234 protein-coding genes, 8 tRNA genes, 8 pseudogenes, 1 riboswitch and 1 other annotated feature (2 of these 252 running past the window's edge) are annotated in these 227328 nt (G+C 51.9%); of the genes and pseudogenes, 158 read left to right on the top strand and 92 right to left on the bottom strand.

What is annotated here, in order from left to right:
• A protein-coding gene (locus NA389_RS03285; RefSeq protein ID WP_000454726.1) for a TerC family protein crosses the window boundary here: on the bottom strand, positions 1–1081 show its 5' portion. It extends 500 nt beyond the left edge of the window; 1081 of the gene's 1581 nt are visible here — the first part of the coding sequence; the start codon lies at positions 1079–1081; its stop codon lies off the left edge, out of view.
• Between the two features lie 674 nt (positions 1082–1755).
• On the opposite strand from NA389_RS03285, the gene NA389_RS03280 reads away from it, so the two are divergent.
• From NA389_RS03280 to wzzB, 35 genes are all read left to right on the top strand, one after another.
• The gene (locus NA389_RS03280; protein ID WP_000978077.1) at positions 1756–2895 is read left to right on the top strand and encodes a polysaccharide export protein; all 1140 of its coding nucleotides are present in this window, start codon (positions 1756–1758) and stop codon (positions 2893–2895) included.
• A 5-nt stretch (positions 2896–2900) separates the two neighbouring features.
• Complete coding sequence (wzb, locus tag NA389_RS03275) at positions 2901–3350, top strand: low molecular weight protein-tyrosine-phosphatase Wzb (protein WP_000482224.1); 450 nt, start codon at positions 2901–2903, stop codon at positions 3348–3350.
• On the top strand, positions 3347–5506 hold the full coding sequence (gene wzc / locus NA389_RS03270) for a tyrosine-protein kinase Wzc (protein ID WP_000137228.1): 2160 nt from the start codon (positions 3347–3349) through the stop codon (positions 5504–5506). Before wzb ends, wzc begins: the two co-directional genes overlap by 4 nt.
• 86 nt (positions 5507–5592) lie before the next feature.
• Positions 5593–6435: a colanic acid biosynthesis glycosyltransferase WcaA gene (gene wcaA / locus NA389_RS03265; protein ID WP_000205695.1), complete on the top strand. Its 843-nt coding sequence runs from the start codon at positions 5593–5595 to the stop codon at positions 6433–6435.
• Positions 6436–6437: 2 nt separating this feature from the next.
• Complete coding sequence (gene wcaB / locus NA389_RS03260; protein WP_000888723.1) at positions 6438–6926, top strand: colanic acid biosynthesis acetyltransferase WcaB; 489 nt, start codon at positions 6438–6440, stop codon at positions 6924–6926.
• A complete protein-coding gene (gene wcaC, locus NA389_RS03255) occupies positions 6923–8140 on the top strand; it encodes a colanic acid biosynthesis glycosyltransferase WcaC (protein ID WP_001023839.1) in 1218 nt (405 codons plus the stop codon). The genes wcaB and wcaC overlap by 4 nt, the downstream gene beginning before the upstream one ends.
• The gene (gene wcaD / locus NA389_RS03250; protein ID WP_000091402.1) at positions 8115–9329 is read left to right on the top strand and encodes a colanic acid polymerase WcaD; all 1215 of its coding nucleotides are present in this window, start codon (positions 8115–8117) and stop codon (positions 9327–9329) included. The genes wcaC and wcaD overlap by 26 nt, the downstream gene beginning before the upstream one ends.
• A 12-nt stretch (positions 9330–9341) precedes the next feature.
• Positions 9342–10088 (top strand): colanic acid biosynthesis glycosyltransferase WcaE, encoded by a 747-nt coding sequence (wcaE, locus tag NA389_RS03245; protein WP_000480132.1) that lies wholly within the window; start codon positions 9342–9344, stop codon positions 10086–10088.
• 15 nt (positions 10089–10103) lie between these two features.
• Positions 10104–10658 (top strand): colanic acid biosynthesis acetyltransferase WcaF, encoded by a 555-nt coding sequence (wcaF, locus tag NA389_RS03240; RefSeq protein ID WP_001153603.1) that lies wholly within the window; start codon positions 10104–10106, stop codon positions 10656–10658.
• Between the two features lie 23 nt (positions 10659–10681).
• Positions 10682–11803: a GDP-mannose 4,6-dehydratase gene (gene gmd / locus NA389_RS03235; RefSeq protein ID WP_000048160.1), complete on the top strand. Its 1122-nt coding sequence runs from the start codon at positions 10682–10684 to the stop codon at positions 11801–11803.
• A 2-nt stretch (positions 11804–11805) separates the two neighbouring features.
• Positions 11806–12771: a GDP-L-fucose synthase gene (fcl, locus tag NA389_RS03230; protein WP_001041702.1), complete on the top strand. Its 966-nt coding sequence runs from the start codon at positions 11806–11808 to the stop codon at positions 12769–12771.
• A 2-nt stretch (positions 12772–12773) separates the two neighbouring features.
• Positions 12774–13247, top strand: a complete 474-nt coding sequence (locus NA389_RS03225; protein ID WP_001667082.1) for a GDP-mannose mannosyl hydrolase — start codon at positions 12774–12776, stop codon at positions 13245–13247.
• Positions 13244–14467 (top strand): colanic acid biosynthesis fucosyltransferase WcaI, encoded by a 1224-nt coding sequence (wcaI, locus tag NA389_RS03220; RefSeq protein WP_000699652.1) that lies wholly within the window; start codon positions 13244–13246, stop codon positions 14465–14467. Before NA389_RS03225 ends, wcaI begins: the two co-directional genes overlap by 4 nt.
• Positions 14464–15906 (top strand): mannose-1-phosphate guanyltransferase, encoded by a 1443-nt coding sequence (gene cpsB / locus NA389_RS03215; protein WP_000605955.1) that lies wholly within the window; start codon positions 14464–14466, stop codon positions 15904–15906. Before wcaI ends, cpsB begins: the two co-directional genes overlap by 4 nt.
• 110 nt (positions 15907–16016) lie before the next feature.
• Positions 16017–17387, top strand: a complete 1371-nt coding sequence (gene cpsG / locus NA389_RS03210; RefSeq protein ID WP_000164192.1) for a colanic acid biosynthesis phosphomannomutase CpsG — start codon at positions 16017–16019, stop codon at positions 17385–17387.
• A gap of 53 nt (positions 17388–17440) precedes the next feature.
• Positions 17441–18835: an undecaprenyl-phosphate glucose phosphotransferase gene (wcaJ, locus tag NA389_RS03205; protein ID WP_000183163.1), complete on the top strand. Its 1395-nt coding sequence runs from the start codon at positions 17441–17443 to the stop codon at positions 18833–18835.
• Between the two features lie 132 nt (positions 18836–18967).
• Complete coding sequence (gene wzxC, locus NA389_RS03200; protein ID WP_000058692.1) at positions 18968–20446, top strand: colanic acid undecaprenyl disphosphate flippase WzxC; 1479 nt, start codon at positions 18968–18970, stop codon at positions 20444–20446.
• Between the two features lie 21 nt (positions 20447–20467).
• Positions 20468–21748 (top strand): colanic acid biosynthesis pyruvyl transferase WcaK, encoded by a 1281-nt coding sequence (wcaK, locus tag NA389_RS03195; protein WP_000770917.1) that lies wholly within the window; start codon positions 20468–20470, stop codon positions 21746–21748.
• Positions 21745–22965, top strand: coding sequence for a colanic acid biosynthesis glycosyltransferase WcaL (wcaL, locus tag NA389_RS03190; RefSeq protein WP_000868522.1), 1221 nt, complete (start codon positions 21745–21747; stop codon positions 22963–22965). Before wcaK ends, wcaL begins: the two co-directional genes overlap by 4 nt.
• 10 nt (positions 22966–22975) lie before the next feature.
• Entirely contained in the window at positions 22976–24379 is a 1404-nt protein-coding gene (gene wcaM / locus NA389_RS03185) for a colanic acid biosynthesis protein WcaM (RefSeq protein WP_001144950.1), read from the top strand.
• A gap of 151 nt (positions 24380–24530) precedes the next feature.
• On the top strand, positions 24531–25526 hold the full coding sequence (locus NA389_RS03180) for an N-acetyl-alpha-D-glucosaminyl-diphospho-ditrans,octacis-undecaprenol 4-epimerase (protein WP_001606097.1): 996 nt from the start codon (positions 24531–24533) through the stop codon (positions 25524–25526).
• Positions 25527–25752: 226 nt separating this feature from the next.
• Positions 25753–26646: a GalU regulator GalF gene (gene galF / locus NA389_RS03175; RefSeq protein WP_001667086.1), complete on the top strand. Its 894-nt coding sequence runs from the start codon at positions 25753–25755 to the stop codon at positions 26644–26646.
• Between the two features lie 376 nt (positions 26647–27022).
• A complete protein-coding gene (gene rfbB, locus NA389_RS03170) occupies positions 27023–28096 on the top strand; it encodes a dTDP-glucose 4,6-dehydratase (RefSeq protein WP_000697847.1) in 1074 nt (357 codons plus the stop codon).
• A gap of 1 nt (position 28097) precedes the next feature.
• On the top strand, positions 28098–28961 hold the full coding sequence (gene rfbA, locus NA389_RS03165) for a glucose-1-phosphate thymidylyltransferase RfbA (protein WP_001667087.1): 864 nt from the start codon (positions 28098–28100) through the stop codon (positions 28959–28961).
• Positions 28962–28964: 3 nt separating this feature from the next.
• Positions 28965–29360, top strand: a complete 396-nt coding sequence (locus NA389_RS03160; RefSeq protein WP_001102659.1) for a sugar 3,4-ketoisomerase — start codon at positions 28965–28967, stop codon at positions 29358–29360.
• Positions 29360–29824: an acyltransferase gene (locus NA389_RS03155; RefSeq protein WP_000469855.1), complete on the top strand. Its 465-nt coding sequence runs from the start codon at positions 29360–29362 to the stop codon at positions 29822–29824. Before NA389_RS03160 ends, NA389_RS03155 begins: the two co-directional genes overlap by 1 nt.
• Positions 29821–30924, top strand: a complete 1104-nt coding sequence (locus NA389_RS03150) for a DegT/DnrJ/EryC1/StrS family aminotransferase (RefSeq protein ID WP_000612010.1) — start codon at positions 29821–29823, stop codon at positions 30922–30924. Before NA389_RS03155 ends, NA389_RS03150 begins: the two co-directional genes overlap by 4 nt.
• A gap of 2 nt (positions 30925–30926) precedes the next feature.
• Positions 30927–32183 carry an O-antigen translocase gene (locus tag NA389_RS03145; RefSeq protein WP_024134647.1) on the top strand — a complete coding sequence of 419 codons (1257 nt, stop codon included), beginning with the start codon at positions 30927–30929 and terminating at the stop codon, positions 32181–32183.
• Positions 32184–33500: an O-antigen polymerase gene (locus NA389_RS03140; RefSeq protein WP_000397237.1), complete on the top strand. Its 1317-nt coding sequence runs from the start codon at positions 32184–32186 to the stop codon at positions 33498–33500.
• Positions 33487–34362, top strand: coding sequence for a glycosyltransferase family 2 protein (locus tag NA389_RS03135; protein WP_000284881.1), 876 nt, complete (start codon positions 33487–33489; stop codon positions 34360–34362). The genes NA389_RS03140 and NA389_RS03135 overlap by 14 nt, the downstream gene beginning before the upstream one ends.
• The gene (locus tag NA389_RS03130; protein WP_000472517.1) at positions 34362–35045 is read left to right on the top strand and encodes a haloacid dehalogenase-like hydrolase; all 684 of its coding nucleotides are present in this window, start codon (positions 34362–34364) and stop codon (positions 35043–35045) included. Before NA389_RS03135 ends, NA389_RS03130 begins: the two co-directional genes overlap by 1 nt.
• Before the next feature lie 770 nt (positions 35046–35815).
• Positions 35816–36640: a glycosyltransferase gene (locus NA389_RS03125; RefSeq protein WP_000332896.1), complete on the top strand. Its 825-nt coding sequence runs from the start codon at positions 35816–35818 to the stop codon at positions 36638–36640.
• 289 nt (positions 36641–36929) lie between these two features.
• Entirely contained in the window at positions 36930–38336 is a 1407-nt protein-coding gene (gndA, locus tag NA389_RS03120; protein ID WP_000043533.1) for an NADP-dependent phosphogluconate dehydrogenase, read from the top strand.
• Between the two features lie 235 nt (positions 38337–38571).
• Positions 38572–39738, top strand: coding sequence for a UDP-glucose 6-dehydrogenase (gene ugd, locus NA389_RS03115; protein ID WP_000704825.1), 1167 nt, complete (start codon positions 38572–38574; stop codon positions 39736–39738).
• 142 nt (positions 39739–39880) lie between these two features.
• Positions 39881–40864, top strand: coding sequence for an LPS O-antigen chain length determinant protein WzzB (gene wzzB / locus NA389_RS03110; RefSeq protein WP_000215264.1), 984 nt, complete (start codon positions 39881–39883; stop codon positions 40862–40864).
• An 81-nt stretch (positions 40865–40945) separates the two neighbouring features.
• Here wzzB and hisIE read toward each other — a convergent pair whose 3' ends face one another.
• From hisIE to hisL, 9 genes are all read right to left on the bottom strand, one after another.
• The gene (hisIE, locus tag NA389_RS03105; protein ID WP_000954826.1) at positions 40946–41557 is read right to left on the bottom strand and encodes a bifunctional phosphoribosyl-AMP cyclohydrolase/phosphoribosyl-ATP diphosphatase HisIE; all 612 of its coding nucleotides are present in this window, start codon (positions 41555–41557) and stop codon (positions 40946–40948) included.
• On the bottom strand, positions 41551–42327 hold the full coding sequence (gene hisF, locus NA389_RS03100; protein WP_000880129.1) for an imidazole glycerol phosphate synthase subunit HisF: 777 nt from the start codon (positions 42325–42327) through the stop codon (positions 41551–41553). The genes hisIE and hisF overlap by 7 nt, the downstream gene beginning before the upstream one ends.
• Positions 42309–43046, bottom strand: coding sequence for a 1-(5-phosphoribosyl)-5-[(5-phosphoribosylamino)methylideneamino]imidazole-4-carboxamide isomerase (hisA, locus tag NA389_RS03095; protein ID WP_000586408.1), 738 nt, complete (start codon positions 43044–43046; stop codon positions 42309–42311). The genes hisF and hisA overlap by 19 nt, the downstream gene beginning before the upstream one ends.
• Complete coding sequence (gene hisH / locus NA389_RS03090; protein WP_001103591.1) at positions 43046–43636, bottom strand: imidazole glycerol phosphate synthase subunit HisH; 591 nt, start codon at positions 43634–43636, stop codon at positions 43046–43048. Before hisH ends, hisA begins: the two co-directional genes overlap by 1 nt.
• Positions 43636–44703, bottom strand: coding sequence for a bifunctional histidinol-phosphatase/imidazoleglycerol-phosphate dehydratase HisB (gene hisB, locus NA389_RS03085; RefSeq protein ID WP_000080051.1), 1068 nt, complete (start codon positions 44701–44703; stop codon positions 43636–43638). Before hisB ends, hisH begins: the two co-directional genes overlap by 1 nt.
• On the bottom strand, positions 44700–45779 hold the full coding sequence (gene hisC, locus NA389_RS03080; protein ID WP_079917087.1) for a histidinol-phosphate transaminase: 1080 nt from the start codon (positions 45777–45779) through the stop codon (positions 44700–44702). Before hisC ends, hisB begins: the two co-directional genes overlap by 4 nt.
• Complete coding sequence (hisD, locus tag NA389_RS03075; protein ID WP_000009617.1) at positions 45776–47080, bottom strand: histidinol dehydrogenase; 1305 nt, start codon at positions 47078–47080, stop codon at positions 45776–45778. The genes hisC and hisD overlap by 4 nt, the downstream gene beginning before the upstream one ends.
• Positions 47081–47182: 102 nt before the next feature.
• Positions 47183–48082 (bottom strand): ATP phosphoribosyltransferase, encoded by a 900-nt coding sequence (gene hisG / locus NA389_RS03070; protein WP_000886599.1) that lies wholly within the window; start codon positions 48080–48082, stop codon positions 47183–47185.
• Between the two features lie 46 nt (positions 48083–48128).
• Positions 48129–48252: a sequence feature (His leader region), on the bottom strand.
• On the bottom strand, positions 48228–48278 hold the full coding sequence (hisL, locus tag NA389_RS03065) for a his operon leader peptide (RefSeq protein ID WP_001364200.1): 51 nt from the start codon (positions 48276–48278) through the stop codon (positions 48228–48230). Its footprint overlaps the feature before it by 25 nt.
• A 162-nt stretch (positions 48279–48440) precedes the next feature.
• Here hisL and NA389_RS03060 point away from each other — a divergent pair, with 162 nt between their 5' ends.
• The 4 genes from NA389_RS03060 (at position 48441) to plaP (ending at position 51869) form a co-directional block, all read left to right on the top strand.
• The gene (locus NA389_RS03060; RefSeq protein ID WP_000754711.1) at positions 48441–49265 is read left to right on the top strand and encodes an SDR family oxidoreductase; all 825 of its coding nucleotides are present in this window, start codon (positions 48441–48443) and stop codon (positions 49263–49265) included.
• A 45-nt stretch (positions 49266–49310) separates the two neighbouring features.
• Positions 49311–50225, top strand: coding sequence for a LysR family transcriptional regulator (locus NA389_RS03055; protein ID WP_000803316.1), 915 nt, complete (start codon positions 49311–49313; stop codon positions 50223–50225).
• Between the two features lie 233 nt (positions 50226–50458).
• Positions 50459–50521 carry a membrane protein YoeI gene (yoeI, locus tag NA389_RS03050; protein ID WP_096335044.1) on the top strand — a complete coding sequence of 21 codons (63 nt, stop codon included), beginning with the start codon at positions 50459–50461 and terminating at the stop codon, positions 50519–50521.
• The gene (gene plaP, locus NA389_RS03045) at positions 50511–51869 is read left to right on the top strand and encodes a putrescine/proton symporter PlaP (RefSeq protein ID WP_001519005.1); all 1359 of its coding nucleotides are present in this window, start codon (positions 50511–50513) and stop codon (positions 51867–51869) included. The genes yoeI and plaP overlap by 11 nt, the downstream gene beginning before the upstream one ends.
• A 135-nt stretch (positions 51870–52004) precedes the next feature.
• Here plaP and sbcB read toward each other — a convergent pair whose 3' ends face one another.
• Complete coding sequence (gene sbcB, locus NA389_RS03040; RefSeq protein WP_000216707.1) at positions 52005–53435, bottom strand: exodeoxyribonuclease I; 1431 nt, start codon at positions 53433–53435, stop codon at positions 52005–52007.
• A gap of 135 nt (positions 53436–53570) precedes the next feature.
• Here sbcB and NA389_RS03035 point away from each other — a divergent pair.
• Positions 53571–53648: pseudogene (locus tag NA389_RS03035) on the top strand (hypothetical protein); the annotation flags it as partial.
• A gap of 129 nt (positions 53649–53777) precedes the next feature.
• Here the strand turns inward: NA389_RS03035 and sopA are convergent.
• Positions 53778–56126 (bottom strand): SPI-1 type III secretion system effector HECT-type E3 ubiquitin transferase SopA, encoded by a 2349-nt coding sequence (gene sopA / locus NA389_RS03030; protein ID WP_000704008.1) that lies wholly within the window; start codon positions 56124–56126, stop codon positions 53778–53780.
• A gap of 267 nt (positions 56127–56393) precedes the next feature.
• On the opposite strand from sopA, the pseudogene NA389_RS03025 reads away from it, so the two are divergent.
• From NA389_RS03025 to NA389_RS02990, 8 genes and pseudogenes are all read left to right on the top strand, one after another.
• Positions 56394–56486, top strand: a pseudogene (locus NA389_RS03025) (heavy metal-binding domain-containing protein); the annotation flags it as partial.
• 259 nt (positions 56487–56745) lie between these two features.
• Entirely contained in the window at positions 56746–59022 is a 2277-nt protein-coding gene (gene phsA / locus NA389_RS03020; protein WP_000028225.1) for a thiosulfate reductase PhsA, read from the top strand.
• Between the two features lie 14 nt (positions 59023–59036).
• Complete coding sequence (gene phsB / locus NA389_RS03015; RefSeq protein WP_001016236.1) at positions 59037–59615, top strand: thiosulfate reductase electron transport protein PhsB; 579 nt, start codon at positions 59037–59039, stop codon at positions 59613–59615.
• Positions 59612–60382, top strand: coding sequence for a thiosulfate reductase cytochrome B subunit (gene phsC / locus NA389_RS03010; RefSeq protein ID WP_001092552.1), 771 nt, complete (start codon positions 59612–59614; stop codon positions 60380–60382). Before phsB ends, phsC begins: the two co-directional genes overlap by 4 nt.
• Before the next feature lie 123 nt (positions 60383–60505).
• Positions 60506–61678, top strand: coding sequence for a serine-type D-Ala-D-Ala carboxypeptidase DacD (dacD, locus tag NA389_RS03005; protein WP_000925038.1), 1173 nt, complete (start codon positions 60506–60508; stop codon positions 61676–61678).
• Positions 61679–61828: 150 nt separating this feature from the next.
• Positions 61829–62296 (top strand): DNA gyrase inhibitor SbmC, encoded by a 468-nt coding sequence (gene sbmC / locus NA389_RS03000; RefSeq protein WP_000384326.1) that lies wholly within the window; start codon positions 61829–61831, stop codon positions 62294–62296.
• A 118-nt stretch (positions 62297–62414) separates the two neighbouring features.
• Positions 62415–63473, top strand: a complete 1059-nt coding sequence (locus NA389_RS02995; protein ID WP_079917088.1) for an FUSC family protein — start codon at positions 62415–62417, stop codon at positions 63471–63473.
• 245 nt (positions 63474–63718) lie between these two features.
• Positions 63719–64054: a DUF496 family protein gene (locus tag NA389_RS02990; protein WP_000450405.1), complete on the top strand. Its 336-nt coding sequence runs from the start codon at positions 63719–63721 to the stop codon at positions 64052–64054.
• A gap of 33 nt (positions 64055–64087) precedes the next feature.
• Here NA389_RS02990 and pduX read toward each other — a convergent pair whose 3' ends face one another.
• The 21 genes from pduX to pduA all read right to left on the bottom strand — a co-directional run bounded on the left by pduX (position 64088) and on the right by pduA (position 80863).
• Positions 64088–64954, bottom strand: coding sequence for an L-threonine kinase PduX (gene pduX / locus NA389_RS02985; protein ID WP_001533066.1), 867 nt, complete (start codon positions 64952–64954; stop codon positions 64088–64090).
• A gap of 93 nt (positions 64955–65047) precedes the next feature.
• Positions 65048–66262, bottom strand: a complete 1215-nt coding sequence (pduW, locus tag NA389_RS02980; protein WP_000120642.1) for a propanediol utilization propionate kinase PduW — start codon at positions 66260–66262, stop codon at positions 65048–65050.
• Positions 66247–66699 (bottom strand): propanediol utilization protein PduV, encoded by a 453-nt coding sequence (pduV, locus tag NA389_RS02975; RefSeq protein ID WP_000826283.1) that lies wholly within the window; start codon positions 66697–66699, stop codon positions 66247–66249. The genes pduW and pduV overlap by 16 nt, the downstream gene beginning before the upstream one ends.
• Positions 66700–66703: 4 nt before the next feature.
• Complete coding sequence (pduU, locus tag NA389_RS02970; RefSeq protein WP_000441100.1) at positions 66704–67054, bottom strand: propanediol utilization microcompartment protein PduU; 351 nt, start codon at positions 67052–67054, stop codon at positions 66704–66706.
• Positions 67054–67608 (bottom strand): propanediol utilization microcompartment protein PduT, encoded by a 555-nt coding sequence (gene pduT / locus NA389_RS02965; protein ID WP_000075778.1) that lies wholly within the window; start codon positions 67606–67608, stop codon positions 67054–67056. Before pduT ends, pduU begins: the two co-directional genes overlap by 1 nt.
• 2 nt (positions 67609–67610) lie before the next feature.
• Positions 67611–68966 (bottom strand): cobalamin reductase PduS, encoded by a 1356-nt coding sequence (gene pduS, locus NA389_RS02960; RefSeq protein WP_000102036.1) that lies wholly within the window; start codon positions 68964–68966, stop codon positions 67611–67613.
• Positions 68963–70075, bottom strand: a complete 1113-nt coding sequence (pduQ, locus tag NA389_RS02955; protein WP_001091457.1) for a 1-propanol dehydrogenase PduQ — start codon at positions 70073–70075, stop codon at positions 68963–68965. Before pduQ ends, pduS begins: the two co-directional genes overlap by 4 nt.
• 11 nt (positions 70076–70086) lie before the next feature.
• Entirely contained in the window at positions 70087–71481 is a 1395-nt protein-coding gene (gene pduP, locus NA389_RS02950) for a CoA-acylating propionaldehyde dehydrogenase PduP (protein ID WP_001097686.1), read from the bottom strand.
• Entirely contained in the window at positions 71478–72488 is a 1011-nt protein-coding gene (gene pduO / locus NA389_RS02945) for a two-domain cob(I)yrinic acid a,c-diamide adenosyltransferase PduO (protein ID WP_001029482.1), read from the bottom strand. The genes pduP and pduO overlap by 4 nt, the downstream gene beginning before the upstream one ends.
• A 9-nt stretch (positions 72489–72497) precedes the next feature.
• The gene (gene pduN, locus NA389_RS02940) at positions 72498–72773 is read right to left on the bottom strand and encodes a propanediol utilization microcompartment protein PduN (protein ID WP_000549825.1); all 276 of its coding nucleotides are present in this window, start codon (positions 72771–72773) and stop codon (positions 72498–72500) included.
• Between the two features lie 3 nt (positions 72774–72776).
• Complete coding sequence (gene pduM, locus NA389_RS02935; protein ID WP_001012960.1) at positions 72777–73268, bottom strand: propanediol utilization microcompartment protein PduM; 492 nt, start codon at positions 73266–73268, stop codon at positions 72777–72779.
• Positions 73265–73897 carry a phosphate propanoyltransferase gene (locus NA389_RS02930; protein WP_079917089.1) on the bottom strand — a complete coding sequence of 211 codons (633 nt, stop codon included), beginning with the start codon at positions 73895–73897 and terminating at the stop codon, positions 73265–73267. The genes pduM and NA389_RS02930 overlap by 4 nt, the downstream gene beginning before the upstream one ends.
• Positions 73897–74379, bottom strand: coding sequence for a propanediol utilization microcompartment protein PduK (gene pduK, locus NA389_RS02925; protein WP_001284384.1), 483 nt, complete (start codon positions 74377–74379; stop codon positions 73897–73899). The genes NA389_RS02930 and pduK overlap by 1 nt, the downstream gene beginning before the upstream one ends.
• A 3-nt stretch (positions 74380–74382) precedes the next feature.
• Complete coding sequence (gene pduJ, locus NA389_RS02920; protein ID WP_001057755.1) at positions 74383–74658, bottom strand: propanediol utilization microcompartment protein PduJ; 276 nt, start codon at positions 74656–74658, stop codon at positions 74383–74385.
• A gap of 19 nt (positions 74659–74677) precedes the next feature.
• On the bottom strand, positions 74678–75028 hold the full coding sequence (gene pduH, locus NA389_RS02915) for a propanediol dehydratase reactivase beta subunit PduH (protein ID WP_000377983.1): 351 nt from the start codon (positions 75026–75028) through the stop codon (positions 74678–74680).
• The gene (gene pduG, locus NA389_RS02910) at positions 75018–76850 is read right to left on the bottom strand and encodes a propanediol dehydratase reactivase alpha subunit PduG (protein WP_001268893.1); all 1833 of its coding nucleotides are present in this window, start codon (positions 76848–76850) and stop codon (positions 75018–75020) included. Before pduG ends, pduH begins: the two co-directional genes overlap by 11 nt.
• 15 nt (positions 76851–76865) lie before the next feature.
• Entirely contained in the window at positions 76866–77387 is a 522-nt protein-coding gene (gene pduE, locus NA389_RS02905; RefSeq protein ID WP_001090597.1) for a propanediol dehydratase small subunit PduE, read from the bottom strand.
• 14 nt (positions 77388–77401) lie between these two features.
• Complete coding sequence (gene pduD / locus NA389_RS02900; protein ID WP_000405048.1) at positions 77402–78076, bottom strand: propanediol dehydratase medium subunit PduD; 675 nt, start codon at positions 78074–78076, stop codon at positions 77402–77404.
• A 10-nt stretch (positions 78077–78086) separates the two neighbouring features.
• Positions 78087–79751 (bottom strand): propanediol dehydratase large subunit PduC, encoded by a 1665-nt coding sequence (gene pduC / locus NA389_RS02895; protein WP_001256884.1) that lies wholly within the window; start codon positions 79749–79751, stop codon positions 78087–78089.
• An 18-nt stretch (positions 79752–79769) separates the two neighbouring features.
• Positions 79770–80582 carry a propanediol utilization microcompartment protein PduB gene (gene pduB, locus NA389_RS02890; protein WP_000097500.1) on the bottom strand — a complete coding sequence of 271 codons (813 nt, stop codon included), beginning with the start codon at positions 80580–80582 and terminating at the stop codon, positions 79770–79772.
• Complete coding sequence (pduA, locus tag NA389_RS02885; RefSeq protein WP_001183618.1) at positions 80579–80863, bottom strand: propanediol utilization microcompartment protein PduA; 285 nt, start codon at positions 80861–80863, stop codon at positions 80579–80581. The genes pduB and pduA overlap by 4 nt, the downstream gene beginning before the upstream one ends.
• Before the next feature lie 524 nt (positions 80864–81387).
• Between pduA and pduF the strand changes: the two genes are divergently transcribed.
• The 23 genes from pduF to ldtA all read left to right on the top strand — a co-directional run bounded on the left by pduF (position 81388) and on the right by ldtA (position 101413).
• Positions 81388–82182, top strand: a complete 795-nt coding sequence (gene pduF, locus NA389_RS02880; protein WP_001000023.1) for a propanediol diffusion facilitator PduF — start codon at positions 81388–81390, stop codon at positions 82180–82182.
• Between the two features lie 216 nt (positions 82183–82398).
• A complete protein-coding gene (gene pocR, locus NA389_RS02875) occupies positions 82399–83310 on the top strand; it encodes a transcriptional regulator PocR (RefSeq protein WP_000622323.1) in 912 nt (303 codons plus the stop codon).
• 325 nt (positions 83311–83635) lie between these two features.
• Positions 83636–83810, top strand: a riboswitch (cobalamin riboswitch).
• Positions 83811–83907: 97 nt separating this feature from the next.
• Complete coding sequence (locus NA389_RS02870) at positions 83908–85287, top strand: cobyrinate a,c-diamide synthase (protein WP_000741262.1); 1380 nt, start codon at positions 83908–83910, stop codon at positions 85285–85287.
• On the top strand, positions 85284–86243 hold the full coding sequence (gene cbiB / locus NA389_RS02865; protein WP_000153654.1) for an adenosylcobinamide-phosphate synthase CbiB: 960 nt from the start codon (positions 85284–85286) through the stop codon (positions 86241–86243). The genes NA389_RS02870 and cbiB overlap by 4 nt, the downstream gene beginning before the upstream one ends.
• A gap of 10 nt (positions 86244–86253) precedes the next feature.
• Complete coding sequence (locus NA389_RS02860; protein ID WP_000558994.1) at positions 86254–86886, top strand: cobalt-precorrin-8 methylmutase; 633 nt, start codon at positions 86254–86256, stop codon at positions 86884–86886.
• Positions 86886–88025: a cobalt-precorrin-5B (C(1))-methyltransferase CbiD gene (gene cbiD / locus NA389_RS02855; RefSeq protein ID WP_001292922.1), complete on the top strand. Its 1140-nt coding sequence runs from the start codon at positions 86886–86888 to the stop codon at positions 88023–88025. Before NA389_RS02860 ends, cbiD begins: the two co-directional genes overlap by 1 nt.
• Complete coding sequence (locus NA389_RS02850) at positions 88019–88624, top strand: cobalt-precorrin-7 (C(5))-methyltransferase (RefSeq protein WP_000958828.1); 606 nt, start codon at positions 88019–88021, stop codon at positions 88622–88624. Before cbiD ends, NA389_RS02850 begins: the two co-directional genes overlap by 7 nt.
• Positions 88614–89192, top strand: coding sequence for a decarboxylating cobalt-precorrin-6B (C(15))-methyltransferase (locus NA389_RS02845; protein ID WP_000650985.1), 579 nt, complete (start codon positions 88614–88616; stop codon positions 89190–89192). Before NA389_RS02850 ends, NA389_RS02845 begins: the two co-directional genes overlap by 11 nt.
• Complete coding sequence (locus tag NA389_RS02840) at positions 89176–89949, top strand: cobalt-precorrin-4 methyltransferase (RefSeq protein ID WP_000004876.1); 774 nt, start codon at positions 89176–89178, stop codon at positions 89947–89949. Before NA389_RS02845 ends, NA389_RS02840 begins: the two co-directional genes overlap by 17 nt.
• Entirely contained in the window at positions 89930–90985 is a 1056-nt protein-coding gene (cbiG, locus tag NA389_RS02835; RefSeq protein WP_001098918.1) for a cobalt-precorrin 5A hydrolase, read from the top strand. Before NA389_RS02840 ends, cbiG begins: the two co-directional genes overlap by 20 nt.
• Positions 90985–91710, top strand: a complete 726-nt coding sequence (locus tag NA389_RS02830) for a precorrin-3B C(17)-methyltransferase (RefSeq protein WP_000953637.1) — start codon at positions 90985–90987, stop codon at positions 91708–91710. The genes cbiG and NA389_RS02830 overlap by 1 nt, the downstream gene beginning before the upstream one ends.
• The gene (locus NA389_RS02825; protein ID WP_001001975.1) at positions 91707–92498 is read left to right on the top strand and encodes a cobalt-precorrin-6A reductase; all 792 of its coding nucleotides are present in this window, start codon (positions 91707–91709) and stop codon (positions 92496–92498) included. The genes NA389_RS02830 and NA389_RS02825 overlap by 4 nt, the downstream gene beginning before the upstream one ends.
• Positions 92499–92500: 2 nt before the next feature.
• A complete protein-coding gene (cbiK, locus tag NA389_RS02820; RefSeq protein WP_000709792.1) occupies positions 92501–93295 on the top strand; it encodes a sirohydrochlorin cobaltochelatase in 795 nt (264 codons plus the stop codon).
• Complete coding sequence (locus tag NA389_RS02815; RefSeq protein WP_001013563.1) at positions 93292–94005, top strand: cobalt-factor II C(20)-methyltransferase; 714 nt, start codon at positions 93292–93294, stop codon at positions 94003–94005. The genes cbiK and NA389_RS02815 overlap by 4 nt, the downstream gene beginning before the upstream one ends.
• Positions 94002–94739, top strand: coding sequence for a cobalt ECF transporter S component CbiM (gene cbiM, locus NA389_RS02810; RefSeq protein WP_000764338.1), 738 nt, complete (start codon positions 94002–94004; stop codon positions 94737–94739). The genes NA389_RS02815 and cbiM overlap by 4 nt, the downstream gene beginning before the upstream one ends.
• A gap of 1 nt (position 94740) precedes the next feature.
• On the top strand, positions 94741–95022 hold the full coding sequence (locus NA389_RS02805; RefSeq protein WP_000753212.1) for an energy-coupling factor ABC transporter substrate-binding protein: 282 nt from the start codon (positions 94741–94743) through the stop codon (positions 95020–95022).
• Positions 95009–95686 (top strand): energy-coupling factor ABC transporter transmembrane protein, encoded by a 678-nt coding sequence (locus tag NA389_RS02800; protein ID WP_000147126.1) that lies wholly within the window; start codon positions 95009–95011, stop codon positions 95684–95686. Before NA389_RS02805 ends, NA389_RS02800 begins: the two co-directional genes overlap by 14 nt.
• Positions 95687–95694: 8 nt before the next feature.
• Positions 95695–96510, top strand: a complete 816-nt coding sequence (locus tag NA389_RS02795; protein WP_000881547.1) for an energy-coupling factor ABC transporter ATP-binding protein — start codon at positions 95695–95697, stop codon at positions 96508–96510.
• Positions 96507–98027 (top strand): cobyric acid synthase, encoded by a 1521-nt coding sequence (locus NA389_RS02790; protein WP_000189660.1) that lies wholly within the window; start codon positions 96507–96509, stop codon positions 98025–98027. The genes NA389_RS02795 and NA389_RS02790 overlap by 4 nt, the downstream gene beginning before the upstream one ends.
• Positions 98024–98569 (top strand): bifunctional adenosylcobinamide kinase/adenosylcobinamide-phosphate guanylyltransferase, encoded by a 546-nt coding sequence (cobU, locus tag NA389_RS02785; RefSeq protein WP_000973196.1) that lies wholly within the window; start codon positions 98024–98026, stop codon positions 98567–98569. The genes NA389_RS02790 and cobU overlap by 4 nt, the downstream gene beginning before the upstream one ends.
• Complete coding sequence (gene cobS, locus NA389_RS02780; protein ID WP_000040002.1) at positions 98566–99309, top strand: adenosylcobinamide-GDP ribazoletransferase; 744 nt, start codon at positions 98566–98568, stop codon at positions 99307–99309. The genes cobU and cobS overlap by 4 nt, the downstream gene beginning before the upstream one ends.
• A gap of 26 nt (positions 99310–99335) precedes the next feature.
• A complete protein-coding gene (gene cobT, locus NA389_RS02775) occupies positions 99336–100406 on the top strand; it encodes a nicotinate-nucleotide--dimethylbenzimidazole phosphoribosyltransferase (protein WP_001193968.1) in 1071 nt (356 codons plus the stop codon).
• Positions 100407–100483: 77 nt separating this feature from the next.
• Entirely contained in the window at positions 100484–101413 is a 930-nt protein-coding gene (ldtA, locus tag NA389_RS02770) for a L,D-transpeptidase (protein ID WP_001255047.1), read from the top strand.
• Between the two features lie 225 nt (positions 101414–101638).
• Here the strand turns inward: ldtA and NA389_RS02765 are convergent.
• A tRNA-Asn gene (locus NA389_RS02765) sits at positions 101639–101714 on the bottom strand.
• 159 nt (positions 101715–101873) lie between these two features.
• Between NA389_RS02765 and NA389_RS02760 the strand changes: the two genes are divergently transcribed.
• From NA389_RS02760 to NA389_RS02745, 4 genes and pseudogenes are all read left to right on the top strand, one after another.
• The gene (locus NA389_RS02760; RefSeq protein ID WP_001542574.1) at positions 101874–103331 is read left to right on the top strand and encodes an EmmdR/YeeO family multidrug/toxin efflux MATE transporter; all 1458 of its coding nucleotides are present in this window, start codon (positions 101874–101876) and stop codon (positions 103329–103331) included.
• Positions 103332–103471: 140 nt separating this feature from the next.
• Positions 103472–103547, top strand: a tRNA-Asn gene (locus NA389_RS02755).
• Between the two features lie 421 nt (positions 103548–103968).
• Positions 103969–104434: pseudogene (locus NA389_RS02750) on the top strand (STM2901 family protein).
• Entirely contained in the window at positions 104428–104754 is a 327-nt protein-coding gene (locus NA389_RS02745; RefSeq protein ID WP_000228161.1) for a DUF1493 family protein, read from the top strand. The pseudogene NA389_RS02750 and the gene NA389_RS02745 overlap by 7 nt, the downstream one beginning before the upstream one ends.
• Here NA389_RS02745 and NA389_RS02740 read toward each other — a convergent pair.
• Positions 104743–104904, bottom strand: a complete 162-nt coding sequence (locus tag NA389_RS02740) for a hypothetical protein (protein WP_001531298.1) — start codon at positions 104902–104904, stop codon at positions 104743–104745. The genes NA389_RS02745 and NA389_RS02740 overlap by 12 nt on opposite strands.
• A gap of 45 nt (positions 104905–104949) precedes the next feature.
• On the opposite strand from NA389_RS02740, the gene NA389_RS02735 reads away from it, so the two are divergent.
• Positions 104950–106404, top strand: a complete 1455-nt coding sequence (locus NA389_RS02735) for an AMP nucleosidase (RefSeq protein WP_000428191.1) — start codon at positions 104950–104952, stop codon at positions 106402–106404.
• Between the two features lie 502 nt (positions 106405–106906).
• On the opposite strand, the gene NA389_RS02730 is transcribed toward NA389_RS02735, so the two are convergent.
• From NA389_RS02730 to mtfA, 4 genes and pseudogenes are all read right to left on the bottom strand, one after another.
• Positions 106907–106982 (bottom strand) — tRNA-Asn (locus tag NA389_RS02730).
• A 168-nt stretch (positions 106983–107150) separates the two neighbouring features.
• Positions 107151–107415 (bottom strand): annotated as a pseudogene (locus tag NA389_RS02725) (Arm DNA-binding domain-containing protein); the annotation flags it as partial.
• Between the two features lie 167 nt (positions 107416–107582).
• Positions 107583–107658: transfer RNA gene (locus NA389_RS02720), tRNA-Asn, on the bottom strand.
• A gap of 100 nt (positions 107659–107758) precedes the next feature.
• Positions 107759–108556: a DgsA anti-repressor MtfA gene (gene mtfA, locus NA389_RS02715; protein ID WP_000598918.1), complete on the bottom strand. Its 798-nt coding sequence runs from the start codon at positions 108554–108556 to the stop codon at positions 107759–107761.
• Between the two features lie 88 nt (positions 108557–108644).
• Between mtfA and NA389_RS02710 the strand changes: the two genes are divergently transcribed.
• The 5 genes from NA389_RS02710 to ymcF all read left to right on the top strand — a co-directional run bounded on the left by NA389_RS02710 (position 108645) and on the right by ymcF (position 111868).
• A tRNA-Ser gene (locus NA389_RS02710) sits at positions 108645–108734 on the top strand.
• Positions 108735–109312: 578 nt separating this feature from the next.
• Positions 109313–109732, top strand: coding sequence for a translesion error-prone DNA polymerase V autoproteolytic subunit (locus NA389_RS02705; RefSeq protein ID WP_000394197.1), 420 nt, complete (start codon positions 109313–109315; stop codon positions 109730–109732).
• 2 nt (positions 109733–109734) lie between these two features.
• Positions 109735–111003, top strand: a complete 1269-nt coding sequence (locus NA389_RS02700; RefSeq protein WP_000457656.1) for a Y-family DNA polymerase — start codon at positions 109735–109737, stop codon at positions 111001–111003.
• Positions 111004–111456: 453 nt separating this feature from the next.
• Entirely contained in the window at positions 111457–111669 is a 213-nt protein-coding gene (gene cspE / locus NA389_RS02695) for a transcription antiterminator/RNA stability regulator CspE (RefSeq protein ID WP_000208509.1), read from the top strand.
• A gap of 10 nt (positions 111670–111679) precedes the next feature.
• Positions 111680–111868 carry a cold shock small protein YmcF gene (gene ymcF / locus NA389_RS02690; RefSeq protein WP_024131109.1) on the top strand — a complete coding sequence of 63 codons (189 nt, stop codon included), beginning with the start codon at positions 111680–111682 and terminating at the stop codon, positions 111866–111868.
• A gap of 260 nt (positions 111869–112128) precedes the next feature.
• Here the strand turns inward: ymcF and ompC are convergent, their stop codons facing one another.
• The gene (ompC, locus tag NA389_RS02685) at positions 112129–113340 is read right to left on the bottom strand and encodes a porin OmpC (RefSeq protein WP_001080678.1); all 1212 of its coding nucleotides are present in this window, start codon (positions 113338–113340) and stop codon (positions 112129–112131) included.
• Between the two features lie 649 nt (positions 113341–113989).
• Between ompC and drpB the strand changes: the two genes are divergently transcribed.
• From drpB to NA389_RS02665, 4 genes are all read left to right on the top strand, one after another.
• Entirely contained in the window at positions 113990–114289 is a 300-nt protein-coding gene (gene drpB, locus NA389_RS02680) for a cell division protein DrpB (RefSeq protein WP_000107430.1), read from the top strand.
• A gap of 91 nt (positions 114290–114380) precedes the next feature.
• Entirely contained in the window at positions 114381–115076 is a 696-nt protein-coding gene (locus NA389_RS02675; RefSeq protein ID WP_000377035.1) for a phosphohydrolase, read from the top strand.
• Between the two features lie 73 nt (positions 115077–115149).
• Positions 115150–116580, top strand: a complete 1431-nt coding sequence (locus NA389_RS02670; RefSeq protein ID WP_001157306.1) for a DNA cytosine methyltransferase — start codon at positions 115150–115152, stop codon at positions 116578–116580.
• Positions 116561–117031: a very short patch repair endonuclease gene (locus NA389_RS02665; protein ID WP_000785978.1), complete on the top strand. Its 471-nt coding sequence runs from the start codon at positions 116561–116563 to the stop codon at positions 117029–117031. Before NA389_RS02670 ends, NA389_RS02665 begins: the two co-directional genes overlap by 20 nt.
• Here NA389_RS02665 and yedA read toward each other — a convergent pair.
• Positions 117020–117940, bottom strand: coding sequence for a drug/metabolite exporter YedA (gene yedA, locus NA389_RS02660; protein WP_001212264.1), 921 nt, complete (start codon positions 117938–117940; stop codon positions 117020–117022). The genes NA389_RS02665 and yedA overlap by 12 nt on opposite strands.
• Before the next feature lie 169 nt (positions 117941–118109).
• Between yedA and NA389_RS02655 the strand changes: the two genes are divergently transcribed.
• The 3 genes from NA389_RS02655 to dgcQ all read left to right on the top strand — a co-directional run bounded on the left by NA389_RS02655 (position 118110) and on the right by dgcQ (position 121166).
• Positions 118110–119027 carry a DUF808 domain-containing protein gene (locus NA389_RS02655; protein ID WP_085920526.1) on the top strand — a complete coding sequence of 306 codons (918 nt, stop codon included), beginning with the start codon at positions 118110–118112 and terminating at the stop codon, positions 119025–119027.
• Positions 119028–119103: 76 nt separating this feature from the next.
• Positions 119104–119289, top strand: coding sequence for a YodC family protein (locus NA389_RS02650; RefSeq protein ID WP_000232161.1), 186 nt, complete (start codon positions 119104–119106; stop codon positions 119287–119289).
• Positions 119290–119453: 164 nt separating this feature from the next.
• A complete protein-coding gene (dgcQ, locus tag NA389_RS02645) occupies positions 119454–121166 on the top strand; it encodes a cellulose biosynthesis regulator diguanylate cyclase DgcQ (RefSeq protein ID WP_001119818.1) in 1713 nt (570 codons plus the stop codon).
• On the opposite strand, the gene NA389_RS02640 is transcribed toward dgcQ, so the two are convergent.
• Positions 121145–121960, bottom strand: coding sequence for a mannosyl-3-phosphoglycerate phosphatase-related protein (locus tag NA389_RS02640; protein ID WP_000948788.1), 816 nt, complete (start codon positions 121958–121960; stop codon positions 121145–121147). The genes dgcQ and NA389_RS02640 overlap by 22 nt on opposite strands.
• A gap of 309 nt (positions 121961–122269) precedes the next feature.
• Positions 122270–122497 carry a YodD family peroxide/acid resistance protein gene (gene yodD, locus NA389_RS02635; RefSeq protein WP_000844798.1) on the bottom strand — a complete coding sequence of 76 codons (228 nt, stop codon included), beginning with the start codon at positions 122495–122497 and terminating at the stop codon, positions 122270–122272.
• 128 nt (positions 122498–122625) lie between these two features.
• Here yodD and dsrB point away from each other — a divergent pair, with 128 nt between their 5' ends.
• Positions 122626–122820, top strand: coding sequence for a protein DsrB (gene dsrB, locus NA389_RS02630; RefSeq protein WP_000867218.1), 195 nt, complete (start codon positions 122626–122628; stop codon positions 122818–122820).
• A gap of 38 nt (positions 122821–122858) precedes the next feature.
• Here the strand turns inward: dsrB and rcsA are convergent, their stop codons facing one another.
• From rcsA to fliF, 14 genes are all read right to left on the bottom strand, one after another.
• Positions 122859–123482: a transcriptional regulator RcsA gene (rcsA, locus tag NA389_RS02625; RefSeq protein ID WP_000103971.1), complete on the bottom strand. Its 624-nt coding sequence runs from the start codon at positions 123480–123482 to the stop codon at positions 122859–122861.
• A 281-nt stretch (positions 123483–123763) separates the two neighbouring features.
• Complete coding sequence (fliR, locus tag NA389_RS02620; RefSeq protein ID WP_000616953.1) at positions 123764–124558, bottom strand: flagellar biosynthetic protein FliR; 795 nt, start codon at positions 124556–124558, stop codon at positions 123764–123766.
• 8 nt (positions 124559–124566) lie between these two features.
• Positions 124567–124836: a flagellar biosynthesis protein FliQ gene (gene fliQ / locus NA389_RS02615; protein ID WP_000187355.1), complete on the bottom strand. Its 270-nt coding sequence runs from the start codon at positions 124834–124836 to the stop codon at positions 124567–124569.
• A 9-nt stretch (positions 124837–124845) separates the two neighbouring features.
• Positions 124846–125583, bottom strand: coding sequence for a flagellar type III secretion system pore protein FliP (gene fliP / locus NA389_RS02610; protein ID WP_001253411.1), 738 nt, complete (start codon positions 125581–125583; stop codon positions 124846–124848).
• Positions 125583–125960, bottom strand: a complete 378-nt coding sequence (gene fliO, locus NA389_RS02605) for a flagellar biosynthetic protein FliO (protein WP_000978275.1) — start codon at positions 125958–125960, stop codon at positions 125583–125585. The genes fliP and fliO overlap by 1 nt, the downstream gene beginning before the upstream one ends.
• Positions 125960–126373, bottom strand: a complete 414-nt coding sequence (gene fliN, locus NA389_RS02600) for a flagellar motor switch protein FliN (RefSeq protein ID WP_001282111.1) — start codon at positions 126371–126373, stop codon at positions 125960–125962. Before fliN ends, fliO begins: the two co-directional genes overlap by 1 nt.
• Positions 126370–127374 (bottom strand): flagellar motor switch protein FliM, encoded by a 1005-nt coding sequence (gene fliM, locus NA389_RS02595; protein WP_000502811.1) that lies wholly within the window; start codon positions 127372–127374, stop codon positions 126370–126372. The genes fliN and fliM overlap by 4 nt, the downstream gene beginning before the upstream one ends.
• A gap of 4 nt (positions 127375–127378) precedes the next feature.
• Positions 127379–127846 carry a flagellar basal body-associated protein FliL gene (gene fliL / locus NA389_RS02590; RefSeq protein WP_000132169.1) on the bottom strand — a complete coding sequence of 156 codons (468 nt, stop codon included), beginning with the start codon at positions 127844–127846 and terminating at the stop codon, positions 127379–127381.
• 104 nt (positions 127847–127950) lie between these two features.
• Positions 127951–129174, bottom strand: a complete 1224-nt coding sequence (gene fliK / locus NA389_RS02585) for a flagellar hook length control protein FliK (protein ID WP_000631685.1) — start codon at positions 129172–129174, stop codon at positions 127951–127953.
• The gene (gene fliJ, locus NA389_RS02580; protein ID WP_000046981.1) at positions 129171–129614 is read right to left on the bottom strand and encodes a flagellar export protein FliJ; all 444 of its coding nucleotides are present in this window, start codon (positions 129612–129614) and stop codon (positions 129171–129173) included. Before fliJ ends, fliK begins: the two co-directional genes overlap by 4 nt.
• A 21-nt stretch (positions 129615–129635) precedes the next feature.
• The gene (fliI, locus tag NA389_RS02575; RefSeq protein WP_000213257.1) at positions 129636–131006 is read right to left on the bottom strand and encodes a flagellar protein export ATPase FliI; all 1371 of its coding nucleotides are present in this window, start codon (positions 131004–131006) and stop codon (positions 129636–129638) included.
• Positions 131006–131713, bottom strand: a complete 708-nt coding sequence (fliH, locus tag NA389_RS02570) for a flagellar assembly protein FliH (protein ID WP_000064158.1) — start codon at positions 131711–131713, stop codon at positions 131006–131008. The genes fliI and fliH overlap by 1 nt, the downstream gene beginning before the upstream one ends.
• Complete coding sequence (gene fliG / locus NA389_RS02565; protein ID WP_000067735.1) at positions 131706–132701, bottom strand: flagellar motor switch protein FliG; 996 nt, start codon at positions 132699–132701, stop codon at positions 131706–131708. Before fliG ends, fliH begins: the two co-directional genes overlap by 8 nt.
• Entirely contained in the window at positions 132694–134376 is a 1683-nt protein-coding gene (fliF, locus tag NA389_RS02560) for a flagellar basal-body MS-ring/collar protein FliF (protein WP_001276832.1), read from the bottom strand. Before fliF ends, fliG begins: the two co-directional genes overlap by 8 nt.
• Before the next feature lie 216 nt (positions 134377–134592).
• Here fliF and fliE point away from each other — a divergent pair, with 216 nt between their 5' ends.
• Positions 134593–134907 carry a flagellar hook-basal body complex protein FliE gene (gene fliE / locus NA389_RS02555; protein ID WP_000719037.1) on the top strand — a complete coding sequence of 105 codons (315 nt, stop codon included), beginning with the start codon at positions 134593–134595 and terminating at the stop codon, positions 134905–134907.
• A gap of 119 nt (positions 134908–135026) precedes the next feature.
• On the opposite strand, the gene NA389_RS02550 is transcribed toward fliE, so the two are convergent.
• The 3 genes from NA389_RS02550 to yedE all read right to left on the bottom strand — a co-directional run bounded on the left by NA389_RS02550 (position 135027) and on the right by yedE (position 137114).
• Complete coding sequence (locus NA389_RS02550) at positions 135027–135413, bottom strand: hypothetical protein (RefSeq protein WP_000639595.1); 387 nt, start codon at positions 135411–135413, stop codon at positions 135027–135029.
• 265 nt (positions 135414–135678) lie between these two features.
• Positions 135679–135912, bottom strand: a complete 234-nt coding sequence (gene yedF, locus NA389_RS02545; protein WP_000790504.1) for a sulfurtransferase-like selenium metabolism protein YedF — start codon at positions 135910–135912, stop codon at positions 135679–135681.
• Positions 135909–137114 carry a selenium metabolism membrane protein YedE/FdhT gene (gene yedE / locus NA389_RS02540; RefSeq protein ID WP_001531105.1) on the bottom strand — a complete coding sequence of 402 codons (1206 nt, stop codon included), beginning with the start codon at positions 137112–137114 and terminating at the stop codon, positions 135909–135911. The genes yedF and yedE overlap by 4 nt, the downstream gene beginning before the upstream one ends.
• 185 nt (positions 137115–137299) lie before the next feature.
• Here yedE and yedD point away from each other — a divergent pair, with 185 nt between their 5' ends.
• Complete coding sequence (gene yedD / locus NA389_RS02535) at positions 137300–137713, top strand: lipoprotein YedD (RefSeq protein WP_000754694.1); 414 nt, start codon at positions 137300–137302, stop codon at positions 137711–137713.
• A 39-nt stretch (positions 137714–137752) separates the two neighbouring features.
• Here yedD and amyA read toward each other — a convergent pair whose 3' ends face one another.
• The 4 genes from amyA to fliD form a co-directional block, all read right to left on the bottom strand.
• Positions 137753–139237: an alpha-amylase gene (gene amyA / locus NA389_RS02530; RefSeq protein ID WP_000795476.1), complete on the bottom strand. Its 1485-nt coding sequence runs from the start codon at positions 139235–139237 to the stop codon at positions 137753–137755.
• A gap of 71 nt (positions 139238–139308) precedes the next feature.
• Complete coding sequence (fliT, locus tag NA389_RS02525; protein WP_000204899.1) at positions 139309–139677, bottom strand: flagella biosynthesis regulatory protein FliT; 369 nt, start codon at positions 139675–139677, stop codon at positions 139309–139311.
• Positions 139677–140084: a flagellar export chaperone FliS gene (fliS, locus tag NA389_RS02520; RefSeq protein WP_000287764.1), complete on the bottom strand. Its 408-nt coding sequence runs from the start codon at positions 140082–140084 to the stop codon at positions 139677–139679. Before fliS ends, fliT begins: the two co-directional genes overlap by 1 nt.
• Positions 140085–140098: 14 nt before the next feature.
• Positions 140099–141502, bottom strand: coding sequence for a flagellar filament capping protein FliD (gene fliD, locus NA389_RS02515; protein ID WP_000146802.1), 1404 nt, complete (start codon positions 141500–141502; stop codon positions 140099–140101).
• Between the two features lie 17 nt (positions 141503–141519).
• Between fliD and NA389_RS02510 the strand changes: the two genes are divergently transcribed.
• The 10 genes from NA389_RS02510 to sdiA all read left to right on the top strand — a co-directional run bounded on the left by NA389_RS02510 (position 141520) and on the right by sdiA (position 150569).
• Complete coding sequence (locus tag NA389_RS02510; protein WP_001195395.1) at positions 141520–141741, top strand: hypothetical protein; 222 nt, start codon at positions 141520–141522, stop codon at positions 141739–141741.
• A 17-nt stretch (positions 141742–141758) separates the two neighbouring features.
• The gene (locus tag NA389_RS02505) at positions 141759–143279 is read left to right on the top strand and encodes a FliC/FljB family flagellin (protein ID WP_000079800.1); all 1521 of its coding nucleotides are present in this window, start codon (positions 141759–141761) and stop codon (positions 143277–143279) included.
• Between the two features lie 78 nt (positions 143280–143357).
• Entirely contained in the window at positions 143358–144563 is a 1206-nt protein-coding gene (fliB, locus tag NA389_RS02500) for a flagellin lysine-N-methylase (protein ID WP_000659235.1), read from the top strand.
• A gap of 196 nt (positions 144564–144759) precedes the next feature.
• Positions 144760–145479, top strand: coding sequence for an RNA polymerase sigma factor FliA (locus NA389_RS02495; protein WP_001087453.1), 720 nt, complete (start codon positions 144760–144762; stop codon positions 145477–145479).
• 58 nt (positions 145480–145537) lie between these two features.
• Positions 145538–146089: a flagella biosynthesis regulatory protein FliZ gene (gene fliZ, locus NA389_RS02490; RefSeq protein ID WP_000218080.1), complete on the top strand. Its 552-nt coding sequence runs from the start codon at positions 145538–145540 to the stop codon at positions 146087–146089.
• A gap of 146 nt (positions 146090–146235) precedes the next feature.
• A complete protein-coding gene (tcyJ, locus tag NA389_RS02485; RefSeq protein WP_000761634.1) occupies positions 146236–147036 on the top strand; it encodes a cystine ABC transporter substrate-binding protein in 801 nt (266 codons plus the stop codon).
• Between the two features lie 153 nt (positions 147037–147189).
• On the top strand, positions 147190–148176 hold the full coding sequence (dcyD, locus tag NA389_RS02480; protein ID WP_001128188.1) for a D-cysteine desulfhydrase: 987 nt from the start codon (positions 147190–147192) through the stop codon (positions 148174–148176).
• 20 nt (positions 148177–148196) lie between these two features.
• The gene (gene tcyL, locus NA389_RS02475; RefSeq protein WP_001158238.1) at positions 148197–148865 is read left to right on the top strand and encodes a cystine ABC transporter permease; all 669 of its coding nucleotides are present in this window, start codon (positions 148197–148199) and stop codon (positions 148863–148865) included.
• The gene (gene tcyN / locus NA389_RS02470; protein WP_001273039.1) at positions 148862–149614 is read left to right on the top strand and encodes an L-cystine ABC transporter ATP-binding protein TcyN; all 753 of its coding nucleotides are present in this window, start codon (positions 148862–148864) and stop codon (positions 149612–149614) included. Before tcyL ends, tcyN begins: the two co-directional genes overlap by 4 nt.
• Before the next feature lie 232 nt (positions 149615–149846).
• Positions 149847–150569 (top strand): transcriptional regulator SdiA, encoded by a 723-nt coding sequence (gene sdiA / locus NA389_RS02465; protein ID WP_001157169.1) that lies wholly within the window; start codon positions 149847–149849, stop codon positions 150567–150569.
• Positions 150570–150635: 66 nt separating this feature from the next.
• On the opposite strand, the gene NA389_RS02460 is transcribed toward sdiA, so the two are convergent.
• On the bottom strand, positions 150636–150860 hold the full coding sequence (locus tag NA389_RS02460; RefSeq protein WP_000106483.1) for a DUF2594 family protein: 225 nt from the start codon (positions 150858–150860) through the stop codon (positions 150636–150638).
• Positions 150857–151012 (bottom strand): hypothetical protein, encoded by a 156-nt coding sequence (locus tag NA389_RS02455; protein WP_000546183.1) that lies wholly within the window; start codon positions 151010–151012, stop codon positions 150857–150859. The genes NA389_RS02460 and NA389_RS02455 overlap by 4 nt, the downstream gene beginning before the upstream one ends.
• Before the next feature lie 311 nt (positions 151013–151323).
• Here NA389_RS02455 and uvrY point away from each other — a divergent pair, with 311 nt between their 5' ends.
• From uvrY to NA389_RS02405, 10 genes and pseudogenes are all read left to right on the top strand, one after another.
• Entirely contained in the window at positions 151324–151980 is a 657-nt protein-coding gene (gene uvrY / locus NA389_RS02450) for a UvrY/SirA/GacA family response regulator transcription factor (protein ID WP_000611323.1), read from the top strand.
• Entirely contained in the window at positions 151977–153809 is a 1833-nt protein-coding gene (gene uvrC / locus NA389_RS02445) for an excinuclease ABC subunit UvrC (protein WP_001289475.1), read from the top strand. The genes uvrY and uvrC overlap by 4 nt, the downstream gene beginning before the upstream one ends.
• 56 nt (positions 153810–153865) lie before the next feature.
• Positions 153866–154414, top strand: a complete 549-nt coding sequence (pgsA, locus tag NA389_RS02440; RefSeq protein ID WP_001160192.1) for a CDP-diacylglycerol--glycerol-3-phosphate 3-phosphatidyltransferase — start codon at positions 153866–153868, stop codon at positions 154412–154414.
• Positions 154415–154565: 151 nt separating this feature from the next.
• Positions 154566–154641: transfer RNA gene (locus tag NA389_RS02435), tRNA-Gly, on the top strand.
• Between the two features lie 51 nt (positions 154642–154692).
• Positions 154693–154766 (top strand) — tRNA-Cys (locus tag NA389_RS02430).
• An 11-nt stretch (positions 154767–154777) separates the two neighbouring features.
• Positions 154778–154864, top strand: a tRNA-Leu gene (locus tag NA389_RS02425).
• A gap of 251 nt (positions 154865–155115) precedes the next feature.
• Positions 155116–155447 (top strand): annotated as a pseudogene (locus NA389_RS02420) (hypothetical protein).
• A gap of 214 nt (positions 155448–155661) precedes the next feature.
• A complete protein-coding gene (locus tag NA389_RS02415) occupies positions 155662–157101 on the top strand; it encodes an SH3 domain-containing C40 family peptidase (protein ID WP_077905972.1) in 1440 nt (479 codons plus the stop codon).
• Positions 157102–157313: 212 nt separating this feature from the next.
• Positions 157314–157640 carry a glucose-6-phosphate dehydrogenase gene (locus NA389_RS02410; protein ID WP_000240837.1) on the top strand — a complete coding sequence of 109 codons (327 nt, stop codon included), beginning with the start codon at positions 157314–157316 and terminating at the stop codon, positions 157638–157640.
• Between the two features lie 238 nt (positions 157641–157878).
• Positions 157879–158544, top strand: coding sequence for a YecA family protein (locus NA389_RS02405; protein WP_000781521.1), 666 nt, complete (start codon positions 157879–157881; stop codon positions 158542–158544).
• Between the two features lie 74 nt (positions 158545–158618).
• Here the strand turns inward: NA389_RS02405 and tyrP are convergent, their stop codons facing one another.
• Complete coding sequence (gene tyrP / locus NA389_RS02400; protein WP_001562965.1) at positions 158619–159830, bottom strand: tyrosine transporter TyrP; 1212 nt, start codon at positions 159828–159830, stop codon at positions 158619–158621.
• Between the two features lie 226 nt (positions 159831–160056).
• Here tyrP and NA389_RS02395 point away from each other — a divergent pair, with 226 nt between their 5' ends.
• On the top strand, positions 160057–160296 hold the full coding sequence (locus NA389_RS02395) for a YecH family metal-binding protein (RefSeq protein ID WP_000377241.1): 240 nt from the start codon (positions 160057–160059) through the stop codon (positions 160294–160296).
• Between the two features lie 45 nt (positions 160297–160341).
• Here the strand turns inward: NA389_RS02395 and ftnA are convergent, their stop codons facing one another.
• Positions 160342–160839, bottom strand: a complete 498-nt coding sequence (gene ftnA, locus NA389_RS02390) for a non-heme ferritin (RefSeq protein WP_000920619.1) — start codon at positions 160837–160839, stop codon at positions 160342–160344.
• Between the two features lie 239 nt (positions 160840–161078).
• Positions 161079–161414 (bottom strand): YecR-like lipofamily protein, encoded by a 336-nt coding sequence (locus NA389_RS02385; protein WP_000803229.1) that lies wholly within the window; start codon positions 161412–161414, stop codon positions 161079–161081.
• Positions 161415–161669: 255 nt separating this feature from the next.
• On the opposite strand from NA389_RS02385, the gene NA389_RS02380 reads away from it, so the two are divergent.
• Entirely contained in the window at positions 161670–162308 is a 639-nt protein-coding gene (locus NA389_RS02380; protein WP_000684804.1) for an RpiB/LacA/LacB family sugar-phosphate isomerase, read from the top strand.
• Between the two features lie 178 nt (positions 162309–162486).
• On the opposite strand, the gene NA389_RS02375 is transcribed toward NA389_RS02380, so the two are convergent.
• A complete protein-coding gene (locus NA389_RS02375) occupies positions 162487–162990 on the bottom strand; it encodes a non-heme ferritin-like protein (protein ID WP_000741707.1) in 504 nt (167 codons plus the stop codon).
• A 557-nt stretch (positions 162991–163547) separates the two neighbouring features.
• Here NA389_RS02375 and NA389_RS02370 point away from each other — a divergent pair.
• The 4 genes and pseudogenes from NA389_RS02370 to otsA all read left to right on the top strand — a co-directional run bounded on the left by NA389_RS02370 (position 163548) and on the right by otsA (position 166936).
• Positions 163548–164105: a DJ-1/PfpI family protein gene (locus NA389_RS02370; RefSeq protein WP_000754801.1), complete on the top strand. Its 558-nt coding sequence runs from the start codon at positions 163548–163550 to the stop codon at positions 164103–164105.
• Between the two features lie 228 nt (positions 164106–164333).
• A pseudogene (gene araH / locus NA389_RS02365) lies at positions 164334–164514 on the top strand (L-arabinose ABC transporter permease AraH); the annotation flags it as partial.
• A 222-nt stretch (positions 164515–164736) separates the two neighbouring features.
• Positions 164737–165540: a trehalose-phosphatase gene (otsB, locus tag NA389_RS02360; RefSeq protein WP_438795981.1), complete on the top strand. Its 804-nt coding sequence runs from the start codon at positions 164737–164739 to the stop codon at positions 165538–165540.
• Positions 165515–166936: an alpha,alpha-trehalose-phosphate synthase gene (gene otsA / locus NA389_RS02355; protein ID WP_000089042.1), complete on the top strand. Its 1422-nt coding sequence runs from the start codon at positions 165515–165517 to the stop codon at positions 166934–166936. Before otsB ends, otsA begins: the two co-directional genes overlap by 26 nt.
• A gap of 17 nt (positions 166937–166953) precedes the next feature.
• Here otsA and uspC read toward each other — a convergent pair whose 3' ends face one another.
• Both uspC and NA389_RS02345 read right to left on the bottom strand, forming a co-directional pair.
• On the bottom strand, positions 166954–167382 hold the full coding sequence (uspC, locus tag NA389_RS02350; RefSeq protein ID WP_000122606.1) for a universal stress protein UspC: 429 nt from the start codon (positions 167380–167382) through the stop codon (positions 166954–166956).
• Positions 167379–167495, bottom strand: coding sequence for a hypothetical protein (locus NA389_RS02345; protein ID WP_001617301.1), 117 nt, complete (start codon positions 167493–167495; stop codon positions 167379–167381). Before NA389_RS02345 ends, uspC begins: the two co-directional genes overlap by 4 nt.
• 682 nt (positions 167496–168177) lie before the next feature.
• Between NA389_RS02345 and flhD the strand changes: the two genes are divergently transcribed.
• From flhD to bglB, 15 genes are all read left to right on the top strand, one after another.
• Positions 168178–168519 (top strand): flagellar transcriptional regulator FlhD, encoded by a 342-nt coding sequence (gene flhD, locus NA389_RS02340; protein WP_001518146.1) that lies wholly within the window; start codon positions 168178–168180, stop codon positions 168517–168519.
• Positions 168516–169100, top strand: a complete 585-nt coding sequence (gene flhC / locus NA389_RS02335) for a flagellar transcriptional regulator FlhC (RefSeq protein WP_000605987.1) — start codon at positions 168516–168518, stop codon at positions 169098–169100. The genes flhD and flhC overlap by 4 nt, the downstream gene beginning before the upstream one ends.
• Before the next feature lie 124 nt (positions 169101–169224).
• On the top strand, positions 169225–170112 hold the full coding sequence (gene motA / locus NA389_RS02330; protein ID WP_000906312.1) for a flagellar motor stator protein MotA: 888 nt from the start codon (positions 169225–169227) through the stop codon (positions 170110–170112).
• Complete coding sequence (motB, locus tag NA389_RS02325; protein ID WP_000795653.1) at positions 170109–171038, top strand: flagellar motor protein MotB; 930 nt, start codon at positions 170109–170111, stop codon at positions 171036–171038. The genes motA and motB overlap by 4 nt, the downstream gene beginning before the upstream one ends.
• 4 nt (positions 171039–171042) lie before the next feature.
• Positions 171043–173058, top strand: coding sequence for a chemotaxis protein CheA (gene cheA / locus NA389_RS02320; RefSeq protein WP_023137485.1), 2016 nt, complete (start codon positions 171043–171045; stop codon positions 173056–173058).
• 20 nt (positions 173059–173078) lie between these two features.
• Positions 173079–173582 (top strand): chemotaxis protein CheW, encoded by a 504-nt coding sequence (gene cheW / locus NA389_RS02315; RefSeq protein WP_000147295.1) that lies wholly within the window; start codon positions 173079–173081, stop codon positions 173580–173582.
• A gap of 236 nt (positions 173583–173818) precedes the next feature.
• Positions 173819–175480, top strand: coding sequence for a methyl-accepting chemotaxis protein II (tar, locus tag NA389_RS02310; RefSeq protein WP_000483286.1), 1662 nt, complete (start codon positions 173819–173821; stop codon positions 175478–175480).
• A 153-nt stretch (positions 175481–175633) separates the two neighbouring features.
• Positions 175634–176500, top strand: coding sequence for a protein-glutamate O-methyltransferase CheR (gene cheR / locus NA389_RS02305; RefSeq protein ID WP_000204362.1), 867 nt, complete (start codon positions 175634–175636; stop codon positions 176498–176500).
• Positions 176497–177546, top strand: a complete 1050-nt coding sequence (gene cheB / locus NA389_RS02300; protein ID WP_000036404.1) for a protein-glutamate methylesterase/protein glutamine deamidase — start codon at positions 176497–176499, stop codon at positions 177544–177546. Before cheR ends, cheB begins: the two co-directional genes overlap by 4 nt.
• A gap of 17 nt (positions 177547–177563) precedes the next feature.
• Positions 177564–177953, top strand: a complete 390-nt coding sequence (gene cheY / locus NA389_RS02295; protein WP_000763861.1) for a chemotaxis response regulator CheY — start codon at positions 177564–177566, stop codon at positions 177951–177953.
• A 10-nt stretch (positions 177954–177963) separates the two neighbouring features.
• Entirely contained in the window at positions 177964–178608 is a 645-nt protein-coding gene (gene cheZ / locus NA389_RS02290) for a protein phosphatase CheZ (RefSeq protein WP_000983586.1), read from the top strand.
• A gap of 193 nt (positions 178609–178801) precedes the next feature.
• Positions 178802–179953, top strand: a complete 1152-nt coding sequence (flhB, locus tag NA389_RS02285) for a flagellar biosynthesis protein FlhB (RefSeq protein ID WP_000797083.1) — start codon at positions 178802–178804, stop codon at positions 179951–179953.
• The gene (flhA, locus tag NA389_RS02280) at positions 179946–182024 is read left to right on the top strand and encodes a flagellar biosynthesis protein FlhA (RefSeq protein ID WP_000002386.1); all 2079 of its coding nucleotides are present in this window, start codon (positions 179946–179948) and stop codon (positions 182022–182024) included. The genes flhB and flhA overlap by 8 nt, the downstream gene beginning before the upstream one ends.
• On the top strand, positions 182024–182416 hold the full coding sequence (gene flhE, locus NA389_RS02275; protein ID WP_001233619.1) for a flagellar protein FlhE: 393 nt from the start codon (positions 182024–182026) through the stop codon (positions 182414–182416). Before flhA ends, flhE begins: the two co-directional genes overlap by 1 nt.
• 236 nt (positions 182417–182652) lie before the next feature.
• A complete protein-coding gene (gene bglB / locus NA389_RS02270) occupies positions 182653–183792 on the top strand; it encodes a beta-galactosidase BglB (RefSeq protein ID WP_000989906.1) in 1140 nt (379 codons plus the stop codon).
• A gap of 53 nt (positions 183793–183845) precedes the next feature.
• Here bglB and mrdA read toward each other — a convergent pair whose 3' ends face one another.
• The gene (gene mrdA, locus NA389_RS02265) at positions 183846–185717 is read right to left on the bottom strand and encodes a penicillin-binding protein 2 (protein WP_000142867.1); all 1872 of its coding nucleotides are present in this window, start codon (positions 185715–185717) and stop codon (positions 183846–183848) included.
• Between the two features lie 188 nt (positions 185718–185905).
• Complete coding sequence (gene argS, locus NA389_RS02260; protein WP_001025375.1) at positions 185906–187639, bottom strand: arginine--tRNA ligase; 1734 nt, start codon at positions 187637–187639, stop codon at positions 185906–185908.
• Between the two features lie 236 nt (positions 187640–187875).
• Between argS and NA389_RS02255 the strand changes: the two genes are divergently transcribed.
• Both NA389_RS02255 and cutC read left to right on the top strand, forming a co-directional pair.
• A complete protein-coding gene (locus NA389_RS02255; RefSeq protein ID WP_438795980.1) occupies positions 187876–188445 on the top strand; it encodes a VOC family protein in 570 nt (189 codons plus the stop codon).
• A gap of 19 nt (positions 188446–188464) precedes the next feature.
• Complete coding sequence (gene cutC, locus NA389_RS02250) at positions 188465–189211, top strand: copper homeostasis protein CutC (RefSeq protein WP_001185779.1); 747 nt, start codon at positions 188465–188467, stop codon at positions 189209–189211.
• Positions 189212–189446: 235 nt separating this feature from the next.
• Here cutC and cmoB read toward each other — a convergent pair whose 3' ends face one another.
• The 5 genes from cmoB to NA389_RS02225 are packed head-to-tail and all read right to left on the bottom strand — an operon-like array spanning position 189447 to position 193028.
• Positions 189447–190418: a tRNA 5-methoxyuridine(34)/uridine 5-oxyacetic acid(34) synthase CmoB gene (gene cmoB, locus NA389_RS02245; RefSeq protein WP_000569026.1), complete on the bottom strand. Its 972-nt coding sequence runs from the start codon at positions 190416–190418 to the stop codon at positions 189447–189449.
• Positions 190415–191158: a carboxy-S-adenosyl-L-methionine synthase CmoA gene (gene cmoA, locus NA389_RS02240; protein ID WP_000019609.1), complete on the bottom strand. Its 744-nt coding sequence runs from the start codon at positions 191156–191158 to the stop codon at positions 190415–190417. Before cmoA ends, cmoB begins: the two co-directional genes overlap by 4 nt.
• A 40-nt stretch (positions 191159–191198) precedes the next feature.
• A complete protein-coding gene (locus NA389_RS02235) occupies positions 191199–191594 on the bottom strand; it encodes an MAPEG family protein (protein WP_000252975.1) in 396 nt (131 codons plus the stop codon).
• A gap of 52 nt (positions 191595–191646) precedes the next feature.
• The gene (locus NA389_RS02230) at positions 191647–192465 is read right to left on the bottom strand and encodes a DUF72 domain-containing protein (RefSeq protein WP_000639235.1); all 819 of its coding nucleotides are present in this window, start codon (positions 192463–192465) and stop codon (positions 191647–191649) included.
• Positions 192462–193028, bottom strand: a complete 567-nt coding sequence (locus NA389_RS02225; RefSeq protein WP_000916145.1) for a hydrolase — start codon at positions 193026–193028, stop codon at positions 192462–192464. Before NA389_RS02225 ends, NA389_RS02230 begins: the two co-directional genes overlap by 4 nt.
• A gap of 324 nt (positions 193029–193352) precedes the next feature.
• Here NA389_RS02225 and aspS point away from each other — a divergent pair, with 324 nt between their 5' ends.
• From aspS to NA389_RS02200, 5 genes are all read left to right on the top strand, one after another.
• Complete coding sequence (gene aspS / locus NA389_RS02220) at positions 193353–195125, top strand: aspartate--tRNA ligase (RefSeq protein ID WP_001258627.1); 1773 nt, start codon at positions 193353–193355, stop codon at positions 195123–195125.
• A gap of 102 nt (positions 195126–195227) precedes the next feature.
• Positions 195228–195680, top strand: a complete 453-nt coding sequence (gene nudB / locus NA389_RS02215; RefSeq protein ID WP_000653691.1) for a dihydroneopterin triphosphate diphosphatase — start codon at positions 195228–195230, stop codon at positions 195678–195680.
• A gap of 29 nt (positions 195681–195709) precedes the next feature.
• Complete coding sequence (locus NA389_RS02210; protein ID WP_000907242.1) at positions 195710–196450, top strand: YebC/PmpR family DNA-binding transcriptional regulator; 741 nt, start codon at positions 195710–195712, stop codon at positions 196448–196450.
• A 36-nt stretch (positions 196451–196486) separates the two neighbouring features.
• On the top strand, positions 196487–197008 hold the full coding sequence (ruvC, locus tag NA389_RS02205) for a crossover junction endodeoxyribonuclease RuvC (RefSeq protein WP_000022510.1): 522 nt from the start codon (positions 196487–196489) through the stop codon (positions 197006–197008).
• A gap of 30 nt (positions 197009–197038) precedes the next feature.
• Complete coding sequence (locus NA389_RS02200) at positions 197039–198535, top strand: PstS family phosphate ABC transporter substrate-binding protein (RefSeq protein ID WP_000974701.1); 1497 nt, start codon at positions 197039–197041, stop codon at positions 198533–198535.
• Between the two features lie 99 nt (positions 198536–198634).
• Here NA389_RS02200 and NA389_RS02195 read toward each other — a convergent pair whose 3' ends face one another.
• Positions 198635–199231: a YebB family permuted papain-like enzyme gene (locus tag NA389_RS02195; protein ID WP_000716738.1), complete on the bottom strand. Its 597-nt coding sequence runs from the start codon at positions 199229–199231 to the stop codon at positions 198635–198637.
• A gap of 210 nt (positions 199232–199441) precedes the next feature.
• Between NA389_RS02195 and NA389_RS02190 the strand changes: the two genes are divergently transcribed.
• The 3 genes from NA389_RS02190 (at position 199442) to ruvB (ending at position 202124) form a co-directional block, all read left to right on the top strand.
• Positions 199442–200134: a hypothetical protein gene (locus tag NA389_RS02190; RefSeq protein WP_000227317.1), complete on the top strand. Its 693-nt coding sequence runs from the start codon at positions 199442–199444 to the stop codon at positions 200132–200134.
• Between the two features lie 359 nt (positions 200135–200493).
• The gene (gene ruvA / locus NA389_RS02185; protein WP_000580335.1) at positions 200494–201105 is read left to right on the top strand and encodes a Holliday junction branch migration protein RuvA; all 612 of its coding nucleotides are present in this window, start codon (positions 200494–200496) and stop codon (positions 201103–201105) included.
• Between the two features lie 8 nt (positions 201106–201113).
• Positions 201114–202124, top strand: a complete 1011-nt coding sequence (gene ruvB / locus NA389_RS02180) for a Holliday junction branch migration DNA helicase RuvB (RefSeq protein WP_000568508.1) — start codon at positions 201114–201116, stop codon at positions 202122–202124.
• 78 nt (positions 202125–202202) lie between these two features.
• Here the strand turns inward: ruvB and znuB are convergent, their stop codons facing one another.
• Complete coding sequence (gene znuB / locus NA389_RS02175) at positions 202203–202988, bottom strand: zinc ABC transporter permease subunit ZnuB (protein WP_000571516.1); 786 nt, start codon at positions 202986–202988, stop codon at positions 202203–202205.
• On the bottom strand, positions 202985–203740 hold the full coding sequence (gene znuC / locus NA389_RS02170) for a zinc ABC transporter ATP-binding protein ZnuC (RefSeq protein ID WP_000203023.1): 756 nt from the start codon (positions 203738–203740) through the stop codon (positions 202985–202987). The genes znuB and znuC overlap by 4 nt, the downstream gene beginning before the upstream one ends.
• A gap of 78 nt (positions 203741–203818) precedes the next feature.
• Between znuC and znuA the strand changes: the two genes are divergently transcribed.
• The 3 genes from znuA (at position 203819) to lpxM (ending at position 207186) form a co-directional block, all read left to right on the top strand.
• Positions 203819–204763 carry a zinc ABC transporter substrate-binding protein ZnuA gene (gene znuA / locus NA389_RS02165; protein WP_000939597.1) on the top strand — a complete coding sequence of 315 codons (945 nt, stop codon included), beginning with the start codon at positions 203819–203821 and terminating at the stop codon, positions 204761–204763.
• Between the two features lie 15 nt (positions 204764–204778).
• Complete coding sequence (mepM, locus tag NA389_RS02160) at positions 204779–206098, top strand: murein DD-endopeptidase MepM (protein WP_001184030.1); 1320 nt, start codon at positions 204779–204781, stop codon at positions 206096–206098.
• Positions 206099–206214: 116 nt separating this feature from the next.
• A complete protein-coding gene (gene lpxM, locus NA389_RS02155; protein WP_000448397.1) occupies positions 206215–207186 on the top strand; it encodes a lauroyl-Kdo(2)-lipid IV(A) myristoyltransferase in 972 nt (323 codons plus the stop codon).
• A gap of 72 nt (positions 207187–207258) precedes the next feature.
• On the opposite strand, the gene pyk is transcribed toward lpxM, so the two are convergent.
• Positions 207259–208701 carry a pyruvate kinase gene (gene pyk / locus NA389_RS02150; RefSeq protein WP_000091156.1) on the bottom strand — a complete coding sequence of 481 codons (1443 nt, stop codon included), beginning with the start codon at positions 208699–208701 and terminating at the stop codon, positions 207259–207261.
• Between the two features lie 123 nt (positions 208702–208824).
• Positions 208825–209694: a MurR/RpiR family transcriptional regulator gene (locus tag NA389_RS02145; RefSeq protein WP_001056719.1), complete on the bottom strand. Its 870-nt coding sequence runs from the start codon at positions 209692–209694 to the stop codon at positions 208825–208827.
• A 341-nt stretch (positions 209695–210035) separates the two neighbouring features.
• Between NA389_RS02145 and zwf the strand changes: the two genes are divergently transcribed.
• The 3 genes from zwf to kdgA all read left to right on the top strand — a co-directional run bounded on the left by zwf (position 210036) and on the right by kdgA (position 214236).
• The gene (gene zwf, locus NA389_RS02140) at positions 210036–211511 is read left to right on the top strand and encodes a glucose-6-phosphate dehydrogenase (RefSeq protein ID WP_000301711.1); all 1476 of its coding nucleotides are present in this window, start codon (positions 210036–210038) and stop codon (positions 211509–211511) included.
• 234 nt (positions 211512–211745) lie between these two features.
• A complete protein-coding gene (edd, locus tag NA389_RS02135) occupies positions 211746–213557 on the top strand; it encodes a phosphogluconate dehydratase (protein ID WP_001069124.1) in 1812 nt (603 codons plus the stop codon).
• Positions 213558–213594: 37 nt separating this feature from the next.
• A complete protein-coding gene (gene kdgA, locus NA389_RS02130) occupies positions 213595–214236 on the top strand; it encodes a bifunctional 4-hydroxy-2-oxoglutarate aldolase/2-dehydro-3-deoxy-phosphogluconate aldolase (protein ID WP_000800494.1) in 642 nt (213 codons plus the stop codon).
• A gap of 99 nt (positions 214237–214335) precedes the next feature.
• On the opposite strand, the gene purT is transcribed toward kdgA, so the two are convergent.
• Positions 214336–215514, bottom strand: a complete 1179-nt coding sequence (gene purT / locus NA389_RS02125; RefSeq protein ID WP_000173437.1) for a formate-dependent phosphoribosylglycinamide formyltransferase — start codon at positions 215512–215514, stop codon at positions 214336–214338.
• 130 nt (positions 215515–215644) lie between these two features.
• Here purT and yebG point away from each other — a divergent pair, with 130 nt between their 5' ends.
• The 4 genes from yebG to ptrB all read left to right on the top strand — a co-directional run bounded on the left by yebG (position 215645) and on the right by ptrB (position 219373).
• A complete protein-coding gene (gene yebG / locus NA389_RS02120; RefSeq protein ID WP_000257723.1) occupies positions 215645–215935 on the top strand; it encodes a DNA damage-inducible protein YebG in 291 nt (96 codons plus the stop codon).
• A gap of 67 nt (positions 215936–216002) precedes the next feature.
• Complete coding sequence (yebF, locus tag NA389_RS02115; RefSeq protein WP_001042123.1) at positions 216003–216356, top strand: protein YebF; 354 nt, start codon at positions 216003–216005, stop codon at positions 216354–216356.
• Between the two features lie 93 nt (positions 216357–216449).
• Positions 216450–217109, top strand: coding sequence for a tellurite resistance TerB family protein (locus NA389_RS02110; RefSeq protein WP_000024707.1), 660 nt, complete (start codon positions 216450–216452; stop codon positions 217107–217109).
• A 212-nt stretch (positions 217110–217321) separates the two neighbouring features.
• Positions 217322–219373 (top strand): oligopeptidase B, encoded by a 2052-nt coding sequence (gene ptrB / locus NA389_RS02105; protein ID WP_000936989.1) that lies wholly within the window; start codon positions 217322–217324, stop codon positions 219371–219373.
• Positions 219374–219409: 36 nt separating this feature from the next.
• Here the strand turns inward: ptrB and exoX are convergent, their stop codons facing one another.
• The 3 genes from exoX to NA389_RS02090 form a co-directional block, all read right to left on the bottom strand.
• On the bottom strand, positions 219410–220108 hold the full coding sequence (gene exoX / locus NA389_RS02100; protein ID WP_000944280.1) for an exodeoxyribonuclease X: 699 nt from the start codon (positions 220106–220108) through the stop codon (positions 219410–219412).
• 23 nt (positions 220109–220131) lie between these two features.
• Positions 220132–220788 carry a carbon-nitrogen hydrolase family protein gene (locus tag NA389_RS02095; RefSeq protein WP_000100261.1) on the bottom strand — a complete coding sequence of 219 codons (657 nt, stop codon included), beginning with the start codon at positions 220786–220788 and terminating at the stop codon, positions 220132–220134.
• Positions 220789–220895: 107 nt separating this feature from the next.
• The gene (locus tag NA389_RS02090; protein ID WP_000856225.1) at positions 220896–221126 is read right to left on the bottom strand and encodes a DNA polymerase III subunit theta; all 231 of its coding nucleotides are present in this window, start codon (positions 221124–221126) and stop codon (positions 220896–220898) included.
• 137 nt (positions 221127–221263) lie between these two features.
• Here NA389_RS02090 and yobA point away from each other — a divergent pair, with 137 nt between their 5' ends.
• From yobA to NA389_RS02075, 3 genes are read left to right on the top strand one after another with little or no spacing between them, the layout of a single operon-like run.
• On the top strand, positions 221264–221638 hold the full coding sequence (yobA, locus tag NA389_RS02085; RefSeq protein ID WP_001633679.1) for a CopC domain-containing protein YobA: 375 nt from the start codon (positions 221264–221266) through the stop codon (positions 221636–221638).
• Entirely contained in the window at positions 221639–222514 is an 876-nt protein-coding gene (copD, locus tag NA389_RS02080) for a copper homeostasis membrane protein CopD (RefSeq protein ID WP_001633680.1), read from the top strand.
• Positions 222515–222530: 16 nt separating this feature from the next.
• Positions 222531–222884: a YebY family protein gene (locus tag NA389_RS02075; RefSeq protein ID WP_000722368.1), complete on the top strand. Its 354-nt coding sequence runs from the start codon at positions 222531–222533 to the stop codon at positions 222882–222884.
• A gap of 382 nt (positions 222885–223266) precedes the next feature.
• Here NA389_RS02075 and NA389_RS02070 read toward each other — a convergent pair whose 3' ends face one another.
• The gene (locus NA389_RS02070) at positions 223267–224346 is read right to left on the bottom strand and encodes a tyrosine-type recombinase/integrase (RefSeq protein ID WP_000087640.1); all 1080 of its coding nucleotides are present in this window, start codon (positions 224344–224346) and stop codon (positions 223267–223269) included.
• A 29-nt stretch (positions 224347–224375) separates the two neighbouring features.
• Positions 224376–225527, bottom strand: a pseudogene (locus tag NA389_RS02065) (exonuclease VIII); the annotation flags it as partial.
• Between NA389_RS02065 and NA389_RS02060 the strand changes: the two are divergent.
• Both NA389_RS02060 and NA389_RS02055 read left to right on the top strand, forming a co-directional pair.
• Positions 225519–225767 (top strand): annotated as a pseudogene (locus NA389_RS02060) (glycoside hydrolase family 19 protein); the annotation flags it as partial. The pseudogenes NA389_RS02065 and NA389_RS02060 overlap by 9 nt on opposite strands.
• Positions 225764–226297, top strand: coding sequence for a DUF2514 domain-containing protein (locus NA389_RS02055; protein WP_001633683.1), 534 nt, complete (start codon positions 225764–225766; stop codon positions 226295–226297). The pseudogene NA389_RS02060 and the gene NA389_RS02055, both read left to right, overlap by 4 nt.
• A gap of 256 nt (positions 226298–226553) precedes the next feature.
• Here NA389_RS02055 and NA389_RS02050 read toward each other — a convergent pair whose 3' ends face one another.
• Both NA389_RS02050 and NA389_RS02045 read right to left on the bottom strand, forming a co-directional pair.
• Positions 226554–226721: a lytic enzyme gene (locus NA389_RS02050; protein WP_000789530.1), complete on the bottom strand. Its 168-nt coding sequence runs from the start codon at positions 226719–226721 to the stop codon at positions 226554–226556.
• 64 nt (positions 226722–226785) lie between these two features.
• Complete coding sequence (locus tag NA389_RS02045) at positions 226786–226968, bottom strand: hypothetical protein (protein ID WP_024134652.1); 183 nt, start codon at positions 226966–226968, stop codon at positions 226786–226788.
• Between the two features lie 54 nt (positions 226969–227022).
• On the opposite strand from NA389_RS02045, the gene NA389_RS02040 reads away from it, so the two are divergent.
• Positions 227023–227328: the 5' portion of a DUF1441 family protein gene (locus NA389_RS02040; RefSeq protein WP_000348550.1), read on the top strand. The gene runs 186 nt beyond the window's last position; only the first 306 of its 492 coding nucleotides appear in the window; the start codon lies at positions 227023–227025; its stop codon lies off the right edge, out of view.

Below are 227328 nucleotides of genomic sequence, written 5' to 3'. Positions count from 1 at the left end.
GCGATTGTTGCAACAGATCGATGACGTGGACGACGCCGAGTAAATCTTCCTGTTCATTTTCACCCGTCACGACCAGACGCGTATGCTGGTTCTTTTCCAGCAGAGCGCGGATTTCCGCTTCCGGCGCGTTGAGATCGATATGCTCGATATCATGACGCGACGTCATGATGCTACTTACGGTGCGCTGGTTGAGATTTAGCACCCGCTCAATCATCCTGCGCTCCTGCGGATTAAAAATCTGGCTGTCGTCATGGTCTGCCAGCATCGCGGCGGTTTCCGCATCCAGTTCGGCATCCTCTTTTTTACCGCTAATCAGCCGCATCACGGCCTCCGTTGTGCGCTGGCGCAGCGTATGGTTAGCGGAAAGAAAACGGCGGCGGTTAAAAATAGCCAGTTGGTTGAGCGCCTCGATCATCACCGAGAAGCCGATAGCCGCGTACAGATACCCTTTCGGAATGTGGAAACCAAACCCTTCCGCCACCAGGCTAAAGCCGATCATTAGCAGGAAGCTAAGACACAAAATGACAATGGTGGGATGGTTGTTCACAAATCGGGTCAGTGACTTGCTGGCGAGCAGCATCAGGCTAATGGCGATTATCACTGCCGCCATCATGACCGCCAGGTGATCGACCATCCCCACGGCGGTAATCACGGAGTCGAGAGAAAAGATAGCGTCCAGCACCACGATTTGCGCGACCACCGCCCAGAATTTCGCCCCCTTACGCTGGGTAGGGTTGGCGCTATCTTTCCCTTCCAGCCGTTCGTTGAGCTCCATGGTGGCTTTAAAGAGCAGGAAGAAGCCGCCGAACAGCATAATCAGATCGCGGGCGCTGAAGCTTAACGTCTGTACGCTAAAGAGCGGCTTAGTCAAGGTGACCAGCCACGAGATTGACGCCAGCAGCAGCAGGCGCATGATCATCGCCAGTATCAGGCCGGTAATGCGCGCGCGGTCGCGCTGCCCCGGCGGTAGTTTTTCAGCGAGGATGGCAATAAAGACCAGGTTATCAATGCCGAGAACAAGTTCGATAACGATTAACGTTACCAGTCCGGCCCAGATTGACGGATCGGCAATCCATTCCATAGTAAGAGCAATACCTTCTGTAATATGACAATTGTCACAATTCGATCATGGATAATACGGCGGAAAAATGCAATGCCGCAGAGCAATTTATCTTTGTTACGCGGCTATAAAATAACTTTAAAATAGCCGTAATGTTTCTGTCGGAAACTAAATAATGTCAAGAATATATTTAGGAAATATCGCAGGTGGAGTGGAGTAAATAAATATTGTCAACATCAATAAAATCCTAAAATCATCTGTTAATTCATTTAATATTAATCTTAAAAATATAGAATGGCGGGTTTGTTACCTTGCCTGTCATTGGGTTAGCTGCAACAATTCTTGCAGGATTAAGATAGCGCGCTTAAATATCCTGTCACGACATCGAGAAAACTATTAATACGTAACCTTTATTTCGCTGAAGATTTTTATCTGAACGAGGATGAAATCGGAGGGGAATGCGAAAATTTAGAATAATCAGTGTATTGGTAGCTAAGAAGCCAGGGGCGGTAGCGTGCCTGAAAGCCTGAATATAAGCCTTTATTATTCTGTCAATAGCCTGCGGATGAATTGATTTTTTTTCAGAATGATGCCAGTTAATTTTCTCTGCCATTAACTGCAAGGTAAATGTGCACGGACGAAGCCGCTATTTAAATTGCACAGGATAATGACTCTGCCAAAGTGATAAATAATCAATGATGAAATCCAAAATGAAATTGATGCCATTATTGGCGTCGCTCAGCTTGATAAGTGGTTGCACAGTACTTCCGGGCAGCAATATGTCTACGATGGGGAAAGATGTGATCAAACAGCAAGACGCTGACTTTGATCTCGACCGGATGGTCAATGTGTATCCGCTGACGCCACGGTTGGTTGAGCAATTACGCCCGCGGCCCAATGTCGCGCAACCGAATATGTCGCTGGACCAGGAGATTGCCAGTTATCAGTATCGCGTCGGGCCTGGCGATGTGCTGAATGTCACCGTCTGGGATCACCCGGAATTGACCACGCCAGCAGGCCAGTACCGCAGCTCAAGCGATACCGGCAACTGGGTTCAGCCGGACGGCACCATGTTTTATCCCTACATTGGCAAGGTTAGCGTCGTCGGTAAAACTTTGTCAGAGATTCGCAGCGATATTACCGGGCGTTTAGCGAAGTACATCGCGGACCCGCAGGTGGATGTCAATATCGCCGCTTTCCGCTCGCAAAAAGCGTACATCTCCGGCCAGGTGAATAAATCCGGTCAGCAGGCCATTACTAACGTACCGCTAACCGTCCTGGATGCGATTAACGCTGCGGGCGGCCTGACCGATATGGCGGACTGGCGCAACGTCGTGCTGACGCACAACGGCAAAGAACAGCGCATTTCGCTACAGGCGCTGATGCAAAATGGCGATCTTAGCCAGAACCGCTTGCTCTACCCTGGCGACATTCTGTATGTGCCGCGCAATGACGATCTGAAAGTCTTTGTCATGGGCGAAGTGAAAAAACAGAGCACCCTCAAAATGGATTTCAGCGGTATGACGCTCACCGAAGCATTGGGCAATGCGGAAGGCATCGATCTGACCACCTCCAACGCCAGCGGCATTTTTGTGATTCGTCCGTTGAAAGGCGAGGGGGGACGCGGCGGCAAGATCGCCAATATCTACCAGCTTGATATGTCTGACGCCACGTCATTGGTGATGGCGACGGAATTCCGACTTCAGCCTTACGATGTGGTGTACGTCACGACCGCGCCGGTTGCTCGCTGGAACCGTCTGATCAATCAGTTGCTGCCGACCATTAGCGGTGTCCGTTATATGACGGATACGGCCAGCGACATTCATTCCTGGTAATCGTTATGTTTAACAAAATTTTAGTGGTCTGTGTGGGGAATGTTTGCCGTTCCCCGACGGCGGAACGTTTGCTAAAGCGCTTTCATCCCTCGCTGACGGTTGCGTCCGCCGGATTAGGCGCGCTGGTCGGCAAAGGCGCCGATCCTGCGGCGGCGAGCGTGGCGAGCGCCCACGATCTGTCTTTGGAAAATCACTGCGCAAGGCAAATTTCCGCGCGTCTGTGCCGGGAATATGACCTGATTCTGACGATGGAGAAACGTCACATCGCCGCCCTGTGCGACATTGCGCCGGAAATGCGCGGCAAGGTAATGCTGTTTGGTCACTGGGACAGCGAGCGTGAAATACCGGACCCGTATCGCAAAAGCCGCGATGCGTTTGAGGCGGTGTACACATTACTGGAAAGGTCTGCCCGCCAGTGGGCGCAGGCACTGAATGCAGAGCAGGGAAAACCATGACAGAAAAAGTAAAACAATCTGCGGCGGTTACGGGTAGCGATGAAATCGATATCGGGCGTCTGGTCGGAACGGTGATTGAAGCGCGTTGGTGGGTGTTGGGGACGACGGCCATATTTGCGCTGTGCGCGGTAATTTATACGTTCTTCGCCACGCCCATCTATAGCGCCGATGCGCTGGTACAGATTGAACAAAACGCCGGTAATTCGCTGGTACAGGATATCAACAGCGCATTAGCGAATAAGCCGCCGGCTTCCGATGCGGAAATTCAGCTCATTCGATCGCGCCTGGTGCTGGGGAAGACCGTTGACGATCTGGATCTGGATATTGCCGTCACCAAAAACACCTTTCCGCTGTTCGGCGCCGGGTGGGAGCGGCTGATGGGGCGTCACAATGAAATGGTGAAAGTCACGACATTCACCCGACCAGAGACGATGAGCGGACAGATCTTCACCCTCAAAGTGCTGGGCGACAAACGTTATCAGTTGGTTAGCGACGGCGGATTTAGCGCGCAGGGCGTTGTGGGCCAGCCACTCAATAAAGACGGCGTGACGATGCGGGTAGAGGCGATTGACGCCCGTCCTGATACGGAATTTACGGTGAGTAAATTCTCAACGCTTGGCATGATTAATAACCTGCAAAATAACCTCACCGTAACGGAAACCGGCAAAGATACCGGCGTTCTGAGCCTGACGTTCACGGGAGAGGATCGCGACCAGATCCGCGAAATTCTCAACAGTATTACCCGTAACTATCTGCAACAGGATATTGCGCGGAAATCTGAAGAGGCGGGGAAGAGCCTGGCGTTTCTGGCAAAACAACTGCCGGAAGTCCGCAGCCGTCTGGATGTGGCGGAAAACAAGCTAAACGCTTTCCGCCAGGATAAAGACTCGGTGGATTTACCGCTGGAGGCGAAGGCGGTGCTCGATTCGATGGTTAATATCGACGCCCAGTTGAATGAGTTGACGTTTAAAGAGGCGGAAATTTCCAAGCTCTTTACCAAAGCGCATCCGGCTTACCGCACCCTGCTGGAAAAACGTAAAGCGCTGGAAGATGAAAAAGCCAAACTGAACGGGCGGGTGACGGCAATGCCGAAAACCCAGCAGGAGATTGTGCGTTTGACCCGTGATGTGGAGTCCGGCCAGCAGGTTTATATGCAACTGCTTAATAAACAGCAGGAGCTGAAAATCACCGAAGCCAGCACCGTTGGCGACGTGCGCATCGTTGACCCGGCGATTACCCAGCCGGGCGTGCTGAAGCCGAAAAAGGCGTTGATTATTCTCGGCAGCATTATTCTGGGATTAATGTTATCGATTGTCGGCGTGCTGCTGCGCTCGCTGTTTAATCGCGGTATTGAAAGCCCGCAGGCGCTGGAGGAGCACGGGATCAGCGTCTATGCCAGTATTCCGCTGTCGGAATGGCAAAAAGCGCGCGATAGCGTCAAAACCATTAAAGGAATTAAGCGTTACAAGCAGAGCCAACTGCTGGCGGTGGGCAATCCGACCGATCTGGCGATTGAGGCGATTCGCAGCCTGCGCACCAGCCTGCATTTCGCCATGATGCAGGCGCAAAATAATGTACTCATGCTCACAGGCGTCAGCCCCTCTATCGGCAAAACCTTTGTTTGCGCCAACCTGGCGGCCGTCATCAGCCAGACGCATAAACGGGTATTACTGATCGACTGCGATATGCGCAAGGGCTACACCCATGAACTGCTCGGCACCAATAACGTGGACGGCTTATCTGACATTCTGGCGGGCAAAGGCGAGATAGCCTCCTGCGCGAAACCCACGGCGATCGCTAATTTTGATCTTATTCCGCGCGGTCAGGTACCGCCTAACCCATCAGAACTGCTGGTGAGCGAGCGCTTCGGCGAGCTGATCGCCTGGGCAAGCAGCCGCTACGACCTGGTATTAATCGACACGCCGCCGATTCTGGCCGTGACGGACGCCGCGATTGTGGGTCGCCACGTCGGGACGACGCTGATGGTGGCGCGTTATGCCGTCAACACCTTGAAAGAAGTGGAAACCAGTCTGAGCCGTTTTGACCAGAATGGCATTCAGGTCAAAGGCGTCATTCTCAACTCCATTTTCCGCCGGGCGACGGGCTACCAGGATTATGGCTATTACGAGTATGAATACCAGTCAGATTCCAAATAAAAAATAAGGCGTGCCGGATGGCGCGGCCTGTGACTGTAGGCCGGACAAGCGTAGCGCCATGCGGCAAAACTATCTGGGGAATAAGCATGACAACAGACAATCCGCTGATCTCAATTTATATGCCAACCTGGAACAGGCAGCAGTTGGCTATCCGGGCGATTAAATCAGTACTACGTCAGGACTACCGCCACTGGGAGATGATCATCGTGGATGATTGCTCCTCGTCTTATCAGCAGCTACAACAATTTGTTGAGGAGCTGAACGACCCGCGCGTCCGTTATACCCATAACGCCAGGAATACTGGCGCCTGCGCGGTTCGCAACCAGGCCATTATGCAGGCGCAAGGGCACTACATTACCGGTATTGATGATGACGATGAATGGACGCCCAACCGTCTGAGCGTGTTTCTGGCCCATAAACACCAGTTGACTACGCACGCCTTTTTGTATGCCAACGACTATGTGTGTGAGGGCGAGGTCTACTCTCAGCCTGCCAGCCTGCCGCTGTATCCGAAATCCCCTTATTCGCGCCGCTTGTTCTACAAGCGCAATATCATTGGCAATCAGGTTTTTACCTGGGCCTGGCGTTTTAAAGCGTGTTTGTTCGATACCGAACTCAAGGCGGCGCAGGACTACGACATTTTTCTGCGCATGGTGGTGGAGTATGGCGAACCGTGGAAAGTCGAAGAGGCGACGCAAATTTTACATATCAACCACGGCGAGATGCAGATTACCTCTTCGCCGAAAAAGTTCTCCGGCTATTTCCATTTTTATCGTAAGCACAAAGATAAATTTGATCGCGCCAGTAAAAAATACCAGCTTTTTACCCTGTACCAAATTCGCAATAAGCGAATGACCTGGCGCACGTTGCTGACGTTGCTCTCCGTGCGTAATAGCAAACGCCTGGCGGCCGGGCTGCGGGGGCGATAACGATGCTGGAAGACTTACGCGCGAATAGCTGGAGCTTACGCCCCTGTTGCATGGTGCTGGCCTACCGTATCGCTCATTTTTGTTCCGTCTGGCGCAAAAAGAATGTGCTGAATAATCTGTGGGCCGCGCCGGTGCTGGTGCTGTATCGCGTGATCACGGAATGCCTGTTCGGGTATGAAATCCAGGCCGCCGCGACCATTGGTCGGCGGTTCACTATCCATCATGGTTACGCGGTAGTGATCAACAAACATGTCGTCGCCGGCGACGATTTTACCATTCGCCACGGCGTCACCATTGGCAATCGCGGCGCGGACAACCTGGCTTGTCCGGTGATTGGTCACGGCGTTGAGCTGGGGGCGAATGTCATCCTGCTTGGCGATATTACTATCGGTAATCACGTCACGATTGGCGCGGGTAGCGTGGTGCTTGACAGTATTCCGGACCATGCGCTGGTGGTGGGAGAAAAAGCACGGGTGAAGGTCAGCACATGAATATTCTGCAATTTAATGTACGGCTGGCGGAAGGCGGCGCGGCGGGAGTGGCGTTGGATCTCCATCTGCGGGCATTGCAAAAAGGGCTGACGTCGCGTTTTGTCTATGGTTATGGCAAAGGCGGAAAAAAAAGCGTCAGTCACCACCGCTATCCGCAGGTGATAAAACAGACGCCGCGCGGCACGGCAATCGCCAATATCGCGCTATTTCGTTTCCTGAATCGCGATCTGTTTGGCAATCTCGACAATCTTTACCGCACGGTTATCCAGACATCCGGCCCGCTGGTGCTGCATTTTCATGTTCTCCACAGTTACTGGCTAAACCTGGCGGACATCGTGACGTTTTGCGAAAAAGTCAAAGCGCAAAAACCGGACGTCACGCTGGTCTGGACGCTGCACGATCACTGGAGCGTCACCGGGCGTTGCGCCTTCACCGACGGTTGCGAGGGCTGGAAAAGCGGCTGCCAAAAATGCCCGACCCTAAGCAATTATCCGCCGGTCAGGGTGGATCGGGCGCACCAGCTTATTGACGGCAAACGTCAGCACTTTCGGGACATGCTGCGGCTGGGCTGCCGGTTTATTTCGCCGAGCCAGCACGTGGCCGAGGCCTTTAACAGCGTTTATGGCGCGGGGCGCTGCCAGATTATTAACAACGGTATCGATCTGGCGACCGAGGCGATTCTCGCGCAGCTATCACCTGTGCCGCTGAATCCGGGAAAACCGCGAATTGCCATTGTGGCGCATGACTTGCGTTATGACGGCAAAACTGACCAGCGTCTGGTACACGACATGATGGCGCTGGGCGAAAAAATTGAACTGCATACCTTCGGTAAATTTTCGCCTTTTACTGGTCAAAACGTTGTTAATCACGGTTTTGAAACCGATAAGCGCAAATTAATGAGCGCGCTCAATGAGATGGATGCGCTGGTCTTTAGCTCGCGGGTCGATAACTATCCGCTGATCTTGTGTGAAGCGCTCTCGATCGGCGTACCGGTGCTCGCTACCCACAGCGAGGCGGCGCAGGAGGTGCTGGCGAAATCCGGCGGCCAGACCTTTGCCGCTACAGATGTACTGCGCCTGGCGCAGCGGCGTAAGCCAGAGATTGCTCAGGCGGTATTCGGCGCAACGCTGGACGCCTTTCGTATGCGTAGCCGCGTCGCGTACAGCGGTCAACAGATGCTGGAGGAGTATGTCTCGTTCTATCAGAATCTGTAGCTATCTGCTGCTGCCGCTGATCTACCTACTGGTCAATGTCAAGATTGCCCAACTGGGGGAAAGCTTTCCCATTACCATCGTCACTTTTTTACCGCTGTTGCTGCTGTTATTTGTGGAACGCATTAGCGTAAAAAAATTGATGATCGCCTTAGGCATCGGCGCGGGGCTTACGGCATTTAACTTCCTGTTCGGCCAGTCGCTGAATGCTGGTAAATATGTCACGTCCACGATGCTGTTTGTCTATATTGTGGTCATTATCGGGATGGTCTGGAGTATCCGATTCAAAACCATTTCCGTGCATAACCACCGAAAGATTTTGCGTTTTTTTTATCTGGTGGTGGGTATAGTGGTCGCGCTCGCCGCGGTTGAGATGGCGCAAATTATCCTTACCGGCGGCAGCAGTATTATGGAAGGAATTTCGAAATATCTCATTTACAGTAATAGCTACGTACTGAACTTCATAAAATTTGGCGGTAAGCGTACCACTGCGCTTTATTTTGAACCGGCATTTTTCGCTTTGGCACTAATCTCAATTTGGCTGAGCATCAAACAGTTTGGTATCAAAACACCGAAAAGCGATGCTATGATTCTGGCAGGGATAATATTATCAGGATCATTTTCAGGGGTAATGACCTTTATCCTGTTTTATCTTCTGGAGTGGGCGTTCCAATATTTGAATAAGGATGCGATAAAGAAAAAACTTCCACTGGCGCTGGTCTCATTAACCCTGTTTTTGGTTGGGGTAATTATTGCATTTCCTTATATCGCGACACGACTTGGCGATTTAGGGACGGAAGGCTCATCTTCTTATTATCGTATTGTGGGCCCGTTAGTCATGGTCGGATATTCCTTGACCCATATTGATGGTGTAGTCAGATTTGGCTCACTTTATGAATATGTTGCATCATTCGGAATCTTTAACGGTGCGGATGTCGGGAAAACCATAGACAATGGATTGTATCTGCTGATTATTTATTTTTCCTGGTTCGCAGTGCTAATGACGCTGTGGTATATGGGGAAAGTTTTAAAAATGGCGCTAAATGCGTTTGGCGATAATCGTAATTTTCGGGTGCAGCTCTATCTTTTTACGCCGGTGTCGCTGTTTTTTACCGGTTCAATATTTAGCCCGGAATATGCTTTTTTAATCGTCTGTCCGTTCATTTTGCGCAAGGCGTTAAAAATTTCATAACGGGGTGGTTGCATGTTTTTAAGCGTCGTTACCGTCGCCTTTCGCAATTACGAAGGGGTGGTAAAAACCTGGCGCTCGCTGCGCAATCTGGCGCGCGATCCGGGCCTGTCATTTGAATGGATCGTAGTGGATGGCGGTTCGGAGGACGGCACGCGCGAATTTCTGCAAAAACGTCACGGTGAGTTTAACCTGCGTTTTATCAGTGAAAAGGATCGCGGTATTTATGATGCCATGAATAAAGGCATTGCGCTGGCGCAGGGGCGCTATACCCTGTTTCTTAATTCCGGTGATGCGTTCCATGATGATGCCGCGCTGTTTGTCCGCCAACTGGCGCGACAAAAGGGCGAGGCGATGTATATTGGCGACGCGCTGCTGGATTTCGGCGGCGGGCATAAAATACGCCGGAAGGCTAAACCCGGGTATTATATCTACCATAGTTTGCCAGCCAGCCATCAGGCGATATTTTTCCCGACGGCAGCGTTAAAAAAGTATCCTTATGATCTGCAATATCATGTCTCTTCAGATTATGCGCTGGCGGCCCGTCTCTATAAAGCAGGCTATCCTTTTCGGCGAATTAACGGACTGGTATCTGAGTTTTCGATGGGCGGCGTGTCAACCTCGAATAATCTGGAATTATGTCAGGATGCAAAAAACGTACAGCGAAAAATATTACGTGTGCCAGGGTTTTGGGCGCAATTATCCTATTTATTACGTCTGAAAACGACGGGTAAAACAAAAGCGCGATATAACAAAGTCTAATCACCGGGAGTTATTATGCAGGATCTTAGCGGCTTTACGGTGCCGAAGGGGTTCCGCGGTGCTAATGCGCTAAAAGTACAATTATGGTGGGCGGTACAGGCGACATTATTCGCTGGGTCGCCGCAAATATTGTATCGCTGGCGAGCCTTTTTGCTGCGTCTGTTTGGCGCCAAAATTGGAAAGAATGTGGTTATTCGACCGTCAGTAAAAATTACCTACCCGTGGAAATTAACCGTCGGCGATTATGCCTGGGTAGGCGACGACGCTGTGTTATATACGTTGGGTGAAATTAATATTGGCGCACATGCGGTTATTTCACAAAAAGGGTATTTGTGTACCGGTAGCCATGATTATACCAGCGCTCATTTCGATATTAACGCCGCGCCGATTGTTATTGGCGAAAAATGTTGGCTGGCGACCGATGTTTTTGTCGCGCCCGGCGTGACGATAGGTCATGGCACCGTCGTCGGCGCGCGCAGCAGCGTATTTAAATCATTACCGGCAAATGCGATTTGTCGGGGCAATCCCGCAGTGGTAACGCGCCAGCGCGTTCAGAAAGTTACTCCCTAACGGGACTATTTGAGGAAATGAAAATGTCAAAAGTCGCTCTCATTACTGGCGTAACCGGACAGGATGGGTCTTACCTGGCAGAATTTCTGCTGGAAAAAGGGTATGAGGTGCATGGTATCAAGCGCCGCGCGTCATCGTTTAATACCGAGCGCGTGGACCATATTTATCAGGACCCGCACAGCTGCAACCCGAAATTTCATCTGCATTATGGCGACCTGACCGACGCCTCCAACCTGACCCGCATTTTACAGGAAGTGCAGCCGGATGAGGTCTACAACCTGGGCGCGATGAGCCACGTGGCGGTGTCGTTTGAGTCGCCGGAATATACCGCCGATGTGGATGCGATGGGCACGCTGCGCCTGCTGGAGGCGATCCGCTTCCTCGGTCTTGAAAAGAAAACGCGGTTCTACCAGGCCTCCACCTCTGAACTGTACGGTCTGGTGCAGGAAATTCCGCAGAAAGAGACCACGCCGTTCTACCCGCGTTCCCCCTATGCGGTAGCGAAACTGTACGCCTACTGGATCACCGTCAACTACCGTGAATCCTACGGTATTTACGCCTGTAACGGCATTCTGTTTAACCATGAGTCCCCGCGTCGCGGCGAAACCTTCGTCACCCGTAAGATCACCCGCGCCATCGCCAATATCGCCCAGGGACTGGAGTCCTGCCTGTATCTCGGCAACATGGACTCGCTGCGCGACTGGGGTCATGCGAAAGATTACGTGCGAATGCAGTGGATGATGTTACAGCAGGAGCAGCCGGAAGATTTCGTGATTGCCACCGGCGTGCAGTATTCCGTACGCCAGTTTGTGGAGCTGGCGGCGGCGCAACTGGGGATAAAACTGCGCTTTGAAGGCGAAGGCATTAATGAAAAAGGGATCGTGGTATCCGTTACCGGACACGATGCGCCGGGCGTGAAACCGGGCGATGTGATTGTGGCCGTTGATCCGCGTTATTTCCGTCCGGCGGAAGTGGAAACCCTGCTGGGCGACCCGTCCAAAGCGCATGAGAAACTGGGCTGGAAACCGGAAATCACCCTGTCGGAGATGGTCTCCGAGATGGTGGCGAACGATCTGGAGGCCGCGAAAAAACACTCACTGCTGAAATCTCACGGTTACGAGGTGGCCATCGCGCTGGAGTCCTGAGAATGAATAAGCAACGAATTTTTGTGGCGGGCCATCGCGGGATGGTGGGCTCCGCCATTGTACGGCAGCTTGCGCAGCGCGGCGACGTGGAGCTGGTGCTGCGCACCCGCGATGAGCTGGATCTGCTCGACGGGCGCGCGGTACAGGCGTTCTTTGCCGGGGCGGGTATCGACCAGGTTTATCTGGCGGCGGCGAAAGTGGGCGGCATTGTCGCCAACAACACGTATCCGGCGGATTTTATTTATGAAAACATGATGATAGAGAGCAACATTATTCACGCCGCGCACCTGCACAACGTGAACAAACTGCTGTTTCTCGGTTCGTCCTGTATCTATCCGAAACTGGCAAGGCAGCCGATGGCGGAAAGCGAGCTGCTGCAGGGAACGCTGGAGCCGACCAACGAGCCGTATGCCATCGCCAAGATCGCCGGGATTAAACTGTGCGAGTCCTACAACCGGCAGTACGGTCGCGACTACCGTTCGGTGATGCCGACCAACCTGTACGGCCCGCATGACAATTTCCATCCGGACAATTCACATGTGATCCCGGCGCTGCTGCGCCGCTTTCATGAGGCTGCGCAGAGCCATGCGCCGGAGGTGGTGGTGTGGGGCAGCGGCACGCCGATGCGCGAATTTCTGCACGTTGACGATATGGCGGCGGCCAGTATTCACGTGATGGAGCTGGCGCGCGAAGTGTGGCAGGAGAACACCGCCCCGATGCTGTCGCACATTAACGTCGGCACTGGCGTGGACTGCACCATCCGCGAGCTGGCGCAGACTATCGCAAAGGTGGTGGGTTACCAGGGCCGGGTGGTGTTCGACGCCACGAAGCCGGACGGCACGCCGCGTAAATTGCTCGACGTCACGCGCCTGCATCAGCTTGGCTGGTATCACGAAATTTCACTGGAGGCAGGGCTTGCCGGTACTTACCAGTGGTTCCTTGAGAATCAGCAACGGTTCCGGGGGTGACAATGTTTTTACGTCAGGAAGATTTCGCCGCCGTGGTGCGGACCACGCCCCTCATCTCCCTCGATTTCATCGTGGAAAACGGCCAGGGGGAAATTTTACTGGGCCAGCGTCTCAACCGTCCGGCGCAGGGCTACTGGTTTGTGCCGGGGGGGCGGGTGTGCAAAGACGAAACGCTGGAGGCCGCCTTTGCACGCCTGACGCAGGCGGAACTGGGCGTGCGTCTGCCGCTGGCGGCAGGGACGTTTTATGGCGTCTGGCAGCACTTCTATGACGACAACTTTTCCGGTGAGGATTTTTCAACTCACTACATCGTGCTCGGCTTTCGTCTGCGCGTGACGGAGAGCGATTTACGCCTGCCTGACGCGCAGCATGGCAGTTACCGCTGGCTGACGCCGGAACAGCTTCTGGCAGGCGATAATGTTCATGAGAACAGTCGGGCCTACTTCTCTCCTGACGCGCCGGCGGTGGGCCTATGAAGATCCTGGTCTATGGCATTAACTATTCGCCGGAACTGACCGGTATCGGCAAATATACCGGCGAAATGGTGGCGTGGATGGCGCGGGAAGGCCATGAGGTGCGGGTCATTACTGCGCCGCCGTACTACCCGCAGTGGAAGGTCGGCGAGCGCTATTCCGCCTGGCGCTATCGCCGGGAAGAGGGCGAGGCTACCGTCTGGCGCTGCCCGCTGTATGTGCCGAAACAGCCCTCCACCTTAAAACGGTTGCTTCATCTGGGGAGCTTTGCATTGAGCAGTTTTTTCCCACTGATGGCGCAGCGTCGCTGGAAGCCGGATCGGATTATCGGCGTTGTACCGACGCTCTTTTGTACGCCGGGAATGCGTCTGCTGGCGACACTCTCCGGCGCGCGTACCGTACTGCATATTCAGGATTACGAAGTGGATGCCATGCTTGGCTTAGGAATGGCGGGAAAAGGTAAGCGCGGCAGCGTAGCGCGGTTAGCAACGGCCTTTGAACGTAGCGCGCTGCGTAACGTTGATAATGTTTCGACCATCTCTCGCTCCATGATGAATAAAGCGCGGGAAAAGGGCGTCGCGGCGGAAAAAATCCTCTTTTTTCCGAACTGGTCGGAAGTGGCGCGCTTTCAGGACGTTAATGACGCTGACGTGACGGCTTTGCGTCAGCAGCTTGGCTTGCCAGAGGGTAAAAAAATCGTGCTTTATTCCGGCAATATCGGCGAAAAGCAAGGGCTGGAAAAGGTGATTGACGCCGCGGAACGATTACGCGATCGACCGTTGATTTTTGCGATTGTCGGCCAGGGGGGCGGCAAGGCGCGGCTGGAGAACATGGCCCGCGAACGCGGCCTGCCAAATATTAAATTCCTCCCGCTGCAGCCTTACGACGCCTTACCCGCGCTGCTGAAAATGGGCGACTGCCATCTGGTGGTGCAAAAGCGCGGCGCGGCGGATGCGGTACTGCCCTCCAAGCTGACTAACATTCTGGCGGTTGGCGGTAATGCGGTGATTACCGCTGAGCCGCACACCGAATTAGGACAACTTTGCGCGCGCTATCCGGGCATCGCCGTTTGTGTGGAGCCGGAGTCGACCGACGCGCTGGTCAACGGGATTAGCCAGGCGCTCGCCATGCCGAAAAACAACACGACGGCACGTGAATACGCCGAACGCACGCTCAATAAAGAGAACGTGCTACGCCAATTTATTGCAGATATTCGGGGATGATAATGCGTCAGACAAAACTTTACCCGGTTGTGATGGCCGGTGGCTCCGGTAGCCGATTGTGGCCGCTTTCTCGCGTGCTTTATCCAAAACAGTTTCTGTGCCTGAAAGGCGATCTCACCATGCTGCAAACCACCATTTGCCGTCTGAACGGCGTGGAGTGCGAAAGCCCGGTGGTTATCTGCAACGAACAGCACCGTTTTATCGTCGCCGAACAGCTCCGCCAGCTCAATAAGCTGACGGAGAACATTATTCTTGAGCCCGCCGGGCGCAATACCGCGCCGGCGATTGCGTTGGCGGCGCTGGCGGCGACGCGCCAGCATACGGACTGCGATCCGCTGATGCTGGTACTGGCGGCGGATCATGCGATCGCCAATGAAGAGGCCTTCCGCGACGCGGTGCGCAGCGCCATGCCCTATGCCGACGCGGGCAAACTGGTGACCTTCGGTATCGTGCCGGATCTGCCGGAAACCGGCTATGGCTATATCCGGCGTGGTGATGTCGTGCCGGGCGCGACGGATGCGGTGGCTTTTGAGGTGGCGCAGTTCGTTGAGAAGCCGGGGCTGGAAACCGCTCAGGCCTACGTTGCCAGCGGCGATTACTACTGGAACAGCGGCATGTTTCTGTTCCGCGCCGGACGCTATCTGGAAGAGCTGAAAAAGTTCCGCCCCGATATTCTGGCCGCCTGTGAACAGGCGATGCGCGGCGTCGATCCGGATCTTGACTTCATTCGTGTGGATGAAGAGGCCTTCCTCGCCTGTCCGGAAGAGTCCATTGACTACGCGGTGATGGAGCGGACGGCGGACGCGGTGGTGATGCCAATGGACGCGGGCTGGAGCGATGTCGGCTCGTGGTCCTCGCTGTGGGAAATCAGCGCCCACACCCCGGAGGGAAATGTCCACCACGGCGACGTCATCAGCCATAAAACGGAAAACAGCTACGTTTACGCCGAATCCGGCCTGGTGACCACCGTCGGTGTGAAGGATCTGGTGGTGGTGCAGACCAAAGACGCCGTGCTGATTGCCGATCGCCACGCGGTGCAGGACGTGAAAAAGGTGGTGGAGAAGATCAAGGCCGACGGACGCCATGAGCACCACATGCACCGCGAGGTTTACCGCCCGTGGGGCAAATACGACTCCATCGACGCGGGCGAGCGCTATCAGGTGAAGCGCATTACCGTCAAGCCGGGGGAAGGACTGTCGGTACAGATGCACCATCACCGCGCCGAGCACTGGGTGGTGGTGGCAGGGACCGCCAGAGTCACCATCAACGGCGAGGTTAAGCTGCTCGGTGAAAACGAGTCCATCTATATTCCGCTGGGGGCGACCCACTGCCTGGAAAATCCGGGAAAAATACCGCTCGATTTAATTGAAGTGCGTTCCGGCTCGTATCTCGAAGAGGACGACGTGGTGCGGTTCGAGGACCGTTACGGGCGGGTCTGACGCCTGCAACGGTGCCCGGTAAGCGCAACGCGCCATCCGGCAATGAACAACAAGAACGATGTTGGCCATTTATGGTCAGGGCTAACTGTTGCCTGAAGAAGGGTAAGAACATGACAAAATTAACCTGTTTCAAGGCCTACGACATTCGCGGCAGGCTGGGCGAAGAGCTCAATGAAGATATCGCGTGGCGGATTGGCCGCGCTTACGGCGAATATTTAAAACCGAAAACCATCGTGCTGGGCGGCGACGTGCGTCTGACCAGCGAGGCGCTGAAGCTGGCGCTGGCGAAAGGGTTACAGGACGCGGGCGTCGACGTGCTGGATATCGGTATGTCCGGCACCGAAGAGATTTACTTCGCCACCTTCCACCTCGGCGTGGACGGCGGTATTGAAGTGACCGCCAGCCATAATCCGATGGACTACAACGGTATGAAGCTGGTGCGCGAGGGCGCCCGCCCGATAAGCGGCGACACCGGTCTGCGCGACGTTCAGCGTCTGGCGGAAGCGGGCGACTTCCCGCCGGTGAACGAGGCCGCGCGCGGCAGCTACAGACAAATCAGCCTGCGCGACGCCTACATCGACCACCTGCTCGCCTACATCAGTGTTAACAATCTCACCCCGCTGAAGCTGGTGGTGAATTCCGGCAACGGCGCGGCGGGGCCGGTCATTGACGCCATCGAAGCGCGTCTGAAGGCGCTGGGCGCGCCGGTGGAGTTCATCAAAATCCACAACACCCCGGACGGCACCTTCCCGAACGGCATTCCCAACCCGTTGCTGCCGGAGTGTCGCGACGACACCCGCAAGGCCGTTATTGAACACGGGGCGGACATGGGCATCGCCTTTGACGGCGACTTCGACCGCTGCTTCCTGTTCGATGAGAAAGGGCAGTTTATCGAGGGGTACTACATCGTCGGGCTGCTGGCGGAAGCGTTTCTGGAAAAACACCCGGGGGCGAAGATTATCCACGACCCGCGCCTGACCTGGAACACGGAGGCAGTGGTGACGGCGGCGGGCGGGACGCCGGTGATGTCAAAAACCGGGCACGCCTTTATCAAGGAGCGGATGCGTACGGAGGATGCCATTTATGGCGGGGAAATGAGCGCGCATCACTATTTTCGTGATTTTGCCTACTGTGACAGCGGAATGATCCCGTGGCTGCTGGTGGCGGAGCTGGTGTGCCTGAAGGGACAGTCGCTGGGTGAACTGGTCCGCGACCGGATGGCGGCGTTCCCGGCGAGCGGGGAAATCAACAGCAGGCTGGCGGAGCCGGCAGCGGCCATCGCGCGGGTGGAAGCGCACTTCGCGGAAGAGGCGCAGGCGGTGGACCGCACGGACGGACTCAGCATGTCGTTCGCCGACTGGCGTTTCAACCTGCGCTCGTCGAACACCGAACCGGTGGTGCGCCTGAATGTGGAATCACGCGGCGATATTCCGCTGATGGAAGCGCGAACACGCACTCTGCTGGCGCTGCTGAATCAGTAACGTCAGATCTCCCCTTACCGCCTGCGGGTAAGGGGCCAATCACAGGAACAACGATGACAAATCTAAAAAAGCGCGAACGAGCCAAAACCAATGCATCGTTAATCTCTATGGTGCAACGCTTTTCAGATATCACCATCATGTTTGGCGGGCTGTGGTTCATCTGTGAAGTCAGTGGACTGCCATTCCTGTACATGCACCTGTTGGTGGCGCTGATTACGCTGGTTGTTTTTCAAATGCTGGGCGGGATGACCGATTTTTATCGCTCCTGGCGCGGCGTCAAAATGTCGACAGAGTTAACGCTGTTACTGCAAAACTGGACGCTGAGCCTGATCTTCAGCGCCGGTCTGGTGGCGTTTAATGATGACTTTGACAACCGCCTTGCCACCTGGCTGGCCTGGTATGCGCTGTCCAGCCTGGGCTTAGTGTTATGCCGTTCATTTATTCGTTTCGGCGCGGGCTGGCTACGCAATCGTGGTTATAACACTCGCCGGGTCGCCGTCGCCGGAGATTTGCCTGCGGGCCAGGCGTTGCTGGATAGCTTCCGTAATGAGCCGTGGCTGGGTTTTGAGGTGGTGGGCGTCTATCACGATCCCAAACCGGGCGGCGTCTCTGCTGACTGGGCCGGGAACTTCGAGCAGTTAATTGACGATGCGAAAGCCTCGCGAATTCACAATGTTTATATCGCCATGTCAATGAGCGACGGCGCCATGGTGAAAAAATTGGTGCGCGAGCTGGCCGACACCACCTGCTCGGTGATCCTTATTCCCGATGTGTTCACCTTTAATATTCTCCACTCGCGCGTGGAGGAGATGAGCGGCGTTCCGGTCGTTCCGCTGTATGACACGCCGCTGTCAGGGATTAACCGTCTGCTTAAACGGGCAGAGGATATCGTGCTGGCGTCGCTGATTCTGCTGCTCATCTCACCGGTACTGTGCTGCATTGCGCTGGCGGTCAAATTGAGCTCGCCCGGGCCGGTGATTTTCCGTCAGACGCGCTACGGGATGGACGGCAAGCCGATCAAAGTCTGGAAGTTCCGCTCAATGAAGGTAATGGAGAACGATAAGGTCGTTACCCAGGCGACGCAAAACGATCCGCGCGTCACCCGGGTAGGTAACTTTTTGCGTCGTACCTCGCTGGATGAATTACCGCAGTTTATCAACGTATTAACCGGCGGGATGTCTATCGTCGGTCCTCGCCCGCACGCGGTGGCGCATAACGAACAGTATCGTCAGTTGATTGAAGGTTACATGCTACGCCACAAGATGAAGCCGGGCATCACCGGCTGGGCGCAAATTAATGGCTGGCGCGGTGAGACCGATACGCTGGAGAAAATGGAAAAACGCGTGGAGTTCGACCTGGAATACATCCGCGAATGGAGTATTTGGTTCGATATCAAAATCGTTTTTCTGACGATTTTTAAAGGGTTTGTGAATAAAGCGGCGTATTAAGAACCTGACCCACAAGGCTATTTTACTTGCCATATTGCACCAGGGCAGCGTGTACGCTCCGGTTTTTCCGCGCAGTCCGTGTTCAATCTGGCTGCGCCAATGATGCCTTGTGAACAGGTTCTGGAGAAAAGAATGAGTTTACGACAAAAAACGATCAGCGGCGCTAAATGGTCGGCTATCGCCACGATAGTGATTATCGGTCTGGGGTTAATTCAGATGACGGTGCTGGCGCGGATCATCGACAACCACCAGTTTGGCCTGTTGACCGTCTCGCTGGTGATTATTGCGCTGGCCGACACGATCTCGGACTTTGGCATCGCGAACTCGATTATCCAGCGTAAAACGATTGGGCATCTGGAGCTGACCACGCTCTACTGGCTAAACGTTGGGCTTGGGATTGTGGTATTTGCGGTGGTCTTTTGGCTGAGCGATGCGATTGCCCATGTTTTGCATAACCCGGATCTCGCGCCGTTAATCAAAACGTTGTCGCTGGCGTTTATCGTGATCCCTCACGGGCAGCAGTTCCGCGCGCTGATGCAAAAAGAGCTGGAGTTCAATAAGATCGGCATGATCGAAACGACCTCCGTGCTGGCGGGGTTCACCTTTACGGTGATTAGCGCCCATTACTGGCCGCTGGCGTTAACCGCGATTCTCGGCTATCTGGTGAACAGCGCGGTGCGAACGCTGCTGTTTGGTTACTTTGGCCGCAAGATTTATCGTCCGGGGCTGCATTTTTCGCTGGTATCGGTGTCCACGAACCTGCGTTTTGGCGCGTGGCTGACGGCGGACAGTATCGTCAATTACATCAACACGAATTTATCGACGCTGGTACTGGCGAGAATTCTCGGCGCAAGCGTCGCCGGGGGATATAACCTCGCGTACAACGTGGCGGTTGTGCCGCCGGCGAAGCTTAACCCCATCATTACTCGCGTGCTATTTCCGGCATTCGCAAAAATCCAGGACGATACCGAGAAGCTGCGCGTCAACTTCTATAAGTTGCTTTCCGTGGTGGGAATTATCAATTTTCCCGCGCTGTTGGGCCTGATGGTAGTGGCGAACAATTTTGTGCCGTTAGTGTTTGGCGAGAAGTGGAACAGCATTATCCCGATCCTGCAATTGCTGTGCGTGGTGGGGCTGCTGCGCTCGGTCGGCAACCCGATTGGTTCGCTGTTGATGGCGAAAGCGCGCGTGGATATCAGCTTTAAATTCAACGTCTTTAAAACGTTTCTGTTTATCCCGGCAATTCTCATTGGTGGCCATCTGGCGGGGGCGATTGGCGTGACGCTGGGGTTCCTGGTGGTGCAAATCATCAACACCATTCTGAGCTATTTCGTGATGATTAAGCCGGTACTCGGCTCCAGCTATCGTCAGTATATTCTCAGCCTGTGGCTACCGTTTTATCTCTCATTGCCCACATTTATTACCAGCTACGGCGCAGGAAAGCTGGTCGACGGCTATTTACCGTTGTCAGGGGTATTCGCGCTACAGGTTATGGTCGGTATTTTGAGTTTTATTTTAATGATTATTTTTTCACGCAATGCGCTGGTGATGGAAATTAAAAATCAGCTTGTTGGCAGTGCAAAACTGAAAAAGTTATTACGTGTCGGATGACGGGGATATAAGAGGCTATTTATGAAATTATTAATTTTAGGCAACCACACATGCGGCAACCGTGGTGATAGCGCCATTATGCGCGGTTTGCTTGATGCCATCCGTCAACAGGCGCCAGAGGCGGAGATGGATGTGATGAGCCGTTTCCCGGTGAGTTCCTCCTGGTTGCAGGGGCGCCCGATTATTGCCGACCCGCTGTATCAGTTAAGTCAGAAACAGCAGGCGGCGGCAGGACTTAACGGTCGGGTGAAAAAAGTATTACGCCGTCGTTTTCAGCATAAAATTTTATTGTCTAAAGTCGCCCAGGAAGGATCGCTGCGTAATTTTGCTATCGCGCCGGAATTTGCCGAATTCGCGCAATTTATTGCGCAGTATGACGCCGTCATTCAGGTGGGCGGTTCAAACTATGTCGACTTATACGGTTTGACTCACTTTGAATATCCGCTGTGCGCGTTTATGGCGAACAAACCAATTTATATGGTGGGACATAGCGTCGGCCCTTTCCAGAACCCTGACTTTAACCAGCTCGCCAATTATGTTTTTGGACGCACCAGTGCGCTGATCCTGCGTGAAACCGTCAGCCGCGATCTGATGACCGCCGCGCAGATCGATACCCGAAAAGTAGAGCAGGGGGTGGATACTGCCTGGTTAGTCGAACGCCGTCACGACGAGTTTGTCGCCAGTTATGCTGTGCAGCACTGGCTGGACGTCACCGCGCGCCGCAAAACCGTCGCGATTACGTTGCGCGATCTGGAGCCGTTTGATAGACGCCTGGGCACCACTCAGCAGGCCTATGAGCAGGCATTTGCCCAGGTCGTGAATCGCCTGATTGCGGACGGTTATCAGGTACTGGCGCTGTCGACCTGCACCAGTATCGATCGCTATAACCGCGATGACCGGATGGTTGCGTTACGGATGGCGAAGTATGTAAACGACTCAGAGCATTTCCATATCGCGATGGACGAACTCAATGACGTGGAAATCGGAAAGATCCTCGCCTCCTGCGTACTGACCATCGGGACGCGCCTGCATTCCGCTATTATCTCCATGAATTTTGGCACGCCCGCTATCGCCATTAATTATGAACATAAATCCGCCGGGATTATGCAGCAGCTAGGCCTGGCGGAATTGGCTATTGATATCCGTCACTTGCTGAACGGTTCATTACAAAGCGTGGTGGCCGATACGCTCAATCAATTGCCTGCGCTAAAGGCAAAAGTGGCTAACGCCGTCACCGAGGAGCGGGCGAAAGGGTTCACGATGATCAAATCCGTTCTCGACAGAATTCGGGAGGCGCAATGAAAGTCAGCTTTTTTCTGCTGAAATTTCCACTCTCATCGGAAACCTTTGTGCTGAATCAGATTACTGCGTTTATTGATATGGGCCATGAGGTGGAGATTGTCGCGTTACAAAAAGGCGATACCCAACATACTCACGCCGCCTGGGAGAAGTATGGCCTGGCGGCGAAAACCCGCTGGTTACAGGATGAGCCCCAGGGACGGCTGGCGAAACTGCGCTACCGGGCATGTAAAACGCTGCCGGGGCTGCATCGGGCGGCGACCTGGAAAGCGCTCAATTTTACCCGCTATGGCGATGAATCACGCAATTTGATCCTTTCCACAATTTGCGCGCAGGTAAGCCAGCCTTTTGGAGCGGATGTGTTCATCGCGCACTTTGGTCCGGCGGGCGTGACGGCGGCCAAACTACGCGAACTGGGCGTGCTTCGCGGCAAAATCGCGACTATTTTCCACGGGATTGATATTTCCAGCCGCGAAGTGCTCAGTCATTACACGCCGGAGTATCAGCAGTTGTTTCGTCGTGGCGATCTGATGCTGCCCATCAGCGAACTGTGGGCCGGTCGCCTGAAAAGTATGGGCTGTCCGCCGGAAAAGATTGCCGTTTCGCGCATGGGCGTCGACATGACGCGTTTTACCCATCGTCCGGTGAAAGCGCCAGGGATGCCGCTGGAGATGATTTCCGTCGCGCGCCTGACCGAGAAAAAAGGCCTGCATGTAGCGATTGAAGCCTGTCGGCAACTGAAAGCGCAGGGCGTGGCGTTTCGCTACCACATTCTGGGGATTGGCCCGTGGGAACGTCGGCTGCGCACGCTCATCGAGCAGTATCAGCTAGAGGATGTCATTGAGATGCCGGGGTTTAAACCGAACCATGAAGTGAAGGCGATGCTGGATGACGCCGATGTTTTTTTGCTGCCGTCGATTACCGGTACGGATGGCGATATGGAAGGTATTCCGGTAGCGCTGATGGAGGCGATGGCGGTAGGGATTCCCGTGGTATCTACCGTGCATAGCGGTATTCCGGAACTGGTGGAGGCCGGCAAATCCGGCTGGCTGGTGCCGGAAAACGATGCGCAGGCGCTGGCGGCCCGACTCGCTGAGTTCAGCCGGATTGACCACGACACGCTGGAGTCGGTGATCACGCGCGCCCGTGAAAAAGTGGCGCAAGATTTTAATCAGCAGGCGATTAATCGCCAGTTAGCCAGCCTGCTACAAACAATATAAACGAGGTGGTATGCCCGTGAATAAGTTCTCCCGACGTACCCTCCTGACGGCAGGTTCTGCGCTTGCTGTTCTTCCTTTTCTGCGCGCCTTGCCGGTACAGGCGCGTGAACCTCGCGAGACCGTCGATATTAAGGATTATCCGGCGGATGACGGTATCGCCTCGTTCAAACAGGCCTTCGCCGACGGACAGACCGTGGTCGTACCGCCAGGATGGGTGTGTGAAAATATCAATGCGGCGATAACGATTCCGGCGGGAAAAACGCTGCGGGTACAGGGCGCGGTGCGTGGGAATGGCCGGGGACGGTTTATTTTGCAGGACGGGTGTCAGGTGGTGGGGGAGCAGGGCGGCAGTCTGCACAATGTGACGCTGGATGTTCGCGGGTCGGACTGTGTGATTAAAGGCGTGACAATGAGCGGCTTTGGCCCCGTCGCGCAAATTTTCATTGGTGGTAAGGAACCGCAGGTGATGCGTAATCTCATTATCGATGACATCACTGTTACCCACGCCAACTACGCCATTCTCCGCCAGGGATTTCATAACCAAATGGACGGCGCGCGGATTACGCATAGCCGCTTTAGCGATTTGCAGGGGGACGCCATTGAGTGGAATGTCGCGATTCACGACCGCGACATCCTGATTTCCGATCATGTCATCGAACGCATTGATTGTACCAATGGCAAAATCAACTGGGGGATCGGCATCGGGCTGGCGGGTAGCACCTATGACAATAGTTATCCTGAAGACCAGGCAGTAAAAAACTTTGTGGTGGCCAATATTACCGGATCTGATTGCCGACAGCTGGTGCACGTAGAAAATGGCAAACATTTCGTTATTCGCAATGTCAAAGCCAAAAACATCACGCCAGATTTCAGTAAAAAGGCGGGTATTGATAACGCAACGATCGCAATTTATGGCTGTGATAATTTCGTCATTGATAATATTGATATGACGAATAGTGCCGGGATGCTCATCGGCTATGGCGTCGTTAAAGGAAAATACCTGTCAATTCCGCAAAACTTTAAATTAAACGCTATTCGGTTGGATAATCGCCAGGTTGCTTATAAATTACGCGGCATTCAAATTTCCTCCGGTAACACCCCCTCTTTTGTCGCCATCACCAACGTACGGATGACGCGTGCTACGCTGGAACTGCATAATCAACCGCAGCACCTCTTTCTGCGCAATATCAACGTGATGCAAATTTCAGCGATTGGCCCGGCGTTAAAAATGCATTTCGATTTGCGTAAAGATGTCCGTGGTCAATTTATGGCCCGCCAGGACACGCTGCTTTCCCTCGCTAATGTTCATGCTATCAATGAAAACGGGCAGAGTTCCGTGGATATCGACAGGGTTAATCACCAAACCGTGAATGTCGAAGCAGTGAATTTTCCGCTGCCGAAGCGGGGAGGGTAAAATGCAGGCAGCACAATCTTAGTGGATATCATCCAGTAAAAGATTATAATCATCCAATACCGTTAAAGCTGGGACTGAGCAGCGTTGACTACTCAGGGAAGATACTCATCTTTATCTTGTTTTCTTGTATTTCTACCAGACTAAGTGATTTATGAACGATAACGTTTTGCTCATTGGTGCTTCCGGATTCGTAGGAACTCGACTCCTTGAAACGGCTGTGGATGATTTTAATATCAAGAATCTGGATAAACAGCAAAGCCATTTCTATCCAGAGATTACCCGGATTGGCGATGTTCGTGACCAACAAATCCTTGATCAGACGCTGGCGGGTTTTGATACAGTCGTACTATTGGCTGCAGAGCATCGTGATGACGTCAGTCCTACCTCGCTTTATTATGATGTCAACGTCCAGGGGACACGTAACGTACTGGCGGCGATGGAAAAAAATGGCGTAAAAAACATCATCTTCACCAGTTCTGTTGCAGTCTATGGCCTCAACAAGAAAAATCCTGACGAAACGCACCCTCACGATCCTTTTAATCATTACGGAAAAAGCAAATGGCAAGCAGAAGAAGTTCTGCGTGAGTGGCATGCTAAAGCGCCGAATGAGCGTTCTTTGACCATAATTCGTCCTACCGTTATTTTCGGGGAGCGTAACCGCGGTAATGTCTACAATCTCTTGAAACAGATCGCTGGTGGTAAATTTGCGATGGTTGGTCCGGGAACTAACTATAAATCAATGGCTTATGTTGGTAATATCGTCGAGTTTATCAAATTCAAACTCAAGAATGTTACAGCGGGCTATGAAGTTTATAACTATGTTGATAAACCTGATTTAAATATGAACCAATTGGTTGCTGAAGTAGAACAGAGCTTGGGCAAAAAAATACCATCGATGCACCTTCCATATCCATTAGGTATGCTGGGAGGCTACTGTTTCGATATCCTGAGCAAAGTAACGGGCAAGAAGTATGCTGTAAGCTCGGTTCGTGTTAAAAAATTCTGTGCTACTACGCAGTTTGACGCCACGAAAGTGCATTCTTCTGGTTTTATTGCGCCATACACCTTATCTCAGGGATTGGATCGTACGTTGCAATATGAGTTTGTTCATGCAAAGCAAGATGACATTACATTCGTTTCCGAGTAATGCTGCTATGTTTGTCATGAAGTACCGCATGTCATACTTGGGTATATTGATGCGCTCAATTCCGAGTAATCTGAATACCCACATAGCTGATGAAGTGTAGTGTTAGTAGATGGTTTACCGCAACATAACTGTAGCTATTACAGTAAGTTGGGGTGAGATTTATATAAACTGGCTAACATGTGGCAAAAGTCTATACTTTATCAGCCATTTAGAGGTAGGAGAGATAATGACTAATTTGAAAGCAGTTATACCGGTAGCAGGGTTGGGTATGCACATGTTGCCTGCCACCAAGGCAATCCCAAAAGAGATGCTACCGATCGTCGACAAGCCAATGATTCAGTACATTGTCGATGAGATTGTGGCTGCAGGGATCAAAGAAATCGTACTGGTGACTCACGCGTCTAAAAACGCCGTTGAGAACCACTTCGACACCTCTTATGAACTTGAATCACTTCTTGAGCAGCGCGTTAAGCGCCAACTTCTGGCGGAAGTGCAATCTATCTGCCCACCGGGCGTGACGATTATGAACGTTCGCCAGGCGCAGCCGTTAGGACTGGGGCACTCTATTCTGTGCGCGCGTCCGGTCGTGGGCGATAACCCTTTCATTGTGGTACTCCCGGATATTATTATTGATGATGCTACCGCCGATCCGCTGCGCTATAACCTTGCGGCGATGGTGGCGCGTTTCAATGATACGGGGCGTAGCCAGGTGCTGGCGAAGCGCATGAAAGGTGATTTATCGGAGTATTCCGTTATCCAGACGAAAGAGCCGCTGGATAATGAAGGCAAAGTCAGCCGGATTGTGGAGTTTATCGAAAAACCGGATCAGCCGCAGACGCTGGATTCCGATTTGATGGCGGTAGGCCGTTATGTGCTTTCAGCCGACATCTGGACGGAACTGGAAAGAACTGAACCGGGTGCCTGGGGTCGTATCCAGCTCACCGATGCCATTGCTGAGCTGGCGAAAAAACAGTCGGTTGACGCGATGCTAATGACGGGCGATAGCTATGACTGTGGTAAAAAAATGGGCTATATGCAGGCATTTGTGAAGTACGGGCTCCGTAACCTGAAAGAAGGGACGAAGTTCCGTAAGAGCATAGAGCAGTTGTTACATGAATAAGCATTAACAACCATGATAAATGGTTGTGACAAAAATAATAACGGCAGTGAACATTCGAGGCGGCAAGTTGGCTGAAACGAGTGTTGACTGCCGTTTTAGTTTTGTATAAAAGGCTTAAGTAACAAGGGGTTATCTGGAGCATTTTAATGCTGATTTTATAAGATTTATCCTTGTTTCTAACGGCAATTGATAAGACAATTGGCGTTTAAGTTTTAGTGAGCTTTGCCCTGTATGGGCGAGGTTTGTAACAAGTCGATATGTACGCAGTGCACTGGTAGCTGATGAGCCAGGGGCGGTAGCGTGTGTAACGACTTGAGCAATTAATTTTTATTGGCAAATTAAATACCACATTAAATACGCCTTATGGAATAGAAAAGTGAAGATACTTATTACTGGCGGGGCAGGTTTTATTGGATCAGCTGTTGTTCGCCATATTATTAAGAATACACAGGACACTGTAGTTAATATTGATAAATTAACCTACGCCGGTAATCTTGAATCCCTTTCTGATATTTCTGAAAGTAATCGCTACAATTTTGAACACGCGGATATTTGTGATTCCGCTGAAATAACGCGCATTTTTGAGCAGTACCAGCCGGACGCGGTGATGCATTTGGCTGCGGAAAGTCATGTGGACCGTTCGATTACCGGGCCGGCAGCATTTATTGAAACCAATATCGTTGGCACCTATGTACTTCTTGAAGTTGCGCGTAAATACTGGTCTGCGCTTGGCGAAGATAAAAAAAATAATTTTCGTTTTCATCATATTTCCACTGATGAAGTTTACGGCGATTTACCGCATCCTGATGAAGTTGAAAACAGCGTTACGCTGCCGTTATTTACTGAAACGACGGCATATGCGCCAAGTAGCCCCTATTCTGCGTCAAAAGCATCCAGCGATCATTTAGTCCGTGCCTGGCGGCGTACCTATGGTCTACCAACGATCGTTACCAATTGTTCTAATAACTATGGCCCTTATCACTTCCCTGAAAAACTGATTCCGTTGGTCATTTTGAACGCACTGGAAGGAAAGCCTTTGCCAATTTATGGCAAAGGGGATCAGATTCGCGATTGGCTATATGTAGAAGATCACGCTCGCGCGCTTCATATGGTAGTGACTGAAGGCAAGGCAGGGGAGACTTATAACATTGGTGGCCACAATGAGAAGAAAAATCTCGATGTGGTATTTACCATCTGTGATCTGCTGGATGAGATTGTACCCAAAGCGACTTCTTATCGTGAACAAATCACTTATGTTGCGGATCGTCCAGGCCATGATCGCCGTTATGCCATTAATGCTGATAAAATTAGCCGTGAGTTAGATTGGAAACCTCAGGAAACTTTTGAAAGTGGTATTCGTAAAACTATTGAGTGGTATTTAAATAATACTGAATGGTGTCGTCGAGTTCAGGATGGTAGCTATCAACGTGAGCGTTTAGGATTAGAATAAAATGAAAGGTATTATTTTAGCAGGTGGATCAGGCACTCGTTTATATCCGATTACAATGGGAGTTTCAAAACAATTACTGCCTGTTTATGATAAACCAATGATCTATTATCCACTGTCTGTTTTAATGTTGGCTGGAATACAAGACATTTTGCTTATTACTACGCCCGAAGATCAGCAGAGTTTTGTCAGATTACTTGGTGATGGCAATCAGTTCGGTATTAATATTTCATATGCAATGCAACCAAGTCCAGATGGTTTAGCGCAGGCATTTATTATTGGCGAAAATTTTATCGGTCAGGATTCGGTATGCCTTGTACTAGGGGATAATATTTTCTTTGGACAGGGATTTACTCCTAAACTAAAAATTGCTAGTGAGAGAATATGCGGTGCGACAATATTTGGATATCAGGTTAGGGATCCTGAAAGGTTTGGAGTTGTTGAATTTGATCGGGAATTTAAAGCTCTAAGTATTGAGGAGAAACCGATTAATCCAAAATCTAATTGGGCAGTGACTGGGTTATATTTTTATGACAATAAAGTTATAGAAATAGCAAAAACTATCGAGCCTTCCTCTCGCGGTGAACTCGAAATTACCACGCTAAATGCAGTTTATTTGGATAATAATGCCCTAAATGTAGAATTACTTGGTCGCGGTTTTGCTTGGCTAGATACAGGCACCCACGATAGCTTAATTGAAGCGGGCACTTTTGTTGAAACTGTCCAGAAAAGACAAGGAATGATGGTGGCTTGTCTGGAAGAAATTGGTTGGAGAAATGGGTGGCTTACAAAGGAAAATTTATTTGAAAGAGGACAGCAGTTCTGTAAAAATCATTATGGTCAGTATTTATTAAAATTAGTAGGGTAAATTATGAATGTCCAACTTATCCCATTACAGGTACATGGTGATGAAAGAGGCACCCTTATTTCTTTAGAAAGAGATAAAAATATAGATTTTGAAATCAGACGGGTGTATTACATCTTTGATACTAAACAAGGAGTTGTTAGAGGATTCCATGCACATAAAAATCTAAAACAATTAATTATTCCTGTCAGAGGGTCGTGCCGTTTTATTTTAGATGATGGATATGAAAGGGTTAGTATTCTCTTAGATAATCCTTCACAAGGATTACTTGTTAATTCTCTAATCTGGAGAGAAATGTCGGATTTTTCTGATGATTGTGTATTGATGATATTAGCCAGCAATGAATATGATGAATCTGATTACATTAGAGATTATGAAGTATTTAAATTGGCGGTGGGATGATGTTTATACATAGACTAAGCGATGTCCAATCACAATCTATAGGTGAAGGTACCAATGTATGGCAATTTGTTGTTATTCTTAAAAATGCCAAAATTGGTAGAAATTGCAATATATGTACGAACTGCTTTATAGAAAATGATGTTATCATTGGAGATTCTGTGACTATAAAGTCTGGAGTTTATATTTGGGATGGAGTAAGGATACATAATAATGTCTTCATTGGTCCTTGTGTTGCCTTTACAAATGATAAATATCCACGTTCCAAGAATCATGATACCCAATTTTTTGAAACTGTAATTGGGGAAAATTCTTCGATTGGTGCTAATTCGACTATTCTTCCCGGTATTAAAATTGGTCGTAACTGTATGATTGGGGCTGGGGCTGTTGTGACAAAAGATGTGCCTGATAATGCTCTGGTTGTAGGTAATCCCGCAAACATCGTGAAGTTTTTGGAGGTTCAATGATCCCTTTTCTAGACCTACAGAAGTCCAATGCTCGTTATAAGGATGAATTAATCAAAGCCGCAACCAGAGTTATTGAAAGTGGATGGTACATTTCAGGTTCGGAATTGAATGCTTTTGAGGAAAATTTTGCAAAATACTGTAACGTGAAACATGCCATAGGTGTGGCGAATGGACTTGATGCCTTAACGTTAACTCTCAAGGCATGGCAGGAGCTAGGTAAAATAAAACAGAATGATGAAGTACTTGTTCCTGCCAATACATATATTGCTTCAATTCTCGCAATAAGTGAGGCAGGTTTAAGGCCAGTACTAATTGAACCAAACGAGTTTAGTTATAATATATCGATTGACAATATCAAATCTAAAGTTACAGTCAATACGCGCGTTATACTTCCCGTGCATCTCTATGGATTAATTTCACCAATGGATGAAATTATGCACTTTGCAAAAGAGCATAATCTTTTAGTATTGGAGGATAGTGCACAAGCACATGGTGCTTCCATTAATGGAAAAAAAGCGGGAAGTTGGGGGGATGCCGCTGGATTTAGTTTTTATCCAGGTAAAAACCTTGGTGCATTAGGTGACGCCGGAGCGATCACTACTAATGATACTAAATTAGCCGACGTTGTAAGTTACTTGAGAAATTATGGTTCAAAAACAAAATATAAGCATGAGTATAAAGGTGTAAATAGTAGACTAGACGAAATTCAGGCCGCATTTTTGAATGTAAAATTAACATATCTTGATAACGATATTTTTATAAGACGCAGTATAGCAAATCGATATTTAAGCGAGATAAATAATGATTCAATAACTCTTCCAGCAATTTCCTGCGAAGAGAATCATGTGTGGCATCTTTTTGTTGTTAGAGTAAAAAATAGAGACATATTTCAACGCTATCTGGAAGACAATGATATCCAAACCGTAATTCATTATCCAACACCACCACATCAACAACAGGCTTATAACGAACTTCATGATTTAAGTCTCCCTCTTAGTGAAGAACTACATCATGAGGTGGTTTCTATACCAATGGATCCCACTCTTACAGAAGAGCAAGTTAGTTATGTAATTGATACTTTAAATAAATTTGATTGTTAATCATGAACTTAATAAAAGTCAGTTTTTATAATGGGATTTCTGTAATAATAAAAATGCTGGCTATGCTAGGACTTAATAAAGTCCTAGCTGTTTACGTCGGCCCCAGTGGTTACGCGGTAATAGGGCAGTATCAGAGTTTTGTGCAAACACTTTCAGCATTTTCTGCGGGAGCAATTTCGAATGGCATTACGAAATATACAGCCCAAAGTGTAAATGATGAAAATAAACTTATAGATGTATGGAAGACCGCGGGAACAGTCAGTATAGTTTCTAGTCTATTGGTTTCATTAATTATAGTATTGTTTTTTAAAGATATAAATCATTCCATTTTTAATAATAAAATCGATAGTGATATTTCATATTGGCTCGCAGGTTCTTTTATATTTATGATGTTGAATAGCTATTTAATGGCTATTCTTAACGGAATGAAGGCAGTAAGAGCTTATATACTTCTCAACATAACTAGCAGTCTTTTAGTATTGATTATAACTGGTTTTTTAACATTTTTTTTAGGGTTAAAAGGTGCTTTGATTGCATTAACAATAAATCAATCATTAAACTTTATTATAACCTTTACTTATTTTGTAAAGCAGAAATGGTTTCAAATTCGCTTTTTAATGGGGAATGTTAATAGAGCTATAGTTAATGGGCTTAGTCGGTTTGCTTTTATGGCTTTGTTCTCATCTTTAGCTGTGCCACTTACTCAAATGTTTCTTAGGAATCTGATAGGTACTAATATATCTTGGGAAGTATCTGGGTATTGGGAAGCTATTAATCGAATAAGTACAATAAATATTATGTTGGCAACAACTACATTAACTATTTATTATCTCCCAAAACTATCTGAAACGCATGAAAAAAATGAATACAAATATGAATTAATAAATATATTGAAATTATTAATACCGATAACTGCTATTGGTTGTTTCTGTGTCTATTATCTAAAGTTTTATATCATAAATATTCTCTTTACGCCTTCATTTTATAATATGTCTCCGTTGTTTGGCTGGCAAATGGTTGGGGATTTTTTTAAGGTCATTAGTTGGATTTTTTCTTTTGCATTACTAACGAAAGAAAAATGGAAAATATTCATAACATGTGAAATTTTATCGGCGATTACTCTTGCTACTTCAACAAGCGTGATTATATATTTTTTATCATGGCATTATCTTTCTTTAGCCTACACTATAACATATTTCTTATATCTTGCATTTACAGCGTACTTTTTTTATCAAAAAATATACCTAAAGGCATCTTAGATGGAGTTTACTATAAATTTACTCATAATTTTATTGAGTTTTATTCCCGGTTACTACTTGGGGGTCTTTTATTTTAAACGACTTAATTATTATTGCGTCCTTTTTTGGACTATGTTCTTATTTTGTGTTGTGGGATCGTTTATAATATATTCTGGCATAATGGACAATTCATTTTTTGTCGAACCGATTGCGAATAATACAAAAGCAAAGAACCTTGGCCTTTTTATTACCACTATTTCTTTTTTTATATTTTTTCTTGCTGCTTTTATTGTTGAGATTTTTTATTCATTCTACACAAAAAATACCACTAGCAAAGTGAATTGGGATAGGTACTACTCACGTTTGATACTTAATAGTAATAGCCTACTCATGTTAGTCTTATTTTTACTGTCGTGTATGCTGATTTTATATTATATAGTATCAATATACCCTGCCCCACTATTTATGGTACTCAAAGGAGCTTCTGCGGAAGAAATTGCCATTCGAAGATTAGAAGTGACAAAAGATTATTCAGGAATCGGTTATTTCAAAACATTGGCTGGAATATTACCAACAATTTTTTCATATTATTGTTTTATTTCATATTTAAAATTCAAGAAACACTTTTTTATTTTTATCATTACTTTATTTCTCTCTATGTTAACATTAATTATAAATGGAGAGAAAGCACCGCTAGTTTTTTATTTTTTGGGGCTTTTAGTGTCATATTCATCTGTAAAAGACATTAGTAAAAAGATTTACTTTTTTGCGCTGTTATTAATATTTTCTTTGATTTTTTTGATGTATATTATTCTTTTTCAGTTTGATAGCTCAGATTATCTTCTGTATATACTTATTGAGAGATTATTTATTGCTCAGGAAGCCGCTGTATTCTATGCGGCAGATTACTTTTCAAGCCATAATGTTTTGGGTCTATCCAGTATGGATACGATTTTTAATAAATTATTGAATATTACTCCAGCACCTAGAGCATCAGAGATTTTCATGTACCAATATCTGCCAACAATGGTTGAAAATGGTGGTTGGAATGTGAATGGATTTTTTGCTCACGAAACTTTCTCCAATTTTGGTTACATAGGGGTTGTTTTTGGAAGTTTTTATGGTGGCATAGTAAATAGTTTGTTGTGTATATTTTTCCGGACAAGAAAAAAGACATTATTAACAATGAGTTTTTATAGCTTTTTCATCGTTTCCGTAACTACGGTTATCAGTAATTTTAATGCGATGTTATTTAATACACAATTAATATTAATATTTATTATTTATATTTTATTGTCTTTTCTCGATAGGGGAGGTAAATATCATGTATCAAAGTGATAAGGTTTCTATAATTATAATATCTTATAATCATGGTCAATTTATAAAAGATGCGATTGAAAGTGTATTGTGCCAAACATATAAAAATATTGAACTTGTTATTGTAGATAACAACTCTTCGGATAATACATCAGACATACTTAAAAACTATCAAAAAATTGATAATGTAAAATTAATTTTTCTGAAAAATAACGCTGGTATTACAGGTGGAATTAATGAAGGACTAAAAAATATTAGTGGGGAGTTTGTAAGTTTCTTTGCTAGTGATGACATTATGATCTCAAATAGAATTGAACTTCAGGTTAATGCCTTAAAAAATGCCCCTGAAGCTGCTGCTTGTTTTGGTAATATGATCAGAATTAACGACGATGGCTCAATTAATAAAGGAGGGCTATTACCTAAGGTAGGCTTTAAATGGTGGACTCTCAATGATCTAATTACAGATAGAATTTGTTTGTACTCTCCAACTCAACTGTACCGAGCAAGTCTTTTTATTAATAACGCAGTTATTTTTCCAAAAGAAATTAGGATTGAAGATATTTGGCTTTATTTTAAACTTCTAAATGCAGGTTACAAATTTATCACAATACCTTACCTTCTGACAATGTATCGTATTCATAGTAATAATACCCATACGCATTATAAGATGATGATGTTAGAAAAAATAAAGATCTTAAACGATTATAAAGATAAAGAATTTTATAGTAGAGCTCTTCGATTCATCTATCTGGAACATTTTTCAAATTTTGGCTCAACTTCGAAGAAAGATGCTCTGGGACTCCTTCCAAAAGTTATGCTCAGCATTAAATCTAAGTATTTATATATTGGATTAGCTAGACTTTTTTTTGATTGGAGACAGTAATGTTTAAGCATGTATACGTTGATCTATGTGATACTCTAATTAAAGGTAACACAACGTTCATGTTCTTGGATTCTTTCTTTACTCATAACTATAATCGCTATTATTGGTTTTATAGAAAAATTAGCTCGTCATTTATCATGAGAGCCATATTTAAGTTGTTATTTACAGCTAAAATCGATCTTAATAGAAGGATTGCGATTCGCTTTTTAAACGGATACAGTAGAAATTCACTTAAGATTCATGTGCAATGGATGCTTGCTAATAATCTTTTTATAAAGAATAAAGAACTCGCTGATGTCATCCAATTGGCTAAGAATAAGCAAATACCTGTGACAATTATTTCCGCTTCTTTAGATTTTATTGTTGAGGTAATTGCTTCACATTTATCCCTTAATTATTTTTGTAGTCAACTGGTGTATAAAAATGAGTTGTGTCAAGGGGTGATTATTGATGATCTCCTTTTTAGTAAAAATAAAATATTCGATGAGATTGAGAAAGATGCAGTTTCCTACTGTTTTATTAGTGATAACATTCAGGATGTCGAAATATTAAAATTATGTAGCCATGGGTATGGTGTCCCTACTTTGAAAAATGAAAAAGTATTCATAAAAAATGGTATTGAATTTATCAATTATGATAAACTTATTAACATGATAAAAATGGATGATTATGAAAGAGTATAACATTTTTTATATTCCATTCTGGTATTCACAACAAACTAGATTTAGGGCAGTTACAAGATTTTTTTCATGGATTATAATTTATCTAATTCCTGTTCTTCTATCTTTTATGTTTCTATCTCCGATAGTTAATTTTATTTATTTATTGAAATCATTTCTTGGTATCCTTTTAGTGTATAATCTTTATGAGATTGGGTATATATATAATGATACTGAAACGATAAAAAATGAAGTATCGCCAACATTGCGGCTTGGATATTCTCAGTTACAATTTTATGAAAGAAACAAGAAAACTATTTATTTTTTTCGTTTTACTATCGCAATATCTTTAACAATTATTATTTTTTTTTCATATGAGAATTCTTTGACTTTTTTGTTAGCAAGTTGGTTCATAATACCTACATATGTAGTTTATAATTCAGTCAGGAATAGATTAAATATACCACTACATTTCGTATTAGTGACATTGCGATATTGTTCACCAGTGTTATTGTTTTCTGGGGTTAATAATGTTAGCGTTTTTTTTATAATGATTTTATTATTTCCTCTTATCAATACCTTTGAAAGATGTGCCGAGAATAGATTCGGGCTAAGCTTTTTTAAGACATTTTTATTGACTAATAAAAAAAACGGCCGCTATATTTATTACATGATTCTCTTGATTGGTGGTATTTTTTGTTATTATTATTTTAAGACTTATGTATGCTTTGTTTTTTCATGTTATGCATTCTACTATATGATGTTTAGGTTTTTATATACGCAGGTGAATATTAATGTGTGATAGTGCAAAATCGTTTAGCGTATTGATGTCTTTATACTATAAAGAAAGTCCAGTTTATCTTGAAGCGTGTTTCGCAAGTCTTGCAAATCAATCGTTGTTGCCTGCCGAGATTATATGCGTTTTTGATGGACCACTTAGTGCTGAACTGGAAGGTGTGGTTTCAAAATGGAGTGGCAGCCTGAATATTAATATAGTAAGAATTCCGGTTAATGTTGGTTTAGGTAGCGCTCTCAACAAAGGTCTTGCACAGTGTTCATTTAATATCGTTGCTAGAATGGATACTGATGATATTTGCCATAAAGACCGTTTTTTAAAACAAATATCTTATCTTCAACAACATCCAGAAGTTGGGTTGTTGAGTTCTACTATTGGTGAATTTAAAAACTCAATTAACGACGTTTATGCTTTTCGTAAATTACCATTAACACATCAAGAAATTTTGCGATTTGTTAAAAAAAGAAATGCGTTCAACCATATGGCTGTTGTATTTAAAAAAGATTTGGTTATCAGTGCTGGTGGTTACCAGCATGAGTATTTATATGAAGACTATGCGCTTTGGATGCGCATGATACAAAATGGTGTTATCACAGCTAATTTATCTGATGTATTAGTATTTGCTAGAACTGGAAATGGAATGTCTGCCAGACGTGCAGGTTTGAAATATGCAAAGTCAGAATTTTCAGTACAAGTTGATTTTTACAAAAAAGGTTATTTGACTTTCCCTGAGTTAATAAAAAATCTTTTAATTCGACTTCCTTTTCGACTTTTACCTGTCCCATTATTGTCAATATTATATTCTACAATACTACGTAGATAGCTATTAAATATATTTCTTTAAGTATAAAGTATAATTGTATGTAAATGTAATTTAGGGATAATTGCATATAAATATTTATTATAACCTTTTGATTGTTTTCAGCGCATAGTGCCAAAAAGCATTTACTTTTAATCGTGATTAATTCATGTTTATTTTTATATTAATAATAAAATAGTTGTCTTAAGTCATGCTTAAACATTGTTTTATCGAGTCAACTTGAGTTAAGATTTACAATGCATTTCAAGCCGCGCTCTCGTCGCGCGGTGACCACACCTGACAGGAGTATGTAATGTCCAAGCAACAGATCGGCGTCGTCGGTATGGCAGTGATGGGGCGCAATCTCGCGCTCAACATCGAAAGCCGTGGTTATACCGTATCCGTTTTCAACCGCTCCCGTGAAAAGACCGAAGAAGTGATTGCAGAGAATCCCGGCAAAAAGCTGGTGCCTTATTACACGGTGAAAGAGTTTGTTGAATCCCTCGAAACGCCTCGTCGTATCCTGTTAATGGTGAAAGCGGGCGCAGGTACTGATGCTGCTATCGATTCGCTGAAACCGTATCTGGAAAAAGGCGATATCATTATTGATGGCGGTAACACCTTCTTCCAGGACACAATCCGTCGCAATCGCGAGCTGTCTGCGGAAGGTTTTAACTTTATCGGTACCGGTGTTTCCGGTGGTGAAGAGGGCGCGCTGAAAGGGCCATCTATCATGCCTGGCGGTCAGAAAGATGCCTATGAACTGGTGGCGCCGATCCTGACGAAGATTGCTGCTGTGGCGGAAGATGGCGAACCGTGCGTGACCTATATCGGCGCCGATGGTGCGGGTCACTACGTCAAGATGGTCCACAATGGTATTGAATATGGCGATATGCAGCTTATCGCTGAAGCTTACTCCCTGCTGAAAGGCGGCCTGAACCTCAGCAATGAAGAGTTGGCGAACACTTTTACTGAGTGGAATAACGGCGAGCTGAGCAGTTATCTGATCGACATCACTAAAGACATCTTCACTAAAAAAGATGAAGACGGTAATTACCTGGTGGATGTCATTCTTGATGAAGCCGCCAACAAAGGGACCGGTAAATGGACCAGCCAGAGCGCGCTGGATCTGGGCGAACCGCTGTCGCTGATTACCGAATCTGTCTTTGCGCGTTACATCTCTTCGTTGAAAGCGCAACGTGTTGCCGCATCTAAAGTGCTCTCCGGGCCGAAAGCGCAACCGGCAGGCGACAAAGCGGAATTTATCGAGAAAGTGCGTCGCGCGCTGTATCTTGGCAAGATCGTCTCCTATGCGCAGGGCTTCTCGCAGCTACGCGCCGCGTCTGATGAATATCACTGGGATCTCAACTACGGCGAGATTGCTAAGATTTTCCGTGCGGGTTGTATCATTCGCGCTCAGTTCCTGCAGAAAATCACCGATGCTTACGCAGAAAACGCTGGTATTGCCAATTTGCTGTTAGCGCCTTACTTCAAGAAAATTGCTGATGAGTACCAGCAGGCGCTGCGTGATGTCGTGGCTTACGCGGTGCAGAACGGCATTCCAGTGCCGACATTCTCTGCGGCAGTTGCCTACTATGACAGCTATCGCGCCGCAGTACTGCCAGCTAACTTAATTCAGGCGCAGCGTGACTACTTTGGTGCGCACACCTATAAACGTACTGATAAAGAAGGTGTTTTCCATACCGAATGGTTGGAATAATTTCTGCAAAAATGTTTAAGCCCGGTTTAATACCGGGCTTTTTTTATCTCTATTCTTATTGATTTATCGCTTTTACTTAATATTAACTTAATAATCTGTGTTTATCGTAATGAAGATAATCTGAATTGTTTTCGTCTGCGTTGCACTTTATATACTCAGGCGTTAAAACTTTAATATCTTATCAGGATGCGAAATACATCATGATTCATAATTAAGTTAATTCTGAGAGCGAATAATGAAAATCACGATATCCGGGACGGGTTATGTTGGCTTGTCTAATGGTTTGCTTATTGCACAACATCATGATGTGGTGGCGTTAGACATTGTTCCTTCCCGTGTTGAACTGTTAAATGATCGGATATCTCCGATTGTTGATAAAGAAATTCAGCAATTTTTAAAGGAAGATAACATCAGATTCAGGGCAACGCTGGATAAGTTTGATGCGTACCAGAATGCAGATTACGTCATCATTGCTACGCCTACGGATTACGATCCCAAAACCAACTATTTTAATACGTCCAGTGTGGAATCGGTCATTCAGGATGTGATCAGCATCAACCCCGCAGCCGTGATGATTATTAAGTCTACGGTGCCGGTTGGCTTCACGGCGGCAATGCGTCAGAAGTTTGCGACAGAAAATATCATTTTCTCTCCGGAGTTTTTACGTGAAGGTAAAGCCCTTTACGATAACCTTTATCCCTCCCGTATCGTGATTGGGGAACAGTCTGAGCGCGCCAGAGAATTTGCCGCATTACTCCAGGAAGGCGCTATTAAACAGGAGATTCCGACGCTGTTTACGGACTCCACTGAAGCGGAAGCCATTAAACTTTTCGCCAATACTTATCTCGCTATGCGAGTCGCTTATTTTAATGAATTAGACAGCTATGCTGAAACGTTAGGATTAAATACCCGACAAATTATTGAAGGGGTGTGCCTCGATCCGCGTATTGGCAATCATTATAATAATCCCTCTTTTGGTTATGGCGGATATTGTTTGCCAAAAGATACCAAACAGTTGCTGGCTAATTATCAGTCGGTGCCTAATAATATTATCTCCGCTATCGTTGAAGCAAACCGTACGCGTAAAGATTTTATTGCCGACGCTATCCTCGCCAGAAAGCCTAAAGTGGTGGGCATTTATCGCCTGATTATGAAGAGTGGCTCCGATAACTTCCGCGCCTCATCGATTCAGGGGATTATGAAGCGCATTAAAGCGAAAGGCGTAGAGGTCATCATCTATGAGCCGGTAATGGAAGAAGATACTTTCTTTAACTCACGTCTTGAACGTGATTTGCACTGCTTTAAACAGCAGGCGGATGTCATTATTTCCAACAGGATGGCGGCAGAGCTTTTGGATGTTGCTGAAAAAGTGTATACCCGCGATCTTTTCGGTAGTGATTAATAAGGCAATCGGGGCTGATGAGTCCCGATGATTTATTGACCAAATGGAAATAATGTCTGATTTTTATCATTAATCCTATGGCATATATTTGCTTTATGACTACACTGTCTCCAGCTTCATCCTTTTTTTAGTTAGGGTATCTATGACAGTGGATAGTAATACGTCTTCCGGGCGTGGGAACGATCCGGAACAGATTGATTTGATTGAGTTATTGCTACAGTTATGGCGTGGGAAGATGACCATTATTGTAGCCGTTGTTATCGCCATTTTGCTGGCCGTAGGCTACCTGATGATAGCCAAAGAAAAATGGACATCCACGGCGATTATTACCCAACCTGATGCCGCGCAGGCTGCCACCTATACCAACGCGCTCAACGTCTTGTATGGCGGGAATGCTCCCAAAATCTCTGAAGTGCAGGCGAATTTTATAAGCCGCTTTAGCTCTGCGTTTTCCGCATTATCGGAAGCGCTGGATAATCAGAAAGAGCGGGAAAAGCTCACCATTGAACAGTCGGTAAAGGGGCAGGCGCTGCCACTCTCGGTTTCTTATGTGAGTACTACCGCTGAAGGGGCGCAGCGTCGGCTGGCGGAATATATCCAACAGGTGGATGAAGAGGTCGCTAAGGAACTGGAAGTTGACCTGAAAGATAACATCACGCTGCAAACCAAAACGTTGCAGGAGTCTCTTGAGACGCAGGAAGTTGTGGCGCAGGAACAAAAAGATCTGCGTATTAAGCAAATCGAAGAAGCGTTGCGTTATGCGGATGAGGCCAAAATCACGCAGCCGCAGATTCAGCAAACCCAGGATGTTACCCAGGACACGATGTTCCTGCTGGGCAGCGATGCGCTGAAATCGATGATACAGAACGAAGCGACGCGTCCACTGGTCTTTTCTCCGGCCTATTACCAGACGAAGCAGACACTGCTGGACATTAAAAATCTGAAAGTGACTGCCGATACGGTGCACGTCTATCGTTATGTGATGAAGCCGACGCTGCCGGTCCGTCGCGATAGCCCGAAAACAGCCATTACTCTCGTGCTGGCAGTGTTGCTGGGCGGGATGATCGGCGCCGGGATTGTGCTGGGACGCAATGCGCTACGTAGCTATAAGCCAAAAGCCTTGTAAGCTTCTTTGCCGGATGGTGGGTTGGCTTCGAAAGGTAAAATTTCTCACTAAAAAACCGGGCATTGCCCGGTTTTTTTATGCTTATTGATGACGCTTACGAAGATTGTCGATCACGGCGGTGAGGTTGAGATCCTGATCCTGCAACAGCACCAGCAGGTGGTACATCAAGTCAGACGCTTCATTGGTTAATTCAAAACGATCATTGACGGTGGCCGCCAGCGCGGTTTCCACACCTTCTTCGCCAACTTTTTGCGCAATACGTTTAGTACCGCTGGCGTACAGTTTCGCCGTGTAAGAGCTGGCCGGATCGGCGGTTTTGCGCTCTGCCAGTAGCTGCTCCAGTTGATACAGGAATAACCATTGATGGCTGGCGTCGCCAAAGCAGCTACTGGTACCTTTGTGGCAGGTCGGCCCGACAGGGTTTGCCAGCACCAGCAGTGTATCGTTGTCGCAATCCGGCGCAATGCTGACGACATTCAGCACATGGCCTGAGGTTTCACCTTTGGTCCATAAACGCTGTTTCGTGCGTGAGAAGAACGTGACATGGCCGGATTCAATGGTTTTGTCCAGCGCTTGTGGGTTCATATAGCCCAGCATCAATACTTCGCCGGATACCGCATGTTGCACGATGGCTGGCATCAGGCCATCGGTTTTTTCCCAGTCCAGCTCGCGGCATTGTTGCTCTGTTAACATATCCTGATCTCCACGCCCTGGCCTGCCAGGTACGCTTTTAATTCGCCAATATTGATGATTTGCTTGTGAAAAACGGAGGCGGCAAGCGCGCCGTCGACATCGGCATCACGGAATGCCTCAAGAAAGTGTTCCATCGTGCCCGCGCCGCCGGAGGCGATCAGCGGCACGCGGCAAACGTCACGGACTTTTTTCAACTGCGTCAGATCGTAACCGTTACGCACGCCGTCCTGGTTCATCATATTCAGGACGATTTCCCCCGCGCCGCGCTGTTGTACCTCTTGCACCCAATCCAGTGTCTCCCACTGCGTCACGCGGGTACGGTTTTCATCGCCGGTATACTGGTTAACATGATATTTCCCCGTGGCGTTGTCAAACCAGGTATCAATCCCGACGACAATGCACTGTACGCCAAAACGGTCAGCCAGACGGGTAATCAGCGTTGGGTCAGCCAGCGCCGGGGAGTTGATAGAGATCTTATCCGCCCCGAAAGAAAGAATTTTGGCGGCGTCGTCAATTGACCGGATACCGCCCGCTACGCAAAACGGAATGTCGATCACCTCGGCAACGCGCGCCACCCAGCTTTTATCGACTACGCGACCATCGCTGGAGGCGGTAATGTCATAGAACACCAGTTCGTCCGCGCCTTCGTCGGCATAGCGTTTGGCCAGCGGAACGATATCGCCAATGATCTCATGGTTGCGAAACTGTACGCCTTTCACCACCTGACCATCACGAACGTCCAGACACGGAATTATACGTTTTGCCAGCATTGGATGGCCTCCTTAACGGTAAATTTCCCTTCTAACAGCGCGCGCCCGACAATCACGCCGCGCACGCCGGTGCCGCGCAGGGCGGCAATATCATCGATATCGCCAATACCGCCGGAGGACTGAAAGGCGATTTGCGGATATCTGGTGCATACCTCTTCGTACAGAGAAACGTTAGAGCCCGCCAGCGTGCCGTCGCGGGAAATATCGGTACACAGTACATGTTTCAGGCCGACGGGGAGATAGGTCTCCACCAGTTGTTCCAGCGAGACGCCGGAATTTTCCTGCCAGCCGCTAACCGCCACCTGCTTATTGCCGTGTTCGTCTATGCGAACGTCCAGCGCCAGCACCAGCGCCTGCGCGCCAAAACGTTCAAACCAGCCTTTCACCACGTCAGGGGATTTCACCGCCGTTGAACCGATGACCACACGGGCAACGCCAGCTTTCAGTAATGCCGCAACGTCTTCTTCGGTACGCACGCCGCCGCCGACCTGAACAGGCACGTTCACGCCCGCGACCAGGGTTTTAATCAGCGGTATCTGTCGCTTCGCCGGATCTTTAGCGCCGGTCAGATCTACCAGATGCAGCACCCCAGCGCCCTGGGCGGCGTAATCCTGCAAACGGGGCAGGGGATCGTTACCGTAATCCCGCTGGCGGGCGTAGTCGCCCTGATGGAGACGCACCACGGTGCCGTCAATTAAATCTAATGCCGGAATAATCATTACATCTCCAGGAAGTTTTTCAGCAACTGTGCACCCGCCGCGCCCGAACGTTCCGGGTGGAACTGTACGCCGAAGAAATTATCTTTCTGTACCGCTGCGGTAAACGGCTCGCCGTAATTGCACTGGGCGATAGTCCACGGGTTGACCGGCATCGCGTAGCTGTGAACAAAGTAAAAATAGGCGCCATCTTCAATGCCCTGAAACAGCCGGTTGCCCGCCTGCGGATACACGCGATTCCAGCCCATGTGCGGCAGCGGCAGACCAAAGTCGGTCATTTTCGGCACGTCTTGCTCGATAATGTTCAGCAGATCCACGCCGCGCGTCTCTTCGCTGCGACGACCCAGCAGTTGCATCCCTAAGCAGATACCCAGTACCGGCTGAGTACACGCTTTAATTAAGTCGATCAGTTCACGTTCGCGCAGTTGATCCATAGCGGCCTGCGCCGTGCCGACGCCGGGCAGAAAGAGTTTGTCAGCGCGTAATACGATTTCCGCTTCGCGGCTGACCACCGGGGTGTAACCGTGGCGCGCCACGGCGGATTTTACCGAGCTTAAATTGGCGCAGCCGGTGTCAAGGATGACGACGTTCATCACAGCACTCCTTTCGAGGACGGTAATGTATCGCCCTCCACGCGAATAGCCTGGCGTAGCGTCCGACCAAAGGCTTTAAACAAACTTTCGACACGGTGGTGATCGTTCTTACCCTTAGTCTTGAGATGCAGAGTGACGCCCATCGTGTAAGAGAGTGAGCGGAAAAAGTGTTCAATCATCTCTGTGCTCAAATCGCCCACACGCTGGTAGGTAAATTCAGCTTTATATTCCAGATGCGGACGACCGGAAATATCCAGCGCGCAGCGCGCCAGACATTCATCCATCGGCAGTACAAAGCCAAAACGGCAGATACCGCGCTTGTCGCCGAGTGCCAGTTTTAATGCCTCACCGAGCGCCAGTCCGGTATCTTCTACCGTGTGGTGATCGTCGATATAGAGATCGCCCTTAACGGTAATCTCCATGCGAAAGCCGCCGTGGGTGGCGATTTGATCGAGCATATGGTCAAAGAAGCCGACGCCGGTATTAATCTTGCTGTTGCCTTCGCGATCCAGCCAGACGCTGACATCAATCTGTGTCTCTTTGGTGTTGCGGACCACATGCGCATAGCGATCGCGTTTCGTTAGCTGTTCGCCAATCATCGTCCAGTTCAGCGTTTCACGGTGATAGCGTAAACCAGTAATGCCCATGTTATCAGCGAGCTGGATATCGGTCGCACGATCGCCAATCACATAGCTGTTGGCGCTATCCATCGCTTGTTCCGCAAGATAACGCTCCACCAGCTTCACTTTGGGCTTGCGGCACTCGCAATCGTCTGCGGGCAGGTGAGGGCAGATCAGCACCTCATCAAAGCGTACGCCCTGAGAGGTGAAAATCTGCATCATCAGGTTGTGCGGTCCGTCGAAGTCCGCCTGCGGGAAGCTTTGCGTGCCAAGACCATCCTGGTTAGTGATCATCACCAGCTTAAAACCGGCTTTTTGCAGCTTCAGCAATACGGGAATCACCTCTGGCTCAAAGGCCAGTTTATCAAAGCGGTCTACCTGAAAATCGCTTGGCGGTTCGGAAATCAATGTTCCGTCCCGGTCGATGAAAAGATACTTCTGACTCATACTGGCTCCGCACGTAAGGCGTCAATGACGCGCTGGTTTTCCTGGCGGGTGCCGACCGTAATCCGCAGGCAGCCGCTTAAAGAAGATTGTTTATTCTGATCGCGTAAGATAATGCCCTGATCCCATAAGGATTTAAACACGCTGCTGGAGGCAGTAAATCGCGCCAGAATATAGTTGGTTTCAGAGTCAAAGACGTGTTCTACGCAGGCGGTCTGTTGCAGGGCATTCACCAGATACTGACGTTCCTGCACTGTCTGCGCCACGCGATCGCGCATTGCGTTTATTCCCTGCGGACTCAGCGCCTGGGCGGCGATATCCGCCACTGGCGTAGAAAGCGGATAAGGGGCGATCACTTTTAACAGCAGGTTGATCACCTCTTCATTAGCCAGAGTAAAGCCGCAGCGCAGACCCGCCAGCGCAAAAGCTTTCGACAATGTGCGCAGGATAACCAGATGAGGATATTCAACCAGCCAGCCTGTCAGCGTGGCCTGTGGGCAAAACTCAATATAAGCTTCGTCGGCGACGACTATCGCTTTACCGCGTGTCAACTCCAGCAGCGTGCGCAGATCCTGCGGGTTGATAAGTTGTCCGGTAGGATTATTGGGGCTACAAACGAACACCACTTTTGTGCCGTCAAGGTTGTCGGAAATCCCCTGTAGATCCAGCTGCCAGTTTTCAAGCGCGGGAACCGTCCGGCGCTCTACGCCAATAGTTTCGGCGCTGACGCTGTACATACCGTAAGTGGGCGGACAGTAGAGAATGGCGTCTTTCCCCGGTTCGCAGAAGGCGCGGATCACCAGCTCGATCCCTTCATCCGCGCCGCGGCTGACCAGCACCTGCTCCGGCTTTACGCCAGCATATTGCGCGTAGTTTTCAATCACGGCCTTTGGCTGGCATTCCGGGTAGCGGTTAAGCGTTTGTTGGGTGAGCTGAAACTCCACCGCTGTCGGGAATTCATTCGCGTTCAGCCAGACATCGCCGTTACCGCCCAGACGGCGGGCGGACTGATACGGTACCAGGTTGCGGACATTTTCACGGGCTAAGTCAGCGACGCTGAGAGTATTTTCAGTGCTCATGCTTGCTCCTTGAGGGCGTTTACGCGCAGGGTCACGGCATTTTTATGGGCGGTCAGACGTTCTGCCGCCGCCAATGTTTCAATGGTTGATGCCAGAGCGGAAAAGCCCGCTTTCGACAGTTCCTGAACGGTCATCCGTTTCTGGAAATCCGCTAACCCAAGGCTGGAACAGGTAGCAGTATAGCCATAGGTCGGTAAAACATGGTTGGTTCCGGAAGCGTAATCACCGGCGGATTCCGGCGACCAGTCGCCGAGGAATACCGAGCCTGCGCTGGTAATCGCATCCACCAAATCGCGCGCATTGCGCGTCTGGATAATTAAGTGTTCCGGCCCATACTGATTAGAGATGGCGACGCACTGCGCTAAATCTTTGGTCACAATCAGACGACTGGCGCTCAGGGCCTGCCGGGCGGTGTCCGCGCGCGGCAGCTCCGCCAGTTGACGTTCTACCGCCTCCGCCACCTTGCGGGCAATGTCAGCATCAGGCGTCAGCAGGATCACCTGCGAATCCGGACCGTGCTCAGCCTGGGAGAGCAGGTCAGAAGCGACGAAATCCGGTGTTGCGCCGCTGTCGGCGATCACCAGTACTTCAGACGGCCCGGCTGGCATATCGATAGCCGCGCCGTCGAGGCGCTGGCTGACCTGACGCTTGGCTTCGGTTACAAAGGCGTTGCCGGGGCCAAAAATTTTATCCACTTTCGGTACGGACTCGCTGCCGAAGGCCAGAGCGGCAATCGCCTGCGCGCCGCCGACGTTAAAGATTTCCTGCACGCCACACAGTTGCGCCGCATAGAGGATTTCATCAGCGATGGGCGGCGGCGAGCACAGAACCACGTTCTGACATCCCGCAATGCGCGCCGGCGTCGCCAGCATCAGCACCGTTGAGAAGAGCGGAGCCGAGCCGCCGGGAATATACAGACCGACAGACGCGACGGGACGCGTAACCTGCTGGCAACGCACGCCTGGCTGGGTTTCTATATCTACTGGCGGTAGCGTCTGCGCGGAATGGAACGTTTCAATATTTTTGACGGCCGCGGCCATCGCCTGTTTTAGTTCGTCGCTCAGACGCGCGCCGGCGGCGGCGATCTCTTCAGGGGTGACGCGTAGCGCTGTCACTTCTGTTTTATCAAATTTAGCGCTGTATTCACGCAGGGCATCGTCACCGCGCGTTTTTACATTATCCAGAATATCGCTGACCGTCCGGGTAATACTGTCAGAGGCGGAAATCGCCGGACGCGTCAGCAGCGCACGCTGCTGCTCAGGGCTACAGCTGTTCCAGTCAATCAGGGTATTGAAGCTCATGGTCTTTACTCCATCACAGGGTTCCGCCTTATCCGGCCTACTGAACCCAAAATATCAACGCATTACGTAGGCCTGATAAGCGCAGCGCCATCAGGCGTCAGATCACTCCATCATCTTCTCGATCGGCAGTACCAGAATCGAGCTGGCGCCAAGCGCTTTCAGTTTCTCCATGGTTTCCCAGAACAGCGTTTCGCTGCTGACCATGTGCATCGCCACGCGCTGTTGCTCGCCCGCCAGCGGCAGAATTGTCGGCCTTTCAGCGCCTGGCAGCAGGGCGATAACCTCTTCCAGGCGTTCGCTTGGCGCGTGCATCATGATGTATTTCGATTCGCGCGCCTGAATCACGCCCTGAATACGGGTCAGCAATTTATCGATCAGCTCTTGCTTGCTCTGTGCCATCTCACCGTCGCGCTGAATCAGACAGGCTTTAGAGCGGTAGATAACTTCGACTTCACGCAGGCCGTTAGCTTCAAGCGTCGCGCCGGTAGAGACCAAATCGCAGATAGCGTCGGCCAGCCCCGCGCGCGGCGCGACTTCGACAGAACCATTTAACAGACACGATTTAAAAGAGACGCCTTTCTGGTCGAGGTAGCGTTTGAGGAGGTGCGGATAAGAGGTAGCGATACGTTTACCGTCCAGCGCGGCCGGGCCGTCCCAGGCTTCGTCAACCGGCGTTGCCAGCGATAAACGGCAGCCGCCGAAGTCAAGACGGCGCAGGGTAAAATAGCGCGGATCTTCGCCCTGCGCGCGGCGGTTGAGTAGCTCTTCTTCCAGCACGTTCTCGCCGATAATGCCGAGATCGACCACGCCATCCATCACCAGACCCGGAATGTCATCATCACGCACGCGCAGGATATCAATCGGCATGTTTTCCGCCATCGCAATCAGGCGCTGAGTGTGTAAATTAATTTTTATGCCGCAGCGGGCCAGCAATTCTCGTGAATCATCGCTTAAACGGCCTGATTTCTGAATAGCTATGCGTAAGCGAGTGTTGTCTAACATTCTGCGTTCCTCTTTATCCTGTCTGAACCGGTCTGTATCGCGCGCCAAAAAAAAGCCCCCGGAAGATGATCTTCCGGGGGCTTTCTCATGCGTTCATGCACCACTGGAAGATCTGAATGTCTTCCAGCACACATCGCCTGAAAGACTAGTCAGGATGATGGTGATGATGGTGGTGTTTAAATTGAACGCGTGTCATAAAAATTCCGATGAATGCTTATTCATTTGATACCTTTTAACCTAAACCACTTTTACGCCTTAAAGCAAGCGCTTTTTTCATTTCGCATTTATAGTATGAATTGTCAGTCACGGCGGGCTGGCGTAGCCTTATGTATAAGGCGTTAAAGTCAGGAGAAAATGGATGAAAAAGGTCGCAATTGTCGGTTTAGGTTGGTTAGGCATGCCGCTGGCAATGTCGCTGGCAGCGAGAGGCTGGCAGGTTACCGGCAGCAAAACCACCCTTGACGGGGTGGAAGCGGCCCGTATGAGTGGAATTGAAAGCTATCCGCTGCGTCTGGAGCCGGAGCTGGTCTGTGAGGCGGACGATCTTGACGCTCTGCTGGATGTCGATGCGCTGGTGATAACACTGCCCGCGCGCCGTAGCGGTCCGGGAGAGGATTTTTATCTGCAGGCGATGCAGGAGCTGGTCGACAGCGCGCTGGCTTATCGTATCCCGCGTATTATTTTTACCAGTTCGACGTCTGTTTACGGCGATGCGCAAGGCGTGGTGAAAGAGAATACGCCGCGTAATCCGGTCACGGCCAGCGGGCGTACCCTGAAGGAACTGGAAGATTGGCTGCATAATCTGCCGGGCACGTCAGTGGATATTCTGCGGCTGGCGGGGTTGGTCGGGCCTGGACGCCACCCCGGACGTTTCTTTGCTGGAAAAACCGCGCCGGATGGTCAACACGGGGTCAATCTGGTGCATCTTGAAGACGTGGTTGGCGCAATTACCCTCTTGCTACAGGCGCCAAAAGGAGGGCACATCTATAATATATGTGCGCCGGCGCATCCAGCCCGCAACGTGTTTTATCCGCAAATGACGCGCTTGCTGGGAATAGCGCCGCCGCATTTTCGTGACGCACCGGACAACGGCAAAGGGAAGATTATCGACGGTAGCCGGATTTGTAATGAGCTGGGATTTGAATATCAATATCCCGATCCGCTGGTGATGCCGATGGAGTGAGTCGCTGTCCAGCAGGTGGTCGCCATATAGCGCAAGGGGACGAGTATGAAACCACTGCTGGACGTTCTGATTATTCTTGATGCGTTAGAAAAAGAAGGCAGCTTCGCGGCGGCGTCGGCAAAATTATTTAAAACGCCGTCCGCCCTTAGTTATACCGTTCATAAGCTGGAAAACGATCTTAATATCCAACTGCTCGACCGTAGCGGGCATCGCGCGCGATTTACGCGAACCGGTAAGATGCTACTGGAAAAAGGCCGTGAAGTGCTGCACACCGTTCGCGAGCTGGAAAAGCAGGCGATTAAACTGCATGAAGGCTGGGAGAACGAACTGGTCATCGGTGTGGATGATACCTTTCCCTTTTCTCTTCTGGCCCCGCTTATCGACGCTTTTTATCAACGCCACAGCGTGACGCGCCTTAAATTTGTTAATGGCGTTCTCGGCGGTTCATGGGAGACGCTGACGCAGGGAAGGGCGGATATCATTGTTGGCGCCATGCGCGCGCCGCCGCCTGACACAGGCTTTGGCTTTGCAAGACTGGGCGATCTTGAACTGGTGTTTGCTGTCGCTCCGCATCATCCGCTGGTTCATGAAGAGGAACCGCTTAGCCGCCAGACGATCAAACGTTTTCGCGCGATTGTGGTTGGCGATAGCGTCCATTCCTCGCGATCAATAGGGTCTGAACTGCTCGACGCTCAGGAAGCGATTACCGTGTTTGATTTTAAAACCAAGCTGGAGCTGCAAATTAGCGGCCTGGGATGCGGCTATTTACCGCGTTATCTGGCGCAGCGATTTTTGGAAAGCGGCGCGCTTATAGAGAAGAAAGTTGTAGCGCAAATCGTCTATGAACCGGTGTGGGTTGGCTGGAATGAACAGACCGCCGGGCTGGCCAGCGGCTGGTGGCGGGATGAAATTTTAGCAAATAATGCTATTGCTGGGGTGTATGCAAAATCGCCGGTTTAAAAATCAATCGCTTATGAAAAATAATTTTTTGAACGCGCTCGCATTCTCTTGTCATTTCACTTCAATTTAGGGCAGAATACGCCGCTTGCAAAAAATGACACTAACCGACGTTTTAATACGCGTCGGTTATTTTTTTGCTTCAAACACATCATTCAATACCAAGAGGCCGGGCTTCGTACCGGATAGATACTTACTTAAAAATCGACAGTTGTTGTCGCTGAGGAATCCAGAAAATGGGGCAATTTTTTGCTTACGCGACGGCATTCGCCGTAAAGGAGAATGACCATGTCGCATAACGTTACTCCAAACACCTCTCGCGTGGAATTACGTAAAACGCTTACGTTAGTTCCGGTTGTAATGATGGGTCTTGCCTATATGCAGCCGATGACGCTGTTCGATACATTTGGTATCGTTTCAGGCCTCACTGACGGTCACGTACCGACGGCGTATGCATTCGCGTTAATCGCGATTCTGTTTACAGCGTTGAGCTACGGGAAACTGGTGCGTCGCTACCCTTCCGCGGGTTCGGCGTACACCTATGCCCAGAAATCCATCAGCCCGACCGTTGGCTTTATGGTGGGTTGGTCTTCTCTGCTCGATTATCTGTTCGCGCCGATGATCAACATTCTGTTGGCGAAAATTTATTTTGAAGCGCTGGTGCCCTCCATTCCGTCATGGGTGTTTGTCGTGGCGCTGGTGGCCTTTATGACGGCCTTTAACCTGCGCAGCCTCAAATCGGTCGCTAACTTCAACACCGTGATTGTAGTGCTACAGGTGGTGCTGATTGCGGTCATTCTGGGCATGGTGGTTTATGGCGTATTTGAAGGCGAAGGCGCCGGTACGCTGGCGAGCACCCGTCCGTTCTGGTCCGGCGATGCGCACGTTATCCCGATGATTACGGGAGCGACGATCCTGTGCTTCTCCTTTACCGGCTTTGACGGCATCAGTAACCTGTCGGAAGAGACCAAAGATGCTGAGCGCGTGATCCCGCGTGCGATTTTCCTGACCGCGCTGATTGGCGGCCTGATCTTCATCTTTGCAACCTATTTCCTGCAATTGTACTTCCCGGATATCTCTCGCTTTAAAGATCCGGATGCGTCTCAGCCGGAAATCATGCTGTACGTGGCGGGTAAAACCTTCCAGGTGGGCGCGCTGATCTTCTCTACTATCACCGTACTGGCTTCCGGTATGGCGGCGCATGCAGGCGTAGCGCGCCTGATGTACGTAATGGGGCGTGACGGCGTATTCCCGAAAAGCTTCTTCGGTTACGTTCATCCGAAATGGCGTACGCCAGCGATGAACATCATCCTGGTCGGGGCGATCGCGCTGCTGGCGATTAATTTTGACCTGGTGATGGCGACGGCGCTGATTAACTTTGGTGCGCTGGTCGCGTTTACCTTCGTTAACCTGTCGGTGATTTCGCAGTTCTGGATCCGTGAGAAGCGTAATAAAACGTTGAAAGATCACTTCCAGTATCTGTTCCTGCCTATGTGCGGTGCGCTCACGGTTGGTGCGTTGTGGGTTAACCTGGAAGAGAGCTCAATGGTACTGGGCCTGATCTGGGCGGGTATCGGGCTGATTTATTTGGCGTGCGTAACTAAAAGCTTCCGCAACCCGGTTCCACAGTACGAAGACGTCGCGTAATCGCGCGTATTATTGGTAATAGTAAAACCGGAGGCAGTGCCTCCGGTTTTTTGTTTGTCATCCAGCATGTTTACCGGATGGCGGCGTAAATATTTATCCGCTCTGGATTAACAATGCCCGTCAGGCATTGGTCAATTACACAATCTCAGTTGCGTACTGCCACAGTGATTTCAGCAACCCCAGCTTCGTTTTATCTTCCGCATACTGCTGAGAAAGCATCTGCAATTCGTTGGCATACTGTTGTAAAAACTCCGGCGTCAGCACCTGACGGCGATGCTCCAGCCAGCGCTGCTGCTCTGCGTCATCCAGCGTACCGGGAAAATTGCGTGCGCGGTAATTAAACAGCAGCTTCTCAATGCGCTTATCGACAAAGGTAATATCCAGCGCGGGCAGGTTACGCGGCTCGGTTTCGAGTACGATTTTCATGGCTGCGCGATCGGCATCGCTGAAAAAACCATCATAGAGCTGGGCATCAACGTTATCCGAGGCGGCAAAAGGTTCGGCTTCGGCGAAAATCGCCACCACTTTGTCGCGGACCTGCGGGTTTTCACGCAACACTTTCAGGTTATCCAGGCAGTGCTGGCGGTTAATTCCCAGCCGGTCGGCATCCTCCGGGCGCAAGGTATTCGCCTGCGCCAGTACCGGACATTTATTGATATGCACCAGCTTTACCGGCACTGCGGCGTGATCGCCAAGATCGGCTTTGGCCGTATAAAGCCGCTCGCGAAGGGTTTCGCTGTCCAGTTCAAGAAGAGGAGAAATATCGCCTGCTAAATCGACCATGATCACCGCGTTACGGTTTTCAGGATGCCACGCCAGCGGCGCGACCCAGCTTGTATTACCGCGCCACGCGCCAAACATGCCGGAGACATGCACCAGCGGCTTCATTTGCGGGACGTCAATCAGCGCCGCCAGTTTATGTTTACTGCGGTGGCTATAAAGATAATCAAACAGCCGCGGCTGGCGTGTTTTCACCAGTTGCGCCATCGCAATAGTGGCGTAGACATCCGCCATCGCATCATGCGCGTTGCTGTGTTCGATCCCGTTCGCCTGGGTTAAATGTTCCAGACGAAAGCTGGGCAGGCCGTCGTCGTTTTCCGGCCAGTTAATTCCCTCCGGGCGCAGCGCATAACAGGCGCGCATGACATCCAATAGATCCCAACGTGAATTATCATGCTGCCAGCTCCAGGCATAGGGATCGTAAAAGTTGCGATAAAAAATATTGCGCGTGACTTCATCATCAAAGCGCACATTGTTGTAGCCCACAACGCAGGTTTTAGGAACGGTAAACAGCGCATGAATGCGTCTGGCGAAAGCGGCTTCGTTTTCTCCTTTCTCACGCGCTTCCTGCGGCGTGATGCCGGTAATCAGCACTGCGCCGGGCTGCGGTAGATAATCATCGGCGGGTTTGCAATAAAACACCTCCGGCTCGCCAATAACGTTGAAGTCGTTATCCGTACGGAGCGCGGCGAATTGCGCAGGTCTGTCGAGGGCCGGATGCGTACCGAAGGTTTCGTAATCGTGGAAGAGGAATGTGCTCTGTATGCTGTCGTTTTTAACTGTCACTTGATGTACACGCCTGATGTTATATGTATATGAAATATTTTATTCTTTTATTTTGTCGTTGATTGATTGTATTTGTACACCAATTGATATTGTTGCTAATGTTCGTACATGCGATGGTGAGTACAAAATACTAAAATGACCATCAGCGACACTAAGCTACGCTCCCTCTATGGTAAACCATATTCCGGTTCATCTGAAATTACTGATTCCGATTTAGTACTGTATGGAATTTAGGCCAGGGTCAATCTGGCCGGGATCTCAAAAAATGCATGGACTAAAACGGGTCTATTTACAGAGGGACACAACGCTGTGTCCCTTAATTCCATACGGGTTAAGGCTGGACTACGCCCAGGCCAGTGGCAGGATGGATGACAGAACACTCGGGAAATATTTTCTGGCATGACGTTGCATACTATCCGCCACAACGCTGGTACAGGTAAAGGCGCCATGGAGGCCGTGAAAACGGTCGGACCAGTCGGTAAACTGTTCGCTGGACGGGAAGATCGCCGGAGACAGCTCCCAGGCTTTCTGCATCAGCGCCTCCGCATAGCCTCTCAGGGCCGGCGGAGAGTCATGCTCAGTGCCGAAAATGGCGCTGGAGGAATAGCGTGCGAATGCGGTACTGAGACAGAACAGGGTTTCCGCCTGCTTCTGTGGGGTGGCGTCAGTCAGGTGATAAGCACTGAGGATGTGCTGGTAGTGTGCCGGGCTGAGTTTGCCTTCAGGAAACAGGGGGTCAAAAATGGTGTTCAGACGCGACACTGAGGCATCATCAATCAACTTCACGGTGGAATGTTTCTGGTTCGTGGCGGCAATAAACTGCTGGTTCAGCTCCCCGTGCTCTTCAGTGCTGAGGATGATATCAATCAGTTCCCCAAAGCGTCGCTGCACGGCCTGCTGATTAAATGCGGCGAGAAACACCGGAAAGTCATGACGGAATAACTCTACCGGAGAGATTTGCGCGGTGGAAACGTTCTCTCCGGCTCGCAGCAGGTAAAAGTTGTCCCATGCAGTGTCAGGAGTAGGGTTTAGCATTGTTAACAGCGTGTCAGTGGAGAGCATCATCGCCGTGTCTGAATCCTGGGAGGAAAGCAGCAGGAAATTATCTGCCGCGCGGGTTGTCCAGTCCGGGCTGCCGTCATAATTGCCGAAGAGCCCATTATGGATGTGGGGAGACACCGCCGGGTGAGCAAGATACTGTTCATAAAGCGCTGCAGCTTTCTGGCGGATGCCATCAGTGCAGTCCACGCCTGTCATACAGTGTAAAATCACCTGATTAAAGAGTCCGCTGTGAGTGGTCATGGCGTCGCTGTTCCTGTCAAACGAATCCAGCAACACAGGCAGTATGCGCTGCTGATAATATGTGTCAGGAGCCGGCAGGGGAACGTCATTATAGGTCTGGCACTGGTGGGCAAAAAAACGTTCCTGAACAGGCCTGATCCACTCGCTGATAAGCGCACTTTGCGTATAGGGGGGGTGGGCCAGTACGCTCACCAGCGAGCTTTCAACTGGCCGGATACGTGCCTCTGTTAAGCGGCCACTCCGAAATGACTTTACCAGATCTTCCATTGCCCGGACTTTTTCCTGTCTGTATTTATCGGGCAGGTTGTTAATGGTCATCAGAATACTTTTACCATTATTATGTTCATGATTTAAAAATCCATCCACAGCGTTCTCAGTCCAAAGGAGTGGCATTTGCAGCCAGATATCACCTAGACGAATAAAATTTCCGCCCCCTGACATTGACGGAGGTAATAAATTATCCGGTTCATTTAAAATAACGCCAGAGAGGTTGGCTTTGTGAGGTATAAGCGTATTTTTTAATGTTGTATTAATAAAAGAGGGCTGTTGTTGTGTAGTAATTGAATACAGTAAAGACACTTCATTCATGTCTGAATTACTAAATTTCGTATTACTGCAGACTACATCATTCAGTGTCGAATAAGTGAATCGGCATTCGTCAAAATGTAAATGAGATATATCAGAATAAGTAAATTTTGAATTTGAAAAATTGAACCCCTTGATAATATCGCCGTCTCGCTTCATGAAGTTGGGGGGCAATATTTTGCTGAATTTAATATTACGGAAATCTGCGTTTGAAAAATCGCGATCTGCGGTCGTAAGGGGTTCTCCGGCTTGCTGTCGTAAAACTGCATCCGTGAGTTTCTTAGCCCAGTCGGCAGGTGATGACGGGGAAGACGTAGCCTGAAGTGAGAGGGAGGGGGATACTGGTGGTGTTCTACCTTCAGAAACCGTTGGCCTGTTATTGGCTGATACAGAGACTCCACTGGGGAGCGGGGCCGCACCTGTCACTCTGTAATTATAATCACGTGATTGATTTGCTATATGCTTACGCATGAATGCTGCAGTCATTTTTGAGGCATCTTCTTCTGAAATATTTTTCTTACCTGTATTATTTGTATCTTTAATATTTTTAACAGTAATCAATGTTTTGTTTAAGGTGTTTTTATCTTTCGGCTGAAAGAAGTCTTTTATTTTTTGTGGTAACGTGAACTCAATCGGTGAGTCCTTTCCTGTTTTAAATTTTTCATTTAAAGATGTATGCGTGTTTTTAACACTGGTTATTTTTGAGGCGAGCCCGTTTTTCGTATGTTCACGAATAGAGGTAATTAATTTTTTAACCTGGTTAGGAATAGTAGAAAAATTAATTGTGCCTGATGATATTTTCATTAGAATTCCTTATCAACATCATTATGGAAAAACGGTCTGGATTTTTAACGCCTTAGAAGTAAGTTTCATATGTCGGTGTGGCGATGGAGATCACAATTCACCATGTTATCTGGCAGGTTTCTTTCAGAAAGTGTCCATTCTGCCATCATGTCACCGTATTGTGGGATGCTGACGTATCTGCGGAAAAATCCATGCATAAGAGAGCGGGTCGGGTAACGAAGCCTATAAGTGCGCAAAAGTAAACCCGCTTTGATGCTCAATCAGCGTTTTTTCGCCGGCATTCGGGATATCGTCGGCGGACGGTCCGGCGCGTATGAGAAAGAACAGCGTAAAGCGCGCGAAATCGCTTTTCAGGAACTAATCGTTTTTTTTAAAATATTATTACGTGTTATTGGAGTTGTATCATTTTTATAATTAACAGTGGGTTGTTTGATAATTCTGCTGATTATTCAATGACAGTCCATGTGCGTGTTCAGAAAATATAAAATTTTTATAAAACAAAAGGTTTTATCGTGTTGGCGTGTTCATTTTAACAACTATTTCAAATTGTGATTGAAGCCGACATTTCATAATACAAATTAAATATAATCTTCAGCTATATCTAATAACAGGAGGTTATATGAGCATTAGTCGTCGTTCTTTTTTGCAGGGGGTAGGCATCGGCTGCTCTGCCTGCGCGCTGGGCGCTTTTCCGCCCGGGGCGCTGGCGCGCAACCCGATTGCCGGCATTAACGGTAAAACCACGCTAACGCCAAGCTTGTGCGAAATGTGTTCCTTTCGTTGCCCTATTCAGGCGCAGGTAGTCAATAACAAGACCGTTTTTATCCAGGGCAATCCTTCTGCGCCGCAGCAGGGGACGCGCATATGCGCCAGGGGCGGGAGCGGCGTCAGCCTGGTCAATGACCCGCAACGGATTGTAAAACCTATGAAACGCACCGGGCCACGCGGCGACGGTGAATGGCAGGTGATTAGCTGGCAACAGGCTTACCAGGAAATCGCGGCGAAAATGAATGCCATCAAAGCGCAGCATGGCCCCGAGAGCGTGGCTTTCTCTTCCAAATCGGGTTCGCTCTCCAGCCATCTTTTCCATCTGGCTACGGCCTTTGGTTCGCCTAATACCTTTACTCACGCCTCAACATGCCCTGCCGGGAAAGCCATTGCGGCAAAAGTGATGATGGGCGGCGATCTGGCGATGGATATCGCTAACACGCGCTATCTGGTTTCGTTTGGCCACAATTTGTATGAAGGGATTGAAGTTGCCGATACCCATGAGTTAATGACCGCGCAGGAGAAGGGGGCCAAAATGGTGAGCTTCGATCCGCGTCTGTCGATATTTTCCAGCAAGGCGGATGAGTGGCACGCTATTCGTCCCGGGGGAGATTTAGCGGTTCTGCTGGCGATGTGCCACGTCATGATTGATGAACAGCTCTACGATGCGTCTTTTGTTGAGCGTTATACCAGCGGATTTGAACAGTTAGCACAGGCGGTAAAAGAGACGACGCCGGAATGGGCCGCCGCGCAGGCTGATGTCCCGGCCGACGTCATTGTCCGGGTGACACGCGAACTGGCCGCCTGCGCGCCTCACGCTATTGTCAGTCCTGGTCATCGCGCGACGTTCTCGCAGGAAGAGATCGATATGCGGCGTATGATTTTTACGCTTAATGTACTGCTCGGTAATATTGAGCGTGAAGGCGGGCTATATCAGAAAAAAAACGCGTCGGTTTACAACAAACTGGCCGGAGAAAAGGTCGCGCCAACGCTGGCGAAACTCAACATTAAAAATATGCCGAAACCGACGGCGCAACGAATCGATTTGGTCGCACCGCAGTTTAAATATATCGCCGCTGGCGGCGGCGTGGTGCAAAGCATTATTGACGCGGTGTTAACCCAGAAGCCTTACCCGGTAAAGGCGTGGATTATGTCGCGGCATAATCCTTTCCAGACCGTCACCTGTCGTTCGGACCTGGTAAAAACCGTTGAGCAACTGGATCTGGTGGTTAGCTGCGATGTCTATTTGAGCGAGAGCGCGGCATATGCCGACTATCTGCTGCCGGAATGCACCTATCTCGAACGGGACGAAGAGGTATCGGATATGTCGGGACTGCACCCGGCTTACGCTCTGCGCCAACAGGTCGTAGAGCCGATTGGCGAGGCGCGTCCGAGTTGGCAAATCTGGAAAGAACTTGGCGAGCAGTTGGGATTAGGGCAGTACTATCCGTGGCAGGATATGCAGACGCGCCAACTCTATCAATTGAACGGCGACCATGCTTTAGCGAAGGAACTGCGACAGAAAGGGTATATCGAATGGGGCGTTCCGCTGCTATTACGCGAACCAGAATCCGTTCGCCTGTTTACGGCGCGTTACCCTGGCGCTATCGCGACGGACAGCGACAACACCTATGGCGAACAGCTTCGCTTCAAATCGCCCTCCGGCAAAATCGAACTTTATTCCGCAACCCTGGAGGAATTGCTCCCAGGCTACGGCGTTCCGCGCGTTCGTGACTTTGCGCTTAAAAAAGAGAATGAGCTTTACTTCATTCAGGGCAAGGTGGCCGTGCATACCAATGGCGCGACGCAGTACGTACCTTTACTCAGCGAGCTAATGTGGGATAACGCGGTCTGGGTCCATCCGCAAACGGCGCAAGAAAAAGGCATTAAGACCGGAGATGAGATCTGGCTGGAAAATGCTACGGGTAAAGAGAAAGGTAAGGCGCTGGTGACGCCCGGTATCCGTCCGGACACGCTTTTTGTCTATATGGGATTTGGCGCTAAAGCTGGGGCCAAAACGGCGGCGACGACACACGGTATCCACTGTGGCAATTTACTGCCGCACGTGACGAGTCCGGTATCCGGTACGGTAGTGCATACCGCAGGCGTGACGCTGAGCCGGGCATGAGGGAGTAGGGAACCATGAATCATTTAACGAATCAGTACGTCATGCTGCATGATGAAAAACGTTGTATCGGCTGCCAGGCGTGTACCGTTGCCTGCAAAGTGCTTAATGACGTACCGGAGGGATTTAGCCGCGTACAGGTACAAATTCGCGCCCCTGAACAGGCATCCAACGCACTAACCCATTTTCAATTTGTCCGCGTCTCCTGTCAGCACTGTGAAAATGCGCCATGTGTCAGCGTTTGTCCTACCGGAGCGTCATATCGTGATGAAAACGGGATCGTGCAGGTGGATAAATCGCGCTGTATTGGCTGCGATTATTGTGTTGCCGCGTGTCCTTTCCATGTGCGCTATTTGAATCCGCAAACCGGTGTCGCCGACAAGTGTAACTTCTGCGCCGACACGCGGTTGGCGGCTGGCCAGTCTCCGGCGTGCGTATCCGTTTGCCCAACGGACGCGCTGAAATTCGGCAGACTGGATGAGAGCGAGATCCAGCGCTGGGTCGGTCAGAAAGAGGTCTATCGCCAGCAGGAGGCGCGTAGCGGCGCGGTCAGTCTGTACCGTCGTAAAGAAGTCCATCAGGAGGGTAAAGCATGAATACTATCTGGGGAGCGGAACTGCATTATGCGCCAGATTATTGGCCGCTGTGGTTAATTTACGCAGGCGTCGTGGTGCTGCTCATGCTTGTTGGGCTGGTTATCCATGCGTTATTGCGCCGGATGCTGGCGCCAAAAACGGCGGGCGGCGAAGAGCATCGTGACTATCTCTACTCGCTGGCGATTCGCCGTTGGCATTGGGGAAATGCGTTACTGTTTGTTTTATTACTGTTAAGCGGTTTATTTGGTCATTTTTCTCTCGGCCCTGTAGCGCTAATGGTACAAGTGCATACCTGGTGTGGTTTTGCCTTACTGGCTTTCTGGGTCGGGTTTGTTCTGATCAATCTCACCACAGGTAACGGGCGTCACTATCGGGTAAATTTTTCCGGACTGGTAACGCGCTGCATACGCCAGACGCGTTTTTACCTTTTTGGCATCATGAAAGGGGAAGCGCATCCGTTCGCGGCAACAGAGCAGAATAAGTTCAATCCACTGCAACAACTGGCATATCTGGCGATTATGTACGCGCTGGTACCGCTGTTAATCATCACCGGTTTGCTGTGTCTCTATCCGCAGGTTGCGGGTCTGGGCCCTGTGATGCTGGTGCTGCATATGGCGCTTGCTATCATCGGCTTACTGTTTATTTGCGCGCATCTCTATCTGTGTACTCTTGGCGACACGCCGGGACAAATTTTCCGTAGCATGGTTGACGGCTATCATCGTCATCGTCATCGTACCGCGCCGCGCGGGGATAAGTCCGCCGTCTGAGCGTATCCATAAAATAAAGTTAGCAAGAAAATGTGCCTTGTGTCACATTTTCTTGCAATTTATCCATGTTTGTTTAACTGAACTTCCGTAAAAAGAACGGCAAATTGAGACCATCCTGAGGACATGCTGTTGAAACGCCGTTTGTTTATTGCCGCTTCTTTATTCGCGATGCACCTTTCTCCTGCGCTTGCGGCCGATGCCGTAAGTTTTGCTCCCCAACCGCCAGCCATTGATGCAGGCGCCTGGGTGTTGATGGATTACACTACGGGACAGGTTCTTACCGCCGGTAATGAACACCAGCAACGTAATCCTGCCAGCCTTACCAAGCTAATGACGGGCTACGTCGTCGATCGCGCCATCGATAGTCATCGTATCAGCCCTGACGATATCGTCACCGTTGGGCGCGACGCCTGGGCGAAGGATAATCCGGTGTTTGTCGGCTCCTCGTTGATGTTTTTAAAAGAAGGGGATCGCGTGTCGGTGCGTGATTTAAGCCGTGGCTTAATTGTGGATTCCGGTAACGATGCCTGTGTGGCGCTGGCGGATTATATCGCGGGCGGGCAGCCGCAGTTTGTGGCGATGATGAACAGCTATGTGAAAAAACTCAATTTGCAGGATACCCATTTTGAAACCGTCCACGGTCTGGATGCGCCGGGACAACATAGCTCCGCGTATGACCTGGCCGTACTCTCCCGGGCGATTATTCACGGCGAGCCTGAATTCTATCACATGTACAGCGAGAAAAGCCTGACCTGGAACGGCATCACGCAGCAGAACCGTAACGGCTTGTTATGGGATAAGACCATGCATATCGATGGGCTTAAAACCGGACACACATCGGGGGCGGGATTTAATCTTATCGCATCGGCGGTGGACGGGCAGCGTCGACTTATCGCTGTTGTGATGGGAGCGAAAAGTTCGAAAGGCCGTGAAGAACAGGCGCGAAAACTGTTGCAGTGGGGCCTGCAAAACTTTGCGACGGTGCAGATTTTGCACAGCGGTAAAAAAGTGGGCAGCGAGCGAATCTGGTATGGAGACAAAGAAAAGATTGCGCTGGGTACGGAACAGGATTTCTGGATGGCGCTGCCTAAAGCGGAAATTCCGCATATCAAAGCAAAATATGTGCTGGATAGAAAAGAGCTGGAGGCGCCAATCGCCGCTCATCAACAGGTAGGTGAAATAGAGCTCTACGATCGGGATAAACTGATCGCTCAGTGGCCGCTGGTCACTCTGGAATCGGTGGGTAAAGGCGGTATGTTCTCTCGTCTGAGCGACTATTTTCAGCATAAAGCGTAAGCCGTTGTCACATACCGTTCACCGTCATCTGAGGTGTCAAAAGGGCGGGATTGCGAGGTTGCTCACAAAATGATCACGCTGTCCTTGTGACCGTAAAATGCTGTAATTATGCTGTACATTCATACAGTATGGTAAAGTGACGGAGGCAGCATGGATTACGAAATCAGGCAGGAACAAAAACGCAAGATAGCCGGTTTCCACATGGTCGGTCCATGGGAACACACCGTGAAGCAGGGTTTTGAACAACTGATGACGTGGGTGGATCGACAGCGGATCGTGCCAGTTGAATGGATTGCCGTCTATTACGACAATCCAGATGTCGTACCTGCAGAAAAACTCCGCTGCGATACCGTGGTGTCCGTGGCAGAGAATTTCATCCTGCCGGACAATAGTGAAGGCGTAATCGTGACCGCCATTGAAGGCGGCGAATATGCCACTGCTGTCGCGCGAGTGGAAGACCGTGACTTTGCGAAGCCGTGGGAACGGTTTTTTGACGTCCTGGAGCAGGATAGCGCTTATCAGATAGCCTCTGCGCCCTGTTTTGAAACCTATCTGAATAACGGTATGGAAGATGGATACTGGGATATTGAAATGTATATTCCGGTACAGCGGAAGTGATCGACTGGTTTCCTGGCTGAAAAGAGCGGACGGATAATGTGTTCCGTCCGCCAGTGCGCTATTTTTGCTATAAAGCAGGTACAATGCATTTTTTGCCATTCCCGTAAGGAGCGCAAGCGTGCGTGCCGATAAGTCATTAAGCCCTTTTGAAATACGGTTGTACCGTCATTATCGCATCGTGCATGGCATACGTATCGCCCTGGCGTTCATTCTTACCTTTCTGCTGGTTCGTCTGTTTTCTATTCCCGAGGGCACATGGCCGCTAATCACGTTAGTGGTGATTATGGGGCCCATCTCATTCTGGGGAAATGTAGTGCCTCGTGCTTTTGAGCGCATAGGCGGTACGATCCTGGGCGCGGCGTTAGGGCTGGTGGCGCTACGCCTGGAGCTCTTTTCCTTACCGCTGATGCTGGTGTGGTGTGCGATAGCGATGTTTTTGTGCGGCTGGCTGGCATTAGGGAAAAAACCGTATCAGGCGCTACTGATAGGCATAACGCTCGCCGTTGTTGTCGGCGCTCCCGCTGGTGATATGAATACGGCATTATGGCGTGGCGGGGATGTGATTTTGGGGTCGCTACTGGCAATGTTGTTTACCGGCATCTGGCCCCAGCGCGCCTTTTTGCACTGGCGCATCCAACTGGCGCATTGCGTCACGGCGTATAATCGGGTGTATCAGGCAGCGCTGTCGCCGAATTTGCTGGAGCGCCCCCGGTTGGATAAACATTTGCAACGGTTGCTGAACGATGTCGTCAAAATGCGCGGGCTGATAACGCCCGCCAGTAAAGAAACCCGGATACAAAAATCTATTTTCGAGGCCATTCAGACCATCAACCGCAATCTGGTTTGTATGCTTGAATTACAAATCAACGCCCACTGGGCAACGCGCGCCAGCCATTTTGTGATGCTTAACGCGCGCACATTGCGTGAAACCCAGCAGATGACGCAGCAAACCTTGTTAACGATCGCCCACGCGTTGTTTGAAGGCAACCCGCAGCCGGTACTGGCAAACACCGGTAAACTGAATGATATTGCTGCCGAGTTGCGGCAGCTAATGAACGAGCAGCAGGGCGACGCGGTGGCTGAAACCCCCATCCACGGCTATGTTTGGCTAAGTATGGAAACGGCCCGACAGTTGGAACTGCTTTCGCATTTGATCTGCCGGGCTTTGCGCAAATAAAAAGCAGATGGGGTGAATGAATTTGTTGCTGCTTCGATTCAGCAAAGATTAAGAGTATGATACTAATATAAGGATAAAATGAGTGCTACTGACAACGATTTTATCTCCGAACCTTCAGGTTTCCCCCAGACGGCGACGTAACGGTGTTTCCTCTGGCGGCTTGAAGTATGACGGGGATAAACGTAATGTTTATCCACTAGCAGTTGCTTAACGAATCCGAATCTCACATTATCAGGGGTGTAAAAATGGAAACAACCAAGCCTTCTTTCCAGGACGTGCTGGAGTTTGTTCGTCTGTTCCGTCGCAAAAATAAACTGCAACGTGAAATTCAGGACATTGAGAAGAAGATCCGTGACAACCAGAAGCGTGTGCTGCTGCTGGACAACCTGAGCGACTACATCAAGCCAGGTATGAGCGTTGAGGCGATTCAGGGTATCATCGCCAGTATGAAAAGCGACTATGAAGATCGCGTTGATGACTACATCATTAAAAATGCCGAAATCTCCAAAGAGCGTCGCGACATTTCCAAAAAGCTGAAAGCGATGGGCGAAATGAAACACGCCGATGTAAAAGCCGAATAATGCGCTACGGCAGTGGGAGCGTATATCAGGCTCTCACTGCAGTTTGACCCCGCCTGTGACCATCTTGAGTAAATGTTGTTTTGGCCAGTGTCGGGTAAGTTTTTTCTCTGCCAGCTTACCTTTCAGGCGCGCAATGTCATGACGTTTCCGGTCCAGCATCAGACCCACCACGCTACCGCTATGTGCCACGTTCAATCCGTATAAATCACACTCTTCGACCAGCGACAGCAGGGCGGTAAAGCCCGGCTTAGGTAACAGCGTCTGGCTGGCGATAGCGCTAAGCGTAGCCGCCTCACCCAGTCGGAGCGGATTTTGCGTTATACAGGCTTCCTGCACCAGATTCCAGGCCTGCTGCAAGGTTGCTGAACTTGCTATTAATTTCTGCTGGCGAGGGAGACGGTGGTAATCTTGCGTGCGCAGTGTGACCGGGCTTTCCAGTACCAGCAAATCGATTGGCGGCGGTGGCTCGCAGGCGATTTGCGTGACCGCATTATTATGATCAAACAGCGTTAACTGATGAAAAACGGTGCTATCAGTGGGTTCGATTGAGACGCAAAGCTGTGCAAGGGTAGTTTCATCCAGCGAATGGCCAAGATGATGCGCCGTTGCCACTGCCGTAGCGGCAATATCTGCGGTGCTGCTGGCCATGCCTTTGGCAACAGGAATTGACGAACGCACATCGACGCGAATCTCGTTACTCCAGTGCGCAGGATACTGCCAGTGCGCCAGAACGCGCTCCACCATCGCCCGCGACAATGGGCGCTCGTTTACCAGCGGCGGCGCAGCCGTGACTGCTACGGTGCTGTACCAGTCAACAGGGCAGGAGACCAGTTTCTCACTGCCCAGAATCCATCCCTGGATAAGTTCCCCGCATGAGGCGGGGCATTGCGCAACAGCCACGTTATCACCTTTCAGGTACAAATAGTGTGCGCGCATAGTGTCATGGTAAAAGCGTTATTACCATGACTTGCCGCAATGCGTCGTATAACCCTCTCAGGCTGGTACACAAAGCCCTTCCGTGGCCGGTAGCGCAATGCGCATAACGTCTTGTGCGATCATTAACTCTTCGTTGGTGTTGATGACGGCGACTTTCACCAGGGCGTTCTCCGTCTGGATAAATGTCGCATTACGTTGATTTTTCTCTTCATCAACGGCTAAGCCCAAAAATTGCAAATTATGGCACACCGCCGATCTGGCGCGCGCTGAGTTCTCGCCAATGCCCCCAGTGAATACCAGCGCATCCAGTCCTCCCATTTGCATAATATAGCTGCCAATGGTGGCGCGAATGCGTTCGGCAAACAGAGTGAGAGCGAGTTTAGCCTGCCGGTTACCGGTATTGGCTGCCTGTTCGACATCGCGGTAATCAGACGACACGCCAGAAACGCCCAGCAAGCCTGACTCATTATTTAATAACTGATTCAACTGTTGCGGCGTTTTGCTTTCGCGCTGGGCTATCCACGGCAGAATAGAGGGATCAATATCTCCGCTACGGGTGCCCATCATCACGCCTGACTGCGGCGTGAAGCCCATCGACGTATTGACCGAACGCCCGTTCTTGATGGCGCAGATGCTGCTACCGTTTCCAAGATGACAACAAATCACCCGTAATGCGCTGAGTGGTACGCCCAGCTTTTCCGCCAGAACGCCGCTGACATACTTATGGCTGGTGCCATGAAAGCCATAACGGCGAATCCCCAGTTCAGCGTAATAATGCCAGGGAAGCGGGTAAATATAGGCGGGTTCATCCAGCGTCTGGTGAAATGCCGTATCAAACACGGCTACGGAAGGGGCATCAGGCAACAGTTGACGGAAAATGTGAATACCCAACGCGTTTACCGGGTTGTGAAGCGGGGCCAGTTCAGCAAGACGTTCGATTTGCGCTAACGTTTCATCCGTGACCAGCGTCGAGTCTTTAAAAAACTCACCGCCGTGCGCCACACGATGGCCCACCCCGTCAATGTCCCGCAGACTGTTAATGATTTGATAACCCAGCAGCTTTTCCAGAAGCAGCGTTACCGCATCGCGATGATCGGCAACGGGGACGGTTTCCTGCCATTTTTGGCTGTGCGTCTTAATTGTCACCTGCGCATCCGCCATACCGATACGTTCAATCAGCCCCTGACAGAGCATGTCGCCCTGCGGCATCTCCAGCAGCTGGAATTTTAACGATGAGCTGCCGGCGTTAATGGCCATTATTTTGTAAGACATAAAGGTTCCTTCGAATTCAGAAAATCCAGCACGGCGTCGAGACCCGAATTATTCAACGCGCTGGTAATAAAAATCTGCCGGGCGCCAGCCTGCGTAAGCCATTCCGCAACCAGCGAAATACGCTGCGGCTCGGCGAGATCGGCCTTGGTGACCAGGCCAATCGTCGGGCGGTTCATCGGGGCGGTAAACCCCGGAGAAAAGGGCGACCACTGGGCGTCGGCATTCAGCACCAGCGCGATGACGTCGGCCTCGCAGGCGCTGGTCAGCAGGGCGCTATACAGGCAGCGGTTCTCCAGATATTCGCCCGGCGTATCGATAGTCATCGGAGACCATTCAATGGCCTGGGTTTTCTTATAATGGAGCGCTTCGCCGCGCAGGCTTTGGGTTAGCGAGGTTTTCCCGCACTGGCTGGGGCCGATAAACATCAAACGCTTCATGACGTTACGTCCGGGTGATCGAGCAAGTGGTGAACTGCATCATCTCGCCCAGGGTGCGCGTCACCTGTTTAAGGGCATATTCCACGGCGGAAACATCGCCAGTCAGCACCACCGCGCCGGTAAAGCGGTCAAGAAAACCAATCTCCACCGCGCCGGATTTGGTAGCAATATCGCAGGCGATAATCGACGCCTCGCTCGGCGTGATGGTAAGGATGCCAATCGCGGAAACCGCATCCGGCAGGCCCAGCTTCTTAAAGAGATCTTTCCCCGGATTGGCAATCAGGTGCGCGAGGGTGACCTGTTTCCCGGGAACGTACTCCTGAATCATGCGATCCGTTGTTGGCTGTCTTTCCATTATCCCTCCACCATCTGTCGCCACATGGCTTCATGCGGGCGCGGGATCACCGAGCGGTAAACCAGCAACCCTTTCTCGCCCGCGCTTTCGCTGGCGACCGTCACGGCGTTGTTGACGTCAGAAACATCGCCTGCCACCACCATGTAGCATTTACCGCCGATGCCGAAGGCCATATGCACCCGCACCAGGGTGACGTTTGAGCCTTTCACCGCCCGGTCTGCGGCGCTGATGCAGGCCGCCACGCTCCAGGTTTCGACGATACCTACCGCCTGGCGCTTATCGACGCTGTTCAGGCCGCTGATGGCCGGAAGTACGCTGGGATGAATATTTGCCAGCACCAGGCTGTCGACGAGCATCTCGCCGGCCTGCGACGTACCGGTTTCAATGGCCTGCTGGACAGCGCCGATATCGCCGCCCAGCATCAGTAAAAACTTACCTGGGCAGATGGTCTTGCTGACCAGCAGATTAACGTTGGCGCTTTTCAGCATGGCATCACCAAGCTCCATGCCTTTGGCGATGCTGGTGAGTTCTAAAATTCCTATAGCCTGAGACATGGTTAACCTCTTACAACCGTGATGGCCTGTTCGCTGATGGCCGAAACAATGCCGTCGATGCTGGCGTGAATGGGTGCGCCGAGCGCGCCAGGCGGGACATCGGCAACGCATTGCCCGCGCGTCACGCGCTCGCCGACGGCAACAGTCGGTACTGCGCTGGCACCAATATGCTGGCGCAGCTGCAAAGTGACTTTTTCTACTGACGGCTCTTCTTCAACCAGCGGCGCTTCCTGGTACCAGGGGCTTAGTCCCAGTTTGGCGATCAGCCGCTTCACCGGCACCAGGCGATATTTCGCCATTTCGTCGGCCGGATTCAGTGGCCCTTCGTAGCGCTGGTTTTGCGCCCGTAGCTCGCGTTTTAACATGCGGTTGATGCGCATCGGCGAGATCCCCACCGGGCAGGCCACGCTTTCGCAAACGTTGCATTCCGAGCAGGTAAGGGCGCTCAGCAGCAGCTGTGGCGTGGCGGCCTGGTGAAAGTTCACCGCCCGCACCAGCAGGTGCGGAGAGAGTTCGTGGCCGATCAGGTGTCGCGGACAGAGATCGGTACACAGTCGGCACTGTTCGCAGACGGTGCGCGCGACGGAAAGCACCGTGCGCTCGTCCTGCATTCTCCGCTGGATAAGCGGATGGCTTTTGGGGAGCACCAGCAGGCCGCCGGTAGTTTTCGTCACCGGGTTATCAAGAGAGGTAATCAGGCCACCCATCATCGGGCCGCCGTTAATAAAACCAGGGTCGTCGACCGTTGCGCCGCCCGCCAGCGCCAGCACTTCATGCAGTGACATGCCGATAGGAACGGTAACGGTCAACGGTCTGGCGACCGCGCCGTTCACGGTCAACGTGCGACGAGTGACCGGAAACTGCTGCTCGACCGCCCGGGCAATATTCAGCACCGTTTGCACGTTATTGACGACCACGCCGACGCTGGCGGGTAGCGCAGCCGGGGCGACCCGGCGGCCGGTTGCCATCCAGATAGTCAGCACCTCATCGCCCGCAGGATAAACATCCGGCAGGATATGCAGGCGGATACCGGCTGGCAGCTGCGGGGTGAGCGCGTCGATGGCCCGCCGGTATTTTTCTTTCAGGGCTATCACCCCTTCGCGCGCGCCGGTTGCCGTCATGGCGTACTGTACGCCGCGCACAAGACGCGCGGCCTGCTGCCACATCAGTTGCTGGTCAACTTTGAGCATCGGTTCACACTCAGCGGCGTTCACCAGAAAAATCTCTACCTGCGCCTGTAGTTTGACGTGAGCGGGAAAACCTGCGCCGCCCGCACCCACAACGCCCGCTGCGCGAACGCGCTCGCGAATTTCATCAGCGCTATGAGACATTTCAACGACGTTGACGGCGGTACTCATAGCAGTTCCTCCAGCAGTTCCCGAATGGCTTCGGCATTGGCCGGGCGCGGGTTGGTGCGCAGCGTAACGTCAGCCAGCGCAGCCTGCACCATCGCCGGAATGCGTACGGAAAAGTTGGATCTTCCTTCTTTAAGCGCAACGGCCAGTGAGGGAATGGCGCAGCGTTGCTTAAGCAGTTCGATTTGCTGAATTAGCGCATTGATTGCCGCAACGTCATTGGCTTCTGCCGGGCAAAAGCCGCAGGCTTTGGCCATTCGCGCGTAGCGTTTGGCGGCGCGCGGAACTCCGGCGTTAAAACGGATAACCGTGGTTAACAGCAGGGCGTTGGCCAGGCCATGCGGAAGATGAAACTGCCCACCAAGCTGGTGGGCGATAGCGTGGTTAAGCCCCAGCCCCGCCTGGCTGAAGGCCATCCCCGCCAGCGTTGAGGCGTTGTGCATTTTCCCGCGCGTCGCCACGCAGTCGCCTTTTTCCACCGCCGTGGGCAGATACTGGAACACCAGTTTGGCGGCCTTTTCCGCCAGCGCGTCGGTAAAGTCGCTGGCGTGCGGTGAAACCCACGCTTCCAGGGCGTGGGTCAGCACGTCCATGCCGGTGTTGGCGGTAATCTGCGGCGGTACGCTGACCACCAGCTCCGGGTCGAGGATCGCCATATCCGGATACAGCGCATTGTTGAACAGCGGGTACTTAATGCCTTTATCCGGGTCGCTAATCACGCAGGCGCTGGTCACTTCCGAGCCGGTGCCGCTGGTGGTCGGGATCGCCACGCAGGTTTCGATGTTGATCCCGCTTTGCTGGCTAAACCAGACAATCGCTTTCGCCGCGTCCATTGCCGAGCCGCCGCCAAAACCAATCACCACCTGCGGCTGCAGGGCCTGCATTTGCGCAATGCCCTGCACCACGGTATGGATGGTGGGGTCCGGCGTTATCTCGCTAAAGACGCTGATGCGGTTATCTGCGGGCAGCGCGTTACGCAGGGTATCCAGCAGCGGAGAGCGCGCCAGAAAGCCATCGCAGATTATCCAGATGTGCTTATTGGTAAAGCGCTTGAGCACCGCCAGGCTGCCCTGACCGCTGTACAACCGCGTTTGTAGTGAGAAGGTATTCATCGCGACCTCGGTTAGCGAATAGAAAAGCCGTTGGTCAGTACGCAGCGCCGGGAGCGGGCAAAAGTACGCGCTGACGTGGTCCCTTCACCGGTTGGCGTGGCGATAGTGAAGGTGGTAAAGCCTTCGCCGCCGACGCCGATCCCGGCATAAGAGGGGCCGTTTTTGACGAATATCGAGGTTTGCAGCGTGCGGGCCGCGAGGTTCAGGCGCGACACGTTCTGCGAGTGCATAATGGCGGTATGATGTAGCCCCTCTTCAACCTTCAGGGCCAGCGCCAGCGCGCTATCGAAATCGCTGACTTTTACCACCGGCAGCATCGGCATCAGCTGTTCGCTGGTGACCCACGTATCGTCGGCATTGACAACGGCAATCAGCAGACGCGGCGCTTTTGCAGGGACAGCGATCCCGGCGGCTTCCAGCATGGCCGATGGGCTCTTGCCGACCAGTTTTTTATTCGCCTGGCCTTCAGGCAGGCAGACGGCGCGGAGTTTGTCGGTATCGGCAGGGCTTAGCAGCAGCGCGCCGAAGGTTTGCATTTGCTGCACCAGACGCTCGGCGACGCTCTCCACTACGATCAGGCTCTTCTCGGCAATGCAGGGCAGGTTGTAATCGAATGACGCGCCGTTGATGATATCTTCCGCCGCTTTCACCAGGTCTGCCGTTTCATCGACGATGCAGGGCGGGTTACCCGCGCCAGCGCCAATCACCTTCTTACCGCTCTTCATGCCCATTGCCACAATGCCCGGGCCGCCGGTAATGGCCAGTACTGCGATTCGCGGGTGGGCCATCATCTGCTGGGTCGCTTCGAAAGTCGGTTCAGCCACGGTCACCACCAGATTGCGGATGCCGCAGCAACGGAAGGCAATCTCTTCAATCAGGCTAATCAGCTTCAGAGAGACCTTTTTCGCTCCCGGATGCGGGCTAAAGTAAATACTATTGCCCGCCGCCAACATGCTGATGCTGTTATTGATGATGGTTTCCGTCGGGTTGGTGCTTGGGGCGACCGAACCGATGACGCCAAACGGCGAGTATTCAAAGAGCACCATGCCGCCGTCACCGGTCAGCGCGGTGGTGGTGAGATCTTCTACGCCCGGCGTGTTGTCCAGCGCAGCCTTGTTCTTGAGGAATTTATCTTCTTTGTTGCCCATTCCCGTTTCATTGGCGCTCTCTTCCGCCAGGGTCGCCAGCAGCGGCGTCAGCTCCTGACGCATCGCGCTGATAATGGCGCTGCGGGTTTTTAGCGGGCACTGCTGATAACGTAAGAACGCCTGGTGCGCGGCATCGATGGCCTCGCTCACGGACTGGAAAATCCCTTTGCCCTGAGGCTGGGCCGTAGTTTGCGCCGGCGTTGTTAATTGCTCGCTAAGAATGGTGCGAATCAGGGTTTCGAGTTCAGAAGTATTCATTGATGAGTTCCCACGTTAATAGCCGCGATGGCGGTCTGTGCTATGTCCATGTCCTGCTCAACGCTGCCGCCGCTGATGCCAAGACCCCCAATTAATATGCCGTCGCGCCATAGGGCGTAACCGCCGCCAAAGGTGACCACTTTTCCCTGTAAATGACTTTCCAGGCCATAAAGCGCCGCGCCTGGCTGAACAACATCGCTCAGCTCATGGGTCGCCGTTTTCATTGCCACTGCGGTCCATGCCTTTTTCGGCGCCAGTTCGCTGCTGACCAGCAGGGCGTCCGGCATCCGCCAGGTCACAGTTTCCGTACCGTGCGCGTCAACGATGCTGACGACTACCGGAACCTGCAGTTGCTGCGCGCGTTCAACGGCGGCCCGGGTGAGCTGGTGCAGATCGTGGAATGAGAGAGCCACGGGCGTTGTCTCCTTGCTGCGGGTCGGCTGGCTGGCAGCCAGATAGCGCTTGCTAACTTCACGGATGATGTTGGCCTGGTGCGCATCGCTATCTTCCGCGCGGGCCAGGGCGTACAGGCAGTCCGATAAGCGGTTGATGTAGCGCATCAGCACCTGACGTACGTTGACTTCCGCCGCCAGCTCAACCAGACGGCGTTCGGCGCGGCGCGCCAGCGTGCGGGCAAAATGTAAGCGGCTCGCGGCTTCGCAGCGTCCGGGTAAAATAAAGCTGTGCAGCGGTTCGACGCGGGCCATTGCCCGATCGATAGCGGCTTCCAGGGCCGAAATCTCTTCGCTGCTGATGTAGCGCTGTTTGGGCGACGGCTGCTCGCTGTCGCTGGCCAGCTCTGCGCTAAACCAAAAAAGTTGCTGCTGGATGGCCTCGAGTAAGGTGCGGTGATTTTCATCCGCAGCGGCGCAGGCGCACAGGCTCAGCGCGGCGTTCAGCTCATCCAGCGTGCCGTAGGCTTCAACCCGCGGGTGGGTTTTGCTCACCCGCTGGCCGGTAAACAGTGATGTGGTGCCAGCGTCACCTGTTCGGGTATAAATCGCCATAACCGCCCCTTAACGCGAAAGCGTATCTACAATGCCGACAACGGCGAGGTCGATGGCCTCATTTGGCCCGGAAAAAACGTGCCTGGCGCTGGAGCCGCCGCTGAGCAAAACCAGTTCGCCGACGCCTGCGCCGACGGAGTCCACGGCCACTTCATCGCCGGAGGTAGGCGAGGCGGGGAGTTCGCCATCGGCGCTGACCCGACGCACCAGCAGCAGCTTTTTCCCAATCAAAGAAGGTGATTTTTGCGTGGAGACAACCGCGCCCGTGACTCGTGCCAGATGCATGATTTACTCCTGCTTAATTAATTGAATATTCCGCGCATTGGCCGCGTCACGCGCCATGGCGGTCACGATGCATTTGCGGTGGACAACCACACGCCCCCGGCTTAGCAGCGCGACATCGCGATAGCTCAGCACCGAACCCGCATGCAGAACCAGCGGCAGTCCGTGCTCGTCGGTGAATACCAGCGGCAGACGAGCCAGTTTTTTTACCGGGATAACCGGCAGCAGCTGGCTGTGCAGGCTGAGCTGTACGCGGATGCCGAACGCCAGCGCGTCGTGAATTTTCCGGGCGGCGGCATCGTCGGTTTCTGCATCCGCAAGCTGACTCAGCAGCGGCAGGTCGACGAGCAGGATGCGCAGCGACGCGTGCTGACAGAACAGTGCTGGACAGTCGGCATCGCGAAGTTGCGTAACGCTCAGCGTCGCCGTGCTCTGGGCACGGCGATGCAGCCGGGAGACAATCTCCTCGACAATGCGCTGCAGGGTTTCGCCGTTCATCGCGGGCCTACCAGCCGGGCAAAGGCCTGCGGGTTATCGGCACCAGCGGCGTTGGCTTCATCGGTATCAATGTGCATTTCGAGGCGCATGTCCGGTGAAACGCGAATCGCCACGTTGTTGAAAATCAGCCCGCGCTCGTCGCCTTCAATCGCCACTGAAACCCTATCGCCGTGGGAAACCCGCAGGATCAGCGCATCAAGCGGCGACATATGGATATGCCGCTGCGCGACGATAACCCCGGAAGGTAGCTCCAGTTCGGCAAAGGGGCTGACCAGGCGGATGCCCGGCGTCCCCTTCAGGTTGCCGGACATTCTCAGCGGCGCGGCAATCCCCAGCGTTCTCGCATCGGTACGCGAAATTTCCACCTGGCTTACCGAGCGCAGCGGACCGAGCAGGCGCACATTTTTGAGCTGCCCTTTCGGTCCCACCAGGGTGATGGTTTGCTCCGCGGCGTATTGTCCCGGCTGCAGCAGCGCTTTTTTCTCGCTGATGGGATGGCCGGGAAACAGCCGCTTATAATCCTGTGCGGACAGGTGGATATGACGGTTTGAGACGCCCAGCGGGATAGGCCGCAGGCGCATCTCATCAAGAACTTTACTGACCGTTGATTGCAGAAGCTCTTTATCCATTACGCTTCACCTCGCTTGCCGGAATGGATGCAAAGCGTACGAGGTTCGCCCTTCTGGCGCGGACATTTTGGATCCAGACACAGATTGCAGCTGACCAGTTCTGATTCCTGCGGGGCCTCTTCTGCTGGCGCTTCAGAAACGACATCGGCCATCTCTGACGCTTCAGGCTCAGGTTCAATGACGGAGGGGGGGGGTGTCTCTGCGAGCAGGATCCCTTCTCCGGGCCTGGCGATAACCTTGTGGGCCACCAGGCCATTCCGCTGTTCGGCGAAATGCGCACCGGTGGTGATGGCCGCCTGCACGGAGGCCACATCACCGGTAATTTTAATCACCATCCAGCCTGAACCATTGGTCTTTTCGAGGGCGAGCAGCGTGATAGAAGCGGATTTCGCCATGATATCGGCGCAGCTGATAGCCAGTGCCAGACCACAAACTTCAAGTAATCCCAGTGATTGCTTCACGCGGTGCTCCTTATTCGCCATCGATTAGGCTGATTTCGGTAAAATGGCCTCAACATCACTGTGCGGACGCGGGATAACGTGGCAGGATTTCACTTCACCCACGACGCTTGCCGCCGCGCTGCCGGCATCTACGGCTGCTTTAACCGCGCCGACATCGCCGCGAACCATGACGGTAACCAGGCCAGAACCAATTTTTTCGTAGCCCACCAGCTGTACGTTGGCGGATTTAACCATTGCATCGGCGGCTTCAATGGCGCCGACCAGCCCTTTTGTTTCAACCAGTCCCAGTGCGTTATTCATACTGCAGTTCTCCTGTTGCTTAGCTATTCAGATCCCGGAAAGGGATCCCTTTGACCAGCCGTGCCGCGTTATTACCGGTATTGCGATGGGCCTGACTGTCCTGATGATGCATCAGCGTAAAAAGCGGCACCGATGCGGGTAAATTCTTGTAATGCACGACCAGCGAGTGTCGATCGCAGGCAATGCCGACCAGCAGCGGCGAGCTGCGCGCCGCCTGCCAGGCGCTGTCAACGACATCTCCAGCCGGGTGACGCTGAAGCAGGAAAGGGATGCCTTCCTCTTCGATACCCAGCAGCACTTCGTGCCAGAGGCTGGCGCAGTCGCTGATAACGGTAATGACGATAGCCGGGGCGCTGTGATTACTGTCCATGTGCAAATTCCTTGTGCCAGGAGAGAATCAGGCCGGTGGCCACCGCGTTTCTTGGGCCTTCGCTGCCGCGAATATTTCCTCGCCCGGCGACCAGGCGGTAGTGCGCCAGCGCATCGGTGACCAGCTGAGGTACTTCGAAATCCAGCGACGAGCCGCCGACCAGCACCACGAACGGAATATCGCGAATGTTGCCGGTTGGACTGACCTGGCGCAGCGCGCGCAGCGCGTTGGTGACAAAGACGCGCTCTTTGGCGCTGCGACGAATGACGCGCACTTTTTCCAGCGCTAAGTCGCCGGGAAGCGGCACCAGTTCGTCCGGTTTCACCACGCAGACGCGGGCGAACACGGCGGGAGGCAGCGGCGTCGGGAAGAACTGGACGCTGCCGTCCTCGTGGCGCAAATGGAACAGGCTTTCGACCTTAGCCAGCGGGTATTTTTTGATCTCTTCCGCCAGATAGCGGTCTTCCAGCCCCAGTTCGCGGGCAATAATCATCGTGACCATGTCGCCTGCCCCGGCGAGATGGGTGGCGATGATTTCACCTTTAGGGTTGATGATGGAGGCATCGGTGGAGCCCGCGCCGAGGTCGAGGATCGCCAGCGGTCGGGTGGTACCCGGCGTGGTCAGCGCGCCCAGAATGGCGGCTTCAGCCTCAGCGCCGCCGATCTGCACGTCGATATTAAGCTTCTGCTCAATTTCACGGGCAATCATCGCCATCTGCAGACGGTCTGATTTCACCATCGAGGCGATGCCGACGGCCTGCTCCAGCGAGAACTCCCCGGCCAGACCGCCGGTGACGCTCACCGGAACCGAGGTGTCAACGGCCAGAAGATCCTGAATGAAAATCTCGCTGCTGGGCTTATTGGTTAGCTCGGCCATGGTCTGGCGTACGTGCTCCAGCATGCCGCCGATATTGGTCCCGGCCTCGCCGGTGACGTTGTCGAGTTTGCCGCAGCCGTCGACCGCTTTCATGATAGCTTCGGCACCGGCGGCAACATCCACGCGCACGGTACGACCCTGAGCCTGCAGCTCCAGGTTACCGGCGGGTATTGCGCGCGCTTTGACGTCGCCGGATGGCGTTTTAACCACCACGGCGGAACGGTTGCCGATCAGCGCGCGCGCCATCGGGACGATGTTTTTCGTCTCATCGGCGTTGAGGTTGAATACGGTGGCGATGCCGTAAGGGTTGGAGAGGGTCTCGATAACCTTCCCCGGCACGGCGACTTCAATCGCCGCCAGCATCCCCAGCGGAATGCGGTCGATGTACAGAACTTCGTCAACGATCGGCAGCGATTTTTCCAGCCGGTTGCTGACCAGTACGCCATCGTCGCGCTGCAAAATGACGCCGGTAATCTGGTATCCGGCGCGCATTGAGGCGTTGATAACATTGGCGATATCGGCAAAATCAAAGGCTGACGATACCACCAGAATATAGGACGAGTCCGCAGGGCGGGTTAACAGCTCCTCCGGCGTAATCGTGATACCCACACCAAGGCCTACTCCCCCCGGCGTTTTTGGGTTATGGCCGATCATTGTCGATTCGGTGATGATGGTTTCGGTAATGGTTTCCATCGCCACATCGCCAATCACCGGCGTGGCTTCGTTAATGCGGATGAGCGAAATATCGCTGACATTGATCCCCGCGCGCTTTGCGACGAGGGCGAGCGCTTCCTGAATGCCGAACACGTTACGCAACGTGCCTTTGATCCCGGTCGTTTCCGCCAGCGCGCTGTGCGTAATCGTCAGTACGCCAGTCTCATCTTGCCGCGCCAGCGCGACTTCCGTCGATGAGTTACCGATGTCAATGCCAGCTATATATCGCATCACATACCCCTGTAATTAATCGTCGCCTTTGAGTTTTTTACGCTCAACGTACAGCCCTGCCGCTTCACGAACGAAAGCTGCGCAAATCTTTGCCTGATAACGGTTTTCGAGATCGTCGGCGATAGCGAGCAGCTCTTCTTTCGTTGAACGATACGGACGAAGGGCGTTGTAGATTTCAAGAATGCGATCGTCCGGTACCGCGGTCAGTTCGGCGGCGCGTTCGAAGTTCATCGCCAGCCGGTCGCGGCCCGCATCTTTGGCGATAGACGCCTGTAAGCGCAGGGTTTCCGGGGTAATACGCATATCCTGAGCGGTGACTTTATTGCTCAGCACGTTTTCCAGCGTAAAGTCGTCCAGCGTTTTATTGGTGGCGGTTTTCACCCATTCCGGGTGTTTGTTCGCCAGCGGGTAGTCGCTGACCTTTGCGCTGCGGGACGTGCCGCCTGCCGCAGGAGCCGCTGCTGGCGCATCGCCCTGCAGGCTGTTCATGCGGCTCAATACGTCCCGGACCATCGATTCAATTGCGTCGGTATTCATGGAGTTATCCTTTATCAAAGCGCCACGCGCAGTTCCTGCGGGTTTTTGCCCGTCACGACGTACTTGGTCTCTTTAATGTGCAAAATGGCCGACTTTGCCTGGTACTTCGGGCGTGCCATCTGGTCATTGAGCGTAGGGACCGGCTGCGGTGATTCGCGTTTCGCATAACGGGCGGCGTTTTTACCAATCTGACGGTAGGTTTCCAGCGTCAGCAGCGGTGCCTGCGGGAACAGCTCCAGGTTGGAGAGCGGCGGTAGCCCCTGCTGGTGGATAACCGTAGTGCCTTTCGACTGGATGCCGATGGAGATGCCGGATCCGCTCAGGCGGTTACCTTCAACGGCGACGAACGCCACGTCGGAAGATTTAAAGCAGCGAATCACGCGCGCCTTGATGCCTTCTTCTTCAATACCGGCAATGACTTCGCGCAGAATGCTCTTATGCGGTAAGCCCACGATATTGACGGTTTGCGCCAGGCCAAATGCCGGGCCGACGGCGATAATGACTTCGTCCTGCTGAGTGCCCTGGCGCGCTTCGCCCACTTCGGTCAGAAAGCCGTCGCCCGCAGGCGCAGCGGTCTGTGGTGCTGTGGATGCCGCAGGCGCATTAAACGAGACGGGTTTATCGCTGCCCTTCATATCGCGGAGCACGTCTTCAATTATCTGGCGCAGCAATTTTTCATTAATTTCCATTTCTCACCCCTTAATCAATCTCGTTGGGATCAAGAGCGCCAGGGATGTTTTTAATCTCTTCCCAGCGTTCTCCCTGCAGGCGATAACCTGTTGCCGGACCGGCATAGTCATTGACGTCATTAACCGCAGAGAGCACTTGTCCGTCGCCGACGATAATGGCGGAGGTGTGCAAATAGTCGCCGGTTAGCTTGGCTTTCTGGATGTTGAGCATGTCCTGGGCCACGTCGGTAAACCCGCCCTGCGCCAGCGCTTTAACGACTTCCAGACCGTTGCGGTTTTTATTGATGATTTCCTGGGCGAACTTGATGTCTTCGACGATGTTACGCTCCGGCATATCTTTCGAACCGTGGGCATAGGTCGCGGCTTCAACTTCTTCATCGGTAATCGGCGGTAGTCCCATTCCGGCAAACACGGCCTGCAGCGCGCGGGCGGCTTTGTTACGGATGGCGATAACGTCCTCTTCGCGAACCGGGCGCAGACCGCCGTCCACTTTCAGGTCACGCTGGATAACGTTGTAGTCGTCAAAGTCTTCCGCATCTTCGTTGGAACCGGCGAACATGTTGTCGTAGTTCGGCACCGCGGAATAACCAGAGGAGATAAAGTCGGTACCCGGCAGGAACTGCATCAGCAGGCGCGCGGTACGACGCATATCGGAGTGGGTGAAGGTCTGGTCGTTACTGGAGGCGCATTCCAGATCCAGCGACGAGCAGATCAGGTTTTCCGCCAGCACGGCACGAATGCCTGACGGCACGGCAGACGGTACGCCGATGCAGCTTACGGAGCCGTTTTGCAGACCCTGAACGCCAGCCGCTTTGGTGATATAGATGCAGCGCGCTTCCAGATACAGCATGGATTTGCCTTCGGCGTAGCCCATCTGCACTTCGGATCCGGAGCCGGAGGTGAAGCGCATTTTCAGGCCGCGAGAGGCGTAGGAAGAGGCTAAGAAGCCCTTCGACCATGGTGTATCGTCACCGTCGGTGAAGACCGGCTCGGTGCCGTAAACGGAGATGGTTTCGGCGTAGCAGGTGTGGCCCAGCATGCCGAGCTTAAGCTCGGTGGCTTCTTCCAGGGAGCACTGCGTCAGTACACCCGGACGACCAACCTGAGAACCGACCAACAGCGCGATGGCGTTGAACGGCGCGTAGCGTGCTACCGCAACCGTGGTTTCTTGTTCGTCAAACCCGCGCCATGCGCCTTCGGCGGCATCGGCGGCAATTTGCACCGGGTTATCCTTGACGTTGGTGACGTGCGCCTGCTGAGATGGAGTGCGGCGGGCGCGCATTTTCTGCATCGCCATCATCATCTCAACCACGTTCATATGCGAAACCACTTCAACAATTTTCGCCGGGGTCATGGCGGTGGTCAGCGGAACGATTTCGCTGCGCTTGACGTTAGGATCGCACAGCATATTGGCAAGCTTGACCGAATCTATCGCCATCACTTCTTCGGCGCGGTTCAGGTTGATGCCGTAGCGGGCGATAAAGTGGTCGATCAGGTCGAATTCGCTAACCGGTTTTCCGTCCAGCTCGGTCACCGCGCCGTTAACGATTTTAATCGACGGTTTCGGGTCGTTCGGGCTTTCCATTGCGATAAAGCCTTCTTCGATCCACTCCTTAACAAAGCCGTCCTGATTCACAGGGCGTTTCGCCAGTGCTTCAAATCTTTTCGATCTCATGAATCAGCCTCGTGGGTATCAGATGTAGGACGGGCGATCGTTTTTCGGTTCAGAACCGAGGGTCGCAAGGACGGTTTTGCCGATTTCGCGGGCGGAGGTCACCGCCTGACGGACCGCGCCGGAGTCGCCGGAAATCACCAGAATGGCTTCGTTACTAAAGCTGGTGCCGTGCGCCGGAGAGCTGTACGCCACGACTTCAACGTTGGCTGACTTCAGGGCGGTATCAGCCATCAGTACGCCGACGGAAGCCGGAGCGCCGACAATGACACCGCAGGCACGGCCAATCGGCGCGCCGAACGCTTTTTCCAGCGCGTAGCTGGCGCGAGCGGTGTACTGCAGCTCGATATGCCCGGCTTCGTTGCCGTAAACATCACCGAAGGTGCGGTCCAGCTCTTTCAGCGCGACTTCGATACCGCGCTTGACGTCGGATACATCGTTACCGCCTAAAATAATCAGCGAACCGTGGCCCGCTCCGCCTTTGGTATCGCGCGGCAGCTCAATGCTGACCACTTCGGTGTTGGTGGCTTTCACCGCTTCGTCCGCCGCCATAATGTGCGGGCCTGCGCCGGTGCGGGCGCCGAGAATGCCGATGGAACGATAGCGCTTCTCAAGTTTCATCGCGTCCAGCAGGGCGGTATCGACGTTGGCGATAACCAGGCCCAGGGTATCGCCAATGGCGGTCCCGACAAATTCCGTTAAACTGCAGCTTTTTTCTGCCATAGCCGTCTCTCGTATAGGTTGGGGTTGACCAGGGATGGCCTGTTGTTCCGGCGTTGCCACACGGGCAATCACCTGCGCCATGATCTGTTCCACCAGCTCATTGCTGCTCATTGGCTAATTCCCTTCGGTAAGATTTTTTCTACATCGGTGTGAGGGCGTGGGATGACGTGTACGGCTTTCACTTCACCCACGTTGCGTGCGGCTGCGGCACCTGCATCGGTGGCCGCTTTGACCGCGCCAACATCGCCGCGCACGATGACGGTTACCAGCCCGGAGCCAATCTTTTCATAGCCCACTAACATCACATTGGCTGACTTAACCATTGCATCAGCGGCCTCTATGGCTGCGGTTAAGCCTTTGGTTTCTACCATTCCTAGTGCTTCTTGTTGCATAAAGACCTCGCATGGAGTGTTCCGATAGTGGGGACTATAAGAAGATGCGAGGAAAAAGAATGGCTGACTTGCTATTGAACATCAGAAAATAATGGGAAAGCAATATGATTAAATTGCCTTTTATTTTTATAACTTATTGATAAATTACATTTAATTTATTATTGTCTATATGATTATTTTGTTTTTATTATTTCATTTTTACATTTTTGTTAGTGACGAGAGTATTTTTATTTGATATGGCGAAAGACGCAAAATGTGATGCTTATTCGAAATTGATAAGTTGGCTTGTGCAATATTTTATTATTTCCACAGGCGTATTTTATAGCTCAAATTTCCCGTGTGATGGGCTGATAAAAATATCGGAAAAGCAAAATTTTGCTATCGCAACACGATTTTTCCGGGAGACAGGTCCGCAGGTTGCCAACAATTTACAGGCGGCACTTTTTATAGTGAGGTTAGCTGTACTCTACTGCCAGCCGAAACTTGCGCTGGCCAGGACACGAACTTTGCTCAGAAGGTGTCACATGAATGATTCTCTAAAGGCGCAATGTGGTGCGGAATTTTTAGGCACCGGACTCTTTTTGTTTTTTGGTATCGGTTGTTTGAGTGCGCTCAAAGTCGCAGGTGCCAGCCTCGGATTATGGGAGATTTGCATTATTTGGGGGCTTGGAATTTCACTGGCCGTTTACCTTACGGCCGGGATCTCCGGCGGACATCTTAACCCTGCGGTGACGATTGCGCTGTGGCTGTTTGCCTGCTTTCCCAAACAGAAAGTATTGCCTTATATTATTGCCCAGTTTGCCGGCGCTTTTGGCGGCGCTCTGCTGGCGTATGTGCTTTATAGTAGCCTTTTTACTGAATTTGAGACTGCGCATCATATGGTGCGCGGTAGCGTCGAAAGTTTGCAATTAGCCAGCATTTTCAGTACCTATCCGGCCGCAGCGCTAAATGTATGGCAGGCTGCGTTGGTGGAAGTGGTCATTACGTCGATTCTGATGGGCATGATCATGGCATTGACGGATGATGGCAATGGCATTCCTAAAGGGCCGCTTGCGCCTTTGCTTATTGGGATATTGGTTGCCGTTATCGGCGCGTCTACTGGACCCCTTACCGGTTTTGCAATGAACCCGGCGCGTGATTTCGGTCCCAAACTGTTCACATGGTTAGCGGGGTGGGGGAACATGGCGATGAGCGGTGGGCGAGAGATCCCTTATTTTATCGTGCCGATTGTCGCGCCTGTTATCGGCGCCTGTGCCGGAGCAGCCATATATCGCTATTTTATTGGTAAGAATTTACCTTGTAACCGCTGTGAACTGTAAGAAAATGCGAACCAGATTCACAGCAATGATGTATCGTAAAAACAGGTGAGATAATTTCGTGATCTGCTTTCACGAACTGATCAAAACGTCTCCCAGCAATGGGAGACTTTTGATATTGTCATTGTACTTTTTATCAGGGCCAGGATAATGCTAATAAAAAGTAAATGTAAATAATGTGTTTTGTTTATAACAATAAATTAACTGAGGGGTTTTATCATGATTTCTGCGAGCGCTCTGAACTCAGAACTCATTAATAAAATCGCACAGGATTTTGCACAAGCCACCGGTCTGGCGGTTGTGGTTGTCAATATTCATGGTGATGAAATATCTGAGCTATTCAATTTCACGCCGTTTTGTCAGTTGATGCGGCAGCATCCCCAGCATAGTACACGTTGTCGTATGAGCGATCGCTGCGGGGGACTGGAGGCATCGAAGTCCGATCAACCCTGTATTTATCGTTGTCATGCCGGTCTAACGGATTTTTCTATTCCGCTGGTAATCGCAGGGCATTTAGTTGGCTTTGTTTTATGCGGGCAGGTTCGTTTAAGTAATGACGTGGAGCTGGTAAACATTCTTAATGTCGACGATCGCTGGCAGGCTGACCCTGAGCTCTTGAATGAATTTCGGAATGTGCCAGAGATGGACTATTCACGCGTTATCGCTTCCGCCGATCTCCTTAAACTGATTGTTGAGAATTGCCTGAAAAAACAGCTCAATTTCGTGGTTATCAAAGACAATCCGCAGCAATCGGAGGCAAATAAAGCCGCTCGTGGTCCCACTCCGCATGACAGTAAAATGAAAAAAGCGCTTCGCTATATTGATGCGCATTTGTCCGACGATCTTCGTCTTGAGGATGTCGCCTCACATGTCTATCTCAGCCCCTATTACTTCAGTAAGCTATTCAAGAAATATCAGGGAATCGGATTTAATGCGTGGGTGAACCGCCAGAGAATGGTTAGCGCCAGAGAATTGCTTTGCCATAGTGACTGGAGTATTGCCAGTATTGCGCGTAATTTAGGCTTTTCGCAAACCAGCTATTTTTGTAAAGTCTTCCGCCAGACCTATCAGGTTACGCCGCAGGCTTATCGCCAGCAGATAAATGAGAATTCTCATCCTCCATCGTTATGAATAGCAATATTTTGCTATTGCCGATTTTTGATAGTGTTTTGTATCTTAATCATTTCAGAAAGAAAATTTATCTGGTGTAACAATAAATTGTCATAGCGCAACAAAATAATAAAATTTAGGGCATAAACTGCACCAGTTTTTATTTTTGTGATGAAGTACAGTGTCAGGAAAGATAAGTTTTATTACGCTTTGTCGATACGTTTTATCGTCAATATACCGGTAAGGATGAGTAGATTAACGTCAGATGAGCAACCGCTCAGGTTATTGCTCACAGAAATGTAAAACGTAGCACATTATTAATTGCCGTTATGGGTGTGCCGTACAGCCATAACGTAAACCAACAGGTTTGCCACATTTGTGGTAGGGAAGGGGGTGAAAATCCCCCGCAGCCCCCGCTGCTGTGATGCTGACGACCCCGTAAAGACCACTGATCGCAAGATTGGGAAGGACGGGCGAGGAGGACGCTAAGCCAGAAGACCTGCCTGTCGGTGATAACCAACAACTTCGGTGGGAAGTGGGTTGCGAAGACGCGTACAGTCGAAAGACTGAACATGCGCGTACCTGTATACCCCTACCACCCTGAACAGGATCAGGGTAATGGCGGCAAGGCATCACGCATTTATTCTTGCAGGCACAGGAAGCGGTTGCGGCAAAACCACGGTGACGCTTGGTTTGTTGAGGCTGCTGCAAAAACGCGCGCTGCGCGTACAGCCGTTTAAAGTTGGGCCAGATTACCTTGATACCGGCTGGCATACCGCTATCTGTGGCGTGGCGTCCCGTAATCTTGACAGTTTCATGCTTCCTCCTCCTGTTCTCAACGCCTTATTTTGCGAACAAATGCGGCAGGCGGATATCGCCGTCATTGAAGGGGTCATGGGGCTGTATGACGGCTATGGCGTCGACCCCAATTATTGCAGTACAGCCGCAATGGCGAAACAGCTTGGTTGCCCGGTCATCCTACTGGTGGACGGCAAGGCTGTTTCAACGTCGCTTGCGGCTACCGTTATGGGATTTCAGCACTTCGACCCGACCCTCAACCTCGCGGGCGTGATTGTGAATCGCGTCACTAGCGACGCCCACTATCAGCTCCTCAAAAATGCCATTGAACATTATTGCTCACTGCCGGTACTGGGGTATGTCCCTCCTTGCGACGGCGTCGCATTACCTGAACGCCACCTGGGGTTGATTACTGCCAGAGAATCCCTCGTCAATCAGCAATCATGGCATGATTTTGCCGCCACGCTGGAACAAACAGTGGATGTGGATGCGTTACTCTCGCTGAGCGTGTTATCAGCGCTTCCGACGGGAATGTGGCCTGAGCGCCCCGATAACACAGCGGGGGCAGGGCTGACGCTTGCTCTGGCGGATGATGAGGCCTTTAACTTTTATTACCCCGATAACATCGATTTGCTGGAGCGTGCCAGCGTTAACATTGTGCGTTTTAGCCCACTGCATGACCGCGCATTGCCTGATTGTCAGATGATCTGGCTGGGCGGTGGATATCCCGAATTATACGCCGCAGAGCTGGCGGCAAATACGGCGATGTTAAAACATTTGCGGGCGGCGCATCAGCGCGGCGTGGCGATTTACGCGGAGTGTGGCGGTCTGATGTATTTGGGGAGCACTCTGGAGGATAGCGGCGGGGAAATTCATCAGATGGCGAATATTATCCCCGGTCACAGCAAAATGGGTAAGCGACTTACCCGCTTTGGTTACTGTGAGGCGCAAGCTATGCAGCCAACGCTATTGGCGGTGCCTGGTGAGATAGTGCGCGGCCATGAATTTCACTACTCAGATTTTATCCCCGAAACACCCGCCGTTATGGCCTGTCGTAAGGTTCGCGATGGTCGCGTGTTACAGGAATGGACCGGCGGCTGGCAGACAGGCAACACGTTTGCCAGCTATCTGCACGTCCATTTCGCCCAGCGTCCGGAAATGTTGCAGCACTGGCTGGCGGCGGCGAGGCGCATATTATGACGATCCTTGCCTGGTGTATCGCCTGGGTGCTGGATTTTATCATCGGCGACCCTCAACACTGGCCCCATCCGGTACGCTGGATAGGTCGTTTAATCACGTTTGTGCAGCGTATTGTGCGTCGCTATTGTCCCGGCGATAAAGCGCTGCGGATTGGCGGCGGCGTAATGTGGGTTGTGGTTGTCGGGGCGACCTGGGGCGTGGCATGGGGCGTACTGGCGCTGGCGCAGCGGATTCACCCCTGGTTTGGCTGGAGCGTCGAAGTCTGGATGATCTTTACCACGCTGGCCGGACGCTCTCTGGCCCGCGCCGCGCAGGAGGTTGAACGACCGTTGCGGGAGAACGACCTTGCGGAAAGCCGAATAAAACTCTCCTGGATCGTCGGGCGCGATACGTCGCAACTTCAGCCAGCGCAGATCAATCGCGCCGTGGTGGAAACGGTTGCAGAAAACACCGTTGACGGCATTATCGCGCCGCTCTTTTTCCTCTTTCTCGGCGGCGCGCCGCTGGCGATGGCCTACAAAGCCGTCAATACCCTGGATTCAATGGTGGGCTACAAACATGAAAAATACCGGGCGATTGGTATGGTCAGCGCCCGTATGGACGATGTAGCGAACTATCTTCCTGCCCGACTGAGCTGGCTGTTGCTGGGCATTGCGGCAGGACTGTGTCGCCTGAGTGGTTGGCGGGCGCTGCGTATTGGCTGGCGTGACCGTTATAACCACAGTAGCCCAAATTGCGCCTGGTCGGAAGCGTGTGTGGCCGGCGCCTTAGGAATCCAGCTCGGCGGCCCAAATAACTACTTTGGCGAGCGTGTGGACAAGCCCTGGATCGGCGACGCGCAGCGCGATATTTCCGTGGACGATATTTCTCGAACGATTCGATTGATGTGGGTCGCTTCAACCCTGGCGCTGGCGCTGTTTATTGCGGCGCGGTGCGGGTTATCTGGTGTGGCCTGAGGACGACAGTATGCATTATATCCAGCAGCCCCAAACCATTGAGGCCAACAGTTTCACCATTATTAGCGACATTATTCGCGAAACGCGTCCTGATTACCGTTTCGCCAGTCCGCTCCATGAGGCCATTATCAAGCGGGTTATTCATACCACCGCCGATTTCGACTGGCTGGACATTTTGTGGTTCTCTGCCGATGCGCTGGAGCAGCTTTGTGATGCGCTACGTCAACCATGCATTATTTATACCGATACCACGATGGCGCTGTCCGGCATTAATAAAAGATTACTGGCGACGTTTGGTAGCGAGTGTCGCTGTTATATCAGCGATCCGCGCGTGGTGCGCGCCGCAAAAACGCAGGGGATTACCCGTTCAATGGCCGCCGTCGATATCGCTATCGCCGAGGAGGAGAAAAACAAGCTCTTTGTTTTCGGTAATGCGCCGACGGCCCTGTTCCGTTTGCTTGAACATAACGTGACGGTGAGCGGCGTGGTGGGCGTACCGGTAGGCTTTGTCGGCGCGGCGGAGTCCAAAGAGGCGCTCACCCATAGCCATTTTCCCGCGGTTGCCGCGTTAGGGCGTAAAGGCGGCAGTAACGTGGCTGCCGCTATCGTCAATGCGCTGCTCTATCACCTCCGGGAGGCCTGATGAGCGAGCTTTCTTTTGACGCGCCGGTCTGGCGCCACGGTAAAGCGTTACGTAAAGGATATACCACCGGTTCCTGCGCGACGGCGGCGGCAAAAGTCGCCGCGCTGATGGTATTGCGTCAACATCTGATTCATCAGGTCTCCATCGTCACGCCGTCGGGCGTCACGCTATGCCTGAACGTGGAGTCGCCGCACATTGAAGGCCGACAGGCGATAGCCGCAATTCGTAAAGATGGCGGCGATGATGTGGATGCCACGCACGGAATGCTGATTTTTGCCCGCGTTACGCTCAACGACAGCGGTGAGATTACGCTCACTGGCGGCGAAGGTATTGGTACGGTAACGCGTAAAGGGATTGGACTACCCCTCGGGAGCGCCGCCATCAATCGTACGCCGCGTCATACCATTGAATCTGCGGTGCGCGAAGCGATAGGCCCGGCGCGTGGGGCCGATGTGGAGATTTTTGCCCCGGAAGGTGAAGCGCGGGCGCAAAAAACGTATAACTCGCGGCTTGGCATTCTTGGCGGCATTTCCATTATTGGCACTACCGGCATTGTGACGCCGATGTCGGAAGAAAGCTGGAAACGCTCGCTATCGCTGGAACTGGAGATCAAACGGGCGTCAGGATTAACGCGGGTGATACTCGTGCCGGGCAACCACGGCGAACGGTTTGTTCGCGAACAAATGGGCGTCGACACACAGGCGGTCGTCACCATGAGCAATTTTGTCGGCTACATGATTGAAGAGGCGGTACGGCTGGGATTTTGCCAGATAGTGCTGGTGGGGCATCCTGGAAAATTGATCAAAATCGCCGCCGGGATCTTTCATACCCATAGCCATATTGCCGATGCGCGCATGGAAACGCTGGTCGCGCATTTAGCTTTACTGGGCGCGCCGCTGGAGTTACTCACCCTGGTCAGCGATTGCGATACCACTGAAGCGGCAATGGAGCACATTGAAGCATATGGCTTCGGGCATATCTATAACCATCTTGCCAGGCGTATTTGTTTGCGAGTCATGCAGATGCTGCGTTTTACCAAAACGCCGCCTGTCTGCGACGCCATCCTGTTTTCTTTTGATAACCATATTCTCGGCAGTAATCGTCCCGTCGACGAGATTGCTAAGGAGCTGCAATGCTAACGGTCGTGGGAATGGGGCCCGCCGGACAGCATTTGATGACGCCTGCGGCGCTGGAAGCGATAGACCACGCCGATGCGCTGGCAGGCGGTAAACGGCATTTGGCGCAGTTTCCGGCGTTTGGCGGCGAACGATTTACGCTGGGCGCGGATATTGGCGCGTTGTTGTCATGGATTGCCGCCCGTCGGGATAAAGGGATCGTGGTGCTGGCCTCCGGCGATCCGCTGTTTTATGGCATCGGTACACGCCTGGTGGCGCATTTTGGTATCGAACAGGTTCGCATTATCCCTGGCATCAGCGCCGTACAGTATCTGTGCGCACAGGCTGGAATTGATATGAATGACATGTGGTTGACCAGTAGCCACGGTCGTTGCGTCAGCTTCGATCAGTTAGCGAACCATCGCAAAGTGGCGATGGTCACGGATGCCCGCTGCGGGCCGCGAGAAATCGCGCGGGAACTGGTCGCGCGGGGCAAAGGGCATCGCTTAATGGTGATTGGTGAAAAGCTGGCGATGGAAAATGAGCGGATCCACTGGCTACCCGTCAGTGCGGTCAACGCCGACTATGAAATGAATGCAGTGGTGATCCTGGATGAAAGATGAGCTTTTTCTGCGCGGCGAGAACGTACCGATGACCAAAGAGGCGGTACGGGCGCTGGCGCTGTCGAAACTTGAGCTCCACCGCGCCAGTCACCTGATTGACGTCGGGGCGGGAACGGGAAGCGTCTCAATTGAAGCGGCGCTGCAGTTTCCTTCGTTGCAGGTGACGGCTATCGAGCGTAATCCTGCCGCGCTACGGCTGCTTGATGAGAATCGTCAGCGCTTTGCCTGCGGCAATATCGATATTCTCCCCGGCGAAGCGCCAATGACCATAACCGGGAAAGCCGATGCGGTGTTTATGGGCGGCAGCGGCGGTCATCTGACGGCGCTGATTGACTGGGCGATGGGCCATCTGCATCCCGGTGGCCGTCTGGTGATGACCTTTATCTTGCAGGAAAACCTTCATAGCGCGCTGGCGCATCTTGCGCACATCGGCGCATGTCGAATGGACTGTGTACAGCTTCAGCTTTCATCGTTAACGCCGCTGGGGGCGGGACACTATTTCAAACCGAACAATCCTGTTTTTGTTATCGCCTGTCAGAAGGAAGAAAACCATGTCAGAGACATTTGATCCACGCTGTGTATGGTTCGTCGGCGCCGGGCCGGGCGATCGCGAGCTGATCACGCTTAAAGGCTACCGCCTGCTGCAACAGGCGCAGGTAGTTATCTATGCCGGTTCGCTGATCAATACCGAACTGCTGGATTACTGCTCCGCGCAGGCAGAACGCTACGACAGCGCCGAACTGCATCTTGAGCAGATTATCGAGCTGATGGCTGCGGGCGTGAAAGCGGGAAAAACGGTGGTGCGGTTGCAAACGGGCGATGTCTCGCTGTACGGCTCCGTGCGTGAGCAAGGCGAAGAGTTAACCCGCCGTGGTATCGACTGGCAGGTAGTGCCTGGCGTCAGCTCGTTTCTCGGCGCTGCGGCGGAGCTGGGTGTGGAATATACCGTACCGGAGGTATCGCAGAGTCTCATTATTACCCGTCTGGAAGGGCGCACGCCAGTACCGGCGCGCGAACAACTGGAGGCGTTCGCCAGTCACCAGACGTCGATGGCGATTTATCTTTCCGTTCAGCGTATTCACCGGGTGGCGGAACGTCTCATTGCCGGCGGTTATCCGGCAACTACGCCTGTCGTGGTCATCTATAAGGCTACCTGGCCGGAAAGCCAGACCGTTCGCGGCACGTTAGCGGATATTAGCGACAAAGTACGTGATGCTGGCATCCGTAAGACGGCGCTAATCCTGGTCGGGAATTTTCTGGGTAAGGAGTATCACTACTCAAGACTCTATGCAGCGGACTTTAGCCATGAATACCGTAAAGCCTGAATCCATTGCGTTGTTTTGCCTGACGCCCGGCGGCGTGGCGCTGGCAAAGAGACTCGCCGCGATGCTGCCGTTAACCTGCTTTACCAGTGAAAAACTGCGGGAAGAGGGATTTATTCCCTTCGATGGCGGATTCGCTAATACCGCCCGGCAGGCTTTTACCACTTATACCGCGCTTATTTTTATCGGCGCGACCGGCATTGCCGTTCGTGTCCTGGCGCCGTTAGTGAACGACAAGTTCAGCGATCCGGCGGTGGTCGTCATTGATGAACGTGGTCAGCATGTCATTAGCCTGCTTTCCGGTCATGCGGGAGGGGCCAATGCCTTGACGCGCTACCTGGCAGGAATGTTAGGCGCCGATCCGGTGATTACCACGGCAACGGATGTCAATGAGATGTCCGCGTTGGACACCTTAGCTTTCCAGCTTAACGCCCGTATGACCGATCTTCGAACGGCGGTAAAAACCGTTAACCAGATGTTGGTCAGTCATCAACGGGTGGGGTTATGGTGGGATGCCGAACTAACGGAAGAGATCGGCCAGTGCGATATTCGCGGTTTTATCCCTGTTGATGATTTGCAGCAGTTGCCTGAGCTGGATGCGCTTATCTGCGTCTCTTTGCGTAATGACCTCCCTGAGCTTCCCGTACTGCACTGGAAACTGGTGCCCCAGCGTGTGGTGGCGGGAATTGGCTGTCGCCGCAATACGCCATTTCCCCTGTTAGCGACATTACTGGCGCGCCAGCTTGAAGCGCAGAAACTCGATCCGCTGGCGTTAAAAGCGATTGGCAGCGTCACGCTCAAAAAAGGGGAGCCGGGGCTTATTCAGCTCGCCTCCTGCTGCCGCGTGCCTTTTAAAACCTTTACCGCCGAAGCGTTGCGCGAATTCGAACACCATTTTCCCGGTTCTGGCTTCGTCAGAAAAACGGTGGGCGTTGGCAGCGTATCCGGCCCGGCTGCGTGGTTATTAAGCCAGGGACAATTGTTAGGCGAGACCCTGCGAGAACAGGGCGTCACTATTACTTTAGGAGTTGCACACTGATGTTGAGCGTAATTGGTATTGGCCCCGGTTCGCAGGCAATGATGACGATGGAGGCGATTGAGGCGCTTCAGGCGGCGGAAATCGTCGTGGGCTACAAAACCTATACCCATCTGGTTAAAGCATTTACCGGCGATAAACAGGTGATCAAGACCGGCATGTGTAAGGAAATTGAACGCTGCCAGGCGGCTATTGAACTGGCGCAGGCCGGGCATAACGTCGCGCTCATCAGCAGCGGGGATGCGGGAATTTACGGCATGGCGGGTCTGGTGCTGGAACTGGTCGGCAAGCAAAAACTGGACGTCGAGGTGCGGCTCATTCCTGGCATGACCGCCAGCATCGCCGCCGCCTCTTTACTGGGCGCGCCGCTGATGCATGACTTCTGCCATATCAGCCTCAGCGACCTGCTGACCCCGTGGCCGGTAATTGAAAAGCGCATCGTTGCCGCCGGAGAGGCAGACTTTGTTATCTGTTTTTACAACCCGCGCAGCCGCGGGCGCGAAGGGCATCTGGCGCGCGCGTTTGACCTGCTTGCCGCCAGTAAAAGCGCGCAAACGCCGGTTGGCGTGGTGAAATCCGCCGGACGTAAGAAAGAGGAAAAATGGCTGACTACGCTCGGCGATATGGATTTTGAACCGGTAGATATGACCAGTCTGGTCATCGTTGGTAATAAAACGACCTATGTTCAGGATGGGCTGATGATAACGCCGCGAGGTTACACGCTGTGAATGAGGGAGATGTGCTGGTGGTGGGCGGCACCAGCGATGCGCGCGCGTTATGCCGACAACTGGATGCGGCGAACGTCGCATACACCTTATCCGTGGCGACGCCAGCCGGAAAAGCGCTGGCTGGCGACATTAAAGGACAGGTGCGCTGTGGTCGTCTGGAGTACGGGCAGATGGTCGCCTGGCTAAAAGAAAACCGTACTCGCTGGGTAATAGATGCATCGCATCCTTATGCAGAAATGGTCAGCCATAACCTCCTTCGCGCCTGTGAAACGGCAGGCGTGTTGTTAAGTCGTTATCAGCGTCCGGAGCAGCTTAGCAATCTGACGCATCCGCTTCTCTATACGGCGCGCAGTATTGCCGATGCCTGCGAGATAGCGAGGCGTTTTGGTCCGCGCGTGTTACTGACGACCGGCAGTAAAGATCTGGCCGTCTGGCGTGCCGGGCTGGCGGAAAAAACGTTGCTGGCGCGCGTACTGCCCGTGGCGGAGGTGATTCAACGCTGCAGCGAACTGGGGTTCGGCGTTGGAGAAATTTTCGCATTGTGTGGGCCGTTCAGCGCTGATTTTAACGCCGCGTTTTACCACCAGTGCCGGGCCGACGTGGTCATTACCAAAGCGTCCGGCGCGGAGGGGGGATATCAGGAAAAAGTTCAGCCCTGTCTGGATGCGGGCATTCCCTGCATCGTTATTGCGCGCCCGACGCCACTTGTGACGGGTGATGAGTTACTGGAAAGCCAGGCCGCCTTTGCGCAGCGTTTATCGCGCTGGCTGGCCGCAGCTAAGGAGTAAAAATGAAAAAAGCGCTTCTGGTGGTCAGTTTTGGCACCAGCTATCACGACACCTGTGAAAAAAACATTGTGGCGTGCGAACGTGATCTGGCGGCGTCCTGTCCCGATCGCGACCTGTTTCGCGCCTTCACTTCCGGAATGATCATTCGCAAGCTTCGCCAGCGTGACGGTATCGACATCGATACGCCATTACAGGCTTTGCAAAAGCTTGCCGCACAGGGATATCAGGACGTGGCGATTCAGTCGTTGCACATTATTAACGGCGACGAATATGAAAAAATTGTCCGTGAAGTACAAACCTTGCGTCCGTTATTCACTCGCCTGACGCTGGGCGTGCCGCTGCTGAGCAGCCATAACGATTATGTGCAGCTAATGCAGGCGTTGCGACAACAGATGCCATCGCTCAGACAAACGGAGAAAGTCGTTTTTATGGGCCACGGCGCCAGCCATCACGCATTCGCAGCTTATGCCTGCCTCGATCATATGATGACCGCGCAGCGCTTTCCGGCGCGCGTCGGCGCCGTAGAAAGCTACCCGGAGGTCGACATCCTGATCGACAGCCTGCGTGACGAAGGCGTCACCGGCGTACATTTGATGCCATTAATGCTGGTAGCGGGCGATCACGCCATTAATGATATGGCTTCAGACGACGGCGACTCATGGAAAATGCGCTTTAACGCGGCGGGAATTCCGGCGACGCCGTGGCTGAGCGGGCTGGGAGAAAACCCGGCTATCCGGGCGATGTTTGTCGCGCATTTGCACCAGGCGCTGAACATGGCGGTAGAGGAGGCGGCATGAACGGTAAATTATACGCATTAAGTACCGGGCCAGGCGCACCCGACCTGATAACCGTCCGCGCAGCGCGGATTCTTGGCTCGCTGGACATTCTGTATGCGCCCGCCGGTCGTAAGGGGGGCGATAGTCTGGCGCTGTCGATTGTGCGCGACTATCTCGGCGAGCAGACGGAAGTACGTTGTTGCCATTTCCCTATGAGCGCTGATGGCGCCGAGAAAGAAGCGGTCTGGAACGAGGTTGTCGCCGCGCTTACCGCAGAGGTGGAAGCGGGTAAACAGGTCGGTTTTATTACCCTGGGCGATGCGATGCTATTCAGTACCTGGATTTTTTTACTCCAGCGAATCGGCTGCCCGGAGTGGCTGGAGATTGTCCCCGGCGTCACGTCCTTCGCCGCGATAGCCGCCCGCGCGAAAATGCCGCTCGCCATAGAACGGCAATCGTTGGCGGTTATTTCTTGTACCGCGCCGGAAGCGGAAATAGCCCAGGCGCTACAACAGCATGATAGCCTGGTGTTGATGAAAGTGTATGGCCGATTCGCCCGTATTAAAGCGTTGCTGGCGCAGGCTGGCCTGCTGGAGTGCGCCTTAATGATGTCCGAGGCCACGCTGCCCGGCGAGCAGTGCTGGCGCCATCTCCACGAGGTCAACGATGATCGACCGTTGCCCTATTTTTCGACCATTCTGGTCAATAAACAGTGGGAGTATGCAGAATGAAACTTGAACAGCAGCTTAGACAGTTGTCTTTCAGTGGACTGGCTGCAGCGCTATTGCTGATGGTTGTCCCGCAACAGGCGTTTGCGATGCATATCATGGAGGGTTTTTTACCGCCAGTGTGGGCGCTGGCCTGGTGGTTACTGTTTTTACCCTGCTTGTGGTATGGGCTGGTGCGCTTACGGCGTATTGTGCAGGAGGATAATCATCAGAAGGTACTGCTGGCGCTGTGCGGCGCGTTTATTTTTGTCCTGTCCGCGCTCAAAATTCCGTCGGTAACGGGGAGTTGTTCACATCCGACCGGCGTTGGTCTGGCGGTTATTTTGTTCGGGCCCGGGGTGGTGGCGATTCTCGGCGCGGTTGTGCTGTTGTTTCAGGCGCTATTGCTGGCGCACGGCGGCCTGACGACGCTTGGCGCAAATGGAATGTCGATGGCGGTGATTGGCCCGGTTGTCGGTTATCTGGTGTGGAAAATGGCCTGCCGTGCCGGACGGCGCCGCGATGTCGCCGTTTTTCTGTGCGCGATGCTGGCGGATTTGGCGACCTATTTTGTGACTTCAGTCCAGCTTGGCGTTGCGTTTCCCGATCCCCATGCCGGAGCGACAGGGTCTGTTGTGAAGTTTATGGGGATTTTCTGCCTCACACAGATTCCTGTCGCCATTGCCGAAGGTTTATTAACCGTCATGATTTATGATCAGTTAACCAAACGGCAAGTGATTACCGTACAAGGACATTAAAATGAAAAAAACGTTGATGTTGTTAGCGATGGTGGTGGCGCTGGTGATTCTGCCGTTTTTTATTAACCATGGCGGTGAATATGGCGGTTCAGACGGCGAAGCGGAAAGCCAGATTCAGGCTATTGCGCCGCAGTATAAACCCTGGTTTCAGCCGTTATATGAACCCGCCAGCGGTGAAATTGAAAGCCTGCTGTTTACCCTTCAGGGCTCTCTTGGCGCGGCGGTGATTTTTTATATCCTGGGGTATTGCAAAGGTAAACAACGCCGTGATGACCGGGCTTGATCGACTCAGCTATCAAAGCCGCTGGGCACACGTTGCGCCGCAGCGCAAGTTTTTGCTGTGGCTGGCGATGATGATACTGGCGTTTGCTCTGCCGCCTGTAGGGCAGGGCATTGAGCTGCTGATCATTGCCGGATTGAGCTGTTGGCTATTGCGCATATCCCTCTGGCGCTGGTGTCGATGGATGGCGATACCTTTTGGATTTTTGTTGGTCGGCGTGATAACGATTATCTTCAGCATCAGCCGCGAGCCGCAAATGCTGCTGGCTGGCATATCTGTCGGGCCATACTGGATCGGGATTACCCGTGCGGGCGTGGTTACGGCGAATGAAACGTTCTGGCGTAGCCTGACGGCGCTGTCCGCGACGTTGTGGCTGGTGATGAACCTACCGTTTCCGCAGTTAATTAGCTTGCTTAAGCGCGCGCATATTCCACGCCTGCTTACCGAGCAAATCCTGTTAACGTGGCGTTTTCTCTTTATTCTTCTGGATGAGGCGGCGGCAATTCGTCGCGCGCAAACGCTGCGTTTTGGTTATTGCAGCCTGCCGAACGGCTATCGATCTCTGGCAATGCTGACTGGACTCCTGTTTACGCGGGTGTTAATGCGTTATCAGCAAATGACCACCACGCTGGATATCAAACTGTATCAGGGTGATTTTCACCTGTAAGGACTATTATGCTTGCCACTTCAGACCTGTGGTTTCGTTATCAGGATGAGCCGGTACTTAAAGGGTTAAATCTGGATTTTTCGCTTTCGCCTGTTACCGGTTTGGTGGGTGCGAACGGCTGTGGGAAGTCTACGCTTTTTATGAACCTGAGCGGCCTGTTGCGTCCGCAAAAAGGGGCCGTGTTGTGGCAGGGAAAACCGCTGGATTACAGCAAGCGCGGACTACTGGCGCTGCGCCAGCAAGTTGCGACGGTTTTTCAGGACCCTGAACAGCAGATTTTTTATACTGATATCGAGAGCGATATTGCGTTTAGTTTACGTAATTTGGGGGTGCCGGAGGCGGAAATCACGCGCCGCGTCGACGAGGCGCTAACGCTGGTTGACGCCCAACATTTTCGCCATCAGCCCATTCAGTGTTTGAGTCATGGGCAAAAAAAACGTGTGGCTATCGCCGGAGCGCTGGTGCTACAGGCGCGCTATCTATTGCTGGATGAACCCACTGCTGGTCTCGATCCCGCAGGGCGCACTCAGATGCTTGCTATCATCAGGCGGATTGTGGCGCAGGGCAATCATGTCATTATCTCCAGCCATGATATCGATCTTATTTATGAAATTAGCGATGCCGTATACGTGTTACGTCAGGGCCAGGTCCTGACGCATGGCGCGCCTGGCGAGGTTTTCGCGTGTACGGAAGCGATGGAACAAGCGGGGCTAACCCAGCCCTGGCTGGTCAAACTTCATACCCAACTGGGACTGCCGCTGTGTAAAACAGAAACGGAGTTTTTTCATCGAATGCAAAAGTGCGCATTCAGGGAGGCGTCATGACACAGGCAGTTATGTTGCAGGGGACGGCATCCGACGTCGGCAAAAGTGTGCTGGCGGCGGGTTTATGCCGCATTTTTTATCAGGATGGTCTGCGTACCGCGCCGTTTAAATCGCAAAATATGGCGCTTAATTCTGGTATTACGCCGGATGGCAAAGAGATGGGGCGGGCGCAGATTTTTCAGGCGGAAGCCGCGGGGATCACGCCAGATGTGCGTATGAATCCGGTGCTGCTCAAACCGACCAGCGATCGCCAGGCGCAGGTCGTGCTGATGGGGAAAGTGGCGACCAATATGGATGCGGTTAGTTACCATGACTATAAACCGCGTTTGCGTGAGCAAATCCTTGCGGTCTATAACAGCCTGGCGCAGGAATATGACGTTATTGTGCTGGAAGGCGCCGGAAGCCCGGCGGAAATCAATCTGCGCGATCGTGATATCGTCAATATGGGAATGGCGGAAATGGCCCAGTGTCCGGTTATTCTGGTGGCGGATATCGACCGGGGCGGCGTATTCGCCGCTATTTATGGCACGCTGGCGCTGTTGCATAAACAGGAGCGTGACAGAGTAAAGGGCGTCATTATCAACAAATTCCGCGGCGACGTGGCACTACTCTATTCCGGTATCGAACAAATCGAATCGCTTACCGGCGTCCCGGTCCTGGGCGTGATGCCGTGGCTGGATGTGGATCTGGAAGATGAGGATGGCGTCGCGCTGCAAAACGATAAATATCGCGGTAACGCCCCCCGTGATATCACTATTGCCATTGTGCAACTGCCACATATTTCTAACTTTACGGATTTTAACGCTCTGGCGGCGCAGCCGGATGTGCGCATACGCTATATTCGCCGCCCGGAAGCATTGACTGACGTTGATCTGGTGATCCTGCCGGGCAGTAAGAATACGCTGAGCGACCTCGCCTGGCTGCGCGAAAGCGGGATGGCGGATGCGGTATTGCAGACACATCGGCAGGGCGTGCCGGTGATGGGAATTTGCGGCGGCTACCAGATGCTGGGCGACACCATTGTGGATGAGGTGGAGTCGGGGCTGGGTACGCAGCCGGGCCTGGGGCTGCTTAATACGATCACTCGCTTTGCACAGGATAAAACCACGACGCAGGTTAACGCGACAATGTCAGACGAGCTGCCCGGCTGGCTGGCTGCCGCAGCGGGGCTACCGGTACGCGGTTATGAAATTCACATGGGGGAAACGGTGCTGCAGGAAGGATGCTGTACGGCCATGACGTTACAGAAAAATGGATGCTCTGTGGCGGATGGCGCGGTCACCGCCGACGGACTGGCGTTTGGCACTTACCTTCACGGCCTGTTTGACAGCGATGCGTTTACCCGTGCGGTGGTCAATGGGTTACGGGCACGAAAAGGGCTTGCGCCGTGGGAAACGACTTTTTGTTATGCGGAGCATAAAGCGCGGCAATTTGATCTGCTGGCGGAAGCGATGCGGCAACATATTGATATTGATAAAATTTATACCATCATGCAACAACATCAGGAGCCGGTATGATGATTCTGGTAACGGGCGGGGCGCGTAGTGGTAAAAGCCGTCATGCTGAAACCTTAATTGGCGATGCGTCGCAGGTACTGTATATCGCCACCTCGCAGATTCTTGATGACGAGATGGCGGCGAGAATTCAGCATCATAAAGATGACAGGCCGGCACACTGGCGGACCGCAGAATGCTGGCGGCATCTTGATACGTTGATTACCGCGGATCTTGCCCCTGACGACGCGATTTTACTGGAATGTATTACCACCATGGTGACGAATCTGCTGTTTGCGCTGGGAGGAGAAAACGATCCCGAACAGTGGGATTACGCGGCGATGGAGCGCGCCATTGACGATGAAATTCAGATTTTAATTGCAGCCTGCCAGCGCTGCCCGGCGAAAGTGGTACTGGTGACAAATGAGGTGGGAATGGGGATCGTCCCGGAAAATCGTTTGGCGCGCCATTTTCGTGATATTGCCGGTCGGGTCAACCAACGACTGGCGGCAGCGGCGGATGAGGTCTGGCTGGTGGTCTCAGGTATTGGAGTCAAAATTAAATGAGTAAGCTGTTTTGGGCCATGCTCGCTTTTATTAGCCGCTTGCCCGTGCCATCACGCTGGTCGCAGGGACTGGATTTCGAGCAGTATTCGCGTGGGATCGTGATGTTTCCCTTTATCGGGTTGATTCTGGGGGGCGTAAGCGGCCTGATTTTCATCCTCCTGCAATCCTGGTGCGGTATTCCGCTAGCGGCGTTGTTCTGTATTCTGGCGCTGGCGCTGCTGACCGGTGGTTTTCACCTGGATGGGCTGGCCGATACCTGTGATGGCATTTTTTCCGCGCGCCGCCGTGAGCGAATGCTGGAGATTATGCGCGATAGTCGTCTGGGAACCCATGGCGGGCTGGCGCTTATTTTTGTGCTACTGGCAAAAATTCTGGTGGTCAGCGAACTGGCGTTACGTGGAACGCCAATGTTGGCGGCGCTGGCGGCGGCCTGTGCGGCTGGGCGTGGCAGCGCCGTTTTATTGATGTACCGTCATCGCTACGCCCGTGACGAGGGGCTCGGCAATGTATTTATCGGTAAAGTCAGCGGACGGCAAACCTGCATTACTCTGGGATTGGCGGTAATCGTCGCCACGGTATTACTGCCTGGTATGCAAGGACTGGCCGCAATGGTGGTCACACTCGCGGCGATTTTCATCCTTGGCCAGTTGCTTAAACGTACGCTTGGCGGTCAAACCGGCGATACGCTGGGCGCGGCGATCGAACTTGGCGAACTGATCTTTCTGCTGGCTCTGTTATGAGCCGATTATTACGGACGAGACATCTTATGCAGACACTACACGCTTTACTCCGTGACATTCCTGCGCCGGACGCCGAGGCGATGGCGCGTGCGCAGCAACATATTGACGGCCTGCTCAAACCGCCGGGCAGCCTGGGCAGACTGGAAGCCTTAGCCGTTCAGCTCGCGGGAATGCCGGGGCTTAACGGTACGCCGCAGGTAGGTGAAAAGGCGATGCTGGTGATGTGCGCCGACCATGGCGTCTGGGATGAAGGCGTAGCGGTTTCGCCCAAAATCGTGACGGCGATTCAGGCGGCGAATATGACGCGGGGAACAACCGGCGTATGCGTGCTTGCCGCTCAGGCCGGTGCGAAGGTGCATGTCATTGATGTTGGTATTGATGCTGAACCTATTCCTGGCGTAGTTGATATGCGCGTCGCGCGCGGCTGCGGAAATATTGCCGTTGGCCCGGCGATGAGTCGCTCGCAGGCTGAGGCGCTTTTGCTGGAGGTTTCCCGCTACACCTGCGACCTGGCGCAACGCGGCGTGACCTTATTTGGCGTAGGGGAGCTGGGAATGGCGAACACCACGCCAGCCGCCGCGATGGTCAGCGTTTTTACAGGAAGTGATGCAAAAGAGGTGGTGGGGATTGGCGCGAATCTTCCGCCTTCCCGCATCGATAATAAAGTGGACGTCGTGCGGCGGGCGATTGCGATTAATCAGCCCAATCCGCGCGATGGCATTGATGTGTTGTCGAAGGTGGGTGGTTTCGATCTGGTCGGGATGACCGGCGTGATGCTTGGTGCGGCAAGGTGTGGCTTACCCGTATTGCTGGATGGCTTTCTTTCCTACTCGGCAGCGCTGGCGGCCTGTCAGATTGCGCCTGCGGTGAGACCTTATCTGATCCCGTCGCACTTTTCGGCGGAAAAGGGTGCCCGCATCGCGCTCGCGCATTTGTCTATGGAACCCTATTTGCATATGGCGATGCGGTTAGGTGAAGGAAGCGGCGCGGCGCTGGCGATGCCGATCGTGGAAGCCGCGTGCGCCATGTTCCACAACATGGGGGAGTTGGCGGCCAGTAATATTGTCCTGCCGGAGGGGAACGCAAACGCAACATAACCCGGGCGCACAACACCAGCCGTGTGAGAAAAAAGCTATACTTAACGCACACCTGCCGCGACAAAGGAAGGGATATAATGCGTCGTACCACACCTTTTTTTCCGTTTTTCGTCTTGTTGGTAAGCCATTTCTCGCTGGCTATAAGCTATCCGTTGCCGCCCGAAGGCAGTCGTCTGGTAGGACAGCCTGTCACAATCGCTGTACCGCAGAACAATACTCAGCCCTTAGAGTCATTTGCCGCCCGCTACGGTCAGGGACTGAGTAATATGCTTGAAGCGAATCCCGGCGTGGATGTGTTTTTACCTCAGTCTGGTTCCACACTGGTAGTGCCGCAGCAGTTGATTCTGCCTGACACCGTTCGTGAAGGTATTGTGGTAAACGTCGCCGAGATGCGCCTTTATTATTATCCCGCAGGCACGAATACGGTTGAGGTGCTACCCATTGGTATTGGTCAGGCTGGCCGTGAAACGCCGCGCAACTGGGTAACTGCGGTTGAACGCAAACAAGATGGCCCGGTTTGGGTGCCAACGGCTAATACGCGTCGGGAATATGCTAAAGAGGGAAAAACGCTGCCCGCGATGGTGCCTGCGGGGCCGGATAACCCTATGGGGCTATACGCAATATATATCGGCAGGTTATATGCCATCCATGGCACTAACGCTAACTTTGGCATTGGCCTTCGCGTCAGTCAGGGCTGTATCCGTTTACGCAATGACGATATTAAATATTTATTCGACCATGTTCCTGTAGGAACCCGCGTTCAGATTATCGACAGGCCCGTTAAATTTTCGGTAGAGCCGGATGGCAGTCGTTGGCTGGAGGTACACGAACCGCTTTCTCGCAACCGTGCTGAATTTGAGTCAGACAAAAAAGTTCCATTGCCCGTTACGCCAGTGCTGCGCACGTTTATCAAAGGGGCTGACGTTGATACTTCGCGGGTTAATGAGGTGCTGGAGCGCCGTTCCGGAATGCCGGTCAACATTAGCGCGGGCAGGTCTGGCCTTTAAATATCCTGCCACATTGCTGGTTTTCATGGGCTGGAGTATCTGTATTAGTAGTGAGTGTCATGGCAGGGGCTTCATTTTCTCAACGAACCGTGAGGCCCCCGATTAAGTCCCCAAAAACTATGGGTGTCAAAAAACCCGGCAAACCTTATCAGGTCAACCGGGTAAAGATAAGTTCTTGTTTTTTAAACGTCTCCGGACTCACCAGGATGTCCCGAAACTAAAATCTGGCTCCTCTGACTGGACTCGAACCAGTGACATACGGATTAACAGTCCGCCGTTCTACCGACTGAACTACAGAGGAATCGTGTGGGGTCGTATATTAGCGGCGGAAAAATTTTTGTCAAACCCCATTTAACCCCTTACAGATTCGATTGCGGGTTATCTCATCACTTTGTTGCATTTGCAGACATTTTTTCTGCAAAAAGCTTTGCAGCCTTACGATTTCTCGCTCATTATTGAAATGTGGTTTCAACTCTCTTCTTTAAGGTCCATTTTGAACGTCTCCACTGCCTTACGCCAGGTTGTCGTCCGTACGCCCTGGTATGCCAAACGCAAGAGTTACAAGGTGTTGTTCTGGCGTGAAATCACCCCACTTGCTATCCCCATTTTTCTGGAAAATACCTGTGTTTTGCTAATGGGCGTGCTCAGTACTTTTCTCGTCAGTTGGCTGGGCAAGGAAGCAATGGCGGGCGTGGGGCTTGCCGACAGTTTTAATATGGTAATTATGGCTTTTTTTGCGGCTATCGATCTTGGTACTACGGTGGTGGTCGCCTTTAGCCTCGGCAAGCGCGACAGGCGACGGGCAAGGGCGGCGGCGCGCCAGTCGCTGGTGATTATGACGCTATTTGCTGTTGTGCTGGCAGTGGTCATTCATTATTTCGGCAGTGAAATTATTAATATTGTCGCAGGCGAGGCGACGCCAGAAGTAAAGGGGCTGGCGTTAACGTACCTTGAACTGACGGTGCTGAGTTATCCGGCTGCGGCAATTGCGCTAATCGGTAGCGGCGCGCTGCGTGGGGCAGGGAATACGAAAATCCCGTTGATGATTAACGGCGGGATGAACATTCTCAATATTATCATCAGCAGCATCCTGATTTACGGGGCTTTCTCCTGGCAAGGGCTGGGTTTTGCCGGCGCGGGGCTGGGATTAACCATTTCGCGCTACATCGGCGCGGTAGCGATTATTTGGGTGCTGATGATTGGTTTTAATCCGGCGCTGCGCATTCCGCTGAAAAGCTATCTGAAGCCGCTGAATTTCGGCATTATCTGGGAAGTGATGGGTATCGGTATTCCGGCGAGCATTGAGTCAGTGCTGTTCAACGGTGGCAAGCTACTGACACAAATGTTTGTCGCCGGAATGGGCACTAACGTTATTGCGGGTAACTTTATTGCCTTTTCCGTGGCGGCGCTTATCAACCTGCCGGGTAACGCCCTTGGTTCGGCGTCGACTATTATCACTGGTAAGCGTCTTGGTACCGGGCAAATTGGTCAGGCAGAGCGTCAACTGCGCCATGTATTCTGGATGTCAACTATCGTACTTACGGCAATTGCCTGGGGGACAGCGCCGTTCGCGGGTCTGTTTGCCTCATTTTATACCCAGGAGCAGGACGTAAAAGAGGTAGTGAAAGTTCTGCTCTGGCTTAATGCCGCCTTTATGCCAATTTGGGCGGCCGCGTGGGTGTTGCCGTCGGGTTTTAAAGGCGCGCGCGATGTGCGATTTGCGATGTGGGTATCGATGCTGGGGATGTGGGGCTGTCGCGTTGTGGCAGGGTATACGCTTGGTATTGTGCTGGGTATGGGGGTTGTAGGGGTTTGGCTGGGGATGTTTCTTGACTGGGCCGTGCGCGGCGCACTGTTTTACTGGCGTCTGGTAAGCGGGCGCTGGCTGTGGAGATACCCGCGCGTAAAGAGGGAGTAAGCGCTTTTTGCTGTGAAAATCATCAGGAAACGGTGAATTTTAACCGAAGTGTGGAATAAAACAGCAAACGAACTTTTTTTGTGAAAACAGGCTTTGACAAGCCAGGGGCACCTCGTTAATATTCGCCCCGTTCACACGATTCCTCTGTAGTTCAGTCGGTAGAACGGCGGACTGTTAATCCGTATGTCACTGGTTCGAGTCCAGTCAGAGGAGCCAGATTTTAGTTTCGGGACATCCTGGTGAGTCCGGAGACGTTTAAAAAACAAGAAATTATCTTTACCCGGTTGACCTGAGAAGGTTTGCCGGGTTTTTTGACATCCATAGTTTCTTGAGGGCTTAATCGGAGGCTTCACGGTTCGTTGGAAAAATGGAGCCCCCGCCGATGGCATTAACCGATACCGCTATCCGCAAGATCAAACCCGTATCAGTATGCTGACATATAGATGTGTTCGGTTCAAACGGAGCGATCACACAAGCTTGCCAGGTGATGCCCCTGGTGGGAATCGCGACTGTCTCTTTCATCTGATTTCAGATATTTTCCGTGATCTTGATCCGTTCTTTCCCAAAAGATTGATTTCTTTCATTCGAAACAAGGCTGTACAATAAGCAAACCAAAATAGCAGCTATAGAGTTTCTAATGGATACAGTAGAAGAACTAAATGGAACATACTTCTATGCAGGAAAATCCAATCTGAATGCTGCCGAACTTCTGTTTATGATTCTTTGTGAGAATACCGCAAGCCAGTTTGGGATTGGTGTTGCAGATTTCGGGGCCGTTGTTGCTCTGGTATCAGGTCGCAATAATCTCTGGACAAGGGCGAAACCCGCTGGAGCGACTAAAGGCACATCATACGCGTCCAGGACTGCACGTGCAGTGTTTAAAAAGTCAAAATTTCCCTTTGGAATATCCCTTCCGACATGGTTAGGGCGGTTACACCCCGTGGACAGCCAGACGTGTTATGGTTCGTAACATTGCGCCGTTTGTTGGACGTTCCATTCCTTTGATCGGGGAAATTATCCTTGCCGCAGATGTGTCACAAATAACATATCGCACTATACGCGACTACAATACCATTGCTCGGGGCAATGATAAGTTATGGTAGACAATATTGAACAGCAAGTTTACGAGCTTGTACGGCCTTATGTTGGCACATATCTGTTCAACATTAAGCAAGTGGAATTAACACCAGAGATTGACCTTGATACTGATCTGAGCATTGATGAACTTGAAGCCGAAGATCTCATGAATAAATTCTTCGAGAAACTCAATGTCGAGCGAGGTAACTTCAGAATAGAAACCTATTTTCCTAATCACCCTTTTTCATGGCATCCGTTCAAGAAAACGGAGCCTGTACCCGTCCCAGATTTCACTATCAGCATGCTGATCGAGTCAGCAAAAGCCGGGAAATGGTTATATGACTAATTGTAATGAACTTAACAAATGGCTGTACCAGTACCCTTCTTTTTGAGCGATGATGGTGGCGCTAAGATAGTTCTCTTTTCTTTTTAAAGGGTTCATGTTTACTGCCGCCGCCCTTACGCTAACCCTTTTAGTTTCTTCCTTTGCTGTCATACTATCGAATGACGTGCCTCACCTGTGAACGCTAAGGAGAATAATATGGAAAATAAAGGCACAAACCTGACGCCCGAGCAGGCGCTGGATCGCCTGGAGGAGCTGTACGAGCAGTCGGTTAACGCGCTCCGTGAAGCCATCGCTGACTATGTTGATAACGGCACGCTGCCCGATCCCCATGCCAGGCTTAACGGACTGTTTGTTTATCCTTCGCTGTCTGTAAGCTGGGATGGCGCGACACCGAACCCGCCTAAAACACGCGCTTTTGGACGCTTTACTCATCCCGGCTGTTATACCACTACCGTTACGCGGCCTGCGCTATTTCGCGCTTATCTTCTGGAACAGCTTAACCTCGTTTATCATGATTATGGCGCGCATATTGCGGTGGAGGCCTCGCACCATGAGATCCCGTATCCTTACGTGATTGACGGCTCAGCTCTGACGCTGGATCGTTCTATGAGCGCCGGGCTAACGCGCCATTTTCCTACCACAGAACTGGCGCAGATTGGCGATGAGACGGCAGACGGTCTGTTCCACCCCGGCGAATTCTATCCGTTATCGCACTTCGACGCGCGTCGTGTTGACTTCTCGTTGGCCCGGTTACGGCACTATACCGGTACGCCGGTTGAACATTTTCAGCCCTTCGTTTTGTTTACCAACTACACCCGCTATGTCGATGAGTTTGTGCGCTGGGGATGCAGCCAAATTCTTGATCCTGACAGCCCCTATATCGCGCTTTCCTGTGCCGGCGGAATTTGGATCACGGCAGAAACGGAAGCGCCGGAAGAGGCTATTTCCGATCTGGCCTGGAAGAAGCATCAGATGCCCGCCTGGCACCTGGTAACGGCAGATGGGCAGGGGATTACGCTGGTAAATATTGGTGTCGGCCCTTCAAATGCTAAAACGATTTGCGACCATTTGGCCGTGTTGCGGCCTGACGTCTGGCTTATGATTGGGCACTGTGGAGGGTTACGAGAAAGTCAGGCGATTGGCGATTATGTGCTGGCCCATGCCTACTTACGCGATGATCATGTGCTGGATGCTGTTCTGCCGCCTGATATTCCTATTCCAAGCATTGCGGAAGTACAGCGTGCGCTGTACGACGCTACCAAAGCGGTTAGCGGAATGCCCGGCGAAGAGGTGAAACAGCGACTGCGCACGGGAACAGTCGTCACCACGGATGATCGTAACTGGGAGCTTCGTTATTCCGCATCGGCGCTGCGATTCAACCTTAGCCGCGCGGTTGCGATTGATATGGAGAGCGCGACGATTGCAGCCCAGGGCTATCGCTTTCGTGTGCCTTACGGCACGTTGCTTTGTGTTTCTGACAAACCTTTACACGGTGAAATTAAACTGCCCGGGCAGGCAAACCGGTTTTATGAGGGGGCTATTTCAGAACATTTGCAAATTGGTATTCGTGCTATTGATTTGCTACGCGCAGAAGGTGATCGTTTGCACTCACGTAAATTACGCACGTTTAATGAGCCACCGTTTCGCTAACGAAATGAGCTGTCGCCTGCTGTTGGACAGGAGCGGAAGAGGCGTATTTATATGATATGGAAAGTGGCTGAATGAAGCCTTAGCGGGAGGCGATTCCGCATCCCGCTAAGGCCTTATTGTGCCGCGAGCTTCATCACCATCGCCGGAGACCTGTCGCCGATAATCACGTCTACGCCAGGAAACGCGCCGGAAGGCGAAAACATTGCGCCACACTTCACGCTCCTTGAGCGCCTGACCCACAAGCCCGGATTGACAAGTAGATACAGATCGTGTGAATCGGTCAGTTTAAAGGGGTTATCAAAAGGCTTGATACTGCGGATTTTCGTGTCGGACAGGAATATAGGGTGGTCACGCCATTATCGAACTGAAATGGCCCCAAATCAGACCACCAATTTCGCCGGATACGCAGGAAAAACCAGACACACATCGGGAAAGATTTTCACGCTAACTTATTGAAACCTAACTGAATAGTGACTTATAAGTACGCCTGAAAACAGGAATTTGGCTCCTCTGACTGGACTCGAACCAGTGACATACGGATTAACAGTCCGCCGTTCTACCGACTGAACTACAGAGGAATCGTGTGAACGGGGCGCATAGTAACGATGTGTGATCGGCTTGTCAAAGGGGGAAATAAGATTGCGCGTTTGTTTGCTGACAAAAACAACAAAGCGTTGAAGTTTTGATCTAATCCCTGCTTTGCCCCAGCATGGCGCAACTTTGTCTGTAATTACACAAGTCAAATTTTCCTGAAGGATTTTTTCATCAGCCTGTTTTTTTGCGTTCGGGTCAATCCCTTGAGCCAGCTACCTTTTAGCCTCGTCACGGCATTATCTGGCATCGGCAAGCGATACAGCAGGGTAAACCCCAATGGAAAACACCTCCTGATTGCCATAATAGCGGTAGCCCAACTGCCAGTATTTCGAACCGATAGAGGCCAAACCCGTCAGTGAGCTTGACAGCCTTTTCCGCTGGTCTGGCATTTTTTACTTTAGTATCAGTAAGTGACATGACGGTTCCCTCCGCGTGCTGGTAAAACGTAAATCGAACCAGCTTTACCAGCAAAAGGGTATGGCTTCGAATGATTTTTAGTGAACGAGGGTGAACCTGAAAAAGGGGATAATCAGTTGATATAAATGCAGAAAGCAGACGTCAGTGAACGTCTGCTTCCCTAAATTTGGCTCCTCTGACTGGACTCGAACCAGTGACATACGGATTAACAGTCCGCCGTTCTACCGACTGAACTACAGAGGAATTGTTTCAACGAGGCGCATAATACTGGGCCCGCTATAACGTGTCAACAGTAAAATTAACGCGCCAATTCAATTGGTTAATTAACCCACAAAGTGAGGAATTAATGTTCGGATTCCTCGCCGTAGTCGCCTTCGGCAGCGTTTACCCGTAAGCGCTGAGAAGGATCCTGGCGATAGAACTGGCAAAAACGCTGCCATAGCGCCGGGAAACGTGGAGCAAACAGTTCTGGCGCGCTGAAAAAATACTCTGACAACACGGCAAAACATTCTGCAGGGTCGGTGGCGGCATAGGCATCTATACTGGCAGCGCTTTCGCCAACAAGATCGATTTCATCCTGAATATTATTCATTGCCGCGTGGAGATCGTGTTCCCAGCCAGCCACATCGCGCAACGGGATGAAAGGGATGCCGCTGGCGCGATCGCCATTACGCATATCCAGTTTGTGCGCGACTTCATGAATAATGAGGTTGAAACCTGAAGCATCGAACGAGTCCTGGATATCCAGCCAGTTCAGAATGATGGGCCCTTGTTGCCAGCTTTGTCCCGACTGTACGACACGCTGGCTGTGCACCAGACCTATGTCATCTTCCCATTCATCATCTACCACAAAGGGCGCGGGATAAATGAGCACTTCATGAAAACCATCAAGCCACTCAATACCGAGCTCCAGGATCGGTAAGCAAAAAATTAACGCAATACGTGCACTTTTTAACGAGTCGAGCTCAAATCCCTGTAGCGCTACCAGTCTTTTCTGCTGCAAAAAACGTTCGGCTAGCGCAATAAGCCGAGCCTGTTCTTGCGCGGTGAGGTTTACCAGAAGAGGTATAGCCAGCGCATCATCCCACGGCCAGTCTTCGTTCTGGGTTATTTCTTGTGCTTTCCAGGGCCACTTAATCATCGTTTTGCTCGTAAACTCGTCACTTGAACAAAATTACCCGAATAGGGTCTGTTAAAATGCCAAATTACCTGGCATCATTGCAATATACGGAGAGATGCCGGAGCGGCTGAACGGACCGGTCTCGAAAACCGGAGTAGGGGCAACTCTACCGGGGGTTCAAATCCCCCTCTCTCCGCCACAATTCAAACACTTAGCTCGTCTTCTTTCAGCGATCAGTCTCACACTTAGAATACACTTAGAATATTACGTGAAAAACGTATCGCCATCTTGTGCTTTTTCTGCCAGAAGAGGGGGCCAGGGATAGTGTTATTTTTACTTTTCGATCATAAGTCAACTCCTGGTTTTCTGCCCCCGCTCTTTCGCCGTACCCCATCTGGATTAATATTGATGTCACTAGCGGCGATTTAACGCCGTCGTCCTCGGTAATCGTCGCACCCGGCCTGTTGCCCGAAATGTTCCCCTGTAGACATGGGCGCAGGGCGAAAGATTAATTGCTGTCAGGGAAACGCGCTGGCGCGTGGCGATAACTTACGCTGCGGGGCTGTCGACGCTGTACAGAAAATGTGGCCTCCAGACTGGCTTAAATATGCACACATGACAATACAACCGGAAAATTTACAAAACCCATAATTTGAACTGAGAGAGAAACTTACAAACGAAGCGACGAAGATTTAAACAGCCGTAGTGACTCCGGTATCTTGCGCGCATGTTTAAATAATACTACTGTATATAAAAACAGTATTCGAGGTATGGATTATGGAATTTTTCAGACCTACAGAGTTGCGCGAAATTATTCCTCTCCCATTTTTCAGTTACTTAGTGCCGTGTGGATTCCCCAGCCCCGCAGCGGACTACATTGAGCAGCGTATCGATCTTAATGAGTTGCTCGTTTCTCATCCCAGCTCAACATATTTTGTCAAAGCCACGGGTGATTCAATGATTGAAGCAGGCATCAGCGACGGCGACCTGCTGGTGGTGGATAGCTCACGGAACGCTGACCACGGTGACATTGTAATTGCGGCAATTGAAGGAGAGTTCACCGTAAAACGGTTGCAGTTGCGCCCGACAGTGCAGCTAATCCCCATGAACGGCGCCTATCGACCTATACCTGTCGGCAGTGAAGACACGCTCGACATATTCGGGGTGGTGACCTTTATCATTAAAGCGGTCAGTTGATTATGTTCGCGCTCTGCGATGTTAATAGCTTTTACGCCTCCTGCGAAACGGTCTTTCGTCCTGATTTATGTGGCCGACCGGTGGTGGTGTTATCAAACAATGATGGCTGCGTTATCGCGTGTAGCGCCGAGGCGAAACAGCTTGGTATCGCACCAGGTGAGCCATTCTTCAAACAGAAAGAACGCTTCCGGCGATCCGGTGTTGTTTGCTTCAGCAGTAATTACGAGCTTTACGCTGATATGTCGAACCGGGTAATGACCACACTCGAGGAGATGGCGCCGCGGGTAGAAATTTACAGCATTGATGAGGCTTTTTGTGATCTGACGGGAGTACGAAACTGCCGGGATCTGACAGATTTCGGGCGCGAGATAAGAGCGACGGTCCTGAAGCGCACGCACCTGACTGTCGGTGTAGGCATTGCCCAGACGAAAACCCTTGCCAAGCTGGCTAATCATGCTGCGAAAAAGTGGCAGCGCCAGACCGGCGGGGTGGTTGACCTGTCGAACATCGATCGCCAGCGTCGGCTGCTGGCCCTGATACCCGTAGAGGATGTCTGGGGTGTCGGCAGGCGTATCAGTAAGAAGCTCAATGCCCTGGGCATCAAGACTGCTCTCGATCTCTCTGAACAAAGTACCTGGATCATCAGGAAACACTTCAATGTCGTGCTGGAGCGTACCGTGAGAGAGCTTCGCGGAGAGCCATGTCTGGAGCTTGAAGAGTTTGCGCCGGCAAAGCAGGAAATCGTTTGTAGCCGCTCTTTCGGCGAGCGGGTCACAGACTATGAGGAAATGCGCCAGGCTATTTACAGCTACGCTGCGCGCGCGGCAGAAAAACTCCGCGGCGAGCACCAGTACTGCCGTTTCATCTCAACATTCGTCAAAACATCCCCCTTTGCCCTGAACGAGCCCTACTACGGTAACAGCGCCGCGGTGACGCTTCTCACCCCCACGCAGGATTCACGCGACATTATCAATGCGGCTGTGAAATGCCTGGATAAAATCTGGCGCGACGGCCATCGCTACCAGAAAGCGGGGGTGATGCTGGGTGACTTCTTCAGTCAGGGCGTAGCGCAACTCAACCTTTTCGACGATAACGCGCCGCGCGCCGGTAGTGCGAAGTTGATGGAAGTACTGGACCATCTTAACGCAAAAGACGGGAAGGGGACACTGTACTTCGCCGGGCAGGGGATGTCGCAACAGTGGGCTATGAAGCGAGAAATGCTTTCGCCTCGGTACACCACAAGATACTCTGATCTACTGCGTGTTAAGTAACTTGTGCGATCAATGCATGAGATAGTTGCCAAATCATCCCCGTTCTCTAACCGGTTTTGGTCGCACGAGATCACAGGAACCTCTCACGATGATGCGCATGTATTCTGGTTTACGACATCAGAAAATGTGGCGCGTTTATTGCCAGGTAGGCGTTGTGAGACGTAACTTATTTACGCCTGGTTTCAGCCGTAGCGACGGGCATGGATAAAAAGAGTATGGCAATCAGCGTGATAATGCTAAAAAACAATTAATATTTTTTTAACAAAACTAAAGCTTGCTATGTTCAGTTAACCATGCGTTAATGGTTGTGCGGTTTGATACAAACTTATCTGAAGTAGTGATTGTAATATTTCTCATCATTTGTACCTCTTGAGATCTCCTTTAGGTTTTTTCTCTCTGATAATTTTCTTCAGGCCATTTTGCCCAAGGGCTCATTCAAAAGGTAACAATATTATGACGACGAAAATCACTGGTTTAGTAAAATGGTTTAACCCTGAAAAGGGCTTTGGTTTCATTACGCCTAAAGATGGCAGCAAAGATGTGTTTGTGCATTTTTCCGCCATTCAAAGTAATGAATTCCGCACTCTGAATGAAAATCAGGAAGTGGAGTTTTCAGTAGAGCAGGGACCAAAAGGTCCATCAGCGGTCAACGTTGTGGCGCTTTAAGGTATCTGATATTACTAATAAAATTCACTTCCGGTGTCCATGTTGCCATGGTTCACAATACAGAACATCGACATTTGATGTTACTGAGCAAAACCCATTTGGCGCGAAATGTATTTTTTGTAAGTCAACCATGATCACTTTTGATAATGTTGGATTATACATTCGCTCAGGACAGGTTCCGCCAGATTTTAGAAAATAATTCATATCAGCTCCGTACAGGAGCTTTTTTTATGCCCGGATGATTATCATCTATAGACGCTGGAATCCATCATCTATAGTGGCATTTTCCTTTCCCCAAAAGTGTTATTTCTCTTGCAGACAGCGCCTGAAAAGAGCGAAATTGTCCTCATCTATCCGATGAAACCAGGTCACCTGTCTTTGCGCCGTTATCCGTTATTTAATTCTTGCCCTATAATAACAAGCCCGCGCTAAGCACGGGCTTGAATAACATAAAGCGTCTTAGAACTGGTAGACCAGACCAATACCTACGATATCATCGGTTGCAATACCGTTGTTTGCGTAGAAGTCATCATCTTCGTCCAGCAGGTTGATTTTATAATCAACGTAGGTGGACATATTTTTGTTGAAGTAGTAAGTCATACCGACGTCAACATATTTAACCAGATCTTTGTCGGTGTAACGATAGTTACCATGGCTATCCATATCCTGGCCGCCTAAATCTTTGCCCTTAGACTGCAAGTAGGCGATGGACGGACGCAGACCGAAATCGAACTGATACTGTGCAACCACTTCAAAGTTCTGGGTTTTGTTAGCGATACCGCCGCCACCCAACTTACCGTCTGCAGAGTGATAGTCGCTGTCTCCATAAGAGGTCATATTGCGGGTTTCAGAGTACATCGCCGCCAGGTATACGTTATAGGCGTCATATTTGACACCTACGGTCCAGGCTTCGGCAGTTTCACCGCCGGCATCATTGTTGCCATAGTAACGATGACCATCACCATATCCATTACCTACTTGGGCATCGGTACGGTCAGAACTTGAATAAGCAGCCCCCAGGCTCAACCCGAAGTCAAAATCATAAGAGGTAGAGATGCCGAAACCGTCACCGTTTTCTTTATCTATACCGCGGCTAGTTCCATTACCGGAGCCTTCCTGGCCAAATCCGTTATTGCCACTTTCGTTATTACCCTGGTATTGCAGCGCGAAGTTCCAGCCTTCCACCAGGCCGAAGAAGTCGGTGTTACGATAGGTGGCCAGGCCGTTAGCACGCTGAAGCATATATACATCTGTCTGGGTGTAAGAGTCGCCGCCGAATTCCGGCAGCACATCGGTCCAGGCTTCAACGTCGTAGATAACACCATAGTTACGGCCATAATCGAAAGAGCCGTACTCGCCGAATTTCAAACCGGCAAAGCCCAGACGAGTCCAGGACGTATCCCTGTTACCTTCAGTGCCACTCGCCTGCATGTTGTATTCCCACTGACCATAGCCGGTCAGCATATCGTTGATTTGCGTCTCACCCTTAAAGCCAATACGGGCGTAGGACTTATCGCCGTCGTCGCCTGCATTGTCAGAGAAGTAACGCAGACCATCAACTTTGCCGTACAGGTCGAGTTTGTTGCCATTTTTATTATAAACTTCAGCCGCATTTGCTGCGCCTGCCACTAATAACGCCGGGACAAGCAGTGCCAGAACTTTTCTGTTCATTATGTATTCCCTTATGATAATAATTTATATGAATATGTAGCCACTTCAACAAAACTACAAATTGATACTATTCTATGAAGTTCATGGAATTTAAAAAATAACATGTAACAAAGGTATTTAAAATATTTCAATTTGTTTCTATTTGGTTTTTTATAATACAGACTATATAAGTAACTAAGAATATATATTCTATAATTATCATTTTTTATCAATGGGTTATGTGTTTTGATTTGATGGTTGTTGGTGTGAATATAATTTGTTTTTTATATGTATTTGATGCTTTGATTATGAAAAAACATAAAAAAAACCGGCATAAATGCCGGTAATGTGGGTAATGATAAAATAAATGATAAAAGGCTAATAACCGAATCATTCTGACACTTAATGCTAATAAAATAAAACGCTATCGCGGTGCGTAAAAATAAGTTGTTCTGGTTATGGGTTATTCTGCATCAGAGTGCGATTCAATCACCATTCCCTTATTTAACAGCAGGTTCAGCGCCAGGCGTAACATTAACTGAGAATAAACTATTTGTGGAATGAATAACCAAAACAGGTGGATAAGGTATTCTATGGTCGAAATGTGACTAATGTCACATTATAATGTAATTAATGTCATATGACTTACATCACAAAAGCGGAGTAAAGTTTGAGTACCAGGGAGGACAACGCCACCCGTAGCATGGGTGGCAAATTAGCGTTATGGGTTTTTTATACCTTTTGCGGCTACTTCATCTGGGCGATGGCGCGTTGCGTGTGGCTGATGTCCGCCATACAAACCGAGCCGGTTCTCGGCCCAATCAGCACTCCTGGCAGCGCAACGGAAAAATGGCTTAACGCGCTTTCGCTGGGCGTCGTCTGGCTTATTCTGGGGAGTATTGCCTGGTATACCCGGCCTCGCAAAAACAGGGCTTATCCCGCCGACACTAAGCCAGAAACGCGCAAGTAAGCAGGGATGTAAAGTGGTGGCGGATATGTCAGGATAGCGAACCCTGTGCTCAGGCATGTAATAAAAATGGTCTGCTATAAAGAGAGGGCGTATGGACTCAGGATACTGGCAATCGCAGTTTGAAGACTGGCTACGTCACCACCATCAGGAACAGGATGCCGCCCATGACATCTTCCATTTTCGTCGTGTTTGGGCAACCGCGCAAACGCTGGGGGAAAACAGTCCTGTCGACTGGCTGGTGGTGCTATCGGCATGTTATTTCCATGACATCGTCAGCCTGGCGAAAAATCATCCGCAGCAGCATCGTTCTTCCATTCTGGCGGCGGCAGAAACCCGGCGTATTTTTCTGCGGGATTTTCCTGACTTTCCGGCAGAAAAACTGGCGGGCATTTGTCATGCTATCGAAGCGCATAGTTTCAGCGCAAAAATTGCGCCCACCACGCCAGAGGCAAAAATCGTGCAGGATGCAGACAGGCTGGAGGCGTTGGGCGCCATTGGTCTGGCGCGGGTCTTCGCGGTCTCCGGCGCGCTGGGCGTCGCGCTGTTTGATGCCGACGATCCCTTTGCCGACAGACGGCCTCTTAACGATAAGCAATTCGCGCTCGACCATTTTCAAACCAAACTGCTGAAACCGCCGCTGACGATGCAGACCGAACGGGGCAAGTACCTGGCGCAGCGTAATGCGGATTTTCTGGTGTCGTACATGGCGAAACTGAGCGCTGAGCTGAAAGGCGACTATGAAACACGGGATGAGGCGGTCATCCAGATGTTTGCTACGCATCAGTAACCCCTGCCGCTGAAACGTAAACCGCGTCATTTTATGTTAGTCTGTCGGCAATTATTTTTGGCCGGTTAAATGTATGCAGGAAAATATTTCAGTAACACACGCCCGGAACCTCATCGCCGACGACGCCGGAAGCGAGATCCAGGCGATGCTGAGTCAATTGCTGGAAATCTACGATGTTAAAACGCTGGTGGCGCACCTTAACGGCCTGGGCGAGCAGCACTGGAGCCCGGCCATCTTCAAGCGCGTAATGATGAACGCGGCATGGCATCGCTTGAGCGACAATGAACTCACCTGTCTTAAAACAGGGTTGCCGACGCCGCCAGCGCATCATCCGCATTACGCCTTTCGTTTTATCGATCTCTTCGCGGGCATCGGCGGCATTCGCCGCGGATTTGAAGCGATAGGCGGACAGTGCGTGTTTACCAGCGAATGGAATAAGCACGCGGTACGGACATATAAAGCGAACTATTTTTGCGATCCGCTGCAACATCGCTTTAATGAAGATATCCGCGATATCACGTTGAGCCACCGGGAAGGGGTCAGCGATGATGAGGCGGCGGAACACATTCGCCAGTATATTCCGCAACATGATGTCCTGCTGGCGGGCTTTCCCTGTCAGCCATTTTCTCTGGCGGGCGTTTCCAAGAAAAATGCGCTGGGCCGCGCCCACGGCTTTGCCTGCGAGACTCAGGGGACGTTATTTTTTGATGTCGTAAGAATTATCGACGCTCGCCGCCCCGCGCTGTTTGTGCTGGAAAACGTGAAAAACCTTAAAAGTCACGACCAGGGCAACACCTTCCGCATTATTATGCAAACGCTCGATGAACTGGGATATGACGTGGCGGATGCCGCTGACAATGGCCCGGACGATCCGAAAATTATCGACGGGCAGCACTTTCTTCCTCAGCATCGGGAACGTATTGTGTTAGTGGGATTCCGTCGCGATTTAAACCTGAAAACCGATTTTACGTTACGCAATATCGCCCGCTGTTATCCACCGCGCCGTCCGACGCTGGCAGAACTGCTGGAGCCCGTCGTCGAAGCCAAATATATCCTGACGCCGGTGCTGTGGAAATATTTATATCGCTACGCGAAAAAGCACCAGGCGCGGGGAAACGGTTTTGGCTATGGCATGGTTTATCCTGACAATCCGGAAAGTGTGGCGCGCACGTTATCTGCTCGCTACTACAAAGATGGTGCCGAAATTCTGATCGATCGTGGTTGGGATATGGCGAAAGGCGAAGTGAATTTCGACGATGCTGGCAACCAACAACATCGTCCCCGCCGACTCACGCCGAGAGAGTGCGCGCGTTTAATGGGATTTGAGGCGCCGCAAACGTACCAGTTCAGGATACCTGTCTCGGATACGCAGGCCTATCGCCAGTTTGGCAATTCCGTGGTGGTGCCGGTATTTGCCGCGGTAGCAAAGCTGCTGGAACCCAAAATTCACCAGGCGGTGACGCTGCGTCAGAGAGAGACGGTAGATGGCGGACGTTCACGATAAAGCCACGCGCAGTAAAAATATGCGCGCGATAGCGACCCGCGATACGGCTATTGAAAAACGTCTTGCCGGCCTGCTAAGCGCGCAGGGGATTACGTTTCATACTCAGGACGCGACATTACCAGGCAAGCCGGACTTTGTGGTGAATGACTATGATTGTGTGATTTTTACTCACGGCTGCTTTTGGCATCATCACCACTGTTATCTGTTCAAAGTACCGGCCACGCGAACGGCTTTCTGGCTGGAAAAAATCGGTAAGAACGTTGAGCGCGATGAGCGCGATATTCAGCGTTTACAGGCGCTTGGCTGGCGGGTACTGATCGTCTGGGAGTGCGCCTTGCGCGGGCGAGCGAAATTGAGCGACGCGGCGTTGGCGGAGCGCCTGGAAGAGTGGATCTGCGGCGGCGGCGCCAGCGCGCAGATCGACACCCAGGGGATTCATCTACTGGCGTGAATCTTCCGTTTTACACGGCGTGACCACCGCCTTGACAGGAAACAGGTACTTACCCAGAGTCACCAGCACTACGGCAAACACAATCACACCCAGCGCGGCCCATTCAACGGGCGATAACCTCTCGCCGCCCAGGCCAGTGCCAAGCAACACGGCGACAACCGGATTCACGTAGGCGTAGCTGGTCGCCAGCGCCGGACTGACGTTGCGAATCAGGTACATATAGGCATTAATGGCGATAATAGAACCGAACAACGCCAGGTAGCCGACGGCCATAAACCCCGATAAGCCAGGCAGCGTGGCGAGCTTTTCGCCGGAAAGAAACGCCGCGCAAAGCAATACCACGCCCGCCGCCAACATTTCAATCGCGCCCGCCATCATGCCCACAGGGAGGGCGATGCGCGAGCCGTAAACGGAACCAAATGCCCAGCTCATCGAACCTATCAGGATCAAAATCGCGCCCCACGGATTGCCGCTTAAATTGCCGCCGCTGTTCAGCAGAATAATCCCGGCAAGTCCAATGGCAATCCCCACCCATTCTAATTTGCGCGTTTTAATACCAAAAAAGTAGCTAAAGCACAGCGTAAATAGCGGGACAGTGGCGACCACGACGGCAGCAATGCCTGATGGCACGTTTTGATGCTCCGCCACCGTCACCAGACCGTTACCCACCGCCAGCAGCAGTAGACCAATCAGCGCGGCGTTGATGGTCTGGCGCAGCGGCGGAAGTTTTTCGCCGCGCAGCAGCAAAAACGCCATGAGCAACATCCCCGCCGAGAGAAAACGTACGCCTGCCATCATCAGCGGCGGCCAGCTTTCAACGCCTATGCGGATAACAAAATAGGTAGACCCCCAAATGATGTACAAGGCAAAAAGCGCGCCAAAAAGAGGTAATAACTGCCGGAAACGCATAATCACTCACGGTGAAATAAAAAGGGTGGATATAGTAAACGTCAAAATTATTATGCTGGCGAGCATTATAATTGTCCTTTTGGAATAAAAAGGCGTTGACCCGCGCCGCCGGTTTCGGCATTGCGCGTTTTGCTACATACTTAACGTCTTAGAAGAAAAGACCGAGGAAATCATTTTGGCAGGAAGTAGCTTACTGACATTACTCGACGATATCGCCACGCTGCTGGACGATATTTCGGTAATGGGCAAATTGGCCGCGAAAAAAACCGCGGGCGTACTGGGGGACGACCTGTCGCTCAATGCGCAGCAGGTGACCGGCGTTCGCGCTAATCGCGAGCTGCCAGTGGTATGGAGCGTGGCGAAAGGATCATTAATCAACAAGGTTATTCTGGTGCCGTTGGCGCTGCTGATAAGCGCATTTATCCCGTGGGCCATCACGCCTTTATTAATGTTAGGCGGCGCGTTTCTCTGCTTTGAAGGGGTAGAAAAAGTCCTGCATACCTTTGAGGCGCGAAAACACAAAGAAGACCCGGCGGAGCGGCAAAAACGTCTTGAGGCGCTGGCTGCGCAAGATCCTTTGGCCTTTGAAAAAGATAAAGTAAAAGGGGCGGTCCGTACCGATTTCATTCTTTCCGCTGAAATTGTGGCCATTACCCTGGGGATTGTCGCGCAGGCGCCGCTGCTTAATCAGGTGTTGGTGCTGGCGGGGATTGCTTTGGTTGTGACTATTGGCGTGTATGGCCTGGTGGGTATTATTGTCAAACTGGATGATATGGGGTACTGGCTGGCGGAAAAGCGTAGCGTGTTGGCGCAGGGCGTCGGTAAAGGATTACTGATTATCGCGCCCTGGTTAATGAAAGCATTATCCATTGTCGGTACGCTGGCGATGTTTCTGGTCGGCGGCGGGATTGTCGTACACGGTATTGCGCCGCTACACCATGCCATTGAACATTTTGCGCAGCAGCAGGGGGCTTTCATGGCGCATACGATCCCTGCGGGGCTGAATCTGGTGCTCGGCTTTATTATCGGCGCCATTGTGGTGGCGCTGGTGAAAGGTGTGGCGAAAATTCGCGGTGTTTCGCACTGATTTTCTACAATGAATTATGCAAAATTGCCCATCCTCGTCTAAGGTGAAAACGTTTCATCTGATACAGGAGGCAGGTATGGTCTTTTCTGTCAGTGAGGAAGTTACCGTGAAAGAGGGTGGGCCCCGGATGATCGTCACCGGTTATTCCAGCGGAATGGTAGAGTGTCGCTGGTATGATGGTTTTGGCGTAAAGCGGGAGGCATTCCATGAGAATGAGCTCGTGCCAGGCAAGGAAAGGCGCGTGCGGGACGAAGCCCGATGACAAAACGCCCGGTTAATGCCGGGCGTTTTGCTGTGGAGAAAAAGAGTCGTCGCGCTGCGACATGCTGCTACCTGGTTATGCCAGGATTGAGTGGTATCCCTTGATGAGGTCTGGCTACCGTAAGCCATCAGGGGGCGTTGTATCAATAACCAGGAGTTACCAGGGTGCCGCACGAAACACTGTTAGATAATCAAGGCTGGTTTAAAAAGCTGGCGCGGCGTTTTGGTCCCGGTCATGTCGTCAACACCTGTTTTCTGATCGTGATGCTGTTCTCGACGCTACTTACCTGGCGGGAAGTGATGATACTGAAAGACGCGTATGTCGCCAGTCAGCGCAATCATCTGGGGAGCGTCGCGAATGTCCTTGACCGCCAACTGCAATTCAACATGGACAGGTTGATCTTTTTACGCAACGGTATGCATGAAGCGCTGGTGGCGCCGCTGGCTTTTTCCGCATTGCAAAGCGCGGTGACGCAGTTTGAGCAACGACGCGTCAGACATTTCTGGCAACTGGAGCTGGATAAGCGGCGGACATTGCCGTTATATGGCGTTTCCGATCAATTTGTCGCCCGGACGACGCTTCTTTCGCGGGAGAGTCGTGACCTGGCAAATGAATTAACCGCCACGCTGGAGTTAGGGTATCTGGCGCGTCTGGCGCGCTCAGCCGCCATGCTGACGCTGGAGACGATGTATGTTTCTCGCTCAGGGTTTTACCTCTCAACTCTCCCTACGGCGTACGGTAGCGATATTGTCTCCCGTTACTATCAGTACGTGACCCAGCCCTGGTTTATCGAGCAAAGCCAACGGCGTAACCCACAGCGCGGCGTGCGGTGGTTTACCTCCGCACAGCCCTATGTTGCTGACGAGCAGAAAAAAGTGACAGCCAGTCTACCGCTGGATCACGATAATTACTGGTATGGCGTACTGGCAATGGATATTCCCGTCGCGTCATTACAGCGGTTCCTGCGCGATGCGGCCGAAAAGGATATTGAAGGGGAATATCAGCTATACGATAACCATCTCCGTTTGTTGACGGACTCCGCGCCGGAACAACAAACCGCGAATACGTTAAATGACCGTGAGCGCGCCTTACTGGCGCGTGAAATAGAAAAAGATACCCTGGGCGGGCTGCGTTTAGGAACGCATTATGTAAGCTGGGAGCGGCTGGATCATTTTGATGGCGTCCTGCTGCGCGTGCATACATTACGTGAAGGCATACAAGGGAATTTTGGCAGTATTAGTATCGCGCTGACGCTGTTATGGGTGCTTTTTACGGCGATGCTGTTGATCTCCTGGGGCGTTATTCGACATATGGTCAAAAACATGTTTGTTCTGCAAAATTCGCTGCAATGGCAGGCATGGCACGATCCGCTGACCCGGCTATATAACCGTGGCGCGCTGTTTGAAAAAGCGTCCAGGCTGGCAAAGCGCTACCGGGAAGCCCGCCAGCCATTTTCTGTGATACAGCTGGATTTAGATTATTTTAAAAGCGTTAACGATCGCTTTGGTCATCAGGCAGGCGATCGCGTGTTGTCCCATGCCGCTGGGCTCATTGGCAGCACCATTCGAGCGCACGACATCGCCGGACGGGTAGGGGGCGAAGAGTTTTGTATCGTGCTGCCCGGCGCGACGAAAGCGCAGGCGCTGCAGATTGCCGAACGCATACGCCAGCGCATTAATGACAAAGAGATTCTGGTGACGAAAAGCACGACGCTTCGTATCAGCGCGTCAATGGGGATCAGTAGCGCGGAGGAATACGGCGACTATGATTTTGAGCAGTTGCAGTCGCTGGCCGACAAACGGCTTTATTACGCCAAACAGTCCGGACGCAACCGTATTTGCGCCAGCGACGCGACTCAGGAGCGGGAAAAGAAATAGTCCATTCCTTCGCGCCAGCCATCCGGCCCTTCGTTCTGGCTACGGTAGACGCGCTGAGGATCGTCGTTACGCAAATGTACGCCCTCCCGGTTTAGCCCTTTAACGACAACCGCATAATCCATCACATCCAGTAAGGGCGCATCATTGGGGCCGTCTCCTAGCCCCAACGTCAGAGGGCGCGTGCGCCACTGCCGACGATATGCTTCTATCAGCCAGTTGGCAGCCTGATCTTTACCGGCGGAGGCGTCCAGCACATGCCAGAAACGGGCGCCATGGACAAATTGCAGTCCCAGGTCATTTAAATGGGCGACAAACTGCGCCATGCGTTCATCGCTATCGCGCCAGATCAGCGACACCGACGCTTCATGCAGACGGGTTAGGGCAGACTGTGCCCGGTTTAGGCCCGTCCATTCGCTTATCACCTGATCGTCAACGTCATCAAACGTGGTGAACTTAAACTGTTCCTTTTCACGCAATTTATGCAGGACGAGGCGGATTTCGTTGTGAGAAATACCGGCAATCAGACGGGGATAGTTGGGATGGTCTTCCCAATGAACGTCCAGTTGGATCACCGCGCCGTTTTCCGCAATTAGCGGCAGTCCCTGTAGATTTAACGTCGTCTGGAGCTGAAGCATTTCAGCCGCAGTTTTACTGCTACAGAGGATCACGGGCACGCCGCTTTCATGCAGGCGTGTAAGCCAGGGAGCCGCGGGCTGCCACTCAAAAGTGTGGCTGTTCAGCAATGTGCCGTCCAGATCGGTAAAAATCAGCAAGGGGTCATGGATTGAGAGCATTTTTTCCTCATTTTTCGTTGCAACGGCGGGCTTATTTCCAGGAAAAGTCCTAAAGCACACCCGAAAGAAGTCGAACGCTAACTGGAACCGATCCCGTCGCTTCCAGGCAGCACATGCGTTGTCACACTTTTGCTACCGAACTATTAGCGCGCTTAATCATTCATGTAAAAAATATTTACTTGTCATGCAAAAAAATTGCAGATAAGGTAAATCTCACATCAGATTTCCTGGTGTAACGAATTTTCAAGTGCTTCTTGCATAAGCAAGTTTGATCCCGACCCGTAGGGCCGGGATTTTTTTCGGCCATTTTTAACGGTTTACTTCTGTTACACTAAAATCATGAATATCCAGCTCGAATGCTTCAGCTAATTCATGCCATGTATGATATTCCCGTCCGTCTACGCTCACCCGCTCAGGATCTTCCTGGCTACGGTGAACCTCGCTTTCGCTGATTTCATTGATGGCCGCCAGTAGCGCATCTACATCGACGCTCACTTCGCGCTTGGCCGTATCACTGTACTCTTTTGCCGTTTTCATCTTCACTACCTCACGGGTTCCTGACAGCCTAAGTATAGACCGTTGAGAAAACCAGCAAACACGCCGGCAAGGCGCTGTCAGACGCAGAAAATTGTTCTACACTGGCACAAAGCGACAGGAGGAAAATGATGAAGGTGAATGATCGGGTAACCGTTAAAACGGACGGCGGTCCCCGCCGACCAGGCGTGGTACTGGCAGTGGAAGAATTTAGTGAAGGCACAATGTACCTGGTTTCGCTGGAGGATTACCCGCTCGGCATCTGGTTCTTCAATGAGTCAGGTCACCAGGATGGTATTTTTGTCGAGAAGGCGGAGCAGGACTAATTGAGCCGGACTGGAGGTACATTGCCAGTCCGGATGTCTCAGCGCATGTTAACAAAAATGCCGTTAGTGACGTTATCTGTCAGCCGCACTACGTGATAGATCACTTGTTTATTATGTGTTTTTATCTTTCTTTTTATATTCCCCTTATGGGAGGATACTGTTTTTGCTTTAATATTCATTCTGTCAGAAATCTGAATGGTTCCCTGACCTTCCATCCACATTCGCAACATGCTGGATTCAGTTCGACTTAACGATAATGTTGGTAAATTTATGGTTCCTGAAATACCCGACTCTTTTTTCAGAATATCGCCAAGAATGGTATCCAGCGAGTCAGGTTTAATCGATTTCGAGCTAATCAATAAGTTTTTTCTTACTAATAAATATTCATCAAAATGCACATTAGCAATTGCCATAAAAACAATAAATAACGTGTCAGGATGTTGATTAATGATTTGCTTTATTTGTTGACTGTCTGAAGGCGTATGAATGAAACAGTCCTCATTAATAAACACCACCGAAGGCTGATGCGCGCCACAAGCGATAGCGAGTTCGTCAACGGTTTCGATGTCGTTGATTTCCCTTTTTTTCACCCCTCTGCTGACCAGATACCCGCTTAACCCTAGCCGGGTGTAACTGCATAAATCCATAATAATCGTTGACATGGCATACCCTCACTCAATGCGTAACGATAATTCCCCTTACCTGAATAACTCACCATAATCAGACGGAACACGAATAGTCACCTTAGACAACGCTTACGCGGTTTTTCAGGCGAACTTACTATCCCGTAAAGTTACATATAATTTGCCAGGAATCATCTTAAAGTAAAGTGAATGTTGCGTTATGTGAGTGAAGTAAAAACAAATAAGGGGCAGCGGATATATCCTGGTGAATGTTTTTTAAAATTTATTTTCGGATAAACCTTAGTAAAACAGGATAAAAATTATGGGTTATTATTTATCGGCATCTCGCTAACAATATCAGCAAGCAAATTGAAAATTTCGCTGAATAAATGTTCGCAAAACGGCGCAATTAATGGCATTAGCGCGGCCATCAGCATAATGCCGACGGTGAGGGTAAGCGGGAAACCGATAACAAATATCGAGAGCTGCGGCGCCATGCGGTTTAATAGCCCCAGCGCCAGGTTGAGCGTAAGCAGGAGGGTAATGACCGGCAATGCCAGCATCAGTCCGTTTAAGAAAATGAGCCCTCCGGCCCTGGCGAGCGCCATAAATGCATTACTGTTCACCGGGTTACTACCGATGGGCAGAGTATGGAAGGTATCGACCAGCAGCGAAATAAGCCACAAATGGCCATTAAAGGTGAGAAACAGTAGCATGGCGAGCATATCCATAATACGCGCCAGAACCGGCATATTCAGGTGGCTGCCCGGGTCGACGAAGGTGGCAAAGGAAAGCCCCATTTGCAGACCGATAAACTCACCTGCGGTACGCACCGCCGCAAAGGCGAATTGCATGGTAAATCCCAGCGCAATACCGATCAGAATTTGTTGCATCGCCAGCCATAAGGCGGCAATAGAAAAAAGCGGCGTATCGTTTGCCGGTAGCGACGGCGCGATAACAAGGGTAATCATTATTCCCAACCCCAGTTTTACCCGCTTGGGAATAGCGCGCTCGCTGAGAATTGGCGCCGTTGAAATCAGCGCCAGTACGCGCAGCAAAGGCCAGAAATAGAGATGCAGCCAGTATAGCCATTGCTCGCTTGTAACCTGTATCATCGTTCTGTTTATCCGATGATATAAGGTAAATTGCTGAACAGAGTGCGTACGTAGTCCAGCAGCAGGTTGAGCATCCACGGGCCGGCAACGATAATTGCGATGAATACCGCGACGATTTTAGGGATAAACGACAGCGTCATTTCATTAATCTGAGTCGCGGCCTGTAAGATGCTGATAATGAGGCCGGTAATCAGCGCGACGAGTAACAGCGGCGCAGCCAGGGCGAGAGCGACTTTCATCGCCTCGGTGCCCATCATCATGACGGATTCAGGAGTCATTTTGCGCCTCTAACTGTAAAAGCTTTGGGCCAGCGACCCCACAAGCAATTGCCAACCATCGACCAGCACAAACAGCATCAGCTTAAACGGTAGGGCGATTGTCGCTGGCGGCACCATCATCATCCCTAACGCCATCAATACGCTGGCGATCACCAGGTCGATAATCAAAAAAGGGATGAAAATCGTAAAACCGATCTGAAACGCCGTCTTTAATTCGCTGGTGACATAAGCGGGCAGGAGGATACGCATCGGTACTGCTTCCGGTCCCTGTAACGGACCGCTATTGGCCAGACGGGCAAACAGCGCCAGATCGGCTTCGCGGGTTTGGCGCAGCATGAACGCGCGTAACGGTTGCGCGCCTTTATCCAGCGCTTCCTGCATAGAAATTTTCTGCTCGCTAAACGGCTGGTAAGCATCCACGTAAATCTTGTCAATGACGGGCGACATAATAAAAAAGGTCAAAAACAACGCCAGTCCGAGTAACACCTGGTTTGGCGGTGCCGAGGGCGTGCCCAGCGCGTTACGCAACAGGCCAAAAACAATGATGATACGCGTGAAGCTCGTCATCATCAGTAAAATCGCCGGCAGAAACGTCAGCGAGGTGATGAAAACCAGCGTCTGGACGGATAATGACCAGCTTTGGCCTCCGCCCGCTAATGGTTGGCTGATAAGCCCCGGTAGTTGCGCAGCGGCGGCGGGACTAAAAAGCCACAGACCCGCCAGAGAAAGGAATAACAAACGGCGCATCAGGATCTCCCGGAACGCTTGAGTAAGTTCTTCATCATGTTCTGGAAATCCGCCGGTGGGGCAACGGGTGCTTCCGTGTCATTCTCCGCGGGCGGGAGGGTGTGCAGCAGGTTGATCTGCGAGGCGGTCACGCCCAGTACCAGACGCGCATTTTCGACCTCGACAATCACCACGCGTTCGCGCGGGCCAAGCGAGGCGCTGGCTGACACCTTGAGTCCCCGGACGCTATTTCCTTTTGGTACGAATCCCATACGCTTAATCATCCAGGCCGCCGCCAGAATGAGCGCAATAATGCCAATTAATGCGCCGCTCACCTGCATGAGCGGCGATCCGGCTGGCGCGGTGGGCTGAGAAACCGTGGCTTCTGTCTTCATCATTAACGACTCAAACGACGCATACGCTCGGATGGCGTAATAATATCGGTGATACGTACGCCGTATTTATCCGCCACGACGACCACTTCACCCTGGGCAATCAGGTAGCCATTAATCAGGATATCCAGCGGCTCGCCCGCCAGCCCGTCCAGCGCGACGACCGACCCCTGCGTCAGACGCAACAGTTCTTTAATGGTCATTCGCGTGCGGCCCAGCTCTACGGTCAGTTTGACCGGGATATCCATAATCAGATCGATATCCTGCATAGCACCGCTGACATCGCCGCCGCCAAGCTGTTGGAAAACCGCGTCGGCGGCGCTTTTATTGGTGGTCGCTTTTTGCTCGTTTAACGCGTCAGCCCACAGATCATCCAATGCGCCAGTATTCTCATCGGACGGATTATTCATGTCACTCATTTGGGCTGTTCCTCATTCAGCGAATTCAAAATTGGGTTGATCAAATGTTCTACGCGTAGCGCATACTGTCCGTTTACGGTGCCATATTGGCTGGTGAGTACCGGAACGCCGTCCACATGAGCAATAATGCGGTCGGGTTTTTCAATCGGCAGTACATCGCCGGGTTTCAGCTTCAAAATCTGGGAAAGACGTAACGGAATATCGGCAAAATTCGCCACCAGCTCCAGTTCAGAGTGCTGAACCTGGCGCACCAGGTTATCACGCCAGTTCTGATCTTCATGGCGCGAGTTTTCCAGCGGCGGATTCACCAGCAGCTCACGCAGCGGCTCGATCATGCTAAATGGCAGACAGATGTTAAATTCACCGGTCAGATTGCCGATCTCCACATGAAACGGCGTATTGACGACGATATCGTTCGGCGAGGTGGTGATATTGGTAAATTTCACCTGCATTTCGGAACGTACATACTCCACTTCCAGCGGATTAATGGCTTTCCATGCGTCGCTATAGCCTTCCAGCGCCAGTTTCAGCATACGGTTGATGACACGCTGTTCCGTATGGGTAAACTCGCGGCCCTCGACTTTGGTCGGAAAACGGCCGTCGCCGCCGAACAGGTTATCGACGGCAATAAACACCAGACTCGGCGAGAACACCACCAGCCCGGTGCCGCGTAGCGGCTTCAGGTGGATCAGGTTCAGGTTGGTCGGTACCGGCAGGTTACGCGCAAATTCGTGATACGGCTGAATACGTATGGCGCCCACGGTAATATCCGGGCTGCGGCGCAGCAGGTTAAATAATCCCATCCGGAACTGGCGTGCGAAACGCTCGTTAATAATCTCCAGCGCCTGCAAGCGTTCACGCACGACGCGACGCTGGGTATTGGGATCGTAAGGGCGAATATCGCTATCGCTTGCGATACCGGGAGTGGGTTCGTCTTTGGTGTCGCTGTCGCCGTTCAACAGCGCATCGATTTCAGCCTGAGAAAGAATACTATCGCCCATATCGTTACCGCAGAATAAAAGCTGTATAAAGCACGTCAGTGACGACCTGTTTTGGTTGTCCGGCAACGAGCGGCGCGGCCAGCGTCTCTTTAATGGCGGCAATCAGTTTTTGTTTGCCAGCTTCTGTTGAGAGCTCGGCGGCATTCTGACGGGAAAACAACAACAGCAGACGGCTGCGCACTTCCGGCAGATATTCATTTAATCGCGCGCGCGTCGCTTCGTCTTTCAGACGCAGGGTCACGCCGATATACAACACGCGATCCGCATCGCCCAGATTGACGGTAAACGTATCCAGCGCAAAAAATACCGGCGCGGGCGGCGGAGCCGGTTCCGCTTTAGCGTTCGTGGTCGGTTGCTGCTGCATACGCCAGTAGCTATAACCGGCGGTCGCGCAGGCGGCGAGGGTAATCAACACCAGCAAAGGTATCCAAATCGAGCGTTTGCTCTTTTTGTTAATCGCGGAGTCAGTCATCTGATACGGGCTTCCTGTTTCGGTACTGCTTATTGGCTGATTATCCCGTGTCCTGTCCACGACAAAGCGTGGAAAAGACGCGGATAATCATGCTACCTCTGGCGTTAGGCGAAGATATCCACTGCGCCATTGCCGCGCGCGGCGGCCTGAAGCGAGGCCGGCGCCGCTAACGCTATGTCATCTTCAGCGCCAAACGCGTCCGGGTGTTGGGCGCGGGCAGACTGCTGTTGCGACGAAGACTGCTGCTGTCCGGCAAAGCTTTCGCTACTGATACTGCTTTGTCCCAACTGAATGCCGCTTTCCGCCAACTGAGTGCGCAACATGGGCAGGGCGGCTTCCAGCGCGGCGCGGACATGGCTGTGCGGCGATACCATCTGGAGCTGCGCCTGATTGTCATCCAGCTTGAGCGAAATATGCACCTGACCTAACTCTTCCGGATGCAATCGAAGCTGCGCGCTTTGCTGTCCCTGACGCGTAAATAACATGACCTGCTGACTGAACGTTTGCTGCCATTCATGGCTGCCTAACGGCGCGCTGAGTACCGGGGCTGAGGCGACAGGTAGCGGTTGCGGTTGCGCCGTGGCGCTGCTGAGCGTCGGCATTGCCGCGCCATGCGTTACTGGCGCGGACGGGCTATCCACCTCCACTTTCGCGCTGGTCGCGGCGGCAGCGACCACCAGCGGCGTCAGTGCTGGACCCGTGGCGCGATCGTCGCTGGCGCGCGCAAGCGACGCCTCGGTTTTCCCTTTTTCATGCTCGCTAAAAGAGAGCGTATGTGTCTCTTCCTGCGGCGCCGATGGCATGTCGCCGCGCAACAGTGACGGCAAGGCGATGTGATTTTCAGCCGGCGTCTCTCCGGCGACAGGCGTCGCGACAGGTTGTCCGGGCAGCATGGCGAATAAGGCGCTCAGACTGGCAAGATCCTCATCGCTCAGCGCGGGCGTTTTCTCATCATGCTGCGCCGTCTTACTCAGTGCGGCCAGAGCGCTGGTTTTCAACGATGGCGTTAGCGTAGACAGTAGATGCTGCGCTTGTGTCAGATCGGTAAGCGTTTCATCCGTCGCATTCGCTTTTTGCGCCAGCAGGTCGGCAAGCTTCACCGCCTGGCCCGGCTCGCCATGTCGGGTCAGTAGCTCTTTCGATAACTTGCCGCCTGCCGCCTGTAAATCGGCCAGCGTGATGCGGGCGTCTTTGCCCTGTGCGCCGTCTGCGCCTAACGCGCCCGCCAGGAGCGCCAGAAAGTCCTCGGCTGAACCGGTGGTTTTTCCTGACGTCAGACCCGCGGTCATGTCGGTATCGGTGGTGATCAGTTGGGGCAGGGTGATCATTCGGGTTTCCTCATTGCTGCACGCTGAGCAAATTCATCCATCTTTTTCTGATCCATGCGGTTTTCAGCTAACAGCGCTGCCGCGGTTTGTCGGTCCTGTAAGGTTTGCCAGGCCTGAAGTCGCTGCTTTTTCTCACGCCAGCTCTTCAGCGCCAGGTCGACTTTTTGCGTCCACTGCGTAAGCTGGAGGCGATGCTGCTCTATCGCCTTTTCCAGTGTCTGAATAAACTGCTGATAGTTGATCCAGCGATTACTGGCGATGCCGTTGCCCATATCGGTGTTCAAATTACTGCGATACTCATTCTGATAATCGATCAGCATTTTGAGCTGTTCTTCCGCCTGTTGGCAGCCGCGACGCATTTCGCCCAGTAAACGCGCCGCGTCATCTACCTCTTTTTCGGCCAGATCTTTGAGTGTTTCCAGAGCGCCATGTTGTGCCATGATCGTCGCCCTCCTGCTTTATCACACCGTCGGGAAAATTAAATCGAGCGCCTGCAGAGAGTCTTCCCAGTCGGCCCGTTCAAAAATGCCTTGCTGTAAAAACGCTTCCAGTTGCGGCCATAAGGTAATGGCTTTATCGAGCATCGGATCGCTGCCTTTGGCATAAGCGCCGACGCTGACCAGATCGCGGTTACGCTGGAAACTGGAAAGCAACTGTTTAAATAGCCGTACCCGCGCATAGTGCTGCTCGGTAATGAGCGCGGTCATCGCCCGGCTGATTGACGCCTCGATATCAATGGCCGGATAGTGCCCGGCCTCCGCCAGACGGCGGGACAAGACAATGTGCCCGTCGAGGATTGCGCGTGCCGAGTCGGCAATGGGATCTTGTTGGTCGTCCCCCTCGGTCAACACGGTATAAAACGCGGTGATAGAGCCGCCGCCATGGATACCATTACCGGCACGCTCGACCAGCGCCGGTAGCTTTGCGAACACCGAGGGCGGATAACCTTTGGTGGCTGGTGGTTCGCCGATTGCCAGCGCAATTTCACGCTGCGCCATCGCATAGCGCGTCAGCGAATCCATAATCAGCAACACATGCTGTCCGCGATCGCGAAAGTCTTCGGCGATGCGGGTGGCATAGGCGGCGCCCTGCATTCGCAGCAGCGGCGAAACATCCGCCGGGGCGGCAATCACCACCGAACGCGCGCGACCGTCGGGGCCGAGAATATTTTCGATAAAATCTTTAACTTCGCGGCCACGTTCGCCGATAAGTCCCACGACAATCACGTCCGCCCGCGTGTAGCGCGCCATCATGCCAAGCAGAACCGACTTACCGACGCCGGAACCGGCAAAGAGTCCCATACGCTGACCGCGCCCTACGGTTAACAACGCGTTGATAGCGCGTACGCCGGTATCCAGCACATGTTCGATTGGCGTTCGCTGTAGCGGGTTAAACGGCGGCGTGATTAACGCGCCGGTTTCCAGCGTATCCGGCGCAGGCAGTCCGTCGAGCGGTTTACCGCCGCCATCCAGCACCCGACCAAGCAGGGCCGGGCCGAGCGGTAACTGTTTGCCGCTTTGCAGACCGTCGCCATGCCCGTTACGGGCGTAAACGCGGGCACCGGGCAGAATGCCTTCGACCTCTTCCAGCGGCATTAAAAACAGACGCTGGCCGTTAAAACCGACGACTTCCGATTCCACCTCTTTGGTTTCAGGGCCATCCTGGCGCTCAATAATGCAGGTGGCGCCCAGCGGAAGCTGGAGACCGGTGGCCTCCAGTACCAGGCCAGTGGCGCGGGTTAAACGTCCATAACGACGCACCGCCGGCAATAACGCCATTTTTGCTTCAAAGTTGTCGAGCGCGGTAAGCCAGCGGGTCAGACGCGTGGTCATCAGAGCACTCCCGGCGCCGCCAGGCGACACAACTCTTGCCAGCGAGTAGCGACGCTGGCGTCCAGATCGCCCTCATCGGCAGAGACTTTACACCCGCCGTGATGCAACGTTGGATCGCCGCGCAACCGCCATCCGTGAAGACTGAGCGTGGCGCCCAGCATCTCTTCCACCCGCTGTAAGTCGTCCGGATGCACGCGCAACTGCGGCTTGCCGCTAAAGAGCGGCTCTTGCTGCAACAGTTGTTGGATCTGTTTAATCAGCGCCGAGTTGTCCACCGCCGGCGTTTGGCCGATGACCTGACGTGCGGCCTCCAGGGCCATTTGCATCAGCCGTGAGGCGATAACGCTATCGAGCGCGTCAAGCGTGTTCTGAAACTCGCTCACTAACTGCTGCATACGGGCATGAATCGGCGCCTGCTGCGTCTGCGCCTGGGCTTGTCCTTGCTCCAGCCCCTGCGCTAACCCTTCCTGATATCCCTGCGCGTGTCCTTTTTGCCGTCCCTCCGCCAGCCCGGCATTATAACCTTGTTCATGGGCCTGTATTTTTAGCTGCGCCAGCTCCTGCTCCAGCTGCTGTTCGGCAGTGAGTTCGGGCTCCGGCGTATCGTCTGTCAAGGTCACGTTATCAGCCTCAACCGGCACAAACGTCTCCGGCGGCGGGGCGAGATCGTCGGGGGTCCAGACTTGCCACGGCAATTCATTAGACATAGGTATCCTCGCCGCTGCCAATCACCATTTCGCCGGTTTCCGCCAGACGACGCACAATAAGCAGAATTGCTTTCTGCTCGTTTTCCACCTGAGACAGACGAACCGGGCCACGGTTGGCAAGGTCGTCGCGCAGGATATCGGCGGCGCGCTGGGACATATTGCGCAGGAACTTCTCGCGTAATGGCGGTTCGGCACCTTTCAGAGCGATCAGCAGCGATTCGGAATCCACTTCCTGCAACAGACGCTGGATACTGCGATCGTCCACATCCACCAGATTTTCGAACAGGAACATCTCGTCGATGATTTTCTGCGCCAGTTCGCCGTCGAATTCGCGCACAGCGGTAATAACCGCTTCTTCCTGCTGCGTTTTCATCAGGTTGATAATTTCCGCCGCGGTTCTTACGCCGCCCATTTTGCTGCGTTTCAGGTTCTGACCGTCGAGCAGGCCATTCAGCACTTCGGTCAACTCCGCCAGTGCCGCCGGCTGTACGCCGCCAAATGTCGCGATACGCAGCATCACATCATGACGCAGACGTTCGTCAAACAGCGCCAGAATATCGGCGGCCTGACTGCGTTTGAGGTGGACCAGAATGGTGGCGATAATCTGCGGGTGTTCATCGCGAATCAGGTCGGCGGCGCTCTGCGGTTCCATAAAGTTGAGCGTTTCGATACCGCTGGTGGTATCGCGCGTTTCCAGAATATCTTCCAGCAGGCTGGAGGCGCGTTCTTCGCCCAGCGCTTTAACCAGTACGGAGCGCAGGTATTCGTTGGCGTTAATATTCAGCGCGGCGAACTGCTCCGCTTCTTGCTCAAACTCTGATAGTACGTCCGTCAGTTGTTTGTTGGAGATCTGACGCACGTTAGCCATCGCCGTACTTAACGCCTGTACTTCGCGGGTGGAGAGGTGTTTAAACACCTCTGCCGCCCGGTCTTCGCCAATGGTCATCAACAAAATGACGCTTTTATCGGTACCGCTAAGATTACTCATGATCGTTACTCATCCACTGGCGAATGACCAGCGCCACCACGCGCGGATCGTTGTCTGACATTTCGCGAATACGCTGGCTCATCACCTCAGCGCCCAGACGCTGGTTAGCCCGGCGTTGCTGGAGCTGCTCGTCTTTGCTAAGGCGTACTTCCACGGCTTCTTCGGTTTCCTGGCGAACCTGCGCCTGTTCCTGCGCCGCTTTCGCTTCTTCAACACGGCGCGTCAACTGCGGACGTACCGCTTTGCGCCACAGAATCCAGGCCACCACCAGTACCAGCAACCAGCGACCTGCCGCGAGCAACTGATCGATAAAGGACTGCTGTTGCCAGAAGGGCAGTTCGCCGCCGGTGTTATCCACTGCGCTAAACGGTGAATTCACCACGTTTAGCGTATCGCCGCGTTTATCAGAAAAACCCATCGCTTCACGGGTTAAATCCTCGATCTGTTTCATCTGATCGGCGGTCAATGGCAGCGGTTTGCCATCTGCCAGCGTTTTGTAATTCACCACGACGGCCACGGAGAGACGCTCAATATCGCCCACATTCATTTTGGTGTGACGAATGGTGCGGTCCACTTCGTAGTTACTGGTTTCATTACGCTGTGTATTGCGCGGGCCAGCACTGTTACTGTTGGTACTGGTGCTGGTTTGTGGCGTATTCTGCGCGTTTTGTTGATTGGTCGGCGGCGTGGCGATCGGCGCCTCGTTAGGCGGCGCTGGTTGGTTCGACAGCGCGCCAGGCACGCCGCCGGGATAGCCCGCGCCTACCTGTTCGCTAATATTCAACTGACGTGAACGCAGGGTGGCCTTCGACGCATCGCCGTTCGGGCTGTAGTGCTCTTCCGTCTGTTCTTTATTGGCAAAATCCAACTGGGCGGTTACCTGAGCGTGAACATTACCGTTCCCGACGATAGGCGACAGAATGGCTTCGATACGGCGTTGGATGCGGCTTTCCACATCATTAGCAAATTTTAATTGCGCGTCATTAAGGTCGCGACCGCTGGTATTGGATTGCGTGAGCAGATGACCGGATTGATCGACCAGAGTGACGTTTCCTGGCGGCAAACCGGCGACAGCGCTGGAAACCAGATGTACCACGGCGCTAATTTGTCCTTCATCCAGCGCCCGTCCCGGTTCCAGTGTGACGGTGACGGAGGCGGAAGGGGATTTTTGTTCCCGCACAAATAGTGACGGCTTTGGCATCGCCAGGTGAACACGGGCGCTTTTTACCGGACCCAGCGTCTCGATCGTCCGGGCCAGTTCACCTTCCAGCGCGCGCTGGTAATTCACCTGCTCGCTGAACTGACTGATACCGAATTTTTCCTGATCAAGCAGTTCAAAGCCTACCGCGCCGCCTTTAGGCAGCCCCTGCTGCGCCAGACGCAGACGCAGTTCATGCACTTTGTCGGCGGGCACTTCAATCGCGCCGCTGCCATTGGCAAAGCGATAGGGGATATTCATCTGGGTCAACTGCGCGACGATCGCGCCGCCGTCCTGATCGGAAAGGTTGCTAAATAGCGTGCGGTAATCGGGCGTTTTGGCCCACAGCACCATCGCAACGACGATCGCCACGGCAGCGGAACCCGCTACAATTAACGGAATTCGGGGATTCGCGCGTAGGCGATTAAGCCACTCGAGAGGTTTAGGTTGGGTTGCAGTCGATGCAGTCGCACTCATCTCGCACCTCGTGACTGATCGTGGACGGCGTTTTTTGCAAAGTGGAACAAGACTCACTCCCGGGTCAGCAAACTCGAAAAATTGACGGTCTCATTATTTGTGGTTTCGAATTTTTCTATGCGCTAAAAACCGAGGTTTTTTATCGTTATTTAACGCCTTTATCTTATTGACAAACTGGTAATCTCTGCTGCGTAAAAAATCATCCAGGGGAATAGCATGGCAGCAATACAGGGGATTGAAGGGGTTATTAGCCAGTTACAGGCGACGGCGATGGCCGCGCGCGGGCAAGACACGCACTCGCAGTCGACGGTGAGTTTTGCCGGCCAGCTACATGCTGCGCTGGATCGTATTAGCGACAGACAAACGGCGGCGCGCGTTCAGGCAGAAAAATTCACTCTGGGTGAGCCGGGCATTGCGCTTAATGACGTAATGGCCGATATGCAAAAAGCGTCCGTCTCCATGCAAATGGGGATTCAGGTGCGCAACAAGCTGGTCGCCGCGTATCAGGAAGTCATGTCCATGCAGGTTTAAGCCAGAGCTGACAACACATCCGCAGCGAACTCCCGGGCGCTTACCTACGTCAGCGGCGGGGGACGCGACGCCCATGCAACCAGTGCGTGATTATGTGGGCTTGTTTTTGCGAGGCGCGCTCATTTTATTGATAAGCGGGTTGCACATTGTTGCAGGGACTTATTAAAAATAGGGTACGCCTGTTTACTGACGCCATTCATTCCTACTATTCGTTCTGACGCTATTGTCATTGAGTTTGCAATCCAGAATGTTCCTGCAATATATGCGCCGTTGCGATAATACACGGTAAATTCTTTATTAATGCCTGGAATATCTGTTTCATGGAGATCCAGTATATACCCATACGGGGACAGATTATCAGCGAGACAGCGGGCAATGGCGCTCGGATGTGCATTGACCACTGTGACGGGTGAGTAACGGGCAGCGGCAAGACAGACGACTCCAATAATGGAGATGAAAATAAATTTTATCATTTTTTTGGCTTCTGCTGTGCATAAATAAATCATCACCTGATAATGTCAGTGAGTAAAAATATAAATACCTGATAGTCTTTTATGACGTAGAGGGAAAATAATAATTGTTTTATGTTTTGCTTAAAATAACCCTGGGTTTTTCATCGGCTCAGACAAAATTAAAACGGTATACGTTATATAATAGATTTATGCCACGGCGCACAAGACGACCTTGTCTGATTTCTTTTATGCGTTGTAGATTTTTGCCGGTTATGCCGTAAAAAGGTCTCCCGCCGTAACGTACAGCGGGAGTATGCGTTTATTTTTGAATCAGATAACGAATTGTCGGGCCATCCTGCTGGATATCCAGCACCGTATAGCCGTGATTGCGCGCATCCAGTGGAATATTATTAATGGACTGCGGACAGTCGCTCACCACCTCCAGGATCTCCCCTTTTTTTAGCTGCGGCATCGCTTCCAGAGTGGCGACCGCCGGGTACGGACAAGGTTCGCCAACCATATCCAGACGGTAATCAGGGACGATATTTTTCATACAGATTCCTTAGCAGGCGTCAGCCCCGCACGGCGGAAAAAACGTTTTTCCCAGCCGATAATTAACATCAGCGCGGCAAATAATAACAGGTAGGTGACCAGCAGACCGCCCAGCGGACCAAAGGTATTCAGCAGGTTAACTTTATCCCAACTGGTCGCCAGCGCGGGCGCGAAATCATCCCAGTAGTAAGCCAGGATGGTCGAACCGATGACATTGCCGAGGCCCACCCACCAGTAATGCACCTGGCCTTCTACGGCGCGGTACATCCAGCCGGTTTCGCAGCCGCCCGCCAGCACGATGCCAAAACCGAACAGCAGTCCGCCAATGACCGCATTCGGGCCAGCCCACATAATTTTAGGTGCAACGCCCAACTGCACGTAGCTGAAAATACCAATGGCGCTGACCGCCATGCCGAAAATAATCGCTTTCGCCATATGGGCGCGTCCGGAGATCCACAGGTCGCGAAAGGCCGAGGTAAAGCAGATTTGCGCGCGCTCGATCAGCAGCCCAAACCCGACGCCGAACAGCATCGCCAGCCCCAGTTTCGGCTGATGCATTGCCGTTAATAACGCCCAGCCAATCATGCCGATAAAGACCAGCATACCGAGCCTGAAACGCCGTCTTGCCTGATCCGGTTTCTGCGTCAGTGGTGAAGCCGCGGAGACCTTCTGCATTTTCACCGGTATGCGAAATATCGGCAGCAACGTAAAGCGGGCGCCGAACCAGGAGCCGATAGCGGTCGCCAGCGCAAAGAACCACGCGTGTAGGGAGAACTGCGGGATCCCGGTAAAAAAGGCGGCCAGGTTACACCCCATCGCCAGACGCGCGCCGAAGCCAGCGATCATGCCTCCGACCACCGCCTGTACGATACGGATTCGGCTGCGCGGCATACGCAGTTTTACGTTGTTGGCCCACAGCGCGGCGGCGAAACAGCCGCCGAACATGCCGAGGATCATCATGCCGTCGATACGCGTCAGCGGCGTACCTTCCAGATGAATCAGCTTGTAGTAGCCCCACTGTTCGGCATGAACGCCAAAAAGCTGCAAAATTTGCCCGCCCCAGCGGGTAAATTCGCCCGTCACGGCCCAGAACGTGCCGGTGATGCCAAAATAGTAGGTAGAGAGAATACCGGCTGCGATCACCGCAGGGGCCGGCGCCCAGAATTTAATTAACCAGGTTTGCTTGAAGTGTTGCCATGACATGTGTTTAGCCTCTGAACTCAGAAGGTGTGAAACAAGAAGTGCGCATACTACACCGATCACAGAATTTGCCTACACCTAATAAGCGGTAATACCGACTGGATCAAATTGCGGTCAGCGCCTGGAAAGGCTGGCGGCGTCAGGGCTTTAATGCCACAATTCCTCTTTCTTCTGATGCAGGATGAATGATGAAAAAAGTAGCGATCGTTGGCGCATTGCTGGTTCTGGCCGGATGCGCCGAGGTGGAAAACTATAATGATGTGGTGAAAACGCCCGCGCCGGCCGGTCTGGAAGGGTACTGGCAGTCAAAAGGCCCGCAACGTAAGCTGGTGAGCCCTGAAGCTATCGCCAGCCTGGTGGTGACTAAAGAAGGCGATACGCTGGACTGCCGCCAGTGGCAGCGCGTTATTGCTCTGCCGGGCAAGCTGACCATGCTCTCCGATGACTTAACCAATGTTACGGTTAAGCGTGAGCTCTATGAAATTGAGCGCGACGGGAATACTCTGGAATATGATGGCATGACGCTGCAACGGGTCGCTCGTCCGACGCCGGAGTGTGCCGCCGCGTTAGAAAAAACGCCGCTGCCGACGCCGCTGCCGTAATTTCGCTTCCCGGCAGCGCTCTGCCGCCGGGAACGCTCATCACACGTCCTCAATGACCCACACGCTGACGCTGCCTGCGTTGCAGAAGAACGTCGCTTCGCCTTGATCATTAGTTACAACATGCTCATTGCGGTTTCCCAGAAAATCACGCCAGGTCTTGTTAGCGTAATTGTCGCCGAGCAGGAGGGTTTTTTCACCGTCGTCGCCATTGGAAAGTACAACCACACAGCCCGAATTCTCTTCAGTACCGCTGCGACTAAAGGCGATACAGTTAGGATGATCGAAAAAGAGTGTTTGTATACCGTGCGCAAAACGCTGACGAGCGAGGATCAGCCGATCCAGTTGGTTAATCACCGGCATGTCGACCCGACAGGTCTCGCCATTTTCGCCGCTATCCTCATAGCTGGCGCCGTATAAATCGGGATAAAACACCGACGGCACGCCGTTTTCACGAAGCAGGATCAGCGCATAGGCCAATGGTTTGAACCAGGGTTCTACCGGCGCTTCCAGCGCCTGTAACGGTTGTGTATCGTGGTTAGCGACCAGCGTCACCGCATGAAAAGGGTCGGCTTCTACCAGCGTGCCGGTGAAAATGTGGCGCATGTCATACTCCGCGCCCTGGCGCGAGGCTTCATGAAATTTCATCTGCAACGGCGCGTCGAACAGCATGGTTTTCCCGTCGACCTGATCGATGTACGTTTGCAGTTTATCTACTTCATGCGACCAGTATTCTGCGACAATAAACAGCGGTTTTGGTGCAACCGCCTGTACATGCTCAATCCATTCTTTATAAAACCAGGCGGGTATATGTTTTACCGCGTCCAGGCGAAAGCCGTCACAATGGGTTTGTTCCATGACCCAACGAGCCCAATATTTAATCTCCTCCGTAACCGCGTGATTGCGAAAATCGATATTTTCACCCATCAGATAGTCGAAATTACCCATCTCATCATCAACCTGATCGTTCCAGCCATCGCCGGTATAGTCATTGACGATCTTAAAAATGCCGTCTTCGTCGAGGTTCTCGATGTGATCAATGCCGCTGAAACAGTGATAGTCCCAAATAAAGTTGGAATACTGGCCCGCGCGGGCAGGGAAGGTGTAGCGCGTCCAGCCTTCGCATTCAATGATGTTGTCATCGATTTGCGTGCGGTCATCCTGATTCACGCGCTGAACGCGAATACGTTCTTTTTCGTCTGCGCCCATTTTGTGGTTCACGACGACGTCGAGCAGCACCGCAATATTATTTTTTTTGAGCGCGTCTATCGCCGTCAGTAACTGGCGTTTATCGCCGTACTTTGTCGCGATAGTTCCTTTTTGGTCAAATTCGCCGAGATCAAACAGGTCGTAGGTATCATAGCCTACGGAATAGCCGCCGGAGGCGCCTTTACAGGCGGGCGGTAGCCAGACCATATTGATACCGATATCATTCAGCCCATCAGCACGTTCCGCCAGCTCAGACCAGAGTTTACCGCCGTCGGGATAATACCAGTGGAAGTACTGCAATAACGTGGGGTTTTTCATCTTCCGTGCTCCAGAAGTCGTTTAGCCGACCTCTGGAGTATGGAAGAATTTTCATACGAGACGGGAAAATATTATGAGGCGCCAGGCGCGTCTGGCACGAGTAACATACCGGAAAGACGGCCATACGCGTTGTTGAGTGATTTTTGGCGGGTGGATTGTCCGATCAAACTACTGAGTTCATCCAGTCGCTGTTGCAGCAGCCCTTTCAGGAGCTGCTCATTATCCAGCGTTTGTTTGATGTATCCGGCGACCATATCCTGAATACTTCGCGTAATACCCGGTGGAGTTTGCTTTTCCATCACCGTTTCAATACTTTGCAGATAGGAGACCTCTTGTTGCAGTAAGAGATCCCATTCACCTCGCTGCGCAAGTTCAAGCAGCGATTGACTGAGCAGCGCAATACGCTGCCAACGGTTGATAAACTCCACGGTTGAGGTCATTAACGAGACTCCTGGAAAGATGCTTTCGGTGAAATCTGTTTCCAGGCTTCTGCAATATTGCTGAGTAACCCTTCCACTTCTTCGATGGCCTGAGCGTCGTTACGCAAATTAGCCTGCAGTAAACGGCGAATCATATAGTCGTATAGCTCGGAAAGATTCGTCGCAATCTCACCGCCTTTTTCCTGATCGAGGCCGGCTTTCAGCCCGTTATCGATAATATTGATGGCTTTGCTTAACGCTTCACCTTTCGCGACAACATCGCCTTGTTCTAAAAACAGGCGAGCGCGCACCAGAGCGCTATTCGCGCCATCAAACAACATTTCAATCAACTGATGCGGGCTGGCGCTCATCACGGCGCTTTCCACGCTGACTTGCGCATAAGCTTTGATACCGCTCGCGGTGTACATGGTGACCTCTGTTATCAGGACTTGTTCATAGCTGTAAATTGCTGGGTCAAATAACTACTGGTGTTATTCAGTTTACTCATCATGGTATCCAGTTGGGTAAACTGGGCCTTGTAACGGGCAACGGTTTCATCGATGCTATTGCTAACGGACAGGTACTGTTTCGTCAGGCTTTTCAGCGTGGCGTTAACGTTGTCCTGCGCATTATCAATAATGCCGTCATCCGCCAGATAACTTTTCACTTCGGTGGCAATTTTGGTGGTGATCCCCGTTTCTTTACCATCGCCCACCAGCAGCTCACGCGCTGCGGCTGTATTATCTTTCAGTACTTTGGTCAGCTTATCATCATCAATCTTCAGTTTGCCGGAAGTCCCATCCTGGGTGATGCCAATTTCCGCCATTGTTTTGAACGCAGAATTACTGCCGCTATTGGCAAATTGTGCCCGAATCCCGGTCTGGATAGTACGAACCACACTATCGCCTAACAGCGCGCCGTTTTTATCGCTGGCTTCTTCGCCCGGCTCAACGGCGGTATATTTGGTTAACGAGCTAAAGGTATCCACCAGCGAGTTATAGGCATCCACCCAGGATTTAATCGCCTCTTTCGCCTTGGTATCATCTTTCGTTACCGTCACGGTCGCGTCGGTCACTTTCTTCGTCAGGGTGAGCGTAATTCCCTGAGGGGCGTCGGTTACGGTATTGCTCTGACGTTCAATGTCGATGCCGTTTACGTTCAGCTTCGCGTTTTCTGCTTTCACCAGCTCTTGCATATTGCCGGTATTGGTGGTGCTGTCATAAGCGAGTAGATCGTTAAGTTTTGTATCGCCTTCCACCGTGATCTTCATCGTATTGTCGGTACCGCTATTGGCGGTAAGCACCAACTGGAATTCGTTCTCTTTGACCTTAACGATACTGGCGGCGATACCGCTGTCGGCGTCATTGATGGCGTCACGGATCGCCTCCATGGAGGTGTCGCCTTTATCCAGCTTAATTTCCAGCGGCTCTTTACGTCCCGGCTGTTCAATTTTAATTGTCCGGGACGTGACCGACGTATCGCCCAACTGCTCTTTGGTGGTCGCGAAGGTGGTTTTTGTCGCCAGCGACTGTGCGGCGGCAAGCTGGGTTACGTTAATCTTATAAGTCCCTGCGGCAGCGCCAGCGGTAGTACTGACTTTGAGATCTTCAGTGGTGCTGGACGCCACGGTAGACTTAAATAAATCCGCTTTATTTAACGCGGTATTTGCCGTCTGGAATTTTTCTAATGCGCTTTTCAATGTGCCATAGGCGGTTAGCTTTGCCGAATTCGCGCTCTGCTGTTTGGTAATTGGCGTTAAGCGTCCTTTTTCGTTCTTTGTCAGGTCTGTCAACAACTGGTCTAACGGTAAGTTTGATCCCACACCTAATGATGAAATTGAAGCCATGCCTTCTTCCTTTTTGATTGCAAACAGTAGTTAAGCGCGTTATCGGCAATCTGGAGGCAAAGTTTAATGATAATTTTGCAAAAATAATGCGCGGAATAATGATGCATAAAGCGGCTATTTCGCCGCCTAAGAAAAAGATCGGGGGAAGTGAAAAATTTTCTAAAGTTCGAAATTCAGGTGCCGATACAAGGGTTACGGTGAGAAACCGTGGGCAACAGCCCAATAACATCAAGTTGTAATTGATAAGGAAAAGATCATGGCACAAGTCATTAATACAAACAGCCTGTCGCTGTTGACCCAGAATAACCTGAACAAATCCCAGTCCGCTCTGGGCACCGCTATCGAGCGTCTGTCTTCCGGTCTGCGTATCAACAGCGCGAAAGACGATGCGGCAGGACAGGCAATTGCTAACCGTTTTACCGCGAACATTAAAGGTCTGACTCAGGCTTCCCGTAACGCTAACGACGGTATCTCCATTGCGCAGACCACTGAAGGCGCGCTGAACGAAATCAACAACAACCTGCAGCGTGTGCGTGAACTGGCGGTTCAGTCTGCTAACAGCACCAACTCCCAGTCTGACCTCGACTCCATCCAGGCTGAAATCACCCAGCGCCTGAACGAAATCGACCGTGTATCCGGCCAGACTCAGTTCAACGGCGTGAAAGTCCTGGCGCAGGACAACACCCTGACCATCCAGGTTGGTGCCAACGACGGTGAAACTATCGATATCGATCTGAAGCAGATCAACTCTCAGACCCTGGGTCTGGATACGCTGAATGTGCAGAAAAAATATGATGTTGATAACACGGCTGTCACGAACCCTAATTATGTTGATGGTGCAGCGTTAAGCACTACGATGCCTACTGCGGCTGAGATTAAAACGGCTATTGGCACTGGTGCGGGAACTCCGGCAGTTAAAGGTAATGAAGTTCAATTTGATAAGAGCACTGGGAAGTATTACGTTGAAATTGAAGGATATTCAGCTCCTGATGCAGCTAAAAACGGCATTTATGAAGCCAAAGTTGCTGATGATGGCACAATATCTTTGGAGACTGGGACCAAAAAAATTGGCACCGCAATGCCTGCTGGTGCTGAAGTTATTACTCACGTGCAGAAAAAAGATCAACCAGTTGTTGTTGATGCCAGCGTTAAAGATGCTCTAAAAGCTGGTGGGGTAGATGATGCAGTTGCAGATACCGCGCAATTAGTCAAAATGTCTTACACTGATAAGAATGGTAAAACAATTGAAGGCGGTTATGCGCTTAAAGCTGGCGATAAGTATTACGCCGCAGATTACGATGAAGCGACAGGAGCAATTAAAGCTAAAACCACAAGTTATACTGCTGCTGACGGCACTACCAAAACAGCGGCTAACCAACTGGGTGGCGTAGACGGCAAAACCGAAGTTGTTACTATCGATGGTAAAACCTATAATGCCAGCAAAGCTGAAGGTCACAACTTTAAAGCACAGCCTGAACTGGCGGAAGCAGCCGCTAAAACCACCGAAAACCCGCTGGCTAAAATTGATGCCGCGCTGGCGCAGGTTGATGCGCTGCGTTCTGACCTGGGTGCGGTACAGAACCGTTTCAACTCCGCTATCACCAACCTGGGCAATACCGTAAATAACCTGTCTTCTGCCCGTAGCCGTATCGAAGATTCCGACTACGCGACCGAAGTCTCCAACATGTCTCGCGCGCAGATTCTGCAGCAGGCCGGTACTTCCGTTCTGGCGCAGGCTAACCAGGTTCCGCAAAACGTCCTCTCTTTACTGCGTTAATCCGGCGATTGATTCACCGACACGTGGTACACAATCAAGGCAGCGAAAGCTGCCTTTTTTAATTCCGGAGCCTGTGTAATGAAAGAAATCACCGTCACTGAACCTGCCTTTGTCACCCGCTTTTCCTGTTCTGGCTCGGCCTGCCGCGACCACTGTTGTAAGGGCTGGAAAATCACGCTGGATAAGACGACGGTCAAAAAGTATCTCGCCAGTAAAGACACGACGATTCGTACCATCGCGCAAGACCATATTATCCTGCTGAAAAAGAACAACAGCCACTGGGGGGAAATTAAGCTGCCTTCCGCGCTGGGGAATTGCCCTTATCTGGATGAGGACCGTCTGTGCCGGGTACAAAAAACGTTAGGCGCAAAGGCATTAAGTCATACCTGTTCCTCTTTCCCACGGGCGCACCATACCTACAAAAATGAGGTACGTAACTCCCTGAGTCTTGCCTGCCCGGAGGTGACGTCCCGCATTTTAAACGATCCTGACGCGATGGCGCTCGGCGAAAAAACAATCATTCAGCAGACATTCAATACTGCGCCGTTATTCCCAGCGCAGCAAAAGTTACTCAATCTGTTTTGCCTGAGTCTGATCAACCATGCCAACAGCAGTACGGAAGCCGCGCTCTATGCGTTGATTAAATTTGTCATGTATACGCAGAAATTTGCCAAAATAGATGATGCCGCGCTGGGCGAACTGGAACAGGTGTATGCCGCGTTACTTGAACAGTTGCAGACCGGCGTGCTGGCGCAGGAGTTAATGAATATCGCGCCGGACAGCAAGGTAAAAACCTCGCTGGTATTGCAGATGCAGGACTATTTCCGCTCGCTCCCGCTTAGTCGTGGCAGTGTTATCCTCGATCACTATATCCAGTGCCTTCTGCGGGTGCTGACGGCGGAAGAGGGCGTCTCAATGGAGCAGAAGGTTAGCGATATTGAGTCCTCATTAGCGCGCTGTTTACAGGCGGATGAGCAGCAGAAGAACTGGGCCTTCAGAAATTTAATTCTCTATAAAATTTGGGAAAATAATTTCCCCAACCAGCCGAATGTCGACCCGTTACGCGCGCTGTATATTATCGTGGCGGAATATGCCTTTATTAAGCTATTAACGGCAGCCAGCGTGTATGAGCGCGGGCGTCTTGAGTGGGATGACGTTACTAATATTGTGTATAGTTTTCACTCCCGCAGCCAGCATAACAGCGAGGTGGCGGCGAATTTTCATCGCCATATAGAAACGGTGCGTACTGGCGACGATCTGTCGATGATTCATCTTCTGACATAGTTTTGTTCGGGGTGGGCTTTTGCGCATCCCGTTTATCCTATCTGGCTGATTTTATTCTGCTCTTTGAGCCGCTAAAAAGGCGCTACAGGTTACATAAGTGAAATAACCCTTCTTTTATAGCCTTATTCCTTCGATAGAACCCTCTGTAGAAACGGATAATCATGCCGATAACTCATTTAACGCAGGGCTGTTTATCGTGAATTCACTGTATACCGCTGAAGGTGTAATGGATAAACACTCGCTGTGGCAGCGTTATGTACCGCTGGTGCGTCACGAAGCATTGCGCCTGCAGGTGCGATTGCCGGCGAGCGTGGAACTGGACGATCTGCTACAAGCGGGCGGCATCGGGTTATTAAATGCGGTCGACCGATATGACGCTTTGCAAGGAACGGCATTTACCACTTACGCAGTGCAGCGTATTCGTGGGGCGATGCTGGATGAATTACGCAGCCGCGATTGGGTGCCGCGTAGCGTCCGGCGTAATGCCCGCGAAGTGGCGCAGGCGATGGGACAACTGGAGCAGGAACTGGGGCGTAATGCGACGGAAACCGAAGTGGCGGAACGTCTTGGCATTCCTGTTGCGGAGTATCGTCAGATGTTGCTCGATACCAACAACAGCCAACTTTTCTCTTACGATGAGTGGCGGGAAGAGCATGGCGATAGCATCGAACTGGTGACTGAAGAACATCAACAGGAAAACCCGTTACATCAACTGCTGGAGGGCGACCTGCGACAGCGGGTAATGGATGCGATTGAATCGCTGCCGGAACGCGAGCAACTGGTGTTAACGCTGTATTACCAGGAAGAGCTCAATCTCAAAGAGATTGGCGCGGTACTGGAAGTCGGCGAATCGCGGGTCAGCCAGTTGCATAGTCAGGCCATCAAACGATTACGCACCAAACTGGGTAAGTTATAGGTCGCGCATGGTCGCACCCGAAAAGTGCCGCACAACGTATAGACTACCAGGAGTTCTCATGACGGTGCAGCAACCTAAAAGGCGGCCCTTGAGCCGCTATCTTAAAGACTTTAAACACAGCCAGACGCATTGCGCGCATTGTCACAAATTGCTCGACCGCATTACGCTGGTTCGCCGTGGCAAGATCGTTAATAAAATCGCTATTTCACAGCTGGATATGCTACTTGACGACGCTGCCTGGCAGCGGGAGCAGAAGGAGTGGGTGGCGCTGTGTCGCTTTTGCGGCGATTTGCACTGCAAAAAGCAGAGTGATTTTTTCGATATTATCGGTTTCAAACAGTATTTGTTTGAACAAACAGAGATGAGCCATGGCACGGTGCGGGAATATGTCGTGCGTTTACGACGTCTTGGCAACTACCTCAGCGAGCAAAACATTTCCCACGATCTGCTGCAGGACGGTTTTCTCGATGAAAGCCTGGCGCCATGGTTGCCGGAAACCAGCACCAATAATTACCGTATCGCACTACGTAAATACCAGCAATATAAAGCACATCAGCAGATTGCGCCCAGACAGAAATCCCCCTTTACCGCCAGTTCTGATATATATTAAAAAAGCATAAGATGTAGCAGAGTCGTGTTGGTGAAACGTGGCAAACCTTCTACATTAGGCTGAGTCCCCCAAAGGTTCGCGAGACGTGACGATGCGCCATGGCGGGACACAGTCTATGGTCATTAACGGCAATATTCGGGGTTACTATGAAATTAGCACTGCTGGGACGTCAGGCACTGATGGGAGTAATGGCTGTAGCGCTGGTGGCGGGAATGAGCGCGAAGAGCTTTGCCGATGAGGGTTTGCTGAACAAAGTTAAAGAACGCGGCACGCTGCTGGTAGGGCTGGAAGGTACCTATCCGCCGTTTAGCTTTCAGGGCGAAGACGGCAAATTAACCGGTTTTGAAGTCGATTTCGCCGAGGCGTTGGCAAAACATCTGGGCGTTAAAGCGTCGCTGAAGCCGACCAAATGGGACGGAATACTGGCGTCGCTGGACGCTAAACGCATTGATGTGGTGATAAACCAGGTCACGATTTCAGACGTCCGCAAGAAAAAATATGATTTCTCTACGCCTTACACTGTCTCCGGCGTTCAAGCGCTGGTGAAAAAAGGCAATGAAGGCACGATCAAAACGGCGGCCGATCTGCAGGGCAAAAAAGTCGGCGTTGGGCTGGGGACTAACTATGAAGAGTGGCTACGTCAACATGTTCAGGGTGTGGATATCCGTACTTATGACGATGATCCTACAAAATACCAGGATCTGCGCGTAGGCCGTATTGACGCGATTTTAGTCGATCGTCTGGCGGCGCTGGATCTGGTGAAAAAAACCAAAGGTACGCTGGCCGTCACCGGTGATGCGTTTTCGCGTCAGGAGTCCGGCGTTGCGTTACGTAAAGGCAACGAAGACTTGCTGAAGGCGGTAGATAACGCCATTGCGGAAATGCAAAAAGATGGCACCTTAAAAGCGCTCTCTGAAAAATGGTTTGGCGCTGACGTGACCCAATAATGCTCTACGTTGCCCGGCAGGCAGAGCGCCGCCGGGCAATATCAACCTCATACTATGTCAGCAGACGGAGGCGCGTGAATCGGCGCCTTTTTTATTTCCGTTGGATCAACGTGCATAATAAAAAGAACACACCACAACGTTACCGGAGGCTCAATGCCACTACATCACTTAACGCGCTTCCCTCGCCTGGAGCTTATCGGCGCGCCGACCCCGCTCGAATACCTGCCGCGATTGTCTGATTATCTTGGCCGTGAGATTTACATTAAGCGCGATGACGTTACGCCCATTGCAATGGGCGGCAATAAACTGCGCAAGCTGGAGTTTCTGGTGGCCGACGCGCTGCGAGAAGGGGCGGATACGCTGATAACCGCAGGGGCGATTCAGTCAAACCATGTCCGTCAGACGGCGGCGGTCGCGGCCAAATTGGGGCTGCATTGCGTCGCTTTGCTGGAAAATCCAATCGGTACCACCGCGGAAAATTACCTGACGAATGGTAATCGCCTGTTACTGGATTTATTTAATACACAAATTGAGATGTGCGATGCGCTAACCGATCCGGATGCGCAGCTGCAAACGCTGGCGACGCGCATTGAAGCGCAAGGGTTCAGGCCCTATGTGATTCCGGTCGGCGGCTCCAGCGCGCTGGGCGCAATGGGATACGTAGAGAGCGCCCTGGAAATCGCCCAGCAGTGTGAAGAGGTCGTCGGGCTCTCTTCGGTAGTGGTGGCCTCCGGCAGCGCCGGAACGCACGCCGGGTTAGCTGTCGGGCTGGAACATCTGATGCCGGATGTCGAACTAATTGGCGTGACCGTTTCACGTTCTGTCGCCGAGCAGAAACCCAAAGTAATTGCCTTGCAGCAGGCTATTGCCGGTCAGCTGGCGCTGACGGCGACGGCGGATATTCATTTATGGGATGACTATTTTGCCCCGGGGTACGGCGTGCCAAATGACGCGGGGATGGAGGCGGTGAAACTGCTGGCGAGCCTGGAGGGGGTGCTGCTGGATCCGGTATATACCGGCAAAGCGATGGCGGGTCTGATAGACGGCATCAGCCAGAAACGCTTTAACGATGACGGGCCGATTCTCTTTATTCACACCGGTGGGGCGCCTGCGCTGTTTGCCTACCATCCTCATGTATAACCTCCAGGTAATCAACGCGAATGCAAGAAAGTATCCAACTGGTTATTGAATCGCTGCCGTATTTGCTTAAAGGCGCCGTCTTTACCCTGCAACTGAGTATTGGCGGTATGTTTTTTGGTCTGCTGCTGGGATTTGTGCTGGCGCTGATGCGGATGTCTCCGCTATGGCCGGTTCGCTGGCTGGCGCGCTTTTATATCTCGATTTTTCGCGGTACGCCGCTTATCGCCCAGTTATTTATGATCTATTACGGCCTGCCGCAATTTGGGATTGAGCTGGACCCTATCCCGGCGGCGATGATTGGTTTATCGCTCAATACCGCGGCTTACACGTCCGAGACGCTGCGCGCGGCGATCTCGGCTATCGACAAGGGACAATGGGAAGCGGCGGCGAGCATTGGCATGACGCCGTGGCAAACGCTACGTCGCGCTATTTTGCCGCAGGCGGCTCGTGTCGCGCTTCCGCCGTTGAGCAACAGCTTTATCAGCCTGGTGAAAGATACGTCGCTCGCCGCGACGATTCAGGTGCCGGAGTTGTTCCGCCAGGCGCAGTTAATTACCTCGCGAACGCTGGAGGTGTTTACCATGTATCTGGCCGCGTCGTTAATCTACTGGGTAATGGCGACCGTCTTATCGGCACTGCAAAACTATTTTGAAAACCAGCTTAACCGCCAGGAGAGAGAGCCAAAATGAGTGCGATCGAAGTCACTAACCTGGTCAAAAAATTTCATGGTCAAACGGTGCTGCACGGTATCGACCTTGAGGTGAAGCCCGGAGAAGTCGTCGCCATTATCGGCCCGAGCGGCTCAGGGAAGACAACGTTATTACGCTGCATTAACCTGCTGGAGCAACCGGAAGCGGGCACCATTAAAGTAGGCGATATTATCATCGATACCGCCCGCCCATTCAGCCAGCAAAAAGGGTTGATTCGCCAGCTACGTCAGCATGTCGGCTTTGTCTTTCAGAGTTTTAACCTGTTCCCGCATCGTACCGTGCTGGAAAATATCATTGAAGGTCCGGTGATTGTAAAGGGAGAGCCGAAAGCCGAGGCGACGGCGCTGGCGCGGGAACTGTTAGCCAAAGTCGGGTTGGCTGGTAAAGAGACCCGTTATCCGCGCCGCCTGTCGGGCGGGCAACAGCAGCGCGTGGCGATTGCGCGTGCGCTGGCGATGCGCCCGGAAGTGATTCTGTTTGATGAGCCGACGTCGGCGCTTGATCCTGAATTAGTTGGCGAGGTGCTTAATACGATTCGCCAGCTGGCGCAGGAAAAGAGCACGATGGTGATCGTCACTCACGAAATGGGCTTTGCGCGTGACGTGGCTGACCGGGCAATATTTATGGATCAGGGGCAAATCGTCGAGCAGGGGCCGGCGAAAACCTTGTTCGCCGATCCTCAGCATCCGCGTACCCGCCAGTTCCTTGAGAAATTTTTAGTGAAATAATACCTTTTCAACGCTCGCCCGAATTAGCCGCGCCTCGGGCGAGCGCAATGAATAATTATGAAGTCATTCTGCCAGATTATTAACCTCGCTCTCAGGCGGAAGCCAAAAAACTGTAATGCCGCTCAAGTATTCTACGATTCGTCCGATATTTCTTATATATAAACACTATTTATGTGTTAATTTAAGTCATTCATAATAATGATTATCAATATCAAAGGCGTGACCATAAAATATGCAGGAAAATGATTTCTTCACCTGGCGACGCGCAATGTTGTTACGCTTTCAGGAGATGGCGGCAGCAGAGGATGTTTATACTGAATTGCAATATCAGACACAGCGGCTGGAATTTGATTATTATGCCCTGTGTGTTCGTCATCCCGTTCCCTTTACCCGGCCTAAAATATCTCTTCGTACCACTTATCCTCCGGCGTGGGTAACGCATTATCAGTCCGAAAACTATTTTGCGATCGATCCGGTATTAAAGCCGGAAAATTTCAGGCAGGGTCATTTACATTGGGATGACGTGCTATTTCATGAAGCGCAGGCGATGTGGGATGCCGCCCAGCGTTTCGGATTACGCAGAGGCGTAACCCAGTGTGTGATGTTGCCGAACCGGGCGCTGGGCTTTTTATCTGTCTCCCGTAGCAGTTTACGCTGCTCCTCGTTTACCTACGATGAAGTGGAGCTGAGGTTGCAACTGCTGGCGCGGGAGAGTCTTTCGGCGCTGACAAGATTTGAAGACGACATGGTGATGGCGCCTGAGATGCGTTTCAGTAAACGTGAGAAAGAGATTCTGAAGTGGACGGCGGAAGGGAAGACCTCATCAGAGATCGCCATTATTCTGTCGATTTCTGAAAATACCGTTAACTTCCATCAGAAAAACATGCAGAAGAAATTCAATGCGCCAAATAAAACACAGATTGCCTGCTACGCTGCGGCGACAGGTCTGATATGACGTGCTGACGATGCTTCGCGCCAGACGCGAAACCGGCTGAAAGCGATGCTAACAGCCGGTTTTTTACTACTGGCGGTAAGCTTGTTTAATTTGCTTAACCGTACTGGAAAATACCGCCGCTTGTGCTTCATCATCCATCTGCGCGATTTGTTTTTCCATTTTAAGAATCACGCGCCCTGCATCGGCCTGGCCCATCGCCTGCAGCATCAGCGTTAACATGGCTTTCAGGCAGTTGACTTCAGTAGCCAGTTCTTGATTATTCTCAGCGGTGGAAAAATCAGGCGTACTCATTTATTTTCCTCGTTATGTTTCAGTGAAAATGTGCGATAGCAGATGTTAAGGCGGCGGAGTATACCATAAGCTACGCTAAAAATAGCAGTGGTTGTTTTTTGATCAAAAAGAGGAAGGTTTACCCACAAAATAAACGTTGCCGCGTGATGCATATATTTTCTTCATTCTTTGTTTATTACGCGTATTTCACTCGTTAATTATTGTTACAAAGTTGATTCTCTAATTAGTGTTTAGACAGCGGAACGTGAAATTTTTGTCACCATTATGAAATAGCAGCGCGGGACAGCGCCGCCAGAAGGGGCTACAACGTTGGCAGTTGCCACATGACGTACAACATAATTTCCAAAAACGAGAGCAAAATCGAATACCCGGTGTTTTTTTACGTTTCAAAGTTGAGATAAAACCAGCTAATATAAGGACGATTAACTATCAGTAGCGTTATCCCTATTCTGGAGATATTCCTTTGATCAACGTTCTTCTTGTTGATGACCACGAACTGGTGCGCGCAGGGATACGACGCATTCTTGAAGATATAAAGGGCATTAAAGTTGTCGGTGAAGCGTGCTGCGGAGAGGATGCGGTAAAATGGTGCCGTACTAACGCCGTTGACGTCGTGCTGATGGATATGAACATGCCCGGTATTGGCGGCCTTGAGGCAACGCGTAAAATTGCCCGATCGACAGCGGATATCAAAGTGATCATGCTGACCGTCCATACGGAGAACCCGTTGCCCGCCAAAGTGATGCAGGCTGGCGCAGCTGGCTATCTCAGCAAAGGCGCTGCGCCTCAGGAGGTGGTGAGCGCTATTCGTTCGGTGTATTCCGGACAACGTTATATCGCCTCCGATATCGCTCAGCAGATGGCGCTCAGTCAGATCGAGCCTGCAAAAACGGAAACGCCGTTCGCCAGTTTGTCTGAACGCGAGTTGCAGATTATGCTGATGATCACCAAGGGTCAGAAGGTCAATGAGATTTCAGAACAGCTGAATCTCAGTCCTAAAACGGTGAACAGCTATCGCTATCGTATGTTCAGTAAATTAAACATTCATGGTGATGTTGAGCTGACTCACCTGGCAATCCGCCATGGCCTGTGTAATGCGGAGACGTTAACAAGCCAGTGAGTGAAATATTTGACGCAAAGGCGTTTTTGAAAACCGTTACCAGCCAACCCGGTGTCTATCGTATGTATGACGCCGGCGGTACGGTTATCTATGTTGGTAAAGCAAAAGACCTGAAAAAGCGTCTTTCCAGCTACTTTCGCAGCAACCTGGCTTCGCGTAAAACCGAAGCGCTAGTTGCGCAAATTCAACACATTGATGTCACGGTAACGCATACCGAAACGGAAGCGCTGCTGCTTGAGCATAATTACATCAAGTTGTATCAACCGCGTTACAACGTGTTGTTGCGTGATGATAAATCCTATCCTTTTATTTTTCTGAGCGGCGATACCCATCCGCGTCTGGCGATGCACCGTGGCGCTAAACATGCGAAAGGCGAGTACTTCGGCCCATTTCCTAACGGCTATGCCGTGCGGGAAACGCTGGCGCTGTTACAGAAAATTTTCCCTATCCGCCAGTGCGAAAACAGCGTGTATCGCAACCGCTCGCGTCCTTGCCTGCAATACCAGATTGGCCGCTGCTTAGGCCCCTGCGTTGCAGGACTGGTCAGCGAGGAGGAGTACACGCAACAGGTGGAGTATGTCCGGTTGTTTTTGTCCGGCAAGGACGACCAGGTCTTAACACAGCTGATTGCCCGGATGGAAAAGGCCAGCCAGGATTTGGCATTTGAAGAGGCGGCGCGTATTCGCGATCAGATCCAGGCGGTACGCCGGGTCACGGAGAGACAGTTTGTCTCCAATGCGGGCGACGATCTCGACGTTATCGGCGTGGCTTTCGATGCGGGTATGGCCTGTGTGCATGTGCTGTTTATTCGCCAGGGTAAGGTGCTGGGCAGCCGCAGCTATTTTCCAAAAGTGCCTGGCGGTACGGAACTGGGCGAAGTGGTGGAAACCTTTGTCGGGCAGTTTTACCTGCAGGGTAGCCAGATGCGCACGCTACCGGGCGAGATACTGCTCGATTTTAATCTTAGCGATAAAACGCTGCTCGCCGACTCGTTGTCGGAGCTTGCCGGACGGCGTATTCATGTCCAGACAAAACCGCGCGGCGATCGCGCCCGTTATCTCAAGCTGGCGCGGACCAACGCGGCAACGGCCTTAATTACAAAACTTTCGCAGCAGTCCACCATCACGCAGCGTTTGACTGCGCTGGCGGCGGTATTAAAACTTCCTGCTATCAAGCGGATGGAGTGTTTTGACATCAGCCATACCATGGGGGAGCAAACGGTCGCATCCTGTGTGGTATTTGACGCTAACGGGCCGTTACGCGCCGAGTATCGTCGTTATAATATCGCGGGCATCACGCCGGGTGATGACTACGCGGCGATGAATCAGGTGCTACGTCGGCGTTATGGCAAGGCCATAGAAGAAAGTAAGATTCCGGACGTTATTCTGATCGACGGCGGAAAAGGGCAGCTCGCCCAGGCGAAAGCCGTTTTCGCTGAGCTGGATGTCCCCTGGGATAAGCATCGCCCTTTGTTGCTCGGCGTCGCCAAAGGCGCAGACAGAAAGGCCGGTCTGGAAACACTCTTTTTTGAACCGGAAGGAGAGGGGTTTAGCCTGCCGCCGGACTCGCCGGCGCTGCATGTTATTCAGCATATTCGCGATGAGTCGCACGATCACGCGATCGGCGGACACCGTAAAAAACGCGCAAAGGTTAAAAATACCAGTACGCTGGAAACTATTGAAGGCGTTGGGCCTAAACGTCGCCAGATGCTGCTGAAATATATGGGCGGTTTGCAAGGACTACGTAACGCCAGCGTAGAAGAAATTGCAAAAGTGCCGGGTATTTCGCAAGGTCTGGCAGAAAAGATCTTCTGGTCGTTGAAACATTGAGGCCACTGTAGCAACATAGGGGTAATTTCACTGACAACAGATAGTTACCCGTCACTATGCAATTTAATATCCCTACGTTGCTCACGCTGTTTCGCGTCATCCTGATTCCATTCTTTGTCGTGGTGTTTTATTTGCCGTTCGCCTGGGCGCCGATGGTCAGCGCGCTGATTTTCTGTATTGCCGCTATTACCGACTGGTTTGACGGCTTTCTGGCGCGACGCTGGAACCAGAGTACGCGTTTCGGCGCTTTCCTCGACCCCGTCGCCGACAAGGTGCTGGTGGCGATCGCCATGGTGTTGGTCACTGAGCATTATCATAGCTGGTGGGTGACGTTACCTGCGGCGACGATGATAGCCCGCGAAATTATTATCTCTGCTCTGCGTGAATGGATGGCGGAGCTGGGCAAACGCAGTAGTGTAGCGGTCTCTTGGATCGGTAAAGTCAAAACTACCGCGCAGATGGTGGCGCTGGCGTGGCTCTTGTGGCGTCCGAATATCTGGGTAGAGTATGCCGGGATCGCGCTTTTCTTTGTTGCAGCGGTGCTAACGTTGTGGTCCATGTTGCAATATTTGAGCGCTGCACGCGGAGATTTGCTTGATCAGTGATCGTTTCGCCGCAAATTTCAGCAAACGATCGTGAGTGACGAAAAATATCGTTGACTCAGTGCGTCAGGTAAGTAGAATGCAACGCATCGAACGGCAGCACTGATTGCCAGACGATAACAAAATCAAGTGATTAACAAAGTTGCTTGATACTGCGGGAATAGCTCAGTTGGTAGAGCACGACCTTGCCAAGGTCGGGGTCGCGAGTTCGAGTCTCGTTTCCCGCTCCAGTTTAAAAGCATTGGCGTAAAGCGGATGCTGGCTGAAAAGCAAAAAAATTTGGCGCGTTAACAAAGCGGTTATGTAGCGGATTGCAAATCCGTCTAGTCCGGTTCGACTCCGGAACGCGCCTCCAATTTTTCCCGAGCCCGGATGGTGGAATCGGTAGACACAAGGGATTTAAAATCCCTCGGCGTTCGCGCTGTGCGGGTTCAAGTCCCGCTCCGGGTACCATGGGAAAGACAAGAATAATCAAAGCAATAAGCAGTGTCGTGAAACCACCTACGGGTGGTTTTTTTGTGTCTTCAATTTGTATGCCGACCGCGAGCGTGAACTTTCCAGCGCGATACACGGTAAAAAAAACACCGGTAGCGGCATTTCTGCCAGTACAACAGTTATGTGCTACCGACCCGCAAGAACTTATGCCTGGTAAATACTAAACGTCGGGTAAATCAGCCGATAAAATCCATTAATCTCTATAAAAATTGCTGATATGTTTTATGCCTGCTTTATAAAGTGAGTGGGTCTGCCAGTGAAATATACCGATAATGCAAAATTATTTATTAGCTTCATTAATATTGGGATTGTAGGTTGCGCTTTTTTACTTTTTTTTATTTTGTATGAGCCTGAGAGTGCAATCGCAACCTACTCTCTTCCAGGCGAGTTTTCCTCTTCGACATGTGATGCGCGTAATTTTATTGGCTACGTCGATGAAAACGACTTTGCAGAGTATATAAAAAAAGTAGAACTGACGCGCTACAGTATGTATTGTCTGAAAAAAACAGGGGCGGGTCAGTGGAGTATTTATGCAAATTAAACGAGTATATAACTGTTCAGGGGGGGGGGTCTGCACAATTTAATTAAAGGTAGATAGCGAACTAATATTCATCATAAGGTAATGTGATCCGCTTCATGCTTTAATCACGTTTTGCAATATTGTCTTAATAACAGGTCAACTACAGATAATTTCGGGTTTTCGTGAATGGCGGTTTTGGTCAGTCTCTATATTATGCTTTCCCCGCTTTACGGAGATGATGATGCAAAAGAAAACCTGGGCCGTTTTATTGATACCATTGTGCCTCACCGCTTGCCACCAGACGACCTACCGATCAACAGCCAAAGATGAAATTCTCACAGGGAGCTATATTGACCCGACAAAAACACGCTTTCCGTTAGCGGATTATTCACAGTCGGTTGATAAATGGATACCTCCGGACTCGGCTGATTACACTATTCCGGTTATTGATAGTGCTACCCAACAACGCTACTTTAACGCACTAAAATCTCATTATTTCGGAATGGACAGTGAAGCGCACTCGCCGTGGAATGGTTTTTATATTACCGCATTGCTGAAAAAAAACGCAGCACAGGCGCGGGATGCCAGTATTAAGCAGTTTCTTAGCGACGGCAGTGCTTATTGGGGGGAAAACTTCAGACTTTATACCTCTCGCTGGAAAGAGGGGGTTAGAGGGAATACGGATACGCAGATTGACAATATCTATCATGCCTCCCGGCGAGGCATTATGGTCAGGGAAAGTTTAGTCAGAGCGCTGCCAACGGACGACCCGCTCTTTAACGATCCCCGTCAGGCGGGCGAGGGGTACCCGTTTGATAATTTACAAATGTCTTCGCTGCGTCCCGGTACGCCGGTCTATACGCTGACGAAGAGCAAAGACCAACGCTGGCAATATGTCGTTTCACCAGCGGTAACTGGCTGGGTTCATAGTGAAGATATTGCCAGTGCGGATCAGAAATTTATAACACAGTGGGTTTTGCTTGCTCATAAGCAACTGGGGGCATTTATCAACGCGCCGGTTTCTGTCCATGCCGCAGGCGTCTATTATTTCACCGGGCGACCGGGCACTATTTTACCGTTCCGACATCAACGGGCGGGCCAGTTCCTGATTGCGGCGCCAGTTCGCGATAGCAATGGTCGTGCGTTTATCCATTGGGTCTGGCTAAGCGGTAACGAGTTTACGGCAATGCCGTGGAAAATGACGCCGGAAAATATCGCCGTGCTAATGAAAGCAATGCACGGCGCCCCCTACGGTTGGGGAAATTTTAACTTTTATAATGATTGTTCAGCCGAAGTCCGCAGCCTGTTAATGCCGTTTGGCATATTCCTGCCCAGACATTCATCCGCGCAGGTAGAGTCTGCTGGACGGGTGGTCGATCTTAGTCATAAAAATCCCCAAATGCGGATCGATTATCTCACCAGATACGGAAAACCGTTTACTACGTTGGTCTATATTCCAGGGCATATTATGCTGTATATCGGTAACACAACCATGAATGGGCAGGTCGTGCCGATGACTTATCAGAATATCTGGGGATTGCGCCCAAACCATGCTAATAGCCGGAGCATTATCGGTGAGGCGGTATTTTTGCCGTTACTGCGTTTTTATCCTGAAAATCCTGAGCTGATATCGCTGGCTGGTAAGGTTCTGTTTAAGCTTGGTTATATAGAATAGGTTGACAAACTGTGTTATCGCGGAAGACATGATTAAGGCAACCGTGCGCGTGGATATAAAGAGAGTATCCCTGTAAACTGTGTCTGAAAAAAGTATGCGCTATAGTGCGGGCTGTTTATTTGAAATACTATCTGGAGCTGATTCTGGATGTGATTATGTGCCTCACACATTGAAGTGAGAGTTATTGTTGGCGGTATCTGGCTGGAGGCTGGGTGGTAAAAAGACGTAATTTATTGCATTTTAATAACGGTGCCCGGTCAGAGCGCGATCTTGGGGATCTGGTCACTAAAGTTTTTGAGAAAGCGGCGAAAAAAGAACCGCAACCGCTATACACATTTAGCCTGCCGTTGCTGAGTGTGCAGGATGAGATCCGTGTTTACTGTAAGAAAAAAAATATCAAAATAGGGTACGATACGCTGTTTATGGAAATAACCTTTTCTGCTGACAGAGAAGCGGTAGACGAACTCATTAAACACTTTTTTACTGAAAATAAGCTCTATTTGAGAGGGCGGTTTTATCTGTCCGCGGCGGTGGTATAAGTTAGCATGAGTATAATATAGCGAGAAACCCATCTCTCGCTTTTGTGTGGGGCGAGCGTTTCCTGGCAGAAAATCTGCGCCCTGATCCTCCTTTTGTGCGTTAACTTCCGGAATCCTCCTCATTTCGTGTTAATCTGGCCCCTGATGGTTGCCATCCAAACTGCCTGCAAAAAAATTATTTTTATCCGCTGCAATGTAAGAGGCCTACAGGCGGAAGTCATCACTGAGGAAAAGCGTTATGAAAATGGAACCATTAAACGAGAACGAGCTGGAATGGCTGGATGATGTGCTGACGAAATACAATACCGATCAGGCCATTTTGGATGTCGCGGAGCTGGACGGTCTGATTACTGCGGTACTAAGTTCTCCGCGTCCCATCGAGCCGGAACAGTGGCTGGTCGCGATATGGGGGGGACCCGCGTACGTACCGCGCTGGACATCTGAAAAAGAAATGACGCGATTTATGGATCTGGTGTTCCAGCACATGGCGGACACAGCCGCCCGGCTTGAAGACTACCCAGAACAGTTCGAGCCGCTGTTTGGCCTGCGAGAAGTTGATGGCCATGAATTAACGATTGTTGAAGAATGGTGCTTTGGTTACATGCGCGGAGTGTCGCTGTCCGACTGGTCTGACTTGCCGGATACGCTAAAACCGGCGCTGGAAGCGATTGCCTTACACGGCACTGAAGAAAACTTTGCGCTGTTGGATAAAATGAGCCCGGAAGCGTTCGATAAAAGCGTTGACGCTATCCGTATCGCAGCGCTTGAGCTGCATGCCTGGTGGATGGCGCATCCGCACACGACGCCGCTACAGATGCCGATAAAAGCAGAGGTGAAAGTGGGGCGTAACGATCCTTGTCCATGCGGGAGTGGCAAAAAATTTAAGCAGTGCTGCCTGCATTAATGGCTCGTAAACGGCCATAGCGTGATGATTATCGAGCCTGGACGGCGTCCGGGCCCGGTAATCTTTGCCTGGCATTAACCTGGATCGGGCAGGAACCCCAGTGCGATCGAAAACTGGACGCCAATCACGACAATGCCGCAGATAAACACCAGCGCCAGCGCTGGCGTGCCGCCTGCCACACGATATCCCGCCTGAGGGCTCTGTTTACGGCATTGCCAGACCAGCATGGCAGGGATGAGCAGTGCCAGCACTGCCAGCGCTACGCCGGCATAGCCTAATGCCATCACAAATCCACGTGGGTAGAAAAGCGCAAACGCCAGCGGCGGCAGAAAGGTAATCAGCCCGGTTTGCAGACGTCCGGACACCGTACTGCGGCGCTGGAATAGATCGGCCAGGTAATCAAATAATCCTAGCGCTACGCCCAGAAAAGAGGTCGCCAGCGCCAGATCGGCGAACAGGTGGACCGCCAGTTCGACATGTGGCGAAGCGACCACTTCTCTGAGCGCCTGCAGCAGGCCATTTAACCCGGCATGGCTGGCCAGTAGCCCTCTGAATGTCGGCGAGTCGATACTTCCCAGCGTGGCGAGCTGCCAAAAAATATAGGCCACTAACGGAATGGCACTACCCGTCATAAAGACCCAACGCAGCCGGCGAATGTTGCCGTTCATATAACTCACAATACTCGGTACGCTTCCGTGAAAACCAAACGAGGTGAAAATGACCGGTATGGCGGATAACGCCAGCCCCTGCTGTAAAGGAAGCGTAAGAAGATTTACTTTATGAATATGTGGCGTGAGCAACGCAAGCATGATGACCAGAAAAATGATCTTTGCGCTAAACAGGAAGCGGTTAAAAAGGTCGACCAGCGAGGTGCCCACACACACCACCCCACCGGCAACAAAGGTGAACAGCAGCACCCCGGCAGCGGGCGAGAGCGTGGCGCCAAGCCAGTTATTAATACTGGATGCCAGTAATTCTCCGGCTCCGGAAATGTAGGCGGCGGTGAGCGCATACATTAAGAACATCATACTGAACCCCGTAAGCCACTGTCCGTAACGTCCAAGATAGCGTTTTGCCAACGAGCCCAGCCCGGTATCTGCCGGAACGTGTTGATATACCTCCAGTAATAGTAGCGCGGTATAACACATCAGCGCCCACAGGCCAATCAACAATCCCAGCGTGACGCTGAAACCAACGCCAGCCGCTGCCAGCGGCATTGCCAGCATCCCGGCGCCGATAGTGGTGCCTGCCACGATAAAAATACTGCCCAGAGTTCTGTTTTTCACGCTTTCTACTACCCCGGTAACAAAGAACGGTGATATCCGCGGCGCAGGGTAAGGCATTACGCTATTTTCGTCAAATGGTCGTTACAATGGGTGTACTGTAAAATTTACAGTTCCGGGCATAAAAGCGAATATGGGAAGAGACGCGGACAACCGCCGCAAACCTGCGCTAGCGCAAAGTCGCTCGCACACGGACACATTAGGCTACGAGTTTTATTCAGGAGGGGTTATGGATTCCATTCACGGTCACGAAGTACTCAATATGATGATTGAGTCGGGCGAGCAGTACACGCATACCTCGCTGGAGGCGGCAATAAAAGCGCGCTTTGGCGAGCGGGCACGATTTCACACCTGTTCAGCGTCAGATATGACGGCGGCGGAACTGGTCGTGTTTCTGGCGGCGAAAGGAAAGTTTATTGCCGTGGAGGACGGTTTTTCAACGCATGAGAGTAAAATCTGCCGCCACTAATACGCCACGGTGAGAGCTCGTCTCACCGTGTAAGGACGTGTTGGATTAATTTTGCGTATCCAGTGTGGAGAGTTCTTTATCAATGAAATAAAGCCCTTCGCCGCTTTTTCCCGCCAGCGTTAATTTATCAATAATAGATTTGAACAGTTTTTCTTCTTCATGCTGTTCTGCCACATACCACTGCAAGAAATTAAATGTCGGATAATCCTGGCTGGTCATTGCGGCATGAGCCAGTTCATTAATTTTTTGCGTAATAAGCTGCTCATGCTCATAGGTCGCGCGGAACAGCTCATCCAGTGAGGTGTACTCAGCGAAGGGCGAAGAAACGGTATTAATGCGCGGCAGGCTTCCGGTATCGGTAAGGTAGTCAAACAGGCGCTGCATATGCGTCATCTCTTCTTGCGCATGGCGACGAAGAAATGCGGCCGCGCCTTCAAAACTGTGATAGCTGCACCACGCGCTCATTTGTTGATAGAGCAGGGAGGAGTACAACTCCAGATTCATTTGCTCATTCAGTTTGTCGATCATTTCTGTTTTCAGCATGGTTCCGCTCCACAAATAGCAAAAGATATACAGTAATGTGGCGCCACTATAATTTGTTATTTTATTATTTGCAAAAGGTAAAATATTAAATTTAATTATTAAAAATACGAATGGGAATAAAACGCATTAACGCCAGTGTATAGGGTATAAAAATAAAGGAAAGCCAGCACCTCCATGCTGGCAATAGCGATCTTGCACTCTCCTCCATTGTAGATGGTGTCGGCGTTAAGCCAGCCGCCTTAATAATAAAGCGGCATGATTTGCGGGACGGCAACGCCCCGGCACTGCCAGGAGAGGGTAAATCGGGTGTTCAGACACAACGAGCCCGCATAAATGCTACAGGTTCCTACCGGCTGACCAAACGAAACGGCATCGGCATAGCCCATCTGCTGGCATTCGCGTGTTGCGGTCCCGTGAGATACATAGTCATCTGTCCGTGAAGTAAAAAATAGCGGCTGGTTATACGTCAGGCGCACGATGCCGCTTATCGGGCTGGCTTCGCTGACCTGCGCTTGTCGAGTAATGGTGCATCCCGTCAGGGCTAGCAGTGAAAGAGTAAAAATAAGAGGCTTCATAAAATCGCTCCGACAATTCGGTATCAGACCATGCTACCTCGTGTCTTGCACCGTCAATGGCTGGAATAACTTACGGATTCGCCTTGATTAAAGGTAACGGCAGGGGGTTTACAGCGGGAACAGAAAATGTGTGAGCGTCTTTTCATTTAATGAAACTTCGTTTCATTAAATTTGAATGTGTGTTCGCAAATGTGTAATGTGGGAAAAACATCATGATTTACGCAGGCGCGGCCGTCTGCATTCAGGAGGAACACGATGAAAATTGCACTGATGATGGAAAATAGCCAGGCCAGCAAAAATGCCATCATTTATAACGAACTTAGCGCCGTCGCCAATGAAAAGGGATTTCCCGTTTTTAACGTCGGCATGTGCGACGAAAATGACCATCACCTGACGTACATTCATTTAGGCATCATGGCGAGTATTCTGCTTAATGCAAACGCGGTTGATTTTGTGGTTACTGGCTGTGGCACCGGGCAGGGCGCGCTGATGTCGTTAAATATTCATCCTGGTGTCATTTGTGGCTATTGCATCGATCCGGCAGATGCTTTTCTGTTTGCGCAGATCAACAACGGCAATGCGTTGTCCCTGCCATTTGCGAAAGGCTTTGGCTGGGGCGCTGAGCTGAACGTGCGTTTCATCTTTGAAAAAGCGTTTACCGGGCGTAAAGGCGAGGGGTATCCGCCTGAGCGCAAAGCGCCGCAGGTACGCAATGCGGGCATTTTGAACCAGGTTAAGGCCGCGGTCGTCAAAGAGAATTATCTGGATACACTACGGGCTATCGATCCTGAACTGGTTAAAACGGCGGTTTCAGGGCCGCGTTTCCAGCAATGTTTGTTTGAAAACGGCCAGAATAAAGAAATAGAAGCGTTTGTACGTGAGATGCTGGGGTAATGCCCGGACAAGACAGAGACGTTTCGCGCCTGTCGGCTGGCATGATGTGCCGATAATACGCCAGTAGCGACAGGCGCCACCTCTGGCAAACAGACCAGAAACGGTGTAGGCCGGATAAGCTGCTTCGCGTTGCTATCCGGCTAATAACGTCTCAATATTGTCGCTCGGGGTGCCGCTATCAGTGATGCTGATAGGTCACGACGTTAAGGAGATGCTGATCGGTTTGAGCCAGGCATAACCCTGCTCGTTTAGCGCTGCGAACTTCTTCGAGAATAGTTTGTAAAAGTACGCCATCCTGCTGCTGCTCTTTTTCCAGGGTATGGAGAAAATCGAGCGTTGAGGCATCATTCAGCGCTTTCGCTTCATCTGCCAGACGCGACAGCGTGCTGGCGCGTTGCTGATAATCCTCCAGGGTTTTCTGGAACAATTCTTCCAGAGAGCAGAGCTCTTCACCCGGAACGTCAATGGCTTTAACGATAGGGGTGGCGCCGGCGTTTTTCATAAAATTAAACATGCGCATCATTTGCGTCACGTTGCCTTGCGCCTGGGTACGAAGAAAGGTGGCGGTGCCTGTTAAACTGTGTTCAGAACACCATTCGCTTAGATGGAGGTAAAGATTTGATGCGTAAAACTCAAGGTTCATTGGCGTGTTGAGCTTTTGAACCATTCCTACAGCTGCCATAACAATATCCTTATTTCCAGAAAGTGTTGATGTGCATGACAGACGAGAATGCAACGGGCCGTTGTCACTTTCTTACATCTATCATCTATGCACAATAAATACTCTTAGCAGAAGAACTCCGTTCCGCCAGTCCCTTATGCGATCTCATTTCCTGTTTATCGATCGGTAATGAGAATAGCGCGTCAATAAAAATAAGAAAATCCTTAAATGCAATTGTTTATCTTTTTTTACATTTTCAGCGGTGTGATTTTTTCAGGTGTAATGATTTTTGGTGCGGAGTAGTTGCAACTGTTTGAAAGTTAAATGATATTATATAGATTTATAATTTATGAAGCATTGTTTCAGATCATGGGGTGAGCCTTTCAAGTATGGTAATTTCAATAAAATAAACATTAGCCAGTCTGGATATCACACGCATAAACGGTTGAGAGCAAATATGCCTGTTTTTATAAACTAGCCGATTTTGCGGTAGATCATTTTTAATGTCATTAATCATACGAGCACGTTATTCGGTTGAGCGCAGTTTTGATGGGTGACTCGTTAACAAGGAGCAGTCAATGAAAAAGGTCGCGGTGCTGTTGGCACCAGGATTTGAAGAAGCAGAGGCCATTGTTACTCTTGATATTCTGCGACGTTTGCATATCGACGTCGAAACGCTGGCGTGTGCTGAATCACGGGCGGTGGTGAGTTACCATGATATTCCTATGGTTGCGGACAGCACGCTGAGTGAACGCCAGCAGGCGCTTTTCGATGCGGTAGTGCTGCCGGGCGGTCCGCAGGGGAGCGCTAATCTGGCGGCTAATCCGGCGGTGATCGCTTTCGTTGCGCGTCATGATGCGGCAGGCAAATTAATTTGTCCTATCTGTTCCGCGGCGGCAAGGGTGCTGGGTGCTCACGGATTGCTGAAGGGGCGTCGTTATGTCTGTTCCGGCGACCTGTGGAAAGCGGTTCCGGAAGGTGTCTATGTGGATGCGCCCGTTGTTGAAGATGGTAATTTAATTAGCGGCAAAGGCTTGGGGCATGTCTTTGATTTCGCGCTAACCCTTTCCGCCAGACTGCTGGGAGACGATGTGCCGGTTCGCGAACAGGCTGAACATATCTATTATTCCTGGTAATCGTTATTCACCCAGGGCCGTAAGGATTAGCTGGCTGATGTTATGGATTAATGTGCTGGCTTTCCTGCCTTTTGGCTGATGAATTCGCTCTGGGTTATGTCATTTTTCGCTAAAACTATTCCTGCCATCAGCATTTATCTAATGAATGAAAGATAGTGCACCGTTTTACGTCTTCTCTAACAAGAATCGTTTGACTTTACCCTACATAAAAAACGCTAAAGCTGGTCAATGACTTCCCTGGGTTATGAGTTAATCGTTATTTCTGCGTGTGTCTTAGGGGAGATTCCTGAAAGGCGGCCTCGGAAAAGTCTCATATGTGGTGGCGAGCGTACTGATATCAGGAACGGTGGAGAACGCGATGAACCTGTTCAACATTTCACCTTTTGCACAATACGTGGTTCGCGGCTGAATCCTTCTGGCAGCAGTTATCTTCGACCATTATAAGCAAAAAGCGAAGCGTACGATTTGATGAATTAACACTCAACTAAACAGTATAGCTTCACGTCATCGCCAGCCGCTACCTCGGCTGGCGATGGTCTTTCTAAATGGCGAGCAGCGTCACACTGTCTATACTTACATGACTAATGAGACCGTTTGTGAGTCTCAATATGATGATAAGGAGGAGACCAGGGTGGCAGAACCGTTAACCGTATCCCCCGAACTCACTGCGAACTATGCGTATTTTTTTGACCTTGATGGCACATTGGCAGAGATAAAGCCTCATCCCGATCAGGTAGTGGTACCGCATAAAATCCTTCAGTTGTTAGACCGTCTCGCGGCGCACAACGCAGGGGCACTGGCATTGATTTCAGGGCGTTCAATGACTGAGCTGGATGCTTTGGCGAAGCCTTTTCGCTTTCCGCTCGCTGGCGTTCACGGTGCAGAGCGTTGTGCCATCAATGGTAAAACCCATATCGTGCGCCTTCCTGAAGCGGTAGTCCGTGAGGTGGAGGCGTTATTACGTTCGACGCTTGTAGCGCTGCCCGGAACGGAGCTGGAGACGAAGGGGATGGCGTTTGCGCTGCACTACCGTCAGGCTCCGGAACATGAAGCGGCGCTATTGGCGCTTGCGCAACACGTTACGCAGCACTGGCCGCAACTGGCGTTGCAGCCTGGTAAATGTGTTGTGGAAATCAAACCTAAGGGAACCAATAAAGGCGAAGCCATTGCCGCCTTTATGCAGGAGGCGCCCTTTGCGGGACGGATTCCCGTTTTTGTGGGCGACGATTTGACCGATGAGGCTGGCTTTGGCGTGGTGAATCACGCTGGCGGAATTTCCGTAAAAGTGGGCGTCGGGGCAACCCAGGCGGCATGGCGGCTGGAAAGCGTACCCGATGTCTGGCGCTGGCTGGAGCAAATCAATTATCCACAACAAGAACAACAAGTAATGAATAACAGGAGAGATGGCTATGAGTCGTTTAGTCGTAGTATCTAATCGAATTGCCCCCCCGGATAATAAAGGCGGCGCCGGCGGCCTCGCCGTTGGCGTGCTTGGCGCGCTAAAAGCGGCTGGCGGGTTGTGGTTCGGCTGGAGTGGCGAGACAGGTAACGAGGATGAGCCATTAAAAAAGGTGACAAAAGGTAATATTACCTGGGCATCGTTTAACCTGAGTGAACAAGATTACGAAGATTATTACTGTCAATTTTCCAATGCGGTTCTCTGGCCTGCGTTCCATTATCGTCTGGACCTGGTACAGTTTCAGCGTCCTGCATGGGAAGGCTATATGCGGGTGAATGCGTTATTAGCGGATAAGTTATTGCCCCTTATTAAAGAGAACGACATCATTTGGGTGCATGACTACCACCTGTTACCGTTCGCCAGCGAGCTGCGTAAACGCGGCGTGAACAACCGAATTGGTTTTTTCCTGCATATTCCATTCCCGACCCCGGAGATTTTTAACGCTTTACCGCCGCATGATGAACTGCTGGAGCAGTTGTGTGACTTTGATCTGCTCGGGTTCCAGACAGAAAATGATCGCCTGGCTTTTCTGGATAGCCTTTCGAGTCAAACGCGAGTCACGACTCGCAGCGGCAAGCAGCATATCGCGTGGGGTAAAGACTTCCAGACAGAAGTGTATCCTATCGGTATTGAGCCCGATGAGATTGCTCTGCAGGCAGCCGGGCCGTTGCCGCCTAAACTGGCGCAGCTCAAGGCGGAACTGAAAAATGTGAAGAATATTTTTTCCGTTGAGCGGCTGGATTATTCGAAAGGGCTGCCGGAACGCTTTCTGGCGTATGAAGCGCTACTGGAAAACTACCCGCAGCATCGGGGAAAAATTCGTTATACCCAAATTGCGCCTACGTCACGCGGCGAAGTACAGGCATATCAGGATATTCGCCACCAGCTTGAGACGGAAGCAGGCCGGATTAATGGGAAATATGGACAATTGGGCTGGACGCCGCTCTATTATCTGAATCAGCATTTTGACCGTAAACTGTTAATGAAGATATTCCGTTATTCAGACGTCGGGCTCGTCACCCCGTTGCGTGACGGGATGAACCTGGTGGCGAAAGAGTTTGTCGCCGCGCAGGACCCCGCTAATCCTGGCGTATTGGTACTGTCACAGTTTGCCGGCGCGGCGAATGAACTGACGTCGGCGTTAATCGTCAATCCCTACGATCGGGATGACGTGGCGGCGGCGCTCAATCGTGCGTTAACGATGCCCCTTGCCGAGCGTATTTCGCGCCATGCGGAAATGCTGGACGTGATCGTTAAAAATGACATTAACCGCTGGCAGGAGCGTTTTATTCATGACCTAAAGGAGGTCACGCCGCGTAGCCCTGAGCGTCAGCAGCAGAACAACGTGGCGACGTTCCCTAAGCTGGCCTGAAATATTGCGAGCGGCGACTAGTCGCCCGCTAACGGCACCAGCAACACATCTACCTGGCTGGCGCTGACGACACTTTTTGCCGAGCAGGACGCGCGCGAAAAGAAACTGTGGTTATGGTTGCCGCAAATGACCAGATCAACATGGTGTTTGCGGCACACAGCTAAAATATGCTGGCTTAACTCACCTGATGCGATGAAAGTTTGTTCAATCGGATAATCCGCCTTTTCCCCCAGCATCTTAAGAAAATTCTCGGTCTCCTCATGCATAACCGCGCGTAAATCCTCCATCATGGGCGCGGCGAACTGGTTATACAGTTCGGGATCGGAAGCGAGAGTAATCAGGCTTACTTTCGCCTGAACAGGGCGGGCGATAGAGACCGCTTTAGCCAGTAGCTGGTGACTTTCCGGGGTGACGGCAACGGCGACAAGAATATGGGTGTAGCTCATAACTCGCTCCTTGATTGCAAGAATATGAGATTGTGCTTTAGCTTTACTCTGTTTATCGCATTTCTGCAATGCGCTAATGCCACATTAATGTGAAGGACATCATAATTAATCATTAATTATTCTTATGTAAAGAATCGTGGCATAAGACACTTTTTACACACCACCAGGATGCTTTATTTAAACGGGTGAACAAGGAAAGCTAAAAGTTAAATCAAATGAGCTTATTTTTAACAGAGGAGGGCGTATGCTGTGACGAGATTAATTAATAACGTTTAATATTTAAGCCACTGTTTACTAAAGGTAAAATAGAATCGTTTCTAAAATAGAAATAATAGCCTGTTATCTATTATCCTGGCGTTATTTTAACAGAGAGAAACAAAAAAGAATTTGGTGTTGACGTCCCCCTATTCAGCAGTGTGGAATAGAAAAAGTGAACATTAGGTTATTAATTAAACAAAGTAAAAGCCATGCTGATGGTTTTATAGTAAGTATTCTGTTAAATTATGTGATCTACATCACATATTTTCTAAAATCGCCGTCCCGCTCCGTTGTATGTCACGAAGCTGACGAGTAGAGTTGCGTCGAATTAGGAAAAATCTTAGGCATTTGTAAAAATTGATGTAAACGTGTAAGGCGAATCTCAGTGGGAAGCTGCGTTATACGTCACAATGTCCACAATGTCTGAGCGCTGCTATGCATTTGACCTTTTTGCTTCTTTTACCGGGCCTTCCCGGCGACATCACGGGGTGCGGCTACGTCGCACAAAAATAAAGTTGGTTATTCTGGATGGGAACAATGCATACATCCGAGTTGCTAAAACACATTTATGACATCAATTTGTCATATTTACTCCTTGCACAGCGTTTGATCGTCCAGGACAAAGCATCTGCGATGTTCCGCCTCGGTATCAACGAAGAGATGGCAAACACACTGGGCGCGTTGACCTTGCCGCAGATGGTCAAACTGGCGGAGACGAACCAGTTAGTTTGTCATTTCCGGTTTGACGATCATCAGACGATCACCCGTTTGACTCAGGATTCGCGCGTCGATGATTTACAGCAGATTCACACAGGTATCATGCTTTCAACGCGTCTGCTCAATGAAGTGGACGATACGGCGCGTAAGAAAAGGGCATGATAATGAGTGAAAAAAGCATTGTTCAGGAAGCTCGCGATATCCAGTTGGCGATGGAGTTGATTAATCTTGGCGCTCGTCTACAAATGCTGGAAAGCGAAACACAGCTCAGCCGTGGTCGCCTCATCAGGCTGTACAAAGAATTACGCGGTAGCCCGCCGCCTAAAGGGATGCTGCCATTTTCGACAGACTGGTTTATGACCTGGGAGCAAAATATTCATGCCTCCATGTTCTGCAACGCCTGGCAATTTTTACTGAAGACCGGCTTATGCAGCGGTGTGGATGCGGTGATTAAAGCTTATCGGCTTTATCTTGAGCAGTGTCCGCAACCGCCTGAAGGGCCGTTGTTGGCGCTGACTCGCGCATGGACGCTGGTGCGTTTTGTTGAAAGTGGGTTGCTTGAATTGTCGAGCTGTAACTGCTGCGGTGGGAACTTTATTACCCATGCGCATCAGCCCGTGGGCAGCTTTGCGTGTAGTTTATGCCAGCCGCCATCCCGCGCAGTAAAAAGACGTAAACTTTCCCGAGATGCTGCCGATATTATTCCACAACTGCTGGATGAACAGATCGAACAGGCTGTTTAACCGAAACGGTGTGGACAAACACTCCAGCAGCGGTAAGTCATTACCGCTGCTTTTTTTTGCCTTGCCTTCGCGTTAATCGCCCGACTGCGCATCCTGTCATAGTCAACAGCGGAAGGATGATGTCGTGCTTATCTTATTAGGTTACCTGGTGGTTATCGGTACAGTTTTCGGCGGTTATGTCATGACCGGCGGACACCTTGGGGCACTCTATCAACCTGCTGAACTGGTCATCATTGGCGGCGCGGGGATAGGGGCGTTCATTGTCGGCAACAACGGGAAGGCCATCAAAGGCACGATGAAAGCGATCCCGTTGTTATTTCGTCGTTCGAAATACACGAAATCTATGTACATGGATTTGCTGGCGTTGCTCTATCGCCTGATGGCCAAATCACGCCAGCAGGGGATGTTCTCCCTTGAACGCGATATTGAAAATCCGAAAGAGAGTGAAATCTTCGCCAGTTATCCGCGTATTCTGGCCGATGCGGTAATGCTTGATTTTATTGTCGATTATCTGCGCCTGATCATCAGCGGCAACATGAATACGTTCGAAATTGAAGCGTTGATGGATGAAGAGATTGAAACCCATGAAAGCGAGGCGGAAGTCCCGGCCAACAGCCTGGCGATGGTGGGGGATTCGCTGCCTGCCTTTGGTATCGTCGCGGCGGTAATGGGGGTGGTTCACGCTCTGGCTTCAGCCGATCGTCCGGCAGCGGAGTTGGGGGCGCTGATTGCCCATGCCATGGTAGGTACGTTCCTCGGTATTTTACTGGCTTATGGATTCATTTCACCGTTAGCGACCGTTTTGCGCCAGAAGAGCGCCGAAACCACCAAGATGATGCAGTGCGTAAAAATTACACTGCTGTCTAATCTGAACGGCTATGCGCCGCCGATTGCCGTGGAATTTGGTCGTAAAACGCTTTATTCCAGTGAGCGTCCATCGTTTATTGAGTTGGAAGAACATGTTCGCGCAGTGAGAAACCCAAACCAGCAGCAGACGACTGAGGAAGCATGAAAAATCAGGCTCATCCCATTGTCGTCGTAAAACGCCGCAGGCACAAACCGCACGGAGGCGGGGCGCACGGTTCCTGGAAAATTGCCTACGCCGATTTTATGACGGCGATGATGGCTTTTTTTCTGGTGATGTGGCTGATTTCCATCTCCAGCCCTAAAGAATTAATTCAGATTGCCGAATATTTTCGTACGCCGTTGGCCACCGCGGTAACGGGGGGGAACCGGATTGCCAATAGCGAGAGCCCGATACCAGGCGGCGGCGATGATTACACCCAACAGCAGGGTGAAGTGGAAAAGCAGCCGAATATCGACGAGCTGAAAAAACGGATGGAGCAGAGTCGCTTAAACAAACTGCGCGGCGATCTGGATCAACTGATCGAATCCGATCCCAAACTGCGCGCGTTACGTCCGCATCTGAAAATTGATTTGGTTCAGGAGGGGTTGCGCATCCAGATTATCGACAGCCAGAACCGCCCGATGTTTAAAACCGGCAGCGCCGAAGTTGAGCCGTATATGCGCGATATCCTGCGTGCGATTGCGCCAGTGTTAAACGGTATACCTAATCGCATTAGCCTGGCCGGCCATACCGATGACTTTCCCTACGCGAACGGCGAAAAAGGCTATAGCAACTGGGAGTTATCCGCCGATCGCGCCAATGCCTCGCGTCGCGAACTGGTCGCTGGCGGGCTGGATAACGGAAAAGTATTACGGGTGGTTGGCATGGCCGCCACGATGCGGCTGAGCGATCGCGGTCCTGATGACGCCATCAACCGCCGTATAAGCCTGCTGGTGTTAAACAAACAGGCGGAACAGGCCATTTTGCATGAAAACGCTGAAAGCCAGAATGAGCCGGTAAGTGTATTACAACAGCCTGCGGCAGCCCCGCCGGCAAGCGTACCCACATCGCCAAAAGCGGAACCGAGGTGATAGCGTGAGCATGGATATTAGCGATTTTTATCAGACATTTTTTGATGAAGCTGACGAGCTGTTGGCTGATATGGAGCAGCATCTGCTGGATTTGGTGCCGGAATCCCCGGACGCTGAACAACTGAACGCCATTTTTCGCGCGGCGCACTCCATTAAAGGCGGCGCGGGCACATTCGGCTTCACTATTCTGCAGGAAACCACACATTTAATGGAAAACCTGCTGGATGAAGCCCGACGCGGTGAAATGCAGCTCAATACCGACATTATCAACCTGTTTTTGGAAACGAAAGATATTATGCAGGAACAGCTCGACGCCTATAAAAACTCCGAAGAGCCGGATGCCGCAAGCTTCGAATATATCTGCAATGCGCTACGCCAGTTGGCGCTGGAGGCGAAAGGCGAAACCACGCCGGCGGTCGTAGAAACCGCGGCACTAAGCGCGGCGATCCAGGAAGAGAGCGTAGCCGAAACCGAATCGCCTCGTGACGAGAGTAAACTGCGCATTGTACTTTCACGGTTGAAAGCCAATGAGGTCGATCTGCTTGAAGAAGAGTTGGGCAATCTGGCTACTCTGACGGATGTCGTTAAGGGAACGGATTCACTGTCGGCAACTCTGGATGGCAGCGTCGCGGAAGATGACATTGTCGCGGTGCTCTGTTTTGTCATCGAGGCCGATCAGATCGCTTTTGAAAAAGTGGTCGCCGCGCCCGTGGAAAAAGCGCAAGAGAAAACCGAGGTAGCACCGGTAGCGCCTCCGGCAGTCGTTGCGCCAGCCGCCAAAAGCGCGGCGCATGAACATCATGCAGGGCGTGAAAAACCTGCGCGTGAACGCGAGTCCACCAGTATTCGCGTGGCGGTAGAGAAAGTGGATCAGCTCATAAACCTGGTCGGCGAGTTAGTGATTACCCAGTCAATGTTGGCCCAGCGTTCTAACGAGCTGGACCCGGTAAACCACGGCGATCTCATTACCAGTATGGGGCAGTTACAACGTAACGCCCGCGACTTACAAGAGTCGGTGATGTCGATTCGCATGATGCCTATGGAGTATGTCTTCAGCCGTTTCCCGCGTCTGGTACGCGATTTAGCGGGCAAACTGGGCAAGCAGGTAGAGTTGACGCTGGTGGGGAGTTCCACTGAACTTGATAAAAGCCTGATCGAACGCATTATCGACCCGCTAACGCACCTGGTGCGCAACAGTCTCGACCACGGGATTGAAATGCCAGAAAAACGCCTTGAGGCGGGGAAAAATGTTGTCGGCAATCTGATCCTTTCCGCAGAACATCAGGGCGGGAATATTTGTATTGAAGTGACCGATGACGGCGCGGGGCTTAACCGTGAGCGTATCCTGGCGAAGGCCATGTCGCAGGGGATGGCGGTGAATGAAAACATGACCGACGATGAAGTAGGCATGTTGATCTTCGCGCCGGGATTCTCAACTGCGGAACAGGTCACGGATGTCTCCGGTCGCGGCGTTGGCATGGATGTGGTGAAACGTAACATTCAGGAGATGGGCGGTCACGTTGAGATCCAGTCAAAACAAGGCTCCGGCACCACGATTCGTATTCTGCTGCCGTTGACGCTGGCCATCCTCGATGGGATGTCGGTTCGCGTGGCGGGGGAAGTTTTTATCCTGCCGTTAAATGCGGTGATGGAGTCGCTGCAACCGCGTGAAGAGGATCTTCATCCGCTGGCGGGCGGCGAACGGGTTCTGGAAGTTCGCGGCGAGTATTTGCCGCTGGTCGAATTGTGGAAAGTGTTTGACGTGGACGGGGCGAAAACCGAAGCCACGCAGGGCATTGTTGTGATCCTGCAAAGCGCGGGACGCCGTTACGCGCTGCTGGTCGATCAGCTCATCGGTCAGCACCAGGTGGTGGTCAAAAATCTGGAAAGCAATTATCGCAAGGTACCGGGGATTTCCGCCGCGACGATCCTGGGCGACGGCAGCGTCGCGCTGATTGTTGATGTTTCCGCATTGCAGGGTTTAAACCGCGAACAACGTATGGCGATCACAGCCGCCTGATTGAGTGAGAAGGGAATAATATGACCGGTATGAGTAATGTAAGCAAACTGGCCGGCGAGCCGTCAGGTCAGGAATTCCTGGTGTTTACACTGGGAAATGAAGAGTACGGCATCGATATCCTGAAAGTGCAGGAGATCCGTGGCTATGACCAGGTGACGCGCATCGCCAATACTCCGGCCTTTATAAAAGGGGTGACTAACCTGCGCGGCGTGATTGTCCCCATTGTCGATCTGCGCGTGAAATTCTGCGAAGGCGACGTAGAGTACGATGACAATACGGTAGTGATCGTACTGAATCTGGGGCAACGCGTCGTCGGGATAGTGGTAGACGGCGTGTCTGACGTACTGTCGTTAACGGCGGAACAGATCCGTCCGGCGCCAGAATTTGCCGTGACCTTGTCAACAGAATATTTGACGGGATTGGGTGCGCTCGGCGAGCGTATGCTGATTCTGGTGAATATCGAAAAACTGCTTAACAGCGAAGAGATGGCGCTGCTGGATATCGCAGCATCACACGTCGCGTAATAACGTTGCCGGATGGCGTTGCGCCATCCGGCAATATTCACCGTTATGCTTCCACCAACGGTGAGAGTGCCTCTTCACCGCCCGCGCCCAGCCCCTGCATTTTGCGCCGACATCGTCGCTGCGACGCTGTTATTGTCAATATCGTCTTCCGGAACAGCGTATTTCCTTTTTGCAAAAGTAAAGTTATCACCGCAGGTGCCGATAACGTTGATAACTCGTTATCAGGAAGGTGCCTTATGTTTAACCGTATCCGCGTTGTCACAATGCTGATGATGGTGCTGGGGGTTTTCGCACTGCTACAGCTTGTTTCCGGTGGTTTGCTGTTTTCTTCATTACAGCATAACCAGCAAGGTTTTGTTATTTCTAACGAATTACGCCAGCAACAAAGCGAACTCACGTCGACATGGGACTTAATGCTGCAAACGCGCATTAACCTGAGCCGCTCCGCCGCACGCATGATGATGGACGCTTCTAACCAGCAGAGCAGCGGCAAAACGGATTTACTCCAGAATGCAAAAACGACCCTCGCACAGGCGGCGGCGCACTACGCCAATTTCAAAAACATGACGCCATTGCCAGCGATGGCGGAGGCCAGCGCGAACGTCGATGAAAAATATCAGCGCTATCAGGCCGCATTAACCGAACTTATTCAGTTTCTGGACAATGGCAATATGGATGCCTACTTCGCCCAGCCAACCCAGGGAATGCAAAACGCGTTGGGCGAGGCGCTGGGCAATTACGCCCGGGTGAGCGAAAACCTGTACCGCCAGACATTTGATCAAAGCGCTCATGACTACCGTTTTGCGCAATGGCAACTGGGGGTTCTTGCGGTCGTGCTGGTGCTGATTTTGATGGTGGTTTGGTTCGGCATTCGTCATGCCCTGCTTAACCCATTAGCGCGAGTGATTACTCATATCCGTGAAATTGCCAGCGGCGATCTGACGAAAATGCTCACCGTCTCAGGACGTAATGAAATTGGCGAACTGGCGGGAACGGTTGAACATATGCAACGCTCGCTGATTGACACCGTGACGCAGGTTCGTGAAGGTTCGGATGCGATTTATTCCGGCACCAGTGAAATTGCCGTCGGTAATACCGACCTCTCTTCCCGTACCGAACAGCAGGCCTCCGCTCTGGAGGAGACGGCGGCCAGCATGGAACAACTGACGGCCACCGTGAAGCAAAACGCCGATAACGCCCGTCAGGCTTCCCAACTGGCGCAAAGCGCCTCCGAGACCGCGCGTCATGGCGGCAAAGTGGTCGACGGCGTAGTAAACACTATGCACGAAATTGCCGACAGTTCGAAAAAAATCGCTGACATTATCAGCGTTATCGACGGTATTGCCTTCCAGACTAACATTCTGGCGCTGAACGCGGCGGTAGAAGCGGCGCGCGCGGGAGAGCAGGGGCGCGGTTTTGCGGTCGTGGCAGGCGAGGTGCGTAATCTGGCCAGCCGCAGCGCCCAGGCGGCGAAAGAAATAAAAGCGTTGATTGAAGATTCCGTCTCGCGTGTCGATACCGGTTCAGTGCTGGTGGAAAGCGCCGGGGAAACCATGACTGACATCGTCAATGCCGTTACGCGCGTCACGGATATCATGGGCGAAATCGCCTCCGCCTCGGATGAGCAAAGCCGGGGTATCGATCAGGTCGCTTTGGCCGTTTCCGAAATGGATCGCGTAACGCAACAGAACGCCTCGCTGGTTCAGGAATCCGCAGCGGCCGCCGCCGCGCTGGAAGAGCAGGCCAGCCGTCTGACCCAGGCGGTATCGGCTTTCCGCCTGGCATCGCGACCGCTGGCGGTAAATAAACCTGAGATGCGTTTGTCAGTGGACGCTCAGTCCGGCAATACGCCGCGGCCCTTAGCCGCCGGGGATGATGCGAACTGGGAAACCTTTTGATCGACGTGTGCTGTCGGTTCTCGATTAATTTGCGAACCCGCCGATCCCTTTCGTCTGGTTCGCATAGATAAAAGCAAAAAATGTGTAATACGGGAAGCATGGCGCTGCCGCAGGGCGCGCCCGTTGTACTTTGAATGTGATTAAGAAGGCGCTATGACATCATCTCTGCCCTCCGGGCAAACGTCAGTATTGTTACAGATGACACAGCGCCTCGCGCTGTCCGACGCGCATTTTCGTCGGATATGTCAATTAATCTACCAGCGCGCAGGGATCGTGCTGGCCGACCATAAGCGGGATATGGTTTATAACCGCCTGGTCCGTCGGCTGCGTGCCCTGGGACTGGATGATTTTGGCCGTTATCTCAGTATGCTGGAGGCTAATCAAAACAGCGCTGAGTGGCAGGCTTTTATCAACGCTCTGACTACCAACCTGACCGCTTTTTTTCGCGAGGCGCACCATTTTCCCATCCTTGCGGAACATGCGCGTCGCCGCCACGGCGAGTACCGCGTCTGGAGTGCGGCGGCATCGACAGGAGAAGAACCTTACAGTATCGCCATTACGCTGGCGGATGCGTTGGGGATGGCCCCCGGTCGCTGGAAAGTATTCGCCAGCGATATTGATACTGAAGTGCTGGAAAAAGCGAGAAGCGGTATTTATCGCCTCAGCGAACTGAAAACGTTATCGCCGCAGCAGCTACAACGTTACTTCATGCGCGGTACGGGGCCGCATGAAGGACTGGTGCGCGTGCGTCAGGAACTGGCCAATTATGTTGAATTTTCCTCCGTTAATTTGTTGGAAAAGCAGTACAACGTACCCGGTCCCTTTGACGCGATTTTTTGCCGTAACGTCATGATCTATTTTGATAAAACGACTCAGGAGGACATTCTGCGCCGTTTTGTTCCACTCCTTAAACCTGACGGACTGTTGTTTGCCGGTCACTCAGAAAACTTTAGCAACCTCGTGCGCGAGTTTAGCCTGCGCGGACAGACGGTGTATGCGCTAAGTAAGGATAAAGCATGAGTAAAATCAGGGTATTGTCAGTTGATGATTCCGCGTTAATGCGCCAAATCATGACTGAAATTATTAATAGCCATAGCGACATGGAGATGGTGGCGACTGCGCCGGACCCGTTGGTCGCCAGGGATCTCATTAAAAAATTTAATCCGGACGTATTGACCCTGGACGTTGAGATGCCGCGTATGGACGGCCTCGATTTTCTGGAAAAACTGATGCGCCTGCGACCGATGCCGGTGGTTATGGTCTCTTCGCTGACCGGTAAAGGTTCCGAAGTGACGCTACGGGCGCTGGAGTTGGGGGCCATCGATTTTGTCACTAAACCGCAGCTTGGCATTCGTGAAGGTATGCTGTCGTATAGCGAGATGATCGCCGAAAAAGTGCGTACCGCCGCGCGGGCCCGCATCGCCGCACATAAACCGATGGCGGCCCCGGCAACCTTAAAAGCCGGTCCGCTCCTCAGTTCGGAGAAACTGATTGCTATCGGCGCTTCAACGGGCGGTACTGAAGCTATCCGACATGTGCTGCAACCGCTGCCGCTTTCCAGTCCGGCAGTGATTATTACGCAGCATATGCCGCCTGGCTTTACCCGCTCGTTTGCCGAGCGCCTGAATAAACTCTGTCAAATCAGCGTGAAGGAGGCCGAGGACGGCGAACGCGTATTGCCAGGTCATGCCTACATTGCGCCCGGCGACAAGCATATGGAGCTGGCGCGTAGCGGGGCGAATTATCAAATCAAAATTCATGATGGCCCGCCGGTAAACCGGCATCGGCCTTCCGTGGATGTGCTGTTTCATTCGGTGGCGAAACACGCGGGGCGCAACGCCGTAGGCGTCATTCTTACGGGGATGGGCAACGATGGCGCCGCTGGAATGTTAGCGATGTACCAGGCTGGCGCCTGGACCATTGCGCAAAACGAAGCAAGTTGTGTGGTGTTCGGCATGCCGCGCGAGGCCATCAATATGGGTGGCGTAAGCGAAGTGGTCGATCTTAGCCAGGTAAGCCAGCAGATGCTGGCGAAAATCAGTGCCGGACAGGCGATACGTATTTGAACCAGGAGTAGTATTTTATGGCGGATAAAGAGCTTAAATTTTTGGTTGTGGATGACTTTTCGACCATGCGTCGTATCGTGCGCAACCTCTTAAAAGAGCTTGGATTTAACAATGTGGAAGAGGCCGAAGACGGCGTCGATGCGCTGAACAAGCTCCAGGCGGGCGGCTTTGGTTTTATTATCTCCGACTGGAACATGCCGAATATGGATGGCCTGGAGCTGCTGAAAACCATTCGCGCTGATAGCGCCATGTCGGCGTTACCCGTGTTGATGGTCACGGCGGAAGCCAAGAAAGAGAATATTATCGCCGCCGCACAGGCTGGCGCCAGCGGTTATGTCGTAAAACCGTTCACCGCAGCGACTCTGGAAGAGAAGCTCAACAAAATCTTTGAGAAACTGGGCATGTGAGGATGCGATGATGATGCAACCATCTATCAAGCCTGCTGATGAAGGCTCAGCAGGAGACATCATTGCGCGCATCGGTAGTCTGACCCGAATGCTGCGCGACAGCCTGCGTGAACTGGGACTGGACCAGGCGATTGCCGAAGCGGCGGAGGCGATCCCTGATGCGCGCGACCGTCTGGATTACGTCGTCCAGATGACGGCGCAGGCGGCGGAACGCGCGCTAAACAGTGTCGAAGCCTCGCAGCCGCATCAGGATGCGATGGAAAAAGAGGCGAAAGCGCTAACCCAACGTTGGGACGAGTGGTTTGACAATCCGATCGAGCTTTCCGACGCCCGTGAACTGGTGACGGATACGCGCCAGTTTCTCAGGGATGTCCCGGGTCATACCAGCTTTACTAACGCGCAACTGCTGGACATCATGATGGCGCAGGATTTCCAGGATCTGACGGGTCAGGTGATCAAACGCATGATGGACGTGATTCAGGAGATTGAACGCCAGTTGTTAATGGTGCTGCTGGAAAACATCCCGGAACAGAGCGCGCGACCAAAACGCGAGAACGAAAGCTTGCTCAACGGCCCGCAGGTGGATACCTCGAAAGCTGGCGTCGTCGCCAGTCAGGATCAGGTGGACGACCTGCTGGACAGTCTTGGCTTTTAAGCTTTTTTGACCTGATGGCGCTGCGCTTATCGGGTCCGAATCCGTCAACCAGGCCGGATACGAGACTTTCTTATCGTATCCGGCTATCTCTATTAACGCCATAAACCCCGCCTTTTTTACCGCTTACTCTGCCCATTGGCGTAAAGCGGTTCTGGCATCATTCTCGCTTATCAATCTATCCAGGGTTTGCTGCGTGGCAGAAGAGAGCGACGACGACAAAACAGAAGCCCCCACACCCCACCGACTTGAAAAAGCGCGGGAAGAAGGGCAGATCCCCCGTTCCAGAGAACTGACCTCACTGCTGATATTGCTGGTGGGCGTTTGTATTATTTGGTTCGGCGGCGAGTCGTTAGCGCGGCAGCTGGCGGGAATGCTCTCAGCAGGCCTGCACTTCGATCACCGTATGGTAAACGATCCTAACCTGATCCTGGGGCAGATAATTTTGCTGATTAAAGCGGCGATGATGGCACTGCTACCGCTCATCGCGGGCGTGGTGCTGGTGGCGCTTATCTCGCCGGTTATGCTTGGCGGCCTGATTTTTAGCGGTAAGTCGCTACAGCCAAAATTTTCTAAATTAAACCCGCTGCCGGGAATTAAGCGCATGTTTTCGGCGCAGACCGGCGCGGAACTGCTAAAAGCGGTGTTGAAATCCACGCTGGTCGGCTGCGTTACCGGCTTTTATCTCTGGCATAACTGGCCGCAAATGATGCGTCTGATGGCGGAGTCGCCGATCGTCGCAATGGGGAATGCGCTGGATCTGGTTGGACTCTGCGCGTTACTGGTGGTACTGGGCGTGATTCCGATGGTGGGATTTGACGTGTTTTTCCAGATCTTTAGCCACCTGAAAAAATTACGCATGTCGCGACAGGACATTCGCGACGAATTTAAAGAGAGCGAAGGCGATCCGCATGTTAAGGGCAAAATTCGCCAGATGCAACGCGCCGCCGCGCAGCGCCGCATGATGGAAGATGTGCCGAAAGCGGACGTCATTGTCACTAACCCGACGCACTATTCCGTGGCGCTGCAGTATGACGAAAACAAAATGAGCGCGCCGAAAGTGGTCGCGAAGGGGGCTGGATTAATAGCGCTGCGCATTCGCGAGATCGGCGCTGAACATCGGGTTCCCGCTTTAGAAGCGCCGCCGCTGGCGCGGGCATTATATCGCCACGCCGAAATCGGTCAGCAAATTCCCGGGCAGTTATATGCTGCCGTTGCGGAAGTGTTGGCCTGGGTCTGGCAGCTTAAACGCTGGCGGCTTGCGGGCGGGCAACGTCCTCCACAACCTGAGAACCTTCCGGTGCCAGAAGCGCTGGATTTTATGAACGAGAAGAATACTGATGGCTAATCTGGTCGCGATGCTGCGCCTGCCCAGCAACCTGAAATCGACGCAATGGCAAATTCTTGCCGGGCCGATCCTCATTCTGCTGATTTTGTCGATGATGGTGCTGCCGCTACCTGCTTTTATCCTCGACTTATTGTTTACCTTTAATATTGCGCTATCGATTATGGTGCTGCTGGTGGCGATGTTTACCCAGCGTACTCTGGATTTTGCCGCGTTTCCGACCATTCTGCTGTTTACCACGCTACTGCGTCTGGCGCTTAACGTAGCCTCAACGCGCATTATTTTGATGGAAGGGCATACCGGCGCGGCGGCGGCGGGAAAGGTGGTGGAGGCGTTTGGTCATTTCCTGGTCGGCGGTAACTTCGCGATCGGGATTGTGGTTTTTATCATCCTCGTCATTATCAACTTCATGGTCATCACCAAAGGTGCCGGACGTATTGCCGAAGTCGGCGCGCGCTTTGTGCTGGACGGTATGCCCGGCAAGCAAATGGCGATTGACGCCGATCTTAATGCCGGTCTGATTGGTGAAGACGAGGCCAAAAAACGGCGTTCGGAAGTTACTCAGGAAGCCGATTTCTACGGCTCGATGGACGGGGCAAGTAAATTTGTGCGCGGCGACGCCATCGCCGGTATTCTCATCATGGTCATTAACGTGGTAGGCGGGCTGCTGGTCGGCGTATTGCAGCACGGAATGAGCATAGGCAGCGCGGCGGAAAGCTACACCCTGCTGACCATTGGCGACGGCCTGGTCGCCCAGATCCCGGCGCTGGTTATCTCCACGGCGGCGGGCGTCATTGTGACCCGCGTCAGTACCGATCAGGATGTAGGCGAGCAGATGGTTGGCCAACTGTTCAGTAATCCAAGGGTGATGCTGCTGGCGGCGGCGGTGCTGGGGCTGCTTGGCATGGTGCCAGGAATGCCTAACCTGGTATTTTTACTCTTTACCGCCGCTTTGCTCGGCCTGGCATGGTGGCTGCGCGGGCGTGAAGAAAAAGCGCCGGAGGAGCCGCAGCCGGTAAAAATGCCGGAAAATAACTCGGTGGTCGAAGCCACCTGGAATGACGTACAGCTTGAGGATTCACTGGGGATGGAAGTGGGCTACCGCCTGATCCCGATGGTGGATTTTCAACAGGATGGCGAATTGCTCGGACGTATTCGCAGTATTCGTAAAAAATTCGCTCAGGATATGGGGTTCCTGCCGCCGGTTGTCCATATTCGCGACAATATGGATTTACAGCCTGCGCGCTACCGTATTTTGATGAAAGGGGTAGAGATTGGCAGCGGGGACGCCTATCCGGGACGCTGGCTGGCTATTAACCCCGGCACGGCGGCGGGAACGCTACCGGGTGAGAAAACCGTCGATCCAGCTTTTGGCCTTGATGCCATCTGGATTGAAAGCGCCCTGAAAGAGCAGGCGCAAATTCAGGGCTTTACCGTTGTTGAAGCCAGTACCGTTGTGGCGACGCACCTTAACCACTTGATTGGCCAATTCTCCGCCGAACTGTTTGGCCGCCAGGAAGCGCAGCAACTGTTGGATCGTGTCTCTCAGGAGATGCCTAAACTCACGGAAGATCTGGTCCCCGGCGTCGTGACCCTCACGACTTTACATAAAGTCCTGCAAAACTTACTGGCGGAAAAAGTCCCGATTCGCGATATGCGCACTATTCTGGAAACGCTGGCGGAACATGCGCCGTTACAAAGCGATCCGCATGAATTAACCGCCGTGGTACGCGTGGCATTAGGACGAGCGATTACGCAACAGTGGTTCCCCGGTAATGAAGAAGTGCAGGTGATTGGCCTGGATACCGCGCTGGAGCGTTTGCTGCTTCAGGCATTGCAGGGCGGCGGTGGACTTGAGCCGGGGTTGGCGGATCGCCTGCTGGCGCAGACGCAAGAGGCGCTTTCTCGCCAGGAAATGCTTGGCGCGCCGCCGGTATTGCTGGTTAACCATGCGCTACGTCCATTATTGTCCCGCTTTTTGCGGCGCAGTTTACCGCAGCTGGTGGTGTTGTCGAACCTTGAGCTTTCCGATAACCGTCATATCCGCATGACGGCGACCATTGGAGGAAAATAATGCGTAAATGGCTGGCGTTGTTGCTCTTTCCCCTGACGGTTCAGGCCGCAGGCGAAGGCGCGTGGCAGGATAGCGGTATGGGCGTAACCTTAAATTACCGGGGCGTTTCCGCATCGTCTTCGCCATTGTCGGCGCGTCAGCCGGTTTCCGGTGTGATGACGTTGGTCGCCTGGCGTTATGAACTGAATGGCCCGACCCCCGCGGGCTTACGGGTACGTTTATGTTCCCAGTCCCGTTGCGTAGAACTTGATGGTCAGAGTGGCACGACCCACGGTTTTGCTCATGTTCCCGCAGTCGAGCCGCTCCGCTTTGTCTGGGAAGTCCCCGGCGGCGGCCGACTTATCCCGGCGTTAAAAGTGCGGAGCAATCAGGTGATTGTGAACTACCGCTAACCGCCCCTTTCTTTGCCAGGTAGCAGACCTGACTCTCTTTTTGAATAAATAGAAACGCCGTTTTATAAAATGGTGAGGTAGATTGCCGGACTCTTTGCGTTTTTGCCATTTACGCTCTGGCAATGGCAGAAACAAAAAGGTTTCCGCCCAGCTTAGCTTTTACTGTAGCGAATCGACTGCGTCGGCGGTAAAACTGCACGCAGCACTGAATTCGACATTACACAGAGGTTAAGCAAATGATGGTTTATCCAGTCAAACACAGTCCGCTATTGCGTCAGCCTGAGCATTTTATCGCCAGAGATGAACTAAAAGCCCTGGTGCAAAAGGTGACGCATAACCTGGTCAATATTAAAGATGAGACAGGCGAATTTTTATTGCGACTGGACGACGGACGCGTGATCGATACTAAAGGCTGGGCCGGATGGGAGTGGACGCACGGCGTGGGCCTGTACGGAATGTATCACTATTACCAACAGACCGGCGACCAGACGATGCGTAAGATCATTGATGACTGGTTTGCCGATCGTTTTGCGGAAGGCGCGACGACGAAAAACGTTAATACGATGGCGCCATTTTTAACGCTGGCGTATCGCTATGAAGAGACGCGTAATCCAGCGTATTTACCGTGGCTGGAAACGTGGGCCGAATGGGCGATGAATGAAATGCCCCGTACCGATCACGGCGGAATGCAGCACATCACGCTGGCGGAGGAAAATCATCAGCAGATGTGGGACGACACGCTAATGATGACGGTGCTGCCGCTGGCGAAAATCGGTAAGCTGCTGAACCGGCCGGAATATGTGGAAGAGGCAACCTATCAGTTCCTGCTACACGTGCAGAATTTGATGGATAAAGAGACGGGGCTGTGGTTCCACGGCTGGAGCTATGACGGTCATCATAACTTCGCTAACGCTCGCTGGGCGCGCGGCAACAGTTGGCTGACCATTGTGATCCCGGATTTTCTTGAACTGCTGGACTTGCCGGAAAATAATGCCGTGCGCCGTTACCTGATCCAGGTACTGAATGCGCAGATCGCCGCGCTGGCGAAATGTCAGGATGAAAGCGGTTTGTGGCATACGCTGCTTGACGATCCGCACTCTTATCTTGAGGCGTCGGCGACGGCGGGTTTTGCCTACGGTATTCTTAAAGCGGTGCGCAAACGCTATGTCGAACGGCACTATGCGCAGGTGGCGGAACAAGCTATTCGGGGGATAGTGAAACATATCTCGCCGGAAGGCGAACTGCTGCAAACGTCATTTGGCACTGGCATGGGCCACGATCTCGATTTTTACCGTCACATTCCGTTGACCTCTATGCCTTACGGGCAGGTGATGGCAATGCTGTGTTTGACGGAATATCTGCGTAACTATTTCTGATGTATGCGGATATTCCGGGCGTATCCTTGTCTGATGGCGCTTTGCTTATTTGACTATGGCACCTGACCTGGCTGCGTGGTATCAGCCTGTGGATCAAACAGGTGGTCAAGGATTTTTCGCATGATGGGCGCGGCGGTAACGCCGTCGCTTCCGCCGTTTTCCAGAATCAAGGCAATAGCGACCTTAGGGTTTTTATACGGTGCAAAAGCGGTATAAAACACATGATCGCGCAGGCGAATGGGGATCATTTTCGCGTTGTAGGTCTGATTTTCTTTCAGGCTAAATACCTGCGACGTGCCGCTTTTGGCCGCAATGCCGTAGGGCGCTGTGTGAAAGAACTTATAGCCCGTTCCGTTGGGTGCATTCGCCATGCCATACATCGCCTGACGCACCAGTCCCCAGTATGGCGACGCCGGATCGGCTATCTGTGCCGGTGTTCCTGAAGGGCGATACGGAACCACCGTTTTGCCGCTCTCTTCATTGAGTAACAGGTGAGGGGCAATCACCTTACCGTTGTTGATGAGCGCCACCATCGCTTTTACCATCTGGATGGGGGTGGCAATCCAGTAACCCTGGCCGATGCCGACAGAGATGGTATCGCCCTGATACCAGGCTTTTTTATGGACCCGCTGTTTCCATGCGCGGCTGGGAAGCAGCCCGTCATACTCTTCATTTAGGTCGATGCCCGTCGGTTTGCCATAGCCGAACTGAGACAACATCGTGTCGATACGGTCAATACCCATCATATAAGCGACCTGATAGAAAAAGGTATCCGCAGATTCCTCAATCGCTTTAGTGACATCCAGCATACCGTGTCCGGTTTTTTTCCAGTCCCGGTAATGTCGCTGCGTGCCGGGAAGCGTCCAGGTTGGCGCGCCAAAGAAGGTGGTTTGCGGCGTAATAATCCCGCATAACAGCGCGGACATCGCCATATAGGGTTTAACCGTTGACGCCGGGGGATAAAGCCCTTGCGTCACGCGGTTGATCAGCGGCAGATTTTTATCGTGCAGCAGTTTGCCGTAATCCTGATAGCTAATGCCTTTTACAAAGGGGTTCGGGTCGTAGCTGGGCATAGATACCATCGCCAGCACTGAACCATCGTGCGGATCTTCAACCAGTACGGCAGCACGCTGCCCGGCCAGCAAACTTTCAATGTACTCTTGTAAATGGAGATCCAGCGTCAGGTGAATATTCTTACCCGCGATGGGAGGAACGTCTTTCAGCAGGCGGACAATACGCCCGTGATTATCCACCTCGACCTCCTGATAACCGGTTTTGCCATGAAGATCGTTTTCGTAGTAACGCTCAATCCCCTGTTTACCGATGTTATGGTCCGCCGCGTAATTCTCTGCCAGCCCTTTTTTATCCAGCGCTTTAAGGTCGTTATCGTTTATCTTTGACACGTAACCGAGAACATGCGCCAGCTCCGCGCCGTAAGGATACTGCCGATCCTGATAGCTATTGATCGTGACGCCGTTGAAATGAAACTGATTGACCGCAAAGCGTGCGATTTCAACATCCGTTAGCGCGTTTTTGAGCACCACCGGACGATAGCGGCTACTGGATTTTAGCGCACGGCGAAAGTCGGCGATATCATCGGGGGAGAGATCAACAATAGGGGTGAGCTGTTTTAGCAGCGCATCCATATCGGCAATTTTATAGGGCGTAACCGCGATATCATACCAGGTTACGTTACGCACCAGCGGAATGCCGTTGCGATCGTAAATAATGCCGCGCGTGGGCGCGACGGGTAGCATCTTGATATCGTTCTCATTCGAACGGGTGGTGTAGTAGTGGTGCTGACGGATTTGCAAGTTATAGAGGTTGAAGATCAGGATACCAAAGCAGACAACCACTACACCAAACGCCACAATCACACGTCTCAGGAAGAGTTTCTCTTCCGCATCAAAGTCTTTAAAAGTCATTACCTGTACCTGAACAATCCGCCGCCTAATGATACGGGGCGGTCAGCGCCAGCACAGGTAAAAGATGTTCCATCTCTCTATAGAAATGTGTCATTCCTTGTGATTTGTTACAGATATACCGCTGTGGCAATAAAAAGGCCTGAGTCCGTTCCCCGGAATCAGGCCTGATGATGTTAACGACGACGCGTTTACATGCGTTCTACGGTTTCGATACCCAACGTATCCAGACCCAGTTTCAGCGTCTTCGCCGTCAGTTGCGCCAGTTTTAGGCGGCTATTGCGAACCGCATCATTCTCGGCGCTGAGAATAGGGCAGTGCTCGTAGAAGCCGGAGAACAGCCCGGCGACGTCATACAGATACGCACACATGACGTGCGGCGTACCTTCACGCGCGACCACCGTCAGGGTTTCTTCAAACTGCAGCAGACGGGCAGCGAGTTGCGCTTCGCGATCTTCGCTAATGATAACCGGCGCGCTCGCCAGCGCCTGCTCGTCGATGTCCGCTTTACGGAAAACAGACAGCACACGCGTATAGGCATACTGCATATAAGGAGCGGTATTGCCTTCGAAAGCCAACATATTATCCCAGTCGAAGATATAGTCAGTGGTGCGGTTTTTTGACAGATCGGCGTATTTCACCGCGCCAATACCGACGGCGTTAGCCAGTTTTTCCAGCTCGTCAGCCGGCATATCCGGGTTCTTCTCCGCCACCAGACGACGCGCGCGCTCCAGCGCCTCATCCAACAGATCCGCCAGTTTCACCGTACCGCCCGCGCGAGTTTTAAACGGTTTACCGTCTTTACCCAACATCATGCCGAACATGTGGTGTTCCAGCGGAACGGAATCCGGTACATAACCGGCTTTGCGCACAATAGTCCAGGCTTGCATCAGGTGTTGGTGCTGACGGGAGTCAATGTAGTAGAGCACGCGGTCGGCGTGCAGCGTTTCGTAACGGTATTTGGCGCAGGCGATATCGGTAGTGGTATACAGATAACCGCCATCTTTCTTCTGAATAATGACGCCCATCGGGTCGCCTTCCTTGTTTTTAAACTCATCAAGGAAAACCACCGTTGCGCCCTCGCTTTCAACCGCCAGGCCTTTGGCTTTCAGATCGGCGACGATGCCCGGCAGCATCGGATTATACAGACTTTCGCCCATCACATCGTCACGCGTCAAAGTGACGTTCAGGCGATCATAGGTGATCTGGTTTTGCGTCATCGTGATGTCAACCAGCTTACGCCACATCTCACGGAAATAGGCATCACCGCTCTGCAATTTGACGACGTAGTTACGCGCGCGCTCGGCAAACGCTTCATCTTCGTCATAATGCTTTTTCGCATCGCGGTAAAATCCTTCAAGATCCGCCAGCGCCATGTCGCCCGCGTTTTCCTGCTGCTGTTTTTCCAGCCAGGCGATCAGCATACCGAACTGGGTGCCCCAGTCGCCGACGTGGTTAGCGCGAATAACATGATGGCCCAGAAACTCCAGCGTGCGCACAGCCGCATCGCCGATAATCGTGGAGCGTAGATGACCAACGTGCATCTCTTTCGCGACGTTGGGCGCGGAGTAGTCGACGACAATCGTCTGGCGAGTCGGCTGAGAAACGCCCAGACGATCGGAGGCCAGCGCCTGCTGCACCTGTTCAGCGAGAAAAGCCGGTTCGAGGAAAATATTGATAAAGCCAGGGCCGGCGATTTCAACCTTGCTGGCGATGCCGCTGAGATCCAGATGAGTCAGCACCTGCTCTGCAAGTTGTCGGGGGGCCATACCCAGTTTTTTCGCAACTGCCATCACGCCGTTGGCCTGATAGTCGCCGAACTGAACTTTGGCTGACTGACGAACCTGGGGCTCGCAATCTGCAGGCGCGCCTGCAGCAATCATGGCCTGACTAACTTTTTCTGAGAGAAGAGCCTGAATATTCACCGGAATACCTTACGTTTATGAAGCGGGCTGTATTACCCGCGCCAGTTTAAGAATTAGGGCGGGAGTATACTGCAAATGCCCGTTGGCGTCAGCATTGCGCGCGCGGCGCGTCGCCTGAAATATACGCAACAATAATCTGCATAAGCATTCAATAAACGCCCAATCAAATCAAAGGTTGGTTGCCGGGGCGCAACAGCGTAAATTAGCGGTTTTCACAGCAAGAAGAGCGTCCTGATATGGCGAACTGGCAACACATTGATGAACTGCATGATATTTCCGCAGATTTACCGCGATTCACTCTGGCGTTCAGAGAACTTTCCACTCGCCTTGGTCTGCAGATCAGCGCCCTTGAGGCCGATCACATTTCATTGCGCTGTCACCAGAATACGACGGCGGAGCGTTGGCGTCGCGGTTTTGAACAATGCGGCGAGCTACTGTCGGAAAATATCATCAACGGCAGGCCGATTTGTCTGTTTAAACTGCATGAACCGGTATGTGTAGAACACTGGCGGTTTTCTGTTATTGAATTACCGTGGCCGGGAGAAAAACGCTATCCACACGAAGGGTGGGAGCATATTGAAATCGTGCTGCCCGGCGAGCCGGAGACCTTGAACGCGCGGGCTCTCGCATTGTTGTCGGATGAGGGGCTTAGTCAGCCGGGGATAGTGGTTAAAACCAGTTCGCCACAGGACGAGCATGAACGTTTGCCAAACCCTACGCTGGCCGTGACCGATGGCCGCGTCACGGTAAAATTTCATCCATGGTCGATTGAAGCGATTGTCGCCAGCGAACAGGCGGCCCATTAACCTGCCGAGCGGAGTGAATATGGCGTTACTTGAGATCTGTTGTTACAGCATGGAATGCGCGCTCACCGCGCAGCGAAACGGCGCGGATCGTATCGAACTGTGCGCCGCGCCGAAAGAAGGCGGGCTTACGCCTTCGCTGGGCGTCTTACGCAGCGTACGCGAGCATATTACGATTCCCGTACATCCGATTATTCGTCCTCGCGGCGGGGATTTTTACTACACTGACGGCGAATTTGCCGCCATGCTGGAAGATATCCGCCTCGTCAGAGAGTTGGGTTTTCCCGGGCTGGTTACTGGCGTGTTGACCGTTGATGGGGATGTCGATATGTCGCGAATGGAAAAAATAATGGCGGCGGCCGGACCGCTGGCGGTAACATTCCACCGCGCCTTCGATATGTGCGCTAATCCCTTCAATGCGCTAAAGAATCTGGCTGACGCAGGCGTAGCAAGAGTACTGACTTCCGGGCAAAAAGCCGATGCGGCGCAAGGTTTATCAATAATTATGGAACTTATTGCCCAGGGGGATGCTCCAATCATTATGGCTGGTGCGGGGGTTCGTGCAAATAACCTGCAGAATTTCCTCGATGCCGGAGTACGGGAAGTACACAGTTCCGCCGGAGTCTTACTGCCTTCGCCGATGCGCTATCGCAATCAGGGGTTATCGATGTCTGCCGATATACAGGCGGACGAGTATTCTCGCTATAGGGTAGAGGGTGCGGCGGTCGCTGAAATGAAAGGAATCATTGTTCGCCATCAGGCCAAATGATTTTTACCGTTGCATCATGTCGCCCAATATGATGCTTGCTCGTACCAGGCCCCTGCCAATTCAACAGGGGCCTTTTTTTCTCCTTCATATTTCAAGCCGCAGCAGCGTTGGCCGCCTCGCGCACCCCGGTCACGTAGCTACCTACGTTCCCGGGGATTTGCTGCGTTGCCGCCTTGCTGCAACTTGAACTATTTTGGAGAAACGGTGCTATACGTAACGGTCATTCGGCAATCCATCACGGTTTACGCGCAATCAGCACCGCGCGCTGCGGGGCGGGATAGCCTTCCACCGTCTTGCTGCGATCGTTCGGGTCAAGAAAATCGGCCAGCGACTCGGTAACCATCCACTCGGTACGGCGCTGCTCTTCGGTGGTAGTGACGCAAACGTCAGCGATACGCACATCAATAAAGCCGCATTTTTCCAGCCATTTTTTTAATGCCGGCGCGGAAGGAATAAAATAGACATTACGCATCTGCGCGTAGCGATCCCCGGGCACCAAAACGGTATTTTCGTCGCCGTCGACGACCAGCGTTTCCAGTACCAGTTCACCCTCGTTGACCAACTGATCTTTTAACTGCCACAGATGCTCCAGCGGCGAGCGACGGTGATAAAGCACCCCCATCGAGAAGACGGTATCAAATGCTTTCAGCGCCGGGAGTTGTTCAATGCCCAACGGCAGCAGATGCGCGCGCTGATCGTTACCCAGCAGTTTACGCACCGCCTCAAACTGGCAGAGGAAAAGCTGCGTAGGATCGATGCCGACCGCCAGATGTGCGCCTGCGCCAATCATCCGCCACAGGTGATAGCCGCTGCCGCAGCCGACATCAAGGATCGTCCGGCCGGTTAAATCTGACAGATGCGGCAGTACGCGATCCCACTTCCAGTCGGAGCGCCATTCGGTATCAATATCTACGCCATAAAGCGAGAACGGGCCTTTACGCCACGGCATCAGATTACGCAGCAATGTATCAATACGCTTTAGCTGACCTTCGCTGAGCGGCGTTTCGCTTTCCGCCGTGACACTGTGCAGTAAATCCAGCCGCCAGGGCGTAATTTCCGGTAAAAATTCTACCGCGTTCGACCACTGTTTAAACAAGCCATGCTGCTGCTCGCGTTGCCAGGCGGCAATCTGCGCGGGCAATGTTTCCAGCCAGTGGGAGAGATGATTTTTAGCAATGAGCTGATAAAAGTTACCAAACTCGATCATGCGGCAACTCCGGCTTTTAACGCGACAAGCGACCCGAAATTAAAGCACTGGAACCACAGTTCACTGTGTTCGAAACCCGCCTGACGCAGGCGCGCTTTATGTGTTTCCACCGAGTCGGTGAGCATCACGTTTTCCAGCATACTGCGCTTCTGGCTGATCTCCAGTTCGCTGTACCCATTAGCGCGTTTAAAATCGTGGTGCATGTTGAATAACAGCTCGCCCACTTTCGCGTCTTCAAAGCTAAATTTTTCCGACAGTACCAGCGCGCCGCCGGGATTCAACCCCAGGTAAATCTTATCCAGCAATGCCTGGCGTTCGGCAGGTTCAAGGAATTGCAGGGTAAAATTCAGCACCACCATCGAGGCGTTTTCAATAGTGATATCGCGGATATCGCCTTCAACAACTTCAACCGGCGTTGGCGCTTTATATGCATCAATATGGCGGCGGCAGCGTTCAATCATGGCCGGGGAGTTATCGACGGCGATAATGCGACAATGCTCATGGCGGATATTACGCCGAACAGACAGCGTCGCGGCGCCCAGCGAGCAGCCCAGATCGTAGACCTGCGTGTTCGGCTGCACAAAGCGTTCAGCCAACATGCCAATCATGGAGATGATGTTGGAGTAGCCTGGTACCGAACGCTGAATCATGTCGGGAAAAACTTCGGCTACTCGTTCATCAAAAGTCCAGTCGCCGAGACGGGCGATAGGCGCAGAAAAAAGCGTGTCGCGGTGAGACATAACGTATACATCCGGGAAAAATAAAGGCGCATATTGTGCGCTAATACAGGGAGAAAACCAACTCCCAGGGCATATACCACAGGTTTGCCAGCACCATCAGCAACAATGCGCACCAGGTCGCGCTCATCCCCGCCCGCCGCCAGCGGAACAGGCGGTGGTGAAAACCGTAATAATGCATCAGCCGACCGGCGATTAAAATGATGCCGCAGATATGCACCATCCACGTTTCGGCGCCGTTCATTTCCATAAACAGCAGTAGCACCAGCGCGACAGGAATATATTCCACCGCGTTGCCATGAATACGGATGGCGCTTTGCAATTCGCTAAAACCGCCGTCGCCATAGGCGACACGGTACTGCATTCGCAAGCGAACGACATTAAAAGAGAACTTCATTAATAATAACGCACCCAAAACGGCATACAGCGCGCTTACCATACAAACTCCCTTTTAAAATGGCTGATGGCACTGTCTATGATAGGGGGCATTTTCAGAAAAGAGAAGATTGCTGTGGAATGGACGGAGCAGTGCCGATTTCCGGTAAGACGCTGCGTAAATCATGCCAAAGCGTATTCACCAGTTCCGGCGCCTGCGCGATATCCGGAGTATGTAAAAACAGAAAAGGCGTGGTGGTCTGCCGCCACTGCGGGAGTTTCTGCAACCAGGCGGCGAAAAACTCACGGTTTTGCGCCATATTGTCGCTACCGATAAAACGTACCATCGGGTGGCTGGCCGTCACGACCGCATGTACCGGGACTTTGGGTTTTTTTCGCTGCGCGTCGCGGACGGCCTCGCTGTGGGGATGGGCGGCATGTACCGGACGACTATCCAGGATCACGCGGTTTACGCCGCGCGCGTGTAACCCGCGATTGAGCCGCTGTTCATCCTCACCTTTGTCAAAAAAACACGGATGACGAACTTCTACGCCATAGGTAAACGTGGCGGGGAGCGCATCAAGAAACTGCCATAAGGCGGGGAGATCGCGCGGTCCAAAGGCGGCGGGCAACTGCAGCCAGTATTGGCCAATACGCGTTTCTAGCGGCTCCAGCCGGGTAAAAAACGCCTGTACCAGATCGTCGCAATGGCGCAGCGCGGCCTGGTGAGAAATGGTGGCGGGAAATTTAAAGCAAAAACGGAAATCGTCCGTAGTTTGCGCATACCAGCGATCGACAATTTCCGCTTTCGGTAGCGCGTAAAGCGTGGTGTTGCCCTCCACGCAGTTAAAGTGGCGGGCATACTCTTCCAGACTGGTGATGCCGAGCCGCGCCCATTTCGGGTGCGACCATTGCGGCAAGCCAATGTAGATCATAAGGCGTTTAAAATATCCTCTACGCTGCTTACCCGGCTAATGCGCGGGAAAATATGCGTCATACTGCTCTGATGCTGCTCACTGCTGGCGGCGCTACAGGCATCTTCGGCAATAATAAGGTTAAATCCCAACTCCCAGGCGTTACGCGCTGTGGATTCGACGCCGATATTGGTTGAGATCCCGCACAATATGATGGTGTCGATACCCCGGCGGCGAAGCTGTAATTCCAGGTCGGTGCCGTAAAACGCGCCCCACTGGCGTTTAGTCACTTCCAGATCGCTGTCCTTTTTACCCAATGCCGTAGGCCAGGTCCACCAGTTTTCCGGCAATGCGTGCGCAGGCGTTGCGGCATCCACCGGCTGTTTTAACGCTTCGGCATAATCATCAGACCATCCGACGCGTACCATAACCACGGGTGAGCCGTTGGCGCGACACTTTTCCGCCAGCCGCGCGGCGCGGGCGACCACCTCATTTGCCGTATACGGGCCGCCGGCAAACGGAAGAATTCCTTCCTGTAAATCAATAACCACCAGGGCGGTTGTGGTCGCGTTGAGTTTCAGCATGATAATCACTCTCCTAAAAATAGCGGATTTCACTACACCTTAAGCGCGATTAAAGAGGAAAGCGGCGACAAATATTGTTAATTTTTGTGAGCATACGCAATACCCGCGTGAAAAACCCGGGTACAGTCAGTATGAACCAAGTGTCGATACCGCATGAAACGGGCAAGTTATCGCTCCCATGCTGGATTGACTCTTATCGTGCGGCAGAATTTCCAGTATAATAGCCGCCTTTTTTCATCCAGTTGTGACATACAGCTAAAGCTGCGACTTCGTCGCCTGCATGGCAGGCAACAATCCGCCTGCGGCTAAGTTAAGGGATATCTCATGCGTACAGAATATTGCGGACAGCTACGTCTGTCCCACGTGGGGCAGCAGGTGACTCTGTGTGGTTGGGTCAACCGTCGTCGTGATCTTGGCAGCCTGATCTTTATCGATATGCGCGACCGCGAAGGTATTGTGCAGGTGTTCTTCGATCCGGATCGTGCGGACGCGTTAAAGCTGGCCTCTGAACTGCGTAATGAGTTCTGCATTCAGGTTACGGGCACCGTGCGTGCGCGTGACGCGAAAAACGTCAATGCGGATATGGCGACCGGCGAAATTGAAGTGCTGGCGTCCTCTCTCACTATCATCAACCGCGCAGACTCACTGCCGCTTGACGCTAACCACGTTAATACCGAAGAGGCGCGTCTCAAGTACCGCTATCTGGATTTGCGTCGTCCGGAAATGGCGCAGCGCCTGAAAACCCGCGCCAAAATTACCAGCCTGGTGCGTCGTTTTATGGACGATCACGGTTTCCTTGATATTGAAACGCCGATGCTGACCAAAGCCACGCCGGAAGGCGCGCGCGACTATCTGGTGCCTTCGCGCGTGCACAAAGGTAAATTCTACGCGCTGCCGCAGTCGCCGCAGCTGTTCAAACAGCTCCTGATGATGTCCGGTTTCGACCGTTACTATCAGATAGTCAAATGCTTCCGTGATGAAGACTTACGTGCTGACCGTCAGCCGGAGTTTACTCAGATCGACGTCGAGACCTCCTTCATGACCGCGCCACAGGTGCGCGAAGTGATGGAAGCGCTGGTGCGCCATTTGTGGCTGGAAGTGAAAGGCGTGGATCTGGGGGATTTCCCGGTCATGACGTTTGCCGAAGCGGAACGTCGCTACGGTTCCGACAAACCAGACCTGCGTAACCCGATGGAGCTGGTAGATGTCGCTGACCTGCTGAAATCGGTAGAGTTCGCGGTCTTCGCGGGCCCGGCTAACGATCCGAAAGGCCGCGTGGCAGCACTGCGTGTGCCTGGCGGCGCACAGCTTAGTCGTAAGCAGATCGACGATTACGGTAACTTTGTTAAGATCTACGGCGCGAAGGGCCTGGCGTATATCAAAGTTAACGAACGCGCGAAAGGTCTGGACGGGATTAACAGTCCGGTGGCCAAGTTCCTGACCGCCGACATCGTCGACGCTATCCTTGAACGTACCGGCGCGCAGGACGGCGACATGATCTTCTTCGGCGCAGATAACAAAAAAGTGGTTGCCGATGCGCTGGGCGCGCTGCGTCTGAAACTGGGCAAAGACCTGAACCTGACCGACGAAGACAAATGGGCGCCGCTGTGGGTGATTGACTTCCCGATGTTCGAAGACGACGGCGAAGGCGGTCTGACCGCGATGCACCATCCGTTTACCGCTCCGCGTGACATGACGGCGTCTGAACTGAAAACTGCGCCGGAAGAAGCCGTCGCTAACGCTTACGATATGGTGATTAACGGCTATGAAGTGGGCGGCGGTTCGGTGCGTATTCACAACGGTGAAATGCAGCAAACCGTATTTGGTATTCTCGGTATCAATGAGCAGGAGCAGCGCGAGAAGTTCGGCTTCCTGTTGGATGCGTTGAAATACGGTACGCCGCCGCATGCGGGCCTGGCGTTTGGTCTGGACCGTCTGACCATGCTGTTGACCGGCACCGATAATATTCGTGATGTTATCGCCTTCCCGAAAACGACCGCCGCCGCGTGTCTGATGACCGAAGCGCCGAGTTTCGCCAACCAGGCAGCGTTGACGGAGTTAGGGATTCAGGTTGTGAAGAAAGCCGAGAATAACTGATATGAACAATGTACACGACATCATTCGCGTGATATCGCGGCGGCCCGCAAGGGGGAGTCTCATCAATGCGCGGCGTCACCCAACAGCCAACAACGAGGTCGCGTGAAGGATAAAGTGTACAAGCGCCCCGTTTCGGTCCTGGTGGTTATTTTCGCGCAGGATACGAAACGGGTGCTAATGTTGCAGCGACGCGATGACCCGGCTTTTTGGCAGTCAGTGACTGGCAGCATAGAAGAAGGGGAGACCGCGTTGCAGGCCGCCGTACGTGAAGTCAAAGAAGAGGTCACGATTGATGTTGCGGCAGAGCAACTGACCTTAATCGACTGCCAACGTACGGTGGAGTTTGAAATTTTTTCACATTTACGTCATCGCTATGCGCCGGGCGTCATGCACAATACAGAATTCTGGTTCTGCCTTGCGTTACCGCATGAGCGGCAGGTGATATTCACTGAACATCTGACGTACCAGTGGCTTGATGCGCCTGACGCGGCGGCGCTTACCAAGTCCTGGAGTAACCGGCAAGCGATTGAAGAGTTTGTCATTAACGTCGCCTGAAAAGGCTCGCTTTTTTTGAGGAAATATTTATGGCAGGTCATAGTAAATGGGCCAACACCAGACATCGTAAAGCTGCGCAGGATGCCAAGCGCGGTAAAATCTTCACTAAAATTATTCGTGAACTGGTAACGGCAGCTAAATTGGGCGGCGGCGATCCGGATGCCAACCCGCGTCTGCGCGCGGCCGTAGATAAAGCGCTGGCCAACAACATGACCCGCGACACTCTGAACCGCGCCATCGCTCGCGGTGTGGGCGGTGATGAAGACTCGAACATGGAAACCATCATCTATGAAGGTTATGGTCCTGGCGGTACGGCCATTATGATTGAGTGTCTGAGCGACAACCGTAACCGTACCGTAGCGGAAGTGCGTCATGCTTTCAGCAAGTGCGGCGGTAATCTGGGTACCGATGGCTCAGTGGCGTACCTGTTCAGTAAGAAAGGGGTCATCTCCTTTGAGAAAGGCGATGAAGACACCATCATGGAAGCCGCTCTGGAAGCCGGCGCGGAAGATGTTGTGACCTATGATGATGGCGCGATTGATGTTTACACTGCCTGGGAAGAGATGGGCAAAGTGCGTGACGCGCTGGAAGCGGCGGGTCTGAAAGCAGACAGCGCCGAAGTGTCCATGATCCCGTCAACTAAAGCGGATATGGATGCGGAAACCGCGCCGAAACTGCTACGTCTGATCGATATGCTGGAAGACTGTGACGATGTTCAGGAAGTCTACCATAACGGTGAGATCTCTGATGAGGTGGCGGCGACCCTGTAATGGTGCTGTTAAACGCCGGCGGGCAGGGGGTATAGCGTGTCGATTATTCTCGGTATTGACCCCGGCTCGCGCATTACCGGTTATGGCGTTATCCGCCAGGTAGGCAGACAACTGACCTATCTGGGCAGCGGATGTATTCGCACCAAAGTCGATGATTTGCCGTCTCGTTTGAAGCTTATATACGCAGGCGTGACGGAAATCATCACGCAGTTCCAGCCGGACTATTTTGCTATCGAACAGGTGTTTATGGCGAAAAATGCCGACTCAGCCCTCAAGCTGGGACAGGCGCGCGGCGTCGCGATTGTCGCCGCGGTCAACCAGGAACTGCCCGTGTTTGAATACGCGGCGCGTCAGGTGAAGCAAACCGTCGTCGGTATTGGTAGCGCGGAAAAAAGCCAGGTTCAGCATATGGTGCGCACGTTGCTCAAACTGCCCGCTAACCCGCAGGCAGACGCCGCAGATGCGCTGGCTATCGCCATTACGCATTGCCACGTTAGCCAGAACGCGATGCAAATGAGCGAATCGCGGCTGAATTTAGCGCGTGGGAGAATGCGCTGATGTAAATGCAGGGTCAGGGAGGCCCGTACTATGGCGATAATAAAGTCGATAAAATTTTGGCTAGCAGAAATCGTGCTGCTGGTCGTGGTGTTGCCGATATTAGCAATAATATTCAGTATCTTTAACATTATTTTTAATATTGCTGGCGATATCTATGGGCTTATCGCCACGCTGATGGCCACCATTCTTGTGGGTTGTGCGACTGGCGGTATTCGCGGTCGCTTTATCGATGAACGCGAGCGTTTTATTCCTGGTTTTTTACCTGCCTTATTACTGATTTTCTATTCTCTTACCGTTTGGCTGATAATGATTATCGTCGCTGACGGCGACTTCGAAAGTAGCGTGTTTTATCACGGGATACAGTGGTTCGGACTCTATTCTGCCTTGATCAAATCGGCTTTAATGACGGAATTTTATGAGATATCATCGTCAAGGGTGATCATTGCCCCAGTGATTCCATTTGTCGGCTTCCTGTCGTATACCATCATGCGTTTTATCACCGTCCGGCAGAATAATAAGTTGGAAAACGTCACCGGATGGCGAAGTATTGTTCTGCTCATTGCCGCAATGACAATTGCCATTAGCGGATTATTGGCCTGGCAAACTTATGATCGTCGCGAGCGACGAGTGGTTAACGATCCGGCCAGGGAAATAACGGAATCTTTTGAGCCTGGCACATATGACCCGTTTACCCCCGATAATAAACTGACGGCGCTGAGCGCATCACCTGGGCTATCGCTGGAAAACGACTGGCCGCGACTGAATGGCGCAACGGCAGTTTATCCGGTGTACGCCTCGGCAGCGCAGGCGCTGTATCACAACCTGGATGTAGACAGCGTGTGGAAATATGTTCGCTGCGATCGGACACCTGGTGCCTGGGAGAAGTTAATTCATGGTGAAGCGGATATCATTTTTGTCGCTGAGCCTTCCGCCGAGCAAAAAGCCAGCGCGAGGGCGCAGGGCGTTGATTTACACTTCTATCCCATTGCCCGCGAGGCTTTTGTTTTTGTCACGCATAAGGATAATCCGCTGACTCAACTGAGTGAAAAACAGATTCGCGATATCTATTCCGGGCGTGTGAACAACTGGCTGGAAGTCGGCGGCAACGATGCGCGTATTTACCCCTATCAGCGGCCAAAGGGATCGGGTAGCCAGACGATTATGCTGGCTGCGGTGATGGGCGAGGATAAACTTCGCAAGCCGCTGGAAACCGAATCCGTTCACGATATGATCGGATTGCTGCGTAATGTGGCAAATTACCAGAACAGCGCCAATGCTCTGGGGTATACCTTCCGCTATTATGCTACGCAGCTTCACCATAGCCCTGATTTGCGCTTGCTGGCGGTGAATGGCATCGAGCCAACCATCGAAAATATTCGCAATGGAAAATATCCTTACACTATTGATGTATATATGGTTTCCGCTGGAAAACCCTCGCGGCAATCGCAAAAATTTATCGATTGGTTTTTGAGCGAGCAAGGGCAAAGGTTGATTGCTGACGTTGGATACGTTCCTCTGGCGCGCTAATGCACGTTGGGAGGCGGGAGAGACAATATATCTGTCAGTCATTTGACAGGCCTCGTATCGGCCTGTCAGGATATACTCGCGAGTGGAAATATCAGGGCGTTATGCCGCTTCTCCGGGAAGATGCCCCTGAGAGTGACTCTGATAGATTACATCCAGGTTGGGATGTTGCCACAGGCTGGCGGGCGTCACCGTCTTACGATCCCACGGGATTGAACCTAAAAACCAGAACTTCCAGAAGGCGAGTTTCGCATCAGGATTGCTGTGAAGTAATTCTTCGAATGTCTCAATATCGCCTACCGGAATACACAATGCTTCTTTATAGATATCAAACACAAATTTCGAGCAGAACTGGCGTGATGACTCATATTTAAACCCAGTGTGATAAAACTTATTCAGCCGGGCGGGAACCTGTTCCATGATGGCGAGTTTCTGTTCGACCGTCAGGCCGCCGCACAGGCGACGAACCGCGTAACGTTGTCCGGCTGAACGTTGTATAAACAGTGACAGCGTGGTGACGGTTGAGAGGGGGACGCGACTTTCCGCCACCAGATAGTCATCACCATTATGACCAATAATAATCCCAACATGGTTGCTCCAGCACTGTGAAGCGGTGGATATCTGGCCGAAAAGCGCGGCACCTATACAGGTAAAGACGATATCCCCGGTTTCATATTGGACAGGATAATGTTTTTTCATCTCTGCATTCCATTATTTGAAATAAATTCCTTTTATTTATTCTACAGGGTAGTTAGCATTATACCAGATAAATGACAAGCCTTAGTGTCATCGAAATATGTATGGTGAATATTTCATTTATTGGAATTAATGTCGTAAATATATCTGGGGGAGGAATTAAGGTGGTAAATTTCTCATCATCTGATCTCTTATATTGACAGGGAGTATGACGTGGTTGATGATAAACCAATGAGAATAGGCTGGGTGTTTTATTTTCCTTATATTTTTGTTGCTATTATCCTTCATCTGTTTATTAGTTTTTGTTATTGTTTGAGTATTGATATGGCGGAGGCTAATACCGTTGTTTTTTTATTAAAGCCAGGGACGATTTCATTATTATTTTTACTTCTCCCTGCCAGGCGGTTCAGAACCAGACTGTTGGCAACATTGAGTTCAGTTTTCATTACCTTAGTATTTAACCAGTGGCATTTGGTTGCCGGCAATAAAGAATTGGTTTTGTACCTGCAGGCAGCGTGCTTTATGGCTTTCCTGGCTATGACATCGGTAAAAAAATCCGGGTGGATGATTAGCGCATCATTATTTTTGGTTTGTGCGGCCGGAACGATTCGCCAGTGCTGGCTGGAACAGTTGTTTAACGCTGCCGATATATATATTGTTGATGATGGGCGGAGCTGTGGCGCCAGCGGCCACTGCTTCCAGTATATTGCAGCAAAAGGTCGTGGGTTAGCAGCAAAACGACAGGCACTTTTTAGTAGCGAAGAGTATGTGAATATTTATTATAGTTATTCAGAAGGGATACCAGCCGTGAATTTCGATGGCATGAAAAATGAGTTTGTACAATATTTATTGTGTCATGGTGAATTAAAATCTGTTGCGCGCGACGATAAAACAACATGCGATTAAATTCAGCTCTAGTGGTTAATATTATTAAATCTATTATCGGGTCTGTTTTTTTGGTGCCCCCGATGTTCCGCTGTTGGCATTCGTACTGGATACATTATTAGTGTTATCAGGATACTCATTATTGAAGACTACCGAACGTGCGCCACGGCATGTTGGCAAAAGTTATTCGCGTAGGACGCAAAAAGTTGTCAATGAGTGTACGACTTATTTTGTACGCAGCGGGGAGCGTACCCGTCGTTAACCATCGCGGGATGTCGGAGTAGAGAAATATCGGGATACGTGTTTTTCATCTGGATAAACATCCAGTCTTTTTTTATGATAGTGCATTATCTTTTCAGCCCTTTACGCAGGAGCGTCATGTGATAGGCAGACTCAGAGGCATTATTCTCGAAAAACAACCCCCGATCGTGCTGCTGGAGACAGGGGGCGTAGGCTATGAAGTACATATGCCTATGACCTGCTTTTACGAGCTGCCGGAGGCCGGGCAGGAGGCAATCGTCTTCACCCACTTTGTGGTGCGTGAAGATGCGCAGTTGTTGTACGGATTCAACAATAAGCAAGAGCGCACGCTGTTTAAAGAGCTAATTAAAACGAATGGCGTCGGGCCTAAGCTGGCGCTGGCGATTCTCTCCGGCATGTCGGCGCAGCAGTTTGTGAATGCGGTTGAGCGCGAAGAGCTTGGCGCACTGGTGAAGCTGCCGGGTATCGGCAAGAAAACCGCCGAAAGGCTGATTGTCGAAATGAAAGACCGCTTTAAAGGGCTACATGGCGATCTCTTTACGCCAGCGGTCGACTTGGTATTGACGTCGCCGGCCAGCCCCACCTCGGAAGATGCTGAGCAAGAAGCAGTTGCTGCGCTGGTGGCGCTGGGTTATAAACCGCAAGAAGCCAGTCGGATGGTAAGCAAGATCGCCCGTCCGGATGCAAGCAGTGAAACACTGATTCGCGACGCGTTACGCGCCGCTTTATGAGGTAAAGGATGATAGAAGCAGATCGCCTGATTTCAGCAGGCGCCACGATCGCAGAAGACGTCGCCGATCGCGCCATTCGCCCGAAGTTATTGGCGGAATATGTCGGCCAACCGCAGGTGCGCTCCCAGATGGAGATTTTTATTCAGGCGGCAAAACGGCGTGGCGACGCATTAGATCACTTGCTGATTTTCGGCCCGCCAGGGTTAGGTAAAACGACTCTGGCGAATATCGTTGCCAATGAAATGGGCGTCAATCTCCGCACCACGTCCGGCCCGGTGCTGGAAAAAGCAGGCGATCTGGCGGCTATGCTCACCAATCTTGAACCGCATGATGTGCTGTTTATTGATGAGATTCACCGGCTTTCACCGGTGGTGGAAGAGGTACTCTATCCGGCGATGGAAGATTACCAGTTGGATATTATGATTGGCGAAGGGCCCGCTGCACGTTCAATTAAAATCGATCTGCCGCCGTTTACGCTCATTGGCGCGACGACGCGCGCCGGGTCGTTAACGTCCCCACTACGCGACCGTTTTGGTATTGTGCAGCGCCTGGAGTTCTACCAGGTGCCCGATCTGCAGCACATCGTCGGGCGCAGCGCAAGGCACATGGGGCTTGAGATGAGCGATGACGGCGCGCTGGAAGTGGCGCGTCGGGCGCGCGGTACGCCGCGTATAGCCAACCGTCTGCTCAGACGTGTGCGTGATTTCGCCGAGGTGAAGCATGACGGGGCTATTTCAGCGGAAATTGCCGCGCAGGCGCTGGATATGCTGAACGTCGATGCGGAAGGGTTTGACTATATGGATCGCAAGCTGCTGCTGGCGGTTATTGATAAATTCTTCGGTGGACCGGTCGGCCTGGATAACCTGGCGGCGGCGATTGGCGAAGAGCGTGAAACCATTGAGGATGTGCTGGAGCCGTATCTGATTCAGCAAGGCTTTTTGCAGCGCACGCCGCGTGGGCGTATGGCAACGGTGCGCGCCTGGAATCATTTCGGGATCACGCCGCCAGAGATGCCTTAGCGCCTGAAGTCGCTGCGCTCATCAGACCTGGGCGATTTTGTAGGCCCGGTAAGCGCAGCGCCACCGGGCAACACACGCTTAGTTTGCCTGCTTTTTCATCATACTGAAGATAAACAGCAGCGCGGCACACAGCACTACGGATGGCCCTGCCGGGGTATCATAAAAGGCTGAGAAGGTCAGTCCACCTGTAACCGCTATCATACCTACACCAACGGCGACGCCCGCCATCTGCTCCGGCGTACGGGCAAAGCGACGCGCGGTTGCAGCGGGGATAATCAGTAGCGACGTAATGATCAGCGCTCCGACAAACTTCATCGCCACGCCAATGGTTAACGCCGTTACCAGCATCAATAGCAGCTTCACGCGCTGTAACTTCACGCCATCGACAAAGGCAAGATCCGGACTGATAGTCATTGACAGCAAGTTGCGCCACTGCCAGAAGAGAATGGCCAGTACAATAACGACCCCAATAGTGATCGAGATAAGATCTTCCGGCGTGACGGCCAGCAAATCGCCAAACAGATAAGCCATTAAATCAACGCGGACGTTGGACATCAGGCTGACCACGACCAGTCCTAAAGATAAGGCGCTGTGCGCCATAATGCCCAGTAAGGTATCAATCGCGAGGTGAGGGCGTTTCTCCAGCCATACCAGACCGGCGGCCAGCAGCAGCGTAACGGCGATTACCGCATAAAAGGGATTAACGTCCAGCAACAGGCCAAACGCCACGCCCAGAAGCGACGCGTGAGCCAGCGTATCGCCAAAATAGGACATCCGACGCCAGACCACAAATGAGCCCAAAGGACCAGCGGCGCAGGCCAGCATCATCCCGGCCAGCCAGCCGGGCAGTAATAATTCAATCATGAGTGACCATTTCCCCGGCGCAGTACAATACGACCCTGTAAATCGTGGCGATGATTATGATGATGGCGATAAATCCCTAATTGCTCCGCGCCTCGCGGGCCAAACATAGAGATAAACTCCGGATGCATAGACACCACTTCCGGCGCGCCGGAACAGCAAATATGATGGTTCAGGCATAACACTTCATCCGTCTTTGCCATGACCAGATGTAGATCATGTGACACCATCAGCACGGCGCAATCGAGTTCGCGACGCAGCTGATCGATAAGGTCGTATAACGCGACCTGGCCGTTGACATCCACGCCTTGCGTCGGCTCATCAAGTACCAGCAACTGCGGCCTGTTAAGCAGAGCACGCGCCAGCAGTACCCGCTGCGTCTCACCACCGGAGAGTTTTTGCATGGGCGCGTCAATCAAATGTCCGGCCTGAACGCGTTTAAGCGCCGGGAGAATATCCGTTTTTTGCGTGCCGGGACGTAAACGTAAAAATCGGTTTACCGTCAGCGGAAGCGTGGTATCGAGATAGAGCTTTTGCGGGACATAGCCGATACGGAGTTGCCCGTTGCGCTTGATCACCCCTTCATCAGGGGCTACCAGTCCTAAAACCACGCGTACAAGCGTTGACTTCCCCGCACCGTTAGGGCCGAGAAGCGTTAAAATTTTTCCGGGGCTCAATTCAAGCGACACGTCAGAGAGGACGCGGCGTTGACCAAATGAGACCGAGACGTTTTCCAGTGAAACTAAACTTGTCATGTTAATTTTAGGCTTGCAGAAGTGATAGAATGTTATAATATCACATTTCACACATTCATTACGATGATTAGTCGCATTATGTTACAGAAAAATACGCTTCTTTTCGCAGCATTATCCGCCGCGCTTTGGGGGAGTGCAACCCAGGCTGCCGACGCTGCCGTTGTTGCTTCGCTTAAACCGCTTGGGTTCATCGCTTCCGCCATTGCTGATGGCGTTACGGATACGCAAGTATTACTTCCGGATGGGGCATCCGAGCATGATTATTCATTGCGTCCATCAGACGTAAAACGCTTACAGGGCGCGGACTTAGTCGTCTGGGTTGGCCCGGAAATGGAAGCCTTTATGGAGAAGTCGGTCAGGAATATCCCTGATAATAAGCAGGTTACCATTGCGCAACTTGCCGATGTAAAACCGTTACTCATGAAGGGCGCGGATGATGATGAGGATGAACATGCGCATACGGGCGCCGATGAGGAAAAAGGTGACGTACATCACCATCACGGCGAATATAACATGCATCTTTGGCTCTCCCCAGAGATAGCGCGGGCTACAGCGGTTGCAATCCATGAAAAATTAGTGGAACTTATGCCGCAAAGTCGAGCCAAACTCGACGCCAACCTGAAGGATTTTGAGGCACAATTAGCCGCAACCGATAAACAGGTCGGTAACGAGCTCGCGCCGCTCAAGGGGAAAGGGTATTTCGTTTTTCATGACGCCTACGGTTACTACGAAAAACACTACGGACTCACCCCGCTCGGTCACTTTACCGTGAACCCTGAGATACAACCTGGCGCGCAGCGTTTACATGAAATAAGAACACAGTTGGTTGAGCAAAAAGCAACCTGCGTTTTTGCTGAGCCACAATTCAGGCCAGCGGTCGTGGAAGCCGTGGCGAGAGGGACATCCGTTCGAATGGGAACACTGGACCCCCTCGGGACGAACATTAAACTGGGTAAAACAAGCTATTCAGCGTTTTTAAGCCAATTAGCCAACCAGTATGCGAGCTGCCTGAAAGGAGATTAACGAGGAAGTGAATACGTGCAACAGATAGCCCGCTCTGTCGCCCTGGCATTTAATAATCTGCCCCGACCCCACCGCGTTATGCTGGGGTCACTTACCGTTCTGACACTGGCCGTCGCCGTATGGCGGCCCTATGTTTACCACCCAGAATCCGCGCCAATCGTTAAAACTATTGAACTGGAGAAAAGCGAGACTCGTTCCCTCTTACCGGAGGCCAGCGAACCCATTGATCAGGCCGCGCAGGAAGATGAAGCTATTCCTCAGGATGAGCTGGACGATAAAACCGCAGGCGAAGTCGGCGTCCATGAATACGTCGTCTCCACAGGCGATACGTTAAGCAGCATTCTGAATCAGTACGGCATCGATATGAGCGATATTAGCCGACTTGCCGCTTCTGATAAGGAGCTGCGCAATCTGAAAATTGGCCAACAGCTTTCCTGGACACTGACCGCCGATGGCGATTTACAGCGTCTGACATGGGAAGTCTCCCGCCGTGAAACGCGTACCTACGATCGCACTGCCAACGGTTTTAAAATGAGCAGTGAAATGCAGCAGGGGGACTGGGTCAACAGTCTGCTGAAAGGCACGGTAGGGGGTAGCTTTGTCGCCAGCGCGAAAGAGGCCGGTTTAACCAGCAGCGAAATCAGCGCAGTGATAAAAGCCATGCAGTGGCAGATGGATTTTCGCAAGCTGAAAAAGGGCGATGAATTTTCGGTTCTGATGTCGCGCGAGATGCTGGATGGCAAGCGTGAACAGAGTCAGTTGTTGGGCGTGCGGATGCGTTCCGATGGTAAAGATTACTACGCCATTCGCGCCGCTGACGGTAAATTCTATGACCGTAACGGGGTTGGCCTGGCGAAAGGCTTTTTACGCTTCCCGACCGCCAAACAGTTCCGCATCTCCTCCAACTTCAATCCGCGCCGTCTGAACCCGGTTACCGGACGCGTTGCGCCGCATCGTGGCGTTGACTTTGCGATGCCGCAGGGTACGCCGGTGCTGTCGGTGGGGGATGGCGAGGTCGTGGTCGCTAAACGTAGCGGCGCTGCCGGTTACTACATTGCGATTCGTCATGGACGCACCTACACCACACGTTACATGCACTTGCGTAAGCTGCTGGTGAAACCGGGGCAAAAAGTGAAACGTGGCGATCGTATTGCGCTTTCTGGTAACACCGGGCGTTCCACAGGGCCGCATCTGCATTATGAGGTATGGATAAACCAGCAAGCCGTTAACCCTCTGACAGCAAAATTGCCGCGCACGGAAGGTCTGACGGGGTCAGATCGTCGTGAATACCTGGCACAGGTGAAAGAGGTTCTGCCACAACTGCGCTTCGATTAACAAATGCGCTGACAGAGCCGGTACGCGATGTGTGCCGGCTTTTTTGTTTTGTGTGAGACGCAGACGTCGCTACACTATTCACAATTCCTTTTCGCGTCAGCAGACCCTGGAAAAGCATGGAAACCAAAAAAAATAATAGTGAGTATATCCCTGAGTTCGAAAAATCCTTTCGCTATCCGCAGTATTGGGGCGCCTGGTTGGGCGCGGCGGCAATGGCGGGGATCGCATTAACGCCGGCATCATTCCGCGACCCTTTGCTGGCGACGCTGGGGCGTTTTGCCGGACGGCTGGGGAAGAGTTCTCGTCGCCGGGCGCTAATTAATCTGTCATTGTGCTTTCCGCAGCGTAGCGAAGCTGAGCGCGAAGCGATTGTCGATGAGATGTTCGCCACCGCGCCACAGGCAATGGCGATGATGGCTGAGTTGGCGATGCGCGGTCCGGAAAAAATTCAACAGCGTGTTGACTGGGAAGGTCTGGAAATCATTGAGGAGATGCGTCGTAACGACGAAAAAGTCATTTTTCTCGTTCCGCATGGCTGGGGCGTCGACATTCCGGCCATGCTGATGGCCTCTCAGGGGCAAAAAATGGCGGCGATGTTTCATAATCAGGGTAATCCGGTTTTTGATTATATCTGGAACACCGTGCGTCGGCGTTTCGGCGGACGTTTGCATGCGCGTAATGACGGGATTAAACCCTTTATTCAGTCTGTTCGTCAGGGCTACTGGGGCTACTACCTGCCGGACCAGGATCACGGCCCGGAGCATAGTGAATTCGTTGATTTCTTTGCGACATACAAAGCGACGCTGCCTGCGATTGGTCGGCTGATGAAAGTGTGCCGCGCACGCGTGATACCGCTTTTCCCGGTGTATAATGGTAAAACGCATCGCCTGACTATCCAGATTCGCCCGCCGATGGACGATCTGCTCACGGCTGACGACCACACTATCGCCAGACGGATGAACGAAGAGGTCGAAATTTTTGTCGGCCCGCATCCGGAACAGTACACCTGGATCCTGAAGCTGCTCAAAACCCGCAAGCCAGGCGAGATTCAGCCGTATAAGCGTAAAGATCTTTATCCCATCAAATAAATAAAGCCTCTCGTAAGAGAGGCTTTATGCTGACAAACCCTGTACTACCTGATGAACAGGTGTGGGGGAGTTTTACTCAACGGTCAAAATACGCGTGGTATTGGTTGAGCCGACGGTGCTCATGACATCGCCCTGAGTCACGATAACCAGGTCACCGGAAACCAGATACCCTTTATCGCGCAGCAGATTAACAGCTTCATGCGCCGCGACAACGCCATCAGCCGCGCTATCAAAATGCACCGGCGTTACTCCGCGGTAGAGCGCGGTCAGGTTCAGCGTGCGTTCATGGCGCGACATGGCGAAAATCGGCAGGCCGGAGCTGATACGGGAAGTCATTAGCGCGGTACGACCGGATTCCGTCATGGTGATGATCGCGGTAACGCCTTTCAGATGGTTTGCCGCATACATCGCAGACATGGCAATGGCTTCTTCAACGTTGTCAAACTGCACGTCGAGACGGTGTTTAGACACATTGATGCTGGGGATTTTTTCTGCGCCCAGGCAGACGCGCGCCATTGCGGCAACGGTTTCAGAAGGATACTGACCGGCTGCGGTTTCGGCAGACAGCATAACCGCATCCGTGCCATCCAGGACGGCGTTCGCCACGTCCATCACTTCCGCACGGGTCGGCATCGGGTTGGTGATCATCGACTCCATCATCTGCGTTGCGGTGATGACTGCGCGGTTTAGCTGACGCGCACGGCGAATCAGCGCCTTCTGGATACCAACCAGCTCCGGATCGCCGATTTCAACGCCCAGGTCGCCACGTGCGACCATCACAACGTCAGAGGCCAGAATGATATCGTCCATGGCGTTTTGATCGCATACCGCTTCGGCGCGTTCGACCTTAGCCACAATTTTCGCGTCGCAGCCGGCGTCGCGCGCCAGGCGGCGTGCATAGTTCAGATCTTCGCCGCAGCGCGGGAAGGAGACAGCCAGATAGTCAACGCCTATCAGCGCAGCGGTTTGAATATCGGCTTTGTCTTTTTCGGTCAGCGCTTCAGCAGAAAGCCCGCCGCCGAGCTTGTTAATGCCTTTATTGTTAGACAGCGGACCGCCGACGGTGACCTCGGTAAAGACTTTCATGCCCTGGACTTCAAGCACTTTCAACTGCACTCGACCATCGTCAAGCAGCAGGATATCGCCAGGAACGACATCTGCCGGCAACCCTTTGTAATCAATGCCGACTTTTTCTTTGTCGCCTTCACCTTTACCCAGGTTAGCGTCTAACAGAAATTTGTCCCCGATATTGAGGAACACTTTGCCTTCTTTAAAAGTGGAAACGCGAATTTTTGGCCCTTGCAGGTCGCCTAAAATAGCCACATGACGCCCCAGTTTGGCGGCAATCTCACGGACTTTATCAGCACGCATTTTATGATCTTCCGGCGAGCCGTGAGAGAAGTTCATACGTACTACGTTTGCGCCCGCGGCGATAACCTTCTCAAGGTTGTTATCGCGGTCAGTTGCCGGGCCTAACGTGGTAACGATTTTGGTTCTGCGAAGCCTTCTGGACATGTAATACTCCGTTGACTAAAACAACTTGGTGTTGCGTGAACATTGATCCGGTCGTTCTGAAACCTTAACGGTATAAAATGAACGTCCCCGGATGACGAAAAGGGTAGAACATTGTTATTGCTTTTAGCGGTCATCACTCCTGATGAGTAATTCTTTATCAAAACGCGATTCCTTGAGCGCTTCCTTGACACGCTTCAAGTTATCTCTGAATTTTGCCCCGCGACGCAAAGTAAATCCCGTTGCCAGCACATCTATCACGGTCAGCTGAGCAAGTCGAGAGACCATGGGCATATAAATGTCTGTATCTTCCGGTACGTCGAGGGTAATGGCCAGCGTGGCTTCGCGCGCCAGCGGCGTTCCAGCGGAGGTCAGGGCGATCACCATCGCATCGTTTTCCCGCGCCAACTGCGCCAGTTCCACCAGGCTCTTGGTTCTGCCAGTATGCGAAATGAGCACCACGACGTCATCATCGTTACAATTCATACAGCTCATCCGTTGCAGCACGATATCGTCGGAGTAAATCACCGGCACATTGAAGCGAAAAAACTTATTCATGGCGTCATGCGCGACCGCGGCGGAGGAACCAAGACCAAAAAAGGCGATTTTTTTTGCCTGGGTCAGTAAATCGACGGCGCGGTTGACGGCCGATTTATCCAGCGACTGACGAACATGGTCGAGACTGGCCATGGCGGACTCGAAGATTTTTCCTGTATAGGCCTCAACGCTGTCATCTTCATCCACATTGCGATTAACATAGGGGGTGCCATTTGCCAGACTTTGCGCCAGATGCAGTTTAAAATCAGGAAAGCCGCGGGTATTCATGCTGCGACAGAAACGGTTCACCGTTGGCTCGCTAACGTTAGCTTCCTGGGCCAGCATGGCAATGCTTAAGTGAATCGATCTGCCTGGGGCGGCCAGAATAACATCGGCGACTTTTCGTTCAGATTTGCTTAAATGTTCCAGTTGAGACTGGACTTTTTCCAGCATATTCATGATTAGCAAGGCTCATGGGTATTAGCGATTTCAATGATGCGCGAAACCGAGCGCGTTTTGTTAGATATTACTCCTGGCGGCTGTCAAAGGGGGCAAAATGGCTAAAAAAGGTGTCGTTTTTTTTCATTACATGACCGACGTCGGATTTTAAGTTCCAGCTTGTGTGGAAAAGCGACAATTTTATTAGGCGTTTTGCCGATTATATTGCCAATCAAACGCCGGTTCACCTATGAAAAGGCGTTTACGGTTTCCGTAATCTCGTAAAAGCAGTACAGTGCTGTGTAATAAAATTACAACGATATCCTGGCTAAAGTACCAGGAGATTAACTGAGGAGAATGACATGGCGGTAACGCAAACAGCCCAGGCATGTGACCTGGTCATTTTCGGCGCGAAAGGCGACCTGGCGCGCCGGAAACTGCTGCCTTCCCTGTATCAGCTTGAGAAAGCCGGCCAGATCCATCCGGATACCCGGATCATTGGGGTGGGGCGCGCGGACTGGGATAAAGAAGCTTATACCCACGTCGTGCGTGAGGCGCTGGAAACCTTCATGAAGGAAAAAATTGATGAAGGCTTGTGGGATACGCTGAGCGGCCGTCTGGATTTTTGTAATCTTGACGTTAACGATACGCCTGCGTTCAGTCGCCTGGGCGATATGCTGGATCAAAAAAACCGTACCACCATTAACTATTTTGCGATGCCGCCCAGCACGTTTGGCGCTATTTGCAAAGGGTTAGGGGAGGCTAAACTCAACGCCAAACCGGCGCGTGTCGTGATGGAGAAACCGTTGGGTACTTCGCTGGCGACCTCGCGTGAGATTAACGATCGGGTCGGCGAATACTTTGAAGAGTGCCAGGTATATCGTATCGACCACTATCTGGGCAAAGAAACGGTTCTCAACCTGCTGGCGCTGCGTTTTGCCAACTCGTTATTCGTTAATAACTGGGATAACCGCACTATCGATCACGTTGAGATTACCGTAGCGGAAGAGGTGGGGATTGAAGGGCGCTGGGGATACTTTGACCAGGCCGGTCAGATGCGCGATATGATCCAGAACCACTTGCTGCAAATTCTCTGCATGATTGCCATGTCACCGCCGTCTGACCTGAGCGCCGACAGTATTCGCGATGAAAAAGTCAAAGTGTTGAAATCGCTGCGCCGGATTGATCGCTCCAACGTGCGTGAAAAAACGGTTCGTGGTCAATACACCGCGGGCTTTGCGCAGGGGCAAAAGGTGCCGGGCTATCTGGAAGAAGAGGGCGCGAATAAAAGCAGCAACACCGAAACTTTCGTCGCTATACGCGTCGACATCGATAACTGGCGTTGGGCGGGCGTGCCATTCTATCTGCGCACCGGCAAGCGTCTGCCAACCAAGTGCTCTGAAGTCGTGGTTTATTTCAAGACGCCTGAACTGAACCTCTTTAAAGAGTCCTGGCAAGACCTGCCGCAGAACAAATTGACGATTCGCCTGCAGCCAGATGAAGGCGTAGATATTCAGGTGCTTAACAAAGTACCGGGGCTGGATCATAAGCATAATCTGCAGATCACGAAGCTTGATCTGAGCTACTCCGAGACCTTTAATCAGACGCACCTGGCGGATGCATATGAGCGCCTGCTGCTGGAAACGATGCGTGGCATTCAGGCGCTATTTGTCCGCCGTGACGAAGTGGAAGAAGCCTGGAAGTGGGTGGACTCCATTACCGAAGCATGGGCGATGGACAACGACGCGCCGAAGCCGTATCAGGCGGGCACCTGGGGACCGGTAGCGTCCGTGGCGATGATTACCCGTGACGGTCGTTCGTGGAATGAGTTTGAGTAAATTTGCCACTCACTCTTAGGTGGTATTTTACCGGTAACATGATCTAACACAGATTGTAGAATCATTTTTGCACTTTTAAGCCTCGTGTGGATTCACCTGCGAGGCTTTTTTTATTACACTGCCTGAAACGATTTTGCCCCATTATCACCGGACATCATGTATTTCACTGTCTTTCCACATTGATGAAACGCATGGTAAACCCGGTAGCCGGACAGATAAATTTCAGGAGCCTCTATGAATCCTAATTTGTTACGCGTAACACAGCGCATTGTCGAACGCTCGCAGCAGACCCGAAAAGCCTATCTTGCCCGCATTGAGCAGGCGAAAACCGCCACGGTCCACCGATCTCAACTGGCCTGCGGCAACCTGGCGCATGGCTTCGCCGCCTGTCAGCCAGAGGACAAAGCCTCGCTGAAAAGTATGTTGCGCAATAATATCGCCATTATTACCTCCTACAATGACATGCTCTCTGCGCATCAACCGTATGAACATTATCCGCAGATTATTCGTCAGGCCCTGCATTCCGTGAATGCGGTAGGTCAGGTCGCAGGCGGCGTACCGGCAATGTGCGATGGCGTTACGCAAGGGCAGGATGGCATGGAGTTGTCATTACTCAGCCGCGAAGTGATAGCGATGTCGGCAGCAGTAGGCCTCTCTCACAATATGTTTGACGGCGCGTTATTCCTCGGCGTATGCGACAAAATCGTTCCGGGGCTGGCGATGGCCGCGCTCTCTTTTGGTCATTTACCCGCGATTTTTGTTCCGTCAGGCCCGATGGCGAGCGGCCTGCCGAATAAAGAAAAAGTCCGTATTCGTCAGCTATATGCGGAAGGAAAAGTAGACAGAATGGCGCTGCTGGAGTCAGAAGCCGCCTCTTACCATGCGCCGGGCACCTGTACATTTTACGGCACCGCCAACACCAACCAGATGGTGGTGGAGTTTATGGGAATGCAGTTGCCGGGTTCCTCGTTTGTGCATCCGGATGCGCCGCTGCGCGAGGCATTGACTGCCGCTGCCGCACGTCAGGTAACACGTCTTACCGGCAACGGCAATACGTGGATGCCGCTCGGTAAAATGATCGACGAAAAAGTCGTGGTGAACGGCATTGTCGCGCTGCTGGCTACCGGCGGCTCCACCAACCACACCATGCATCTGGTTGCAATGGCGCGCGCGGCGGGCATTCTGATCAACTGGGATGACTTCTCGGATTTGTCGGAAGTGGTTCCGTTGATGGCGCGTCTGTACCCGAACGGTCCGGCGGACATTAACCACTTCCAGGCGGCGGGCGGCGTACCGGTATTGATGCGTGAGCTGCTCAATGCCGGATTGCTGCACGAAGACGTTAATACTGTCGCAGGCTTCGGCCTGAAACGCTATACGCTGGAGCCCTGGCTCAACAACGGCGAGCTGGACTGGCGTGAAGGCGCGGAAAGGTCACTGGATAACGATGTCATTGCCTCTTTTGATAAGCCGTTCTCTCCTCACGGCGGTACTAAGGTGCTAAGCGGTAATCTGGGGCGCGCAGTAATGAAGACGTCTGCGGTACCGGTTGAAAACCAGATCATTGAAGCGCCTGCCATGGTATTTGAAAGTCAGCATGATGTGCTGCCTGCGTTTGACGCGGGCCTGCTTGACCGGGATTGTGTCGTTGTCGTGCGTCATCAGGGACCAAAAGCGAATGGAATGCCAGAATTACATAAACTCATGCCGCCACTTGGTGTATTATTGGACCGCCGTTTCAAAATCGCGTTAGTTACTGATGGACGACTTTCAGGCGCTTCGGGTAAAGTGCCTTCAGCTATCCACGTAACGCCGGAAGCCTACGATGGCGGCTTACTGGCAAAAGTGCGCGATGGCGACATCATTCGCGTGAATGGGCAGACAGGTGAGTTAACTCTGCTGGTCGACGAGGCGGAACTTGCCGCTCGTCAGCCTCATATTCCGGACCTGAGCGCGTCGCGCGTCGGAACGGGGCGTGAGTTGTTTGGCGCGCTGCGCGAAAAGCTGTCGGGTGCGGAGCAGGGCGCAACCTGTATCACTTTTTAAGATGACACACTAGTAATCAGGCGAGAGAAGAATTCCGATGAAAAACTGGAAAACAAGTGCAGAAGCAATCCTGACCACCGGCCCGGTTGTCCCGGTCATTGTAGTCAATAAACTGGAGCACGCGGTGCCGATGGCTAAAGCGCTGGTGGCCGGGGGCGTTCGCGTTCTGGAAGTGACTTTACGTACGGCCTGCGCGATGGATGCTATTCGCGCTATCGCTAAAGACGTGCCGGAAGCGATTGTCGGCGCCGGAACCGTTCTCAATCCGCAGCAGTTGGCGGAGGTGACGGAAGCGGGCGCGCAGTTTGCGATTAGCCCGGGACTGACTGAGCCACTGCTGAAAGCCGCGACGGCAGGCACTATCCCATTGATTCCCGGTATTAGCACCGTTTCTGAACTGATGTTGGGCATGGACTATGGTCTGAAAGAGTTCAAATTCTTCCCGGCGGAAGCGAATGGCGGCACTAAAGCGTTGCAGGCGATTGCCGGCCCGTTCTCTCAGGTGCGTTTCTGCCCAACTGGCGGCATCTCTCCGGCAAACTATCGTGACTATCTGGCGCTGAAAAGCGTGTTGTGCATCGGCGGTTCCTGGCTGGTGCCGGCCGACGCGCTGGAAGCGGGTGATTACGATCGCATCACCAAACTGGCGCGCGAAGCGGTAGAAGGCGCGAAGCAGTAAGCCGTTAAATGCCCGATGGCGCTTGCTTATCGGGCTTACGAGTGGCGATCAGGCAGGCCTGATAAAAATGCGCTAACGTCGCCATCAGGCGATGGCGCATTAGCCTTTTACCGTCACGTGGCTGGCGGCCTTTTTCGCTTTTATCACCGCTTCTTCAACGTTTTCACCTGTCGCTAACGCTACACCAAGACGACGGGTGCCGTCGATCTCAGGCTTACCAAACAGCCGTACCTGTACTCCGGCTCCTACCGCCGCGTGTACATTATCAAACGTCACATTTCGACTGGTAAGCTGCGGCAGAATCACGGCCGAGGCAGCAGGACCATACTGGCGAATAGCGCCTACGGGCATTCCCAGAAAGGCGCGCACATGCAGCGCAAACTCAGAGAGATCCTGAGAAATCAACGTGACCATTCCGGTATCGTGCGGGCGAGGGGAGACTTCGCTGAAAATGACTTCATCGCCACAGACGAAGAGTTCAACGCCGAACAGTCCATGACCGCCTAACGCCAGTACCACATGGCGGGCAATCTCTTGCGCCCGCTTCAGCGCCAGTTCGCTCATTTGCTGTGGCTGCCAGGATTCGCGATAGTCGCCATCTTGCTGACGATGACCGACCGGCGCGCAGAAATGCACGCCATCGACGGCGCTAACGGTGAGCAGCGTAATTTCAAAATCAAATTTAACCACGCCTTCCACAATCACGCGACCCGCGCCAGCGCGTCCGCCTTGTTGAGCATACTCCCATGCCTGCGCGAGCTGTTCGGCCGAGCGGATAAAGCTCTGGCCTTTGCCGGAAGAGCTCATGACCGGTTTGACGATGCAAGGAAAACCCACTGCGGCTACCGCATCATGAAAACTGGCCTCACTGTCGGCAAAGCGATACGTCGATGTCGGCAGACCTAATTCTTCTGCGGCCAGGCGACGGATCCCTTCGCGGTTCATCGTGAGCTGCGTTGCACGGGCGCAAGGCACGACATTCAGTCCTTCGCCCTCCAGCTCGCGCAGCGTATCCGTGGCGATCGCTTCTATTTCCGGCACGATATAATGCGGTTTTTCCTCTGTTATCACATGACGTAGCGCCTCGCTGTCCAGCATATTAATGACGTGTGAACGGTGAGCCACATGCATGGCAGGCGCATCAGGATAGCGATCGACGGCGATAACCTCGATCCCCAGGCGTTGGCATTCAATCGCCACCTCTTTTCCCAATTCACCTGCCCCTAATAACATCACCCGCGTTGCTGCCGGACGCAGCGCAGTGCCTAATAGCGTCATATTTCTGTCCCCTTATTTACCTGCGCGCAGTATATACGAAAACGTTTGCGTATGTCTTTTCGAATAGATTGCTTTTCTTGCTGCCTTGCAATATACTGTATATAAACACAGGTAAATAAGGGGCTGCAAAATGGCGGTTGAAGTTAAATACGTAGTCATTCGCGAGGGTGAGGAGAAGATGTCATTTACCAGTAAAAAGGAAGCCGACGCCTGGGACAAAATGCTCGATACTGCCGATCTTCTTGATACCTGGCTTGAGCAGTCGCCAGTCGTGCTGGAAGATGGGCAGCGCGAGGCGTTGTCGCTGTGGCTGGCGGAACATAAAGAGGTGTTAAGCACTATCCTCAAAACCGGTAAGTTGCCTTCTCCGCAGGCGGTTGAAAAGGACGCCGCGAGTAAAACGAAAAAGCAAGCCGCCTGAACCCGTACTTGCGCTCCCGGCGTTTTGTACCATGCTTTTCCTGAATCATTGTGCTAAGGAGAAAAGTATGAATAAAAGAGGAGCGTTGTTGAGCCTGCTGTTGTTATCCGCCAGCGTATCGGCATTTGCGGCATCCACCGAGAGTAAATCGGTTAAGTTTCCGCAGTGCGAAGGGCTGGATGCCGCCGGGATTGCGGCAAGCGTGAAGCGCGACTACCAGCAAAATCGTATCGTGCGGTGGGCAGACGACCAAAAAAAGGTCGGGCAGGCTGACCCGGTCGCGTGGGTTAATGTGCAGGACGTTGTGGGTCAAAATGATAAATGGACAGTTCCGCTAACCGTTCGCGGTAAAAGCGCCGATATTCATTATCAGGTCATCGTTGATTGCAAAGCCGGCAAGGCGGAATATAAGCCCCGCTAGCAGCGTAATTTGCGCTTCTTTTGCCGGAACAGACAATTCCTGACATCCCCTCAGGTACGCTTGACCATTATTGGTCTGTATTTGAGGGGTACTATGGCTAACTGGTTGAACCAATTACAATCACTTCTTGGGCAAAAAGGCGCTTCCGCATCGCCTTCCGGTGAACAGGGGTTAAATAAACTGCTGGTTCCCGGCGCGCTGGGCGGTCTGGCTGGACTGTTGGTCGCCAATAAGTCTTCGCGCAAATTATTAACCAAATACGGTACTGGCGCTTTGCTGGTGGGCGGCGGCGCGGTGGCGGGTTCCGTATTGTGGAATAAGTACAAAGATAAAGTACGCGCTGCGCATCAGGGGGAGCCGCAATTCGGCAGCCAAAGTACGCCGCTGGATGTTCGCACTGAGCGACTGATCCTGGCGCTGGTTTTTGCTGCAAAAAGCGATGGGCATATTGATGCCAAAGAACGCGCGGCGATTGAGCACCAACTGCGAGAATCAGGTGTAGAAGAGCAAGGGCGTGTGTTTATCGAGAAAGCTATTGAGCAGCCGCTTGATCCACAACGTCTGGCACAGGGTGTTCGCAATGAAGAAGAAGCCCTGGAAATCTACTTCCTGAGCTGCGCCGCCATTGATATTGACCACTTTATGGAACGTAGCTATCTGAATGCGTTAGGAGACGCGCTAAAAATTCCTCAGGAGGTTCGGGACGGTATCGAGCAGGACTTGCAGCAGCAAAAACAGGCGCTACCAGGCTGATAACCTGCCATTAAGTAACATGTTTCGCTTGCATCATGCGTGTCTTTTGCCACCCTTATAGGATGGATAGTTTACGTCATTCATGTTGCAGGATAGCGGCGAAGCAGTGACATCTCAGGCGCTTACCGAGGTGAGCGACCGGGACTACCATGCTACGCCGCTGTGTTTGCCGCGTGATATATAACAAATATTAACGCAAAAGAAAAAACGACATGTTGCCAAAAGCCAATCGAATTCCCTATGCCATGACCGTACATGGCGATACGCGCATTGATAATTATTACTGGCTGCGAGATGACACTCGCTCGCAGCCGGAAGTCCTTGATTACCTGCATCAGGAAAATGAGTATGGCCGGAAGGTCATGTCCTCTCAGCAGGCGTTACAGGACCGCATTCTAAAAGAAATTATCGATCGCATCCCGCCCAGAGAAGTTTCCGCTCCGTATGTGAAAAACGGCTATCGCTACCGTTATATCTATGAACCCGGCTGCGAATATGCCATCTATCAACGACAATCGGCGTTAAGCGAAGAGTGGGATGTGTGGGAAACCTTGCTCGATGCGAACCAGCGGGCCGCGCACAGCGAATTTTATACGCTCGGCGGACTTGCCATTACGCCGGATAATACCATCATGGCGCTGGCGGAAGATTATTTATCCCGTCGTCAGTATGGGTTGCGTTTTCGTAACCTCGAAAGCGGTAACTGGTATCCGGAACTGCTGGATAACGTTGCGCCTGAATTTGTCTGGGCCAATGATTCCCTGACCCTTTACTATGTGCGTAAGCATAAGAAGACGCTGCTGCCCTATCAGGTTTGGCGGCACACGATTGGCACTCCGTCATCGCAAGATGAACTGGTATATGAGGAGAAAGACGATACCTTTTATGTCAGCCTGCATAAAACCACTTCGCAGCATTATGTGGTGATTCATCTTGCCAGCGCCACCACTAGCGAAGTGCTGTTACTTGACGCGGAACTGGCCGATGCCGAGCCGTTTTCATTTTTACCGCGTCGCAAAGACCATGAATATAGTCTCGATCACTATCAACATAAGTTTTACCTGCGTTCTAACCGGAACGGTAAAAACTTTGGGTTGTACCGTACCCGCGTGCGCAATGAAAACGCCTGGGAAGAGCTGATCCCTCCGCGCGAGCATATTATGCTGGAAGGGTTTACCCTGTTTACCGACTGGTTAGTGGTCGAAGAGCGTCAACGGGGGCTTACCAGCCTGCGGCAAATTAACCGTAAAACCCGTGAAGTGATAGGCATTGCCTTTGACGATCCGGCTTACGTGACGTGGCTTGCCTATAATCCCGAACCTGAGACCTCCCGGCTGCGTTACGGCTATTCTTCAATGACGACGCCAGATACCTTGTTTGAACTGGATATGGATACCGGAGAACGACGGGTACTTAAACAGACGGAAGTGCCTGGATTTGATTCTGGCTGTTATCAGAGCGAACACCTGTGGATCACCGCGCGCGACGGCGTCGAAGTGCCGGTATCGTTGGTTTATCATCAGAAGTATTTTCGTAAAGGGCAAAATCCGCTTCTGGTTTACGGCTACGGATCTTACGGTTCCAGTATTGACGCCGACTTCAGCAGCAGCCGACTGAGCTTGCTGGATCGTGGCTTTGTTTACGCAATCGTACACGTTCGCGGCGGCGGTGAGCTGGGGCAGCAGTGGTATGAAGATGGCAAGTTCCTCAAAAAGCGGAATACTTTTAATGATTATCTTGATGCCTGCGATGCCTTATTAAAACTGGGTTACGGTTCGCCGTTGCTGTGTTACGGGATGGGCGGGAGCGCGGGCGGAATGTTAATGGGCGTCGCTATCAACGAACGCCCCGAGCTTTTCCACGGCGTTATTGCCCAGGTACCCTTTGTTGATGTATTAACCACGATGCTGGATGAGTCGATCCCACTAACGACAGGAGAGTTTGAAGAGTGGGGGAACCCGCAGGATATTGAGTATTATGACTATATGAAAAGCTATAGTCCTTATGACAATGTCAAAGCGCAGGACTATCCGCACCTGCTGGTGACGACAGGATTGCACGATTCCCAGGTGCAATACTGGGAACCGGCGAAGTGGGTGGCAAAATTACGCGAGCTAAAAACGGATCAACGTCTGCTGCTGTTATGTACGGATATGGACTCCGGGCACGGTGGTAAGTCGGGGCGGTTTAAATCCTACGAAGGCGTCGCGCTGGAGTTCGCCTTTTTAATCGGCCTGGCGCAGGGAACCTTACATAGCGCATAGACGCGCGCGCCCGCAACGGCTTGTGAGCGTCGCGGGTTATTGTGGTGTTCCATTGCTGCGTTGCTCGTCAGCCTGAACATCTTCCAGGTAGTGTTTAAGCGTCAGGCGAAGTTCCGGGCTCATATTATCAAGGTTATTAAAAAGCCAGCGTAAATAGCCCGGATCGCGTTTTGCGACTTCAGATACCGCCTTACCGCGGTATTTACCGAACGGGAAAGTGGTTAACAGCGCAGGACGGCCCGTGATATTGACCATCTCTTCCGCGGTCCAGCCAGTGGTTCGCATAATATCAATCAGCAAGGCGGCGGTGATATAGCAATCATAAAGCGCCCGGTGATGATGCAGCCCCGGCGGCGTTTGTACGCTTAGTTTGCGCGATTTATAGAGCGCCATATTGCTGTATTTTATTCCCGGCCACAGGCGTCGCGACAACTTCATGGTACAGATCCACTCACCCGGCAATTCAGGTAATACGCGTCTGTCGAAACTGGCATTGTGAGCGACATACCACTCACTACCGTAATAAAGCGGTATGACATCTTCAATCCACGGCTTATCGGCGACCATGGCTTCGGTAATACGGTGTATCGCCATCGCCTGCGGCGTAATAGGGCGATCGGGGCGTATCAGGTGACTCATGGGATTGACAATGTTGCCATCAATGACATCAACAGAGGCTATCTCTACGATCCCGCCCTGCAGCCCGCAGGTTTCCGTGTCTATAATCCGCAACATGATTCATTCCTCACCGAAAGACCTTAGCGTAATGGAATGATATCGCCTTGCCAACCCTCCGTTGTGCGCAGGCCCGTCAGTAATAGCGAACCGCAATCGGCACGAACAATAAGTTGCCCGCTTTCATCCCACAGCGCGCTACTGCCACAGGCATTGGCCATCAGTACGGCCAGCGCATATTTATGCGAAAAACGTTGTAAGCGTGAGGTAGAAGCATGTAGTTCAGGTTCGTTAAGACATTGACTGGTTGTGAATAACGTAAATGAGGGATCTATATCACCACCTTCTGGCTGCTCATCCATCACGTTGATAGCGCTTCGCTGCCTGGCAATACAGGCGCCATGACTTTTGTGAAACATGAGCGGCGACGTTAGCCATGGGGCAAAAATAGCGATGCCTTTTACGAAGCGGCAGTTATGCTCAACAGGCATACCCACAATGATAGTCATATGGTGAGTATCGGCCGCATGAGTGAGCGGCTGTAAAAGCGCCTCGTCAGGCGGGGCGGGCAACGATTTATTTCTTTCGTCGCAGCCTGATAGCGACAGTGACGGAAAGACCAGCAGTTCGCACTGTTGACGAGCCGCAAGCTCAATATATTCCAGATGATGGGCAACATGCTCCGCCGGCGAGGCGTTCAGGGGCGCATACTGCGCAGCAGCAATTTTCCAGGAGGACATAATGACTTCCTTTTCATAGTCTCTACAGCCATTCTAAAAAGCATAGGTTAAGAATCGCCTTATAATGTAGTCGTCTGCATGTAAGGAAGTGTAACGTTATATAATTTTTATTTAACTTTGGGTTCGTAAGGGAGTCGGGATAGTGATACGGAAGCCAGACGATGGGCAATCAGCCGCTCGCGAAACCAGGCGCGTAGATGCTCTGGCTGCTCACGTTCGACCACCTCCGCGACAACTGGCATATTGTAGCGCTCTTTAAATGCCACCCCGGCTGCCGCCAGGTCCACATTGACTTTATCCATTTCCGCTTGTTCAAGCTGAGCCAGATTCGTTTTCATACGCGTCTCCTTTTTTGTTGCCGCCAGAAGGTACTAAGAGTCCGCGGTAATGGCAAGATGGAAATGATGATCCTCGACTCATTGATTGTTGAAGGTTATTCTTTGTAACGTAGGTATAACAAAAAGGAATAGTGAATATGGTTTCTTCTGCACCATCGCGACGTTTAGCTTTACTGCTGTTGGCATCGACATTTGCGACGCCAGCGGCCTGGGCACATGCGCACCTGACGCATCAGTATCCAGCGGCGAATGCTGCCGTTACGGCCTCGCCACAGGCGCTGACCCTGAATTTTTCTGAAGGGATTGAGTCAGGATTCAGCGGCGCAACCATTACTGGCCCTCAGCAAGAGTCCATCAAAACGCGCCCGGCAAAGCGAAATGAACAGGATAAAACGCAGTTGATCATCCCGCTTGAGCAGCCGTTAAAATCTGGCGCTTACACGGTAGACTGGCACGTTGTGTCGGTGGATGGGCATAAAACAAAAGGGAAATACACCTTCAGCGTGAAATAAATGATGCTGACATTCGTCTGGATAACTCTCCGATTTATTCATTTTGCTAGTTTGATGCTGGTCTACGGCTGCGCGCTTTACGGCGCCTGGCTGGCACCCGCACCAATTCGTCGTTTAATGACGCGTCGATTTTTACATCTGCAACGACATGCTGCCGCCTGGAGCGTTATCAGCGCGGCTTTTATGCTGGCGATTCAGGGCGGACTGATGGGCGGCGGCTGGCCCGATGTTTTTTCCGTCTCGGTGTGGGGCGCGGTACTGCAAACCCGCTTTGGCGCGGTCTGGATATGGCAAATTATCCTCGCGCTGGTCACGCTGGCGGTGGTAGTCATTGCGCCGGTAAAAATGCAACGACGGCTTCTTATTCTAACCGTTGCTCAGTTTATCCTGCTGGCAGGCGTTGGACATGCGACGATGCGCGACGGTGTAGCGGGAACATTACAGCAGATTAACCATGCTCTGCATTTACTCTGTGCCGCAGCCTGGTTTGGTGGGCTGTTGCCAGTGGTTTATTGTATGCGCATGGCTCAGGGACGCTGGCGTCAACATGCTATTAGCGCCATGATGCGTTTTTCTCGTTATGGTCACTTTTTTGTGGCGGGCGTATTGTTCACAGGCATTGGCAACACGCTATTTATCACGGGATTTACCGCTATCTGGCAGACCACCTATGGACAGTTGCTTTTGTTAAAATGTGCGCTGGTGGTGCTTATGGTAGCAATTGCGCTGACGAATCGGTATGTTCTCGTACCACGTATGCGACAGGAAAATCCCCGGACTGACCTATGGTTTGTCAGGATGACGCAAATTGAATGGGGCGTTGGAGGCATAGTTCTGGCGATCGTCAGCCTGTTTGCAACCCTCGAACCTTTCTGATGGACTGGCATAACGAATGAAAAAAATACTCCTTCCGGCGCTTCTGCTGGCCACTTCGGGCGTAGCGTTGGCGGCGCCGCAGGTGATTACCGTAAGTCGTTTTGAAGTAGGAAAAGACAAGTGGGCGTTTAATCGGGAAGAGGTCATGTTGACCTGTCGGCCTGGCCAGGCGCTCTATGTGATCAACCCCAGTACGCTGGTGCAGTATCCCTTGAATGCCATTGCCGAACAGCAAGTAGCGGAGGGTAAAACGCGCGCTCAGCCTATCGCCGTCATTCAAATCGATAACCCGGCGAAGCCCGGTGAGAAAATGAGTCTGGCGCCGTTTATCGAACGTGCGCAAAAGCTTTGTGATCCATCCAATAGCTGACTGATTTTTAATAAAAAACCGTAAACCTTTACGAAAAGGCTTACGGTTTTTTTATCTCTGATGACAGACAAAACGCCAGGTTTTTTCAATCACCTTCGTCACAAACTGGAAAACCTGGCGTCGTCATCTATTCTTAAAGGGCAAGGCGATTTAGCCTGCATTAATGCCAACTTTTAGCGCACGGCTCTCTCCCAAGAGCCATTTCCCTGGACCGAATACAGGAATCGTATTCGGTCTCTTTTTATTTTCCTTACAAATCAAACAATTAAAAACGCTTGTCCGAAAATGTCCGAAATTTGTCCGAATTTCTGTATTCCGGTCTTTTTGGTTATATCACAATCAAATTAAATTTAACATTTATTTCACAACGAAAATTGGAGTATTAGAGCATCATATAAGCTTTATCATCACGCTCATCGAGATAGAGTTTCGTGGTGTTCGCTGATGTGTGGCCCAGGAGTTTTTGGGCGAACACCTCGCCGTGCTCGTTTTTGTACAGCCGCCCGGCCAGACTTCGGATCTCGTGAAATGTCGGTGGATTATTGCTGAAGTTAACGCCGGAGGCTTTTCTTGCTTTTACAAATGTCTTTGTCAATCCATCCGGATGAATATTCCCGGTCGGGCTATTTTTCCTGATTCCGGCACTGATCATGAAATCAGTGCGGCTTACCAGTCGGCAGCGATCGATTACCGTTCCCAGACGTAACCCCGTCGCCCGAAGTGTCAGGGAGAGGGGAATGGCTATTTTCATTCCGGTTTTAATCTGAGTTACGTATAAGCGGTTGTCAAAAACATCACTAAATTTCATATTTACGATATCCTCCCTACGTTGACCAGTAACGAGCGCTAAATCCATCGCGAGAGGGAACCATGCAGGCATATGCTCTGCTGCCGCCCGTGTGGCGTTACACGTTTCCAGTTGCAAGCGTTCCCTGGCAACCTTAATCTCTGGTATCCGGGTTGCTTCCACCGGGTTTTTCACAATATGCCCTTCGACAATAGCTTCTCTGAACATGTCAGATAGAACTGATCTCATTGCTCCCGCCATAGTGTTTTTTCCCTCGGTTATCCACGACTCAAGAAACTTGGCAATGTGCCGGGTTGTTACTTCTGCCAGTATTATTTCCCCCATTTTTTCGCGTACGGTCACTAATTGATTACCGCGAATCTTGTAGGTATTAACCGACAGACTCCGGCGCTGTAATAAAACCTCATAGCGATCAATCCATGCGGACACAGTGAATGAGTCCGTTCCTTTTAGCTTTTCAATAAGCGCCACTGGCGTGTGGTTTTGCGCTATGAAGTTGTTTGCCTCTATGGTCTGTGTGATAGCGTCCCTGCGGGCGATCTGACCGAGCGGAAATTCCTTGTCAGTTACCGGGTTACGCCAGAAAAAAGATTTACTGGCCTTACGGTAGGTGAGGTTCCTCGGGAGGTTAGCATCGTACTTTTTTCGACTCACTGATCAACTTCTCCAGCAATGCACTCGGTTAACGCCATCACACTCTGGTACATAAGTTCGATTTTCCGGCCTTCTTCTGCCGTAAGCACGGTTATTCCTGTCCGTGCGCACTCTTCCAGAAAGGTTTTCTCTTCTTCTTTTCCTGCACTGGTACGGCGGTTAAACTCCGGTGCGATGATGAAGCGTTTACTGAATTCCTCTGGTTCCAGTACCCGGCAGTGAAAAGCCGTTCCTGTATCGAGAGATTTTGTTTTCTCCGTGTCCACGGGGGCATTTTTGCGCCAAAGATAAATTGCTGGTGTATCTGCGATATCATCAAGCTGTGATTTACTGACCCCCGGGCCAGCGTGATACGCCTCGTTAGGGATGTCATAGTAAATGCCTGGCTGTATATCATCAGGGACAGTGAAATTTCCGTTTTCTACGGGATCTGCCGCTTCGCCAGCTTCATCACCGCCAGTACCTGATCCACCGTCCGTTGTAATTTCCTGCCCTGTATCGCCAGCCGTTTCCTGCTGGTTGCTCTCTTTCGGCGTTTCTCCATCTCTTTCTGTTCTGGCTTCCGTTTTTTCGGTCTGGTTTGAGGGGGGCGGAAATAGCGCTGATACATCGAAAGTCCCGTCCGCGTTTCTGGTGACAGCCTCCGGCTCTGCTGCTAGTTGTTTTTCCTCCGGCACCACTTCTTCTTTTTCACCCTGATTTGAGGCGCTGTAATTGTTAGGAACCCATTTCGGATCGTTCGGGTCGCTGATGTCTTCGGCATATTCACCGCGCACGGCTGCCAGTTGTTTACCAACATCAACCGGGTTTTTGGGTGGAATGTTTTTACGTGCTTCGTGCAGTTCTGCCCGTATTTTCTGGTAGCCTGCTTCTGTCTGGCTTACAGGTGGCTCATTCTCCAGCGGCTGTGGATCCGGATGATGTTCAGTTGTGTCCTGTTCCACTGCTTCAGGCGTTGCTGGTTCATCTGCCAGTTCGCCTGTCGGTTGCGGTTTTTCTTCATCACACTGAAATCTCCCTGCCTCAATATCCCGCAGACATTTGCCCGCCTGACGAAGCCTTGCTGCATTTTCTTCATGGGTTGTTGGGGTGTTATCAGGCACATATTCGTACCAGTCCGGATCGCGAACGCCATGAACGGCAACAAAGCTTTCGCACCACGTCCGGCGAAGATCAGGATTACTGGGCTGGAGAATTACACCAGATGTGGCGTTGCCCTGAAACTGGATCTGGTGGCGAATCCGGGACAGCTTGAGCTGGAACGTCATGCCGCCCGATCCGCAGCGTGGTTTTTTGTGACTAAAGGGTGTCTGAAATATTCCGGCGACCTGGTACGTGTTACGCAGATCATCAACGGAGGGCAGAACGGCATCGGTGATCAGCGGGAGCGCTTTGAGAAAGCAAAATCGGTGCTGGTATGAATCTGTTATCTGCTCTTCTGAAAAGATACTGGTTGCAGCTGGTGTTTATTTTGCTGATGGCTGGTGCGTTTATCGTCGGTAATGTCTGGAGTGACAGGGGCTGGCAAAAAAAATGGGCAGATCGCGACAGCGCTGAATCCTCTCAGGAAGTCAACGCCCAGACCGCCGCCCGTATTATTGAACAGGGCCGCGTTATTGCCCGTGATGAGGCTGTGAAAGATGCACAAGCGCAAGCCGCTAAATCTGCTGCCACTGCTGCTGGCCTGTCTGCCACTGTTAGCCAGCTGCGTACCGAAGCAAAAAAACTTGCCACCCGCCTGGACGCCGCAAAGCACACCGCAAATCTTGCCGCTGCCGTCAGAAGCAAAACAACCAACGCCGACGCCAGAATGCTTGCCAACATGCTCGGAGATATTGCAGAAGAAGCTAAACATTATGCTGGAATCGCTGACGAGCGCTACCGGGCAGGAATGACGTGTGAACGAGTATATGATTCGGTGAGAGAGTCAAATAATTACAGGAGGCATTGAAACTCCCCCTGTAATATTGCTGTAAAAAAGTGACTACATATCATCAGATGGAACCAGATGAATAAGAACAGGTTTTTCACCAGATGAAACTGATAAGTACTCACTCAGTTTTGATATAGCTGAAATCTGTCTGAATAACCTGTCGGGGTGCTGGAATAACAACTTTCCGGAAATTCTTCTGCAATGGATTTTACTTTTAGTGACCATTCGCCTCTTTATCTGTAGAGGTGGGTAACGAATTTAAAAAGCATTCTGCTTACTTAGGGGGAACATCCTGATGACTGCCTGCAATATTGCAAATTCCATTTTCATTGTATGAACCACCTGAATCAAGGCACTCATCTTCCATCAGGAATTTCTGCGACCACATACCTGCATAAAAAACGATAATAATGGCTACGATAATAGTGATGATGTTTTTCATTTATGTTCTCTGTGTGTTGTTATTGAAAATGATAATCAATATCGCAAAATGAAATAAATAATCATTAAGTGGTAGTTGTTGATAATTGTTCGCATTTTAAAAAGGTACTCCCGGCGGGGCGGTCTGCCACGGGGCGGCAGCGGCGCGGGATTTGGCGCATTTTTGATTTTTCATGCATCATCATGTTGTAACTCTCTGTTTTAATGTCATTTTTTAAAAGGTGATGGTTTGTATGTTTTTTGTTCATCATATTTTGTTTTTCCGGGGGAGGGCGCGCTAAGAAACAGCCCCAGAGGTAAAAATGGACGGCGAACTGAAGAACCTCAAATGCAATATCAGTCAGCTTGCCGCTATTACAGGGTTACATCGACAGACGGTTGTCAGTCGTCTCTCGGGCGTTCCCCTGGCACCGGGAAGCAATGAAAAAAATAAGCTGTATCTCCTGACGGATGTGATCCGCGTACTGATGGAAACGCCAGTTTCCCAGCCTGCTGAACATCAGGACCCGAATAAAATGACTGCAAAAGAGCGTAAGGGCTGGTTTGACTCCGAAAAGGGGCGTCTCTGGCTGGAAAAAGAGATGAAGCAGGTCGTCCCGTTGCCGGAA

It is taken from the genome of Salmonella sp. NW645, from assembly GCF_051703725.1.
Classification (GTDB): Bacteria; Pseudomonadota; Gammaproteobacteria; order Enterobacterales; family Enterobacteriaceae; genus Salmonella; species Salmonella enterica.
The sequence above is the reverse complement of the archived record's forward strand: the minus strand, read 5'-3'. Positions and strand labels throughout refer to the sequence as shown.

Bases quoted from the DNA above. Each gene is read 5' to 3' on its own strand.
- fliT (WP_000204899.1), bottom strand. From the start codon at position 139,677: ATGACCTCAACCGTGGAGTTTATCAACCGTTGGCAGCGTATTGCGCTG.
- NA389_RS02095 (WP_000100261.1), bottom strand. From the start codon at position 220,788: ATGTCCTCCTGGAAAATTGCTGCTGCGCAGTATGCGCCCCTGAACGCC.
- pduU (WP_000441100.1), bottom strand. From the start codon at position 67,054: ATGGAAAGACAGCCAACAACGGATCGCATGATTCAGGAGTACGTTCCC.
- fliD (WP_000146802.1), bottom strand. From the start codon at position 141,502: ATGGCTTCAATTTCATCATTAGGTGTGGGATCAAACTTACCGTTAGAC.
- dcyD (WP_001128188.1), top strand. From the start codon at position 147,190: ATGCCACTACATCACTTAACGCGCTTCCCTCGCCTGGAGCTTATCGGC.
- fliJ (WP_000046981.1), bottom strand. From the start codon at position 129,614: ATGGCACAACATGGCGCTCTGGAAACACTCAAAGATCTGGCCGAAAAA.
- yebG (WP_000257723.1), top strand. From the start codon at position 215,645: ATGGCGGTTGAAGTTAAATACGTAGTCATTCGCGAGGGTGAGGAGAAG.
- fliN (WP_001282111.1), bottom strand. From the start codon at position 126,373: ATGAGTGACATGAATAATCCGTCCGATGAGAATACTGGCGCATTGGAT.
- NA389_RS02815 (WP_001013563.1), top strand. From the start codon at position 93,292: ATGAACGGTAAATTATACGCATTAAGTACCGGGCCAGGCGCACCCGAC.
- pduJ (WP_001057755.1), bottom strand. From the start codon at position 74,658: ATGAATAACGCACTGGGACTGGTTGAAACAAAAGGGCTGGTCGGCGCC.
- tcyJ (WP_000761634.1), top strand. From the start codon at position 146,236: ATGAAATTAGCACTGCTGGGACGTCAGGCACTGATGGGAGTAATGGCT.
- NA389_RS02455 (WP_000546183.1), bottom strand. From the start codon at position 151,012: ATGCATCACGCGGCAACGTTTATTTTGTGGGTAAACCTTCCTCTTTTT.
- fliF (WP_001276832.1), bottom strand. From the start codon at position 134,376: ATGAGTGCGACTGCATCGACTGCAACCCAACCTAAACCTCTCGAGTGG.
- cutC (WP_001185779.1), top strand. From the start codon at position 188,465: ATGGCGTTACTTGAGATCTGTTGTTACAGCATGGAATGCGCGCTCACC.
- pduG (WP_001268893.1), bottom strand. From the start codon at position 76,850: ATGCGATATATAGCTGGCATTGACATCGGTAACTCATCGACGGAAGTC.
- wcaC (WP_001023839.1), top strand. From the start codon at position 6,923: ATGAATATTCTGCAATTTAATGTACGGCTGGCGGAAGGCGGCGCGGCG.
- yodD (WP_000844798.1), bottom strand. From the start codon at position 122,497: ATGAAAACGGCAAAAGAGTACAGTGATACGGCCAAGCGCGAAGTGAGC.
- wcaI (WP_000699652.1), top strand. From the start codon at position 13,244: ATGAAGATCCTGGTCTATGGCATTAACTATTCGCCGGAACTGACCGGT.
- pduE (WP_001090597.1), bottom strand. From the start codon at position 77,387: ATGAATACCGACGCAATTGAATCGATGGTCCGGGACGTATTGAGCCGC.
- NA389_RS02990 (WP_000450405.1), top strand. From the start codon at position 63,719: ATGGAAACAACCAAGCCTTCTTTCCAGGACGTGCTGGAGTTTGTTCGT.
- tar (WP_000483286.1), top strand. From the start codon at position 173,819: ATGTTTAACCGTATCCGCGTTGTCACAATGCTGATGATGGTGCTGGGG.
- fliR (WP_000616953.1), bottom strand. From the start codon at position 124,558: ATGATACAGGTTACAAGCGAGCAATGGCTATACTGGCTGCATCTCTAT.
- aspS (WP_001258627.1), top strand. From the start codon at position 193,353: ATGCGTACAGAATATTGCGGACAGCTACGTCTGTCCCACGTGGGGCAG.
- hisH (WP_001103591.1), bottom strand. From the start codon at position 43,636: ATGAACGTCGTCATCCTTGACACCGGCTGCGCCAATTTAAGCTCGGTA.
- NA389_RS02760 (WP_001542574.1), top strand. From the start codon at position 101,874: ATGTGGTTTCAACTCTCTTCTTTAAGGTCCATTTTGAACGTCTCCACT.
- NA389_RS02395 (WP_000377241.1), top strand. From the start codon at position 160,057: ATGGATTCCATTCACGGTCACGAAGTACTCAATATGATGATTGAGTCG.
- ugd (WP_000704825.1), top strand. From the start codon at position 38,572: ATGAAAATCACGATATCCGGGACGGGTTATGTTGGCTTGTCTAATGGT.
- cbiK (WP_000709792.1), top strand. From the start codon at position 92,501: ATGAAAAAAGCGCTTCTGGTGGTCAGTTTTGGCACCAGCTATCACGAC.
- amyA (WP_000795476.1), bottom strand. From the start codon at position 139,237: ATGAAAAACCCCACGTTATTGCAGTACTTCCACTGGTATTATCCCGAC.
- NA389_RS03135 (WP_000284881.1), top strand. From the start codon at position 33,487: ATGTATCAAAGTGATAAGGTTTCTATAATTATAATATCTTATAATCAT.
- NA389_RS02675 (WP_000377035.1), top strand. From the start codon at position 114,381: ATGGACTCAGGATACTGGCAATCGCAGTTTGAAGACTGGCTACGTCAC.
- znuB (WP_000571516.1), bottom strand. From the start codon at position 202,988: ATGATTGAATTATTACTGCCCGGCTGGCTGGCCGGGATGATGCTGGCC.
- cpsB (WP_000605955.1), top strand. From the start codon at position 14,464: ATGATAATGCGTCAGACAAAACTTTACCCGGTTGTGATGGCCGGTGGC.
- yedD (WP_000754694.1), top strand. From the start codon at position 137,300: ATGAAAAAAGTAGCGATCGTTGGCGCATTGCTGGTTCTGGCCGGATGC.
- pduD (WP_000405048.1), bottom strand. From the start codon at position 78,076: ATGGAAATTAATGAAAAATTGCTGCGCCAGATAATTGAAGACGTGCTC.
- pduT (WP_000075778.1), bottom strand. From the start codon at position 67,608: ATGTCTCAGGCTATAGGAATTTTAGAACTCACCAGCATCGCCAAAGGC.
- fliQ (WP_000187355.1), bottom strand. From the start codon at position 124,836: ATGACTCCTGAATCCGTCATGATGATGGGCACCGAGGCGATGAAAGTC.
- gndA (WP_000043533.1), top strand. From the start codon at position 36,930: ATGTCCAAGCAACAGATCGGCGTCGTCGGTATGGCAGTGATGGGGCGC.
- NA389_RS03130 (WP_000472517.1), top strand. From the start codon at position 34,362: ATGTTTAAGCATGTATACGTTGATCTATGTGATACTCTAATTAAAGGT.
- NA389_RS02345 (WP_001617301.1), bottom strand. From the start codon at position 167,495: ATGATTAATTATGATGTCCTTCACATTAATGTGGCATTAGCGCATTGC.
- wcaM (WP_001144950.1), top strand. From the start codon at position 22,976: ATGCCCGTGAATAAGTTCTCCCGACGTACCCTCCTGACGGCAGGTTCT.
- NA389_RS02090 (WP_000856225.1), bottom strand. From the start codon at position 221,126: ATGAAAACGAATCTGGCTCAGCTTGAACAAGCGGAAATGGATAAAGTC.
- NA389_RS02550 (WP_000639595.1), bottom strand. From the start codon at position 135,413: ATGATTTATTTATGCACAGCAGAAGCCAAAAAAATGATAAAATTTATT.
- NA389_RS03060 (WP_000754711.1), top strand. From the start codon at position 48,441: ATGAAAAAGGTCGCAATTGTCGGTTTAGGTTGGTTAGGCATGCCGCTG.
- cheR (WP_000204362.1), top strand. From the start codon at position 175,634: ATGACATCATCTCTGCCCTCCGGGCAAACGTCAGTATTGTTACAGATG.
- yebF (WP_001042123.1), top strand. From the start codon at position 216,003: ATGAATAAAAGAGGAGCGTTGTTGAGCCTGCTGTTGTTATCCGCCAGC.
- NA389_RS02930 (WP_079917089.1), bottom strand. From the start codon at position 73,897: ATGGATAAAGAGCTTCTGCAATCAACGGTCAGTAAAGTTCTTGATGAG.
- purT (WP_000173437.1), bottom strand. From the start codon at position 215,514: ATGACGCTATTAGGCACTGCGCTGCGTCCGGCAGCAACGCGGGTGATG.
- NA389_RS02870 (WP_000741262.1), top strand. From the start codon at position 83,908: ATGGCGGCAAGGCATCACGCATTTATTCTTGCAGGCACAGGAAGCGGT.
- wcaD (WP_000091402.1), top strand. From the start codon at position 8,115: ATGTCTCGTTCTATCAGAATCTGTAGCTATCTGCTGCTGCCGCTGATC.
- edd (WP_001069124.1), top strand. From the start codon at position 211,746: ATGAATCCTAATTTGTTACGCGTAACACAGCGCATTGTCGAACGCTCG.
- cobU (WP_000973196.1), top strand. From the start codon at position 98,024: ATGATGATTCTGGTAACGGGCGGGGCGCGTAGTGGTAAAAGCCGTCAT.
- hisC (WP_079917087.1), bottom strand. From the start codon at position 45,779: ATGAGCACTGAAAATACTCTCAGCGTCGCTGACTTAGCCCGTGAAAAT.
- yobA (WP_001633679.1), top strand. From the start codon at position 221,264: ATGGTTTCTTCTGCACCATCGCGACGTTTAGCTTTACTGCTGTTGGCA.
- NA389_RS02385 (WP_000803229.1), bottom strand. From the start codon at position 161,414: ATGAAGCCTCTTATTTTTACTCTTTCACTGCTAGCCCTGACGGGATGC.
- ftnA (WP_000920619.1), bottom strand. From the start codon at position 160,839: ATGCTGAAAACAGAAATGATCGACAAACTGAATGAGCAAATGAATCTG.
- bglB (WP_000989906.1), top strand. From the start codon at position 182,653: ATGATGGTTTATCCAGTCAAACACAGTCCGCTATTGCGTCAGCCTGAG.
- wcaE (WP_000480132.1), top strand. From the start codon at position 9,342: ATGTTTTTAAGCGTCGTTACCGTCGCCTTTCGCAATTACGAAGGGGTG.
- fliO (WP_000978275.1), bottom strand. From the start codon at position 125,960: ATGATGAAGACAGAAGCCACGGTTTCTCAGCCCACCGCGCCAGCCGGA.
- pduN (WP_000549825.1), bottom strand. From the start codon at position 72,773: ATGCATCTGGCACGAGTCACGGGCGCGGTTGTCTCCACGCAAAAATCA.
- NA389_RS02670 (WP_001157306.1), top strand. From the start codon at position 115,150: ATGCAGGAAAATATTTCAGTAACACACGCCCGGAACCTCATCGCCGAC.
- phsB (WP_001016236.1), top strand. From the start codon at position 59,037: ATGAATCATTTAACGAATCAGTACGTCATGCTGCATGATGAAAAACGT.
- flhC (WP_000605987.1), top strand. From the start codon at position 168,516: ATGATAATGAGTGAAAAAAGCATTGTTCAGGAAGCTCGCGATATCCAG.
- motB (WP_000795653.1), top strand. From the start codon at position 170,109: ATGAAAAATCAGGCTCATCCCATTGTCGTCGTAAAACGCCGCAGGCAC.
- znuC (WP_000203023.1), bottom strand. From the start codon at position 203,740: ATGACAAGTTTAGTTTCACTGGAAAACGTCTCGGTCTCATTTGGTCAA.
- hisA (WP_000586408.1), bottom strand. From the start codon at position 43,046: ATGATTATTCCGGCATTAGATTTAATTGACGGCACCGTGGTGCGTCTC.
- fliL (WP_000132169.1), bottom strand. From the start codon at position 127,846: ATGACTGACTCCGCGATTAACAAAAAGAGCAAACGCTCGATTTGGATA.
- NA389_RS02375 (WP_000741707.1), bottom strand. From the start codon at position 162,990: ATGGCAGCTGTAGGAATGGTTCAAAAGCTCAACACGCCAATGAACCTT.
- fliZ (WP_000218080.1), top strand. From the start codon at position 145,538: ATGACGGTGCAGCAACCTAAAAGGCGGCCCTTGAGCCGCTATCTTAAA.
- NA389_RS02110 (WP_000024707.1), top strand. From the start codon at position 216,450: ATGGCTAACTGGTTGAACCAATTACAATCACTTCTTGGGCAAAAAGGC.
- flhA (WP_000002386.1), top strand. From the start codon at position 179,946: ATGGCTAATCTGGTCGCGATGCTGCGCCTGCCCAGCAACCTGAAATCG.
- galF (WP_001667086.1), top strand. From the start codon at position 25,753: ATGACTAATTTGAAAGCAGTTATACCGGTAGCAGGGTTGGGTATGCAC.
- wcaA (WP_000205695.1), top strand. From the start codon at position 5,593: ATGACAACAGACAATCCGCTGATCTCAATTTATATGCCAACCTGGAAC.
- NA389_RS02840 (WP_000004876.1), top strand. From the start codon at position 89,176: ATGTCAGAGACATTTGATCCACGCTGTGTATGGTTCGTCGGCGCCGGG.
- flhE (WP_001233619.1), top strand. From the start codon at position 182,024: ATGCGTAAATGGCTGGCGTTGTTGCTCTTTCCCCTGACGGTTCAGGCC.
- NA389_RS03055 (WP_000803316.1), top strand. From the start codon at position 49,311: ATGAAACCACTGCTGGACGTTCTGATTATTCTTGATGCGTTAGAAAAA.
- cobS (WP_000040002.1), top strand. From the start codon at position 98,566: ATGAGTAAGCTGTTTTGGGCCATGCTCGCTTTTATTAGCCGCTTGCCC.
- pduB (WP_000097500.1), bottom strand. From the start codon at position 80,582: ATGAGCAGCAATGAGCTGGTGGAACAGATCATGGCGCAGGTGATTGCC.
- phsC (WP_001092552.1), top strand. From the start codon at position 59,612: ATGAATACTATCTGGGGAGCGGAACTGCATTATGCGCCAGATTATTGG.
- cbiM (WP_000764338.1), top strand. From the start codon at position 94,002: ATGAAACTTGAACAGCAGCTTAGACAGTTGTCTTTCAGTGGACTGGCT.
- wcaB (WP_000888723.1), top strand. From the start codon at position 6,438: ATGCTGGAAGACTTACGCGCGAATAGCTGGAGCTTACGCCCCTGTTGC.
- NA389_RS02460 (WP_000106483.1), bottom strand. From the start codon at position 150,860: ATGAGTACGCCTGATTTTTCCACCGCTGAGAATAATCAAGAACTGGCT.
- NA389_RS03150 (WP_000612010.1), top strand. From the start codon at position 29,821: ATGATCCCTTTTCTAGACCTACAGAAGTCCAATGCTCGTTATAAGGAT.
- NA389_RS02235 (WP_000252975.1), bottom strand. From the start codon at position 191,594: ATGGTAAGCGCGCTGTATGCCGTTTTGGGTGCGTTATTATTAATGAAG.
- phsA (WP_000028225.1), top strand. From the start codon at position 56,746: ATGAGCATTAGTCGTCGTTCTTTTTTGCAGGGGGTAGGCATCGGCTGC.
- hisG (WP_000886599.1), bottom strand. From the start codon at position 48,082: ATGTTAGACAACACTCGCTTACGCATAGCTATTCAGAAATCAGGCCGT.
- ptrB (WP_000936989.1), top strand. From the start codon at position 217,322: ATGTTGCCAAAAGCCAATCGAATTCCCTATGCCATGACCGTACATGGC.
- cbiB (WP_000153654.1), top strand. From the start codon at position 85,284: ATGACGATCCTTGCCTGGTGTATCGCCTGGGTGCTGGATTTTATCATC.
- NA389_RS02075 (WP_000722368.1), top strand. From the start codon at position 222,531: ATGAAAAAAATACTCCTTCCGGCGCTTCTGCTGGCCACTTCGGGCGTA.
- pduM (WP_001012960.1), bottom strand. From the start codon at position 73,268: ATGAACGGCGAAACCCTGCAGCGCATTGTCGAGGAGATTGTCTCCCGG.
- rfbA (WP_001667087.1), top strand. From the start codon at position 28,098: ATGAAAGGTATTATTTTAGCAGGTGGATCAGGCACTCGTTTATATCCG.
- NA389_RS02050 (WP_000789530.1), bottom strand. From the start codon at position 226,721: ATGAAAAACATCATCACTATTATCGTAGCCATTATTATCGTTTTTTAT.
- wzxC (WP_000058692.1), top strand. From the start codon at position 18,968: ATGAGTTTACGACAAAAAACGATCAGCGGCGCTAAATGGTCGGCTATC.
- NA389_RS02740 (WP_001531298.1), bottom strand. From the start codon at position 104,904: ATGACAGCAAAGGAAGAAACTAAAAGGGTTAGCGTAAGGGCGGCGGCA.
- NA389_RS02415 (WP_077905972.1), top strand. From the start codon at position 155,662: ATGATGATGCAAAAGAAAACCTGGGCCGTTTTATTGATACCATTGTGC.
- fliP (WP_001253411.1), bottom strand. From the start codon at position 125,583: ATGCGCCGTTTGTTATTCCTTTCTCTGGCGGGTCTGTGGCTTTTTAGT.
- NA389_RS03280 (WP_000978077.1), top strand. From the start codon at position 1,756: ATGATGAAATCCAAAATGAAATTGATGCCATTATTGGCGTCGCTCAGC.
- NA389_RS02225 (WP_000916145.1), bottom strand. From the start codon at position 193,028: ATGCTGAAACTCAACGCGACCACAACCGCCCTGGTGGTTATTGATTTA.
- NA389_RS02370 (WP_000754801.1), top strand. From the start codon at position 163,548: ATGAAAAAGGTCGCGGTGCTGTTGGCACCAGGATTTGAAGAAGCAGAG.
- cheZ (WP_000983586.1), top strand. From the start codon at position 177,964: ATGATGCAACCATCTATCAAGCCTGCTGATGAAGGCTCAGCAGGAGAC.
- cmoB (WP_000569026.1), bottom strand. From the start codon at position 190,418: ATGATCGAGTTTGGTAACTTTTATCAGCTCATTGCTAAAAATCATCTC.
- NA389_RS02405 (WP_000781521.1), top strand. From the start codon at position 157,879: ATGAAAATGGAACCATTAAACGAGAACGAGCTGGAATGGCTGGATGAT.
- pduF (WP_001000023.1), top strand. From the start codon at position 81,388: ATGAATGATTCTCTAAAGGCGCAATGTGGTGCGGAATTTTTAGGCACC.
- NA389_RS02195 (WP_000716738.1), bottom strand. From the start codon at position 199,231: ATGAAAAAACATTATCCTGTCCAATATGAAACCGGGGATATCGTCTTT.
- NA389_RS02640 (WP_000948788.1), bottom strand. From the start codon at position 121,960: ATGCTCTCAATCCATGACCCCTTGCTGATTTTTACCGATCTGGACGGC.
- pyk (WP_000091156.1), bottom strand. From the start codon at position 208,701: ATGTCCAGAAGGCTTCGCAGAACCAAAATCGTTACCACGTTAGGCCCG.
- mrdA (WP_000142867.1), bottom strand. From the start codon at position 185,717: ATGACTTTTAAAGACTTTGATGCGGAAGAGAAACTCTTCCTGAGACGT.
- pduA (WP_001183618.1), bottom strand. From the start codon at position 80,863: ATGCAACAAGAAGCACTAGGAATGGTAGAAACCAAAGGCTTAACCGCA.
- fcl (WP_001041702.1), top strand. From the start codon at position 11,806: ATGAATAAGCAACGAATTTTTGTGGCGGGCCATCGCGGGATGGTGGGC.
- fliS (WP_000287764.1), bottom strand. From the start codon at position 140,084: ATGTACACCGCGAGCGGTATCAAAGCTTATGCGCAAGTCAGCGTGGAA.
- fliM (WP_000502811.1), bottom strand. From the start codon at position 127,374: ATGGGCGATAGTATTCTTTCTCAGGCTGAAATCGATGCGCTGTTGAAC.
- kdgA (WP_000800494.1), top strand. From the start codon at position 213,595: ATGAAAAACTGGAAAACAAGTGCAGAAGCAATCCTGACCACCGGCCCG.
- pduW (WP_000120642.1), bottom strand. From the start codon at position 66,262: ATGTCTTACAAAATAATGGCCATTAACGCCGGCAGCTCATCGTTAAAA.
- pduC (WP_001256884.1), bottom strand. From the start codon at position 79,751: ATGAGATCGAAAAGATTTGAAGCACTGGCGAAACGCCCTGTGAATCAG.
- wzzB (WP_000215264.1), top strand. From the start codon at position 39,881: ATGACAGTGGATAGTAATACGTCTTCCGGGCGTGGGAACGATCCGGAA.
- pduK (WP_001284384.1), bottom strand. From the start codon at position 74,379: ATGGCGAATAAGGAGCACCGCGTGAAGCAATCACTGGGATTACTTGAA.
- NA389_RS02255 (WP_438795980.1), top strand. From the start codon at position 187,876: ATGGCGAACTGGCAACACATTGATGAACTGCATGATATTTCCGCAGAT.
- wcaL (WP_000868522.1), top strand. From the start codon at position 21,745: ATGAAAGTCAGCTTTTTTCTGCTGAAATTTCCACTCTCATCGGAAACC.
- hisD (WP_000009617.1), bottom strand. From the start codon at position 47,080: ATGAGCTTCAATACCCTGATTGACTGGAACAGCTGTAGCCCTGAGCAG.
- dacD (WP_000925038.1), top strand. From the start codon at position 60,506: ATGCTGTTGAAACGCCGTTTGTTTATTGCCGCTTCTTTATTCGCGATG.
- NA389_RS02380 (WP_000684804.1), top strand. From the start codon at position 161,670: ATGAAAATTGCACTGATGATGGAAAATAGCCAGGCCAGCAAAAATGCC.
- NA389_RS02055 (WP_001633683.1), top strand. From the start codon at position 225,764: ATGAATCTGTTATCTGCTCTTCTGAAAAGATACTGGTTGCAGCTGGTG.
- wcaJ (WP_000183163.1), top strand. From the start codon at position 17,441: ATGACAAATCTAAAAAAGCGCGAACGAGCCAAAACCAATGCATCGTTA.
- NA389_RS02790 (WP_000189660.1), top strand. From the start codon at position 96,507: ATGACACAGGCAGTTATGTTGCAGGGGACGGCATCCGACGTCGGCAAA.
- NA389_RS03225 (WP_001667082.1), top strand. From the start codon at position 12,774: ATGTTTTTACGTCAGGAAGATTTCGCCGCCGTGGTGCGGACCACGCCC.
- NA389_RS02045 (WP_024134652.1), bottom strand. From the start codon at position 226,968: ATGAACAAAAAACATACAAACCATCACCTTTTAAAAAATGACATTAAA.
- cpsG (WP_000164192.1), top strand. From the start codon at position 16,017: ATGACAAAATTAACCTGTTTCAAGGCCTACGACATTCGCGGCAGGCTG.
- NA389_RS02665 (WP_000785978.1), top strand. From the start codon at position 116,561: ATGGCGGACGTTCACGATAAAGCCACGCGCAGTAAAAATATGCGCGCG.
- yedA (WP_001212264.1), bottom strand. From the start codon at position 117,940: ATGCGTTTCCGGCAGTTATTACCTCTTTTTGGCGCGCTTTTTGCCTTG.
- NA389_RS02850 (WP_000958828.1), top strand. From the start codon at position 88,019: ATGCTAACGGTCGTGGGAATGGGGCCCGCCGGACAGCATTTGATGACG.
- fliG (WP_000067735.1), bottom strand. From the start codon at position 132,701: ATGAGTAATCTTAGCGGTACCGATAAAAGCGTCATTTTGTTGATGACC.
- NA389_RS02505 (WP_000079800.1), top strand. From the start codon at position 141,759: ATGGCACAAGTCATTAATACAAACAGCCTGTCGCTGTTGACCCAGAAT.
- flhD (WP_001518146.1), top strand. From the start codon at position 168,178: ATGCATACATCCGAGTTGCTAAAACACATTTATGACATCAATTTGTCA.
- uspC (WP_000122606.1), bottom strand. From the start codon at position 167,382: ATGAGCTACACCCATATTCTTGTCGCCGTTGCCGTCACCCCGGAAAGT.
- cspE (WP_000208509.1), top strand. From the start codon at position 111,457: ATGACGACGAAAATCACTGGTTTAGTAAAATGGTTTAACCCTGAAAAG.
- cbiD (WP_001292922.1), top strand. From the start codon at position 86,886: ATGAGCGAGCTTTCTTTTGACGCGCCGGTCTGGCGCCACGGTAAAGCG.
- sdiA (WP_001157169.1), top strand. From the start codon at position 149,847: ATGCAGGAAAATGATTTCTTCACCTGGCGACGCGCAATGTTGTTACGC.
- NA389_RS02705 (WP_000394197.1), top strand. From the start codon at position 109,313: ATGGAATTTTTCAGACCTACAGAGTTGCGCGAAATTATTCCTCTCCCA.
- NA389_RS02860 (WP_000558994.1), top strand. From the start codon at position 86,254: ATGCATTATATCCAGCAGCCCCAAACCATTGAGGCCAACAGTTTCACC.
- NA389_RS02745 (WP_000228161.1), top strand. From the start codon at position 104,428: ATGGTAGACAATATTGAACAGCAAGTTTACGAGCTTGTACGGCCTTAT.
- hisIE (WP_000954826.1), bottom strand. From the start codon at position 41,557: ATGTTAACAGAGCAACAATGCCGCGAGCTGGACTGGGAAAAAACCGAT.
- wzc (WP_000137228.1), top strand. From the start codon at position 3,347: ATGACAGAAAAAGTAAAACAATCTGCGGCGGTTACGGGTAGCGATGAA.
- NA389_RS02145 (WP_001056719.1), bottom strand. From the start codon at position 209,694: ATGAATATGCTGGAAAAAGTCCAGTCTCAACTGGAACATTTAAGCAAA.
- pocR (WP_000622323.1), top strand. From the start codon at position 82,399: ATGATTTCTGCGAGCGCTCTGAACTCAGAACTCATTAATAAAATCGCA.
- tcyL (WP_001158238.1), top strand. From the start codon at position 148,197: ATGCAAGAAAGTATCCAACTGGTTATTGAATCGCTGCCGTATTTGCTT.
- yedF (WP_000790504.1), bottom strand. From the start codon at position 135,912: ATGAAAAATATCGTCCCTGATTACCGTCTGGATATGGTTGGCGAACCT.
- pduV (WP_000826283.1), bottom strand. From the start codon at position 66,699: ATGAAGCGTTTGATGTTTATCGGCCCCAGCCAGTGCGGGAAAACCTCG.
- NA389_RS02230 (WP_000639235.1), bottom strand. From the start codon at position 192,465: ATGATCTACATTGGCTTGCCGCAATGGTCGCACCCGAAATGGGCGCGG.
- copD (WP_001633680.1), top strand. From the start codon at position 221,639: ATGATGCTGACATTCGTCTGGATAACTCTCCGATTTATTCATTTTGCT.
- pduP (WP_001097686.1), bottom strand. From the start codon at position 71,481: ATGAATACTTCTGAACTCGAAACCCTGATTCGCACCATTCTTAGCGAG.
- pduS (WP_000102036.1), bottom strand. From the start codon at position 68,966: ATGAGTACCGCCGTCAACGTCGTTGAAATGTCTCATAGCGCTGATGAA.
- NA389_RS03160 (WP_001102659.1), top strand. From the start codon at position 28,965: ATGAATGTCCAACTTATCCCATTACAGGTACATGGTGATGAAAGAGGC.
- dsrB (WP_000867218.1), top strand. From the start codon at position 122,626: ATGAAGGTGAATGATCGGGTAACCGTTAAAACGGACGGCGGTCCCCGC.
- NA389_RS03140 (WP_000397237.1), top strand. From the start codon at position 32,184: ATGGAGTTTACTATAAATTTACTCATAATTTTATTGAGTTTTATTCCC.
- cheW (WP_000147295.1), top strand. From the start codon at position 173,079: ATGACCGGTATGAGTAATGTAAGCAAACTGGCCGGCGAGCCGTCAGGT.
- otsA (WP_000089042.1), top strand. From the start codon at position 165,515: ATGAGTCGTTTAGTCGTAGTATCTAATCGAATTGCCCCCCCGGATAAT.
- plaP (WP_001519005.1), top strand. From the start codon at position 50,511: ATGTCGCATAACGTTACTCCAAACACCTCTCGCGTGGAATTACGTAAA.
- NA389_RS02200 (WP_000974701.1), top strand. From the start codon at position 197,039: ATGGCGATAATAAAGTCGATAAAATTTTGGCTAGCAGAAATCGTGCTG.
- NA389_RS03125 (WP_000332896.1), top strand. From the start codon at position 35,816: ATGTGTGATAGTGCAAAATCGTTTAGCGTATTGATGTCTTTATACTAT.
- fliB (WP_000659235.1), top strand. From the start codon at position 143,358: ATGAAAGAAATCACCGTCACTGAACCTGCCTTTGTCACCCGCTTTTCC.
- fliI (WP_000213257.1), bottom strand. From the start codon at position 131,006: ATGACCACGCGTCTGACCCGCTGGCTTACCGCGCTCGACAACTTTGAA.
- ruvB (WP_000568508.1), top strand. From the start codon at position 201,114: ATGATAGAAGCAGATCGCCTGATTTCAGCAGGCGCCACGATCGCAGAA.
- cobT (WP_001193968.1), top strand. From the start codon at position 99,336: ATGCAGACACTACACGCTTTACTCCGTGACATTCCTGCGCCGGACGCC.
- NA389_RS03155 (WP_000469855.1), top strand. From the start codon at position 29,360: ATGTTTATACATAGACTAAGCGATGTCCAATCACAATCTATAGGTGAA.
- NA389_RS02210 (WP_000907242.1), top strand. From the start codon at position 195,710: ATGGCAGGTCATAGTAAATGGGCCAACACCAGACATCGTAAAGCTGCG.
- cmoA (WP_000019609.1), bottom strand. From the start codon at position 191,158: ATGTCTCACCGCGACACGCTTTTTTCTGCGCCTATCGCCCGTCTCGGC.
- pduO (WP_001029482.1), bottom strand. From the start codon at position 72,488: ATGGCGATTTATACCCGAACAGGTGACGCTGGCACCACATCACTGTTT.
- ldtA (WP_001255047.1), top strand. From the start codon at position 100,484: ATGCGTCGTACCACACCTTTTTTTCCGTTTTTCGTCTTGTTGGTAAGC.
- hisB (WP_000080051.1), bottom strand. From the start codon at position 44,703: ATGAGTCAGAAGTATCTTTTCATCGACCGGGACGGAACATTGATTTCC.
- pduH (WP_000377983.1), bottom strand. From the start codon at position 75,028: ATGGACAGTAATCACAGCGCCCCGGCTATCGTCATTACCGTTATCAGC.
- ompC (WP_001080678.1), bottom strand. From the start codon at position 113,340: ATGAACAGAAAAGTTCTGGCACTGCTTGTCCCGGCGTTATTAGTGGCA.
- NA389_RS02800 (WP_000147126.1), top strand. From the start codon at position 95,009: ATGACCGGGCTTGATCGACTCAGCTATCAAAGCCGCTGGGCACACGTT.
- mtfA (WP_000598918.1), bottom strand. From the start codon at position 108,556: ATGATTAAGTGGCCCTGGAAAGCACAAGAAATAACCCAGAACGAAGAC.
- NA389_RS02650 (WP_000232161.1), top strand. From the start codon at position 119,104: ATGGTCTTTTCTGTCAGTGAGGAAGTTACCGTGAAAGAGGGTGGGCCC.
- fliE (WP_000719037.1), top strand. From the start codon at position 134,593: ATGGCAGCAATACAGGGGATTGAAGGGGTTATTAGCCAGTTACAGGCG.
- cheB (WP_000036404.1), top strand. From the start codon at position 176,497: ATGAGTAAAATCAGGGTATTGTCAGTTGATGATTCCGCGTTAATGCGC.
- NA389_RS02845 (WP_000650985.1), top strand. From the start codon at position 88,614: ATGAAAGATGAGCTTTTTCTGCGCGGCGAGAACGTACCGATGACCAAA.
- wzb (WP_000482224.1), top strand. From the start codon at position 2,901: ATGTTTAACAAAATTTTAGTGGTCTGTGTGGGGAATGTTTGCCGTTCC.
- NA389_RS02805 (WP_000753212.1), top strand. From the start codon at position 94,741: ATGAAAAAAACGTTGATGTTGTTAGCGATGGTGGTGGCGCTGGTGATT.
- NA389_RS02735 (WP_000428191.1), top strand. From the start codon at position 104,950: ATGGAAAATAAAGGCACAAACCTGACGCCCGAGCAGGCGCTGGATCGC.
- fliH (WP_000064158.1), bottom strand. From the start codon at position 131,713: ATGTCTAATGAATTGCCGTGGCAAGTCTGGACCCCCGACGATCTCGCC.
- NA389_RS02795 (WP_000881547.1), top strand. From the start codon at position 95,695: ATGCTTGCCACTTCAGACCTGTGGTTTCGTTATCAGGATGAGCCGGTA.
- wcaK (WP_000770917.1), top strand. From the start codon at position 20,468: ATGAAATTATTAATTTTAGGCAACCACACATGCGGCAACCGTGGTGAT.
- pduQ (WP_001091457.1), bottom strand. From the start codon at position 70,075: ATGAATACCTTCTCACTACAAACGCGGTTGTACAGCGGTCAGGGCAGC.
- sopA (WP_000704008.1), bottom strand. From the start codon at position 56,126: ATGAAAATATCATCAGGCACAATTAATTTTTCTACTATTCCTAACCAG.
- NA389_RS03145 (WP_024134647.1), top strand. From the start codon at position 30,927: ATGAACTTAATAAAAGTCAGTTTTTATAATGGGATTTCTGTAATAATA.
- rcsA (WP_000103971.1), bottom strand. From the start codon at position 123,482: ATGTCAACGATTATTATGGATTTATGCAGTTACACCCGGCTAGGGTTA.
- NA389_RS02830 (WP_000953637.1), top strand. From the start codon at position 90,985: ATGTTGAGCGTAATTGGTATTGGCCCCGGTTCGCAGGCAATGATGACG.
- hisF (WP_000880129.1), bottom strand. From the start codon at position 42,327: ATGCTGGCAAAACGTATAATTCCGTGTCTGGACGTTCGTGATGGTCAG.
- zwf (WP_000301711.1), top strand. From the start codon at position 210,036: ATGGCGGTAACGCAAACAGCCCAGGCATGTGACCTGGTCATTTTCGGC.
- tcyN (WP_001273039.1), top strand. From the start codon at position 148,862: ATGAGTGCGATCGAAGTCACTAACCTGGTCAAAAAATTTCATGGTCAA.
- NA389_RS02700 (WP_000457656.1), top strand. From the start codon at position 109,735: ATGTTCGCGCTCTGCGATGTTAATAGCTTTTACGCCTCCTGCGAAACG.
- pgsA (WP_001160192.1), top strand. From the start codon at position 153,866: ATGCAATTTAATATCCCTACGTTGCTCACGCTGTTTCGCGTCATCCTG.
- fliK (WP_000631685.1), bottom strand. From the start codon at position 129,174: ATGATCACCCTGCCCCAACTGATCACCACCGATACCGACATGACCGCG.
- lpxM (WP_000448397.1), top strand. From the start codon at position 206,215: ATGGAAACCAAAAAAAATAATAGTGAGTATATCCCTGAGTTCGAAAAA.
- cbiG (WP_001098918.1), top strand. From the start codon at position 89,930: ATGAATACCGTAAAGCCTGAATCCATTGCGTTGTTTTGCCTGACGCCC.
- znuA (WP_000939597.1), top strand. From the start codon at position 203,819: ATGTTACAGAAAAATACGCTTCTTTTCGCAGCATTATCCGCCGCGCTT.
- wcaF (WP_001153603.1), top strand. From the start codon at position 10,104: ATGCAGGATCTTAGCGGCTTTACGGTGCCGAAGGGGTTCCGCGGTGCT.
- exoX (WP_000944280.1), bottom strand. From the start codon at position 220,108: ATGTTGCGGATTATAGACACGGAAACCTGCGGGCTGCAGGGCGGGATC.
- yedE (WP_001531105.1), bottom strand. From the start codon at position 137,114: ATGTCATGGCAACACTTCAAGCAAACCTGGTTAATTAAATTCTGGGCG.
- cheY (WP_000763861.1), top strand. From the start codon at position 177,564: ATGGCGGATAAAGAGCTTAAATTTTTGGTTGTGGATGACTTTTCGACC.
- sbmC (WP_000384326.1), top strand. From the start codon at position 61,829: ATGGATTACGAAATCAGGCAGGAACAAAAACGCAAGATAGCCGGTTTC.
- gmd (WP_000048160.1), top strand. From the start codon at position 10,682: ATGTCAAAAGTCGCTCTCATTACTGGCGTAACCGGACAGGATGGGTCT.
- NA389_RS03180 (WP_001606097.1), top strand. From the start codon at position 24,531: ATGAACGATAACGTTTTGCTCATTGGTGCTTCCGGATTCGTAGGAACT.